Origin of the sequence: Pseudoalteromonas tunicata (genome assembly GCF_002310815.1) — a bacterium.
GTDB classification, from domain to species: Bacteria; Pseudomonadota; Gammaproteobacteria; order Enterobacterales; family Alteromonadaceae; genus Pseudoalteromonas; species Pseudoalteromonas tunicata.
Genome location: NZ_CP011032.1, coordinates 2,519,870 through 2,750,555, shown reverse-complemented (window position 1 = coordinate 2,750,555; position 230,686 = coordinate 2,519,870). Strand labels below are relative to the sequence as shown.

General features: G+C 40.3%; 191 protein-coding genes, 12 tRNA genes, 1 other RNA gene and 2 pseudogenes (2 of these 206 cut by a window edge). 144 read left to right on the top strand and 62 right to left on the bottom strand.

The window, feature by feature from the left end; all coding sequences use genetic code 11:
- Nucleotides 1–2,557, bottom strand: partial view of a [protein-PII] uridylyltransferase gene (gene glnD / locus PTUN_RS12520; RefSeq protein WP_009837283.1) — the 5' portion only. It extends 65 nt beyond the left edge of the window; the window shows 2,557 of its 2,622 coding nt (coding positions 1–2,557); the start codon lies at nt 2,555–2,557; the stop codon falls past the left edge of the window.
- A gap of 20 nt (nt 2,558–2,577) precedes the next feature.
- On the bottom strand, nt 2,578–3,366 hold the full coding sequence (map, locus tag PTUN_RS12515) for a type I methionyl aminopeptidase (RefSeq protein ID WP_009837282.1): 789 nt from the start codon (nt 3,364–3,366) through the stop codon (nt 2,578–2,580).
- A gap of 281 nt (nt 3,367–3,647) precedes the next feature.
- On the opposite strand from map, the gene rpsB reads away from it, so the two are divergent.
- The 19 genes from rpsB (at nt 3,648) to PTUN_RS12420 (ending at nt 24,337) form a co-directional block, all read left to right on the top strand.
- A complete protein-coding gene (gene rpsB, locus PTUN_RS12510; protein WP_009837281.1) occupies nt 3,648–4,376 on the top strand; it encodes a 30S ribosomal protein S2 in 729 nt (242 codons plus the stop codon).
- Between the two features lie 108 nt (nt 4,377–4,484).
- Nucleotides 4,485–5,336, top strand: coding sequence for a translation elongation factor Ts (tsf, locus tag PTUN_RS12505; protein WP_009837280.1), 852 nt, complete (start codon nt 4,485–4,487; stop codon nt 5,334–5,336).
- 145 nt (nt 5,337–5,481) lie between these two features.
- The gene (gene pyrH / locus PTUN_RS12500; RefSeq protein ID WP_009837279.1) at nt 5,482–6,219 is read left to right on the top strand and encodes a UMP kinase; all 738 of its coding nucleotides are present in this window, start codon (nt 5,482–5,484) and stop codon (nt 6,217–6,219) included.
- 32 nt (nt 6,220–6,251) lie between these two features.
- Entirely contained in the window at nt 6,252–6,809 is a 558-nt protein-coding gene (gene frr / locus PTUN_RS12495) for a ribosome recycling factor (RefSeq protein WP_009837278.1), read from the top strand.
- Between the two features lie 77 nt (nt 6,810–6,886).
- Nucleotides 6,887–7,651, top strand: a complete 765-nt coding sequence (locus tag PTUN_RS12490) for an isoprenyl transferase (protein ID WP_009837277.1) — start codon at nt 6,887–6,889, stop codon at nt 7,649–7,651.
- Between the two features lie 20 nt (nt 7,652–7,671).
- On the top strand, nt 7,672–8,538 hold the full coding sequence (locus PTUN_RS12485) for a phosphatidate cytidylyltransferase (protein WP_040643641.1): 867 nt from the start codon (nt 7,672–7,674) through the stop codon (nt 8,536–8,538).
- On the top strand, nt 8,535–9,737 hold the full coding sequence (gene ispC / locus PTUN_RS12480; protein WP_040643640.1) for a 1-deoxy-D-xylulose-5-phosphate reductoisomerase: 1,203 nt from the start codon (nt 8,535–8,537) through the stop codon (nt 9,735–9,737). The genes PTUN_RS12485 and ispC overlap by 4 nt, the downstream gene beginning before the upstream one ends.
- Nucleotides 9,737–11,089 (top strand): sigma E protease regulator RseP, encoded by a 1,353-nt coding sequence (rseP, locus tag PTUN_RS12475; RefSeq protein WP_009837274.1) that lies wholly within the window; start codon nt 9,737–9,739, stop codon nt 11,087–11,089. Before ispC ends, rseP begins: the two co-directional genes overlap by 1 nt.
- 18 nt (nt 11,090–11,107) lie before the next feature.
- Nucleotides 11,108–13,576 (top strand): outer membrane protein assembly factor BamA, encoded by a 2,469-nt coding sequence (gene bamA, locus PTUN_RS12470; RefSeq protein ID WP_009837273.1) that lies wholly within the window; start codon nt 11,108–11,110, stop codon nt 13,574–13,576.
- A gap of 12 nt (nt 13,577–13,588) precedes the next feature.
- On the top strand, nt 13,589–14,110 hold the full coding sequence (locus PTUN_RS12465) for an OmpH/Skp family outer membrane protein (protein ID WP_009837272.1): 522 nt from the start codon (nt 13,589–13,591) through the stop codon (nt 14,108–14,110).
- Nucleotides 14,110–15,150 carry a UDP-3-O-(3-hydroxymyristoyl)glucosamine N-acyltransferase gene (gene lpxD / locus PTUN_RS12460; protein ID WP_009837271.1) on the top strand — a complete coding sequence of 347 codons (1,041 nt, stop codon included), beginning with the start codon at nt 14,110–14,112 and terminating at the stop codon, nt 15,148–15,150. Before PTUN_RS12465 ends, lpxD begins: the two co-directional genes overlap by 1 nt.
- Before the next feature lie 17 nt (nt 15,151–15,167).
- A complete protein-coding gene (gene fabZ, locus PTUN_RS12455) occupies nt 15,168–15,620 on the top strand; it encodes a 3-hydroxyacyl-ACP dehydratase FabZ (RefSeq protein ID WP_009837270.1) in 453 nt (150 codons plus the stop codon).
- Between the two features lie 2 nt (nt 15,621–15,622).
- Nucleotides 15,623–16,393: an acyl-ACP--UDP-N-acetylglucosamine O-acyltransferase gene (lpxA, locus tag PTUN_RS12450; RefSeq protein ID WP_009837269.1), complete on the top strand. Its 771-nt coding sequence runs from the start codon at nt 15,623–15,625 to the stop codon at nt 16,391–16,393.
- 2 nt (nt 16,394–16,395) lie between these two features.
- Entirely contained in the window at nt 16,396–17,544 is a 1,149-nt protein-coding gene (gene lpxB / locus PTUN_RS12445) for a lipid-A-disaccharide synthase (RefSeq protein ID WP_040643638.1), read from the top strand.
- Nucleotides 17,534–18,118 (top strand): ribonuclease HII, encoded by a 585-nt coding sequence (gene rnhB, locus PTUN_RS12440; protein WP_009837267.1) that lies wholly within the window; start codon nt 17,534–17,536, stop codon nt 18,116–18,118. The genes lpxB and rnhB overlap by 11 nt, the downstream gene beginning before the upstream one ends.
- Nucleotides 18,119–18,176: 58 nt before the next feature.
- Complete coding sequence (gene dnaE / locus PTUN_RS12435) at nt 18,177–21,668, top strand: DNA polymerase III subunit alpha (protein ID WP_009837266.1); 3,492 nt, start codon at nt 18,177–18,179, stop codon at nt 21,666–21,668.
- 16 nt (nt 21,669–21,684) lie between these two features.
- The gene (accA, locus tag PTUN_RS12430; RefSeq protein ID WP_009837265.1) at nt 21,685–22,641 is read left to right on the top strand and encodes an acetyl-CoA carboxylase carboxyl transferase subunit alpha; all 957 of its coding nucleotides are present in this window, start codon (nt 21,685–21,687) and stop codon (nt 22,639–22,641) included.
- Between the two features lie 32 nt (nt 22,642–22,673).
- On the top strand, nt 22,674–23,960 hold the full coding sequence (gene tilS, locus PTUN_RS12425) for a tRNA lysidine(34) synthetase TilS (protein ID WP_009837264.1): 1,287 nt from the start codon (nt 22,674–22,676) through the stop codon (nt 23,958–23,960).
- A gap of 23 nt (nt 23,961–23,983) precedes the next feature.
- Nucleotides 23,984–24,337 (top strand): hypothetical protein, encoded by a 354-nt coding sequence (locus tag PTUN_RS12420; RefSeq protein WP_009837263.1) that lies wholly within the window; start codon nt 23,984–23,986, stop codon nt 24,335–24,337.
- Nucleotides 24,338–24,404: 67 nt separating this feature from the next.
- Here PTUN_RS12420 and PTUN_RS12415 read toward each other — a convergent pair whose 3' ends face one another.
- Nucleotides 24,405–25,301, bottom strand: a complete 897-nt coding sequence (locus PTUN_RS12415; RefSeq protein WP_009837262.1) for a GGDEF domain-containing protein — start codon at nt 25,299–25,301, stop codon at nt 24,405–24,407.
- 238 nt (nt 25,302–25,539) lie between these two features.
- Here PTUN_RS12415 and PTUN_RS12410 point away from each other — a divergent pair, with 238 nt between their 5' ends.
- Nucleotides 25,540–27,510, top strand: a complete 1,971-nt coding sequence (locus PTUN_RS12410; RefSeq protein WP_040643710.1) for a monovalent cation:proton antiporter family protein — start codon at nt 25,540–25,542, stop codon at nt 27,508–27,510.
- A gap of 20 nt (nt 27,511–27,530) precedes the next feature.
- On the opposite strand, the gene PTUN_RS12405 is transcribed toward PTUN_RS12410, so the two are convergent.
- Complete coding sequence (locus PTUN_RS12405; protein ID WP_009837260.1) at nt 27,531–28,676, bottom strand: patatin-like phospholipase family protein; 1,146 nt, start codon at nt 28,674–28,676, stop codon at nt 27,531–27,533.
- An 82-nt stretch (nt 28,677–28,758) separates the two neighbouring features.
- On the opposite strand from PTUN_RS12405, the gene PTUN_RS12400 reads away from it, so the two are divergent.
- From PTUN_RS12400 to cas6f, 3 genes are all read left to right on the top strand, one after another.
- Nucleotides 28,759–29,655, top strand: a complete 897-nt coding sequence (locus PTUN_RS12400) for a DUF3014 domain-containing protein (protein ID WP_009837259.1) — start codon at nt 28,759–28,761, stop codon at nt 29,653–29,655.
- Between the two features lie 98 nt (nt 29,656–29,753).
- Nucleotides 29,754–29,850, top strand: an RNA gene (gene ffs / locus PTUN_RS12395) — signal recognition particle sRNA small type.
- A 456-nt stretch (nt 29,851–30,306) separates the two neighbouring features.
- The gene (cas6f, locus tag PTUN_RS12385) at nt 30,307–30,675 is read left to right on the top strand and encodes a type I-F CRISPR-associated endoribonuclease Cas6/Csy4 (protein ID WP_332306588.1); all 369 of its coding nucleotides are present in this window, start codon (nt 30,307–30,309) and stop codon (nt 30,673–30,675) included.
- Nucleotides 30,676–31,461: 786 nt separating this feature from the next.
- Here cas6f and PTUN_RS12375 read toward each other — a convergent pair.
- On the bottom strand, nt 31,462–32,322 hold the full coding sequence (locus PTUN_RS12375) for an alpha/beta hydrolase (RefSeq protein ID WP_009837256.1): 861 nt from the start codon (nt 32,320–32,322) through the stop codon (nt 31,462–31,464).
- Between the two features lie 304 nt (nt 32,323–32,626).
- Here PTUN_RS12375 and PTUN_RS12370 point away from each other — a divergent pair, with 304 nt between their 5' ends.
- The 5 genes from PTUN_RS12370 (at nt 32,627) to PTUN_RS22230 (ending at nt 37,059) form a co-directional block, all read left to right on the top strand.
- The gene (locus tag PTUN_RS12370) at nt 32,627–33,004 is read left to right on the top strand and encodes a BlaI/MecI/CopY family transcriptional regulator (RefSeq protein WP_040643709.1); all 378 of its coding nucleotides are present in this window, start codon (nt 32,627–32,629) and stop codon (nt 33,002–33,004) included.
- Nucleotides 33,004–34,359: a M23/M56 family metallopeptidase gene (locus PTUN_RS12365; RefSeq protein ID WP_009837254.1), complete on the top strand. Its 1,356-nt coding sequence runs from the start codon at nt 33,004–33,006 to the stop codon at nt 34,357–34,359. Before PTUN_RS12370 ends, PTUN_RS12365 begins: the two co-directional genes overlap by 1 nt.
- A 42-nt stretch (nt 34,360–34,401) precedes the next feature.
- Nucleotides 34,402–35,070: a lipase family protein gene (locus PTUN_RS12360; protein ID WP_009837253.1), complete on the top strand. Its 669-nt coding sequence runs from the start codon at nt 34,402–34,404 to the stop codon at nt 35,068–35,070.
- Between the two features lie 84 nt (nt 35,071–35,154).
- Nucleotides 35,155–36,177: an acyltransferase family protein gene (locus PTUN_RS12355; RefSeq protein ID WP_009837252.1), complete on the top strand. Its 1,023-nt coding sequence runs from the start codon at nt 35,155–35,157 to the stop codon at nt 36,175–36,177.
- 555 nt (nt 36,178–36,732) lie between these two features.
- Nucleotides 36,733–37,059: an alpha/beta hydrolase gene (locus tag PTUN_RS22230; RefSeq protein WP_232284981.1), complete on the top strand. Its 327-nt coding sequence runs from the start codon at nt 36,733–36,735 to the stop codon at nt 37,057–37,059.
- Between the two features lie 822 nt (nt 37,060–37,881).
- Here the strand turns inward: PTUN_RS22230 and PTUN_RS12345 are convergent.
- Both PTUN_RS12345 and PTUN_RS12340 read right to left on the bottom strand, forming a co-directional pair.
- On the bottom strand, nt 37,882–41,043 hold the full coding sequence (locus PTUN_RS12345; RefSeq protein ID WP_009837249.1) for a hypothetical protein: 3,162 nt from the start codon (nt 41,041–41,043) through the stop codon (nt 37,882–37,884).
- Nucleotides 41,043–41,903 (bottom strand): ABC transporter ATP-binding protein, encoded by an 861-nt coding sequence (locus tag PTUN_RS12340; protein WP_009837248.1) that lies wholly within the window; start codon nt 41,901–41,903, stop codon nt 41,043–41,045. Before PTUN_RS12340 ends, PTUN_RS12345 begins: the two co-directional genes overlap by 1 nt.
- Before the next feature lie 490 nt (nt 41,904–42,393).
- Here PTUN_RS12340 and PTUN_RS12335 point away from each other — a divergent pair, with 490 nt between their 5' ends.
- Together PTUN_RS12335 and PTUN_RS12330 are read left to right on the top strand one after the other, a co-directional pair.
- On the top strand, nt 42,394–43,605 hold the full coding sequence (locus PTUN_RS12335; RefSeq protein ID WP_157742134.1) for a sensor histidine kinase: 1,212 nt from the start codon (nt 42,394–42,396) through the stop codon (nt 43,603–43,605).
- Nucleotides 43,599–44,285 (top strand): LytR/AlgR family response regulator transcription factor, encoded by a 687-nt coding sequence (locus PTUN_RS12330; protein WP_009837246.1) that lies wholly within the window; start codon nt 43,599–43,601, stop codon nt 44,283–44,285. Before PTUN_RS12335 ends, PTUN_RS12330 begins: the two co-directional genes overlap by 7 nt.
- Nucleotides 44,286–44,844: 559 nt before the next feature.
- Here PTUN_RS12330 and PTUN_RS12325 read toward each other — a convergent pair.
- Both PTUN_RS12325 and PTUN_RS12320 read right to left on the bottom strand, forming a co-directional pair.
- Entirely contained in the window at nt 44,845–47,103 is a 2,259-nt protein-coding gene (locus PTUN_RS12325; RefSeq protein WP_009837245.1) for a hypothetical protein, read from the bottom strand.
- 343 nt (nt 47,104–47,446) lie between these two features.
- Nucleotides 47,447–48,184, bottom strand: coding sequence for a 4'-phosphopantetheinyl transferase family protein (locus PTUN_RS12320; protein ID WP_009837244.1), 738 nt, complete (start codon nt 48,182–48,184; stop codon nt 47,447–47,449).
- An 883-nt stretch (nt 48,185–49,067) separates the two neighbouring features.
- On the opposite strand from PTUN_RS12320, the gene PTUN_RS12315 reads away from it, so the two are divergent.
- From PTUN_RS12315 to PTUN_RS12210, 22 genes are all read left to right on the top strand, one after another.
- Complete coding sequence (locus PTUN_RS12315; RefSeq protein ID WP_119081495.1) at nt 49,068–51,131, top strand: AMP-binding protein; 2,064 nt, start codon at nt 49,068–49,070, stop codon at nt 51,129–51,131.
- Nucleotides 51,125–51,397: a hypothetical protein gene (locus PTUN_RS12310; protein WP_009837242.1), complete on the top strand. Its 273-nt coding sequence runs from the start codon at nt 51,125–51,127 to the stop codon at nt 51,395–51,397. Before PTUN_RS12315 ends, PTUN_RS12310 begins: the two co-directional genes overlap by 7 nt.
- Entirely contained in the window at nt 51,394–52,506 is a 1,113-nt protein-coding gene (locus PTUN_RS12305) for a Rieske 2Fe-2S domain-containing protein (RefSeq protein ID WP_009837241.1), read from the top strand. The genes PTUN_RS12310 and PTUN_RS12305 overlap by 4 nt, the downstream gene beginning before the upstream one ends.
- 17 nt (nt 52,507–52,523) lie before the next feature.
- The gene (locus PTUN_RS12300; RefSeq protein ID WP_009837240.1) at nt 52,524–54,134 is read left to right on the top strand and encodes an aminotransferase class I/II-fold pyridoxal phosphate-dependent enzyme; all 1,611 of its coding nucleotides are present in this window, start codon (nt 52,524–52,526) and stop codon (nt 54,132–54,134) included.
- A 9-nt stretch (nt 54,135–54,143) separates the two neighbouring features.
- The gene (locus PTUN_RS12295) at nt 54,144–55,661 is read left to right on the top strand and encodes an AMP-binding protein (RefSeq protein WP_009837239.1); all 1,518 of its coding nucleotides are present in this window, start codon (nt 54,144–54,146) and stop codon (nt 55,659–55,661) included.
- Nucleotides 55,661–57,940 (top strand): polyketide synthase, encoded by a 2,280-nt coding sequence (locus tag PTUN_RS12290; RefSeq protein ID WP_009837238.1) that lies wholly within the window; start codon nt 55,661–55,663, stop codon nt 57,938–57,940. The genes PTUN_RS12295 and PTUN_RS12290 overlap by 1 nt, the downstream gene beginning before the upstream one ends.
- A gap of 11 nt (nt 57,941–57,951) precedes the next feature.
- On the top strand, nt 57,952–59,118 hold the full coding sequence (locus tag PTUN_RS12285; RefSeq protein ID WP_009837237.1) for an acyl-CoA dehydrogenase family protein: 1,167 nt from the start codon (nt 57,952–57,954) through the stop codon (nt 59,116–59,118).
- Nucleotides 59,119–59,129: 11 nt separating this feature from the next.
- On the top strand, nt 59,130–61,955 hold the full coding sequence (locus PTUN_RS12280) for an aminotransferase class III-fold pyridoxal phosphate-dependent enzyme (protein ID WP_009837236.1): 2,826 nt from the start codon (nt 59,130–59,132) through the stop codon (nt 61,953–61,955).
- Nucleotides 61,930–63,000: a nitroreductase gene (locus PTUN_RS12275; protein WP_009837235.1), complete on the top strand. Its 1,071-nt coding sequence runs from the start codon at nt 61,930–61,932 to the stop codon at nt 62,998–63,000. Before PTUN_RS12280 ends, PTUN_RS12275 begins: the two co-directional genes overlap by 26 nt.
- A gap of 13 nt (nt 63,001–63,013) precedes the next feature.
- Nucleotides 63,014–63,775: an outer membrane lipoprotein-sorting protein gene (locus PTUN_RS12270; protein WP_009837234.1), complete on the top strand. Its 762-nt coding sequence runs from the start codon at nt 63,014–63,016 to the stop codon at nt 63,773–63,775.
- An 8-nt stretch (nt 63,776–63,783) separates the two neighbouring features.
- Nucleotides 63,784–65,193, top strand: coding sequence for an ABC transporter permease (locus PTUN_RS12265; protein WP_009837233.1), 1,410 nt, complete (start codon nt 63,784–63,786; stop codon nt 65,191–65,193).
- Nucleotides 65,190–66,446, top strand: a complete 1,257-nt coding sequence (locus PTUN_RS12260; protein ID WP_009837232.1) for an ABC transporter permease — start codon at nt 65,190–65,192, stop codon at nt 66,444–66,446. The genes PTUN_RS12265 and PTUN_RS12260 overlap by 4 nt, the downstream gene beginning before the upstream one ends.
- 10 nt (nt 66,447–66,456) lie before the next feature.
- Nucleotides 66,457–67,161, top strand: a complete 705-nt coding sequence (locus PTUN_RS12255) for an ABC transporter ATP-binding protein (protein WP_119081492.1) — start codon at nt 66,457–66,459, stop codon at nt 67,159–67,161.
- Nucleotides 67,158–68,357, top strand: coding sequence for a hypothetical protein (locus PTUN_RS12250; RefSeq protein WP_232284980.1), 1,200 nt, complete (start codon nt 67,158–67,160; stop codon nt 68,355–68,357). Before PTUN_RS12255 ends, PTUN_RS12250 begins: the two co-directional genes overlap by 4 nt.
- An 8-nt stretch (nt 68,358–68,365) precedes the next feature.
- Nucleotides 68,366–69,379, top strand: a complete 1,014-nt coding sequence (locus tag PTUN_RS12245) for a class I SAM-dependent methyltransferase (protein ID WP_009837229.1) — start codon at nt 68,366–68,368, stop codon at nt 69,377–69,379.
- A gap of 28 nt (nt 69,380–69,407) precedes the next feature.
- Nucleotides 69,408–72,101, top strand: a complete 2,694-nt coding sequence (locus PTUN_RS12240) for a PEP/pyruvate-binding domain-containing protein (RefSeq protein WP_009837228.1) — start codon at nt 69,408–69,410, stop codon at nt 72,099–72,101.
- Entirely contained in the window at nt 72,102–72,407 is a 306-nt protein-coding gene (locus tag PTUN_RS12235; protein ID WP_009837227.1) for a RedY protein, read from the top strand.
- Nucleotides 72,408–72,415: 8 nt separating this feature from the next.
- On the top strand, nt 72,416–73,072 hold the full coding sequence (locus PTUN_RS12230) for a 4'-phosphopantetheinyl transferase family protein (protein WP_040643636.1): 657 nt from the start codon (nt 72,416–72,418) through the stop codon (nt 73,070–73,072).
- A complete protein-coding gene (locus PTUN_RS12225; protein WP_009837225.1) occupies nt 73,065–74,750 on the top strand; it encodes an acyl-CoA dehydrogenase family protein in 1,686 nt (561 codons plus the stop codon). Before PTUN_RS12230 ends, PTUN_RS12225 begins: the two co-directional genes overlap by 8 nt.
- A gap of 1,529 nt (nt 74,751–76,279) precedes the next feature.
- The gene (locus tag PTUN_RS12220; RefSeq protein ID WP_009837223.1) at nt 76,280–76,639 is read left to right on the top strand and encodes a hypothetical protein; all 360 of its coding nucleotides are present in this window, start codon (nt 76,280–76,282) and stop codon (nt 76,637–76,639) included.
- A gap of 240 nt (nt 76,640–76,879) precedes the next feature.
- The gene (locus PTUN_RS12215) at nt 76,880–77,338 is read left to right on the top strand and encodes a hypothetical protein (protein WP_040643635.1); all 459 of its coding nucleotides are present in this window, start codon (nt 76,880–76,882) and stop codon (nt 77,336–77,338) included.
- A gap of 75 nt (nt 77,339–77,413) precedes the next feature.
- Nucleotides 77,414–79,003: an ABC-F family ATPase gene (locus tag PTUN_RS12210; RefSeq protein WP_009837219.1), complete on the top strand. Its 1,590-nt coding sequence runs from the start codon at nt 77,414–77,416 to the stop codon at nt 79,001–79,003.
- 941 nt (nt 79,004–79,944) lie between these two features.
- Here the strand turns inward: PTUN_RS12210 and PTUN_RS12200 are convergent.
- A pseudogene (locus tag PTUN_RS12200) lies at nt 79,945–80,914 on the bottom strand (integron integrase).
- A 246-nt stretch (nt 80,915–81,160) separates the two neighbouring features.
- Here PTUN_RS12200 and PTUN_RS12195 point away from each other — a divergent pair.
- The 5 genes from PTUN_RS12195 to PTUN_RS12180 all read left to right on the top strand — a co-directional run bounded on the left by PTUN_RS12195 (nt 81,161) and on the right by PTUN_RS12180 (nt 84,698).
- Nucleotides 81,161–81,793: a DUF6058 family natural product biosynthesis protein gene (locus PTUN_RS12195; protein WP_009837215.1), complete on the top strand. Its 633-nt coding sequence runs from the start codon at nt 81,161–81,163 to the stop codon at nt 81,791–81,793.
- Nucleotides 81,794–82,406: 613 nt separating this feature from the next.
- Entirely contained in the window at nt 82,407–82,991 is a 585-nt protein-coding gene (locus PTUN_RS22465; protein WP_009837214.1) for a reverse transcriptase domain-containing protein, read from the top strand.
- Entirely contained in the window at nt 82,964–83,695 is a 732-nt protein-coding gene (locus PTUN_RS22460) for a reverse transcriptase domain-containing protein (protein ID WP_332306587.1), read from the top strand. Before PTUN_RS22465 ends, PTUN_RS22460 begins: the two co-directional genes overlap by 28 nt.
- A gap of 116 nt (nt 83,696–83,811) precedes the next feature.
- On the top strand, nt 83,812–84,192 hold the full coding sequence (locus PTUN_RS12185) for a HEAT repeat domain-containing protein (protein ID WP_009837212.1): 381 nt from the start codon (nt 83,812–83,814) through the stop codon (nt 84,190–84,192).
- Nucleotides 84,193–84,278: 86 nt separating this feature from the next.
- On the top strand, nt 84,279–84,698 hold the full coding sequence (locus tag PTUN_RS12180; protein ID WP_009837211.1) for a hypothetical protein: 420 nt from the start codon (nt 84,279–84,281) through the stop codon (nt 84,696–84,698).
- Between the two features lie 28 nt (nt 84,699–84,726).
- Here the strand turns inward: PTUN_RS12180 and PTUN_RS12175 are convergent, their stop codons facing one another.
- On the bottom strand, nt 84,727–85,677 hold the full coding sequence (locus tag PTUN_RS12175; RefSeq protein ID WP_009837210.1) for an IS110-like element ISPtu2 family transposase: 951 nt from the start codon (nt 85,675–85,677) through the stop codon (nt 84,727–84,729).
- A gap of 426 nt (nt 85,678–86,103) precedes the next feature.
- Here PTUN_RS12175 and PTUN_RS12170 point away from each other — a divergent pair, with 426 nt between their 5' ends.
- The 5 genes and pseudogenes from PTUN_RS12170 (at nt 86,104) to PTUN_RS12150 (ending at nt 90,726) form a co-directional block, all read left to right on the top strand.
- Entirely contained in the window at nt 86,104–87,039 is a 936-nt protein-coding gene (locus tag PTUN_RS12170) for an alpha/beta hydrolase (RefSeq protein WP_009837209.1), read from the top strand.
- 162 nt (nt 87,040–87,201) lie between these two features.
- Nucleotides 87,202–87,685, top strand: a pseudogene (locus PTUN_RS12165) (2-thiouracil desulfurase family protein).
- Nucleotides 87,686–88,462: 777 nt separating this feature from the next.
- On the top strand, nt 88,463–89,227 hold the full coding sequence (locus tag PTUN_RS12160; protein WP_009837207.1) for an SDR family oxidoreductase: 765 nt from the start codon (nt 88,463–88,465) through the stop codon (nt 89,225–89,227).
- A gap of 11 nt (nt 89,228–89,238) precedes the next feature.
- Nucleotides 89,239–90,081, top strand: coding sequence for a bifunctional transcriptional activator/DNA repair enzyme AdaA (locus PTUN_RS12155; RefSeq protein WP_009837206.1), 843 nt, complete (start codon nt 89,239–89,241; stop codon nt 90,079–90,081).
- Between the two features lie 351 nt (nt 90,082–90,432).
- On the top strand, nt 90,433–90,726 hold the full coding sequence (locus PTUN_RS12150; protein ID WP_009837205.1) for a hypothetical protein: 294 nt from the start codon (nt 90,433–90,435) through the stop codon (nt 90,724–90,726).
- A gap of 132 nt (nt 90,727–90,858) precedes the next feature.
- Here the strand turns inward: PTUN_RS12150 and PTUN_RS12145 are convergent, their stop codons facing one another.
- The 7 genes from PTUN_RS12145 to PTUN_RS12115 form a co-directional block, all read right to left on the bottom strand.
- On the bottom strand, nt 90,859–91,074 hold the full coding sequence (locus PTUN_RS12145; protein ID WP_009837204.1) for a YbaM family protein: 216 nt from the start codon (nt 91,072–91,074) through the stop codon (nt 90,859–90,861).
- Nucleotides 91,067–91,336, bottom strand: coding sequence for a late competence development ComFB family protein (locus PTUN_RS12140; protein ID WP_009837203.1), 270 nt, complete (start codon nt 91,334–91,336; stop codon nt 91,067–91,069). The genes PTUN_RS12145 and PTUN_RS12140 overlap by 8 nt, the downstream gene beginning before the upstream one ends.
- A 111-nt stretch (nt 91,337–91,447) precedes the next feature.
- Entirely contained in the window at nt 91,448–92,356 is a 909-nt protein-coding gene (locus PTUN_RS12135) for a histone deacetylase family protein (RefSeq protein ID WP_009837202.1), read from the bottom strand.
- Nucleotides 92,353–92,940, bottom strand: a complete 588-nt coding sequence (locus PTUN_RS12130) for a primosomal replication protein (RefSeq protein ID WP_009837201.1) — start codon at nt 92,938–92,940, stop codon at nt 92,353–92,355. Before PTUN_RS12130 ends, PTUN_RS12135 begins: the two co-directional genes overlap by 4 nt.
- Entirely contained in the window at nt 92,941–93,717 is a 777-nt protein-coding gene (locus PTUN_RS12125; RefSeq protein WP_009837200.1) for a TSUP family transporter, read from the bottom strand.
- On the bottom strand, nt 93,717–95,789 hold the full coding sequence (gene dinG, locus PTUN_RS12120) for an ATP-dependent DNA helicase DinG (protein ID WP_009837199.1): 2,073 nt from the start codon (nt 95,787–95,789) through the stop codon (nt 93,717–93,719). The genes PTUN_RS12125 and dinG overlap by 1 nt, the downstream gene beginning before the upstream one ends.
- Nucleotides 95,790–95,881: 92 nt before the next feature.
- Nucleotides 95,882–97,852: a tetratricopeptide repeat-containing sulfotransferase family protein gene (locus tag PTUN_RS12115; protein ID WP_009837198.1), complete on the bottom strand. Its 1,971-nt coding sequence runs from the start codon at nt 97,850–97,852 to the stop codon at nt 95,882–95,884.
- A gap of 134 nt (nt 97,853–97,986) precedes the next feature.
- Between PTUN_RS12115 and PTUN_RS12110 the strand changes: the two genes are divergently transcribed.
- The 3 genes from PTUN_RS12110 (at nt 97,987) to PTUN_RS12100 (ending at nt 105,217) form a co-directional block, all read left to right on the top strand.
- The gene (locus PTUN_RS12110) at nt 97,987–100,329 is read left to right on the top strand and encodes a DNA polymerase II (RefSeq protein WP_009837197.1); all 2,343 of its coding nucleotides are present in this window, start codon (nt 97,987–97,989) and stop codon (nt 100,327–100,329) included.
- A gap of 322 nt (nt 100,330–100,651) precedes the next feature.
- Nucleotides 100,652–103,516 carry a TonB-dependent receptor domain-containing protein gene (locus PTUN_RS12105; RefSeq protein WP_009837196.1) on the top strand — a complete coding sequence of 955 codons (2,865 nt, stop codon included), beginning with the start codon at nt 100,652–100,654 and terminating at the stop codon, nt 103,514–103,516.
- A gap of 75 nt (nt 103,517–103,591) precedes the next feature.
- Nucleotides 103,592–105,217 carry a tetratricopeptide repeat-containing sulfotransferase family protein gene (locus tag PTUN_RS12100; protein ID WP_009837195.1) on the top strand — a complete coding sequence of 542 codons (1,626 nt, stop codon included), beginning with the start codon at nt 103,592–103,594 and terminating at the stop codon, nt 105,215–105,217.
- On the opposite strand, the gene PTUN_RS12095 is transcribed toward PTUN_RS12100, so the two are convergent.
- Nucleotides 105,204–107,006: a putative 2OG-Fe(II) oxygenase gene (locus PTUN_RS12095; protein WP_009837194.1), complete on the bottom strand. Its 1,803-nt coding sequence runs from the start codon at nt 107,004–107,006 to the stop codon at nt 105,204–105,206. The genes PTUN_RS12100 and PTUN_RS12095 overlap by 14 nt on opposite strands.
- A gap of 425 nt (nt 107,007–107,431) precedes the next feature.
- Between PTUN_RS12095 and PTUN_RS12090 the strand changes: the two genes are divergently transcribed.
- The 6 genes from PTUN_RS12090 to PTUN_RS12065 are packed head-to-tail and all read left to right on the top strand — an operon-like array spanning nt 107,432 to nt 112,418.
- The gene (locus PTUN_RS12090) at nt 107,432–108,202 is read left to right on the top strand and encodes a DUF3450 domain-containing protein (protein WP_009837193.1); all 771 of its coding nucleotides are present in this window, start codon (nt 107,432–107,434) and stop codon (nt 108,200–108,202) included.
- 5 nt (nt 108,203–108,207) lie between these two features.
- Nucleotides 108,208–109,572, top strand: a complete 1,365-nt coding sequence (locus PTUN_RS12085; RefSeq protein WP_009837192.1) for a MotA/TolQ/ExbB proton channel family protein — start codon at nt 108,208–108,210, stop codon at nt 109,570–109,572.
- On the top strand, nt 109,572–110,096 hold the full coding sequence (locus PTUN_RS12080; protein ID WP_009837191.1) for a MotA/TolQ/ExbB proton channel family protein: 525 nt from the start codon (nt 109,572–109,574) through the stop codon (nt 110,094–110,096). The genes PTUN_RS12085 and PTUN_RS12080 overlap by 1 nt, the downstream gene beginning before the upstream one ends.
- A 14-nt stretch (nt 110,097–110,110) precedes the next feature.
- A complete protein-coding gene (locus tag PTUN_RS12075; protein ID WP_009837190.1) occupies nt 110,111–110,512 on the top strand; it encodes an ExbD/TolR family protein in 402 nt (133 codons plus the stop codon).
- Complete coding sequence (locus PTUN_RS12070) at nt 110,512–111,135, top strand: energy transducer TonB (RefSeq protein WP_009837189.1); 624 nt, start codon at nt 110,512–110,514, stop codon at nt 111,133–111,135. The genes PTUN_RS12075 and PTUN_RS12070 overlap by 1 nt, the downstream gene beginning before the upstream one ends.
- 11 nt (nt 111,136–111,146) lie before the next feature.
- The gene (locus PTUN_RS12065; protein WP_009837188.1) at nt 111,147–112,418 is read left to right on the top strand and encodes a tetratricopeptide repeat protein; all 1,272 of its coding nucleotides are present in this window, start codon (nt 111,147–111,149) and stop codon (nt 112,416–112,418) included.
- Between the two features lie 52 nt (nt 112,419–112,470).
- Here the strand turns inward: PTUN_RS12065 and PTUN_RS12060 are convergent, their stop codons facing one another.
- Nucleotides 112,471–112,965, bottom strand: a complete 495-nt coding sequence (locus PTUN_RS12060; RefSeq protein ID WP_009837187.1) for a GGDEF domain-containing protein — start codon at nt 112,963–112,965, stop codon at nt 112,471–112,473.
- A gap of 49 nt (nt 112,966–113,014) precedes the next feature.
- On the opposite strand from PTUN_RS12060, the gene PTUN_RS12055 reads away from it, so the two are divergent.
- Nucleotides 113,015–114,148 carry a hypothetical protein gene (locus PTUN_RS12055; protein ID WP_009837186.1) on the top strand — a complete coding sequence of 378 codons (1,134 nt, stop codon included), beginning with the start codon at nt 113,015–113,017 and terminating at the stop codon, nt 114,146–114,148.
- Here PTUN_RS12055 and PTUN_RS12050 read toward each other — a convergent pair.
- Together PTUN_RS12050 and PTUN_RS12045 are read right to left on the bottom strand one after the other, a co-directional pair.
- Complete coding sequence (locus PTUN_RS12050; protein WP_040643700.1) at nt 114,138–114,482, bottom strand: TraR/DksA family transcriptional regulator; 345 nt, start codon at nt 114,480–114,482, stop codon at nt 114,138–114,140. The two genes, PTUN_RS12055 and PTUN_RS12050, sit on opposite strands and share 11 nt — an antisense overlap.
- Nucleotides 114,483–114,555: 73 nt before the next feature.
- Complete coding sequence (locus tag PTUN_RS12045; RefSeq protein ID WP_040643632.1) at nt 114,556–115,512, bottom strand: tRNA-dihydrouridine synthase; 957 nt, start codon at nt 115,510–115,512, stop codon at nt 114,556–114,558.
- 269 nt (nt 115,513–115,781) lie between these two features.
- Between PTUN_RS12045 and PTUN_RS12040 the strand changes: the two genes are divergently transcribed.
- From PTUN_RS12040 to adk, 10 genes are all read left to right on the top strand, one after another.
- Nucleotides 115,782–116,285 carry an HvfA family oxazolone/thioamide-modified RiPP metallophore gene (locus PTUN_RS12040; RefSeq protein ID WP_009837183.1) on the top strand — a complete coding sequence of 168 codons (504 nt, stop codon included), beginning with the start codon at nt 115,782–115,784 and terminating at the stop codon, nt 116,283–116,285.
- A gap of 70 nt (nt 116,286–116,355) precedes the next feature.
- Nucleotides 116,356–117,198: an HvfB family MNIO-type RiPP peptide maturase gene (locus PTUN_RS12035; RefSeq protein ID WP_009837182.1), complete on the top strand. Its 843-nt coding sequence runs from the start codon at nt 116,356–116,358 to the stop codon at nt 117,196–117,198.
- The gene (locus PTUN_RS12030) at nt 117,195–117,941 is read left to right on the top strand and encodes an HvfC family RiPP maturation protein (RefSeq protein ID WP_009837181.1); all 747 of its coding nucleotides are present in this window, start codon (nt 117,195–117,197) and stop codon (nt 117,939–117,941) included. Before PTUN_RS12035 ends, PTUN_RS12030 begins: the two co-directional genes overlap by 4 nt.
- Nucleotides 117,942–118,025: 84 nt before the next feature.
- On the top strand, nt 118,026–118,151 hold the full coding sequence (locus PTUN_RS22455) for a hypothetical protein (protein ID WP_009837180.1): 126 nt from the start codon (nt 118,026–118,028) through the stop codon (nt 118,149–118,151).
- A 145-nt stretch (nt 118,152–118,296) separates the two neighbouring features.
- Nucleotides 118,297–118,842, top strand: a complete 546-nt coding sequence (gene apt / locus PTUN_RS12025; protein WP_009837179.1) for an adenine phosphoribosyltransferase — start codon at nt 118,297–118,299, stop codon at nt 118,840–118,842.
- A gap of 3 nt (nt 118,843–118,845) precedes the next feature.
- Nucleotides 118,846–121,308, top strand: coding sequence for a DNA polymerase III subunit gamma/tau (dnaX, locus tag PTUN_RS12020; protein WP_009837178.1), 2,463 nt, complete (start codon nt 118,846–118,848; stop codon nt 121,306–121,308).
- A gap of 59 nt (nt 121,309–121,367) precedes the next feature.
- Complete coding sequence (locus PTUN_RS12015; protein ID WP_040643630.1) at nt 121,368–121,694, top strand: YbaB/EbfC family nucleoid-associated protein; 327 nt, start codon at nt 121,368–121,370, stop codon at nt 121,692–121,694.
- A gap of 10 nt (nt 121,695–121,704) precedes the next feature.
- Nucleotides 121,705–122,313 carry a recombination mediator RecR gene (recR, locus tag PTUN_RS12010; RefSeq protein ID WP_009837176.1) on the top strand — a complete coding sequence of 203 codons (609 nt, stop codon included), beginning with the start codon at nt 121,705–121,707 and terminating at the stop codon, nt 122,311–122,313.
- Nucleotides 122,314–122,469: 156 nt separating this feature from the next.
- Complete coding sequence (gene htpG / locus PTUN_RS12005; protein ID WP_040643629.1) at nt 122,470–124,383, top strand: molecular chaperone HtpG; 1,914 nt, start codon at nt 122,470–122,472, stop codon at nt 124,381–124,383.
- A 174-nt stretch (nt 124,384–124,557) separates the two neighbouring features.
- The gene (gene adk / locus PTUN_RS12000) at nt 124,558–125,202 is read left to right on the top strand and encodes an adenylate kinase (RefSeq protein WP_009837174.1); all 645 of its coding nucleotides are present in this window, start codon (nt 124,558–124,560) and stop codon (nt 125,200–125,202) included.
- A 65-nt stretch (nt 125,203–125,267) separates the two neighbouring features.
- On the opposite strand, the gene tpx is transcribed toward adk, so the two are convergent.
- On the bottom strand, nt 125,268–125,852 hold the full coding sequence (gene tpx, locus PTUN_RS11995; protein ID WP_040643699.1) for a thiol peroxidase: 585 nt from the start codon (nt 125,850–125,852) through the stop codon (nt 125,268–125,270).
- Nucleotides 125,853–126,073: 221 nt separating this feature from the next.
- Between tpx and PTUN_RS11990 the strand changes: the two genes are divergently transcribed.
- Together PTUN_RS11990 and PTUN_RS11985 are read left to right on the top strand one after the other, a co-directional pair.
- Nucleotides 126,074–127,078, top strand: coding sequence for a response regulator (locus PTUN_RS11990; RefSeq protein ID WP_009837172.1), 1,005 nt, complete (start codon nt 126,074–126,076; stop codon nt 127,076–127,078).
- Between the two features lie 4 nt (nt 127,079–127,082).
- Nucleotides 127,083–128,057, top strand: coding sequence for a diguanylate cyclase (locus PTUN_RS11985; RefSeq protein WP_009837171.1), 975 nt, complete (start codon nt 127,083–127,085; stop codon nt 128,055–128,057).
- A gap of 51 nt (nt 128,058–128,108) precedes the next feature.
- Here PTUN_RS11985 and PTUN_RS11980 read toward each other — a convergent pair whose 3' ends face one another.
- The 5 genes from PTUN_RS11980 to PTUN_RS11960 form a co-directional block, all read right to left on the bottom strand.
- Nucleotides 128,109–128,993, bottom strand: coding sequence for a universal stress protein (locus PTUN_RS11980; RefSeq protein ID WP_009837170.1), 885 nt, complete (start codon nt 128,991–128,993; stop codon nt 128,109–128,111).
- A 6-nt stretch (nt 128,994–128,999) separates the two neighbouring features.
- Complete coding sequence (locus tag PTUN_RS11975; protein ID WP_040643628.1) at nt 129,000–130,523, bottom strand: SpoVR family protein; 1,524 nt, start codon at nt 130,521–130,523, stop codon at nt 129,000–129,002.
- A gap of 24 nt (nt 130,524–130,547) precedes the next feature.
- The gene (locus PTUN_RS11970) at nt 130,548–131,834 is read right to left on the bottom strand and encodes a YeaH/YhbH family protein (protein WP_009837168.1); all 1,287 of its coding nucleotides are present in this window, start codon (nt 131,832–131,834) and stop codon (nt 130,548–130,550) included.
- Between the two features lie 30 nt (nt 131,835–131,864).
- The gene (locus PTUN_RS11965; RefSeq protein WP_009837167.1) at nt 131,865–133,787 is read right to left on the bottom strand and encodes a PrkA family serine protein kinase; all 1,923 of its coding nucleotides are present in this window, start codon (nt 133,785–133,787) and stop codon (nt 131,865–131,867) included.
- Nucleotides 133,788–134,095: 308 nt separating this feature from the next.
- Nucleotides 134,096–134,677: a Fe-Mn family superoxide dismutase gene (locus PTUN_RS11960; RefSeq protein WP_009837166.1), complete on the bottom strand. Its 582-nt coding sequence runs from the start codon at nt 134,675–134,677 to the stop codon at nt 134,096–134,098.
- Nucleotides 134,678–134,889: 212 nt separating this feature from the next.
- On the opposite strand from PTUN_RS11960, the gene PTUN_RS11955 reads away from it, so the two are divergent.
- The 4 genes from PTUN_RS11955 (at nt 134,890) to PTUN_RS11940 (ending at nt 143,213) form a co-directional block, all read left to right on the top strand.
- A complete protein-coding gene (locus tag PTUN_RS11955) occupies nt 134,890–135,234 on the top strand; it encodes a Grx4 family monothiol glutaredoxin (RefSeq protein ID WP_009837165.1) in 345 nt (114 codons plus the stop codon).
- A gap of 53 nt (nt 135,235–135,287) precedes the next feature.
- Nucleotides 135,288–136,787: a dipeptidase gene (locus PTUN_RS11950; RefSeq protein WP_009837164.1), complete on the top strand. Its 1,500-nt coding sequence runs from the start codon at nt 135,288–135,290 to the stop codon at nt 136,785–136,787.
- A 537-nt stretch (nt 136,788–137,324) separates the two neighbouring features.
- The gene (gene gltB, locus PTUN_RS11945) at nt 137,325–141,782 is read left to right on the top strand and encodes a glutamate synthase large subunit (RefSeq protein ID WP_009837163.1); all 4,458 of its coding nucleotides are present in this window, start codon (nt 137,325–137,327) and stop codon (nt 141,780–141,782) included.
- 12 nt (nt 141,783–141,794) lie between these two features.
- The gene (locus PTUN_RS11940; protein ID WP_009837162.1) at nt 141,795–143,213 is read left to right on the top strand and encodes an FAD-dependent oxidoreductase; all 1,419 of its coding nucleotides are present in this window, start codon (nt 141,795–141,797) and stop codon (nt 143,211–143,213) included.
- 191 nt (nt 143,214–143,404) lie between these two features.
- Here PTUN_RS11940 and recN read toward each other — a convergent pair whose 3' ends face one another.
- The 3 genes from recN to nadK form a co-directional block, all read right to left on the bottom strand.
- Complete coding sequence (recN, locus tag PTUN_RS11935; protein ID WP_009837161.1) at nt 143,405–145,075, bottom strand: DNA repair protein RecN; 1,671 nt, start codon at nt 145,073–145,075, stop codon at nt 143,405–143,407.
- Nucleotides 145,076–145,155: 80 nt separating this feature from the next.
- Nucleotides 145,156–145,701, bottom strand: coding sequence for a hypothetical protein (locus PTUN_RS11930; protein WP_009837160.1), 546 nt, complete (start codon nt 145,699–145,701; stop codon nt 145,156–145,158).
- Between the two features lie 482 nt (nt 145,702–146,183).
- Nucleotides 146,184–147,065 carry an NAD(+) kinase gene (gene nadK / locus PTUN_RS11925; protein WP_009837159.1) on the bottom strand — a complete coding sequence of 294 codons (882 nt, stop codon included), beginning with the start codon at nt 147,063–147,065 and terminating at the stop codon, nt 146,184–146,186.
- Between the two features lie 87 nt (nt 147,066–147,152).
- Between nadK and PTUN_RS11920 the strand changes: the two genes are divergently transcribed.
- Complete coding sequence (locus tag PTUN_RS11920) at nt 147,153–148,085, top strand: HrcA family transcriptional regulator (protein WP_009837158.1); 933 nt, start codon at nt 147,153–147,155, stop codon at nt 148,083–148,085.
- Nucleotides 148,086–148,156: 71 nt separating this feature from the next.
- Nucleotides 148,157–148,741, top strand: a complete 585-nt coding sequence (gene grpE / locus PTUN_RS11915) for a nucleotide exchange factor GrpE (RefSeq protein WP_009837157.1) — start codon at nt 148,157–148,159, stop codon at nt 148,739–148,741.
- Nucleotides 148,742–148,791: 50 nt separating this feature from the next.
- Here grpE and PTUN_RS11910 read toward each other — a convergent pair whose 3' ends face one another.
- Entirely contained in the window at nt 148,792–149,976 is a 1,185-nt protein-coding gene (locus PTUN_RS11910; protein WP_009837156.1) for a multidrug effflux MFS transporter, read from the bottom strand.
- Between the two features lie 249 nt (nt 149,977–150,225).
- On the opposite strand from PTUN_RS11910, the gene PTUN_RS11905 reads away from it, so the two are divergent.
- Entirely contained in the window at nt 150,226–151,023 is a 798-nt protein-coding gene (locus tag PTUN_RS11905) for a M48 family metallopeptidase (RefSeq protein WP_009837155.1), read from the top strand.
- Between the two features lie 217 nt (nt 151,024–151,240).
- On the opposite strand, the gene PTUN_RS11900 is transcribed toward PTUN_RS11905, so the two are convergent.
- Nucleotides 151,241–152,554 (bottom strand): Na+/H+ antiporter NhaC family protein, encoded by a 1,314-nt coding sequence (locus tag PTUN_RS11900; RefSeq protein ID WP_009837154.1) that lies wholly within the window; start codon nt 152,552–152,554, stop codon nt 151,241–151,243.
- A 343-nt stretch (nt 152,555–152,897) separates the two neighbouring features.
- On the opposite strand from PTUN_RS11900, the gene dapB reads away from it, so the two are divergent.
- From dapB to PTUN_RS11875, 5 genes are all read left to right on the top strand, one after another.
- Nucleotides 152,898–153,701, top strand: a complete 804-nt coding sequence (gene dapB / locus PTUN_RS11895) for a 4-hydroxy-tetrahydrodipicolinate reductase (protein WP_009837153.1) — start codon at nt 152,898–152,900, stop codon at nt 153,699–153,701.
- A gap of 205 nt (nt 153,702–153,906) precedes the next feature.
- Nucleotides 153,907–155,040, top strand: coding sequence for a glutamine-hydrolyzing carbamoyl-phosphate synthase small subunit (gene carA / locus PTUN_RS11890; RefSeq protein WP_009837152.1), 1,134 nt, complete (start codon nt 153,907–153,909; stop codon nt 155,038–155,040).
- Nucleotides 155,041–155,059: 19 nt separating this feature from the next.
- Nucleotides 155,060–158,278: a carbamoyl-phosphate synthase large subunit gene (gene carB, locus PTUN_RS11885; protein WP_009837151.1), complete on the top strand. Its 3,219-nt coding sequence runs from the start codon at nt 155,060–155,062 to the stop codon at nt 158,276–158,278.
- A gap of 50 nt (nt 158,279–158,328) precedes the next feature.
- Nucleotides 158,329–158,805 (top strand): transcription elongation factor GreA, encoded by a 477-nt coding sequence (gene greA / locus PTUN_RS11880; RefSeq protein ID WP_009837150.1) that lies wholly within the window; start codon nt 158,329–158,331, stop codon nt 158,803–158,805.
- A 58-nt stretch (nt 158,806–158,863) separates the two neighbouring features.
- Complete coding sequence (locus PTUN_RS11875) at nt 158,864–160,090, top strand: SPOR domain-containing protein (protein ID WP_157579373.1); 1,227 nt, start codon at nt 158,864–158,866, stop codon at nt 160,088–160,090.
- A gap of 107 nt (nt 160,091–160,197) precedes the next feature.
- Here PTUN_RS11875 and PTUN_RS11870 read toward each other — a convergent pair whose 3' ends face one another.
- Together PTUN_RS11870 and PTUN_RS11865 are read right to left on the bottom strand one after the other, a co-directional pair.
- Nucleotides 160,198–163,353, bottom strand: coding sequence for an efflux RND transporter permease subunit (locus PTUN_RS11870; protein WP_009837148.1), 3,156 nt, complete (start codon nt 163,351–163,353; stop codon nt 160,198–160,200).
- A 3-nt stretch (nt 163,354–163,356) separates the two neighbouring features.
- Nucleotides 163,357–164,556: an efflux RND transporter periplasmic adaptor subunit gene (locus PTUN_RS11865; RefSeq protein WP_009837147.1), complete on the bottom strand. Its 1,200-nt coding sequence runs from the start codon at nt 164,554–164,556 to the stop codon at nt 163,357–163,359.
- 243 nt (nt 164,557–164,799) lie between these two features.
- Between PTUN_RS11865 and PTUN_RS11860 the strand changes: the two genes are divergently transcribed.
- Complete coding sequence (locus tag PTUN_RS11860; RefSeq protein WP_040643627.1) at nt 164,800–165,048, top strand: YkgJ family cysteine cluster protein; 249 nt, start codon at nt 164,800–164,802, stop codon at nt 165,046–165,048.
- A 55-nt stretch (nt 165,049–165,103) separates the two neighbouring features.
- Here the strand turns inward: PTUN_RS11860 and PTUN_RS11855 are convergent, their stop codons facing one another.
- A complete protein-coding gene (locus PTUN_RS11855) occupies nt 165,104–165,643 on the bottom strand; it encodes a DUF4136 domain-containing protein (protein ID WP_040643626.1) in 540 nt (179 codons plus the stop codon).
- 129 nt (nt 165,644–165,772) lie between these two features.
- On the opposite strand from PTUN_RS11855, the gene PTUN_RS11850 reads away from it, so the two are divergent.
- The 3 genes from PTUN_RS11850 to PTUN_RS11840 all read left to right on the top strand — a co-directional run bounded on the left by PTUN_RS11850 (nt 165,773) and on the right by PTUN_RS11840 (nt 168,688).
- Entirely contained in the window at nt 165,773–166,816 is a 1,044-nt protein-coding gene (locus PTUN_RS11850) for a PLP-dependent cysteine synthase family protein (protein ID WP_009837143.1), read from the top strand.
- Nucleotides 166,817–166,917: 101 nt separating this feature from the next.
- The gene (locus PTUN_RS11845) at nt 166,918–168,279 is read left to right on the top strand and encodes a Na+/H+ antiporter NhaC family protein (RefSeq protein WP_009837142.1); all 1,362 of its coding nucleotides are present in this window, start codon (nt 166,918–166,920) and stop codon (nt 168,277–168,279) included.
- Nucleotides 168,280–168,379: 100 nt separating this feature from the next.
- Nucleotides 168,380–168,688, top strand: a complete 309-nt coding sequence (locus PTUN_RS11840) for an H-NS family nucleoid-associated regulatory protein (RefSeq protein ID WP_009837141.1) — start codon at nt 168,380–168,382, stop codon at nt 168,686–168,688.
- Nucleotides 168,689–168,893: 205 nt separating this feature from the next.
- Here the strand turns inward: PTUN_RS11840 and PTUN_RS11835 are convergent, their stop codons facing one another.
- Together PTUN_RS11835 and PTUN_RS11830 are read right to left on the bottom strand one after the other, a co-directional pair.
- A complete protein-coding gene (locus PTUN_RS11835; protein WP_009837140.1) occupies nt 168,894–169,946 on the bottom strand; it encodes a fatty acid desaturase family protein in 1,053 nt (350 codons plus the stop codon).
- A 3-nt stretch (nt 169,947–169,949) separates the two neighbouring features.
- Nucleotides 169,950–171,044, bottom strand: coding sequence for a ferredoxin reductase (locus PTUN_RS11830; RefSeq protein ID WP_009837139.1), 1,095 nt, complete (start codon nt 171,042–171,044; stop codon nt 169,950–169,952).
- 362 nt (nt 171,045–171,406) lie between these two features.
- Between PTUN_RS11830 and PTUN_RS11825 the strand changes: the two genes are divergently transcribed.
- Together PTUN_RS11825 and PTUN_RS11820 are read left to right on the top strand one after the other, a co-directional pair.
- Nucleotides 171,407–171,712 carry a DUF1330 domain-containing protein gene (locus PTUN_RS11825; protein ID WP_009837138.1) on the top strand — a complete coding sequence of 102 codons (306 nt, stop codon included), beginning with the start codon at nt 171,407–171,409 and terminating at the stop codon, nt 171,710–171,712.
- 90 nt (nt 171,713–171,802) lie between these two features.
- On the top strand, nt 171,803–172,156 hold the full coding sequence (locus PTUN_RS11820; RefSeq protein ID WP_009837137.1) for a VOC family protein: 354 nt from the start codon (nt 171,803–171,805) through the stop codon (nt 172,154–172,156).
- A gap of 34 nt (nt 172,157–172,190) precedes the next feature.
- Here the strand turns inward: PTUN_RS11820 and PTUN_RS11815 are convergent, their stop codons facing one another.
- On the bottom strand, nt 172,191–172,679 hold the full coding sequence (locus PTUN_RS11815) for a GNAT family N-acetyltransferase (RefSeq protein ID WP_009837136.1): 489 nt from the start codon (nt 172,677–172,679) through the stop codon (nt 172,191–172,193).
- A 145-nt stretch (nt 172,680–172,824) separates the two neighbouring features.
- On the opposite strand from PTUN_RS11815, the gene PTUN_RS11810 reads away from it, so the two are divergent.
- Nucleotides 172,825–174,582 carry a DEAD/DEAH box helicase gene (locus PTUN_RS11810; protein WP_040643625.1) on the top strand — a complete coding sequence of 586 codons (1,758 nt, stop codon included), beginning with the start codon at nt 172,825–172,827 and terminating at the stop codon, nt 174,580–174,582.
- Between the two features lie 13 nt (nt 174,583–174,595).
- On the opposite strand, the gene PTUN_RS11805 is transcribed toward PTUN_RS11810, so the two are convergent.
- Complete coding sequence (locus tag PTUN_RS11805; protein WP_009837134.1) at nt 174,596–174,934, bottom strand: ribonuclease E inhibitor RraB; 339 nt, start codon at nt 174,932–174,934, stop codon at nt 174,596–174,598.
- Between the two features lie 193 nt (nt 174,935–175,127).
- Here PTUN_RS11805 and PTUN_RS11800 point away from each other — a divergent pair, with 193 nt between their 5' ends.
- From PTUN_RS11800 to PTUN_RS11785, 4 genes are read left to right on the top strand one after another with little or no spacing between them, the layout of a single operon-like run.
- Nucleotides 175,128–176,843, top strand: a complete 1,716-nt coding sequence (locus PTUN_RS11800; RefSeq protein WP_009837133.1) for an autotransporter assembly complex protein TamA — start codon at nt 175,128–175,130, stop codon at nt 176,841–176,843.
- Entirely contained in the window at nt 176,840–180,532 is a 3,693-nt protein-coding gene (gene tamB / locus PTUN_RS11795; RefSeq protein ID WP_009837132.1) for an autotransporter assembly complex protein TamB, read from the top strand. Before PTUN_RS11800 ends, tamB begins: the two co-directional genes overlap by 4 nt.
- Before the next feature lie 38 nt (nt 180,533–180,570).
- On the top strand, nt 180,571–181,377 hold the full coding sequence (locus tag PTUN_RS11790; RefSeq protein WP_009837131.1) for a type 2 periplasmic-binding domain-containing protein: 807 nt from the start codon (nt 180,571–180,573) through the stop codon (nt 181,375–181,377).
- 47 nt (nt 181,378–181,424) lie between these two features.
- Entirely contained in the window at nt 181,425–182,318 is an 894-nt protein-coding gene (locus PTUN_RS11785; protein WP_009837130.1) for a peptidylprolyl isomerase, read from the top strand.
- Between the two features lie 299 nt (nt 182,319–182,617).
- On the opposite strand, the gene queF is transcribed toward PTUN_RS11785, so the two are convergent.
- The gene (queF, locus tag PTUN_RS11780; RefSeq protein WP_040643698.1) at nt 182,618–183,466 is read right to left on the bottom strand and encodes an NADPH-dependent 7-cyano-7-deazaguanine reductase QueF; all 849 of its coding nucleotides are present in this window, start codon (nt 183,464–183,466) and stop codon (nt 182,618–182,620) included.
- A gap of 60 nt (nt 183,467–183,526) precedes the next feature.
- Here queF and syd point away from each other — a divergent pair, with 60 nt between their 5' ends.
- Nucleotides 183,527–184,078, top strand: a complete 552-nt coding sequence (syd, locus tag PTUN_RS11775; protein ID WP_009837127.1) for a SecY-interacting protein — start codon at nt 183,527–183,529, stop codon at nt 184,076–184,078.
- Here syd and PTUN_RS11770 read toward each other — a convergent pair.
- From PTUN_RS11770 to PTUN_RS11760, 3 genes are all read right to left on the bottom strand, one after another.
- On the bottom strand, nt 184,072–184,845 hold the full coding sequence (locus PTUN_RS11770) for a Zn-ribbon-containing protein (protein ID WP_009837126.1): 774 nt from the start codon (nt 184,843–184,845) through the stop codon (nt 184,072–184,074). The two genes, syd and PTUN_RS11770, sit on opposite strands and share 7 nt — an antisense overlap.
- A complete protein-coding gene (locus PTUN_RS11765; RefSeq protein ID WP_009837125.1) occupies nt 184,845–185,123 on the bottom strand; it encodes a hypothetical protein in 279 nt (92 codons plus the stop codon). The genes PTUN_RS11770 and PTUN_RS11765 overlap by 1 nt, the downstream gene beginning before the upstream one ends.
- Nucleotides 185,124–185,200: 77 nt before the next feature.
- Complete coding sequence (locus tag PTUN_RS11760; RefSeq protein WP_009837124.1) at nt 185,201–185,443, bottom strand: DUF2789 domain-containing protein; 243 nt, start codon at nt 185,441–185,443, stop codon at nt 185,201–185,203.
- A 97-nt stretch (nt 185,444–185,540) separates the two neighbouring features.
- On the opposite strand from PTUN_RS11760, the gene PTUN_RS11755 reads away from it, so the two are divergent.
- Nucleotides 185,541–186,179 carry a GNAT family N-acetyltransferase gene (locus tag PTUN_RS11755; RefSeq protein ID WP_009837123.1) on the top strand — a complete coding sequence of 213 codons (639 nt, stop codon included), beginning with the start codon at nt 185,541–185,543 and terminating at the stop codon, nt 186,177–186,179.
- A gap of 658 nt (nt 186,180–186,837) precedes the next feature.
- Here PTUN_RS11755 and PTUN_RS11750 read toward each other — a convergent pair.
- Nucleotides 186,838–187,137, bottom strand: coding sequence for a DUF3301 domain-containing protein (locus tag PTUN_RS11750; protein ID WP_009837122.1), 300 nt, complete (start codon nt 187,135–187,137; stop codon nt 186,838–186,840).
- Complete coding sequence (locus PTUN_RS11745; RefSeq protein ID WP_009837121.1) at nt 187,138–188,169, bottom strand: DUF3549 family protein; 1,032 nt, start codon at nt 188,167–188,169, stop codon at nt 187,138–187,140.
- A 138-nt stretch (nt 188,170–188,307) separates the two neighbouring features.
- Between PTUN_RS11745 and PTUN_RS11740 the strand changes: the two genes are divergently transcribed.
- Genes PTUN_RS11740 through PTUN_RS11730 form a run of 3 tightly spaced genes read left to right on the top strand, consistent with a single transcriptional unit; the run spans nt 188,308 to nt 189,844 of the window.
- Nucleotides 188,308–188,628, top strand: a complete 321-nt coding sequence (locus PTUN_RS11740) for a YqcC family protein (RefSeq protein WP_009837120.1) — start codon at nt 188,308–188,310, stop codon at nt 188,626–188,628.
- 1 nt (nt 188,629) lies between these two features.
- Nucleotides 188,630–189,364 (top strand): tRNA pseudouridine(65) synthase TruC, encoded by a 735-nt coding sequence (gene truC, locus PTUN_RS11735; protein WP_009837119.1) that lies wholly within the window; start codon nt 188,630–188,632, stop codon nt 189,362–189,364.
- Between the two features lie 36 nt (nt 189,365–189,400).
- Nucleotides 189,401–189,844, top strand: a complete 444-nt coding sequence (locus PTUN_RS11730; RefSeq protein ID WP_009837118.1) for a flavodoxin domain-containing protein — start codon at nt 189,401–189,403, stop codon at nt 189,842–189,844.
- Between the two features lie 65 nt (nt 189,845–189,909).
- On the opposite strand, the gene PTUN_RS11725 is transcribed toward PTUN_RS11730, so the two are convergent.
- Together PTUN_RS11725 and gloB are read right to left on the bottom strand one after the other, a co-directional pair.
- Nucleotides 189,910–191,487, bottom strand: a complete 1,578-nt coding sequence (locus PTUN_RS11725) for a LysM peptidoglycan-binding domain-containing protein (protein ID WP_040643695.1) — start codon at nt 191,485–191,487, stop codon at nt 189,910–189,912.
- Nucleotides 191,488–191,591: 104 nt separating this feature from the next.
- A complete protein-coding gene (gene gloB, locus PTUN_RS11720) occupies nt 191,592–192,371 on the bottom strand; it encodes a hydroxyacylglutathione hydrolase (protein WP_040643623.1) in 780 nt (259 codons plus the stop codon).
- 55 nt (nt 192,372–192,426) lie between these two features.
- On the opposite strand from gloB, the gene PTUN_RS11715 reads away from it, so the two are divergent.
- Entirely contained in the window at nt 192,427–193,197 is a 771-nt protein-coding gene (locus PTUN_RS11715) for a class I SAM-dependent methyltransferase (RefSeq protein ID WP_009837114.1), read from the top strand.
- Here the strand turns inward: PTUN_RS11715 and PTUN_RS11710 are convergent.
- Both PTUN_RS11710 and rnhA read right to left on the bottom strand, forming a co-directional pair.
- On the bottom strand, nt 193,194–194,045 hold the full coding sequence (locus PTUN_RS11710) for an MBL fold metallo-hydrolase (RefSeq protein WP_009837113.1): 852 nt from the start codon (nt 194,043–194,045) through the stop codon (nt 193,194–193,196). The genes PTUN_RS11715 and PTUN_RS11710 overlap by 4 nt on opposite strands.
- 76 nt (nt 194,046–194,121) lie before the next feature.
- The gene (gene rnhA, locus PTUN_RS11705; protein WP_009837112.1) at nt 194,122–194,592 is read right to left on the bottom strand and encodes a ribonuclease HI; all 471 of its coding nucleotides are present in this window, start codon (nt 194,590–194,592) and stop codon (nt 194,122–194,124) included.
- A 68-nt stretch (nt 194,593–194,660) separates the two neighbouring features.
- Between rnhA and dnaQ the strand changes: the two genes are divergently transcribed.
- From dnaQ to PTUN_RS11660, 9 genes are all read left to right on the top strand, one after another.
- Complete coding sequence (dnaQ, locus tag PTUN_RS11700) at nt 194,661–195,374, top strand: DNA polymerase III subunit epsilon (RefSeq protein WP_040643694.1); 714 nt, start codon at nt 194,661–194,663, stop codon at nt 195,372–195,374.
- Between the two features lie 16 nt (nt 195,375–195,390).
- Entirely contained in the window at nt 195,391–196,752 is a 1,362-nt protein-coding gene (locus PTUN_RS11695; RefSeq protein ID WP_009837110.1) for a TIGR03503 family protein, read from the top strand.
- Nucleotides 196,753–196,850: 98 nt separating this feature from the next.
- Nucleotides 196,851–196,927 (top strand) — tRNA-Asp (locus tag PTUN_RS11690).
- A 25-nt stretch (nt 196,928–196,952) separates the two neighbouring features.
- A tRNA-Asp gene (locus PTUN_RS11685) sits at nt 196,953–197,029 on the top strand.
- 47 nt (nt 197,030–197,076) lie between these two features.
- Nucleotides 197,077–197,153: transfer RNA gene (locus PTUN_RS11680), tRNA-Asp, on the top strand.
- A 38-nt stretch (nt 197,154–197,191) separates the two neighbouring features.
- Nucleotides 197,192–197,268, top strand: a tRNA-Asp gene (locus PTUN_RS11675).
- Between the two features lie 32 nt (nt 197,269–197,300).
- Nucleotides 197,301–197,377: transfer RNA gene (locus PTUN_RS11670), tRNA-Asp, on the top strand.
- A 27-nt stretch (nt 197,378–197,404) separates the two neighbouring features.
- Nucleotides 197,405–197,481 (top strand) — tRNA-Asp (locus tag PTUN_RS11665).
- Nucleotides 197,482–197,514: 33 nt separating this feature from the next.
- Nucleotides 197,515–197,591 (top strand) — tRNA-Asp (locus PTUN_RS11660).
- A gap of 28 nt (nt 197,592–197,619) precedes the next feature.
- Here PTUN_RS11660 and PTUN_RS11655 read toward each other — a convergent pair.
- Nucleotides 197,620–198,297: a hypothetical protein gene (locus tag PTUN_RS11655; protein ID WP_096035254.1), complete on the bottom strand. Its 678-nt coding sequence runs from the start codon at nt 198,295–198,297 to the stop codon at nt 197,620–197,622.
- A gap of 279 nt (nt 198,298–198,576) precedes the next feature.
- On the opposite strand from PTUN_RS11655, the gene PTUN_RS11650 reads away from it, so the two are divergent.
- Together PTUN_RS11650 and PTUN_RS11645 are read left to right on the top strand one after the other, a co-directional pair.
- Nucleotides 198,577–199,161 (top strand): ATP-binding cassette domain-containing protein, encoded by a 585-nt coding sequence (locus tag PTUN_RS11650; protein WP_009840494.1) that lies wholly within the window; start codon nt 198,577–198,579, stop codon nt 199,159–199,161.
- A complete protein-coding gene (locus PTUN_RS11645; protein ID WP_009840493.1) occupies nt 199,154–200,227 on the top strand; it encodes a DUF6136 family protein in 1,074 nt (357 codons plus the stop codon). Before PTUN_RS11650 ends, PTUN_RS11645 begins: the two co-directional genes overlap by 8 nt.
- Here the strand turns inward: PTUN_RS11645 and fadE are convergent.
- Nucleotides 200,224–202,671 (bottom strand): acyl-CoA dehydrogenase FadE, encoded by a 2,448-nt coding sequence (fadE, locus tag PTUN_RS11640; RefSeq protein WP_040644188.1) that lies wholly within the window; start codon nt 202,669–202,671, stop codon nt 200,224–200,226. The genes PTUN_RS11645 and fadE overlap by 4 nt on opposite strands.
- Nucleotides 202,672–202,840: 169 nt before the next feature.
- On the opposite strand from fadE, the gene PTUN_RS11635 reads away from it, so the two are divergent.
- A complete protein-coding gene (locus PTUN_RS11635) occupies nt 202,841–203,605 on the top strand; it encodes a class II glutamine amidotransferase (RefSeq protein ID WP_009840491.1) in 765 nt (254 codons plus the stop codon).
- A gap of 25 nt (nt 203,606–203,630) precedes the next feature.
- On the opposite strand, the gene PTUN_RS11630 is transcribed toward PTUN_RS11635, so the two are convergent.
- The 5 genes from PTUN_RS11630 to cmoA form a co-directional block, all read right to left on the bottom strand.
- Complete coding sequence (locus tag PTUN_RS11630) at nt 203,631–204,383, bottom strand: DUF3108 domain-containing protein (RefSeq protein ID WP_083781311.1); 753 nt, start codon at nt 204,381–204,383, stop codon at nt 203,631–203,633.
- Complete coding sequence (gene purN, locus PTUN_RS11625) at nt 204,343–204,987, bottom strand: phosphoribosylglycinamide formyltransferase (RefSeq protein WP_009840489.1); 645 nt, start codon at nt 204,985–204,987, stop codon at nt 204,343–204,345. Before purN ends, PTUN_RS11630 begins: the two co-directional genes overlap by 41 nt.
- On the bottom strand, nt 204,988–206,037 hold the full coding sequence (gene purM / locus PTUN_RS11620) for a phosphoribosylformylglycinamidine cyclo-ligase (protein WP_009840488.1): 1,050 nt from the start codon (nt 206,035–206,037) through the stop codon (nt 204,988–204,990).
- Nucleotides 206,038–206,193: 156 nt separating this feature from the next.
- Complete coding sequence (gene cmoB / locus PTUN_RS11615; protein WP_009840487.1) at nt 206,194–207,162, bottom strand: tRNA 5-methoxyuridine(34)/uridine 5-oxyacetic acid(34) synthase CmoB; 969 nt, start codon at nt 207,160–207,162, stop codon at nt 206,194–206,196.
- 10 nt (nt 207,163–207,172) lie between these two features.
- Nucleotides 207,173–207,898, bottom strand: coding sequence for a carboxy-S-adenosyl-L-methionine synthase CmoA (gene cmoA, locus PTUN_RS11610; protein ID WP_009840486.1), 726 nt, complete (start codon nt 207,896–207,898; stop codon nt 207,173–207,175).
- Between the two features lie 142 nt (nt 207,899–208,040).
- On the opposite strand from cmoA, the gene PTUN_RS11605 reads away from it, so the two are divergent.
- Nucleotides 208,041–208,724 (top strand): DUF3334 family protein, encoded by a 684-nt coding sequence (locus tag PTUN_RS11605; protein ID WP_009840485.1) that lies wholly within the window; start codon nt 208,041–208,043, stop codon nt 208,722–208,724.
- Between the two features lie 41 nt (nt 208,725–208,765).
- Here the strand turns inward: PTUN_RS11605 and PTUN_RS11600 are convergent, their stop codons facing one another.
- Both PTUN_RS11600 and PTUN_RS11595 read right to left on the bottom strand, forming a co-directional pair.
- Complete coding sequence (locus tag PTUN_RS11600; protein ID WP_009840484.1) at nt 208,766–209,275, bottom strand: M48 metallopeptidase family protein; 510 nt, start codon at nt 209,273–209,275, stop codon at nt 208,766–208,768.
- Between the two features lie 59 nt (nt 209,276–209,334).
- Nucleotides 209,335–210,183 carry a DUF72 domain-containing protein gene (locus PTUN_RS11595; protein ID WP_009840483.1) on the bottom strand — a complete coding sequence of 283 codons (849 nt, stop codon included), beginning with the start codon at nt 210,181–210,183 and terminating at the stop codon, nt 209,335–209,337.
- Nucleotides 210,184–210,382: 199 nt separating this feature from the next.
- Between PTUN_RS11595 and aspS the strand changes: the two genes are divergently transcribed.
- From aspS to PTUN_RS11515, 16 genes are all read left to right on the top strand, one after another.
- The gene (aspS, locus tag PTUN_RS11590; protein ID WP_009840482.1) at nt 210,383–212,155 is read left to right on the top strand and encodes an aspartate--tRNA ligase; all 1,773 of its coding nucleotides are present in this window, start codon (nt 210,383–210,385) and stop codon (nt 212,153–212,155) included.
- A gap of 149 nt (nt 212,156–212,304) precedes the next feature.
- Nucleotides 212,305–212,826 carry a crossover junction endodeoxyribonuclease RuvC gene (gene ruvC, locus PTUN_RS11585; protein ID WP_009840481.1) on the top strand — a complete coding sequence of 174 codons (522 nt, stop codon included), beginning with the start codon at nt 212,305–212,307 and terminating at the stop codon, nt 212,824–212,826.
- Nucleotides 212,827–212,830: 4 nt separating this feature from the next.
- Nucleotides 212,831–213,448, top strand: a complete 618-nt coding sequence (gene ruvA / locus PTUN_RS11580) for a Holliday junction branch migration protein RuvA (RefSeq protein WP_009840480.1) — start codon at nt 212,831–212,833, stop codon at nt 213,446–213,448.
- 18 nt (nt 213,449–213,466) lie between these two features.
- On the top strand, nt 213,467–214,474 hold the full coding sequence (ruvB, locus tag PTUN_RS11575) for a Holliday junction branch migration DNA helicase RuvB (protein WP_009840479.1): 1,008 nt from the start codon (nt 213,467–213,469) through the stop codon (nt 214,472–214,474).
- Between the two features lie 1,021 nt (nt 214,475–215,495).
- Nucleotides 215,496–216,188 (top strand): protein TolQ, encoded by a 693-nt coding sequence (gene tolQ, locus PTUN_RS11570; protein ID WP_009840478.1) that lies wholly within the window; start codon nt 215,496–215,498, stop codon nt 216,186–216,188.
- Nucleotides 216,188–216,613: a protein TolR gene (gene tolR / locus PTUN_RS11565; protein WP_009840477.1), complete on the top strand. Its 426-nt coding sequence runs from the start codon at nt 216,188–216,190 to the stop codon at nt 216,611–216,613. Before tolQ ends, tolR begins: the two co-directional genes overlap by 1 nt.
- 17 nt (nt 216,614–216,630) lie before the next feature.
- A complete protein-coding gene (gene tolA / locus PTUN_RS11560; protein WP_040644328.1) occupies nt 216,631–217,554 on the top strand; it encodes a cell envelope integrity protein TolA in 924 nt (307 codons plus the stop codon).
- A gap of 8 nt (nt 217,555–217,562) precedes the next feature.
- Nucleotides 217,563–218,918 carry a Tol-Pal system beta propeller repeat protein TolB gene (tolB, locus tag PTUN_RS11555; RefSeq protein ID WP_009840475.1) on the top strand — a complete coding sequence of 452 codons (1,356 nt, stop codon included), beginning with the start codon at nt 217,563–217,565 and terminating at the stop codon, nt 218,916–218,918.
- A 43-nt stretch (nt 218,919–218,961) separates the two neighbouring features.
- Entirely contained in the window at nt 218,962–219,498 is a 537-nt protein-coding gene (gene pal / locus PTUN_RS11550; RefSeq protein ID WP_009840474.1) for a peptidoglycan-associated lipoprotein Pal, read from the top strand.
- Nucleotides 219,499–219,516: 18 nt separating this feature from the next.
- Nucleotides 219,517–220,263 carry a tol-pal system protein YbgF gene (gene ybgF, locus PTUN_RS11545; RefSeq protein ID WP_009840473.1) on the top strand — a complete coding sequence of 249 codons (747 nt, stop codon included), beginning with the start codon at nt 219,517–219,519 and terminating at the stop codon, nt 220,261–220,263.
- A 181-nt stretch (nt 220,264–220,444) separates the two neighbouring features.
- Nucleotides 220,445–220,520, top strand: a tRNA-Lys gene (locus PTUN_RS11540).
- A 70-nt stretch (nt 220,521–220,590) separates the two neighbouring features.
- A tRNA-Lys gene (locus PTUN_RS11535) sits at nt 220,591–220,666 on the top strand.
- Between the two features lie 70 nt (nt 220,667–220,736).
- A tRNA-Lys gene (locus tag PTUN_RS11530) sits at nt 220,737–220,812 on the top strand.
- A 70-nt stretch (nt 220,813–220,882) separates the two neighbouring features.
- Nucleotides 220,883–220,958 (top strand) — tRNA-Lys (locus tag PTUN_RS11525).
- A gap of 123 nt (nt 220,959–221,081) precedes the next feature.
- On the top strand, nt 221,082–222,134 hold the full coding sequence (gene nadA / locus PTUN_RS11520; protein WP_040644327.1) for a quinolinate synthase NadA: 1,053 nt from the start codon (nt 221,082–221,084) through the stop codon (nt 222,132–222,134).
- Between the two features lie 182 nt (nt 222,135–222,316).
- Nucleotides 222,317–222,404, top strand: a tRNA-Ser gene (locus PTUN_RS11515).
- A gap of 156 nt (nt 222,405–222,560) precedes the next feature.
- On the opposite strand, the gene PTUN_RS11510 is transcribed toward PTUN_RS11515, so the two are convergent.
- A complete protein-coding gene (locus PTUN_RS11510; RefSeq protein WP_009840471.1) occupies nt 222,561–224,945 on the bottom strand; it encodes an EAL domain-containing protein in 2,385 nt (794 codons plus the stop codon).
- A gap of 232 nt (nt 224,946–225,177) precedes the next feature.
- Here PTUN_RS11510 and pyrC point away from each other — a divergent pair, with 232 nt between their 5' ends.
- Nucleotides 225,178–226,206, top strand: coding sequence for a dihydroorotase (gene pyrC / locus PTUN_RS11505; RefSeq protein ID WP_040644325.1), 1,029 nt, complete (start codon nt 225,178–225,180; stop codon nt 226,204–226,206).
- A gap of 48 nt (nt 226,207–226,254) precedes the next feature.
- Here the strand turns inward: pyrC and PTUN_RS11500 are convergent, their stop codons facing one another.
- Nucleotides 226,255–227,298 (bottom strand): phospholipase effector Tle1 domain-containing protein, encoded by a 1,044-nt coding sequence (locus tag PTUN_RS11500; RefSeq protein WP_009840469.1) that lies wholly within the window; start codon nt 227,296–227,298, stop codon nt 226,255–226,257.
- 259 nt (nt 227,299–227,557) lie between these two features.
- Here PTUN_RS11500 and PTUN_RS11495 point away from each other — a divergent pair, with 259 nt between their 5' ends.
- The gene (locus PTUN_RS11495) at nt 227,558–228,634 is read left to right on the top strand and encodes an OmpA family protein (protein WP_009840468.1); all 1,077 of its coding nucleotides are present in this window, start codon (nt 227,558–227,560) and stop codon (nt 228,632–228,634) included.
- 627 nt (nt 228,635–229,261) lie between these two features.
- Here the strand turns inward: PTUN_RS11495 and PTUN_RS11490 are convergent.
- Nucleotides 229,262–230,686, bottom strand: the 3' portion of a protein-coding gene (locus PTUN_RS11490) for a coiled-coil domain-containing protein (protein WP_009840467.1). The gene runs 1,365 nt beyond the window's last position; 1,425 of the gene's 2,790 nt are visible here — the last part of the coding sequence; its start codon lies off the right edge, out of view; the stop codon is at nt 229,262–229,264.

Below are 230,686 nucleotides of genomic sequence, written 5' to 3'. Positions count from 1 at the left end.
TGAGTGCTAAAAATTCATTATTAGAGACAACAAAAAAATCTTCGGCACGTTCACCTACTGTGGTGATCCTTGCGGCATGAATATTAAGCGCCATCGAATGAAACACTTCGGCAATTTTGGTCAGTAAACCAGGAATATCTACCGCCTGAATTTCAATTAAAGTGCGGTCTTTTCGGCCGTGTGGTCGAACGATGACTTGAGGTTTAATATTAAAACCTTTAAAACGGCGTGTACGGTTCTTTTTAAAGCGGATTTTTTTACCACTTTCTTTGATTGCTTGCTCGATACTACGACGGATTGAGTTAATCCGTCCTGAACTACTGATTGCTTCACCATCTTTTTCTAATACCACAAAGTTATCAATGGCATAACCATCTTTGGTCGACATCACTTGTGCATAATGAATGTGGGCTTTTTTTGACCCTAACGCATTCACTAATCGGGCAAATAAATTGATTTCATCTTGGCTGTAAACAAATACTTGTGTGCCGCCATGCATCGGCTCTTCAGAGACCATAATAAGCGGCTGAGTGGCGTCTTTGGCATTGAGCAAATGTTCACTGTGCCACGTGATTTGCTGTGAGCTAAAGCGGGTAAAGTAATCGGCTTTAAATCGGCTCCATAACAAGTCAATTTGTGGTTCAGTGAAGCCAATAGTGATGAGTTTTTGCTTAACTTGAATTTTTTTATCGCGAATTTGATCGCGTAAATCCATCGGGTTTTCAAGACCTAACCTCAGTGCGCGTTGCGTCGATAAATAAAGTTCTCGCAGTAAAGTATTTTTCCAGTCATTCCAAAGGTTGTCGTTAGTCGCACGAATATCGGCAACAGTTAAACAATAGAGATAATCGAGCTGCTTTTCATTTTTAACGCGCGAGGCAAATTCACTGATCACATTAGGGTCGTTAATGTCTTTACGCTGTGCAGTTACAGACATCAATAAGTGATTTTCGACTAGCCATGCAATTAAGCGGGCATCGAAATTTGAAAACTCATGTAATTTTGCAAACGCAATCGCATCTACTGCACCAAGTTCGGAGTGATCTCCCCCTCGGCCTTTTGCGATATCATGGAAAATACCCGCTAAATAGAGCAATTCTGGTTTTTCCATACGCGTGACGATGTCACGACAAAGTGGAAAGCGAGTAACACAATCGGGCTCAAAATAATCAAAAATATTTTGAATTAACTTATGTGTGTGTTCATCAACGGTATAGGCATGAAATAAGTCAAATTGCATCTGGCCAAAAATATTGCGCCACTGCGGTAAATAGGCGGCTAAAATACCGTGCTTGTGCATTAACGTGAACGCACGGCCCATACCTTTTGGGTGTCGTACAATGGCTAAAAATGCTTTTCTACAGGCAGCATAATCTTGTAAATCACCGAGCAAACGACGCCTTACTTGACGTATGGTGCGAATGGTACTTGGATGAATATGCGTTAAATTCGGGTGCTGTGCTATTAACTCAAACAACTCAAATATTTTTTCACGGCGAAAGAAAACCGAAGGGTCTTTAACCATGATTTGATTGCCAATATAGTTAAAATCTTCTGTCAGAGCTTCTGGGGTTTGTGAAATCGCATCAGGTAAAATTGATTGCTCAAAATAACTCAGTAGCATTTGATTGAGCTCTCGGACTCGGCTCATGATCCGAAATAATCGTTTCATCATCCGCTCAACTGATGCACGACCATCAGAACCAAACCCCAATAATTCGGCGGCAAGGGGTTGATGATCAAACAATAAGCGGTTTTCCTTTCGCCCAGCAGCAAGGTGCAGCGCAAATCGAATATTCCAAAGATTTTGCAAACATTCTAATAGCTCTTGGTGCTCTTCATGAGTGAGGTAACCGTGATTTACTAATTCTTGCAAGGTATGAGCATGGAAGTGTTTTTTTGCTACCCAAATGATGGTCTGAATATCTCTTAAGCCACCAGGGTTTTCTTTTAAGTTAGGTTCAAGATTGTAGGCTGTACCATTACATTTATTATGGCGTAATGCTTGCTCATTCGTTTTTGCGATAAAAAATTCATCGGAGCGCCATTGATCTGAAGTCACTAATGCTTCTTGCATCGCATCAAATTGCGCCGGTGCACCGTAAAGTAGGCGACATTCTAATAAACTGGTGGCAAATGTGACATCTGTTTTGGTTTGTTCAAGGGTTTGCGCGAGAGTTCGGACACTGTGGCCGATATCTAAATTCAAATCCCATAAAAAAGTAACAAACTGGCCGATTTTTTCACATAGTTCTGTGCTGGGTTCTGTTTCAACCAGCAGCAAAAAGTCAATATCAGAAAAAGGATGTAATTCACCCCGACCATACCCCCCGACGGCAATAAGCAATAAGCCTGTTTGTTTATCGAGAGAGAATCGTTTTATGACCAAACAAAGAAGTTGGTCAATAAAACTTGAGCGTGCTTTTACAAGCCGCTCAACGGGTTGATGGGCAAATTCTTGATTAAGCCAGTCGTAAAATGCGCCAGTACTATGTTTAAACTCTTCGAGCTGCTTGGCGTTATTCAGCTGCGTTATGATTGACTCAGGGACTGGCATTAAACAAGGATTTCCTCTAATTAGCTGTGGACGATGATTTTATCAATCGTCTCTTCGGTACGATGGGTCAGTATTTCTACGCCGTTATCTGTAACCAATAGGGTGTGCTCCCATTGAGCTGATAAACTACGATCTTTAGTCACTACAGTCCAGCCATCGTTGAGTAATTTACATTGTTGTTTACCCGCATTAACCATAGGTTCGATGGTTAAGCACATACCCGCTTTTAGCACTTCACCCGTACCCGGTTTTCCGTAATGCATCACTTGTGGCTCTTCGTGAAATTCAGCGCCAATGCCATGGCCGCAATATTCACGGACAATTGAATAGCTAAAACCTTCGGCATATTTTTGAATTGCTGCACCAATATCACCTAAGCGCACACCTGGTTTAACCATTTTTATGGCCAGATATAAACTTTCTTGGGTGACTTCGGCTAAACGCTTGCCTTGAATACTCGGTTCACCAACAAAAAACATTTTAGAAGTATCACCATGGTAGCCATCTTTAATGACAGTAATATCAATGTTGATAATATCGCCATTATTTAAAGGCTTATCATTTGGGATGCCGTGGCAAATAACATGGTTGACTGAAGTACAAATTGATTTAGGAAAACCATGATAATTTAATGGAGCAGGAATAGCATCTTGCTGCTCAACAATATAATCATGACAAATCTTGTCAAGCGCTTCAGTTGTAACACCCGCTTTAACGAAAGGCTCTATCATTTCAAGGACTTCGGCTGCTAAGCGGCCTGCAATACGCATTTTTTCAATTTCGGCTGCGGTTTTGATCACTGCACTCATTTAGACTCCAATCTGCTCTTAGTCAGGTATAAAAAATGCCCGAAATTTGTTCGTAACATTTGAGTTATTTCTCTGGATATGGTATAAAGCGCGCCGTCTTTTTACAAATAAAATCTCATTTTTTGATTTTACTGTAATTTAGACGACACTTAATTAATTTTATTAACACACACACACATCGTCACATACACTTGGGTGCGTTTATATCACAAAAATGATTTAAATGTTGGTGTTATGGGATGTGTGGAGGCTTAACCCTAAACTTTTAAAGGAAATTTAAAATGGCAAACGTTTCAATGCGCGACATGCTTCAAGCTGGTGTTCACTTCGGTCACCAAGCACGTTACTGGAATCCAAAAATGAAGCCTTTCATTTTCGGCGCTCGTAACCGTGTACACATCATCAACCTTGAGCACACAGTTCCTATGTTCAACGAAGCACTTTCTTTCTTAAGAAATGTTGCATCAAACAAAGGTAAAATCCTTTTCGTAGGTACTAAGCGCGCAGCTAGCGAAGCAGTTAAAGAAGCCGCACAGCGTTCTGACCAGTATTATGTAAATCACCGTTGGTTAGGTGGTATGCTTACTAACTGGAAAACAGTTCGTCAGTCAATCAAGCGTTTAAAAGAGCTTGAAATTCAAAGTCAAGACGGTACTTTCGAAAAGCTAACCAAAAAAGAAGCTTTAATGCTTTCTCGTGAAATGGACAAGCTTGAGAAAAGCCTTGGTGGTATCAAAGATATGGGCGGTCTTCCAGACGCACTTTTCGTTATCGATGCTGACCATGAGCACATCGCTATCCGTGAAGCAAACAATCTAGGTATCCCAGTTGTATCAATCGTTGATACAAACTCAAACCCAGACGGTGTTGATTTCATCGTACCAGGTAATGACGATGCGATCCGTGCAGTTCAGTTATACACAGGTGCTGTTGCTCAAAACATCATCGAAGGTCGCGAAAGCAACCTAGTTGTTCAAGCTGAAAAAGACGATTTCGTAGAAGCTGAATAATAGCTGTCATTAAGTCTTCATGTAATGTTCAAGAAGGCTTGATATTTTTATCTAGCGGGAGCAGTGCTCCCGCTTATTTCAAACAGACTCGAATTTGAGGATTTACTAATGGCTGTAACTGCTGCCCTAGTTAAAGAATTACGTGAGCGCACTGGCGCTGGCATGATGGATTGTAAAAAAGCACTAACTGAAACTAACGGTGATATCGAGCTAGCGATCGAAAACATGCGTAAGAGCGGTGCTGCTAAAGCTGCTAAAAAAGCAGGTAACATTGCTGCTGAAGGTACAATCATCATCAAACAAGCTGACGGTGTTGCTGCTTTAGTAGAAATTAACTGTCAAACTGACTTCGTAGCTAAAGATGCAAGCTTCTTAGCATTTGCTAACAAAGTTTCTGATGCTGCAATCGCGACTGTTACTACAATCGAAGATTTACAAGCTCAGTTTGAAGAAGACCGTGTTGCACTAGTTGCTAAAATTGGTGAAAACATCAACGTACGTCGCGTTCAATATATCTCTGGTACTAATTTAGCTACTTACCGTCACGGCGAGCGTATCGGTGTTGTTGTTGCCGGTGAAGCTGATGAAGAGACACTTAAGCACGTTGCTATGCACGTAGCTGCTTCACGTCCAGAGTTTTTAAACCCTGCTGACGTACCTGCTGATGTTGTTGAAAAAGAGCGTTTAGTTCAAATCGACATCGCAATCAACGAAGGTAAACCAGCAGAAATCGCAGAAAAAATGGTTGAAGGCCGCATGAAGAAATTTACTGGTGAGGTTTCTCTTACTGGTCAAGCATTCATCATGGATCCGAAAAAATCAGTTGGCGATTTCCTTAAAGAGAAAAGCGCGACACTTTCTGGCTTCGTACGTTTAGAAGTTGGTGAAGGCATCGAGAAAAAAGCAGAAGATTTTGCTGCTGAAGTTGCTGCTCAAATTGCAGCTGCAAAAGGTGCATAATCACCTTGTTTAGAAGTAAAACGAGCCTAGTTTGTTTTGCTTCAATGCACAAAATTATTTAGAATAGCCGCGCAGTAATTTCGCTAGAAGTTAGCGCGGTTATTTTTTATCTGTAAATTCAATTTTCAATCTGGCCAGGAAGACTATGAATACAAATCGTAAGCCTATTTTTAGACGTGTTCTGCTTAAATTAAGTGGTGAAGCCTTAATGGGCGATGAGGGTTTTGGAATTGATCCAAAAGTACTTGATCGCATGGCTCAAGAAATTAAAGAGCTAGTAGAATTAGACATAGAAGTGGGTTTGGTTATCGGTGGCGGTAACTTTTTGCGTGGTGGTTCTTTGGCTGAAGCGGGTATGAATCGAGTGGTCGGTGATCACATGGGCATGCTGGCAACTGTAATGAATGGTTTGGCGATGCGCGATGCGCTACATCGTGCATTTGTAAATGCACGTTTAATGTCTGCTATTCCATTAAATGGTGTATGTGACGCGTACAATTGGGCTGAAGCTATCAGCTTGTTAAAATCAGGCCGAGTTGTGATTTTTGCTGCGGGCACAGGTAATCCTTTCTTTACTACCGATTCTGCTGCGTGTTTACGTGGTATTGAAATCGAAGCCGATACGGTTATTAAAGCGACTAAAGTTGATGGTGTTTACAGTGATGATCCAGTTAAAAATCCTGATGCCACCTTGTACCGTACTCTAACGCACAGTGAAATCATTGAAAAAGAGCTTAAAGTAATGGATCTTGCAGCCTTTACATTAGCTCGCGATCATAATATGCCTATCAGCGTATTTAACATGAATAAACCAGGCGCGTTAAAACGTGTCATTATGGGTGAAGATGAAGGCACTTTAATTACTTCAAATTCACCAGAATAAATCAGTATAAAAATAGATTAGGAAGATTCATTGTGATTAACGATATTCAAAAAAATGCAGCAACACGCATGCAAAAAAGTGTTGAAGCACTAGTTAGCCAATTATCAAAAATTCGTACTGGTCGTGCTCATCCAAGTTTATTAGACGGCTTAAAAGTAATGTATTACGGTGCTGAAACGCCATTAAACCAAGTCGCAAACGTAAGTGTTGAAGATGCACGTACATTGTCTATTTCTGTGTTTGATAAATCATTAGGTCAAGCGGTAGAGAAAGCAATTTTAGCGTCGGATTTAGGTTTAAACCCAATGTCTTCTGGCATGATGATTCGTGTGCCGCTTCCTCCGTTAACAGAAGAGCGTCGTAAAGACCTGATTAAGGTTGTACGTGCTGAAGCTGAAGCGGGTCGTGTTGCTATCCGTAACATTCGTCGTGATGCAAATGCTGATGTTAAAGCATTGCTAAAAGATAAAGCAATCTCTGAAGATGAACAACGTAAAAGTGATGATGAAATTCAAAAGCTTACAGATAAGTTCATTAAAGATTTAGATGCGAAACTGGCAGTTAAAGAAGCTGAGTTGATGGAAATCTAAGCAGCTAAACTGTTAGTCAAGAAACGCCGTCTAGGATATACTAGACGGCGTTTTTTTATGAGGAAGTACAAAGCTCGATGATTTTAAGTTCTGACACGGTTAGCCAACAATCATTACCAAAACACATTGCAATAATTATGGATGGTAATGGACGCTGGGCTCAACAAAGAGGGAAGCCTCGCGTATTTGGACATAAAAAAGGGGTTGATGCGGTGCGCCGTGCAGTCCAATTTTGTAGTCGGCTAGAAATAAGTTCACTTACTTTATTTGCTTTTAGTAGTGAAAACTGGCGTCGTCCTGAAGACGAAGTTAGTACCTTGATGGAATTGTTTTTATTAGTTTTAACCAAAGAAGTAAAAAAACTACATAAGAACAATGTAAAATTACAAATAATTGGTGATCTTTCTCGTTTTTCTGCCAAGTTGCAGCAAAGAGTGGTTGAAGCTCAAGCGCTAACCAAAGATAATCAAGGATTGTGTTTAAACATCGCCGCCAATTACGGTGGTCGTTGGGACATCATGCAAGCTGCAAAAAAATTAGCAGCAGACGTTGAACAAGGTAATTTACAAAGTAGTGATATCACCGAAGATATGTTATCGGCAAATATTTCTATGGCAGAGCAAGCACCACTTGATTTACTCATACGAACCGGTGGTGATTTGCGAATTAGTAATTTCTTATTATGGCAAGCTGCCTATGCCGAATTGTATTTTACAGAGACTCTGTGGCCTGATTTTGATGATGAAGCATTTGCCAATGCAATTGCATGTTATGTCAGTCGTGAACGTCGCTTTGGGTGTACTGGCGAACAAATAAAACAATTATTATCGCAAGTAAAGTGACACAGTTGAAGGTATAAAGTTTGCTAAAACAACGTATTCTCACCTCTTTGGTGTTAGCTCCAGCCGCTTTGGCTCTAGTGTTTTATACACCATTGACCTTATTTAGTTATATCGCGGCAGGTATTGTATTGCTCGGTGCATGGGAATGGTCTGCGTTTATGGGCTTGAAAAAACTTCCAATGCGGTTCGGGTATGTGGCTTTTATGGCCGTGCTGTTATGCTGTTTGAATTTTGTCTGGCCAATAGAGCAATTGTGGCAAAATCATCATTTAGCAGGCGATGTAAATTATGTATTTACCTTATCGGTTGCATGGTGGTTAGTGGCTACTTGCTTAGTTTGGAGTTATCCACGTGCGGCCAAAGCGTGGAATAAAGGCATTGTGATGCGTGCCATTGCAGGTGTTTTAACACTCGTGCCATTATGGCTTGCACTTAATACATTGCGCAGCGCTGAATATCAAGAATCAACATTACATGGCTCATTATTAATAATGGCAGTACTGGGGATTGTTTGGAGTGCAGATATTGGCGCATTTTTTACTGGTAAAAACTTCGGTAAGCATAAACTTATGCCTCATGTAAGCCCAAATAAAACGATAGAGGGCTTAGCAGGTGGCTTAGTTGCAAGTGTTATCTTCATTGTTTGTTTTTGTTATTTTGCTGATGTACCAGCTGATAAGTGGCTAATTTATGGGTTTTTAACCGTTTTCATTGCGCTGTTTTCTGCAATCGGTGATTTACTTGAGAGTATGTTTAAACGCGAAGCAGGGCTTAAAGATTCAGGCTCTTGCTTACCGGGTCACGGTGGTATTTTAGATCGTATTGACAGTTTAACTGCTGCGGCCCCTATTTTTGTTGCCTGTTACGCATGGGCGCTTCAAATATGACCTCGATGCAGCGTTTGTGTGTATTAGGTTCTACGGGTTCTATCGGCGTAAATACATTAGACGTCGTCAGTCGTAATTCGGGGATTGAGGTTTTTGCACTAACTGCACATTACAATTATCAGTTGATGTGCCAGCAATGTTTAGCTTTTAAGCCTAAATATGCCGTAATGGCTGATGAGCCGACAGCTAAGCTGTTGCAAGAACAATTAAATACTCACGATTGCAAAACACAGGTTCTTTTTGGTCCACAAGCCTTGTGCGATGTCGCATCCGCCTCAGAGGTTGATGTGGTTATGGCCGCTATTGTTGGCGCTGCTGGACTTGCCCCTACACTTGCTGCGGTTGAACAGGGTAAAAAAATCCTATTGGCAAACAAAGAAGCCTTAGTAATGTCGGGGCGCTTGTTTATTGAAAAAGTAAAACAGCATAATGCAATTTTACTTCCCATCGATTCTGAACATAATGCAATTTTTCAAGCGCTACCACTTGATGCACATACACCGTGTTATACAAAAACGCTTACAGAGCAGGGCGTAAGTAAAATATTATTAACTGGTTCGGGTGGCCCATTTTTGACACGCGCACTTGATACTTTGGCTGATGTAACGGTAGAAGAAGCGGTTTCACATCCAAATTGGTCGATGGGGCAAAAAATATCGGTCGACTCAGCAACCATGATGAACAAAGGCTTAGAGTTTATTGAAGCTAAGTGGATGTTTAATTGCCAAGCGGATGATATTGAAGTCATTATTCATCCTCAAAGTATTATTCATTCGATGGTACAGTATCAAGATGGTTCTGTGATTGCACAAATGGGGAACCCTGATATGCGCACTCCAATTGCCCATGCGCTGGCTTTTCCAAACAGAATTGATGCAGGTGTAGCGCCTCTTGATTTTAGTAAACTTGCGCAATTTAGCTTTTGTAAGCCTGATTTTGCTCGTTACCCCAATTTAAAGTTAGCCATTGATGCTTGCGCTGACGGTCAAGCAGCAACAACCACGCTTAATGCCGCTAATGAAGTATCAGTTGCGGCATTTTTGGCTAAGAAAATTCGTTTTACCGATATTTATACTATCAATGCTGCCGTTCTATCTGCGCTTGTCTGTACCGAACCAAATACTCTTGAAGAAATTATGGCGATTGATTTTGCCGCCCGTCAAAGCGCTGAACAACTGATTGCTCGAGGTCTAAACTGATGCTTGAAATCTTATGGAATTTAGGCTCGTTTATTGTTGCGCTTGGTATCTTAGTGACCGTACATGAATATGGCCATTTTTGGGTTGCACGCCGTAACGGTGTATTTGTTCAGCGTTTTTCGATTGGTTTTGGCAAAGTACTCGTGCGTTGGTATGACAAAAAAGGCACTGAATACGTAATAGCCGCCATTCCATTGGGTGGCTACGTTAAAATGCTCGATGAGCGCATTGAAGAGGTGCCAGAGGCGCAACGTCATTTGTCATTTAATGGTAAATCTATTTACGCCAAAATAGCGATTGTTGCAGCAGGCCCAATGGCTAATTTCATTTTTGCCATTGCAGTACTGGCCTTGATGTACATGATTGGGGTTAAAAGCATTAGCCCTGTGATTGGTAACGTTGAAGAGGGAAGTCGCGCATATCAAGCAGGCTTAAGTGCTGAACAAAAGATAGTGAAAATTGGTGATGAAGCTATTTTTGATTGGCGTGAAGCAACTTTTGCGTTAATGCAAAATATGGGTGAAGCAAGTTTGCCTGTCACTGTGACTGATAAGCAAGGCGAACAAAGTATAAAACACCTCAATTTATCGGGCTGGACACTTGAAGCCAACGCAGTGTCACCTATTCATTCTATAGGCGTCACGCCATTTACTCCTAAGGTATCGCTTCAATTAGCACAAATTGTTGAACATTCTGCAGCAGATAAAGCAGGCTTAATTGTTGGGGATACTATTCATTTAATTGATGGCGAAAAAATAGAAACTTGGCAGCAGTTAGTAGCGATAATTCAAAAATCTGCAGATAAAAGTCTATTATTTACGATTACCCGAAATGGGGAGCCGCAAAACTTAACCGTCATTCCACAAAATAAACAGACTCAAGATGGTTTTAGTCAAGGACATTTAGGTGTTTTACCGCTGGTCGAAGCGTGGCCGCAAGGGTATATTACCTCCAGACAATTTGGCCCTTTTGCTGCAATTGAGCAAGGAATAGCCAAAACATGGCAAATGATAGCGTTAAGCTTTGAAATGATCGCAAATCTGGTAACAGGACAGGTGTCAGTTCAGAACTTAAGTGGCCCAATTGGGATTGCTGTGGGCGCTGGAACAAGCGTTAGCTATGGCTTAGTTGCATTTTTGAGCTTTTTAGCTCTGATCAGTGTCAATTTAGGTGTTTTTAATTTATTACCCTTGCCAATTTTAGACGGCGGGCATTTAATGTATTACCTAATTGAACTTATCACAAAAAAACCAGTCTCTGAAAAGACACAAGAATTAGGTTTTAGGATCGGTGCGCTGATCCTATTATTGTTGACCAGCCTCGCGCTGTTTAATGATTTTATGCGGTTGTAAAGGACATAAGATAATAACATGGCTATAAAAAAACATTTGGCTGTAACGGGTTTATTAGGGGCAAGCTTTTTTGCCTGTGGCCAAGAATCCTTTATCGTACAAGATTTAAAAGTTGAAGGCCTTCAACGTGTAGCACTCGGTGCCGCTTTAACTCATATACCAATTAACATTGGCGATAACGTAGATAACTACACGATTTCGAAAACGATCAAAGCTTTGTATAAGTCTGGTCATTTTGACACTATCAGCGCATACCGTGATGGTGAAAAAATCATCTTTAAAGTAAAAGAACGTCCTACCATCAGCGCGATTGAGTTTGAAGGTAATAAAGACATTAAAGATGAACAGCTTAATGAAAGTTTAGAACGTCAGAACATTGTGGTAGGTGAGCCGCTTGATCGCACCATAGTTGATGGTGTTGAAAAAGGTTTAATTGAATTTTTTCATGGTATTGGTAAATACAATGCCGATATTGATATCACGATCACCAAATTGCCACGTAACCGTGTTAAGTTAAAATTAGAATTCAAAGAAGGCGAAGCCGCTTCGATTCGTCAAATTAACTTAGTGGGTAACGAGCTTTTCTCTGATGAAGAGTTAATGCTGCAAGTTGAATCTCAACAAGATTTACCTTGGTGGGATTTTATGGCTAATGACCGTTATCAAAAACAAACCATTCAAGGTGACTTGGAAAAAATCCGTAGTTACTACCTTGATCGTGGTTATCTAAAATTCAATATTGACTCTACTCAAGTATCAGTTAGTCCTGAAAAAGAATCTGTTTATGTCACAGTAAACATGACTGAGGGCGAACAATATACGGTTAAAGAATTTGATTTCATTGGTGATTTGCTTGACCGTGAGGAACTTATTCGAGCTGTCATCCCGCTTAGAACCGGTGAGCTTTATAACGGCTCTGTGGTGACGTCGTCAGAAGAGTTTATTAAAAATTACTTGGCGCGTTTTGGTTATGCCAATGCCGAAGTGCGAACCATCCCAGAAGTAGATGAAGCGACTAAAGAAGTAAAACTAACGCTTTCAGTCGACCCGGGTAAGCGTATTTATGTGCGTCGTATTAATGTGTCTGGTAACGAAAATACCGCAGATCATGTTGTGCGTCGTGAGATGGCGCAGCTTGAAGGCGCATGGTTATCAAACCAATCACTTGAGCGTTCAAAACTACAAATTCAGCGTTTGATGTACATGGAGAAGGTTGATTTTAATATCGTACCAGTTCCAGGTATTGAAGATCAGGTTGATGTTGATTTTAATGTTAAAGAACAATCAGCGGGTAGTTTTAATGCTGGCCTTGCTTATGGTTCGTACTACGGTGTGCAATTTAACTTTGGTATCAGTGAATCGAACTTTTTAGGTAGCGGTAACCAAGTGGCGTTTAACGTCAATACTTCAACTGGTTCTGAGCAAATCAATTTATCTTTTACCGACCCTTATTTTACGCCCGATGGTGTAAGTCATGGTAGTAGCATTTTTTATCGTAACTATGATGCAAGTAAGTTCTCGTTAATTGATTATAAAAGTAAATCTTACGGTATTGGTACCAACATTGGTTTTCCAATTATTGCCAATAACCGGTTAAATTTTGGTATTACATGGAGTAAAGAAGAGCTTTCTGAATTAGCTGAATACGAACAAACTCGTATCATGCGAGAAACTTTCCTTGACCCAGAAGACCCAGATGCAGGCTTTAACTTTACAAAGTTTGAGCTAAGTGCCGCTTGGCAACGTGATACGCGTAACCGTGGTTTATTTCCAACCGATGGTTCAAGCCAGTTGTTAAGTTTAAAAGCCACTACGCCAAATTCTGATTTAACCTATTTCAAAATTAATTTTGATACTAAGTTTTATTGGCCAATTAGTAATGACCATAAATGGGCATTTCTATCACGTGCAGCGATTGGTTATGGTAATGGTTATGGTAAAACCAATGGTTATGACCAAGTATTACCTGTTCAAGAATACTCTCGTATTACAGAACAAGAACTGCGTGGTTTTGACCGTAATACTATTTTACCGCGAGCGATTATCCGTAGCCCTCAATTATTGCCAGGTACACCAGGCAGCGATGGTTCATCAAGTGGCATCGGTGCTAACGCAACATTCGACCAGATTCAAGCTGCAGGTCGTATCGGTGGTAATGCTAAAATTACAGCGGGTATGGAATTTATTGTTCCAACGCCATTCTTAGATGATGATAATAGCGGTTCTGTGCGTACAAGCTTGTTTGTTGATGCAGCAAACGTATGGGACACCGAATTTGATGTGAATAAATTTTCGAATTTATCACCTGATGAAAAAGCAAAGCTTGATGATTACTCAGACGCTGGTCGTTTCAGAGTATCAACAGGTTTATCAATCCAGTGGATTTCACCTATGGGGCCGATGTTAATTAGTTTTGCGTATCCGTTGAAAAAAGAAGAAGACGACGAAACTAAATCAATCAGCTTCAACATAGCAAACACTTTCTAAAGGAGTATATTTGTGACTAAAACAATTAAAACAACAGCGATGTCTATCCTAGCAACCTTGTTAATGGGCGCATCTTCAATGGCTTTTGCCCATAAAGTTGCCATCGTTGATATGCAGCAAATTTTTACGCAATTGCCACAGATGGCGGCAGTTGAACAGGCGCTTCAAACTGAGTTTGCGGAACGTCGTCAGGCAGTTGAAAAATTACAAGGCGACATTCGTTTTGAAGCTGAAAAGTTCAAACGTGAAAGCGCGACAATGAGCAAAGCTCAACAAGATACGCTTAAAGAAAAAATTCAAAAAATGCAGCAAGATTTTGCTGATCAAGCACGTCCGCTTGAGCAAGAAATGAAACTACGTCAAAATCAAGAATTAGCCAAAGTTCAAGCACTTGTGATGCAAGCAATTGAGCAAGAAGCTAAAGCAGGTAAATTTGATGAAGTAAAACGTAAAGACACCATTATCTATATCGATGCGGATAAAATCCCTGATTTATCAGATAAAGTGATTGAAAGAGTTAGTAAAGTAAAATAATGCAAAGTTTTTCGTTAGCACAAATAGCTGAACATTTGGGCGCGCAACTCATTGGCGATGGCGCGGTGAATATCACCCGCATCGCTAGTTTAGATAAAGCGCAATCGAATGAAGTTAGTTTCCTTTCGCAAAAAAAATACCGTAAACAACTTGAGATGACTCAGGCTGCAGCCGTTATTTTAACGCAAGAAGACAGCGAGTACTTCACCGGTACTAAACTAATTGTAGCCAATCCTTATGTCGCTTATGCCAAATTAGCACAATTTATGGATACCACTCCAGTGGCAGCCCATACAGGGATCCATCCTTCTGCGGTTATTGAACCTAGCGCTAATATTAGCCCACTTGCCAACATTGGTGCCAATGTGGTTATTGAGGCAGGGGCTGTAGTGGGTGATTATGTACAAATTGGTGCGGGTAGTTTTATTGGTAGATGTGCTACAATAGGTACAAATACAAAAATTTGGGCCAATGTGACTATCTATCATGATGTGGTAATTGGTCAAAACTGCGTATTTCATTCTGGCGCAGTAATTGGATCCGATGGATTTGGTTTTGCCAACGAACGTGGTCAATGGGTTAAAATCCCACAAGTAGGTTCAGTTGTTATTGGTGATCAGGTTGAGATTGGTGCCAATACCGCCATCGATCGCGGTGCAATTGAAAATACTGAAATCCACTCAAATGTCATTATCGATAATATGGTGCATTTAGCCCATAACGTGATTATCGGTGAAGGCACCGCAATAGCTGCATGCAGTGTGATTGCGGGTAGTACAACAATTGGTAAATATTGCCAAATTGCAGGTTTGTGTGGCATTAACGGCCATATTGATGTCTGTGATGGGGTTATTTTCACTGGTATGACGATGGTGACAAAATCAGTCACGGAGCCGGGCGTATATTCATCAGGTTTACCGCATAGCAGTAATAAAGAATGGCGTAAGCAAATCGCTCAATTTCGTCATTTAGGTGACATGAATCAAAAAATTAAGCAGCTTGAGGCGTTTAAAGCCACTATGCAAGCTGATGATAAATAACGGTAAGGAACTGCGTTTTGGCTAATGAATTAAACAGCTTTGATATTCTCGAGATTATAAAGTTATTACCCCATCGCTATCCTATGCTGTTGGTTGATAAAGTGGTGGACTACGAAGCTGGTAAATCATTACATGCAATCAAGAATGTAACGATTAACGAACCAATTTTTACTGGGCACTTCCCAAATCAGCCTATTTTCCCTGGAGTTTTAATTTTAGAAGCACTTGCGCAAGCAACGGGTTTGCTTGGCTTTAAAACAGCCGAGAACACCAGCGAAAATGAACTATACTTGTTTGCTGCCATTGATAACGCCCGCTTTAAAAAGCCGGTATATCCTGGTGATACAATGCACCTTCACGTTGAATTTGTTAAAGAACGTCGCAATATTTGGAAGTTTTATGGCGAAGCTAAAGTAGACGGTGTTGTGGTGTGCTCTGCTGAATTAATGTGTGCTAGAAGAGAGTTTTAATAGTGATCCATCCATCTGCGATTATCGAGCCAGGTGCTCAAATTGGTGAAAACGTATCAATAGGTCCTTGGACTTACATTGGTAATGATGTGGTAATTGGTGATAACAATATCATCGAATCCCACGTGGTGATTAAAGGCCCCTCAGTGATTGGCTCTGGTAACCATATTTTCCAATTTGCCTCTGTGGGTGAAGGTTGCCAAGACAAAAAGTACAACAATGAACCAACACGTTTAGTGATTGGTGATAACAACGTGATTCGCGAATGTGCCACTATTCATCGTGGTACGATCCAAGATCAAGGCTTAACACAAATTGGTAGTAACAATTTGTTTATGGCATATACCCATGTGGCACACGATGCCATGATAGGTAGCAATGTTATTTTTGCTAATAACGCATCGGTTGCCGGCCATGTTCATGTTGGCGATTGGGTTATCTTAGCGGGTAATTCAGGTGTGCATCAATTTTGTAAAATTGGTGATCATGCATTTGTAGGTATGTATTCAGGTGTAAATAAAGACGTGCCGCCATTTGTAACAACAATTGGTACACCAGCAGGTCCGGTGGCAATTAATACCGAAGGTATGAAGCGCCGTGGATTTTCACCTGAAGAAGTGATGGCCGTTCGCCGTGCTTATAAGACCTTATACCGTAAAGCTCTGTCATTAGAGGATGCACTTGCAGCTATGGCTGAGGATGCTGCAGCATTTCCAGCAGTGCAAACTATGATTGACTTTGTTGCCCGCTCAGAGCGTGGGATCCTGCGTTAAGTATGGATAGACCGCTTCGAGTAGGAATTATCGCCGGGGAACACTCCGGCGATATTTTAGGTGCCGGACTGATGACAGCACTGCAAAAACGTCATCCTAATGTGGTTTTTGAAGGTATTGCAGGGCCTAAAATGAAGGCGCTTGGCTGCCACAGCATTTTCGATATGGAAGAGCTGGCGGTCATGGGGTTGTTTGAAGTTCTTGGCCGTTTACCGCGTTTATTGCACATAAAAAAGCACATTATTGCCCATTTTATTGATAACCCTCCCGATGTTTTTATTGGCATTGATGCGCCAGATTTTAATTTACGTGTTGAATTAGCGCTTAAAAATGCCGGTATTACCACGGTTCAATATGTTAGCCCTTCAGTTTGGGCATGGCGACCTAAGCGTATTTTCAAAATTGCCGCAGCCACTAATTTAGTGCTTTCTTTATTACCTTTTGAAAAAGCGTTTTACGATCAGCATTATGTGCCCTGTACGTTTGTTGGTCATACCTTAGCTGACGATATTGCGTTGCAGCATAATCAGCAATATGCGCGTGACCAGCTCGGTTTTAGCGAAAGTGATATTGTTTTAGCATTATTACCCGGAAGTCGCAGCTCAGAAGTTGGTTTACTAAGTGAATGCTATTTAGAAGCTGCAAATTTATTGGCAGCAAAAATCCCAAATCTTAAAGTTGTTGTGCCGCTAGTTAATGATGCGCGTAAGCAACAATTTCAAGCTATTGCGGCTAAAGTAGCGCCTGATTTAAAGCTTTCCTTACTTGATGCGCAAGCCGATGTAGCGATAAAAAGCGCGACAGCAGTATTGCTTGCGTCAGGCACAGCAACGCTTGAAACCATGCTCTATAAAAAGCCAATGGTGGTTGGTTATAAACTTAAGGCCATGTCTTATTGGGTGTATAACACTTTTTTCAAATTCACTATTAAGTACTTTTCGTTGCCTAATTTATTAGCTGATGCGCCTCTTGTGCCCGAGCTTTTGCAACAACAATGTACGCCTGATGCGATTACACAGGCACTTTATCCATTGTTGACTGGTGATAACAGCCAGCTAATTGCAACGTTTACAGATATTCATAAACACATTCGATGTGATGCCAGTGATAAAGCCGCCATTGCGGTTTTGGAGTTATTAAATGCAAATTGATTATCCAAATTATCAGTTTATTGCCGGAGTTGATGAGGTTGGTCGCGGTCCTTTAGTGGGTGATGTGGTTACCGCAGCCGTTATTTTAGATCCCACCAAACCAATTGTAGGACTTGCGGATTCTAAAAAATTAACTGATAAAAAGCGCCAAGCATTAGCAATTGAAATTAAAGAAAAAGCACTCTGTTATTGCATTGCACGCGCAAGTGTTGCCGAAATCGATGAGCTCAATATTTTACATGCAACCATGCTTGCCATGACAAGAGCGGTTGCAGGGTTATCAATTCCAGCAGAGTTTGTATTTGTTGATGGCAATCGCCTACCTAAACTATCAGTACCTGCGCAAGCTGTGGTAAAAGGCGATAGTTTAGTAGCTGAAATTAGTGCGGCCTCAATTTTAGCGAAAGTTGCGCGTGATGATGAAATGATTGCACTCGATGCCCAATTCCCCGAATATGGTTTTGCAGGGCATAAAGGGTATCCAACTAAGGCGCATCTTGAAGCCCTTCAGCAGCATGGTGTGACAGAGCACCACCGCAAAAGTTTTAAACCTGTTAAGATTTTACTGACTTAATTTATTGCAGTGATATTTTGCATTCAGATTAAAGCTGGGTGCAAACAATGAGGATAGAATGCCACAACCGAGTTTTGTTCATCTGCGTGTGCACAGTGATTTTTCGATGGTCGATGGGCTTGCCAAGACTAAAAAAATCGTTGCCAAAGCAGCCGAATATGCCATGCCAGCCTTAGCCATTTCAGATCAAATGAATTTATGTGGTTTAGTGCGTTTTTATGATGGCTGTCATTATGCCGGGATCAAACCCATTGTTGCCGCTGATATTTGGTTATTAAGCCCTGATTTTCCTGATGAAATGTGTCGCTTAACGGTGATTGCAAAAAATAATCAAGGTTATAAAAATTTAACGTTACTCATCTCTAAAGCCTACTTACGTGGCCATGTGATGCATCGTCCAATGGTTGATCGTGACTGGTTGGTAGAGCTTAAAGAAGGTCTAATTTTACTCTCTGGAGCCAAAGATGGCGACTTAGGAAAAGCCTTGTTAAAAGGCAATCCGAGCCTAATCGACAGTGTATCTGGGTTTTATCAACGTGAATTTGCTGATCATTATTTTCTTGAGTTAGTGCGCACTGAGCGCCCACAAGAAGAAGAGTATCTTCATTTAGCGGTGGCACATTCGTATCAAACCGGTATTCCTGTGGTTGCCACTAATGAAGTGGTGTTTTTACATAAAGAAGACTTTGAACCACACGAAATTCGTGTTGCCATTCATGATGGTTATACCCTTGATGATAATCGCCGACCCAAACGCTATTCAGAGCAGCAGTATTTTAAAACTGAAGCACAAATGTGCGAAGTATTTAGTGATATTCCAGAAGCTTTAGCCAACTCGGTTGAAATCGCCAAGCGCTGTAATGTTACCATTCAGTTAGGAACTTATTTTTTACCCGATTACCCAACCGGTAAGCTTACGATTGAAGATTTTTTAGTAAAAGTTTCTGAAGATGGCCTTGAAGAGCGATTACAAATTCTGTTTCCCGATCCGGTTAAGCGGGTCGAGCAGCGTAAAGAATACGATGAGCGTTTAAAGATTGAACTTGATGTAATCAACCAAATGGGATTTCCTGGTTACTTCCTCATCGTAATGGAGTTCATTCAGTGGAGTAAAGATAACGACATTCCTGTTGGGCCAGGGCGGGGATCGGGTGCAGGTTCATTGGTTGCTTATGCACTTAAAATCACTGACTTAGATCCATTACAATTTGACTTGCTGTTCGAACGATTCCTAAATCCAGAGCGGGTATCAATGCCCGACTTTGATATCGACTTTTGTATGGATCGCCGTGATGAGGTAATCGATCACGTATCAGCATTATATGGCCGTGATGCGGTATCTCAGATTATTACCTTTGGTACCATGGCGGCCAAAGCGGTAATTCGGGATGTGGGTCGTGTACTTGGCCATCCTTATGGTTTTGTTGATAAAATCTCAAAACTCATTCCGGGCGATCCGGGCATGACGTTGGCTAAAGCGTTTGAAGTTGAACCTCGTTTACCCGAAATTTACGATACCGATGATGAAGTTAAAGAACTGATTGATAAGTGCCGTATTTTAGAGGGATGTACGCGAAATGCAGGTAAACATGCCGGTGGTGTGGTTATTTCACCGACCACAATTACCGATTTTGCTGCAATTTACTGCGATGATGAAGGCAAGTTTCCGGTCACCCAGTTTGATAAAAACGATGTGGAAACCGCCGGTTTAGTTAAGTTCGACTTTTTAGGTTTACGTACACTGACCATTTTGCAGTGGGCAGTGCAAATGGCTAATACCCGTTTGGCGCGTGAAGGTAAAGAGTCAATTGATATTACGCTTATACCGCTTGATGATCCTAAAAGTTTTGAATTGCTATTACGCGCTGAAACTACCGCGGTATTCCAGCTAGAATCTCGCGGTATGAAAGACTTAGTTCGTCGCCTTAAGCCTGACTGTTTTGAAGATATGATTGCTTTGGTGGCTTTGTTCCGACCTGGTCCGCTTCAATCGGGCATGGTTGATAACTTTATTGACCGAAAACACGGCCGCGAAGAAGTATCGTATCCAGATGCTCAGTACCAACACGAGAGCTTAGCGCCAATTTTGGAACCGACTTACGGCATTATTTTATACCAAGAACAGGTTATGCAAATTGCGCAGGTACTCGCAGGTTATAGCTTAGGTGGCGCGGATTTATTACGTCGTGCGATGGGTAAGAAAAAGCCCGAAGAAATGGCAAAACAGCGTTCTACCTTTGAATCCGGCGCCATTGGCAACAATGTAGATGGCGAGTTGTCGATGAAAATCTTCGACTTGGTAGAAAAATTTGCAGGTTATGGTTTTAATAAATCACACTCCGCAGCGTATGCCTTGGTATCGTATCAAACGCTGTGGATGAAAACCCATTTCCCTGCCGAATTTATGGCTGCGGTAATGTCTGCGGATATGGACAATACCGATAAAATCGTCACCTTGGTTGATGAGTGTGAGAATATGAAACTCACTTTATTGCCACCCGATGTCAATTTTGGTGAGTATAAGTTCACCGTCAACCTAGATGGTGCGATTGTCTACGGCATTGGTGCGATTAAAGGGGTGGGTGAAGCGCCCGTTGATGCTATTTTAGAAGCAAGACAGAGCGGCGGGCCATTTAGAGATTTATTTGATTTTTGTGCTCGAGTCGACCTTAAGCGAGTAAACCGTCGAGTGGCTGAAAAGCTGATTATGGCGGGAGCACTTGATAATTTAGGGCCGAAAAAAGTACAAGGTGCTCGCTCGATTTTAATTGCAACTCTAAAAGATGCGATGAAATCGGCCGAACAACATCATAAAGCGGCTGCAATTGGGCAAAGTGATTTGTTTGGTTTATTAGCTGAAGAATCAAATGATGTTGAACATGTATTTGTATCTGCACCTTTTTTTACTGATAATGAATGGCTTGATGGTGAAAGAGAAACCTTAGGGTTGTATCTTACTGGTCATCCGATTAATCAGTATCGTAAAGAATTAAAACATTATACCGCAGGTCGTTTAGTCGATGTGCAACCAACCGAACGTGATGTATCTGCTACGGTTGCTGGTTTAGTCATTAGTACGCGAGTATTGGTGAATAAAAAAGGCAAGCGCTGGGGATTGATCACCTTGGATGATAAAAGTGCACGTATGGATGTACGATTCTTCCCCGAACAGTTCGAAATTTACCAAGAATTGCTGCAAAACAACAATATATTGGTAATATCAGGACAGGTCAGCTTTGATAACTTCTCTGGTGGCATTACAATGACCGCTAGGGATGTATCGACCATCGAAGCTGTACGCGAAAAGCGTATCCGCAGCATAATAATGAAAGTGAAGATGCAGGATGTTAATGCTAACTTCTTTGATAAGTTGCAAAACGTTCTAGAACCATATAAATATGGTACTTGTCCGATAAAAGTAAAATACGAACGACCTGACATTGTGGCAGAGTTATCGTTAGGAACAGAATGGTGTGTTACGCCTAGTGATGATTTGCTTGCAAATCTATCTCGCTTGGTGGCGCAGAGTATCGATTTAGAATTTAACTAATTAGGTAGTTTAGAGCATGAGTCTCAATTATCTGGACTTTGAGCTTCCAGTTGCAGAACTAGAAGCAAAAATTGAAGAACTGAAAAATGTGGGCCGTAGTGGTTCGTTAGATCTTGGTCTTGAAGAAGAAGTGAATCGCTTAAAAGAAAAAAGCGTTGAACTGACTGAAAAGATTTTTTCTGGCTTGGGTGCTTGGCAAATTTCCAAATTAGCCCGTCATCCATTACGTCCTTATACCCGTGATTATATTGAACGTATTTTCACTGAATTTGATGAGTTGTGTGGTGATCGTACATATGCAAACGATCCTGCAATTTTAGGCGGCATTGCGCGTTTAGATGGCCAACCAGTAATGGTAATTGGTCAACAAAAAGGTCGTGATACAGCTGAAAAAATTAAACGCAACTTTGGTATGCCAAAACCAGAAGGTTACCGTAAAGCATTACGCTTAATGGAAATGGCTGAGCGTTTTAAAATGCCAATCATTACATTTATTGATACGCCGGGTGCATACCCAGGTGTTGGCGCCGAAGAGCGCGGTCAAAGTGAGGCTATTGCACGTAACTTAAAAGTGATGGCTGCTTTAAAAGTACCAACTATCTGTACTGTTATTGGTGAAGGTGGTTCTGGTGGTGCATTAGCCATTGGTGTGGGTGATCGAGTAAACATGCTGCAATACAGCACCTATTCGGTTATTTCACCTGAAGGTTGTGCCTCTATTTTATGGAAAAGCGCCGATAAAGCGCCGCTTGCTGCAGAAGCTATGGGTGTAACAGCCGATCGCGTTAAAGAATTAGATTTAATTAATTCGATTGTACAAGAGCCATTAGGTGGTGCACACCGTAACTACGATGCGATTGCAAAATCGTTAAAAGCGCAAATCAAGCGCGATTTAGCAGAACTGCAAGAGTTATCAGTAGAGGAAATGCTAGACCAACGTTATCAAAGGTTAATGTCCTTTGGTTACTGTTAAGCTAAAAGGGCCGCGTTAAGCGGCTTTTTTGTATGCAGCATCATCCGGTTTATCATCAGTTTGCCAAACAGATCCCACCCAATGTAAAAACATTGACTGTGGCGCTTTCGGGTGGGGTTGATTCGGTGGTATTGCTTCATCTAGTTGCAACCTACCAAGCACTCAATCCTGATGTCAAAGTACAGGCGGTGCATGTTAATCATGGCATAAGCCCACATGCACATGCATGGCAAGATTTTTGTCAGCGTTTGTGCGCCGAGTTAACCATTCCTTTTAATGCTATTAGCGTAACGATTGATAAGAAAAATCGCCAATCATTAGAGGCGGTTGCTCGTGAGCTTCGATATCAAGCACTTGTCAGTGTAACTCAAGTCCAGGATGTGATTTTGCTTGGTCAACACCAAGATGACCAAGTCGAAACTTTCTTTTTGCAATTAAAACGAGGTTCAGGGTTAAGCGGTTTAAGTGCAATGGCAAATACGAGCGAGTTTGAAGGGCGTATATTAGTAAGGCCGTTACTTGAGACGTCACGTGCATCCATCGAAGCATTTTGTCAGCAGTTTAATCTTAGTCATATAGAAGATGAATCTAATTCTGATGTGAAATACGATCGTAATTATTTACGCCATCAGATTTTACCTGAGCTTAATTCGCGTTTTGCAGGTTTTAACCAGTGTGTAGCCAGAAGTGCCTCACTACTGCGTGAGCAACAAACTTTAATTAATGAAATTGCAGAGTTAGACCATCAGTCCGTGGCACTTGGGTCACAGTTACAGATCCTCAAACTATTAGCGTTAAGTGATATTCGCAGGCGTAATGTACTGCGTTATTGGCTCGCTTTACACCGTTGTTTAATGCCATCTTATGCGGTTTTGGCTGAGTTGGTCAGTCAGCTACAAAGCGAAAAAGCCGATGCCAACTTAGTGATTAAACTCAGTGCTGGCAAACTTCGTCAGTACAATCAGTTACTTTATATAGTTAAAGATCAAGTTAAGTTGGACGATTGTAAAGTTGATAGTAACCAACTGTTATTGGCCGATGGGCGCACCTTATTGCTTCAGCAAGGCGAAGGGGTCCGAGCGCCTTTTGCAGATGAGGTCGTCACAGTACAATTTGGTAAAATGAACAGTTTAATTAAACCATTACATAAGCCTGGTCGTAATACGGTAAAACATTGGTTAAAAGAAGCCAAAATACCGGCTTGGCAGCGTGATGCTGTGCCCTTGGTTTTTTATAACGATGAGTTGGTGCAAGTGGTGGGTTTTTATTTAAGTGCCTTACATAGTCAAAATAATGGCGTGTATTGGCAACTCGTTTAATGAAAGAGTGAAGTCGTTTAGCTATGAAAGATTCAGCACAAGTTGGTCAGTCAATTATCGCCAAAGCCCATTTTGGGGTTGTTATTGCAGTATTTTTTTTAGTGGTGAGTTATTTTCTCACTCCATTGTTACTCGATACCTTAATGCAAAGTACCCTCGCGGGTTTAATCTGTGCGTTGTTACTGCTTGGTTATTGGCGAGGTAAGGGGGGGCTGTTTTTTATTTTGGCATTAGTTTGCCCATTAATATTAATTGTAATGGCGCATCTTCCAACATTCTTTGCGTTATTGCAGTTGATTAGCGGCTATTTTTTAGGGCTGTCAGCGTTACTCAGCGCTTTTTATTGGTTGGTACAATATAAAAAAGCACCACATTAGTACTCATTAATTCACTTTCGTGATAAATACTAAGCAGTGCTTTTAGCAGAAATAATTGTGGTTTTAGTTAAAAGGCGAAACTACAGTCTCGGCCATTATTTTTAGCTTTATATAACGCCTTATCGGCACGTTCAAAAATCTGTAGGTGATCATCTTTGCTGGTCGCAAGGGTAAAACCAATGCTGGTCGTAACCTCATGTTGTTTTAATAACAGGTCGCGATGCACCGCATCTTGAATGCGTTTAGCCAAGATGTTTGACACCGCATGATGATCATCGTCTACTAAAATAGCAAATTCATCGCCACCAAAGCGAAAAATAGTATCAGTGCCTCTGACGCTAAAACTCAACAAGTCAGCAAAACGGCGTAAAATGGTATCGCCGACCTGATGACCATGCGTATCATTGACTGCTTTAAAGTTATCTAAATCAAGCAGCATTAAACCAAAACTTCGATGATGACGGCGGCAACGCTCTAATTTGCGATTGAGGCTGTCATCAAAATGACTGCGATTACCTAGACCTGTTAGTGAGTCTTTAGTCGCTAATTTTTTTACGCGATGAAACAGCAATGCATTACGTAGTGGATACAATAAAATTGAGTGTAGCTTTTGCAATTGCTCTTTAATTGTTACCGTAACGGGTTGTTTGGTGAAATAAATCAGCTGCCCTAAGCGTTCATCTTCAACTTCTAAATCAAATGAAACGGTTTGGCCAATGTGTTTTGAGCCCGACATTTCAACCACACCTTCGGTGCTATGAAATTGTAAGCTTAAAAACGGCAAAACTTTGGCGGCTTCAATCGAAAAAATATTAATAATTTTATTCAGTTCAAGGGTTTTTTGTAACTGAGCAACCAAGGCGTGTGCTTGCTCAATAGGGTTCGAGCGGTAAAACTCTGCCGAAAGGGGCAAAAATTCGCCACGTCCAGCCACTCTTTGCGCTAATACATGTACATTTTCCACAATTAAGTCCTTACATCACTTATTTCTACTGTGGATAAAGCAAAAATAATACCAAAAAATTAAACTAGAATTAAAACAGTTGGTTGCTATATTTAGTTAAGAGATGGAATGTTTGCTGTCAAATAATTGCTGCCGCTTTTGCAAAAACCTACCGCTCATTAGTAAATAAGTGATTGCAGTTTCTAAGCCCAATAAATAAAAATAATTTTGACCAAAATACTCAAAAAAGGAGATGGTTTTGCAGGGGATTTTTACTGAAATTTTTAGTCTGTTAGCAATTGCCGTCGTTCTCGTTTGGCTCTTTAAACGACTTAATTTGCCCCCAGTGCTTGCTTACCTTGCTGTTGGGGTATTAGTCGGGCCGCATGCTTTAGGATGGATTTCTGAATACCAAGAAATTCATTTAGTTGCTGAGTTTGGTATTGTATTTTTGTTATTTAGTTTAGGGCTTGAATTCTCAATTCCAAAATTAATGGCGATGCGGCACATTGTATTTGGCTTAGGTTCGGCGCAAGTGGTGGCAACTTCCTGCATTATTATTGCCATTGTTATGGTTTATAATCCTCATTTTGCAACCGCATTTAGTATTGGTACTTTGTTGGCACTCTCATCAACTGCGATTGTGGTAAAACAATTGAGTGAATCGGGAGAGCTTCATACCCGCCGTGGTCAATTAGCAATTGGCATTTTGCTATTTCAAGATATTGCCGTTGTACCCTTGTTAATTATTTTGCCGCTGTTAAGTGGTGAAGGTGAGCATCATTTAGTGTGGGCCTTGTCTATTGCCCTGACGAAAGGGGCGTTTGTCTGTATGTTATTGTGGGCAGTTGGTAAATGGGTCTTGCCCCGCTTATTTAATGAAGTGGCACAACTTCGCACTGATGAACTATTTGTTTTAACAACGTTATTAGTGACTTTATTTGCCTCTGGCCTAACCCATTTTTTTGGTTTATCAATGGCGCTTGGAGCTTTTTTAGCCGGGATCATGCTCGGTGAAAGTCAATATCGTCACCAACTCGAAGCCGATATTCGGCCTTTTCGTGATATTTTAATGGGGCTGTTTTTTGTTACTGTGGGCATGCAGCTCGATATGAGCTTTGTATGGTTTAATGCTTATTGGATTTTACTCGCTGTTTGTGGCCTGATTTTAATTAAAGCTCTGCTAATTAAACAGTTAGCGCATTTTATGGGCGAAACAGCAAAAGATGCTTGGGCAACTGGATTAATGTTATGTCAAATGGGAGAGTTTGGCTTTGTACTTATTGCACTTGCACTGCAACATCAACTGATTGAATCTTCATATGCTTCATTGCTAATTTCAATCGGGGTGATTTCAATGGCAATGACTCCGTATTTGATTGATAAAAATCAGCAGTTGGCTAAAAAACTCTCGCGCGGCGAAAAATCAGAACAAGATAAAACTGCGGCGCCAAATTTTTCGACCAATCTAACTAACCATGTTGTGATCTGCGGCTTTGGCCGCGTTGGGCAAACTGTTGCCCGTTTTTTAAAAGCTGAAGCCATTCCCTATATTGCGCTCGACATTGATCCTATTCGAGTGCGTGAAGCACAGGCCGCAGGTGAAAACGTGCAATTTGGCCATGTGCGACAAAAAGATATTTTAAAAGCTGCCAAAGTTGATAAAAGTCGCTTAGTGATTATTTCTTTTGCCGATTATGCCAAAGCAATGAGTGTGGTGAGTGTGGTGCGTCAATTATCGGACTCGGTAAAAATACTTGTAAGAATGCGTGACGATCAGCATTTAATTGAACTTAAAAATGCCGGTGTTACTGAAGTAGTTCCCGAATCGCTCGAAGCGAGTTTGATGTTAGTTTCGCATGTTTTATTTATGTCGGGCGTACCTGTGAAACGTATTTTGCGTCGGGTGCAGCAAGAGCGTAAAAATCGCTATGGTATTTTGCACGGTTATTTTCCAGGAGAGAACACCGATTTAAGTGCCGAAAGTATTGGCAGATTAGAATACATGCACGCTATTGCTATCACTGATGATGCATTTGCCGTTAATAAAACCTTAGGTGAGTTAAAACTGAGTAAGCGCCGTGTTGAAGTCATGGGGCTGCGTCGTAACGATAACGAAATTGACCACCCAACTGAAGAAACGTTAATTCAAGCGCAGGATATTTTGATTATTCGGGGCAAACCCCGTCAAGTAGAGCGTACTGAACGTTATTTACTTGAAGGGGATTGATTTTAAGTTGGTTAAGAGTGTTAAGGCAGTTCTAAAAACGCTTTAATTTCATTTTGTTGATTTAAACCATCTTGGAAGCCAATATCAATTAAATGTTTGGTATAGGATTTTTCAAATAATAAATAACTGACTAAGCTCGATTCCGAGTTTTTCTTGACCCCAATCATGCGCAGTAATGTTTTAATTGCAAATGGCATATCCGCGAAATGTTGATTCGCTATGGCATTAAAGTTTTGTGATGGATTGATGACGTAGGTATCAACCCGTTTAAGTTCTTGGTGTTTATCACGAGAAGGTAATAAAGATACCGTACGATTTACCCGCTCAAGGCGCTCAATGTCGGCGCGTAAAGTATCTGAAAATATAGTGTCTAATAGATGCCCTGCAATGGTTGAAATGCCGGGATAGTGTGGCTGAAAGCCAAAATATTTATTATTACTGGGTTGGTCGACACCAATAATAAATATTTTATTCGCTCCTAAGTGAATAGGCGGGCTGAGGGGGGAATGCTGGTGAATTGAACCATCGCCAAAGTAGCCTTTGCGGATTTTAATGCTTGGAAACACCATTGGGATAGCACTGGACGCCATTAAATGTTCAATATTAATAGTGGTATTTTCACCGCGCCGTTTGGCTCGTTGCCATGGTGCAATGCCATTGGCTTGATAAAAGGCCACCGAGTCGCCACTTGAATAGCTCGATGCAGTAATTGACAACGCTTTTAAGTGACCCAAAGTAATATTACGGTCGATGCGTTGTAAATCGAGCATTTGTTTCAACAAGCCACGTAAAGGCTCGTTATCAAATAAGCTTGCTGGTGGATGATTTATGTAATTTGACTGAAAGCTTGAGAGCATATTGCCAATAATATGGCCAAATACGGTAACAAAATCGGTATGATATACTTGGCTAGTATGAAAGTGTCGCCACACCCATTCTAGTTTTTTGACACCTAAATGAAAACAAGAGGCGTAACACGATAACGCGGTTGCATTAATTGCCCCAGCCGAAGTGCCATTTATTATTTTAAAAGGCAGTGGGGTATTGCGAGGTAAAGTACTGGCTATAGCTTTTAAAACGCCAACTTGGTAAGCTGCCCGTGCCCCGCCGCCAGTAAGCAATAATGCTGTATTAAGACTGGCTGGGTTAGTTTGATTTTTATACATAGTTATAGTTGAATACCGCTTAGTTTTTTTAATTTAGATGATCTTCAAACAAAAAATTAATTACTTTTCCTGTGAGTACATAATGTCAGAAATAAACAATGTAACAACCACAAAACGCACACTATATAGTTTAGCGCTAGTTTGTGTTTTAGGTGTGTTAGTTTTTGCTGTTTTTAATCTCTATCAGTCAGTTAGCAATAAAAATACCCAACCTATCAATAAGCCTGCTCCTGTGGTTATGGAAGAGTTTAGTCAACCTATTTTGACTCCAGCAGAACAAGAAGAGGCTGATAGTGACAGTGAAGATGAGGTAAATATACCATCAGACCCTACGCCAATGCCTACGGGAAAACCAGTACCAGAGGTGGTCGCGCCTGAGTTTACTATTCCTCCATTAGCACAAAGTGATGTGTTTGTTAAAGAACAACTTAGCCACTTTTATACTAAGCCTGTTTTAAACTTAATTGTGAACGATGACATTATTCGTCGCGTGGTGGTATTTGTTGATAACTTGGCTCAAGGGAAATTAGCACAGCAACATAACCCGTTTGTAAAACCGCTCGAATCATTTTCAGTGCAAGATCAAGATGTATTAACTATCTCGCCAGAAAGCTACCAACGGTATGATGCTTATGTGGATTTATTTACTCAAATTCCACCAGAACAGGCCGTTGCATTATTTAAGCAATACCACGTTTTATTTGACGAGGCTTATCAAGAAGTCGGGCTGCCTGATACCTCGTTCGACCAGCGTATTTTTGATGCTATTGACGTGATTATGACCACGCCAGTTGTAACAGGAAATGTGCCATTAATTGCTCAGTCAGTGACGTATAAGTTTGCCTATTCAGAGTGGGAACAGCTACCCGCAGCACAAAAACAATTACTGCGCATGGGGCCTAAAAACCTTAAAAAGCTCAAAGCAGCATTAAAGCAGATTAAGCAACATCTGCCTCAACCCGTGAAAGATGAACAATAACTGTGCAGTCAGCGCAGTTTAGTTAATTTTTCCTTGTACTGGGCAGATAAAATAGCCATAATCTGCCCCGCGTCTAACAAGACCCACAATGGTGGTCTTATTGGTCCTCTCGCAACAATAGCAGGTGAACTTGGTCAGGCCCGGAAGGGAGCAGCCACAGCGTGTGACTTGTGTGCCGGGATGCGGCTGGTAGGACCGCCACCTAAATCACAGAATATTCTGTTGTTTGAAGTATAAGTTGACATGTTTGTACTAAAACCCCGCATAAAAATTGAAATATAACCCTTCATAGCCTACTTTGAAATCGTCTCACATATTCGGTGATGGTTATGATCAGGCGTAAACTAAAGCACTCCAGAGTCAAAAACCTCTACAAGTTTGTTTGCAAGTCAAAAGAACAAAGCCACTTGCTTAGTTGAATCATCCTTAGAATTCGATGCACGCTTTCACTTTGAATACTCTCGTGAAATAAAAACCTGTTAGGGTTTGAATATGAGTTTGACGGCAGAATTTGCCGTTACACGCCTGACTTTTTGCTAACTCATCATTAAGAAGCCGCAAAAATATATTGAAGTAAAATTGCACGGGTTTATGAGTTCACGTGAAATAAGTAATATTGGTGTGTGATTTCCTAAATGGAATGAGCAAACAATAGGTAATCAAATAGCGTTTGTATCGACAGATAAAGAGCAATTAACCTATCTATCTCAGCAAAGCTATTTTGAGATGATGGCTCATGACAAGTTATTTGACTTATCAAAAATACTCGAAGTGCCAACAGAGCAAAATGAGGTTATGTTTGTTCGTAACCAATCAGTAGCCAAAGCATTTGTTGGCGAAAAGCAAAGACGATTGAAACGCGCTAAAAAACGAGCTGAAGCCAGAGGCGAAGTTTACAACCCTGAATATAAATTTGAGGCAAAGGACATAGGCTACTTTCATTCAATACCCGTATCAAGCAAAGCCAACGGCCAAAGCTTTCTCCTTCATATACAAAAATTGAAAATATCAATGTTGTAGGAAATCAATTTAATAATTATGGTTTTGCAACTAATCAAGCCTTGCAAGGCACGGTTCCAGCTTTAAATACCTTTTTAAAATAGTTATAAAATATCCATTTTATTAAGTTATGTAGTTCCATAAAAACAAGGGTAAATCATTTGAAAATCACTTGATAGTTTGGTGTTTATAGGTGAATTGCAGAATAGGCAGAGGCTGAATAGAGACTCCAGCAAACGCTGGGATCTTTTTAAGCGTTCTAACCATGTTTAAGCCTATTAACAACGTTCCTAATTAACCTTCTACCAGCAATAGTATTTACAAATATCAAAGGTATTTTAGAGCTAAATTGAAGGAGCATTTATTTAGCTATTTGTTCCATCGTCCAATATTCTCAAAGTAATCAATACAAGCAGATGCTAAATGAGCTAACTCAGTGGTATTTTCACTCAAAGTTGCATTTAAACGTTTATGCTCTTTTATATGACGTTCGAAAGTTCTAGTGTTTGTACCAATTGCTTTAGCAAAGGATTGAATATGCCAACGTAACTCAAGCCTAAATTTCTCAACACTGTTAATTTCTCAACACTGTTAATATCTAAACCACGCTGAATTAATTCGATTTCATCTAAAGGGTTTTAGCTTAAATTAACTTTCCCATTGCTGCGTATACCTACAAATTTATGATTAGCACTAGGTTGAATATAGTTAGGCATACACATCTCAAAACCAAGGAATGTTATATTTAATATAGCACTTTTGCTATCCGGCTGATAGTCGGGCTAAAGCAGTCAGTCACACTAGCCGTTATTTCTGTAATTCGTAAAATAGTACCAACCCTTTTGAAAGTCCAACAGGAAAAGTTGAGTAATGATCTGTTCCTTTTACTACTTCATCCTCTAGTTTTAAGCCTTGGTAATTACGTGAGCGTAAACGATTAACAAATCTTACATGACCTGCGACCATATCTTCTTTCATACCACTTTCTAAAGTCTCTAATGCGCCAGTTGCCATAAACACATTAGCCTTCAAAGATTTGTTCTTCTCGGCATACTTATCTTCTAATTCAAATATCCAATTATTTTTAAACCAGAGCGAAGGGCTGGTTAAGATGTAGGTAGAAAACAGCTCCGGCTTAGTTAACAGTACCCAAGCGCCAAATGATCCTCCTAATGACTGTCCAGACAATATTCGTTGCTCAGTGTTAACTCGGTAATTGTGCTCAACGTACAGAAAGACTTCTTTCTCAATAAACTCTAAGTACTCAGTTGCTCCACCAGTTGTGTATTTTGTCCAGTTCTGGTCAACTACAGGTGTTAAATCTCTAACTCGGCTAAACTGACCATTTTCTCCATGAGCAAATGAAATACCAACAACAATGACTTTATCCATGTTTCGCATGTGAGTTACACCAGCAGCCACTTTGAAAGTATAAGGTCCATCATTTAGGTAAAGTACAGGGTATTTTTTAGATTTATTTTTTGCCAAGAAATAACTGCGCGGTACTTTGATAAATAAATCGTACTTTGTACCTAGCACTGTGGATTCAATTGTAACTACTTTACTGTTAGCAATTTCAAACCTATGGCTTTCAGCAAGTGCAACATTGTTGCAAATTATATTGAGCATAAAAATTAAAGCCAAACATTTTACAAAAGGCAATTTCATGTGATTTCTCCTAGATTTTTATAAGTTTAATTTTTTAGCTTTTAGATGTTTGGTATTGATATACCAATCAAAATGATCAATCGTTACATAACCAATCTCGTATTCATTTTTTGTAAAATGAGTTTCCTCTTTTGAGCGGAATTGCGGTAATGTAGATATGGAAATCTATGGTATTAAACGGCTTAAGCGCTCAATGTGCATTATCATAAATTTCCAAAATCAAAGTGTGACATATGTCACAAAGTTGCTTTTTAACATACAGGATGCTATGGTGCGACACAAGTCACACCTCTTGAATGTTTATATGAAACCCAATTCAACAGAGTTAGAAATACTGAAATTACTTTGGAAAAAGCAGCCACGTACAGCCAAAGAAATTCATGAACACTTAGAATCAAAGTATGGTTGGTCATACTCATCTACACGTAAAACCTTAGAAAGAATGGGCAATAAGGGAATTTTAGAAGTTGGCTCCTCTGGCAACAAAAATACCTTTAAAGCATTAATTGAGAAAATACCGACGATAGCATCCTACATGCAGGAGTTCGCAACCAATGTCTTAGAGTTAGATGAACCACTACCTGTCACTATGTTCGCTGATAGCCGTTTAATAAATAAAGCTGAAGTCGATGAATTAGAGGAATTGTTAAATCAACTTTCAAAGGATGAAAAACAAAAGTAGTGGACTCTTTCATCATTCAATTCATAGTAAATAGTCTCTTTCCTTGGCTTATATTTTCTGGGCTTGTTTATGCTTGCTCATCTTATATAACCAAGTACGATAATAGCTCACCAAGTATTTGGTGGTCTGCGCTTTTAGCCAGCTTTTTACCTTTTATCCCTTTATCTCTTGGCACTATTAATATACCTATCCCTGATTTGGATTATATAAACTCAAGTTTGGTAAGTGCACAAATAGTAAAGCAAGCCGGTATCACCCATGCAAGTTTGCAGAAAGTGGATTTAATCGCAACAGCGCTAATTGTTGGTTACTTTGGTTTTACCTGCTTAAAACTCGTTAAATTATTGGTTGTGTGGCAAAAACTCAAAAGCTTATCAAGATCTTCTGAATCAATAAATAAGCTGCCGACTAGTAAGGTGAAGGTTGTAATTTCCTCTCAAAACCATAGCCCTTTTGTCATTGGCATAACAACCCCCTATGTTGTGCTACCTAAATATTTTTCATCGCTAAAAAAAGATCAGCAAAGCATTTTGATTCAGCACGAGCTAACCCACATTACAAACAAAGATCATATTACAATTCTTTTATGGAGGGTCTTAAGTACACTTTTATGGATAAACCCATTTGTTAAAAAGATGGAGTGGCAGTTCATTCGAGCTATGGAACACAGGTGTGACAAGCTGACGATACGTCGCTTTAATATTAACAAGCATGATTATGCCAAAGCACTGCTGCAATCATTAAAAAAAAGCGTCCAATTTGATAACAACAATCCAGTTGCTCAATTTAATTCTGGTGTGCTTTGCGCTGATGATTACAAAGCGAGGCTTACAAACATTGCTTCTCCAGCGAATAAAAGCCGACTTACTTTAACTTTAAAGTTCTCTTTAATGATACTTATTATTTTTAGTCTACATACACTCTTAAAAGCTCCCACAATGACGGGAAAGCTAACTTGGCAGCATCCACTAGATAGCCATACGATAAGCTCAACATTTCGTAGCATAAGTAAGGTCAGAGATTATAAGCCACATCGAGGTGTAGACTATGTTGCCCAAAGAGGAAGCCCTGTGCTGTCTGCTGCTGATGGAATTATAGTTATTTCAGATAACAAAACCATGCATTCGAACTATGGGAATACTGTATTAATTCAGCATAAAAATGGCTACCAAACGTTATATTCACATCTAGAATCGAGTGATGCCAAAGTCGGCTCTTGGGTTAAAGCTGGGCAGGTTATTGGCGTCATTGGTGATACAGGTAAAGCGACAGGCGTTCATCTTCACTTTGAAGTAATTAAAGACAATCAAAGAGTTGATCCTAGTTTAGTGCTCGGCGCTAAAACTACAAGGTAATAGCTTTTATTTCAGGCACTTCTAGCTTTATAAAGGTGTGGCATGCTTAAAGAAAAATTTTTTATTATTTTTACTCTTCTTTTTAGTTCATTTAGCTATGGCGGTGAAATATTTGATAGTTTCCCCGACAAAATAAATTCATCTGATAAATATGTTTTCTATTCTCACGGGCTCATTGTAGAGGGCACCGATCCTACTCCTGTCCATGAGCGCTGGGGGCAATTTAACTTTCCAGCTATTAAAGAGGAACTTGCCGACTCAAGCTATCATTTAATTGCTACTCATCGGCCAGCTAAAACTCATCCTTTTAAGTATGCTGAACAGTTAGCTAAACAAGTAACTAAATTACTAAAAAAAGGCGTACCTGCGAGCAATATATCGTTAGTAGGCTTTTCCCGTGGTGGGTTTATTGCGGCAATTGCATCGAGCAATTTAAAAAATATGGATATTAACGTTGTAATCTTAGCGGCTTGTACCAGCGGATTAGCTGAAAGAGCAAAAATCGCTATTTATGGTCATTTATTTTCAGTGTATGAGACATCTGATTCTGTGGGTTCGTGTGATGATGTAGTTGCTAGGAGTGTTGGTACCGTTAGTTCTTACAAAGAAATTTCGACTTCAACGGGTAAAGAACATGGCGCTTTTTTCACCCCTAGAAAAGAATGGATAGTACCCGTTAAAGCCTGGTTAAAGCGTAAAAAGCCTCAGTAGTATTGTATAAGCTCTATGCTCATACAGCAGATAGTTCAATTTGAGCAACTTAAAAAGTAATAAGCTAAGGATTAAATCAACTTCATGGAAATTAGAAAATTAAACTCTCTAAGAGCTTTAGCTGCCCTAATCGTATTTTTTACCCACTTTTCAGATATTACTCATTGGTTAAATGGCTCTCTAGGAGGCGGCTCTGGAGCCTATGGCGTAATGTTATTTTTCCTTCTTAGTGGCTTTCTAATGTCACTTCTCTATTTAGACACCAAGTTTAGCAGAGCAAACATTGAACGATACCTATTAGCTAGAGCTGGCCGAATTTTACCCCTATACCTTGTAATTGTTTTTAGCTCTTACTTATTAACTCAAAATAATTATGACATTTTATACAACATGACTGACCTTAATTCGTTAATAGGGCACCTTTTGTTTATACATGGTAAAAGCGTGCTTTGGACAATTCCACCAGAAATACAATTCTATATTATATTTATCGCTTTCTGGTTTTTAGCAGGCGATAGAAAAGGGTATATATATTTACTAATCGTAGCCTTTATGATGTTTTGGTATTTAGCTGATTTCCCAAGATTATTTGGTGAAATTGAAAGTATTCCTTACAACTTATTCAGTACTTTAAGAACGTTTCCGTATTTTTTTATTGGCGTTATATTTGGCTTGCATTACAAATCACTTAAAGTGCCGAGTTATATGAAGAGCAACTGGTTTATATTAGCTTTGTGTTTAATACCTCTGTTGTATCCTGATTTTTCACCTGTTAACGAGGGTGACAAGAAAAGAATGTGGCTTAGTTATGAAGTCCTATTTGTTATGAGCACAGTATTCTTTTGTGTTGTTTTTTTAGTACCGAACAACAATATTTTTTTAGCAAATAAGATTGGTGATTTTTTAGGTAAAGTGTCTTACTCATTCTATTTATTGCATTTGCCTATTATTGGAATGGTTAATAAGTTTAATTTAGATACTGAACTTAAGCTGTTATTATCACTGAGCTTGAGTGTGTTTTTTGCGCATATATCTTACGTTTTCTTTGAAAGGCCTATTGCAAATAGAATTAGAAGCTTCTCGAATACAAAGAGGCTCAACATTTAGTTTTCACACATTTAAGGAAAAGAAGTAATGTTTAGTAAGTTTATTAAGCTGGCGCTTACTGCTGTTGTTTTTTGCTCTCTACAGTTAAGTGCGAAGGAGAGCACAGAATTTAAAATTTGAAATACGCATACCTTGCAAATAAAATCTGAAAAAAGTGGATTAGAATATGAGCCCTATATACGCTTGCCCAAAAATTATACACAAAGCAATAAAAAGTACCCTCTGGTATTATTGAATGACAGGGGTTATTCCGTTGCTGCGGCAAGTGGCATTGTACATCTAATGGCAGGCAGAGATATTGAGGATGTCATTATCGTCGGGGCAAAGGACATGACCCTTTGATTAGTCGTACTCGGGACTACACACACCAACATATGCCCCAAATGAAGGAAGGGGAGATTCGCTAGAAGCTCAAAAGTATTCAGGTAAAGCTAGCCAGTACATTAGTTTCATTTCAGATGAAGTTTTACCTTTGATTAACCATACATACCGAATCAGACAAGATAAAAAATATTTGTTGGTCATTCATATGGCGGGCTGCTTGGCGCCAACATTTTGATCACTCATCCTGAACTGTTTAATCACTACATTTTAGGTAGCCCATCGTTCTGGTATGACAATAAAGCGATGTTTCAGCTGGAAAGTAATTATGCAAAAAGTAATAAGGCCATGAAAGCACAGGTGTATATGTACATTGGGTGTGAAGAAGGCAACATGGTTAAGGAAATGCTAGCAGTTGAGGATCAGTTAAAGTCACGAAATTACCAAGGGTTAAGTATCCAATCCAAAGTACTCGCAGGGTTATCCCATCACAGTGCTTTTGCAGTGTTATTAACCTATGGTCTTCAAAAAGCTCTCCCTAAACAAAGCAAAGACAACTAATAAGTTTAGACTGCGGCTGCCTAACAGCTTTGCTGCTAAAAGCATTATGAAGGACTCCAAATAATTTGAAAAATATAACTCAATGGCTTTGCTCGGCTTGTGGTATGTCTATTTCAGGCATCTTATTTAGGTGGATATTTGTTTATACGTTGGTGAGTTTTTCTTGCCTTATTACTAACTTTAGCGATAGTTCCTATGGTTAAAAACTAAGAGCAAGGCTAAACAAAACAGTAATCAGCATAGCGATCTATAACAAGGCGAAATTCTCGCGATCTATGTTCGTTGAGATGCCAAACGACTCTGAGGCGTTTTGTTAGTCCAAAAAATCTTAAATTCAAATAATAGAGCAAAGCCCTAACTCACATTTGCCTAAAATTAGCCCGAATAACCGACTGTAATTTACTAAGAGGTGACACTGAGCTAGTTCATATTTCAGTGTTCTTCATGGCACATGTAGCTAGCTAAACTAGGCAGTATTTTTATGAGATTGGCTTTATAAAGCTTTTATTTGGTAACTTTATACTTCCTTACGCTTCACTTTTAACTCTTAAATCTTGTTTACTCTCGGAGTAGCGCAGCGTCTCTGTGGTGAAAATAGCTTTTAAAGATCATAACCACAGCGATTTTGCATTTTACTTATCCCACCAGCACAAACTCATAAATATTGTTCACTCTCGGTTTAGCAGAGTGCCTCTGAGCATTCGGTAGTGAGAAATTAATTAAATATCCGATTGATATATACAACAATACCAAGCTCCTCGAAGTGCAGTTTATGTGTTGCTCGATTCAACTGTATCGAAAAACTCGAGGTGCTTTATATGATTATTTTGTCTTGTTTAAAAACAACTCATCAATCAGTTGGTGATCAGTAGAGGTAACATGGCGCTTTAATGCCCGAACAAAATCCATTGAAGTGGCGGGTGTGTTTGGATAAGCATGTTGCCTCCAAAGAGTCTTAAGTGTCGCAATTATAGGCTTATCGCCGATTGTTTTACGTAATTTGGCAAATGCTAGCGTCGCTCGTGAATGAATATCATGTTTTTGATTCGCATCGATAAGTGCGACTGGTACTTGAATATTATTACGTTGGCTAAGTTCATAGCGTTTTTGCTCAAGCTCGATTAGCGATAACATAGCTTTTTCGCCATAGTGCTTTTCAATGAGGATTATCTCAATATATTTCGCTAGTGATTTGTTAAGAAATGAAGGCTCTTCATTAACGCCATTATTAATACCATATTCAAACCATTGATGAGCAGTTTCATGAACGGCCCTACGATAACGCGGGTCAAAACCTGCGTCTTTTGAAGGCATAGCACGAAAACCAACCGTATTTTCTATCAGAATGATTTGTGGTAAAGCATATCCGCCAGAGTCGATATCAGCGCCGATATCAGGAGTAGAAATCAGGTTAAGTTGAGCACCAGTGTAGGGCATTCTGTTTTCTGCAAACCAAGTTAAGGTATCAGCCATTGCTTTGAGGTTTATTTGTTTTGCTTCATTTGTCTGAGGGGAAAATACATTGAGGGTAGTTCCGTTTATTTTTTGATAAAGCGGTGCATAAGGCACTGACAACCAAGTCGCAATTGCGCGAACAGGTTGCTTTGTTTGGAATTTGTAGAAAGCGCGATTGCCAGTAACCCAAGTGCTGACTAATTCCCCTTGACTGATAGCATGATGACCCGCTTCAGTTGAAATCACGGTACTTAAAGACGTCCATTTATAAGTATCAGTTTCTATTTCCTTTTCTTTTAATCGTTCCAAAGGGGCTATGTTTTCAATTTTCTCTAGTTTATATCTTGCACGTAGTTGAGCATTGTGCAGTTGGTAAACAGCTTGATAACCAACAGTTGGTAGTAACGGATCTGCGCGAAAATAGGTAAATTTAGGTTTGACTACTTGGTGTGAACGGTGTGGCCAATAGTGTGATTGCTTAAAGCTAAAATTGGCTCGCATCACACGTTGTTCGCCTGGCATTAGCTGTTGCGCGAATTGATAAATGCCTTGATTAAGATCATCATCAAATTCAATTAATGTCGCTCCGGTAAGGTTGATATTGCCAAATGCATAATTGCCGTATCGTCCGATTAATACTTGTTTAATAGGTGTGTCCGTACGATTTTCTAGCGTGTAAATCAGTTTAAAGTTTGCAAACTCTTGCGTTGGGTAAATATCAACTTCGGAATCAATGTGAACAACCACAGGTTGCGCTTTGTGCTGCCAGTGAGCAAAGCGAGTTTCATATTGCGCTTTCCACGCCTCGCGTTTGTCTGAATTGGTCAAAGGTTTCTCATCAACGAGTGCAAAATGCAAGCTTAGTCCCGCGAGAAAAGTGACTGAAAAAGACATCATCACGCTTTTTGGTAAGTTCATGATTGACAGTTTACCTAGACCTGTACCACGGTGTGTGCGGCTGATGGCAAGTAAAACTAGACTCAAAGAAGCCGCTATCCAGAGCGCCATATAAGGTAAGTAAACTGAAATGCTGGCACTATATCCCCAGAAATTATCAGGCGCTTGCAACGGTGTCCCTGCAATATTCCAAAGTGTATGAGTCATGCCTAGAGAGGTCATAATTGGTGTGAATTTGATTAAAATAATCAAGGCGACAATACCACCAGAAGTCATACTTGAACGACAAAGGTGGTGTAAGCAAACAAATAACGTACCGAGTAAAAATAAAGGTAATCCACTTAGGCCTAACTGCACTAGATAATGATGAAATAACCATTCACTCCCTGCCAGCAATTGAGCGAGGCTACTGCTCGCAAAAGTGAGCAATAGTAGTAATACGATCATTAAACCAAGGGCAATAATATGAGTGCCAATCAGTTGGCGATTAGATATTGGAGCCGCAGCAATCAACTCAGCAATATTATAGCTTTTATCGCGTGAGCAAATCAGCCAGCTCCATAAGGCAATCGCAAAAGTGCCAAGTACTGAAAATAAATCAAAAGCGACGAGGTTAAGTGCATCAATGCTATTAGGCGAAATTACAGACATAGCTTCGGCATAACTGATACCGGATATCACCTCATTAAAAATTATCATAGGCCAAATGAGGAGTATGATTTGGGTAATCCGACTGTGTAATAAGGTGAAAACGGATACTTTGATTAATTGAATAAAAGGGGAGTTAGGTAAGTGGGTCGCTAGTTTGTTTTTAGTGTTGGCCTGTTGTGATAATTTAGCGACATTAAGGTTATCAACAATCTCTTTGTGGACTTTCTCTTTAGGTTTTTTAGTCAGTGCAATATAAACAAGTGCTACAGTGAGCAGTAAATAAGCGAGGCGATTTGTGAGTAGTTCAATACTGGTATAACCTTTGGCTAAATTGATGCTTTCTAGCAATGCAGTTATGCCATATGGATCGAGCCATAACATAGTATTATAAAAAGAGTCATTGATAACAATACTACCAGCTAGAACAGGTGATCCCGCCATACTGCCAAGTAGTAAATAAATGATACCTGATGCGGCTATCCAAACATATATAATCATCGTACTTTGCCAGTAAATTGAAAGCCACATAGAAAAAGCAGTTGTAAACAATATGCTGGGCAAGACTAATAAGAGTAGATTGAGTATTGTGAGGGTAAAAAAGTCCGCCGAAAAACCAAACTCTAGCGAAAATCCTACCAGTGCCATAAAAAAGCATAAAATAAAAAGCATAAAGAACAGAGTGACCATAATGCCATAACGTAATAACCAGCGTTTGGTGTAAGTTATGGAGGTACAATTAATTAGCTCACTCATGTTCGAGTTTGTATCGCGCAGAAAAACAATGGGCGATAACGCCCCAAGCACAAGAGGTAATATCATCATTAATAAGAAGATATGAGAAAGCTGTAATTGATTTGCGGGATTATAACTTTCTTCCTGAATCCCCCCGCTTAGTAACAAAGCTAAAATAGGCATTAAAACCATACAGATTAAGATCAGAGGCTGACGAACACAAAAGCGCCATTCATTAATAAACAACATTAGTGTGTTTCCTTTGCTAGTAACTCAAAAAAATATCGGTCTTGTAGGTTTGCTTTAACCAACGTTGCATTAGCAGTGGGTTTAGTTTTGCTGTAAAGACGCAAACAAGGTTCGCCGAAACGGTAGCTTTTACTAAGAACTTGAATACCACTATTAGCATCTGGCTCAATGTGGGTTTGCCAAATACAGCCTTCAAGTGGTGTAATTAAGGTTTTTACATCAGCACTATCGATGACTTCTCCCTTAATTAGTAATGCAACATGATGGCAAAGGTTTTCAATGTCTTCGACGATATGAGTTGATAGAATCACCAATTTCTCTTTGCTAATGGTGACCAATAAACTGTGAAGGCGTTCACGTTCAACAGGGTCTAATCCTGAGGTGGGTTCATCCATAATGATAAATTTAGGGTCGCCGAGCAAAGCTTGTGCAATACCAAAACGCTGACGCATGCCTCCAGAAAAAGTGGCTACTTTTTTATGTGCGACATCGTTCAGATTGGTGAGAGCTAATAATGAGACGATTTGATGCGCTCTTGTTGTTTTATCAATGCCTTTTAATATCGCCATGTGCTCTAGAAGAGCCTGGCAGCTCATATGTGGATACACACCAAAGTATTGAGGTAAATAACCTAATATTTTTCGCAGCTCATTAGGGTTTTGCCTTAAATCAATGCCGTCAAATATTATTTGTCCATCATCAGGCGTTTGCAAACAAGCAAGAGTGCGCATTAATGACGATTTTCCAGCACCATTAGGCCCTAATAAGCCAATCATACCGATAGGCAAGTTTAGTGATACATCTTTCAGTGCATGGGTGCCATCTGCATATTTTTTATTAATATTTTTCACGCTAAGCATAGAGTTTATCTATTGGATTTTTGATAACGCTAGATTACGAGTTGGTGCACAGGTAAGCTATCTGACAAGGATGAAGTGAATAAACGCAATGATGAGAGATTAAAAAGTATCTTCATCAGTTGAATCGGTCGTTTTGTCATTAAGTTTGTGACAGAGTAAATAAAGATGCTATTTTGCAGAAAATTGGTAGAACTAAAATAAGACACGCTATTTTAAGATGCTAGCTAAAACCATTAAACGATCATTACGCTATCTAAATTTGCCTTTACTTTGTGCCGTATTGTTAGAGGCACATATTCGTTTTTTATCGCTACAAGGAAATAGTGGCAGTTTATATTTGCAAATAATGTTGCAACTTATCTTAGAGAGTTTGCCATTTTTTATAGCCCATCATTTTGCAGGCAATAGACCACGCAACCATGCGATCATAATTTGGTTTCTCGGTTTTATATGCTATCCGTTATTGTCATTGGTAATAAGCGCACAAAACATGACTTTTGAACACTGGTCTTTGTTGAGTTCCCAAGGCTGGTTATTTGTTGTGCTGGCAAGTACCGCATGCTTTATTAATCACGCTTCAACAATGCGTGAAAAAACTCGTGTGATGCAATGGATATCAAAACTGTTCTCACTCAACATGGTGATTGCTATGTTGTTAGTCGGTTGGGCTACAGTGATGGCGGGGGTGTTTAATAGCACTCAAGACCCTAAGGACAACCAATCGCAGAAAGTAATCATTGATTTAAGTAATATAGTTACTGAATTTGGTCAGTTTTTCGAGTATTTCTGGCAGTTTTTAATCGTGGCATCCCTATTTGGTAGTGTCTTCGCAATAAACCGCTATGGTCTTATCAGGCAAGTATTAGCAAAACAAGGAATACTTGCATTTGTTGCTGCAGCTTTAATATGCATCATTATCGTCACCCCAATTTTTGCAAGTTTGGTCTTGTGGCTACCATTGAATACGCCTGATATTATTTTGTTTCCTTCATCATTTCATCACGTGTTTGCGCCTGCAAACTACCAATTTATATTTTCGTTATTAGCAATCAGTACGCCGTTAATTTTAGTTTTTGAACGCCAACAGCAAAACGCAGTAGTGACACAAATTTCTTTTCAGAAAACTCATACAGAGCTAAAACTGTTACAACAACAAATTAACCCGCATTTTTTGTTTAATACGCTAAATAATCTCTATGCGTTGATACTGACTAAGTCGGATGACGCGCCTAGTTTAGTCGTGAAACTCTCAAACTTACTGCGCTATACCGTCTATGAAGGGCAAAAAGAGCAAGTTACCTTGGCGCAAGAAGTTACTTATCTACAAGATTATATTGCTCTTGAGCAAATCAGAAGCCTCGATAAATGTACATTGGACCTGAAATGGCCAGAAAACGCCGAACAATTCACACTACCGCCGTTATTAATCATAATGTTAATAGAAAATGCCTTTAAATATGGCGTTGAACCAACGATTGAAAAAAGTCATATTCGTTTTCACATGCAATTAAATAAAAACATATTAACCGTTATATGTGAGAATCCTATCTTTACTCATAAGCACAATAAAGCAAGTGGGTTGGGCCTTGAAAACTTAAGTCGTCGATTAACACTTTTATATCCTGGCAAACACACTATAAGTAGTGGTCCTATCGGGGAGCTATGGTGCGCAAAAATGACTTTGGATCTTACATCATGCTAAAAGCCTTAATGATTGATGATGAACCACTTGCCCATGAAGTAATTGTATATCATCTAGCTCAACATTCAGATATTCGTATCGTTGGCCGTTGTTATAATGCAACCCAAGCACTGAGCTGGCTTGCTAGTAATGAGGTCGATTTACTTTTTCTAGATATTAATATGCCAGACCTTAACGGGATAGATTTATTAAAGGTCTTACGGAACCGCCCGCAAGTTATCATCATCAGTGCTTATCAAGAATATGCTATTCAAGGTTTTGAGTTAGATGTAACAGATTATCTATTAAAACCAGTCTGTGGTGAGCGCCTTTCTTTGGCATTAGATAAAGTTAGGTTACGTACTCAAAAGCAATTATTAAATAAACCTGAACCGCAGCATATTATTCTTAAGGTCGACCGAGAAAAACGAAAGTTTAGTTTAACTGATATCACCTTATTAGAAGCTTATGGTAACTATGTAAAACTTTGGCAGGGCAATGATATGGTACTGGTAAGTAGTAGCTTAAAGTTATTAATTGAAGCGCTTCCTAATAGGCAATTTACCCAAGTACATAAGTCTTATGTGGTTAATAATGTCAAGGTAGTCGCTTTAGAAACAGACTTATTGACGTTGGAGTGCGGTCGAACAGTCAAAGCCAGTAAAACCTTTAAGAAAAATCTCCAGCGACTGCTTTCATAAAACAAAGAGTTTTAATGCTAGCTAGAATAGAAGTGATCCGAGTGGCATTTCGAATTAAAAATTTTATAACACATTGAATTAAAATTATAAATTCTTTAGGTTTTTGAATTTTAGGATGATAAGTTTCCTATTTTTAATGGCAGTGAGTTGTATAATTTTCGCTTTGTAATTGTTTCAGCTCTTGTCTCGGGAAATGCACTACAAGGGGAAATTTTGCATCTTAATTATTCACCTGCACAAACTCTTAAATATTGTTCACTCTCGGTGTAGCGCAGCGTCTCGATGAACTCGGTGGTGAAAATAGCTTTTAAATATCAAAATCACAGCGATTTTTCATTTTACTTATCCCACCAGCACAAACTCACAAATATTGTTCACTCTCGGTGTAGCGCAGCGTCTTTGAGTAATTGACGCGTTTATTCGCCTTCTATGGATACAGTTTGTTATGGGTCGGTTGCAGACTGAGATTTAATTCTTGGATGTTGTAACGCGGGGTTTTATTTAGCTTGAAGTTGCAAACGGGCTAACTGCATAAAAGCCCGTCGATTAATATATTCCCTTACGACATGCCCCACACTAGTTGCTGCACTTGGCCATCTTTTTTGTAGTCAATTACTGCAGAGCAGGTCAGTGTACCGGCAAGTTCTTCGAACTCATTGGCGCAGGATAATAAAAAATTACCAAAAATCCGGGTATAGAGCTCACTTTTACCCATGTCATCAAATAGATAAAATGCATCATCAAGTACTTCATGACTTAAGCCTGTTGTGTAGGCTTGTTTAAGCATTTTCATGCCACTACAGAGGTTTTTCAGCTCTTTTCTAATATCACCATGATATTTAGCTAATCCACCCAAGTGGAATTGCATGCTACCGCCCGCTGAGCGCCAATCTCTTTCTTTTCTCGCAAGTTTACCCATACCCTCTTTTTTAAGATATTGGTAAGCGTAAGCAGCAAGGTCATCTGGTCGTGAGAAATCACCGTTAAGATATGACGCGAGTATTGGTTGATAGTATTTAACTTTTAACGATGGTGTCGCGCGGCCGACTTGCAGTCGCATTGCAGTGGGCAGAGCTGCGGCAAAACTGGTTGACAACCGATGAATATCAAATTCGCTTAATAGGGGCAGTAATTGGATAAAGGCTTGATGATCGACCGTGATGGTTCTGGCAATTTTGATATCTGTTGCACCATCAAGCGTGGTTAGGAGTTTTTCAGTTGCATCCTCTAACTCACCCGCAGGAGCAAGCTGCCAAACCGCAAATTCATCAGCAAGTTTTTGCACTTCCCTTGGGTTAATATCAATCCCTTCTTTTTGGTGGACCAGAGTTAAACCAAGTTTAAACTCATTGATGCTCGGTACTCTCGATAGGGAATAATCAGGCATTTGAGCCTCAAAGGAGATATAAAAATCTCGTTTTTCACCAAAGTAGTTGTCTTTATACCCACGCATTGCGATAGTTGCGAGTTTTACTTCCCCTGATGCATTTTGATTTTCAACATATTTTATTGATGAATTATTGCGGCTCATGGCCTGCCATTTACCAAAGCCTAAATTAAAACCATAGGATTTTTCGATTTTGGTCGTTTTTTGATAGAAGAAGCGCTCAAGTTTGACTGAATCATTATTAACCATTGCAGTCATATCTAAAATTCGACCTGCGAGTGCATGTCCATGAACGTGTTCCAGTGCGGCATTACTGACAATAAGTTCCGCTAAGGACTGAGTTTCAGTGAGGCGATTGTACTCATAGGCAAAACTCAACTCCGCTTTGGCTTTGGCAGCCTGGATGATACCGTCAGTGATTTTCTTTTGCAGTTGTTCAATGTTTTCTTTAATGTCTTCTATTGTATCAATGCCATCTTGTAAACCGATTCGATCAGAGATTTTGTTGATGTAAAACTTCAATTCGTCAGGTATATCGTCTGTATTAACCAATGCAAGAATTTGATTTATTTTATTTAGTGGTGCTTCAAAAAATCCTTCAACAATTGCTGTGTAGACGGTCTTAAAGTTTTGAGGATCAATTAATTGAGCTTTAATACCTGCATTAATAGTCCCATCAAACTCATACAAACTTGATTTCTTAACACCAATTCGAACAACATTGTTATCGCCTTGTTGTCGATAAAATACCACTTTAAAGCCGCCTTCAATCGATACATTTAATTGAGCTGATAAAGAGGCATCTAGTTTGATATCTAAGATCTCTCCTTGATCAAGTAACTTGCTAAATGTTGAGAGACTAGAAGCCAAAATTTCACCCCAGGCAAACTCAGCATTGGCAACGAGCTTTCCACTCGTTTCCATCTCTAATGCTTCTTCGGGTTGTATCGATTTTACGTCTTCGACTGAAAAGATAAGAGGGAAAGTTCGTACGTCTGATATAACAGCGTTTCCCAATGTTTCTGTCGGTGCATGGCGACGATAAGATGAGATAAGTAGTCCCTCATTAGCATCTATGCCTATACCTAGTTCACTTAATGAATAGTGACCATCACCTTTAATATTGGCTTCTAATGAATACTTTAACCAACAGCTATCACCGTGATAGGCAATAGCGGGGCTTAGTTCATGCTCTTGTGTGTTTGTTGCAATGCTAAACAAAATACGGCTGTCGTCTTTGTCATCTTTTGAGTTAAAAAGCTCTACATCAATTTCACCATCTAAAGCGCCTTTTGCCCCAAGAAAATTAAAGGAGACTGGCTCATTGAGGGAGTCCGTATAGACTAGTTGTTCACCTGAATGTTTGCCAAGTGGCGTGGTGATAGGTTCGAGCAGTTCTTGGATGGATTCAATATTTAGTTCGGTAGTCATAACGCGAGTCCTTTTGTTAGTACTGGATATAGCTAACTAACAATGGCCACATCCAAGTGATTAAGGTCAGTTTCTCCTAACAAATCACCCTTTGATGACCTGACTTCCTTTAGGAAAGTGTTGACTATAGCGTAAAAAATCCATCCTACTTATTAAAAATTTATGAATGAATACGGGCTAAACAAGCTCAATACTTAGCTACTTTTATATTGAATTTATTAAAACCTGAATCATCAATAATTTACAGTTCCCATTAAGGAACAAATCATCTCGATAGTGGATAAATCTTTTTTAGTCTTTTTTACATTCTTTTAATAATTTTTCGCCATTATTTTATTAATACTTATGCTGGTGGCACGTCATTTTGGCTCACAATCAGGGTCAACACTTGGTGTTCATGTAGTTCAAATATGCCGTCAAAACAGGTGCCTACAGGTAGTGTAGGACCGAGAGCTTGTACTAACTGAAGGCTGAATTTTCCTGTTTGGTAATCGATAGTTTTTATTTGCGCGACGTCAAAATCAAAATAATGACCGACCTCTGGATATAGCGCTTTAAAAAGACTTTCTTTGGCTGAAAAGATAAGTGTAAACACCTGAGGATTGGGGTTGTTTTTAGTACCCACCCATGGGTATTCAGATTCGATGAGCACAGTTGGAAGAATATCCTTGGCGACTTTTGCTTCAAGATAGTTTTCAACATCGAGCCCAATTCTTTTGATATCACTTGTATTTGCGACAGCACATATCGCAAAACCCTGCGAATGACTGATTGAACCGATAAAAGAATTTGGCCACACAGGGGCTCGATTTTCTCCTATTGCAACTTGTGTAGTGTTTGCACCTAAATCTATTAATGCCTTTTTAGCTAAATAGCGACCGGCAACAAACTCTGATTTTCGTTTAATTACTGCTCGAGTCAGTGAAGCATGAAGATTTTCTCCAAGCAGATATTTAACGTTTGAGTCTAAATAGCCTTCAGGGTCAAAGTTACAGTGATAACAAGCACCATGAAATCCGACAAGATATTTTTTAGTTAGATCTGTAATAAAAGGGCTAATTGCGCAGCTTAATACCGTCATTTTGTTTCTCAATCGCTCACGTTTAATTTTTCTATTTCGTAAATTTGCAATTATACAGTTTGAACTTACAATGTTACATAAAAAGGTACAAACTTTACATTAATATGACGTTGTCAAAGCTAAAACGGTGACGTTAGGCAATTGATAGGGCATCAGAGAATCGGTAAAAATTTAGGTAATTTGAATATTGGATAAGAGATGTTACCAACATACGGAATTAAAAATAACTATCCAAGTTATTCATTTTTAGTCAGATATTTTAAAGGGCAATAAGGTCGATTGATACGTCAATAGTGGATCTATTGCATGTTAATCGAGCGCAGTTAACCTTAAAAATAACGGTTCGAGATAGATTTATTACCATCACTTAGGTTGGGGATTATTCGGGCGATAGCGATGACAGTTTGCAGCTAATAATGGTGTAAAAAGATCAATGTCATTTTGTTATTTGGCATCATAACTGATTGTTTCGAAAGTTAAAATAATCGTTTTGTTTAGCTTAAATCTGTCTAGTCTCAAACTTTTTTGCTGGCACTCTATTAAATAGAGTTTTTACTTTAACTAGATAAATTATAGGCTTGAAATTTTTAATTAAGTCATAAAAGATTCATTTTTAATCCTTATTTCATTTCTATAATAGGTACGTCTAGAGCAGCCTGTTGCCATAGAAACCCTTTAAAAGTTTCATTTTGAATATGTGTAAGTTCAAATGTGTCAAATTTGTTAATTTTGTTAAATGTATTGACATGTGTACCTCAAAATGAAACATTTATGACCTAGGATAATTGGCTGTACTACTTAATTCGGCAACGGACTTGTGGCGGTTTTGCATTTTCGGTTTTTGTCGCGGCCAAAAATAGGAAAACAATAAAGGAGAAGTTTCATGGGATCTACCGTTCCTCATTTTCCAAAAAGAGACTTAATGCAATGTGAAGCAAGTAGTTTGATTGACTTACTTGCTTTTGATGCTCGAAACAAGCCGAGCCAAGAAGTATTTAGATTTGTTAGTGATAATGGTGAGTCAGAGGCTTCGTATGATTATCAAACTCTTAGCCAAGAAATAAGCCGAATTGCGATTGGGCTACAAGCATTAATCAAGACAAGTCATAATCAAGATCAGGCGTTGATTGTGCTCCCGCAAGGGGTGCAATTTGTGACCGCTTTTTATGGCTGTATGGCAGCGAATGTGATTGCTGTGCCATCTTTCCCCCCCAAAAGTCAGTTACAAATTGAACGCTTACAGTTTGCCATTACTGATTTAGGTAACCCAATAGTTATCACCAATCGCGATATTTTACCCAAATTACAAGAACATATTGCACTTGACTCGGTACGCTGGTTATTAATTGAAGACTTAGCAAGTGTCATTGCACAACCGCTTAGTGATTTTAGAACCCATGAACACTCAATTGCATTGCTGCAATATAGCTCTGGTACTACAGGTAAGCCTAAAGGGGTCATTATCACCAACCAAAACATTATGGAAAACTCGGAGCTGATCCGACAAAGTTTTGGCCATAAAGAAGACCATACCAGAATGATGCTGTGGTTGCCTCCGCATCATGATATGGGGTTAGTGGGCGGGGTTATGCAAGGTGTTTATACTGGTTATCCGACATTATTAATGCCGACCGATTTGTTCTTGCGTAGTCAATATCGCTGGTTAAAAGCGGTCAGTGATTATCGTGCAACAACGACAGGTGCGCCTAACTTCGCTTATGAATTAGCAGTTAAGAATATCCGAGAATCGCGCCTAGCGGAATTAGACTTGTCCTCGTTAGAAAATCTGTTTTGTGGTGCAGAGCCCATTAATTCGCATTCTATTAATCAATTTCTTGATAAGTTTGCGCCATGTGGACTGAAGCCTGAAGCATTTTTACCTTGTTATGGTATGGCAGAGGCCACGTTAATGGTTAGTGGTAAGCCTCATGGGCAACAGTACAAGCAATTATGTATCGATGAGCCGTTACTTAAACATGGCATGGTCAAGCCGTTAAATACTCCAAACGCCCACAGCCTTTGGTTAGTCAGTAGTGGAGTGGTGCATAGCTCGTTACAAGCACGTATCGTCAATCCAGAAACAGGTACTGAAGTTGCGCAAGGTCAAGTTGGTGAAATATGGTTGCAAGGCAGTAGTATTAGCCCTGGCTATTGGCAAGATGCAGAACGTACCGCAATCAATTTTGGTTTACCGCTCGCTGGATACGAAGAGACTTTCCACCGCACTGGCGACCTTGGTTTTTATCATCAAGATGAACTTTTTATTACTGGCCGCTTAAAAGAAGTCGTGATCATTCGTGGGGCGAATTTCTATCCGCAAGATCTTGAATACGAAACAACGCTGGCTTTTCCTGAATTAAATAATTGCCGCAGTGCTGCGTTTTCTGTGCCTAAAGAGGGCAAAGAACAATTGATTATGGCGATTGAAGTGCCGCGCAATGTGACTGAATTTAATCAGTACGCCAAAATTTTAAATGGTCGGTTAGTAGAGCGCTTTGGTATCCGTGCCGACATTATTCTGTTTTTACCTCGTAAAACGATAAAAATTACCTCTTCTGGCAAGTTGCAGCGTGTTGCAATTAAAAAAGCCTATGAAGAACAACAACTGCCGGTGTATTTCCAATATCAACTGCAAGGCGAGCAAATTGCGCCACGTGAAGTGTCGCTTGATATCAGCAATCAAGACAGTGTTGCTAAGTGGTTAGTTGCCCGAGTAAGTGAATTAACAGGGGTGGCAATCGCTCAAATTTCTGAGCATGAGCCATTAACCAATGTTGGTTTGGATTCAGTATTAGCGATGGAAATTCTGTTTCGGCTTGAGCAGCAAACAGGAGTTTATTTAGCGCCTGATGTGCTTTACAGCTGCAATACGCCGAGCTTATTGGCAGAGCAAATCATCAAAGTCGCAGGAAATGTAGCAGAAAAGGAGCTGAATTTATCATGTTAGATTCTACGTTTGAGAACGTTTCAACCAAATTGTGCCAGTTTATCGCACAGAGTTATTTGGATGATGAGGAACAAATTTTACCCAATACTCCAATCATCAAACTGAACATTCTTGATTCAGCATCCATTTTTGATGTGGTTGAGTTTATTCATCGCGAATTTTCAGTGCGCCTTCCGGTGCTTGAAATTCACCCAGATAATTTTAATTCAGTCCAAGTACTGAGTGAGCTGGTTTACCGTCAATTTAGCAAGGAGGTGGAACAATGATCCCTAATCAATGGTATGCGATTTTACGCACCCAAGACGTTAAGAAAAAACCTGTAGGTATTAAACGATTAGAAAAGCTGTTGGTACTTTATCGTGATACAGCGGGTGAATTAGTTTGTCTTGATGATCGTTGCCCTCACAAAGGCGTTAAATTAAGTTTGGGTCAACAACATGGTGATCTGATTGCCTGTCCTTATCATGGTTTTCAATACGATCAGCAAGGTGATTGTGTTCATATGCCAGTGCTAGGTCAAAAAGGTAATGTGCCAAAAGGCATGTGCGTTAAAAGCTACAAGGTTAAAGAAGAGTTAGGCCTGATTTGGTTTTGGTTTGGAGACGTGCGTCAAGAGCATGAATATCCAGATATCCCAATGTTTAAACAACTTAAGGAATATAAAGGCCACTATTCCTATTATGGCTGGGATGCTCCAATCAATTACACCCGCTATGTGGAAAGTGTGTGTGAGATTTATCATATTCCATTTGTCCATAAAGGTTCAGCCATCAATATTTGGGATCCAAAAGGAGGTCGAGTTGATAATTTCGAGTGTAAGGTCGAAGACACGCTGATCACCAGTGACTTTATTTTACGTCCAGATGATGACCGCACCGCTGAGGAAACCTTAGTTGCTCGTAAACCTTGGACTCGCGGCTGGCGTTTTGGCATTGACGTGCAAATGCCGAATTTAATCCTTATTCGCAGTGATGTGTTTGATGTGATTTTTATCCCTACACCTATCGATGAAAATACCTGCTGGGTATGCGTTTGTTATCAAGAGCCTAAACGTGACTTGCTTTTACCACTCATTAAACCGTTGCCAATTCCATTTTGGGGGCCTGTGCGACCTTGGTATATGTGCCGAATTGAGCGTTTTGTGCAGCAAGCAAAAGATATGGCAGTCATTGCCCATCAAGAGCCTAAAGTGTCTCATCCAAAAGCAAACCGTTTAATCCCACTTGATAAAGTTAATGCTCATTATATTCGCTTTCGTGAAAAGCTAATTCGTGAAGCAAAAGAGCAACAACAAGTGAAAGAGCTTGCCAAGTCTAATCCAGAATTTGCAGCGCCGACACTTGAACAGATTATCGGCATTGAAGAAGTACATTAAAGCAAACGGAATTTGATATGACAGACAATAAAAACACCGCTATTGAGCAAATACACGCCCTAGTTATCGACGTAGTAACAGAGCAAACGTGTTATGCCGAGTCGGATTTAATTTTAGATGCGCCGATGGAAGAAGGCTTGGGGATAGACTCCATTATCCTTGCTTCTATCGTCAGTGAAATTCAAAAATTGTTTATGTTTGAGACCCGTCTCAATACTGGCAGTTTTAATACCATTCAAGCATTACTCGACATTTGTCACAATGCGATGCTATCAGACGCAGGAGTGCAAAAACTGGCACAATTAGGACTTGCAGCAGCACCACAAGCTGTTTGTGTAAGTTCGCAGCCAGAGCCTGAACAGCGTTCAACTCAGGCACAAACAATGCGAGATTTTGTCGCAGATGGTAGCCCTGACTTATTTAGTAAAGTGCGTAAGTTTGACCAGTTTTATAAAAATCAGGCTGAGCAAGGTAACTTTTGGTACGGCATGCCACTTAGCTCCAGATGTGAAAATCGAGCGACTATTTATGATGGCTATCAGAAAAAAGAACGTGAATTCTTAATGTTTGCCTCGAATAATTATTTGGGGTTAGCTAACGACCCGCGGGTCATCAAAGCAATCTGTGATGCTACGCAAAAATACGGTGCAACAAATACAGGTTGTCGTCTGATTGGTGGCACTAATCATTTGCACCTTGAACTGGAAGCACGTTTGGCAGCGTTTAAAGGTCGCGAAGCCTGTATTGTTTTCCCCTCTGGTTATTCGGCTAACCTTGGTACGATTTCTGCGTTAACTGGTCCAAAAGACACTGTGATTTCAGATGTTTATAATCACATGAGTATTCAAGATGGTTGTAAGTTATCAGGTGCAAAACGCCGTATTTACAAACATAACGATATGGATTCGTTAGAAGAAGTACTAAAGGGTTGCAGTGAGTCCGAAGGTGGTAAGCTAATTGTTGCTGATGGTGTGTTCAGCATGCACGGTAACATTGTAAAACTGCCAGAAATGGTGCGTCTGGCCCGTAAATATCAAGCACGTATTTTGATTGATGATGCCCATTCTACTGGGGTGTTAGGGGCAATGGGGTCAGGTACTGCTGAGCATTTCAACCTCAAACATGAAGTCGATCTTGAATTAGGCACCATGAGTAAAACGCTGGCTGGTATGGGGGGATTTGTCTGTGGTGACAAAGAAGTAATTGAGTATTTACGTTTTTACGCAAATTCTTATGTGTTTGCTGCAACTATTCCTGCAAATATCGCGGCGGGTTTAATTCAATGTATTGATATTATTGAAAAAGAGCCAGAGAGAATTAGTCGTTTACGCCAAAATGCAGATTACCTGCGCAGTGCATTACAAGAATGCGGTTTTAATACCGGTGACAGTGAAAGTGCCGTCATTCCTGTGGTTATTGGCGATGAAGCTGTAGCAATGGCAATGGGCCATCAAGTTCGTCAGCAAGGCATGTTCTGTCAAACGGTAGTATTTCCGGGTGTTGCAGTTGGTGATGCACGTTTACGGATCAGCGTTCTGGCTCAGCATACAAAAGAAGACCTCGATAGTGCCATTGAGATTTTAGTGAACTCAGCTAAAACAGTGAAATTACCCGGTTTTGTGGCATAGGGAGTTGCTATGGATAAGCTGACGTCAAAAACATTGCATCGGGCGCTGTTTTATTGGGCGCAGTTGCAACCGCAACAGCCATTTTTATTGGCTGAGCCGGCGCTGAACTACGGTCAAACGGTAAATTACGTCTGTAACTTGGCCCAAACATTAGGGCAGGTTGAACGGGTCGCTATCTGGATGGATAAAAGCAATCATTTTGCGGTGGCGATTTTAGCGTGTTTAACGGCTGGGGCAAGCTATGTCCCAATTGACAGCAAACAACCCCTCACTCGTTTAAAACTGATTGTTGATGATGCTAACGTTGACACCATTATTGTTGATGATGCTCATTATCAGATGTTACTACCTTTGCTCAGTCATTTGCCTGAGTTAAAGGTGGTAGTGATTACAGATACTGCTGCACAACTCGGTTTTGACTGGTGCTCTGCTATCAACACTGAGCTCAATTATGAGCACAAAGATAGACAGAACAATGAGTTGGCGGCCATTTTGTTTACTTCAGGTTCAACGGGTAAACCAAAAGGGGTGCAATTAACGGTTGATAATTTGCAGCATTTTGTTAATTGGAGCGCGAAAAATTTAGCGCTTAGCTCGCAAGACCGATTTTTGAACCTTGCTAGTTTTAACTTTGACCTCAGTACCTTTGATTTATTTGTCTCATTAGCGGTGGGGGCGAGCTTATACGTAGCTTCTGATGATGCGGCTAAACAACCGCTACAATTAGTTTCTGTACTCAATGGCCAACAGATCACCGTGATGTACACCGTACCTTCACTGCTTAATTTGATGAATCGGATTGGTCTTTGGCAACAAGCCGAACCAGTCAAGTTACGTCATGTAATTTTTGCCGGTGAAGCGATGCCAAAACCTTGTTTACAAGCTTTAGCTAAGGTTTTACCAAATACGGATCTTCATAATTTTTATGGGCCAACTGAGACTAATGTCTGTTTGGCTTATCAGGTTACATCATCTGATTTGATTACTGACCAGCCGGTGCCCATTGGTTTACCAATAGGTGATACCGTCGCTTGGTTGATTGATGAAGATGGGATGTTGATTGAGAGTAATGAAGGCGCCATTGGAGAGCTGATTATTCAAGGTCGGTGTGTGACACCTGGATATTGTGACCAAGCTCAAGTTAAACCAAGTCACGCGCAGCACATTCATGCAACAGGTGATATCGCTCGGTTTTCAGCTGGCCAATATTATTATCATGGACGCCGTGATCGGATGGTAAAAATTGCTGGTTTTCGAGTTGAACTTGGTGAAATTGAAGCGTGTTTGCAGCGCCATCCTGCAATTGCTGAAGTGGCCGTCAATTATTGTGTGCAAACAGCCCGGCTGATTGCCACTTATGTGACCCAAGAGGCAAGAGCAAAGTTAGGCGCGATTGAATTGAAATCGTATTGTAGTGATTTTCTACCTGTGTACATGATCCCGAATAAATTTAACTCGGTCAGTGAGTTACCAAAAAATGCCAATGGTAAAGTAGATTACCCAACCTTAGCTAAAGTGAATGATTAATGAGCAAGCAGAAGTATGTGATATCGCTGCTTGATGCAGCGATACAACGAGGCGACGCCGAGACAGGAATGCTCGCGGTGCTCACAGATTTAAAACAATATGCCAAATATGGCATCCCCCCTATTTACCGTAATGCAATAAATCGCATGCAATTGCCATTACTTGAGTTGGCAAGCGAGCTAGTAACGCGAAATAAAGAGCAGCTTACGGGTCGCACCGATGTGATTTTATGTGCTCATCCGGGCACCGAGCAGCAACTGCAAAATCACTACCGTGTTACCACTAATGCAATGATCCGCGAGATTATGGCTGTTACATCGCCGAGTACGCAGGCGCAGTTAGCTGCATTTTTGCCAGCACACAGTGGCAGTAGTCACGATAAAGTAGGTGAAATGGCAACTACTATGGCTACTCGTATTGCACAGAGCTGCCAATTACAGGGGCGTGCTTTTGCGATAAACAGTGGTGATAACAGTTTTGCTCAAGCTATTTCTATTGCCAATGATGGTTTGAAAAGCGGCAAAAGTGATGCTGTGTTGGTGCTTATTGCCAATGAAGTGTTAACCGTTAGCAAAGACACTCCCTTGGCTGTGGGAGCTGTATTATTGCAACGAAGTGACGAAAATCATCACCAAGATAAAAAAGCTTATTTGCATGCTACGCAAACTGTTTCACAACAAGGATGGCCAGCGTCTGTCGATTTAGCTGCGCAGTGGTATATGACCTCACCCGTTAATACTTCGCAATGTGAGCCCATTGCCAGTAGCGGGCTAATTGCTCAGCCTGTCGCTGAAGATGAACAGGTTTTAGGCTGTGTTGCACCACTTGCAGTATTGCTAAAGTGGTTAGACTCCGACTTGTCGTCGCCAACCATGGTCTTGTCACCTGGACAGCCAAATGAAGCGGATATTGCTTTGGTCTTTGGTCGTGAGCCATTGGTTTTCAGTCAAGCCGTTGCACCTAAAGTGGTTATCAATGCACAGCAAGTATGGTTTGCAGGCTGCCAAGGTGTTGAAGCTTATTGGCAAGGCTTAAATGATGATCAAGGCGGTATGGTGAATATTGTTCATGAGGCATTAGCAAGTAGCCAAGTCCATGTTGCACAAGGGGCGACTTTTGACAGTTATTACAGCAACAAGGCTGCACTGCTTCAACCCGCCAGTCGCGATAAAATGGGCCATGTTGCTGTTGCGAGTGTCATGCAAACTGTGCTTGAAAGCTTTCCTACCGTTGTTTTACCCACGAATGCAAAAGGGATGGTGATCACCGCCGGAAATTTGGCTCCTTATGCGCAGCGACGAGTAGCACTCTTGCCGATGTTTACTACATTAACGCTGCAGATAGAGGAAGTATTACAAGCTAATCAAGAAGTGTCGGCGCAGCAGCTGCTACAACAGTGGTTGCAGCAATTTGCTGGCGATGCTCATACCAAAGAGCAGCCGACTTGGATGTTAAGTAAACAAATTGCTAACTTTTTCTCAAAGCCTGATTGGCAGCAATTGGCACTCGAAGCGGCATGTGCAGGCTCAATCGCGGCGATTGATTGTGCGGTGAATGCCATCACTAGCGGCAGGGTCGATTTTGCCTTTGTTGCAGCAGCTGAAATGCCCGTTAATTTACACGACTTATGCCTGTGTTCTAGCCAACAAATGTTATCTCATAGTGTGATTGCTACTTTCACCGAGCAGGCCGATGGCTTTACGCCAGGTGAAGGATGCGCCTTGATTTTACTCAGCCGCGTTGATGCGACAGTGCATTTGCCAAAATTGGCAGTGATAGAGGCGATTGGTTCAAGCACCTACAGTAAATCTATGATAGCGCCAAACAGTGATGGTCAAGTAAACGCTATGCGCCATGCCTTTACACAAACATCTTTGTTACCAAGCGATATTGAGTTTGTGGAGACTCATGGTACAGGTACGCCTATTGGTGACCTTGTGGAGACGCAAGCGCTTAGCACTGTGTATCAAGCAAGCAATGAACGGCCACTAAATCTTGGAGCCCTCAAAACCCAATTTGGCCACACTTTTGCCGCAGCAGGTTTGGCAAGTGTGTGTAAAGTTGCGCTCTGTTTTGAGCATCAATGGCAACCGCACAATTTGATCCGTGGCGTATTACGTGACCAATTGCAGTTGCCCGAACTTAATTTTAACCCTTTATGCCAAGGCAAACCCTTTTTATCGCCTCGCGGACAACGTCATGCGGCGGTCAATGGCTTTGGAACCGGTGGCGTTAACTATCACTTGATCATCAGTGACTATTGCGGATCACAAGTCTAAAAGGATTTAATATGAATTTTGAATTTACTATAAAACAACAACACGTTGCTGAGCAGGCACAAGCAATAGCGAGAGATCTTGACCTGAGTGATATCGGCGCGCGTGACTATGCAGGACAATTTTCTAAAGCATTATTTAAACAAGTGATAAACGCAGGTGTGGGTTTATGGTTGTTACCAAAATCAATGCAAGGAGATGACCTCAATGCAAGCGAACTATGTGCTGGTATTGAATCTTTGGCGGAACATTGTGAAGATAGCGGATTAATTTTTGCGTTATCGGCGCATTTATGTGCCTGTATTCATCCCATCCGTGCTTTTGGCAGTATCGAACAAAAACATCAGTGGTTACCTAAACTGTCCAGCGAAGCTTGGCTTGGTGCGCATGCTATTACAGAACAACAAGCAGGTTCTGACATTTATGGTATGACTACACGTGCAGACAAATACGACCATGGTTTTATCCTCACGGGCAATAAACACTACATTACTAACGCGCCTTTTTGCGATTTTATTGTTGTACATGTGCGTACCGCTGATGCCGGGAACTACTTTGATTTTTCGACCTTTATTTTAGATAGGCAAACCCCATGTGTCAGTGTCACGCAAACGCCACATTCTAAATCGGGTCTGCGTACCACGGCGATGGGCGATATTACGTTTAGTACCTGTCAGTTATCAGATGATGCTCTGATTGGCAGATTAGGTGCAGGAGCGCCGATATTCCAAGTTTCGATGGAATGGGAAAGAGTGTGCTTGTTTGCACTTTATCTTGGGCAAATGAAGCGCCAGCTCAAAAAAACAGTCCAATTCTTATCACAACGCCAGCAATTTGGTAGCAAGTTAGCCGAGTTCCAAGCTGTGCAGCACCAGGTGAGTGACATGTACAGCAATTACGAAAGCGCTAGATTGTTACTGTACAAAGCCGCATGGGGATTAGACCGAGGTGATACCTCAGGTGTCAGCAGTGCTTTGGCCAAATTAGCAGTTTCACAAGCGGCAATCAGCAATGCGCAAATGGCGGTGCAATTACATGGTGCACAAGGCGTTTTGAGCGGTGATATTGAACGCATGCTGCGTGATGCGATGCCAAGCGCCATTTTTTCTGGCACTACGAATGTGTTGAAGAATAATCTCAGCACCAGTCTTTTTAAACGTTTGCAAGCTGATTGGCTATAAGGATCATTGTCATGCAAATTCGTGTTGGACAAGAAGTTTTAAGCCGAGAATCACTGTTAGAAAGTGCAGGTTTATTGGCTCAATATATCCGTGCGCAAGGCGATATGTTGACTTGGCAAAAAGAGGATGAGCGCATTGAAGTACTGGACATGGTCGGTGGCTTTGGCAGTACCTTATTGGGTCATAATCATCCAGAATTGCTTGCAACTATGCAGCAAAGCCTCAGTAGTTTAAGGCCAATGTGGGTGCAAGGTGCTGAGCGACCTGTAGCAAAACAATTACGCAATGCACTTGCGCAAAAGTTGCTACGAGAAACAGGCAAAAAATACAGTATTGTTTTACTCAATACTGGCACTGAGGCAGTAGAAGCTGGATTAAAGCATGCGCAATATGAGTTTTTTCAGCGTTTGCAGCACATTCAACAACACTGTGATACCAACTGGCGAGAATTTAAATTGCGTCTCGCACGTAATGAAATCCAGCTCACTTCAGAGTTTTATCTTGAGTGTGAGCGGTTATTACAGCAAGAGCCTATTGAAAGTCTTGAAGAGTTGCAGCGTGCAGTGCAAATGCGTAATCAAGCCGTGTTTAATTCATCGGGTAAAATAGCCGCATTTAAAGGCGATTTTCATGGTAAAACCCGAGGCAGCCTTGCAACGACTTATAATCGCGATGCACGTCTGCCATTTATTGCCAATAATCCTGATGCAATATTTATTGATGATGAAGCGCAGTTTAAGGCGACCTTAGCAAGTTGGCAAAAAGCCTATTTTACCATTGAGTTTGCGCCATTACGTTTGCAGAAAAAGCCTGTAAATTTGTTAACTGCGCTAATTTATGAACCCATTCAGGGTGAAGGCGGTGTGCGCCCACTTAATGCGCGTTACTGTGCTTTATTAAACGAGCTTAAACTCAGTCATCCTGATGTCGCGATTATCGCAGATGAAATTCAATGTGGTTTAGGTCGTACTGGGCAATTTTTAGAAAGCCAAGCGATAAATACACCCAATGATTATATTACGTTGGCAAAATCACTGGGTGGTGGACTGTGTAAAATCTCCGCTCTCGCTGTGGAGCAAACTCGTTACCACGAAGAATTTAGCATGCTCCATAGCACCACTTTTGCTGATGATGATCTCAGCAGTGCGGTCGCGCTAAAAACACTGGCAATTTTAGAACGTGATGAGTTGACCTTAAAAGCCGCACATTTAGGCGAGCAATTTACGACAGCACTCAATGCGTTAGCACTTGAATATCCCGATATGATAGCGGATATACGAGGTAAAGGCTGTATGCTTGGCATCGAGCTTGCTGCCCAAGAGAATCATCCAAGCGCCACAATAGCAGGCTTGGATGAGCAAAATATGCTGGCAATGGCGATTGCTGGACATTTGTTACATCGTCATCATATTCGTGTATTGCCTTCATTGGGGAAACGTCGAGTATTGCGTTTGCAACCTTCAGCTTATTTGGATGCCGCAAATATTGCGTTGGTCGTTGACGCACTAAAAGAGACCTTTGAGCTTATTCGTCATCATCATGTTGCAACTTTGCTTGCGCATCTTATTCATACCGATAAACCACACAGCGCATTTGCAACGGCTTATCAACATCCAATTCGTGAAGAGGCAATTCCTGCTGGTGTCGAAAAAGTAGGTTTTATCAGTCACTTAATTGATGAAGAAAGCTTAAATGAAATAGACCCTAGTTGGCGTTTGTTTGAGGGCTATGAGCAAGAAGAGCTTAATCAACATATTTTACCTATTACCGTCCCGGGTGTTTTGGCGCGCAGGTTAGTCACCTCTGCTACCGGTCGTAAAATTGAGCTCGTTTTGTATGGTATTCAAATGGATGCTGAGAGCATTGAGGCCGACCGTCGCTTTAATCAAGCTAAAATTGTGCGAGCTCAAGTCAACGAAGCGTATCGCTTAGCCCGTGAAGAAGGCTGCCGTTTAGTTGGATTTGGCGGTTATACCTCAATCGTCACTAATAACTGCTGCGACTATTATTACAACGAGCCTGCTACAACGTCAGGTAATGCGCTGACAGTTGCGGCCAGTATTAATACTATTTTAAACAGTGCGCAAGATCATGGTATCAACCTCGCAAAAGCAACGGTCGCTATTTGTGGCGCCGCTGGCAATATCGGCCAAGTACACAGCGCGATATTAGCAAAACATTGCCATAAGCTGCTGTTAATTACTCGTAATGTCAGCGCGAATAATATGGCAATGACCTTAAATATGATTTGTGAGCAGTTATATCAAGCAGTGAGCCAAGATCAACAAGGGGGAATTTTAGTCTCTATCTGTCGAGATATGCTTGCTTCACGCATTGGTCATGAGGCACCAAAGGTCTTAATCGACGAGCTCAAGGAGGCGTTATTAGCCAGACAATTGGTACGTATTAGCGAACATTTTAACGATTGCCAGCAGGCTGACATCATTGTCAGTAATACCAGTAGTCCAACAACGGTTATTGATGCGCAACATGTTAATGCGCATAAACCGGTACTGATCAGTGATGTTGCCGTGCCCCGTGATGTGCCAGTAGATATCGTAAACGCACGTCCGAATATTAAACTTATTCGTGGCGGAGTGGTAAATCTTCCTATTAATCCGAGCTTTACTCTACCTGGAATGTTATTACCAACAGGTCAGGTTTACGCCTGTTGTGGCGAGACTATGTTACTGGGTTTAGCGGGGGCGTTTAGTCATTTTAGTATGGGCGCGTTAACCTGTGAGCAGGTTGAGCAGGTGCAAGCCTTAGCTGCAATTCATGGATTTGAATTGAATCAGGAGAAGCCGCAATATGACGCCTTGCAAGCCGCTAGCTGAGTTACTGGCAGAATGTGTGGAGCTGGCTAAGTTAGCGCCTTCTTCACACAACTGCCAACCGTGGCGTGTTCATTTTCGAGCGGAAGTCTTACCATTTGATGGGGCTATCGAGATTGAAATTGCACCTGAGCTGACAATTAACGCAGTACCTGCTTTGCAAAATGAGATGTGGATTAGTATTGCAGGGTTTACTGCCGCGTTATTAAACCTGCTATGCGCAGCAGGAGTGCAATGTCAGATTGAACCCGATGATTCACATACTAAACATCCCAGTGAATTTATACTGTGCGTGAAATTAACATATCAACCAGAACAAGCTAACGCGAGGCAGTTTTCTCGGCTTAAACGTTTGCTTGGTGAGCGTTATACCCACCGTGGTCCATTACTGTCGACATCACCATTAACCCTACATAATCCCGTTTTAACCATGAGAGTTTGGCCGACGGTTGCACTTGAATGGCACCCTTTGGCTGGAAGCAAGCAGCAACACTTGTCTCAGTTAGTCGCACGGTTTGCCGGGCTTGATTTTAGTCATAACAAGGTTTGGCAAGAAACGTATCAATTTATTGATTTTTCTAAGCATAAATCAGTTAAGAAAGAGCGTGGTTTTAATATTCAGCAATTGATGGGACCGCTTGGTTTTGTCAAGCGAAGAGCGTATCAATGGCTTTTGAGTCCACACATGATGCGGATTTTATGTCGGTTTGGAATGGCAGATAAAATGGCCTCCGAGCTTGCTGGTCTGACCTTGCGTAGTGGTCAGATAATATGCTTGTCTCTAAAAGACGTACAAAGTAAGATGGCATTGCTCAGTGCAGGAGAATTGATATTGGACACTTGGTTACAAGCAACAGAGCAAGGATTAGCAATGCACCCGTTAAGCGTTTTGCTTCAGCATTCTGATGCTAAAACGGCTCTGAGTCAGTTGCTAGGAGCGCAAAACTATCCATTGTTCATTGCACGTGTCGGGAAAAGCACGCTCGCCCCTGAGTTTTTAGCGCAATTTCGCTATCGCACTCATTTATCTCGGATTTTAACCGAATAGTAAAAGGAACATTATGAAAAAGCTCTTCTTCATTATTTTTATTTTCTTTAGTTACCACGCGTTTGCGAAATCAACCGAACCACTTGGTCAATGGATTGATAGTGCAGAGCGGATCCTGCGTGCTAAGACCTCAGCTTCTGTACTGACAATGGATATTAACAAAGCTGATTTTCAGCGTGATTTTGTCTTGCAAGTTCTGACAGATGACCGAAACGACGCACAAAAAGTGATGGTCAAAATGCTTGGCCCTGCACTTTGGCGCGGTAATGTAACTCTTAAAGTGGATGATCGAATTTCGTTTTTTGAACCGCGAAATAAGCGTACCACAGTGATGAGCAGCTCGATGCTGGCATCAAGCTGGATGGGCAGCCATTTTAGCAATGATGACTTAATGCGCGAAACAGATTTGGCGGTGCACTACAGCTATGAGTTAGAAAAATCTTGGCAATCTGAGGGCCGCGAGCATCACCTTATTGCGTTGTCACCTTTGCCATCAGCACCCGTGGTGTGGGGCAAAGTGCAGTATCAGTTGTATTTAGAAGATGGACGGGTGTTTCCAGAAAAGGTGACTTATTTCCGCCGTGCTGAAGATACTGAGTCTGAACGTACGTTATCGTATAGCGATGTGCAGCAAATGGATGGGTTTAAAGTCCCGACTTTATTAGAAATGCGAATTTCAGATAAGCCAGATGAATACACTCGCATGCAGTACAAAAAAATTAAATTTAATACAGATTTGGCCGCCAGTAAGTTCACCGAACAAGCGTTTCAATAGAGGGCACTATGGGATTATTTATACGGTTAGCGTGGCGAAACCTGATCCGTAATCGCAAGCGAAGTGCGGTAACTGCGCTTGGGATCACATTAGGTATAGGTTTTTGTATCACGACACTTGCCATTATGGACGGTCTGAGCAATGACCTGATCACTGGCACAACTCAAGGTCAAGTTGGGCATGTTCAAGTCCACCAAAAAGAGTATTTAGCTAAGCGGCAAGTACAGCAAACGATTGCTAATAACGAAGACATACTTGAACAGTTAAGGGCAATAGGCGGTGTTAAAGGTGCGGCGGCTCGATTATATAGTTTTGGCTATTTAACACGAGGCAATAAGTCGATTGGTGTAAGTTTGGCTGGTATTGAGCCGACCGAAGAAGTGAACGTGACCTCAATTGCAGAACAAATCATCGAAGGGGAGTTCTTGTCAGCTCCAACACCTTGGCCACAAGGGCAAGCACTGACTTCAGAACAGGAGTTACTTGATAAGCAGTTGACTGATCAAGCGATAGCGGATGCATTTGCTGAGCTTGAAGGCGATATGTCAACGGCCAGTGTAACGTTGCAAGAACAAACCGATCAACTGATAGATATTCTTGCACCGTTACCTGAAGTTGCCCCAAAAGTGATTTTAGGGGTCAAACTTGCAAAAAACCTCCAAGCTCAAATTGGCGACAAAGTAGTATTGCTTTATGAAACCTCGCTTGGGGCGCAGCATTCTCTAGAGCTGCAAGTCGCAGGGATTAGCAGACAAGGTACAGACCTGATTGATAGAACTCGAATTGTATTTCATTTCAATGATTTGCAGAAACTTTTGCAACTGCCAAATCAAAGCCACGAAATTGCATTAAGTAGTGATTCATTACAAAAAGTTGATGCCTTACAGCAGCAAGTTCAAACCGTTTTGAGCTCACATACAGATCTCACTGTGCAATCTTGGTCTCAGTTACGTCCAGATATTTTGGCCTTAATTAAATCTAACCAAGCGTTAATGGGGACTTTGGTATTTATCATTTTCCTTATTGCTGGGGTTGGTGTGATGAATGCCATGTTAGTCAGCGTGATGGAACGCCGTAAAGAATTGAGTTTATTAAAAGCCTTGGGTTTAAAAGGTGGCAATGTTGTTTGGCTCGTGACAGTGGAAACGTTATTACTGACTTTTGTTGCGTCTTTGGCTGGCATCGCGATGGGACTTATTTTGGGCAGCTATTTGCAGCAAAATGGTTGGGACATCAGTCAGTTTGGTGAATTTAGCCTGGCAGGTGTTGGGATGACCAGTGCCCTAAAAGCAAAACTAACCGTTGAGAATGTGATCACCCCAGTTGTGGTGATGTTTATTATTGCCATACTTGCTGCGCTTTATCCGGCCTTCTCTGCAGCACGTTTGGTGCCAGCACAAGGAATGAGAGCCACATGATACATAAGTTAGCTTTACGCAATTTATTGCGCAATAAACGCCGTTCAATACTGACCTCTGTGATTATTATTTTTGCCTTTAGCATGATGATCTTGTTTATGGGGTTGTCTGATGGAGGCCATAAAGCCATGGTCGACATAGGTGTAAAAATGGGGCTTGGCCATGTTGTGGTGCAGCACCCACAATATCGGGATGATCCTGCGTTAGCGCATTTGATTCGAACACCAGAAGAAGTTAAGCAAACCATTTTGAGCCAGCAGCCACAACTGCAAGTTGTTGCACGCTTGCGGGCTGATGCGTTAATTCAAGCGGGTCGACATGGTATTGCGCTGAGTATTTCAGGGGTTGAGCCTGAGCTTGAGCGTCAGGTATCAGCAATTGCCGATGACAAGGCTATTGAGCAAGGGGAAACCTTAGCTGCATTTACTCAGTCACATCCCCATGGCAATTTGGCTGGCATCGTACTGGGTGCAACCCTTGCCACCAATCTTGAAGTGCGAATTGGAGACACGGTTACGCTTACGGTAAAACCTGCCAGTGGGGGCGATTTAGCTCGCTCCGCATTTCAAGTTGCTGGGATATTTAAAACCGGATTACATGAACTTGATACCTTCTGGGCTGAAGTGCCGATTACTGCGCTGCAAAGGCTACTTGAAGTCGACGGTCAAGTCAGTGAATTGGCATTATATTCGCCAAGTGGCAGTGATGGTGTGGGCCTGTTGACAGCATCTATTCGTGCACAGTTGCCAGAGTATGGCGTACAACCTTGGCAAACGGCTGCCCCTGAGCTGTATTCGGCAGTGACCTTGGATGCTGCGGGCATGTACTTATTGATGCTGATTGTCTATGTCGTGGTCGCAGTTGGGATCTTAAATACGGTATTGATGTCGACTTTTCGCCGCCAAAAAGAATTTTCGATGATGATAGCCGTTGGTGCAAGGGCAAGTACGGTGACTAAAGTGGTGCTTTTAGAAGCGGTTTACCTCAGTGCTTTTTCACTCTTACTTGGCCTCGGATTTGGGCTGTGGGGGCATTACTATTTTGCCACCGAAGGACTGAACTTTAAGGAAGTGTTTGGCACCGCAATGGAAGCCGGTGGCGTGCTCCTTCCTGAGAAATTTTATTCTACGTTGTACACCGATAAATTACTGCTCAGTGTGCTGTTTATTTTTGTTATCACTATCGTCGTTACGTTGGTTCCAGCTATTCGCGCTGGTCACCGCTCACCAGTAGCAGCAAGTCACGAATCGTAAAGGAATGACCATGATTTCACTCACCAAAATCAATAAAATATTTTCTGACAAACATCAATCATTTCATTGTTTGAAAGACATAGATCTCACCATAGATAAGGGCGAGTTTACTGTGATTGCCGGACCTTCAGGCTCTGGTAAATCAACGTTGTTAAACATTATAGGCTTATTAGATAAAGCGACCTCAGGAACTTATTTATTTGATGATCTGGATGTATCAACCATGACAAATAATGCGCTGGCAGATATTCGTCGAGAAAAAATAGGCTTTGTATTTCAAGCATATAATTTAATGCCGGTGTTAACCGCATTAGAAAATACTGAAATGATAATGGAGTTTTGTGGTTTGGATAAAAAGCTGCGTCGCCAACGCGCGATGGAGACGTTGACATCGGTTGGACTTGCGGATTTAAAAGACCGTTTTCCAGCTCAATTGAGTGGTGGGCAACAGCAGCGAGTCGCAGTTGCTCGTGCGATAGCGGCGCAACCTTTGTTAGTTGTTGCTGATGAACCGACCGCAAACTTGGATTCTCACTCTGCGGAAAATTTGCTTAATTTGATGGTAAAACTCAATCACGATTTAGGCATTACTTTCTTGTTTAGTTCGCACGATCAGCGCGTTATTCAACGAGCGCAGCGAGTACTGCAATTACAAGATGGCCAGATAGTGAGCGATGAACGTAAAGATCAGCAACCAAAGCTGGTGGCTCTGTGAATCTGAAGTTTAGCATGCTGTTACTGGCGGGGGCTTTGCACCATGCCAGTAGTTTTGCTCAAGAGGATGATTGGTCTGCGTTATTAGATGATGCTACAGCTCCGGTGTCAAAATGGTCTGGTGTGGTTGAAGGTAATGCCACCGCGATTGATGCTGCTAGCGACAACAGCCTTGGCAGTAATTGGTTTGCTCGATTGGAATATAAATACACTCAACACGCTTCGCAATGGGTGATACATGCACAGCTTGATTATGACTATCTTGATCAAGCATGGGCACTTCCTTTGTTTGCTAATCGTGATGTTACCGATCGGCTGGTCGATTTAGAAAAGGACAGTGATAGCTCAAAGCAGTTATGGTACGGACAGATTGACTGGGCTTATTGGCAACATGATTGGCAACAAGGCCGTTTAACGTTAGGTCGTCAACCAGTTACAGTCGGATTAGGGCGGATTTTTTCACCTGTCGATCCATTGGGGGCATTTAGTGTTTTTGACTTAGACCGTTTATATAAACGTGGGGTTGATGCAATTCGTTATGACTACTTTGCGAGCAATGATTTACTGACCCAAACCGTGGTAACAGGTAACCAAAATGATAAGCTAAATCTGTTACAGGTGGTTAAAGGCACTTTGGAGCAAGGTGTGTGGCTGTTAACCGCAGCAATTCGTGAAGAGCAGCGTTACCTTTCGGCCAGTTTACAGCAGTATGTCAGCTGGCTTGATGCCGATGTATATGGTGAGGTGCTCAGTGCTCAGTTACGGGGTACTGAGCGTCTGTTAGCCCATCAAAATAAGCAGCAAAGATACCTCGTGGGGCTCAGCACTAAAGTTGGCAAAAATGGCACTTTCACTTTGGAGTGGCAACAACAATCTTTAGCTGCAAGCACTACCTCAGACTACGATTTTTGGCAGCAGCAACAAGCCCGCAGCCAAATCATGCCAATGGGAGTGGCAAAGCGCTATCTCGCTGTGTCATACAGTGATGAATGGCGTGATCTAACCCGCTACGAAATCTTGGCAATGCAAAACTTAATCGACAATCATCCCACGTTGTCATTGGCTGTAACTCATTCTGCTAGTGACAACTTGCAGTTAAGGTTGGCCTTGGCGTGGACACCAGAACAAGGAGCGCGTGATAGCGAATTTGAGCAATTTGCCAACGTTCTGCAGCTCGGTTTTCGCTATTACTTCTAGGTAGAATCATGCAACTGACTACATTAAAAAAACTCATCTTCGACAAAAATATTTTCGCTTTTTTGAAGCTTGGCAAACATGTGGATACCATGTATCGCACTAGTTTTGTGACCGCCGCAAACTCCAGTGGAGTATTAGATTTTTTAAATCAAGGTGGCAAAACCTTAGAGCAATTACAACAATTACTGACCGTAGACGAAAGCAAAAAAGGGGCGCTCAGCGCGTGGCTAAATTGCGGTGTAACCCTAAAAGAGTTGAGTTTGCGTGATGGTAAGTACCAATTAAAAGGCAAACTTAGCAAGCACTTAGCTAAAGATGACAATCAAATTGCCGCCGCTCTTTTTGAAGAAGCAATCCGTTACCACTATGACGCCTTACTGAGTGCACCTCAGCGTTTTTGTGGCGGGCAAGCTTATCAGCTAGCAGATCAAGATGGTCAAGTGATTGCAAAATCGTCTCGGATCCTCGAACCCTTTGTGGAAGAGGCCATTGATTGGGCACTTAAAACGAAACCAACGCCACAATCAATTTTAGAAGTTGGCTGTGGCGCAGGTCAGTACTTGGTTTATCTTCGTCAACGATTACCTGACAGTGACATTTTGGCAATTGATTATCAGCAAGATGTGGCTGAGCAAGCACGACAACGCCTCAAAGCTGCCAATATCTTGGATATTGCCGTTGAGCATCGCTCTTTTTTTGACCTCCAGGGCGAAGCGCAATTTGACCTCATCACACTGCATAACAACATTTACTACTTTAACGAAGCTGAACGCGAGCAAGTATGTGCTTTGGCGTTGCAATTACTTAAACCTGGCGGAAAGTTACTGTTAACTACGAGCTGTCAGGGTGGAACGAGTGCCATCAGCGCGCTCAATTTATGGTTTAGCTTAAGTGAAGTGGGCGGGGCACTGCCTGATGCACAGCAATTTCAGCAAATGCTGACAAAGGCTGGTTTTTCGGATGTAGCAATAAAACGATTGTTACCAGGAGAAAGTTACTTCGCGTTTTGTGCTGTGAAATGACAATAATTCAGAAGAGAAAGGAAATGCCATGATTAACGCTGCGATGAAGCTCTCTACTGAGAGCGATAATATTTTCCGCTTTACAGATATGCCGCTTCAGTCGGTATCACATATTGGTGGCAAAGGAGCCTCATTGTGTGCAATGTCAGCCGCAGGTCTTCCGGTTCCTGCAGGTGTTTGTTTGAGTGTGGCTTTGTTTGATGACTTTGCGGCGCACATTGAGCTACTGACAAGGTTCGACCTTACTGAGGGGTATGAACAGTGGCAAGCTGCTGCCAAAGCGATTAAAGAGTCTCCATTACCAAATACATTACAAGATACGATAAGCGCTGCAATAGCACACCTAAAAGGGCCGTTGGCTGTTCGTTCATCAGCACTTGATGAAGATGGTGAAAGTAGCTCTTTTGCTGGGCAACATCTGACTAAATTGGCCTTGTGCGGGCTTGATACTATCCTCGATGCGATTAAAGAATGTTGGGCATCTGCTTTTAGCGAGGCTGCGTATCGCTATCGTCAGCATACCGACAAACACCTCGACATGCCTCGTATGGCGGTGGTTGTGCAACAGATGCAATTTGGAGATGTTTCAGGCGTCGCGTTTGGTCAACATCCAACGACCTTTGCTCGTGATGCCTTTTTGGTTGAAAACTGTTTTGGTTTGTGTGAAGGGTTGGTTTCTGGTCAGGTTGTTAGCGATAGCTGGCAAATTGATAAAGCGTCGGGCGAAGTAAGGGAAGTGACTATCGCCGATAAATCTGAGCAAATAATTTATCTAGATGGCGAAATACAAAAGGTTGCGGTATCCGACGAGCAGCGCCAACAACCTGCTTTAGGGCCAATGGCACAGCAGGCGTTATACACCTTATTATGTAAAGTTGAAGCTTATTTTGGTGTGCCACAAGATGTGGAGTGGACCTGGAGTGAAGGAAAAATTTGGTTATTACAAAGCCGCCCTATCACGACACATGCACCGCAACTCGATGATTTTTACCTAGGTTCTCGAGATGTTGACTTGCAAAAAACCATGTTATGGTCACGTATGGATATTGGGGAAATATTCACCGGTCGCATGACGCCGCTTGGTTTATCATTTGCCCGTTACTATCAGCAACAGGTCCACACAGGTTGTGGTAAAGGGTTAGGTTTGTTGGACTTAGGTGAGGCGGATGAAACCATCGCCTATTATCGAGGTCATGTATATCTCAATGTTTCTTATACTGCTTGGCAATTGGCTCAAACTCCAATTGGTGAAGATCAATTGCCGTTTTTACAGCGTTTCAGTAGTGAGGCTATTGATTTAGCAGGTTACCGCAATCCTTATGGCGAAAAGCATAGCCATCAGGATTATAGCGCCAAACAGTGCACTCGTTATTGGCTGAAAAAGAACATTAAAGAGCTCTTTTGTGCCAAACGTCGTGCGCGCAGTATGATAGCTTCGCGCTATAAACAGTTCGACCGGGCTCAGCAAAAACCACTGCAGCAGCTTTCTTTAGAGCAGTTGGCCGCAGAAATGCGACATGCTTTGGCTTATTTTAAAGCCATGCATGAAGGTTATTTGCCTTACTACATTAACGCTTTTGCCTGTTACGGAATTTTAGAGGAATTAAGTGCACTGTGGCTTGGCGACAAAGGTAAACAATTACATAACCAAATTAAAGGCGATATGTCTAACTTGCGAACTGTTGCAAGTGCACAGGAGCTGTGGCTGCTGTGCCAACAATTAGCCGATTGGCCACAAGTGAAGCAAGCATTTTTAGATTTAGAGCTGGACGAACTTGAAGTATTTCTCAATGAACATCAAGCTGGAATTAAATATTCTCGTGGTCCATTAGCGCAGTTTATGCGCGAAAATGGTGTGCGTGCACGCGAAGAAATGGAGCTGACACATCCACGCTGGCTCGATGACCGAACTTATTTATTGCAGATGATTAAAGTGTATCTGCATCAAGGTTATGCGGTAGATGACGCCATCGCCACACAACAACGTAAGCAACGTAAAAACAGCAATGAAATATTAAAAACAATCCCTTGGTATCAACGCCGAGTAATGAAGCTGGTCATTTCGCTCTACAGTGGTTGTGCCAAATTACGTGAAGAGACACGTATGAGTATGGTGACCTCCATCTGGTTAGTTCGTCGTATTGTTTATGAACTAGGACAGCGTTTGGTTGCAACTCAGCAACTCACATCACTGGATGATATTGCTTATTTAGATTTTGCAGAGATCTTAAGTTATCTTGAAAAGCGCATCGATGTGCACCAGCTCACTGAGCCTGCAAAGCTTGCACAACGTCAATCGGCTTATCATCTTTGGCAATCAATGCCTGAGCCACCGTTAACCTTTATTGGCTCGCCAAAGAGCCAACCGGATTTAATTTTAGACCCAACATTGACACAGCTGTCTGGCCTTGCCACTTCAGCCGGTTTTTGCCGTGGCAAAGCATGTGTGATCACTGATTTAGCCAAGCAAGCAGGGCAATTTAAAAAAGGCGATATATTAATTGCTCCTTTTACCGATGCATCTTGGACGCCACTTTTTGCACTTGCGGGTGCGGTAGTGACAGACATTGGCTCAATGTTGTCTCACAGTTCCATTGTTGCCAGAGAATTTGGCATCCCATGTGTGGTCAATACCAATCATGCCAGCGCGTTGTTTAAATCTGGCGACATGCTGATAGTTGATGCACAAAATGGCATCGTAGTTTTAGATAAGGAAAGTTAAATGTCAGTCATTATTGATAAAATTAAGTTAAAAATGGGCGTGAGCCCTAATGATTTTGAGCTGTGGGTTAAAGAAGTCGATTATGCTGCTTGTCAGTCTTTACATTCAGTGCGCCGTTTTGTGGTGAGCAAGGCATTGGATGTTGATTATGACTATGTCGAAGTGATAGATGTGACCAGTTTAGCTGATTTTGAAGCCGAGATGCAGACTGAAATATTCCAGTCTTTAGTGCACCGTTTTAGCCAATTGGCTGAGGTGGTGGAAACCATTCGTAGTGAAACCTTACTTCCTGGTTATCAGTGGTAAGCGAGAATTTGTTAACGCGCTTTAATATTGCCCCAAATGTTTCTGCTGCGGTAATTCATCTTGATTGTCTGGGGCAGTATTTGCAGCAAGCTGAGGCGCGAAAAACCTTACTCGGAGCCTTGCATAAAACGGAATTGGCGAATTGGTTAACCATGCCGTATCAGCGTCAAGCTATCTCTTGGCTTGGTGCACGATTAGCGGCAAAGTGGTTATTACAGCCTCTTTTTCCATCCCGTAGTTTATGTCAGATAACGGTCGAAAAAGATCACAACGGCGCCCCTTTTTGCCGCTTAAGTGGCAAAGCGTTAGGGCTGAGCCACACAGGGAAGCTGGCAATTGCAGTAGTAGGTGAAGGGGTCTTTGGTGTTGATATTGAGGCCCATCTTCGTATTTTGGCCCTGCCCAAACCTTGGCTTAACGAGCAAGAACTGCAAGCAGGAGCGAATATGACTTTGACGCAACTTTGGTGTTTTAAAGAAGCACTTTATAAAGCTGTTGGTGGTGGGCTCTTTATCGATTTTTGCCAGGCTGTAGAGATTATTACGTGGCACAAAGACAAGGTTACAATTGCGACTAATTTGCCCAACATACCACTGCAATGGCGCGTTTTTTCGCATTTATACCAAGACCATAACATTTTATATGTAGAACCTAATTATGCATGACGATAATACTTTTTATGCTGCGGCGGCCAAGTTAGAACAACAATGTGGCGATCCGAGCGATGAACAGCAATTTATAAATTTTAAAACCTCGAGTTTATTAGATGAAACTCAGCAATTTCCAACAGCCTACATTGAATATCTGCAACAGCTTGGCTATTTCGAATATTTTGTACCCAGCGAGCAAGGTGGACAGCTGAAGTCTTTCGCCCAGTTACTTTTAATTTGTAGAGCGTTATCGCGCCGTGACCTTAATGCTGCCATTGCCACAGGACAGACAATGTTAGGCGCTTTGCCAGTGTGGTTATGCGGTTCTTCGGCGCAAAAAAATCAGTTAGCCAGCCATATTTTGCAAGGGCATTTAGGCTGCTTGGCACTGACAGAAAAACGCCATGGTAGCAACCTACTCGCCAGCGAAGTAAGTGCAACTGCAACAGCTACGGGTTATGAGTTAAGTGGCGAAAAATGGCTAATTAATAATGCAACTAAAGGTCACACTATGACCTTATTAGCGCGTAAACAAGAAACCAGTGGGCGCTCTGAACTGGCATTATTATTTATCGATAAAACAAACTTAACCGAATTTGAAAACCTCGATAAAATTAATACCCATGGTATTCGCTGTGCTGATATTAGTGGGATCCGTTTTAATAATACCGAAGTGGCGAGCGATGTGGTGATCAAAACCGCAGAACCTGGGATCTATGGCGTAATGAAAGCGCTGCAAATTTCACGGATCCTATGTGCTGGTTTTTCATTAGGGGCGCTTGATACATGTTTAAGAACGACCTATCAATTTGCTCAATCTCGCGTTCTTTATCAGCGACCTATGTTGAGCATGCCAACAGTATCACAAGGATTAGCGCGCAGTTTTGCTCGGCTTTTACTGACTGAAATTGCCGCATTGGTATGCAGCAAAGCAATTGCCTATGCTGCGCCTAGTTTGAGTGTGTATTCGGCATTTTGTAAGTATTGGGTGCCTAGGCAGACTGAAATAGCGATTGATGAGTTAAAAGTAATCTTAGGTGCTCGCTATTACCTGCGTGATGAACACCAATTTGGTATTTTCCAAAAAATGCTGCGAGACAATGCCGTGGTATCGTTATTTGATGGTAGCAGTCAGGTCAATCTGGCACTCATTGCCACACAAACCAATGCCCTTGCCAGCAAATTATTGGCAGCACAAGAGACAGTCCATGATGTTGCCAAGTGGTTTAGTTTAACCAGCGACCAAGCATCAAGTGCTATCCAAGCGGATGAATTAAAACTTAATAATCTTGGCCAAGACCCAATTCTAGCAAGTTTTATTGCTGTGTGTGATTCAAACCTGATCACGACTCAAAGTGATCGTTTGCGGGCGCTTTATGTTGAATTAAAACAGCGAATTCTTCGCTGGTGTGATGAGATAATAACGCTCAAAGAGCAAGAGCTAAATGATCCCAGCAGTGTGGTGCGATTTGCCAAAGCCAAACAATATACCCAATTGTTAGCCGCGACCTGTTGCGCCTTAACCATTATCCATAATCCAAGCCATTTGCTGTTATCAAATGATGATATTTCTAATGATTTGATGTCATTGCTCCTCAATGACACTGACCAATGGCAACCTTGCGAAGCGTTGTTGCAAGCATTCGCACAACAATTTGAGACGCAAAAATGGTTTTCACTTTTGCCAATATAAAGAAGCGATTGTTTCACCACTGAGTACTTTTTCGCCAAAGAAAGCTCAGTGGTTAAAATACTTTCACCACAGAGGGCACCGAGTGCTGCGCTCACCGAGCTTTTGATGTTTTTTTTGATATTTTACCGTAGGTGCAAGCCTGCTTGCGAAGGCGAGCGCAGCTCGGCAGGTTTTTATGGTTGGACATTAACCTGACGCTACTTTGTTGAATTGTGATTTTACCACCGAGTATTTTTTCACCACCGAGTACACCGAGTGCTGCGCTCACCGAGAAAAACTAAGTGAGTAAAGCCAACTAATTAATAGCTTTTTCTTTCCTCTGTGTTTCTCTTAACCTCAGTGGTTAACCTTCTTTTTCACCACCGAAAACTCAGTTGTTAAAATTGTTTCACCACCGCCGAGTATTAATTGCCCCGAGGCGCTGCGCTACACCGATATTTTGATGTTTTTTTGAGATTTTACCGTAGGTGCAAGCCTGCTTGCGAAGGCGAGCAAAGCTCGGCAGGTTTTTATGGTTGGGCATTAACCTGACGCTACTTTGTTGAATTGTGATTTTACCACCGAGTATTTTTTTACCACAGAGTACACCGAAGCTTCGCTCACCGAGAAAAGCTAAGTGAGTAAAGCTAACTAATAAATAGCTTTTTCTTTCCTCTGTGTTTCTCTTAACCTCGGTGGTTAACCTTCTTTTTCACCAAAGAAAGCACAGTGGTTAAAAGACTTTCACCACAGAGGGCACCGAGAGCTCCGCTACATCGATCTTTTGATGTTTTTTTTGATATTTTACCGTAGGTGCAAGCTTGCTTGCGAAGGCGAGCGCAGCTCGGCCGCTTTTTCATCGCTATAAAATAGCTTGCTTGTAATAAGTTGTAAGAAAATTAGACTTGTATCTTATTGTCTATTATGAAGTTTATCGGTAACCTTACTGATTATTGCATTTAAAAATGTGAAATAGGGGTTGAAGTTAAGTTTTACTTTTTATGATCAAAGGCAAAAAGAAAGATCTATCCTCATTGATTGTTGCTCTTTAATCATAATGAGAAAGGCGCCACAGATAGCTAAACCGCTGAAACCAAAGAGAGCAAAAGAAACACAGATACCTCATTGGCCGTGCCAAAAATGTAAAACAGGCACACTGCGATTTATTGGCATCGTCACTGTTGATGAAGTGATGAATAAAGCAGAGCGAACGAGCTAGCGGCTACGCTTGCTTCGTCAAATCAGAGGGTTAACCTGTTTAAGTGTTCAGTAGGGTGACACTGTGCCCAGGAAAAATAAGATTGCCTCAGCGCTAAAAATTAGGTGTAATGGGGACGTAAAAATGGCTGAGCCATGCAGGGAAGGCTAAGAAAACACCGTTAATCCGATAAAGTAAGCGTAATGTAGCCTACAGCACGAAAAGCAAATTCCTATAGCATAAACAATACCCACCCAAACACCGAGCAGGTAGCGCCTCAGTTCAACAAGCGATTATGCAACACAAACAGCGTGTCGCATAAATACTAAATTGTTAAGTTTTTGGAGAAATCGTGGACAACTTATACATTCTACTGGTAGTGATAATTTTTGTTCTCTTGGGAATATTCTGGAGGCTCGGTTCAATATTACAACAGCTAGAAAATAGCCAAAGCACTAATAATAACTACAATAATGATCATTATTATCAAAGAGCTGAGTTATTGAAAAAAGAGGACGAGATTCTTGAGAAAATTGACGATCTCTCTTATCACCTGAAAGAAATTGCTAGTAAGGTTGAAGAAATTGAACATGTGGCCAGCGTTTTTGGCAAATACAAACTCCCAAATAAGAAAGAGCAGAAAGAGCTTGATGAGTTTGTAATTAATGAAGAAGTCTTTGATGGTATTAGGAATGCCGGTCAAAAAACTTAACAAACGCCAAAAGCATCGCGGCTTTCAGCCGCTGGACTCGCAACAAGTTGCTCGCTGCTTAGGCGGGCGTTGAGGCTGTAGAATTACTCTTTTTTAAGAAAAACAGGCTGTTTTCTGGGTTCCAAATGCATTAGCTAATGCCTTAAATGCGCTTAGGATTGATTAGAGGAGCTCGTTTTTTAGTTAAATTTGGCTGTTGGAGCTTTTCTACAGTCTCGTTAGGCTTCTCAAGGATAGCGCGTGAAAAAATCTCTACTACTTCTGACTTTGACATTGGCATTATCAAACAATGCTTTTGCTGCGTTTATCATTTCCACGAATAGCAGTTGCTACGGAAGCGATATTTACACCTATCATTTTTCCAGCACGGCTTTTTCACCAGACTACACTGTGAAAGTCAGTTCGACGGCATTTTCGCCTGATCTCACGATCAAAATTGTTGATTACCCGAAAAAGGCGAACCTAATTCTCGTCGACGACTATAAAGACGGCGATATACAGATTTGTAAAAAAAGCACATCTCTCGGCGCAAAGACAATCAAAGTTTCCAGCACCGCATTTTCGCCAGATATTACGATAAAACTAACTGACAGCTCATTTTCCGTTGACTACACGATCTTTGTGGCATCAGAACGTATGACAATTGAAGAAGCAGCAGCGCTTTTTGCAGTTATTTGGCAGGCTAATCGAGATAAGTAGCCTAACAAGTCAAGGTAAAAATATGAGAAACAAGTCAAGGTAAAAATATGAGACAGCCAAAAATATCTCGTTACCATGCAGTTTGGTGCCGAACCTTTGTTCGAGAATATTTCCGCTAAATTTGGTAACGGTAACCGTTACGGCCTTATTGGCGCCAATGGTTGTGGTAAATCAACATTCATGAAAATCTTAAGCGGTGTGCTGACGCCTACTTCTGGCAATGTCTCAATCACCCCTGGTTTAAAAGTAGGCACGCTAAGCCAAGACCAATTTGCCTTTGAGCAATATACGGTTATTGATGCCGTAATTATGGGCGACACCGAACTTTGGAAAGTAAAACAAGAACGTGACCGTATTTATGCTTTGCCAGAAATGAGCGAAGAAGACGGCATGCGCGTGGGCGACCTTGAAAGCCAATACGGTGAAATGGACGGTTACAGCGCCGAAAGTCGCGCCGGCGATATTTTATTAAAAGCAGGTATTGAAGAAGAATTCCACTTTGGTTTAATGTCACAAGTAGCCCCAGGTTGGAAACTGCGCGTGCTTTTAGCGCAAGCCTTGTTTGCCAATCCTGATATTTTATTGCTCGATGAACCGACCAATAACTTAGACATTCATACCATTGGTTGGCTTGAAAACGAGCTAAACCAACGTAAATGCACCATGATCATTATTTCTCATGACCGTCACTTTTTAAACGCCGTGTGTACTCACATGGCCGACATTGACTACGGTGAGCTGCGCATTTACCCAGGTAACTACGAAAAATTTATCGAAGCATCAACCCTTATCCGTGAGCAATTGTTAGCGGGCAATGCGAAAAAGCAATCTGAAATCGAAGAGTTACAAGACTTCGTAAACCGCTTTGGTGCTAATGCATCAAAAGCAAAACAAGCCAGTTCGCGCGCAAAACGCATGGATAAAATTACTCTTGATGAAGTTAAATCAAGTAGCCGTATCGCCCCTAGCATTCGTTTTGCTGAAGGCAAAAAAATGCATCGCCAAGCGCTGATTTTAGAAAACTTTGGTCATGGTTTTGATGACGAAATCTTGTTTGAAAAAGGCGAGTTAATTTTAGAAGCAGGTGCCAAACTGGCGATTATTGGCGAGAACGGTGTGGGTAAAACCACGTTTATTCGTTGTTTAATGAATGAACTTGCGGCAAATAACGGGGTAGTGAAGTGGTCTGAAAATGCTTTAGTGGGTTATTGCCCGCAAGACAGCACTAAAGATTTTGATAACGACTTAAGCTTATTTGATTGGATGTCACAATGGCGCACCGCAAAACACAACGACTTAATGGTTCGCGCCATGTTAGGCCGTTTATTGTTTACCGCCGACGACGCTAATAAAAAAGCCAAAAATTGCTCGGGTGGTGAAAAAAACCGCCTGTTATTTGGCAAATTAATGATGCAAGATTTTAACGTCTTAATCATGGATGAACCAACCAACCACATGGACATGGAAGCCATTGAAGCGCTGAATAATGCACTGAAAGATTATCAAGGCACCTTGATATTTGTCAGCCATGACCGTGAGTTTGTATCCTCATTGGCAACTCGTATTATTGATATTAAAGATAAAAAAGTTGTGAATTTCCACGGCACTTTTGATGAATACCTAGCCAGCCAAGCAGAGCAAGCTGCATTATTAGGTGTGCGCTAAGTTAGTTTGCTTATAAGCGATTAACATTAAGATTAAAAAAACCGGCGCGAGCCGGTTTTTTATTGGTATTAGTGTGAGCTTTCGCTTTTGCGTAGGTGCAAGCCTGCTTGCGAAGTCGAGCAAAGCTCGGACACTGTTGTAGGTCGGGCTTTAGCCCGACAGCTTTTAAAAAGCCGTTTTCAAATCAATAACTGTGTTTAGTTTTAAAAACCGCTTTTTAAATTAGCATTGTTGTTGTCGCACTGGCAACGGCAGTCAAGGGTAGGCTATCGCCGGTCTCCCCTTGGCGCCCCAGATTTTCAAAAAATAGGCAAACGACTCTTCAAAAATACAATTGATGTGAACATAACCGCCATGAAGCGGCTCGCTAATACATCCCTGTACGCTACCCAGTTCGGCCATCCAAGGCCTCTCGTTCAAAGCAATGCTTTTCACCCATACCTTAGCATGGCTTGCTCGACTTCCTGTCGCGCATTATTCATCAAATCTATTTTTTCAGGTTTGATTTAAGGGGGAATTTGTTGGCATCGGCGTGAGCTTTTAAATTGGTTGTAGGTGCAAGCCTGCTTGCGAAGGCGAGCGAAGCTCGGCCGCTTTTTCATCGGTATAAAATAGTGTGCTTGTAATAAGTTGTAAGAAAATTAGACTTGTATCTTATTGTCTATTATGAAGTTTATCAGTAACCTTGCTGATTATTGCATTTAAAAATGTGAAATAGGGGTTGAAGTTAAGTGTTACTTTTTATGATCAAAGGCAAAAAAAGATCAGAACAGACTAATTTTGGTAAAAACCGTATTATTTAAGTTGTTGTTTTAAATTCATTAAGATTGACAGTCCTTAAGTATGTGTACAACGTAAAGATCATGTTGTTTGCGCTTCTCACTTACTATGAATGACTAAAACTCCTTACTTAGCGAGTCTGTTACAAGCTTTAGGTTAGCTTACAGTAGTTGCGATAGTGGGCTTTGCACGGCATTGCCTCCTTGCTTTAGCACATGAGTATAAATTTGCGTGGTTTTTACATCGGAATGCCCTAGCTGCTCTTGCACAGTGCGGATATCCATACCCGCTTGTAACAAGTGGGTGGCGAAAGAGTGGCGTAAAGTGTGGCAGCTAACATGCTTGCCGATAGCCGCTTTGCGGGAGGCACTCTTGACTGCCTTTTGCAAACCTGACTCATCAATATGATGGCGACGCAGCAATGTAGAATCAGGATCAATGCTTAGTTTGCCGGATGGAAATAAATACTGCCAGCCAAGCTCTTTTGGCGCACTGGGATATTTTCGGGCTAAAGCAAAAGGTAACCAAACCCCAGCATAATCTGCAGTTTCCAGATCTTGCTGATAATAAGCCTCGACCAAGGAAGTTTGGCGTTTTAATGCCGGCACCAGCTCAGGCGCTAAGGTCACCCGACGGTGCTTACCACCTTTACCATGCCATACCATGATGGATAGGTAATCATGGTATGGCCGCAACCCGTAACCGCACCGCCTCCATTAACCGCAAACCGCTACCATATAACAATTGCGCCAGTAGCAAATAGCCAGGATCAATTTCTCTTAACAGACGTTTGATTTCGTCTTTGGTTAATACAACAGGCAGTTTTCTCGGCTTACTTGATTGATTAAAATTAAGGTTAAGTGATAACGGCCGCTGTAAAATCTCTTTATACAAAAAACTGAGTGCATTTAGTGCCAATGCTTGTGTTTGCACTGCAACATGCCGATTGACTGCAAGGTAGGTTAAAAACTGCTCTACATGTTGCTCCGCTAAGTCTGTAGGGTGCTGCTTTTTATGAAATAAAATATAAAAACGGATCCAATGTAAATACGTTTCCACCGTGCGCTTAGCATAGCGGCGTTTGTACATCTCTTCAGTTACGAAGTCTAAAAAAGGTGATTGCGTTGGCATTTTTATACTCCACTAATAACCACTGTTTAAGTATACAGTTATTCAAAAAATGTCAAGCCGCTCTTGTTAGACGGATGTTTCCGTATTTTCACTTAACGTTATAAAATTAATTTTATAACGTGTTGTCTGTAGTGAGTTTTTTGGTTAGTGTATTGCCAAATAAATTTACAACTACGGAAAAGTCCGTTTTTAAATACGGAAAGTTCCGTCGAATAAGCGTTAGCTTTTCAAGGAGTATCCCAGCAAATGGATCTTATCAATTATCTAAATGAAAACTATTATACTAAACAACAATTACTTGATTTAACCAAAATTAGTGAAGCTGAACTTTCCTATTTTCAAGAAAAAAAAGTGATGCCAACCTGTTCATATAAATTATCATTAAATTATTCTAGCGATTCATTTTTTGGTGAATTTAATAACCAAAACGAAATTGAATATTATGCTAAAGGATATTTGTCATGGATTGGTATGCTTAAGGTAACCACTAATCTTCAAGATGTTTTCCCTATTTTTGCCCAAAGGTATGCCAAGTCAATCTCAGAGTTAAAAGAGGCTGGGTTTACCTCTAATAATGCAAAGGTTAATTCAAAGCTTGAATTACATATTGAAGAGGAGTGGGGGCATTTTTTAAATGGAATTTATGGTTTATGTACAAAGTCTGGGCTTCCTGAAGATATCGCAGGTAAAGAGTTAGCTGTATTGCAAATTAGTGAAACTTTAGATCTAGATAAAGCAAAAATAGATCTTGCACAATTAACTAAAGCGGTTAATTTATTAGACAAATCTAGCTCTATGTTTGCACCACATGAGCGTCTTAAAAGTTCTAGGCATCGTTTAATTGATGAAGTTCGACGTGAATATAAACTGAAAAGCTAACAAGCCATTCAAGCAGGACAAATAACAGTTGGCTATTTGCTCGTGCCTCGCTTATTTTAGCCAACTATCATTTGCCTCTTAATGGGGCGTTAGTGCGTCAAGCGAAGCTTGATGCATCTTGCAGGGTGCAAGTCCCTGTCGGGTAAGGTTTAACTCACCACCCGTATCGAGTGTTGCGCCTATGGCGGAGCTGTTTTTTTTTTCAGCGAACAAGATAGGTGAAGCGTACACAGAGAATTAAGTAGGCCACAGGGGATCCGTGTCCCTGAAGTGCTGAGATCGCTCCGATAAATACAGTCTGACTGACGAGGTTTGTAACGCCACTGAAGTCCAAGCAAAGCAACCGTAATGAGTGAGGTTGTGGCGAGTCAGCGGAGTTATTAAGCCGTGGCATGTTTAAAGAGATGCATCAGGAACTTGAGAGAGCCAAAGGTGTTCCGCAAGGACGCGGTAGGGAAGCTAAGTCAAAAGCAAGGCCAACGATGACCCTTTGGCAGTCAGACCAGTTCGTAGTAGTTTGAGACGGGAAAGCCGATCACATGGCGAAGGGGCTGGCAGTTATATCACGTGTTTAGCAGACACATAGGCCGGACAATGTAGGGCTGGACTCACTATGATAACCGAACTAAACGCGATCACATTTAAATCACAGCGCCACCCCAAACACAGGTTTCAGAACTTATACGGATTACTAAGGGAAGATTTCCTGTATCAAAGTTGGGGTCAGCTCAATAAACAAGCAGCCGCTGGTATTGATGGCATCACCATGCCTGCTTATCAGCAGCAACTTGTTGGCAACATTACTCGACTGAGCGATGCCCTGAAGCATAAGCGCTTTCGAGCCAATGACATCAAACGTGTCTTTATTCCCAAAGCAAATGGCAAACAGAGACCGCTGGGCTTGCCCACGGTGGATGATAAATTGGTGCAACAAGGCGTGAGCCAGATATTGCAAAGTATCTGGGAAGCGGATTTTCTGCCCAATAGCTATGGCTACCGACCGAATAAAAGCGCCCATCAAGCGTTGCACAGTTTAGCGTTGAATCTTCAGTTTAAAGGATACGGTTACATTGTGGAGGCTGACATTAAAGGCTTCTTCAACAACCTTGATCGCAACTGGCTGATGAAGATGCTCAAACAACGCATTGATGACAAAGCCATGCTGAGTTTATCAGCCAATGGCTTAAAGCCCGCATAAAATCACCTGAAGGGGTATTTGAATACCCGAAAAGCGGTACGCCGCAAGGGGGGATCATTAGCCCGGTACTGGCGAACATCTACCTGCATTACGCACTCGACTTATGGTTTGAAAAGAAAGTAAAACCCCGAATGCGTGGCCGCGCGATGCTCATCCGGTACGCCGATGATTTTGTGTGTGCGTTTCAGTACGCCAACGATGCTGAGCGATTTTACGAGGTGCTGCCAAAACGACTTAAGAAATTCAATTTAGAAGTGGCAGAGGAGAAAACCTCACTGCTACGATTTAGTCGATTTCACCCGAGTCGAAAACGGCAATTTGTGTTTCTTGGTTTTGCCTTTTACTGGGCAAAAGATGCACAGGGAAAACCTCGACTCAGGCGGCGAACAGGGGCGGAAAAGCACCGCGCCAGCATGAGCGAGTTTTACCAATACATCAAAGTCAAGCGGTCAAACAAGCTCAACACTTGGATGCCGCAACTGAAACGCAAACTGATGGGATACCGAAATTACTTTGGCCTGCCAGACAACAGCTGCAGCCTTGATAGATTGTACAGTTATGTGTTGCACAGTTTATACAAATGGCTGAATAGGCGCAGTGGCAGACGCAGTTACAATTGGAGTAATTTCAAGAAGATGCTAATGTATTATGCAATTGAGCGACCAAGAGTGAGTAAGCGATTTATTCACGTAGATTGGTACTAGGAGCGTGTTGATTTACACGCGTGAATATATAACTGAAGAGCCGGATGCGGTAATTCCGCACGTCCGGATCTGTGTGGGGTCGGCCCAGTAATGGGTCGCTCTACCACGATTGCCCTATGACCAAAGAATTAAGCTCAGAAGACTGTAAAAAGTGTATCGGTTATCTTTTGGAGAGATCTGAAGATGCAAATACTAGAGTTGCGGCAGCCGAAAGCCTAATGTATTGCATTGGACAAGCGCCAAAAGATGCCCTTTTTAAAGTTCTAATGGATGACTCTGAACCAGATTATATGCGAGAAGAAGCTGCTGGCTCCCTTGGGACTCTGTGGGCTGAATCAGAGATTGAATATGAGCGCCTTATCCAAATCCAGCCACCACTATTGGATGAGGTTCTATGTGACTTTGACTTGTATAATTTAAAGCTAAATAAATCTAAGCTAGGCAAGTCACTTAATTTGTTTGTGGAGCGCTATGTTGGTCGCAAGTTTATGGCATAACAAGCGCATGTTGTCGGACTGGTTTTCCGCTGCGCTCCAAACCAGCCGCAAATGCGGGCGTTAGCTAGCCAGTATCAAGGATAGTCATGAGTAAAGTTTTAAACTCATTATGGAATGTTGGAGCAGCATTGTTTTGGGGGCTGTTACTTATTCTTTTGCCGTTATACCTATTATTGAACAATTCAAATGATTGGTGTGGCTCTGAGCAATATGAAATATTCATATCACCTAATCAAGATATTGAGGCAGTAGTAACAATTATAAATTGTGGTGCGACAACCAATTATGAAACTCAAATTTCAGTCAATCGAGTTGACTCACCAGCGGATAAAAATGTCTTGGTCGTATTAGATGGTCACCCTAATGAACTTGAATATAAAGTTTCTTGGTTGGGTGAAAATACTATTGAAGTTTCTGAATTCAACTTTAAAGATTTATTAAGCTTTCATAGTCGTAATAAAACAGGCGATATTGTAAGGTCACATATTAAGCCTAAGGCAAGCTAACAAGAGACTATGGCGTCAATAGCTAATTTTAAACTTTTGGCGCTTCCCACATTACCCCGTCTCTGAGCATCGAATTTAAGATCACAATCATCTTCCTGACACACGCAATAAGCGCTACTTTTTTCGGTTTCCCAGCAGCAACTAATCGCTGATAAGTTGATTTAAAAACAGGGTTTGATTGGATGGCTGACATCATCGCCATGTATAAAACGGTGCGTACTTGATGCCGCCCACCTTGAATTTTTCGAAGCCCTTTATAGCGGCCACTTTCGCGATTCATAGGCGCAACGCCAACCAATGCACCGGCTTCTTTATTCGACATATAGCCAAGCTCAGGTAAGTTACTGATGATGGAGGCAGCGGCAATTTTACCAATGCCTTTCATGCTTTGTAGGACCGTGTTTTTGGCTGAATATTCAGGGCATGATTCAATGAGTTTTAGAATTTTATTTTCAATTTTTTCAATCTGATTTTTAAAGGCCGTTAAAATAGGTTTGATGGTTGAAATCAGCTCTTTTGGTAAAATTTGCAGGCGGTTTTTTTCCATCGTTTGCATGACTAACAGCTGATTTCTTCTGGCAACCAAATCACTCATAGTCTGCATAATGTCAGGCTTTAGGGTGGAGAGTGTGGGTTTAATTGCTTCGCCATAATGTGCAATTAACTGTGCATCCAGCTTATCGGTTTTAGCGCGTTGACCAATGGCACCCGCAAAGCGTTTTATGTGTATTGGGTTGGCAATGACAAAAGGTAAATTGGCCTTTGCACATGCAATAATAAAGGGCATTTCAAGGCGGCCAGTGGCTTCAATAATGATGCGGTTTGGAGAGTGAATTTTGATTTTTTTAATTGCCTCAGCAATCCCTTTTTCATCGTTCTTAACGGTGAAATAGATATCAAGAGGGCGAATATAAATATCGAGTTGAAATTTGCCGGTATCGACACCGACATTAATGTTTTGATTAGTATTTGTTTTCATAATAAGCTAACTCTTGCTTGCATAATGCGGGTTCGAGACCCAGTAGACTATTCGAGTGTGATGCTTGGAGTCTTTTGTGGCGTTCATTCTTGTTATCGGTCTCTCAACAGAGGATCCATCGCTCAATCGAACTACCACAAAAGAGAGCTTTAGTTGCAGCTAAAGCCTGGGTCTCACAATACCCGAACTCGGTTTAAAAGAATAATTTGATGGGTTTATTATCCATACAAGCTGCTCAATCGGACAAATTACAGTTGGCTTTTGTTCGTGCCTCACTTATTTTAGCCAACAGTAATTTGCCGCTTATAACGGCGTTGAGGCTGTAGAATTACTCATTTGGTCAAGTTTTTAGGTGCTTTAAGGGGTCTCAAATGCATTGCTTAGTACGAGATTATCGCTTAGAAAGCGATACAGGAGGTCAAAAAAATGGCCAAATTTATAAAAATAGAAATTCTACAGCCTCGTGAGCTGCGTTTAACATTCGCACACTTAAGGAAAATGATGTTATTTAAGTTTATTAAGTTGGCTTTTGCTGTTGTTGTTTTCTCTGCGTCTATAAGTGCCGAGGAAAGTACTGAATTTAAAATTCGAAATACGCATACCCTGCAAATAAAATCTGAAGTAAGCGGATTGGAATACGAACTTTATATCCGCCTGCCTAACGATTACTCAGAAAATAACAAAAAATACCCGTTGGTATTATTAAATGACACAGGTTATTCAGTTGCAGTGGCGAGCGGCATTGTGCATCTCATGGCAGGGCGGGATATTGAGGAAGTCATTATTGTCGGGATTTCATATTCCAAAGGACATAATCCTTTGCTTAGTCGCACAAGAGACTACACACCAACATATGCCCCAAATGAAAAAAGGGGACATTCGCTCGAAGTGCAAAAGCATTCAGGGAAAGCCAGTCAATATATTAGTTTCATATCAGACGAGGTTTTACCGCTGATTAGTCAAACATATCGAATCAGACAGGATAAAAAAATATTTGTTGGTCACTCATATGGTGGTTTGCTAGGCGCCAACATCTTGATTACTAATTCCGAACTATTTGACTACTACATCTTAGGCAGCCCATCGTTCTGGTATGACAATAAAGCGATGTTTCGGCTGGAAAGTGACTTTGCAAAAAATAATAAGGCCATGAAAGCAAGTGTATTCATGTACATCGGTAGTGAAGAAGGTAGTATGGTCGAGCAAATGCTTGCATTTGAGAACCAATTGAAATCAAGAAATTATCAAGGGTTAAGTATGCGATCCAAAGTATTATCAGGATTGACTCATCACAGTGCTTTTGCAGTGTTATTAACCGATGGGCTTCAACAAGCGGTTCCAAAGCAAGGCAAAGGCAGCTAACAGACCTGACCCTGACGAATCTCCGTCAAGTTTTTAGGTGCTTTAAGGGGTCTCAAATGCATTGCTTAGAAAGCGATACAGGAGGTCAAAAAGTGTCCAAATTTATAAAAATAGAAATTCTACAGCCTCGTTAGCTATTTTTCGCATATAAAGGAGTTCTGGTTGGAAAAAGTTTTAGTTAGCTCGTGCTTAGTCGGAAATCAAGTTCGATACAATGCAAGTTGCTTGTCAATTCCTGAGCCTGATCTGAATTGGCTTCGATCGAACCTAGAGCTTGTGGTCTTTTGCCCAGAAGTATCGGCAGGTTTGCCTACTCCTAGAGCACCTGCTGAAATAATCGCTGGTAAAGGTGTTGATGTGTTAAAAGGCTTTTCGAAGGTTGTCGGAAACGATGGTATCGACGTCACTACTCAATTTGTAGCAGGGGCCAAGAATGCCTTGGAATTGTGTCTGCGACTACAAATATGCAGTGCTCGCAGAGAATAGTCCTTCCTGTGGTAGTTCCAATATTTACGATGGTACGTTTAGTGGGACCAAAGTTAATGGGTCTGGGATCACTGCTACGTTGTTAGAGAGTCGCGGTATCAAGGTGTTCAGTCAGCATACGATAGCCCAATTCCGCAGTATGTTGGACAAACATAGCTAACAAACTGTTCAAGAGGGATTCGCAACGCGTGGCATTTTTACTATGCGTTGGTTTAAGGAGAAAATATATCACCCTTAAATATCTTCTTGAAATAAAAGATTTTTTAAATTTAGTGCTCGTAAAATAATCGTTTACCCTCGGTGTCGCGCAGCGTCTCGGTGCACTCGGTGGTGAAAAGCTTTTATCTCACAATTATCCCAAAAGCCAAGTCTTGTCGCGATAAATCACGACCTACAAATGGGATGTTGTAACGGATTTTAACCTCGTTGTAGCGCAGCGTCTCGGTGCACTCGGTGGTGAAAAGCTTTTATCTCACAATTATCCCAAAAGCCAAATTTTGTCGCGATAAATCACGACCTACAAATTGGGTGTTGTAACGGATTTTAACCTCGTTGTCGCGCAGCGTCTCGGGGCGCTCGGTGGTGAAAACCGGCTTGTTAATACAATCGAAAAATGATCAATTGGATGCTCTAATCAAAGTAAGCCTTTTTACCTTAAAACGCCTCCAAAACCCCACTGATAGCGCAATAAAATCCTATAAGTCCATAATTTTAAATACTAAAGCAAAACCGACCAAATGATTGAACCAAAATAGGAACTCAGTTATCGTTTATAAACGAATAAAAATAACTTTAAAAACGAGTAATTCTACGGGCTCGTTTTAGCGCAATTGAAATTCAGCAAGATTCGGGTCGACGGTAATCATTTCGCTTTCTAATATGGCAACTGTTTGGGCACGAGCCCTTTAATTGTCAGCAGAGCTAGGAGAAATAATTGATGAATATATTGGCCAACAAAGTTGCTATTGTTACTGGTGCCAGCACAGGTATTGGCTATGCAACCGCGAAGCTTTTTGCCAAAGAAGGTGCTGCCGTTGTGGTGGCTGCCAGGCGACAGAGGGAGCTTGACGAACTGGTGGATTTAATCAATAGGGAAGGTGGGCAGGCGGTTGCACTTGCGGGTGATGTTAGTGATGAGGCTTTTGCCAAAGCTTTGGTCGATAAGGCGGTAAGTCACTTTGGTGGCTTGGATATTGCTTTTAACAATGCTGCCATTCTGGGCGCTATGGGCCCTGTGCCGCAGATGTCGCTCACGGATTGGGATCAGGTTATTGCGACAAACTTAACCAGCGCATTTCTGGGCGCAAAGTATCAACTGCCTGCTATGGCTGCGCGAAAAGGAGGTTCGTTAATTTTCACCTCTACCTTCGTTGGTTACACCGCAGGTATGCCAGGCATGGCTGCTTACGCTGCCAGTAAGGCTGGCCTTATTGGTTTGACTCAAGTGCTGGCGTCAGAGCATGGGCCTCAGAATATCCGGGTCAATGCCCTTTTGCCTGGTGGTACTGATACGCCAGCAGGGCGTGAGTTTGCCAATACGCCGGAAGCATTGGCGTTTGTGCATAACCTGCATGCGCTCAAGCGTATGGCGACACCAGATGAAATTGCTCAATCCGCATTGTACTTAGCATCCGATGCATCCAGTTTCACAACTGGTTCTGCGATGTTGGTAGATGGCGGTGTATCTATAAATCGTGTTTGAGAGGCCGGCCCATGTCAGACTATGACCGAATAGCAAGTGCTATGGCTTATTTGGTAGAGCGTGCAACTACCCAGCCCGATCTAGAGGAGATAGCCGCCCATGTGCATCTGAGTCCGTATCATTTTCAAAGGTTGTTTTGTCGTTGGGCGGGTACTACACCAAAGCGGTTTTTGCAGGTCTTGACATTGGAACGTAGCAAGGCGTTGTTGGATAAATCCCGCTCCTTGCTCGACGTTTCACATGAGATTGGCTTAAGCGGCAGTTCAAGGTTGTATGATCACTTTGTGCAGCTGGAAGCAGTGACACCAGGGGAGTATAAAAATAAGGGCAAGCAGCTACGGATCGAATACGGTGTGCACCCTACACCACTGGGGCCTATGTTTGTAGCTGTAACACCACGTGGTGTGTGTAGGGTAGAGTTCATGGACTTCAATGACATTGAAGAGCTGCTAGATGACTTGCGTAACGCTTGGCCATTGAGTTCGATTGTAGAGAGCATCACATCTACGCACTATGTTATTGATGCGTTTTTTAGTCGTGATACAGCTGCCAAACATGGTCCGTTGTCGCTCCATGTGAAAGGGACGAATTTTCAGGTTGCTGTGTGGCGTGCTTTACTGAAAATACCACCGGGCGCAGTGGCCAGCTATTCTCAGGTAGCCACTGCACTTAATGCACCCCAATCTGCAAGAGCTGTGGGTAACGCTATTGGAGCAAATCCTGTTGCTTTACTTATTCCCTGTCACCGGGTAATACAGCACAGTGGTGCACTTGGTGGTTACCGTTGGGGCCCCGCTAAGAAGCTTATGGTACAAACATGGGAAAGAATGCGGGATGAACCGGTTGCGCTATAACAATACCATGCAGCAGATGTTCTTACCCTCGCGGCAAATGGCAGGTATTAGCAGTTTTAAAGGGTCCCACATTTCATGGATGATTATGTAATAATTAACCTAGTTATTAATTTAGCTTTGTTCTTTGCCTATGGTGATAATTACCTTATAAATACACAAGCTTTTCGCTCTCGGTGTAGCGCAGCGCCTCTGTTTATTTGGTGGTAGAAATAGCTTTTAAATCTCATGGCAAAACTGACTAAACAATTGAACCGAGATAGGAACTCAGTTATCGTTTGTTGATTGATTAATTACAATAAATTTATAACGAGTAATGCTAGAGGCTCGTTATGTTTAGTGGAGCACTTGCATATGACTAATGAAAATAAAGTTATTTATTCAATGACTTGGTTTCAGCCTGAAGAATGGCAAAAGTTAAAGGAAACAGTGGATGATCCAACTAGCCTTGATGACTCTTACGAAAATTGGAAAAAAGGTGCTGAACAAGCGATAAGAGATTTTCGAGAAAAGGGTCAAACTGTCCAAAAAATCTCAGTGAAAATAGATAAATTATTAGCGTGGTGTAACACTCAAGGTTTAAAGCCTGATGCAAAAGCACGAGCACAATATGCTGCCTATCTAGCTCAGCAAAAGGCAAGTAAATGAGAAGTGCAGGGTCAAGATTTGTATGGTATCAATCCTGAGAATAGCCCATAAATTAATCAGATTTTTAGCCCGCGCTGTACTCTGTGGTAAAAATAGCTTTTAAACATACATCTCATTTATATTGATGCTTATTTAGCTTTCAACACTACAAGACTGACTCCCTGTAATGTGGTTTTTATTTCGCACAGCAGCGCTTTTTTCTTTAGCTATAAAGTCGGCTTTAACTATATCTAGCGCAGCAATAACATCGTTTGGGGCCAGCTCATGCTGCTCAAGCAGCATGATTAAATCAATGGCTAATTGCACATGTTTTGGTGCGTTAGCCAGTTGTGTCGCAATATCAGTCATCCGCGTGTCTTCTGGCTATAAGTTCAAGAGCTGATTCAATGGCCGTTTTAACTTTGCCTTCCATTTCAATGCGTTCTTTTTGTGGTGAATAAAAAGCCATGTCAACTTCAAAACGAATATAACGGGTTGGCAGGTGATTGAGCACAGTACAGCAAAAATCAGCTAAGGTATCATCGTCGAATTTTTTATCGATCCCTTGTTTAACGATCTCATCTAACATGAGTTTTTCATAATAATTGTGAATATCATCATGTAATTTCATACAGGCTCCGTTTTCAACGTTGGGTGTTATTATTATTTATCGCATTTAAATGTAACACTTAAACAGCGTTTATGAGAACGCATTGGTGGATATTTTACTCATTTATATGATTTATTTATGGTATTGCAGGGCTGCTTTAAATAATTGCAGATGCACATTGACTAGTTGATTGATATCTCGCATGTAACCTCCGCCAATGGCGCACGCCAAAGGAATACTCTGCGCTTGGCAAAAACCAATGACTGCAAGGTCACGTTGATAAACACCCTCAAGGCTAATATTCAAATACCCTAATTCGTCTTGAGCAAAAATATCGGCTCCGGCATTATATAAAATCAAATCAGGCTGATATAAACGCGTGGCGAGGGTGAGTGCTTGTTGCACCGTGCTTAGGTATTCGTCATCGGTGCAGCCTTTATTGAGAGCAAAGTCGAGATCAGATTGCTGTTTTTTTGCAGGGAAATTTTGCTCACAATGAATTGAACAACTAATGATGTTGCTTTGCTGTTGGCTGATTTGTGCGGTGCCATCACCTTGATGCACATCACAATCAAAAATAAGCACACGTTCAACTAAGCCAAGTTCAATGCAATGCGCAGCCGCTATGGCTAAATCGTTAAAAATACAAAAGCCACTGCCAAAATCAGTAAAGGCATGATGATAACCGCCACTGAGTTGCAGCGAAAAACCGTATTTTAAGGCGATTTGTGCAGCGTTAATACTGGCCCCCACCGATAAGCAAGTGCGCTCAACTAGCTCCTTTGACCAAGGAAACCCCATTTTACGAATGGCTTTAGAGTCAAGTTCGCCAGTTAAAAATTGCATTACATACTCAGATGAATGACATAGCAGCAATTGCTGCGACGTTGCTGGCGTTGGCAGTTGAAATTGAAAATGATTTGAGTCATCAAGTGTTTTAATTGCTTCAAATAATAAGCGGTATTTTTTGATGGGAAAGCGGTGTGTGGCTGGTAAATCAAGTGTGCTGTAACAGGGGTGATAATAGCAAATCACACTCATTTTACTTTTTCTGCTCGCTGGATTTTATCTTCAATTGCACTAATGGCTTTGCGGCAGCGCCCTAATCGACCATGTATAGCTAAGATTTCAAGATTGATTTTATTTGCTTGCTCGCTGTTGGCTTTATCAAGTTGCAAGCGACGAATAGAGACCATTTCGTTAAGGCGGCGCTCAAACTCATGGTGATCTGAGAGTTCTTTATACAGCTCATGAGATGATTGCATAATTTGTTGCACGGCTTTTTTATAATACTTTTTACGTGTGGGCTGGTTTTCTTTTGCCCACACTGGCGTTGCTTTTAATACTCGAACAATGGCTTCAAGTTGTAAGGAGATTTTTTCAACGGCAAAAGTATAACTATTACGCTGGGCAATATTAGGCATGCTTTTTAAGGCATCACCAATTTCATCAACATAATCGAGCAGTAACATACTTTTGCTGCTGAACAAATGTGGATCAAACAAGCGGTGTTTATTTTGAATAAAACGGTTTTTTTCAAGTAATTTGGCATTATCAAACGCTTTAGCATCGTGCTTAAGTCGAGTGATTTGTGCTTCTAATCGTTCAATAACAGTGAGCGACATTTATAAATATGCCTCATAGGCTAATTTTAACGCCAGTAAAATGACCATAGTATTAAATAATGGGCGGATCAATTTGCTGCCAAATCGGATGGCAGAATGCGCACCTAACCAAGCACCAAACATTAAAAAAGCCCCCATGGTGATGCCAAGCAAAAAGTTAACATGGCCAAGGACAATAAAAGCGCTGAGCGAGACCACGTTACTAACAAAGTTCATTGAACGGGCTACACCACAATTGAGCAGCAGGTTCATTTTATATAAATAAGCATTGCTGGCGGTCCAAAAAGCGCCAGTGCCTGGGCCTGCAACACCATCAAAAAAGCCCAGCGCTAAACCTTGACTGATTTGTTTAGGCGCAAGGTTTGGAATATCTTTTGGCATTTCTACGGATTCACTGTGGTTTAAGCTGCCAAATAAACTGTAAATAGCTACTGAGATAATGACGATAGGAAGCAGTTTATTTAAAAAGTCAGTGCTTAGGTGATCTACAATCAAGGTGCCAATTAACGCGCCAAGGGCGGTGGCAGCAATTGATTTTTTCCAAAACGAGGGATTAAACAGCTTCTTTTTATAATAAGTCACACTGGCGGTAAGCGAACCAAAACTGGCTGCCAGTTTATTCGTGCCTAAGACTAAATGGGGTGGTAAGCCTGCGGTTAAGAGTGCAGGAACTGTGAGTAAACCGCCGCCGCCTGCAATGGCATCAATAAAGCCAGCAGCAAAAGCGACGATACAAAGAATTGTCCAAGTCATTGGATCTAAAGCAAGTTCTAACATTAATAATCTATTTGTCTTTTGAACGGCGGTAAGGAGTCGAGCATCGCTTTACCGTAGCGTTTACTAATAAGGCGCCGGTCTAAAATCACAATCCGGCCTGAGTCTTGTTCTTTGCGAAGGAGTCTACCACAGCTTTGCACTAATTTCTTAGACGCATCTGGCACAGTAATCGACAAAAAAGCATTACCACCGCGTTTTTGCACGTACTCGGCTTGTGCTTCTTCAACGGGTGAGGTCGGTACAGCAAATGGGAGCTTAGTAATGATTAAATTAGTTAAATAATTACCTGGTAAATCAAGCCCTTCAGAAAGGCCTTGAGTCCCCATTAAAATAGAGCCATTGCCGCCATCAATTTTGGTTTTGTGCAAGTTAAGTAACGCTTCTCGCGAGGCTTCACCTTGAATTAATAAGCTAAGGCCCTTTGCTCTTAAGCCTTTGGCCACTTCACCCATTTGCCAGTAAGACGAGAATAAAATTAAGTTCCCTTGTGCAGGTTCGATAAAATCAGGTAGGCAATCGATTAACATTTGGGTAAATGCTTTATCGGTAGGCTCGCAGCTTACCTTAGGTAAATGCAAGGTTGCCTGCGCGGGGTAGTCGAACGGTGAAGGCACTTTTAGGTATTTAACACCTTCTTCAGCGACCAGTCCGGCTTCAAACGCAAAGTGATCAAACGTGCCAAGCGCTGTTAAGGTTGCCGAACAAAGCACCGCACCGGCGCATTCATGCCAAAGTTTATCTTTTAGATAAAAACCAACTTCAATGGGGCAATCGGCCAGCAGGTGGTCGTTACTATTTTTGTATTCAAGTTGTTTTAACCAACGTGCATGGGGCGTGCTTTGGCTTGAATGGGTTAAGTTGTGCCACAGTTTATTAAAGTTTTCGACTCGTTGTAAATACACGCCACTTTCAGCCAAAATGGGTTCTGCAACATGGCTTTGTACATCGCCATCGCTCAGGTCTTGCGTGAGGGCCTCGTGCATTTTTCGTAGGTGTTTCATCACCAGCGATGAGGTTTCATTTAAATCTTTACTGAGTAATTGGAGTGTTTGCGGTAATTCACCATCACTAAAGCGATAGACATTATCGTCGTTGTATTCAAAGGTTTGTTCGTTTAAAAAGTCGCGTACTTTTTTTAATAGTGCTTGGCTGTCGTTGAGGGCATCGGCCAATTTAAAATTAAGACCAATAGCCCGCTGTGATGAAATGGCATTGGCGAGCTTTTGATTAAACTTACTGAGCTTTTCGAGCAACTCCATAGTGCCTTTTACGGTTCCGGAAGCGGATGAAAAATCACGGGTAATTTGTGGTAAATGGTGCGCTTCATCAATGACATAAATGCAATTGGCAGGTTCAGGTAGAATGGTGCCACCGCCTAAATCGAGATCGGCGAGTAATAAGCTGTGGTTTACAACTAATACATCCATTTGATTTAAGCGATTACGTGCTTGATGAAACGGACAGTGCTGATGGCCATTTAACTGGCGTTGACATGCATGTTTATCGCTGACAATTACATGCCAAACGGCATCTGGAATGGTATCTGCCCAGCTATCGCGATCACCTGCCCATTGATTTTTTTGATAGGCTTGTTGCAATTGTTGTAAGCACTTTTTTTCCATATCCGACAAAGGTGTGGTGCTAAGCGGAATAAACTCGAGTTGCGAAGGGGCATCTTCCAGTGCCATGGCAAGTTTTTGCGCACAAATATAACGATTTCGACCCTTAACCAAATCAAATTTAAACTCTAAGCCTGAATGTTTAGCAAAAAAAGGCAGCTCTTTTTCAATTAACTGCTCTTGCAAAGCGACTGTGGCGGTTGAGATAACGAGCTTTTGATTTTTACTCAGCGCATAAGGCAAAGCACCTAAACAATAGGCAAGGGATTTTCCGGTGCCGGTGCCGGCTTCCATTACGCAAATGCGCTGAGTTCTGTGATATTGGCCACTTAAGGTTTTGGCAATTTCGGCCACAAGGTAGTTTTGCCCTTTACGGGGCTTGTAATCACTTAAATTATCAGCAACATGTTGATGAATTTTACGAATGGATTTTTTTAGTGCATCGGAAAGCATCAAGCAGGCCTAAGTGAGTTGATAAAGAGTGACAGCGCGTATTTTAAGAGCATGCAGGGGATCGCACAAGCGCTGATCACCCACATTTAGTGTTAGCCAATTAAATTGGGAGTAACGACTTGTTTTAATGGCGTTAAATAAGGGTCAAACCCTTGCCAATGATGCAGGGCACTTTGATACAAAGGTTGGCGCACTTGCTCTGAACTTGCTGTAGCAACTGCGCGATTATTGGTATGAAAAGCAATACACGCAGGTTCTAACTCAAGTTCAAGATAGTTAAATACCGTGGCAAGGGTAGTTGGTAAGTCATTTACTAAATCTTCATAATAAATCGTTAAAATTTGGTTTGGTAATACACTGTGCCAATGATCCATCAGGCTAACATAGTGATTATGGTATAAACCAATCTGCGTTAAATCGTATGAAAAATCATGGCCTTCGGCAAAGTAATGTTTAAATAAACTCCAACCACTCGCCATGGGATGGCGCCTGACATCAATGATTTTGGCATTTGGAAATAAGGTTTTGATCAAACCCAGATGATGAAAGTTATTAGGCAATTTATCAATAAAATAGGCAGCGCCTTGGCGTAAAGGTTGTACAAAGTTCAAATATTGCTCTGCAAGTGCACCGATTTGCTTGGCTGTTAAACGGCCTAAAATTGCAGGGTAGGCGGTGTGAGCCTGTTGCGCTTGCATTGCCAGTTTTCGTGCTATCGAGACAATTTCGGTTAGCTCCATGGTGGCATCAATCTGCGAATGATTTGATAGCATCTGTTCCATCAAGGTTGAACCACTGCGAGGCATGCCAACAATAAAAATTGGTGCTTGGCTGGTATGTCCTAATAATGCGGTTTGTTTAAAGTACTCGGCAGTAAAAAAGGTGGTCTGTGAGATTGCATTGGGCGATTTGTAATGCGTTAAGGTTTTAAATTTTAATTGATTAGCTGTTTGGTAGTGCTCAAAGCTTTGTGCGTAATCGTGTTGATCTTCATAGGCTTTACCCAGTGCAAAATGCATTAAAATACGAGATTCATCTGTAAGCGTTTTTATAGTAAGTAACTTGCTAAGTTCGCTTATTTGTATTGCACTAAAACGATAGATTTTTAAGTTAGCCAAGTCCCAGTATGCTTCCCCTTGCAGCGGATTAAGTGTGATAGCCTCTAAAAAAGCGGCAACAGCTTTATCAGGCTGGCCCATGATTTTGTAGACATTACCTAAGCGAAGTTGGACTTGCGCAGGGTTGGGGTGGCAAAGACATAAATCTTGATACACATCGACAGCATCTTGGTAACGCGCCAGTTTAATTAAACACATGGCTTTAATACCGTAGGCTTCAAGGTGATAAATATCATGATCGAGTACTTGGTTGATGGCATCAAGCGCTGATTGGTATTGTTTTACCGCAAAAAGAGTGAGCGCAAATTCAACCTGATATTGGTTAATATGCGGTTTGATTTGGCATACTTGGCCACGCAGTTGCACTGCAACGTCGTCATAACCAAAATGTTGCGCTAGCTGAGCGAGTAACCTCAATACCCTAGGTTCGTTTTTTACTTGTTGTAGTAATTGACGAGCTACTTTGTCGGCGGTATTAAAGTCTCCTCGATTAAAAGCTTGCTCGGCTTGTATTAATTGCTGATTAAAGGCTGCTATTAATTCAAATTGGTGATGGCTATATTGCGCTTGTTCAATATCATTTATTGCACGGTAGCTCTTAGATAAAAGCAGCCAAGCATCGTGATGCTCAGGATAAAGTTGGCATAACTGTTTTAGCGAATGAATGGCATCACTGAATAATTGCTCTTTGTATTGTACTTTGGCTAAATCAAATACCGCCGTTAATTGTTGGGGTTGAGCTGTTAGCCAGTTTTTTAATACATTGATTTGCTGCTGTGGTGCCGCAATTTGTTGATAAAGGTTAAAATGTAGCTGCTGTGCGCCATTAAATGTTGGATAGGCTTTGATGATAGGTGTGAGCTGTTCAAGCGCCGCAAGCGCATTGTGAGTGCTTAATTGTTGCAATTGATTTACTTGGTTTATTAGAGAAAAAATATCGCTCATACCGCACCTTAAAGATAAAATTAATGCCAAATTAATAGCCTTGCGTTGTTATTTAATCAGAACTTACCCATGATAGCGAATTGTTAATACTACAAAGTACCATAACAAATACCACTTATTTTTAAGGATTTTACTTGTCAGAACTAATTACTGTTGAAGGGTTTGTATTAACTAAACAGCAACTGAAAACCAAATACGGTTTTGCGTTGTGCTATTGGTTAACATCTGATTTAGGGCCTATTCAAGTTATGGTTGAGCAGCAAGAAGCGGTTTTTTTTGTGCTAAGTTCTGATTTACTCCAAATTTTAGCCTTGCTCAAAAGCGAAAATATTTTGCTACGCACTCAGGCGCTTGGACTAAAAAGTTTTGATCAACAAGCAATTTCGGGTTGCTACTTTTCAACACTTCATGGGTTTTATCAGGCGAAAAAAATCATTCAACAGGCTGGTTTTAGACTTTTTGAGGCAGATGTGCGCCATTGCGACCGTTTTTTAATGGAACGCTTTATTCGTGGTTCTGTTTTAGTGCAAGGCCAAGCTATTAAAAAACAAGGATATTTAACGCTTCAACAAGCAAAAATGAAGCCTTCAACTTATCAGCCAAATTTTTCGGTGGTGTCGCTTGATATTGAATGCAGCGGCCAAGGGATTTTGTTTTCGGTTGGGCTTTATAGTGATGATTTTGATGTTGTTATTATGGTTGGAGCGCCTCAACATTCAGAGCAAAATATTGTTTGGGTCAGTGATGAAGAGCAATTACTGGTGCAACTACAACGCTATTTTGTTGAACGTGACCCCGATGTGATTATTGGTTGGAACGTGATTGATTTTGATATGTCACTTTTATATCGCCGCGCAGAACAATTGGGGGTGCCACTGTATTTAGGGCGTGCGCAACAAGCAATGCAACTGAGCGAACGGGCAGTTGGCAAGTTATTATTACCAGGAAGAGTGGTGCTTGATGGTATCGATACCTTAAAAAATGCGACCTATCATTTTAATAGCTTTAGCTTAGCAAGTGTTGCTGAACAATTGATTGGTGAGAAAAAACTGATAGAAAGTGATGATCGTTTGGCTGAAATTGAGCATCAATTTAAATACGACAAACTCGCTTTGGCCAAATATAATTTAAAAGATTGTCAGCTGGTATGGGATATTTTTAAGCAAGAAAAATTGATTGATTTTGCTATTCTTCGTACACAGTTAACGGGATTAGAACTTGAACGCCAAGGGGGATCGGTTGCAGCATTTGTAAATTTGTATCTACCCTTGATGCATCGCAGTGGGTATGTTGCGCCCAATCTAGGTGATCACAACCATCATTTTAATAGCCCAGGTGGCTATGTGATGAATTCACAGCCGGGTTTATATCAAAATGTCATCGTACTTGATTTTAAAAGTCTTTATCCGTCAATTATTCGTACTTTTTTAATTGATCCTATTGGCATGGTTGAAGGTTTGTTAGCACCAACGCAAAGTATTGCGGGGTTTCATGATGCTTATTTTTCTCGCACAGCGCATCATTTGCCTAATTTAATTGCGACGCTTTGGCAAGCACGGGACGTGGCCAAGCAGCAAAAAAACAAAATGCTATCCCAAGCAATAAAAATCATTATGAATAGCTTTTATGGTGTTTTGGGCTCAACGGGGTGTCGTTTTTATGATCCTCGGTTGTCAAGCTCCATTACCTTGAGAGGGCATGAGATTATGCTGGCCACCCGTGCCGAAATTGAACGTTTGGGGTATCAGGTTATTTATGGTGATACTGACTCTACTTTTGTGCAATTGGCGAGTGAACTCAGTGCTGAAGAATGTAAAAAAATAGGTTTTTTGTTACAAAAAAAGATTAACAATTTTTGGTGCGATTATTGCGAAAAAAAGTACAAAATTGCTAGTTACCTCGAAATTGAATTTGAAACTTTGTACAGTCCGTTCTTTATGCCAACCATTAGAGGCAGTTTAGAGGGATCAAAAAAGCGCTATGTAGGTCAAGTCTCAGATGCAAACGGCGATCATTTGGTGTTTAAAGGCATGGAAACGGTACGCAGTGATTGGACTGAGCTGGCACGTGAGTTTCAGTACAATTTATTTACATTGATATTTGCGGGTGACTCAGTAGAAGTCTATATAAAACAAGTGATTAGTGATTTAATGGCTGGGAGGTTAAATCATTTACTGTTGTATAAAAAGCGTTTAAGGCAACATTTGTCTGAATATGTAAAAAACATCCCTCCACATGCGCAAGCGGCCCAAAAAATGAGTATGAAATATCCCGAAAAAACGCCAAAACGTGGTCAGTGGATTGAGTACGTTATCACATTAGATGGGCCAGTTGTGGCAACAGAAAAGCCGCTTAAACTCAATTTGCAGCACTACCTTGAAAAGCAGTTACAACCAATAGCAGATTCAATTCTGCCTACCCTAAATATGAGTTTCGCTCAATTTTTAAGCGGTCAAGTAAATTTATTTGAAAATTGACAGTTTTTTTTTGTAACCTCTCGCGTACAGTTGGATTACATGAAAAAACAAATGTTAGTTTTAAATTAATTAATTAAAATCATAAGGTTAATTTAATTGGTTGTTTCTTTTGATTTGTATATTCTTTGTTTCAAAGTGTGTATGTTTCGAAATAGGTGATGCTAAAGTGTTAATTATTTATAAACGGATGTTGACCGAACTTTCACCTTATGTTTAATATCTCCCTCGGATAATGAGCTCGACTCGAAAATCGTTATTAAGTTCACTTAATTAACAAAAAAATTAATCGCACCGTAAGAGTGTGGTCCAGGGAGAAATCTAAATGTTAAATAATAAACTAACCAAAGCAGTTCGCTTAGCGATTGCTTATGGTGCTGCATCAACAGCAGTGTTTGCTACCAATACTTTTGCAGCAGAAGAAGGTGCAGAAGCGGTAGAGCGTATCGAAGTAACTGGTTCTCGTATCAAACGTACTGATATGGAATCTGCAAGCCCAGTACAAATTACATCTCAAGAAGAAATCGCGCTTTCTGGTTTCACTCGTATCGAAGATATGATGAACAGCTTACCTCAAATCGAAGCTTCTGAGACTGCATTCCAAGCTAATGGTGCATCTGGTACAGCAACACTAGATTTACGTGGCCTAGGTTCGAATCGTACGTTAGTGCTTATCAATGGCCGTCGTATGCAAGCGGGTGGTGTAAACAGCCAAGCGCCAGATATCAATCAAATTCCAGCCTCATTAGTTAAGCGCGTTGAAGTGTTAACTGGTGGTGGTTCTTCAACTTACGGTGCTGACGCGGTTGCAGGTGTTGTAAACTTTGTAATGAACGATGATTTTGAAGGCTTTGAAATCAGTGTTGGTGGCTCTGCTTACCAACATAACAACGATAACAAATACATCCAAGGTCTAATGGATAAAAAAGGCTTTGAGTATCCAAAAGGTAACTCAGGTTTAGATGGTTCTTCGTTAGACTTAGACATCACACTTGGTGGTGATTTTGACGGCGGTAAAGGCCATGCAGTTGGTTATATCACGTACAAAAAACAAAATGAATTACGCCAAGCTGCGCGTGACTATTCATCATGTGCATTAGATGGCCCAGGTACATCGTGTGGTGGTTCTGGCAATGCAGTTGTACCAAACTTCTACATTGGCGGCTTAGATGCAAATGGCGGCTTTAACTGGGATGACTACGAGTACTGGACACTTGATTCAGGTAGTGATGCATTTAAACCATCTGTAGGAAACAGCTATAACTATGCACCAATTAACCACTTTATGCGCCCGGATGAGCGTTTCACATTTGGTACATTCTTAAACTACGAAATCAACGATCATTTCCGTCCATACATGGAAATGATGTTCATGCGTGACCGTACAACGGCTCAAATCGCAGAATCTGGTACGTTCTTTAATGACCAATACGACATTCCAGTAAATACGCCATTATTAAGTGATACTCAGCGTCAACAATTGATGGATCGTTTCGGTTTAGGTATTGATGATACGTTCTCTACTTATATCGGTAAGCGTAATACTGAAGGTGGCCCACGTGCAAGCAGCATCGAGCATAACGCATTTCGTTTAGTTGTTGGTACTGAAGGTGAAATCAATGATAACTGGACGTATGATTTCTCAATGCAATACGGTTCTACGTCATCATCTGAAGCATATTTAAATGACTTCTTTGGTCCACGTATCAAAACAGCACTTTCTGCAAATGACGAAAGCTGTGCTGCAACTGCAGGCTGTATCCCTTACGAAGTATTCACTTATCAAGGTATTTCACAAGAGTCAGCTAAAGCACTAACCGGTGTTGCTGTAAAAAATGGTGTGACTGAGCAAATCGTAATCGGCGGTTATGTAACGGGTGAGTTAGATTTAACTGTACCTAGTGCGGATGCTCCAATTGCTGTGGTATTAGGTTCTGAGTACCGTGAAGAAAACTACGAACGTATTACTGATGAAGTATATGCTCAAGGTTTATTACTAGGTCAAGGTGGCGCAACTAAGAGCTTAACTGGTGGTTATGACTTAACTGAATTCTATGGTGAAGCAAGTATTCCATTAGTATCAGGCGCTCCAATGGTTGAGCAATTAACTATGGAACTTGGTTACCGTTATTCTGATTACAGCACTACTGGTGGCGTAGATACGTATAAAGTAGCATTCGATTGGACTCCAATGGATGACTATAAAGTACGTGCAAGTTATAACCGTGCGGTACGTGCTCCTAACGTAGCTGAGTTATTCTCTGAGCAATCGAAAGGTTTATGGGGTGGTAACGACCCATGTGCCGGTGCATCACCACAATTAAAACAAGAAGAATGTGCTAGAACAGGTGTAAGTGCTGCTCAATATGGTAACGTATCTAAGAGCCCTGCAAACCAATACAATGGTTTATTTGGTGGTAACCCAGACCTGCAACCTGAAGTTGCAGATACCATGTCATTTGGTATCGTTGCACAACCGATTGATAACTTAAATTTCTCAATCGATTACTGGGATATCGAACTTGAAGAAGTTATTGGTAGTGTTGGCCCAGAGTTAACAGTTACACAGTGTGCGTTAACAGGTAATTCAGCGTTCTGTGATAACATCACTCGTAGTGGTAACGGAAGCTTATGGATAGGTACTGGTATTGTTAAAGCAACATCTGTAAACTTAGCCAGCCGTCATTGGGAAGGTGTGGATGTTAGTGCAAACTACAATGCTGAAATCATGGGTGGTAACTTCAACGCTAAGTTAATTGGTACATACATGCTAAGCAAAGAGTACGAGCCGTTACCTGGTACTCCAACAGCTAACTATGATTGTGTTGATAATATCAGCACTGATTGTTTCGCAACTCCAGAGTGGCGTCACACTGCAACATTTAGCTATGACACTGGTTCTTTCTGGACTGCACAGCTTAAATGGCGTTATTTTGGCTCAGTAGGTTATGATGGCACTACCGATAAGCTTCTAGAAGCGGACGGCGGCATTTCATCACAAAGCTACTTTGACCTTAAAGGTTCATTCGAAGTTAACGATCATGTTGGCGTGTTAGTGGGTGTGAACAACATCTTTGATAAAGAGCCGCCATTAGTTGGTGGTACATTATCAACAAATGCGAATGCGGTATCTGGCTTCTATGATTCACTAGGTCGTTATGTGCATGCGAGCGTAACTTTCCGTTTCTAATTTGAACGGAAGACTTAAAAAGCGAGCTTAGGCTCGCTTTTTTGTTTTTTAAAGATTTAACTGAGAGTGTATTGAGTGTTAAAACAAGCAAGCGATTTAATTAAAAATAAGCAATTTAAACAAGCTGAAATTTTACTTGAGCATGGGCTTGTTAATTTATCTATTGAAGATCAAGAAATAGCGCTGCAGTTTCTGGCAAAAATAGCCTTTGCAGAGCAACACATTGAAAAATCGATACGTTATTTACAGCAACTCATAAATAGAACTCCGGATAATTTTGCATACGTGAATGCGTTAACAGAGCTTTTTTTAAAACAAAATGATTTGGCAAATGTTTGTCAGTGTCATGCAAACTTCGTAAAGTTAAATCCAAAAAATGAAATAGCACTATTCAACGCCGGTTATTATCACAAACAATTTGGTTTATTTAAACTCGCTTTAGTCTTTTATCAACAAGCACTCGATTGTGGTATTAATCAACCTGAAGAGGTTTATTTAAACATGGCGGTTATAGAATCTGATCATTTATTTGATGACGAACAAGCTATTTTTTATTTAGAGCAGGCATTAAAAATAAATCCTAATTATATAAGTGCACTAATGAATTTAGCTAACTTATATGAGCAACTTGGAAATAAAGAATCCTGTATCTCTACTTTTTTAAAGGTACTTAAAGTTAAACCTGATCATTATGAAGCCTTGGCTCGAATAATAGATGCAACAAAATATACTGATAGTTTAGCGCCTGAGTTACTTCAAGCAGAGAAACTATTAAAAGAAGAACAACTTGATGCGAGTGTGCGATGTGATTTAAGTTATGCACTGGGTAAAGCATATGATGATTGTCAACAGTATGACAAAGCTATTACTTATTATCATCAAGCAAACCAAACCAATAAACAGATAGTTCCTAAGTTTGATAGAATGAAACACCGCCAGTATATCGATAGTATTATTGAAGTATTTTCATTGAATAATACAGTTAGAGTACCCACTGAAAATGAAATAAAGCCGGTTTTTATTTGTGGTATGTTTCGTTCTGGCTCAACATTACTCGAACAAATTTTAGCAAGTCACTCAGAAGTGATTACCAGTGGCGAACTAGATTTCTTTCCTCGCTACATAGCACAAAACTTGAAAAATTATCCTGCGGATGTGACTTTTATAAATCATGATAATTTGAATGAACTCGCTGAAAAATACCAAGAACTAATTAAAAATATTAATTTGAAAAATAGTTATATTACCGATAAAAGACCAGATAACTTTTTGCTTATTGGATTAATTAAACAAGTATTTCCTCAAGCAAAAATTATCTGGACACAGCGTAATGAACTTGATAATTGTTTATCGGTTTATTTTCTTCGCCTAGGTGCTGCTATGAATTATGCAACTGACTTAGAGGATATTCAGTTCTATTATAAAGAGCAATTGCGTTTAAAGCAGTTTTGGCAAAACAAATTTCATGAAGATATGACTACCGTTGATTATGATCAATTGATAAAAACACCAGAACAGGAAATCACAAAAGTACTGCATTTTTTAGGCTTGGAATGGCAAGCGCAATGTTTGCGATTTTTTGAGCAAAAAAACAGTGTTAAAACCGCAAGTGTGTGGCAGGTTCGAAAACCTTTATACAGCAGCTCTTCAGGGCGTCACCAGCATTACTTGCCTTATCTAAATCAACTTATTGAGGGCTAATATCTACAGGTGCAGTTAAGCGAGTTTGTAATGAATTAAAAGGCTGCGTACCATGCCACATATAACTTGGAAACAGCACAACAAATCCAGACTGTGGACAAATCATTCGTCCAATGTGTTCGTCCTCACCTAGCTCTAATGCAGTTTCGCCAAATTTGACCCAACCAGCTTTGGTTGGATCATTGGCATTAATTTCTTTTGGAACATTTATGTAACTAGGTCCAGAAATCCAACCAAGAGGGTGGACATGATTACTATGAAAACCTCCGCTATTAAGTTTCACCGACCAGCTACCTTCAAAGCTAAACTGCCCGCGATTACGCGACAGTAAAGGATGTGTTGGGTCAGTCGGCAATTGGTTTAAATAAACGTGAGCTGCTTTTGTGAGCAAGTGTTTATATTCTTGTATAACTGTAAGTTTTTTATTTAATAAGTTACCGATAGTTTGGGTGCCTTGCCGTACACTTTGGTCTAACGGCTGATTTTTACCGGTATGCAAGCTTATTAAAGTATCCGAAAGCTCATGTAAGAAATGAGCTTGAGAGTCATAACCTGATGGATAGCCCAAATTGATAGGTTGAATAAATTGCTCATAATTATTTAACCAATTATGTTTTGGATTATTGAGCAAGCGCCAACAAATCCCTTTATAAGCCCATAATTCTTGATTAAAAAAATGTAGGTTACTTAAAGGCTCTAATATTGACAGTGCTTGAAGGTATTTTTTTTGTTTAATTAATAAATTAGCAAAATCAATTTGCAACCTTAAATTACCTGGGTCGGCCAACGCGGCTCGAGCGTAAAAGTCATTAGCCTTGGCTTTATCACCTAAACGATCTGCAATAACTGCTTGTAGATGAGTAAAGCCTGAGGTGTTAATGATTGAGTTGGGCAATAGATTTAATTCAACTTGAGCTTGCTCAAATTGATTGGCTTGAATCTGCTGAGCTATTTTTGAGTAACTCAGTTGGGCCGATGGTACAGTGTTTTTTAATATCTCGTAGCTTGTAAGAAAGAGTGCTTGTTGGTCTTGTTCCCAATAAAGTTTGTTTAAGGCTTCATGGGCTGCAATATTTTCGGGAGAAAAAATGAGCGCTTGTTTTAAAAAGTACTCAGCTTCTTTATATGCTTGTTGGTCGTAATAGATACAGCCAGTTAAAAAAGCAATTTCAGAGTTTTGGGGTTGTTGAATAGTGATTTGCTGCAAAAATGAAAGTGCGAGAGGGTATTGTTCAAGCTCTCTTAGCACACACACATAGTTAATTTGGCAAAAATAATCACTCGGGTCATGCGCTAAACAAACTCTAAACAATGCTTCTGACTGGTTAAACTCCAAACAGTTCTGCAGTATTTTAGCTTTAATTTTTAATAGTTTTTGCGGTTGGGCTCGTTTTTCAATCTCACTGTCAATTAGATTTAACGCCGCAGATAAATTGCGCTCTTTGCTAAGTAGCAAGGAAAAATTCACTTTTACATCTGAGAACTCAGGATCAAGCTTTAAAGCAATAGAATAATGCTTTTTGGCAAGCTGATTATCGTTCAAATTCGCTAATAAATTTGCAAAGTTAGCGTGAATATTAGCATTATTGGACCCATATTTAACCGCAATCTCAAAATAATACCTACTTTTATCTAATTTATTTTTTGCCTTATTAATCAATGCTAATAAATGAAATATCTCGCAGTTTTTTATTTGTTTGGTCAGTTGTTCACAGATACTCTGAGCAAGATCATACTCTTTGTTTTGAAATGCAGTAACAGCTGCTTGAAATGAGCGAGAGAAAGACATTAATAGATGTTCCAAAAATAATAAAATGAAGCAAAAAAGACACAATCAAAACAACTTATTTACCGATTTTACAAATATGTTACCTTAATTGGGTTTATATTTCATAAAATATTAATTTTTTTTACGCTTAATAGTGAGATAATGATAAATATTTTCTGTTAACACTTTATTATTATAAAGTCCTGTTTATAGCGCTTTAATGACACATTCAGCAGTAACATTTGTAAATATTATGTTTTTAAAGTTTACTGATGTCGCAAATGCTAAATAAAAAGTTTCTTATTGAAGAAACATCGAGTTGACACAGCTAAAGGCATTTAGCATTATTGGTAAGTTGACGCCTCTATAAAAGAAGCGTTGGTTCTGGTTGAGTTTTAATCAGTTTTAAATTCTAAAAAGTAACATTACTTAATTGGTTGGGAACTATGTCTGTTAAAATCAGAAAGAGTCTTGTAGCAACTGCGTTGGTTGGCGCATTTGCATTTGCAAGCAACAGTGTGATGGCAGATCCATTGAATGAACTTCACAAAGCGGAAGATGTAATTCATAAGGCTGCTGTAAAGTCGCAAGCAAAAGTGGATAACACTTTTGATCAAACTCAAGAATTAATTTCTGAATTCCGTTTAGTTGTTGATGAAAGAGAAATTCTTAAAGTCTATAACGATCACGTTGCAAATTTGGTTGCTGACCAAAATGCAGGGATTGAATCGTTTAATCGTCAAATTGCGACGATCGACAAAACAAAACAAAACGTTGTGCCTTTGATGTATCGCATGATCGATACGCTTGAGCAATTCATCAAAGCGGACGTTCCTTTTGAAACTGAAAAGCGTCTTGATCGTGTAACACGTTTACGTGAAACAATGATTAATTCGTCAGTAACGACATCTGAAAAGTACCGTCAAGTACTTGAAGCTTACTTAATTGAGAAAGATTACAGCTCAATCGTTGCTTCAGGCCAAGGTTCTTTAAAATTAGATGGCCGCGAAATTACAGTTGATTTCGGTCGTGTAGGTCGCGTTGCTTATGTTGCTCAGTCACTAGATATGAAACATGCTTGGGTATGGAATAATACTACTAAATCATGGGATGCATTAGGTGAAGAATACCTTAAACCTGTGAAAGAATTAATCCGTATGTCACGCAAACAAGCGTCATTCGATCTTGTTAAACTTCCAATCTTTGGCGCGGAGTAATACTAATGAAGAAACTTTTTAAAGGTTTTGCTGTTGCGGCAGTGCTATCTGTTTCTGCAGGTGTTGCGTTAAACGCTCATGCGAACACAGTTGCTTTAGATCAAATCCTAGAGCAAGTTAAGAAAGACCGTATTTCTGAAGGCAAAATTAATCAGCAACGTGAGCAAGAGTTTTTATCTGCACGCTCTGATAAACAAGCCCTATTAAACAATGCTAAACGTGACCTTGCTGCTGAAAAAGCACGTGGTGAGCAGCTTAAAAAGCAATATGCTCAAAACGAATTAACATTAGCTTCTAAAGAGCAAGAACTTGAAACAGCTAAAGGTACTTTAGGTGAGATGTTCGGTGTTGTTCGCCGTGCTGCATCAGAGACTATTGGTTCAATCGAAGCATCTGTAGTAAGTGCTCAATTCCCAAATCGTGAAGAAGTATTGCGTTCATTAGCTGCGGCTAAAGAGCTTCCTACTACTCGTGAACTTGAAGAGCTATGGATTGGTTTACAAACTGAAATGACTGAATCAGCAAAAGTTGCTACTTTTGATGTTGAAGTTGCTCAGTTAGATGGCGCGACAAGTGTTAAATCAGTAACACGTATCGGTACGTTCAACTTAGTAAGTGAAGATGGATATTTAATTTATCATCCAGAAACTAAGCAAGTACAGCCTTTAGGTCGTCAACCAGATGCATTCGTAACAGACAGTGCAAACGCTTTACGTAAAGCAGCTCCTGGTAGCTATGTAGGTTTCTACTTAGATCCAACTCGTGGTTCAATTTTGCGTCTTAATACGCAAAAAGCGACACCAGAAGATCGTTTCCACCAAGGTGGTGAAGTAGGTTACATCATTGCTGTATTATTAGTAATTGGTTTCATTATCGCACTAGTGCGTTTAATTGACCTTTCATTAGTATCAAGCAAAATGAAGTCTCAACTTAAAAACGCTGGTACGCCGAATACAAATAACCCATTGGGCCGTATTCTTAAAGTTTACCATGACAACAAAAACCAAGATGTTGAAAATCTAGAGCTTAAACTAGACGAAGCAATTTTACGTGAAACACCACGTATTGAAGCTGGTATCAATATCATCAAGATCTTCGCTGCTATCGCACCGTTATTAGGTCTATTGGGTACTGTTGTTGGTATGATCGATACGTTCCAACAAATCACATTATTTGGTACTGGTGATCCTAAGATCATGGCTGGTTCAATCTCTATGGCGCTTGTAACAACGGCTCTAGGTTTGATCGCTGCATTACCATTAATTTTATTACACGCTGTTGTTCATGGTCGTAGCAAGTCAATTGTTCACGTACTTGAAGAGCAAAGTGCAGGTATCATCGCCGCTCACGCGGAGAAGGAGAAAGCCTAATGCTATTCCTGATAGAGCTTTGGGAATCTGTCAGGGATTTTGTGGCAACAGGCGGCCAAGTTCTTTATGTGGTCGCAATAGCACTCTTTCTTATGTGGGTATTAATGATTGAGCGTTATTGGTTCTTAACTGCAGAGTTTCCTCGTATGAGAAACAGTATTGTTGCAAGTTGGGACGCCCGCCAGGATACAACATCCTGGTATGCACACAGAATCCGTGATGCATGGATTTCTGACGCGGCTGAAAAATTAAATCAGCGTATGTTGTTGATAAAAACATTAGTTGCTATCTGTCCATTAATTGGCTTGCTAGGAACTGTAACGGGTATGATCGCTGTTTTCGAAACAATGGCAAACCAAGGTACAGGTAACGCACGTTTAATGGCAGCTGGTATTTCAATGGCTACTATCCCAACAATGGCTGGAATGGTTGCGGCACTGTCTGGTGTTTTCTTTAGTACACGTCTTGAAGCTAAGGCAAAAGTGGCTAAAGCAAAACTAGTAGATAGTCTGCCTCATCACTAGAGAGAGAGTTTAATATGGCACGTAAACAACGTTTCCGTGAAGACGAAGACGCAGCAGTAGATATGACACCGATGCTTGACATCGTATTTATCATGCTGATTTTCTTCATCGTTACGACTTCATTCGTTAAAGAAGCGGGTATTGAAGTCAACAAACCAAAAGCAGCTCAGGCTAGCAAGCAGAAAAATGCAAACATCTTTATTGCTGTTCGTAGCAATGGGGAAGTTTGGATTGATAAGCAGCAAGTCGACGTTGAACGTGTTGCTGCTAAGATTGAAAGTTTACTTGCAGAACAACCTACAGACGTTGTAATTATCCAAGCGGATAAAGAAGCGAAACATGGTGTTGTTGTTAAAGTAATGGACGCAATCAAAGCAACTGGTGACTTAAGAATATCAATAGCTGGAGATCAGTGATGATTCGTTTTCTGTTTTCACTTTTAGCAGGTGGGGCAGTTACTTTCGGCTTGTTCTTTTTTATGGCATATCTTATCTCCGGTGGAGCGGATCGTGCCCAAAATGACCAAGAGCAAATCATAGTCGAAATTATGACGAATCCACCTGAATCCAAGGTGCAGGAGCGTAAGCGTGTTCCGCCTCCGCCGCCTCCACCGCCGAAGCAGCCGCCTAAACCGCAGCCGCCTCAGCCGGAAAATAGCAACCCAAATGTGGGTGGTTTAACATTTAATATGCCTACCATTAATACTGGGGGTATGAGCGGTGGGTTAAGTGGCCCAGGTGCTTTTGGTCGCGACGGTGATGCAACACCTATCGTTCGAATTGAACCAAAGTATCCGCCACAAGCTGCTCGAGATGGTAAAGAGGGTTGGGTACAGCTTTCATTCTCAATTGATGAGCTTGGTGGGGTTGTTGATATCGAAGTTATCGATGCAGAACCAAAACGCCTTTTCGATCGTGAAGCAAAACGTGCACTTTCGAAATGGAAATACAAGTCAAAGATTGTTGATGGTAAGCCAATTAAACAAACTGGTCTTCAAGTTCAACTTGATTTTAAACTGAACCAAGAACAAAACAACTAAGGAGGAATGGAATGAAAAACTTATCTAAAGTAACAGCTCTTGCACTTCTTATGACTCTTGGTGCTGGTTTCACTGCAACCGCAGTGATGGCTAAGCCTGATTACGCAGAAATTGAAAAGCGTAAAAAAGCTAAGACGCAAATCATGGGTGAGCGAGTTGGTAAGAAAGTATCTAAAGCATTTGAGTTATTTCAAGCAGAACCACAAGATGTACCTGGTGCACTTGCAATTTTAAATGAGATTACAACTTCAGATAGTTTTGATGGTGCGATGGTTGATTATTATCTTGGACAAATGAATGTCCAAATTGATAAACATGACTTAGCTGTCAAACACATCAAAAAAGCTGTAGATGCTAACGCACTAAACTTTAAAGACCATGCTCAGGCGATGCGTTTACTTGGTGATTTGTACTTAAATAATAAAAAGTATAAAGAAGCAAAAGAAATCTATCTTGCTTGGATGGACTATACCGGGGAAGAGGATGCTAATGTTTATCTTCGTTTAGCTCAGTCTTCATATGAGTTAAAAGAATTTAAGCAAGTTATAGCCCCTGCTGATCGCGCCATTGATCTTCTGAAAGATAAAACACCAAATAAAGGTGCTTTTGATCTTAAAATCGCTTCTTACGTCGATTTAAAAGATTTTAAAAGTGCGGTGAAAGTATCTGAAGAAGTGTTAAAAACATGGCCAGATCAACCAAAATCTTGGACTAACTTAGGTCGTTTCTATATGCAGGTTGAGGACTTTCCAAAAGGTCTTTCTGTAATGGACATCGCCTATAAAAATGGTTATTTAGAAACTGAAACTGATTATCGTGTTTTATCTAACTTATATTCTTTAAATGATATTCCTTACAAAGCAGCTGTAACGCTTGAAAAGGCATTAAAAGAAGAAAAAGTAAAACCTAATAAAACTAATCTTCAGGCTTTAGGTAGCTATTATCATCAGTCTAAAGAGTTCCCAAAAGCGGTTAAGTATTATCAAGAAGCTGCGGCGATTGATAATGATGCAGAGTTGTATCGTAAAGCCGGTGCTTTGTTGCTTCAAACTGAGAAATTCCCTCAGGCTGTAGTAGCACTTAATAAAGCACTTGAGCTTGGTTCAACTAAACTTGGCAATATTTATACTGATTTAGCGGAAGCGTATTTCTATCAGGAAAAATATAAGCAAGCACATACTGCTATCTTAAAAGCGATGGAAGATCCTGCAACAGCTAAATATGCCAAAGGTTGGGCTGGTTTTATCAAAGATAAAGCCGCTCGCAAAGGCGTTAAAATTTAAATGTTGAATTAAAAAAGCCCCGAAAGGGGCTTTTTTTATAGCTAAAAAAATACTAATGGTGAGTAATGGTTTTAATTTTATAACAGTTAATACCCTCATCCTCAGCAGCTTTTAAAGTCAGGGCCGTTTGCTCAAAAATATTTTCAACATTAAAAGAATTGTCTGGAGCAAGATTGATTGCCCCATAATTCATATTCAGACCAGTAAATTTATTGTGAAGCGCAGACTTTATTCGGTTAATAATAATGTCGGTACCATTGTTGTCTAAACCAAAAAGACCAAGTGCAAAAAACGATTCATTAAAGCGACATACTATATCGGTACTTCGTAACGTTTGATTACGAACGATATTGGCAAGTTCAATGAATTGAGTTTTTTGCTGTTCATCTTTTAGGTTTACATGGGGGTTTAAAAACATAATTGTTAACGAATCTTGATCTCGAATTAAACGATGCCATTCACGGACAAATACTTCCATAAAGTAGGCCTGATTGTATAATCCAGTTTCTGGATCTTTAAAAGATGCATTTTGAAAAGAAAAAATCATAATTAATTCACACCCAAATAATACTACTCATCTATAAGGTTAGATTATCTTGCAAAAATTTACTCCTGTATTATTGATTTTATTACTGCTTATTGTCACAGGCTGTAGTGATAATAAAACTCCGAATCCGAATCCGAATCCGAATGAAGATAACTTGATTGAACAACTTCAACAAAATAATGCTTTGTTGGAAAAATATGGTCAACAGCAAGATGTAATAAGCTATCCGTTTTCTCAAGCATATTTAACTAAACGTCATGAACTATATCAGCAACTAAAAAAACAAGGGGTCAATAATTACTCTGCCGACCAGCTTGATTACTTGATTATTGAAGAGCGCTTTGCGGAGCGATTTTTTATGTGGCCACCGTATGCAGCAGTTATTTCGAACTGGCTAACATTGAGAGAACGTAATGCTGAACTTTCAGTCGCAGAAACTGAACAGGTTGAACTTACACAATGGATATTGCTCGCTCAAAAAACACTAATGCAACGTTATGATGAAAAGTTAATTTTGGATAAAATCCACTTGCATCGTTTGCAATATGAGATAAAACAGTCAATTAGTCAGTTTAAGCGGGCTTTCATTAATCCAACAGCCGTTAATGTTGCTCTTATCCAATCACTTGAAGGTTTTGCTGATTATTTATCAAATTACCGCGCTCGAAACTCGCTTGCATTATCTCAGCAGCCTAATGGCGCAAGCTGGTATCAAGCCAAATTAAATTATTATGGAAATACAGTTAAATCACCCGCGCAGTGGTTTAATGCAACGACTCAAACATTATCTGCTTTAGGGATCACAGTGTTACCAAAAGGCACATTGCCAGCTAAAATTTTCCACGATGATAGATTATTAAATAATTGGTTTTTAGAGTTATTTCCAATTACTTCGCGTTCGAAAGGGCTAGATTGGCGTCACTCTTACGTTGATATAGTATCGACGCTTAGTCAAAGCGAACAATCCAAAGTCACGCCACAATTGCATTTTGTTGCAGCTGTGTTGGCGCAAGTAGACATAGGCATTCATTATCAAGTTTGGACACAACAACATGCCCGTAATGTGCTGCAAACACAACTTGGTTTAGACAGTATCAGTGCAGATAAAATAATTGAATACACAGTACTTTACCCTGGAGTGTTACTAAGTCCATTTGCCTTAAATAGCTCAGTTACTTTTTAGCGCAAGATGCGCAGCGTTGCTCGGTTGGATCGTTTTCTAACCGAGCTAATTCAATTATTTCTTCACAATCTGCGCAGTAACCAAACTGACCGATATCAAATTGGCATAATGCAGCTTCGATTCGGTTAAGTTTGGCGATAAGTTCATTAAAATGGGGCGAGACTTTATGTTCAAGCAGTTCGACCCAATTTTCGTTTGAGCTTGATTTTAAGTGAACTGCAAGCTGTTGCTCTATTGCTGTATCAGAATCAGTGAGTTGCTTAAGCAATAAATTCTGTAACTCAATTAGCTCATGGTTCAATCTATCTTTGAATGCATTTAATCTGGCAGCCATTGGCAACATCTCCTGTATTTAATGACAAGATTATAGGTTGGCCTATGGCTGAGCTGGTATGATTTGAATCAACTCAAAGTGAGTTAGCGTGTTTCTTCACAATATCCAATACGTGTTGATTGTCGTGTAAGGGTTTTATCTCTTCAAATAGAAGGTGAGCCCCTTGATACTTAAGTTTCAAATACGCTAACCATTGTTTAGTGCGAGAAGCAAAGTACTGTGTATTCTGGTCGCCACAACTGTGCATACCCGACGCTAATATATGTTGGAGTAATTTATTCCACTGCAAAGGTTGATAAGTCTCATCTTGATTATGCATTTTGATTTGTTTAGCTAAATCTGGCTGAGCTAATGCACCACGGCCGAGCATTACATCATCACAGCCACTTCTGATTTTGCACAAAGTGTAATCTTCTACCGACCAAACTTCGCCGTTAGCGATGGTTTTTAGATTTGAACTGTTTTTGAGAGGCTTTATTTTTTCCCAATAAGCGGGTGGGCGATAGCCATCTTTTTTAGTTCGTGCATGAATTGCAATACTTGATGCCTTTGCACTGACAACAGCATCAAATATCTCTTGGCTTAAACTATCATCGTCAAAGCCTAAGCGTACTTTGGCTGTGACTTCATGATGAGCTGGCACCGCATCTCTTACAGCCTTTACAATTTGATAAATTACTTCAGGCTCTTTAAGAAGTACTGCGCCACCTTTATTTTTCATGACCGCTTTGGCTGGGCAGCCAAAATTTAAATCGACACCATGAGAGCCAAGTTCAACAGCGCGCACAGCATTTTCACTTAACCAATCTGGGTCTTGACCTAATAATTGAATTCGTACCGGTGTGCCAGAGCGCGTCAATCCGGCTTGATTGAGCTCAGCGCAGTAGCGATAGAATACTCTAGGAGGTAAGAGCTGGTCGACGACGCGAATAAATTCTGTGACACATAAGTCAAATCCGCCTAGATCAGTTAATAACTGGCGCATTTGAAAATCGACAACTCCTTCCATCGGAGCAAGTATTAGTTTCATTTAATTAGATAAGGCAAATAAATTTGGCGCATTATACCCAAGCCTTGCGACTATGCCAGTAACAGATAGAGGTAGTCGTTTTTTATTGGTCAATATTTAATTCTGAGCAAGGCGATTAGAATTAATTTGAAAAAATTAATATTTAATAACATAGTGTTAATGCTAATTGAGTTAAATAATTAATTTTATTTGAAATATAAATATTTAGATTCAGGTCTTATTCATTAGTCAGATTCATAATGCATGTATTAACAACAAGAGAGAACCCTATGAAAAATTTAAAAAAGAACTCAGTAGCTTTAACTATTGGAGCGGTTGTAATTGGTGCGTCAGCATTAAGCTCACTTAATGTTAATGCTAACCCATTTGAAATGAACGCAATGGTAAGCGGTTACCAACTTGATGCTGCTGAAGGTAAATGTGGTGAAGGTAAGTGCGGTGAGAATAAAAAAGCTGAAAAAGAAGGTAAATGCGGCGAAGGTAAATGTGGTGAGAATAAATCTGCTGAAGCTAAAAAAGCTCATAAAGAAGGCAAGTGTGGCGAAGGTAAATGCGGTGGCGATAAAAAAGTAGCTAAAGAAGGCAAATGTGGTGAAGGTAAAGCTGCTGATGCTAAAAAAGCCCATAAAGAAGGTAAGTGCGGCGAAGGTAAATGCGGCGGTGATAAAAAAGCAGCTAAAGAGGGCAAGTGTGGCGAAGGTAAAGCTGCAGATGCCAAAAAAGCTCATAAAGAAGGCAAATGCGGTGAAGGTAAATGCGGTGGCATGAACTAAGCTCTTAAGTAAATTAAAATTGGTCAGCATTGCTGACCATTTGTTTTTATGGCTTTAAAAAGGAGCGCCTGTGTTAAAAAATTGTCATTTTGGCCATGCCGGTTTAGGCTTAAGACGAGAGATGCTTGATGATATGTTAAGCCTGAATGTTAATCGTCCTGACTTTTTAGAAGTAGCGCCAGAAAACTGGTTAGTGCTTGGTGGTAAATTTGCAAAGCAATTTAAAAAACTTACTGACGAATATAATTTTGTATGCCATGGTTTATCACTTTCATTAGGTTCTCCTGATCCACTTGATATTGAATTTATTTACCAGCTAAAAGATTTTTTTAAAACCCATTCAATTAAGTTGTACAGCGAACATTTGAGTTACTGCTCGGGTAATGGCCATATGTACGATTTAATGCCTATCCCGTTTACCAAACAATCAGCCGATTATGTTGCAGGGCGTATTTGCCAAGTACAAGATATTCTTGAACAAAAAATAGCAATAGAAAACGTGTCATATTATGCCGCCCCCGGACAGGTTTTATCTGAAATTGAATTTACTAATCGAGTACTCGAGCAAGCAGATTGTCATTTATTACTTGATGTAAATAATATTTATGTGAACTCAATTAATCATGGTTATGACGCGGAGCAATTTTTAAAAGCACTACCGTCAAACCGCATTGTATATGGCCACATAGCAGGGCATTACAACGAGGCTGCAGATTTAATTATTGATACACATGGTGATGATGTAATTGAACCAGTTTGGCAGTTATTAGAGAAGGCATATCAATTTCACGGCGTCTTTCCGACTTTATTAGAACGTGACTTTAATTTACCGCCGTGTGATGAGTTATTGCAAGAGGTTGAGCGAATTCGTACTATTCAAGCAAAATATTTGCGCCAAGAGTGCTTATTATGACGAATTTTAAATTAATTCAGCAGCAATTTATGGCACATATTCGTAACCCTGAACATCAACCGGCGCCTGAGGGCATTGAAGACCGCAGGTTAAATATTTATCGCGAATTATTTTTTAATAATGTTGAAGGTTTTTTAGCATCGGGATTTCCAGTGTTAAAGTCGCTTTATAGCACGCCAGAGTGGCACCAATTAGTGCGTGCTTTTTTTAGTACACATCAATGTGAGTCGCCATATTTTTTGCATATCGCGCAAGAGTTTTTAGACTTTTTAAGTCAAGAGTATCAGCTGCTACCTTCTGATCCGGTTTTTTTAATTGAATTAGCCCATTATGAATGGGTTGAATTGGCCTTATCGATAGAAGCTGCAGATGAGAGTGAACGACCTTTATCAGGCGAACAAATTGACACTCACCCTTTATATTTAAGCCATTTAGCGTGGAATTTAAGTTATCAATATCCAGTGCAATTTATCAGCGCGCAAAACAATGATCCTGAGCCTGTAGCACAAGGCAACTATATTGTAGTGTATCGAGATGGTGATGATGAAATCCAATTTTTAGCAATTAACGTCATGACTGCCTTACTGCTGCAACAATTACAACAACAGCCTGGTATCGGTTTTACTGATTTATGTGAGCAATTAGCATCTCAAGCCACACAATTGCCCATTAATGTGATTCAAACAGGTGCAAAACAAATACTTACGCAGTTACTTGGGTGTAAAATTGTTGTTACCCGTTAGAAAATTACGATTGTGACTTTATTAACCATGAAGCTTGCACTATCATTGCGCGGTCGTTGTCGTGTTTAATTTAGAGGTAGTAAAATGGCACATAAAGGTGAATTTAAAGATCCATTTAACATCAAATACTTTTTAGCATTTTTGGTTGTATTTGCTGGTGTTGGCTGTTTAAATGCAATTTTAGGTTGGTTTAAAGTATTATCGGTATAATTAATATTCATTTTATTTGAATACTGCATAAATACTTTGAAATAGGCTGCTTTGGCGGCCTTTTTTTATGTTGATAAGAAAGCTAGGCATTCGTTTTTGAGTGAAAACTTGTATAATTGCCCTTTATAAAAGAGTGAGAAAAATTATGACACAGTCAACCCTTGACTATATTAAGGCCAGTATTGCTACCGTGCCTAATTATCCTAAAGCCGGAATTATGTTCCGTGATGTAACGAGCTTAATTGCCGATCCTGTGGCATTTAAAGCTGTTATTGATGCTTTTGTTGCAGCTTATCAGGCGCAAGGTTTTGATAAAATTATTGGCACTGAATCGCGAGGGTTTATTTTTGGTGCTCCGCTTGCTATTGCACTGGGAATTCCTTTTATTCCGGTACGTAAACCAGGTAAATTACCACGTGAAGTCATTAGCCAAGCGTACCAATTAGAATATGGCGAAGATGTGCTCGAAATCCATACCGATGCGATTTCACAAGGCGATAAAGTATTATTAGTTGATGACTTATTAGCGACGGGTGGTACGATAGAAGCCACAATTAAATTGGTAGAACGCTTAGGTGGTCATGCATCTGATGCGGCGTTTGTTGTGTCGTTACCTGAGTTAGGTGGTGAGCAACGCCTAGAAAAGTTAGGCATCAATATTCTAAAATTAGTCGAGTTTGAAGGCGAATAAGCCATGAGCTATCAGGTCCTTGCACGAAAATGGCGGCCACAAAATTTTCATCAATTAGTGGGTCAAGAGCATGTTAAACAAGCGTTAGTGAATGCACTTACGCAGCAAAGGTTACACCATGCTTATCTTTTTACTGGCACTCGTGGAGTGGGTAAAACCACCATAGCAAGGATCTTTGCTAAAAGTTTAAACTGTGAATTAGGAATTACCGCAACACCGTGTGGTCAATGTAGTGCTTGTCTTGATATTGAAGCAGGTCGTTATATTGACCTTCTTGAAATTGATGCCGCTTCACGCACCAAAGTTGAAGATACCCGCGAAATTCTTGATAACGTGCAATATGCACCGACACGTGGTCGCTATAAAGTGTATCTCATCGATGAAGTGCACATGTTGTCAAAGCACAGCTTTAACGCATTATTAAAAACGCTTGAAGAGCCGCCAGAGCACGTTAAGTTTTTGCTGGCGACGACTGATCCACAAAAATTACCGGTTACTATTTTATCTCGTTGTTTACAGTTCAATTTAAGTGCATTAAGCCGCCCCCAAATTGAGCAGCAACTTAGTTTTGTATTAACTGAAGAGCAGATTCATTTTGAAGTCGCTAGTTTAGCATTATTGGCTAAAGCGGCTGATGGTAGTATGCGTGATGCGCTCAGTTTGACCGATCAGGCAATTGCACAAACAAACGGGCAAGTGAATGAATCCCAAGTAAAAAGTATGCTTGGCCTCATGGATGCTTCTTGGGCAAAACGCTTGTTGGTAAGCATAGTTGATAAAGATGGCGCAGAGTTACTCTCGCTTGTGGCAGATTTAGTAAAACAAAATGCGAATGCCAAATCGGTACTTGATGATTTATTAAGCCTGACACATTTATTGTTATTAACCCAATTAGTGCCAAGTGCAGCAGCATTTAATGAAGATGAAGCTGATTTTATCGATGCTATGAGCAAAAGTTTATCGCCAGAGCAAGTACAGGTGTATTACCAACTGTTACTTGGTGGTAAAAAAGATTTACAGTGGGCGCCAGACGAAAAGCTCGGTTTAGAAATGGTCTTGTTACGACTTTTGGCTTTTGAACCTCATTTTTCAGCTAGCAATACCATCAGCACAGTCATGCCAAGTGCTTTGCCATCATCAAATAAAGCGATGAGCAATATTCGTCAAATGCTCGCAGGTCAAGCATCAGGTGATAAATTAACTGCACAAACTGCACAAACTGCACAAACTGCACAAACTGCACAAACTGCACAAACTACACAAACTACACAAAATAATAGCCCAGTACCAACTGCTTCGGTTGAGAGTGTTGTTGAACACCCAGCTGTTGCAGCGGATAAAGTGCAAACGCCTGAGTTAGCGGTTGTTGAAAATGCGAGTGAACCTTTAATTTCTCAATCAGCTGTTTCAGCTGTGCCATTAGATGCAGTTGCGTTAAATAACTCATTAGAATCGACAGAGCCTGAGCAATCTCAGGATGCTTGGCACCAGCAATACGATGAGATTTTAACTCAAGCGCAAGAGTATCGAGAATATTCAGACTTAGCTCATCAAGCGAATACTGTGCCTGATAATTCGGCGCTAATGCAACAGATAAATCAACCAGAAGATCATCTGGTTACTGACACAGTCTCGCTAGAGTCTCAAGCTGATTTACCAACGAGTGCGCAACTAGTTGAGCAGCAGTTATCCGGAGCTCAGAGCGCGATTGCTGCCATCTTACGCAATCGTAATATTTCGAGTCATGGTTTAGTCAAGCCTGAGAGTAGCTCCTTACCACTGTCTTCAATTAATACACCAGGTGATACTGAAAAAAAGACTGAGCCTCAACAAAGAGGCAATCTAGTCGCACAATCGCAGCAGCAGATTCGTCCTAACGATGAACGAGAAGATAAGGCAATGGTTGCCTATGCTGCTGTAGAAAAACCGCAATCACCACGTTCTAGCCATGTGATGGATCCTGCGCATTTGGCGCCGGAATTATTAGTTCAAATTAGTGAACAGCCTAAAGTTGAGGAAGTTGCTGAAACTCAGGTAATTGAAATTCCTGAAGGATTTGTTAGCCCATTAACAGATATTCGTTTTGCTCACCAACAAGATGCGTGGGCGAATTTAATTGAGCAAATGCAATTAGGTGGCCGAATTAGACAATTTGCGTTGCATGGCTTGTTTAGCCAACAAGATCAAAATGTTACTTTACAAGTTGATGCGCAGCAACAGCACTTAGACAGCGCAGTAATGCGTGAAAAGCTTACAGAATCATTAAGCTTAGCGTTGGCGCGTGACATAACACTAAGCATAGAATTTGTTAATGCAGTTACTGGCACGCCATATCAAATTCAGCAACAGTTAGATTCAAATCGTTGGTATCACGCCAAAGAAGTAATTGAAAATGATGCAGTAACGCAGCAGTTTATGCGACGTTTTGCAGCCGTAATTGATGAAAATAGTATTCGGGCATTGTAATCGACTCAATAAGTCATTATCTTTTGCCGTGATTTAACATACAAAGAGAGAACAGCATTATGATGAAAGGTGGAATGGGTAACTTAATGAAGCAAGCGCAGATGATGCAAGAGCGCATGCAAAAAGCCCAAGAAGAAATTGCTAATATGGAAGTTGTTGGTGAGTCAGGCGCAGGTCTGGTGAAAGTCACTATGTTAGGTAACCATAATGTTCGCCGTGTTGAGCTAGATGATAGCTTAATGGAAGATGACAAAGACATGATTGAAGATTTACTTGCTGCGGCAGTAAATGATGCAGTGCGTCGTGTTGAAGAGCAAAGCAAAGACCGTATGGCAAAAGTAACTGGCGGAATGCAAATGCCACCAGGTTTCAAAATGCCATTTTAATGAGTAAATTATGAAGCTTTCAGCAAGTTTAACTCAGTTGATCAGTAGTTTACGCTGTTTACCTGGTATTGGGCCAAAATCAGCGCAACGCATTGCATTTCATTTATTGGAACGCGATCGTGATGGCGGACGTCAACTCGGTCAAGCACTTACTAATGCAATGGCTAAAGTAGGGCATTGTCAAACATGTCGCACTTTTTGTGAAGAGCCTGTGTGTGAGTTATGCCAAAACGTTAAGCGTATCGATTCAGGTTTGTTATGTGTAGTGGAATCTCCCTCTGATGTATTAGCGATTGAACAAACAGGGCAATACAGCGGGCGTTATTTTGTTTTAATGGGACATTTATCACCATTAGATGGAATAGGGCCTAAAGAGATTGGGCTTGATGAGCTTGAGGTCCAGTTTTCACAAGGCCACATTACTGAAGTGATTTTAGCTACTAACCCAACGGTAGAAGGCGAAACAACTGCGCATTTTATTGCTGAGTTGTGTCAAAAATACCATATTGCAGCCTCTCGCATTGCTCATGGAGTGCCTGTTGGCGGCGAGCTTGATTTAGTCGATGGTAAAACCTTGGCCCATGCGTTTAATGGTCGAAAAACTGTCGCAATTGATTAAGCCAACTCTTGCTGAAAATTAAAAAACCAACCCTAGAGGTTGGTTTTTTGTTTTTAGTATTTAAAAAATTCTATTATCCAACCTTGAAGTTTCGACGCCTAGCCCCATATCAATGAGCAGAAGAATTTGGTTATCGCATTTTAAATGGAGAACGCAATGACAGCAGCTCAAAAAGAAACATTAGGCTTTCAAACCGAAGTAAAACAACTATTAAACCTAATGATCCACTCACTTTATTCAAATAAAGAAATATTCTTACGTGAATTAGTGTCTAACGCTTCAGATGCCGCGGATAAGTTACGTTTTTTAGCACTTTCAGATGGTAACTTATACCAAGGTGACGCAAACCTTCGCGTACGTATTAGTGCCGACAGTGAAAAAGGCACAGTAACAATATCTGATAATGGTATTGGTATGACCCGTGAAGAAGTCATTAGCTCACTGGGTACTATTGCAAAATCAGGCACGGCTGATTTCTTTAAAAATTTAACCGGCGATCAAGCAAAAGACTCGCAGTTAATTGGTCAATTTGGTGTTGGTTTTTATTCTGCATTTATCGTTGCCGATTCGGTAACGGTTCGTACTCGTAAAGCGGGTGAAGCAAAAGCGATTGAATGGCATTCACAAGGTGAAGGCGAATACACGCTAGCCGAAATTGGAAAAGAAGACCGTGGTACTGAAATTATTTTACATCTACGTGAAGATGAAAAAGAATTTGCGAGTGATTACCGTTTAAAAAGCATAGTGACAAAATATTCTGATCACATCGCCATTCCGGTTGAAATGTGGGAAGAAGGTACGCCTGAATCAGAAGGTCCAGACGGTGAAAAAATTGTAGCAACTGAAGGCCAGTGGCAAGCAATTAACCGTGCCACAGCGCTTTGGACACGTGATAAATCAGAATTATCAGATGATGAATACAAAGAATTTTATAAACACGTAAGCCATGATTGGGAAGAGCCATTAACGTGGGCACACAATAAAGTTGAGGGTAAAACAGAATACACCAGCTTATTATATATCCCGAAAAAAGCGCCGTTTGATTTATGGAATCGTGATCGCCAAAGTGGTTTAAAACTCTACGTTCAGCGTGTCTTTATTATGGATGACGCAGAGCAATTTATGCCTAGTTATTTACGCTTTGTAAAAGGTTTGCTTGATTCGAATGATTTACCACTGAATGTCTCGCGTGAAATTCTACAAGATAACAAAGTAACACAAGCTATTCGTAAAGGTTGTACATCACGTGTTTTAAAAATGCTTGATCGTATGGGTAAAAATCGCCCTGAAGAATACCAAGTATTTTGGAATGAGTTTGGCCAAGTAATGAAAGAAGGCCCAGCAGAAGATTTTGCCCATAAAGAAGATATTGCAAAATTACTGCGTTTTGCTTCAACGCTTAGTGATGAAAGTACACAAAATGTATCATTAACTGATTACATTGAGCGTATGAAAGAAGGCCAAGATAAAATTTATTATGTGGTTGCCGATAGTTTTGGTGCAGCGAAAAACTCACCACATTTAGAGATTTTCCGTAAAAAGGGCATCGAAGTATTATTGTTATCCGATCGTGTAGATGAGTGGATGATGAGCCATTTAACCGAGTTTGATGGTAAACAATTACGCTCAGTAACACGCGGCGATCTGGATTTAGGTAGCTTAGATGATGAGCAAACCAAACAAGAGCAAGCAGAAGCTGAAAAAGCAGTAGAAGGCTTAGTTGAACGAGTGAATACTGCCCTTACTGGTAAAGTGAAAGAAGTACGATTCACTCATCGTTTAACGGATTCTCCAGCCTGTGTAGTTACAGATGAAAATGACATGAGCTCACAAATGGCTAAGTTAATGGCTTCAGTAGGTCAGGCAGTACCTGAAGCATTACCGATTTTTGAGCTTAATCCTGATCATCAATTAGTACAGCACTTAAACCAGATGCAAGATGAAGAAAAATTTGCCCAGTGGTCTGAAGTATTACTCGATCAAGCATTGCTTGCAGAACGCGGCAGCTTAAAAGACCCTGCTGGTTTTGTAAGTCGTTTAAATAAATTAATGCTTGATTTAAGTAAGTAATCATAAGCACTAAAGTTTAAAAGTGAAAAGGAGAGTGAAAACTCTCCTTTTTTGTATTTAGCATTAATTAAGTACGTAATAGTCTAAAACTTTTGGCTATATGCTCTTGAGTATCCATAGCGCTTATGGAAGAATTCGGACTCTTAAATATTGATGACACATGAGGACAGTGAAATGCGCATTATTCTTTTGGGCGCACCAGGTGCGGGTAAAGGTACTCAAGCTCAATTTCTGATGGAAAAATTTTCGATTCCACAGATTTCTACGGGCGATATGTTACGTGCTGCAATTAAAGAAGGCACACCACTTGGTTTAGAAGCCAAAAAAGTGATGGATGCAGGTCAATTGATTTCTGATGATATCATCATTGGTCTTGTTAAAGAGCGTATTGCTAAAGCTGATTGTGAAAAAGGCTTTTTGTTAGACGGTTTCCCACGCACTATTCCACAAGCAGATGCAATGAAAGAAAATGGCGTTGTTGTTGATCACGTTATTGAATTTGATGTTGCTGATGAAGTGATTGTTGAGCGTATGGCTGGACGTCGTGTTCACCCAGGTTCAGGCCGTGTTTATCATGTTGTTTATAATCCTTCAAAAGTTGAAGGTAAAGATGATGTAACCGGTGAAGACTTGATCATTCGTGATGATGATGTTGAAGAAACAGTGCGTAAACGTTTAGGTATTTACCATGACCAAACTAAGCCACTTGTCAGCTATTATCAGGCAGAAGCTGATGCGGGCAATACTCAGTACCATAAATTAGATGGTACACAAGCTGTTGATGCGGTAAGCGCCCAATTAGCTGAGTTATTAGGGTAAGTTGAACCTAGTTAGAAAAACCCTCAACTGAGGGTTTTTTTGTGCCTAGACTTTATCCAAAGTTACTAAAGTGTTTTTAACATTTCAACCACAGGTTGGTAGTCGGGCTCTTTTGATAAAACTGGTACTAGTTGTTTATACACTATGGTATGGTTTTTATTGAGAATAAATACCGCTCGGCTGAGTAAGCCCATGTCTTGAATAATTAAACCGTATTGGCGGCCAAAATCATGCCACACTGAATCTGATAATGTGGTGAGTTTGTCGATATTTTCAGATTTACAAAAACGTTTTTGAGCAAAAGGCAAATCAGCGCTGATAGTCAGCATTTCAATTTCTGGAAATTCAACGGCTACTTTTTCGTTAAAATGTTTCGTTTGTAAGCTACAAATGCCGGTATCTAAGCTTGGAACAACACTAATTAATACGGCTTTATTTTTAAATTGGGTTAATTCAATAGGCATAAAATTATCATCAACCACTTTGAAGTTAGGTGCTTTATCACCTTTTTTAACTCCATTGCCCAATAAAACTACAGGTTTGTTACCCGCTGCAACTTTACCTTGATCAAGTTGATTGACCGCATAGTCGTTTGCATAAGCCGAGATGCTAAAACAGCAAGCTAATGAGAGTAATGCAATTTTAAACATTGGGTGCTCCATAATTATAATTGTAGAGTGAGTATTGAGACCTTAGTGTATTTATTTAACGCAACAGTAGCGATAGTAATGTTAAATAAAACAGATATTAATTCAAATCTTGTGCAATTATGGAACAAATTTTGTTATGTTTTAAATCCAAAGTAAAGAATGTGTGAATTTAGCTAAATTCTGCTCTAAACTGGTAATAATAATAAATAAAGAGAATGTCTATGGCGACTCCCGTTTTAATTTGTGATGATTCTCGGCTAGCACGGCGACAATTAGCCCGTTCTTTACCGGAAGATTGGGACATCAAAATTGAATTTGCCGAAAACGGCGTGCAATGCTTAGAGCAGATCCGCGCTATTTCTCCTGAAATTCTTTTTTTAGATTTGAATATGCCGCAAATGGATGGTTATGAAGTACTTCAAGCTATCCAAGAGCAAAACTTAAATGTGCTTACGGTTGTTGTATCTGGAGACATTCAGCCTACCGCCCATCAACGAGTACTCGGTTTAGGGGCGATCGATTTTATTAAAAAACCGTGTGATGCTAGTAAACTTGCCGAAATTATTGAAAAACATGGCATTAAAGACCGCGCGATGCGTGAGCGCTTAGCCAATGCCTTAGGTGAGCAGCTTGATCCTGAAATTCGAGATATTTATCAAGAGCTAACAAATGTAGCTATGGGGCAAGCTGGAGATTTACTGGCGCGTTTATTAAACGTATTTGTTAAATTACCCATTCCAAACGTTAATGTATTAGAAGTAAGTGAGCTCGACATGGCGTTGCAATCAATTGATAGTAATGCCAGTACATCAGGTGTTTGCCAGGGTTTTATCGGTGGCGGCGTATCTGGTGAAGCGCTTTTGTTGCTTAATGACTCTAGCTTTAAAGAAATTGCCTCTTTGATGAATTTTGACGGTGAGCTTAATAGTAAAAATGAACTCGAATTATTAATGGATATTAGTAATATCCTAATTGGCTCAGTGCTCACAGGTCTTTCAAAACAACTTGATATGCCATTTAGTCAAGGTCACCCTGTTGTGATGGGCCAGCATTGTGATGTACATGAGTTAGTGCAAGCAAATAAATCACGTTGGCAACGTACACTTGCTATCGAAATAAGTTACGGCATCGAAAATCATAATATTAATTGTGATTTGATGCTGCTATTTACCGAAGACTCATTAAAAACGCTGAAGTATAAAGTTCAGTATTTATTAGAAGATTAATCCTATGCCAGCAGCTGATTTTGAAATGAATGAAATCCATTGGATGATGGATATGTTTAATACCATTGACGTTGGATTAGTGGTGTTAGATAGAGAATATCGAGTATGTGTTTGGAATGGGTTTATGGAAAATCATTCAGGCCTGCTACCTAGTGCTGTAAAAGATAAAAATGTCTGTGATATTTATCCTAGCATTGATGAAAAGTGGTTTCGTAGTAAAGCCGAATCGGTCTTCGTATTAAAAAACCGCTCCTTTACGATTTGGGAGCAGCAGCCGTATATTTTTAGGTTTAAAAACTACCGTCCAATCACAGGTAAAGCAGATCACATGTATCAAAACTCTACCTTTATTCCATTGACGAATGTAAGGGGTGAGGTGTCTCATATTTGCATCATAATTTATGATGTAACAGATGAAGCGATTAATAAAAAAGAGCTTGAAGAGGCTAATCATAAATTAGAAAGTTTAAGTCGAATTGACCGTTTAACGGGTTTGTACAATCGTGGGTTTTGGGAAGAAAGCTTAAAAAAAGAAGCCAAACGATTACAACGTAATGAAGGGCAAAGTTGTTTGTTAATGCTCGATGTTGATCATTTTAAACGAATTAATGATGAGTTTGGCCATAGTGGTGGTGATGCGGCACTGCGCCATATCGCTGATGTATTGAAAAAAACGTTACGAGAGTCTGATTTAATTGGTCGTTTTGGTGGTGAGGAGTTTGCTGTTACATTGGTTGATACTGATGTTGAAGGCGGTAAGGTCTTTGCTGAGCGAGTACGAAAAATTCTGGCTGAATCGACAATTATTTTTGACAATAATCAAATAAAACTGACGATTAGCCTAGGGCTTGCGCCATACAAAAAGTCATATTTGCAACATGAGCAGTGGATTGCTGATGCGGATAAAGCATTGTATTACTCAAAAGAGAATGGCCGCAATCGAGTCACTGTTTATGATGCAATTCCACATGCTGAATAAAAACCATGGTTATTTATGAGTAGAACAAAAAGAATAGTGCGTTAAAACGCACTATTCTTTTTCAGGGGTTAAGATTAATAAATCAGTTTTGAGCAAGTTAAGAATTTTCTCAGCCGTATTTCCAAGTAGTTTTCCCTTAAGACCTTTGCGCCCTACAGAGCCGATAACAACTAACCCTGCATTCACATCAGCGGCTAAACTAGGAATAACTTTCTCGGCAGGGCCTGCTTTGACCGCTACATCATTAATAATTTGATACTGCTTTAAGATAGCTTGTTGATCCGAAGGAATATTATCAAGTGCATTCATTTGTGTTTCATCAACATAAACAAAACCTAAATCACGCAACAGAGGCGAAATACTGACGGCATAGCCAAATTTTGCTGAGGCTTGATTCATTTGTGCAAAGGAAATACAACTTTCAATAACAGCTTGATTGAGAGCTACTTTACTGGCCTTTTTACTCGCTAAATCGAGTGAACCAAAGACATTTTTATTGTTGCGCCAAGTTTGATCTGCAGCTAAATAAACTGGCAGTGGTGAGGTGCGAATTAATTGCCAATCTAGTTGTGAAAACTGTTGTTGATTATCAATATGGCGAGTTTTTATGACCATACTGTATTTCGAGAAATCACAATCATCACTGAGCCACTGACTTGGGTATTTATGCCAAAGGATGGATTGTTCTATTTGCGTTTCATGGTTTACCACCAAGAGTTGTTCTGCAAGTTCATTGGCTGTTTGGCCCAGTCTTGCCTGTTTTACTTGTTCAAGTTGTGATGGTGATAATTCAAGTGGTATGTGCGCGCTATGTTCATAGGTAAAACAAATTAGCTCAATATTTTGGTTAAAATGCTTGGCTAAAATACCAGCCTGTTTAAGGGCTGGTGCGCAGTATTTTATGTGGTCAATAATGACTAAAATTCTTTTATCCATAAATGCTTAAACTTCTAATTCAGATAATTTTTGATGTTCTGGCAGCGGACATTTAGCAATCTCAGTTACAGCCCCAGATTCGGATACTTGTTCCAGTTTTACCTTAAAGCCCCATAATCTGTAAAGATGTTTCATAACTTCATCTTTTGAATCAGAGAGGGGGACTTTTTTGTTTGGCACGAAACGCAATGTCAGCGAACGATCGCCCCGGACATCAACATCATATATTTGGATGTTCGGCTCGAGATTACTCAGATTATACTGCTCAGATAATGCTTGGCGTATAGCAAGATAACCTTGTTCATTATGAATAGCACCCACTTCTAAATGACTTTGTGCTTCATCATCAAGGATTGAAAATAATTTAAAATCTCGCATTAATTTTGGTGATAAAAACTGACTAATAAAACTTTCATCTTTAAAATTCTGCATGGCAAAATGTAGGGTATCGAGCCAATTTTTACCGGCAATATCAGGAAACCAATATCTATCCTCTTCGGTTGGATTTTCACAAATTCTTTTGATATCAACCATCATGTTAAAACCTAGAGCATAAGGATTAATCCCCGAATAATAGGGACTGTTATAAGGTGGTTGATAAACGACACTCGTGTGGCTTTGTAATATTTCGAGCATAAAAGCGTCAGTGACTTTTCCCTCGTCATATAAGTGATTTAAGATGGTGTAATGCCAAAATGTCGCCCAGCCTTCATTCATGACTTGAGTTTGTTTTTGCGGATAAAAATATTGCGAAATTTTGCGTACAATCCGGATAATTTCTCGTTGCCAAGGTTCTAAAAGTGGGGCGCGTTTTTCAATAAAATATAAAATATTTTCTTGAGGTTCTTCAGGAAAACGAACCTTCTTTTCTTTTGCTTCTTGATGATGGTGGGGAATGGTGCGCCACAGCTCATTTACTTGCGATTGTAAGTAATCTGCCCGTTCTTCTTGTCTGCGCTGTTCTTCAAATAAAGAGATTTCATGTGGCCGTTTGTAACGGTCAACCCCGTAGTTCATTAATGCATGACAAGAATCAAGTAAACTTTCGACTTGATCAAAACCATGTTTTTGCTCGCATTTAGCAATATAGTTTTTAGCAAATACTAAATAATCGATAATTGAACTGGCGTCTGTCCATGTTTTAAAGAGGTAATTATTTTTAAAAAATGAATTATGGCCATAACAGGCATGAGCCATTACCAATGCTTGCATTGGCATGGTGTTTTCTTCCATGAGGTAGGCAATGCAAGGATCAGAATTAATGACAATCTCATAAGCAAGGCCCATTTGGCCTCGCTTATAATTTTGTTCTGTTTGAATAAATTTTTTACCAAAAGACCAATGATTATAGCCAATTGGCATGCCAACACTTGAGTAGGCATCCATCATTTGTTCTGCGGCAATAATTTCAATTTGGTTCGGGTAGGTATCTAAACGATAGTGTTTTGCCACTCGCGCAATTTCACTATGGTATTGTTCTAATAATTCAAATGTCCAATCAGGGCCATCAGGCAATCTTGTAGTTGTCATATCCATACCTCGCAATTGATGGTGTTATGCGACTGTTTTTGAGATTTGTTTATTCTTTTGAAATAACTCTCTGAAAATAGGGTAAATATCTTCAACCGAACGAATGTGCTGTAAAGCAAAGTTAGGATGTGCCTTGGCTATCTTTTCATATTCACGCCAAAGGCTTTGATGTGCACGGTTAGTGATTTCAATATAGGCATAATAACGAACCGCAGGTAACAATTGTTTTTTAAGGATTTCGGTACAGTTTGGTGAGTCATCGGCCCAATTGTCGCCATCAGATGCTTGTGCAGCGTAGATATTCCACTCAGTACTGTTGTAGCGTTTTTTTATTACTTCATCCATAAGTTTTAACGCACTTGAAACTATTGTGCCGCCTGTTTCTTGCGAATAAAAGAACTCTTGTTCATCAACTTCTTTTGCTTGGGTATGGTGGCGTATATAAACTACTTCGATGTTTTTATAGCTTCGAGTTAAAAACATGTAGAGTAAAATATAAAAACGTTTAGCCATTTCTTTGGTTGCTTGATCCATAGAACCAGAAACATCCATTAAACAAAACATCACTGCTTTGCTGGTCGGTTCAGGCCGCTTTTCATAATTTCTAAAGCGTAAATCAAAGGTATCAATAAATGGTGTGGCTGCTATTTTGTGTTTTAAAGATTCAATTTCATTTTGAAGTTGCGCAATGATTGATTCATCTCTTTGAGGTGCTGCTAATAGCTCTGCTAATTCTATTTCAGCTTCAGCAAGGCGTCTTTTTTTACCCGCAGTCATAGCAACACGCCGTGCCAATGAGCCTTGTAAAGAGCGCACAATATCGATATTAGATGCAACCCCATCTTGGCAAAATCCTGCACGATGAGTTTTCATTTGCACCAACCGATCAAGCTGGGTTTGTTGCATATTAGGCAGTTCTAAGTCTTCAAATAGTAAATCGAGATATTCATCTTTTGAAATAGAAAAAACGAATTCATCAGAGCCTTCGCCCTGATTGCTGGCATCACCTTCACCCGCACCACCTCCTTGTCCTGATTGCGGGCGTTTGATTTTATCACCAGTGCTAAATTGATCATTACCAGGGTGCACAGTATTTCTAACCCCACCTTTTCCTTGGTGAAACATAGGTTCACCAATGTCTTTATGTGGAATAGAAACACTTTCACCTGAGTCGATGTCTGTTACGCTGCGCTTACTAATGGCATCAGAAACAGCTTCTTTTATCTGCTGTTTGTAACGGCGAATAAACTTTTGTCTATTCACCGTACTTTTCTTTTTGCCATTTAAGCGGCGGTCAATAAAATGTGCCATAAAGCTACCTCCGCTGTGAGTGACTACCTTTTACTGCGATTTACGAACGCGCAAATACCATTCAGACAAGAGACGAACTTGTTTTTGGGTATAGCCTTTTTCAACCATACGATTAACAAAGTCCTCATGTTTTTGCTGATCATCGGTAGAGGTTTTTGTATTGAACGAAATAACAGGCAATAAATCTTCGGTATTAGAGAACATTTTCTTCTCAATAACAGTACGAAGTTTTTCATAACTGGTCCAAGTTGGATTGTTGCCATTGTTATGTGCTTTGGCACGCAGAACAAAATTAACAATTTCATTCCTAAAGTCTTTAGGATTCGAAATGCCAGCAGGTTTTTCAATCTTTTCTAGTTCAGCATTAAGTGCTGAGCGGTCGAATAATTGGCCGGTATCTGGGTCGCGATATTCTTGATCTTGGATCCAAAAATCAGCATAGGTGACATAACGGTCGAAGATGTTTTGACCGTATTCTGAATAAGACTCTAGGTAAGCGGTTTGAATTTCTTTGCCAATAAATTCAACATATTTAGGGATCAGATAACCTTTGAGGTGCTCTAAATAACGGTCTTGAACTTCTTGGCTAAATTGTTCACGTTCAATTTGCTGTTCTAAAACATAAAAAAGATGTACGGGGTTTGCTGCTACTTCAACATGATCAAAATTAAATACTCTAGATAAAATTTTAAAGGCAAAACGAGTCGATAGACCATTCATGCCTTCATCAACTCCTGCGTAGTCACGGTATTCTTGATAGGATTTAGCTTTAGGGTCGGTATCTTTTAAACTTTCGCCATCATACACCCGCATTTTGGAGTAAATGCTTGAATTTTCAGGGTCCTTCATGCGAGATAATACTGAAAACTGTGCAAGGGTTTCTAACGTGCCCGGTGCACAAGGAGAGTCATTAAGTTGGGAGTGCTCAAGTAATTTGCCATAAATCTTCATTTCTTCAGAAACACGCAGACAATAAGGCACTTTGACGATGTAAACGCGGTCTAAAAAGGCTTCATTATTTTTGTTATTTCTAAAGGTTTGCCATTCAGATTCATTTGAATGCGCTAAGATAATGCCATCAAAAGGCAATGCTGAAAGACCCTCAGTGCCGTTGTAATTACCCTCTTGTGTAGCTGTTAATAAAGGATGCAGCACTTTAATGGGTGCTTTAAACATCTCAACAAACTCCATTAGCCCTTGGTTAGCATTACAAAGGGCACCTGAATAAGCATAAGCATCGGGGTCATTTTGAGCAAAGTGTTCAAGTTTACGAATGTCTACTTTACCCACTAACGCACTGATATCTTGATTGTTCTCATCGCCAGGTTCCGTTTTGGCGATTGCAATTTGATCAAGGATTGAAGGGTATCGTTTGATCACCTTAAATTTTGTAATATCACCGTTAAATTCATGAAGACGTTTTGAGGCCCAAGGGGACATAATTGTTTTAATGTATCTTGGTTCAATGCCGTATTCTTTTTGCAGTAGCTCGCTATCTTCTAATGGGTCAAATAAAGCTAATGGATGATCGTTGACTGGAGAGCCTTTAATGCAATAAATAGGCATTTTTTGCATTAAAAACTTAAGCTTTTCGGCTAATGATGATTTACCACCGCCAACAGGCCCTAATAAGTACAGCACTTGTTTTTTCTCTTCAAGGCCTTGGGCTGCATGTTTTAAATAGGCAACAATTTGCTCTATGGCTTCTTCCATACCATAAAACTCATTAAATGCGGGGTAACGGGCAACGACGCGATTAGAGAAAATACGACTTAGTCGGGGGTTTTGTGCAGTGTTAACCATTTCTGGTTCGCCAATTGCTGCGAGTAAGCGCTCAGCTGAACTTGCATAAGCGGTCCTATCATTGCGACAAATTTCCAAGAATTCTGCAATGGTATATTCTTCTTCTTTCGCTGCTTCGTATCGTGCTTGGTAGTGATCGAATATTGTCATAATGACCTCCAGTGGAACGAGTAAATGCATAGCAAAAAAACATCGGTTTTGTCTTTGCCATAGCCATAAGCTTAGCTTCAATTAAATAATCTGCTTGTTTAAAGTGACGATTTTTAAAGAAAAAAAATATTTTATTGCAAAAAAGTTAATAATGTTCAGTTAATTGTTTTCTAGAAATAAAATAGGCAAATAATGTATGAATTTTGTAAAGGTAAAGTAGTTTGGATTATCGATGAGCAGTGAAAACGAAAGTGTAATAAAACAAAAAGGCGCAAAAGCGCCTTTTTAGTAGGATGTTAGCTAAGAGATTAAGCTAGGTTTGCGTTTGCAAATTCCCAGTTTACTAATGCCCAAAAACCATTTAGGTATTCTGGACGCACATTACGGTAATCTATGTAATATGCATGTTCCCATAAATCTACAGTCATTAATGGTGTAACACCTTCTTGTGTAAGCGGTGTTGCAGCATTTGATGTATTGACGATATCTAAAGAGCCATCAGCTAGTTGGACTAACCATGTCCAGCTTGAGCCAAAGTTGTTTACAGCTTTGTCGTTAAATGCTTCTTTAAATGCAGCGAATGAGCCCCATTTTGCATCAATTGCAGCTGCTACTGCGCCAGTAGGCTCGCCACCACCATTTGGTGATAAACTGTGCCAGTAGAAAGTATGATTCCAGATTTGAGCTGCATTATTAAAAACACCGCCTTCAGAAGTACGAACGATTTCTTCTAAAGATTTGTTTTCAAAATCAGTACCAGCGATTAAACCGTTTAATTTAACAACATACGTGTTGTGGTGTTTACCGTGGTGAAACTCTAAAGTTTCTTGTGAAATATGTGGTACAAGTGCATCAATTGCATAAGGTAAAGACGGTAGTTCAAATGCCATTTTTATATCTCCATCGACTTTTGTTAAATGGGTTTATGGTGTTACTATAATCCCGAGTATTTTACTCAAGTTTTGCCAAACAGCAATGCCATAGCTTATCAGATTATTGAAAGCATACTATTTTATTCAATTATTAATACAAAGATTTGGTTATAAACTCATTTAGAAGTATTATTTGTTTTTACCAAATGTGGTGCATTTTGAGGTTGACCATGGAAACTATTGACAAGATTAAACAGCAAATTTCAGAGAACTCAATTTTACTTTATATGAAAGGCTCACCTAAGTTACCTAACTGTGGTTTTTCATCTCAAGCTTCACAAGCATTGATGTCGTGTGGTGAACCATTTGCATATGTTGATATTCTGCTTAACCCAGATATTCGTGCTGAATTACCTCATTATGCTAATTGGCCAACTTTCCCACAGCTTTGGATTGAAGGTGAGTTAATTGGTGGTTGTGACATCATTATTGAAATGTTTCAACGAGGTGAATTACAGCCTTTAATCGCAGAAGCTGCGGCAAGAAACAAACCAGCTGAAGAAGCTGCAGAATAATGTAAAGCGAGCTTAGCTCGCTTTTTTTATGTTTAAGATTTAGAGAAATTACAATGTTGGTTAAAAAATTACCCCTAATTTTACCATTTTTGACAAGCATGGCTTGGGCAGATCTTTCATCTCAAGCACAAGATGTATCAAACTATGCTGTGGCAAATTATCATCAAGCACAAATTCATACCTTAGGAAATTTAGTCTCCTTTCCTACGGTTAAAAATCCACAATTTACTGTACCTAGCGATCCTAATTTTATCGCTTTTAAACAATATCTTGCATTAAAAGCAAAGCAATTAGGGTTTAAATTTGAAGATCATGGTTATACCGTTTTAATTAGCTATGGCGAACAGGACGATAAAATCACGGTAGTCACCCATGGTGATGTGCAACCTGCTGATGCGAGTAAGTGGAAAAGCAGTCCGTTTGAACTTGATAGTCATTCGGAGCCGGGCAAACTAATTGCTCGTGGTAGTGAAGATGATAAAGGCCCAATAGCAACCGCTTTGTACGCAATGAAAGCGATTAAAGATAATAATGTGGTGCTAAAACGTCGGCTTGAGTTGATGATTTACCTCGCTGAAGAGTCTGATTGGGCGCCGCTTGAGTTATTTATGCAAGATTATCAACAACCTGATTTTGCTGTGACGATAGATGCATCTTATCCTGTGGTTGTCGCCGAAAAGGGCTGGTGCAGTGTCAAAAATCAATTTCCAGATCAACATTTTGATAAAACAAAACTTTATGCTGAGCATTTTAGAGGCGGTGCTTTTGCAAGCCAAATTCCTGAAGATGCCTATGTAACGTTACATAATGTGACTGCAAATCAGCTGGCAGCATTAAAAAATAAAGCCCAACAAATAAATGCAGTTGCGTTTGAGTTTACGCATCATGACAACACTATTAGCATTCATGCTAAAGGTCGCTCAGCCCATTCATCAGAGCCTGAGTCGGGTATTAATGCGATTGCGTATTTAGCGCATTTGCTTGGAGACCTTTCTTTAGAAATGAATGCTAGTGGGCAGGCAATTAACTATGTTAATGAGTTAATTGGGCTTGATTTGTACGGTAGCCAATTTGGTGAAATTGCTTATAGCCATGATTTTATGGGACCAATGACAGTTGCTCCGACTTTACTAACCACAAAAGATCTTGAGCATTTAACTCTGACCGTAAATTTAAGACGGCCAGTTGGTAAAGACAAAGACGTGCTTGAGCAACAAATTGCTCAAGCTGTGGATAATTGGCAAGTGCTACATCAGCTAAAATTACCTGCCACCGATATTGTATTATCTGATCCTATGTTACTTGATGATGCACCTCATGCTAAAACATTATTAGCTATTTTTAGTCATTACAGTGGCCAAAAAGATGCGAAGCCCGTGTCAATCGGAGGGGGAACAAATGCAAAATTGTTTAAACGTGCGGTGTCATTTGGACCATCAATGCCAGGTAAAGCGTATACCGGTCATTCTGAACATGAATTTATTACCCAAGAGCAAATAAAACTAAATTTGCAGATGTACACTGCAATGATGATTGAAGTCGCAAATTTATAATCGAATTACAACGCATAAATATGAACGCCCTATTCAATTAATTGGATAGGGCGTTTTTTTATTTTCCAAAATTCTAGAACATCTGATTTTATCTAAAAAAATCCCTGCTTAATTATTCTTAGCACTGGCGACCATCTTGTGAAAAACCCATCCTTAAGGATGGTTAAAATGTCTGTTTAATTTTAAAAACTAATCATTTACATCGTGAATGTTGTGAATAAATATTCACAATGACGCTTTGTTTACGTTTACGTAAACTTACTCTAATAGATGTCATTGATTTACAAAATGATAAAATGTCACCGGTGTCATTGGCGTTAAGTTTTCAAAATAGGCCAAAATAACGGTTATTTTGTTAAATTTATGCGTGCATTCACAATCGTGAAATATATTCACATTCATGAATATGTATTCAAAATTTGATTGACTCCATGCTTTTTTATCGATAGCTTCTATCTTCTGCTAGAGTTCTTATTTCCACTATCGGTTAATCTGCAACTTTCTACTCTAGCTGTAGCAATGGAGAGGAGTTCATTCATGTTATATGACTCAAAATTAGAAAAAGATAATTGTGGTTTCGGTTTGATAGCACACATCGCCGGCACTGCCAGTCATAAATTGGTACGTACAGCTATAACAGGGTTAGATCGGATGCAGCACCGAGGTGGTATTGCAGCAGATGGAAAAACCGGTGATGGCTGTGGTTTGTTATTACAAAAGCCAGATAACTTCTTTCGCAGTATTGCTCAAGAGCAAAATTGGCATTTGGGTAAAAATTATGCGGTAGGGATGATTTTTTTAAATCCGGATCCTGAGCTTGCGCAAAAAACTCGACAAATTGTTAACCAAGAGCTTGAAAAAGAAACACTAACAATTGTTGGATGGCGCGATGTGCCAACAGATCCCGCATCTTTAGGGCCAATTGCAATTGAGCAATTACCTCAATTTCAGCAAATTTTTGTCTCAGCGCCTGAAGGCTGGAGACCAAAAGATTTAGAGCGTCGCTTATACATTGCTCGTCGTCGGATTGAACAGCGCATTATTAATGATGATTACTTTTATATTTGTAGCCTGTCGGGCTTAGTCACTGTGTATAAAGGCTTAGTGATGCCGGCTGATTTACCAAATTTCTATTTAGATTTAGCTGATATTCGGATGGAGTCGGCAATTTGTGTTTTTCATCAGCGTTTTTCAACCAATACCCAGCCTCGCTGGCCATTAGCGCAGCCATTTCGTTACCTTGCGCACAATGGTGAAATAAACACTATTGAAGGCAATCGCCAATGGGCACGCGCTCGGGCTTATAAGTTTTCATCGCCACTGTTACCAGACTTACAAACCGCAGCGCCGTTTGTCAATGAAACCGGTTCTGATAGTTCAAGCCTAGATAATATGTTGGAGCTGTTTTTAGCGGGTGGCATGGATATTTTCCGTGCAATGCGAATGCTCGTGCCACCGGCTTGGCAAAAAAATAAAGCCATGGATGAGGATTTAAGAGCATTTTATGATTTTAACTCCATGCACATGGAACCATGGGATGGCCCTGCTGGGATCGTTATGTCCGATGGCCGTTTTGCAGCCTGTAATTTAGACCGCAATGGTTTGCGTCCAGCGCGTTATGTGGTGACGAAAGATGGCTTAATTACCCTTGCATCTGAAGTGGGAATTTGGGATTACACTCCTGATGAAGTGCAAGAAAAAGGCCGCGTAGGCCCAGGTGAGTTGCTGGTTATTGATACCTTGCACGGTAAAATCTGGCACTCAAACGAAATCGATAACGACCTAAAAAATCGTCATCCGTATAAATCTTGGCTTGAACAAAATGTGCAGCGCCTTACTCCATTTGAAGACTTAGCACAGGAATTAACTGGCCAACGTGAACTCGATGATGATTTACTTGCGGTTTATCACAAGCAATATGCCTATAGTTTTGAAGAACTTGACCAAGTTATTCGGGTTATGGGGGCCATAGGTCAAGAAGCAACTGGTTCGATGGGTGATGACACCCCATTCGCGGTGCTGTCATCTAAAGAGCGACCAATTTACGATTATTTTCGCCAAAAGTTTGCCCAAGTAACTAATCCACCAATCGATCCATTGCGTGAAAATCACGTTATGTCGCTGGCGACCTGTATTGGCCGCGAGCAAAATGTATTTAATGAAACAACAGGCCATGCCAAGCGATTACAATTTTCATCGCCGGTATTAATGTTTTCAGATATGACCCAGCTGTTATTGGCTGATCAAGCGCATTACAATTCGTGCACTATCAACCTTAATTATCTCATTGAAGAAGGGTTGGCTGCCGCAGTTTCTCGCGTATGTGATGAAGCACAAGCGCAGGCTGAGTCCGGCGTAGTACTGATTGTATTATCTGATAAAGGCTTAACGCCTGCGCATTTGCCAATTCCTGCAGCGATGGCTGTGGGTGCGGTGCATCAACGTTTAGTTAAAAACAATTTACGTTGTGATGCCAATATTATTGTTGAAACGGCAAGTTGTCGTGATCCTCACCAATTTGCGGTATTACTCGGTTTTGGTGCGACGGCTATTTATCCGTATCTAGCTTACGAAACCCTAACGCAAATGTCAGATAAAGGCACAATAAAACAAAGTTATTGTCAGGTTACGTCTTCGTATCGTAATGCGATAAACAAAGGCCTTTATAAAATCATGTCGAAGATGGGTATAAGCACCGTTGCCAGTTACCGCTGTTCAATGTTGTTTGAAGCCGTAGGTTTAGCTGATGAAGTGGTCGCGACGTGTTTTGAAGGTGTTGTTAATCGTATCAAAGGTGCTGACTTTAGTGATTTTCATCAAGAACTTTTAAATTTATCGCGTAAAGCTTGGGTAAAACGTAAGCCAATTGATCATGGTGGATTACTTAAATATGTCCATGGCGGCGAATACCATGCCTATAACCCAGACGTTATTCAAACTCTGCAAGTTGCTGTACGCTCAGGTGAATACCAAGATTATTTACGCTATGCCGATTTAGTTAATAACAGACCCATCACCACGTTACGCGATTTATTACAATTACAAGCAGGTGATGGCGCGATTTCCATTGACGAAGTTGAACCTGCCGAAGCGCTCTACAAACGCTTTGACTCTGCAGCGATGAGTATCGGGGCATTGTCTCCTGAAGCACATGAAGCACTCGCAATTGCAATGAATCGTTTAGGTGGTTGTTCAAATTCAGGTGAGGGCGGTGAAGATGTGCTGCGTTATGGCACAGAAAAGAATTCTCGTATCAAACAAGTTGCCTCGGGCCGTTTTGGGGTTACGCCGCATTATTTAGTGAATGCAGATGTGATTCAAATTAAGGTCGCACAAGGTGCAAAACCTGGGGAGGGCGGTCAGCTTCCTGGCGAAAAAGTAACGCCATACATTGCAAAGTTACGATATTCAGTGCCTGGAGTGACATTAATATCACCGCCCCCGCATCATGATATTTATTCAATAGAAGATTTAGCTCAGTTGATTTTTGACTTAAAGCAAGTTAATCCAAAGGCGATGATTTCAGTGAAATTAGTGTCAGAACCTGGTGTTGGGACTATAGCTACAGGTGTGGCTAAAGCCTATGCAGACCTGATTACCATTGCAGGTTACGATGGTGGAACAGGCGCAAGCCCACTAACGTCAGTAAAATATGCAGGCTCACCTTGGGAGCTTGGGCTTGCTGAAACTCAGCAAGCATTGGTTGAAAACGGTTTACGTCATCGTATTCGCTTACAAACTGACGGTGGTTTAAAAACAGGCCTAGATATTATTAAGGCTGCCATTTTAGGGGCTGAAAGCTTTGGTTTTGGTACTGGGCCTATGGTGGCCTTAGGATGTAAATATTTGCGTATTTGCCATTTAAATAACTGCGCAACCGGCGTTGCAACACAAGATGAAAAACTACGTCAAAATCATTATCACGGCTTACCAGAAATGGCGATGAATTACTTTAAGTTCATTGCTCAAGAAGCACGAGAAATTATGGCGAGTTTAGGTATTCGTCAATTAGTTGATTTAATTGGCCGCACAGATTTGCTGGTTGCCATTGAAGGGAAAACAGCTAAACAAAGCAAGCTTGATTTATCTGGCTTATTGTACCGCCCTAATAATAAATCGGGTCAAACACTGTTTTGTAGCACTGCTAATACATCGCATTATCAAGGTCGCTTAAATGAAACTTTATTAGCAAAATCACAACCCGCGATTGATGAAAAGTTAGGTAAGGTCATCCGCTCAAAAATCAATAATACCGACCGCTCTGTTGGAGCGCTGCTTTCAGGTTATATTGCTGAGCGTCATGGTAATCAAGGTATGGCTGCCGATCCGATTCAAATAGAATTAACCGGTACTGCTGGTCAATCGTTTGGCGTATGGAATGCTGGTGGTTTAGAAATGTCACTTGTTGGCGATGCGAATGATTATGTTGGCAAAGGCATGGCTGGTGGCAAGTTAAGTATTGCACCTCCACCGGGTTCATCGTTTGCGTGTCACCAAGCAAGTATTATTGGTAATACCTGTTTGTACGGTGCAACAGGCGGCAAACTTTTTGCGGCAGGACGAGCCGGTGAGCGTTTTGCGGTGCGAAATTCTGGTGCAATCGCCGTCATTGAAGGCGCAGGTGATAATGCGTGTGAGTACATGACCGGCGGTGTGGTCTGTATTTTAGGTAAAACAGGCATTAACTTTGGTGCAGGGATGACAGGCGGTTTTGCTTATGTACTTGATGAAGCGCAAGACTTTGAAAAACGAATTAATTCTGAGCTTGTTGAGCTCATTGCGATGGATGACTTAGTCATTCACCATGAGCATTTACGCGGCTTAATTATCGAGCATTTAGAAGCAACTAAGTCATGCTGGGCCGAAACAATTCTAGCTGACTTTGAAAATTATTTAGCGAAATTTAGGCTGATAAAACCTAAATCAAGCGATGTTAAAAGTTTATTAGGTCATCGTGCTCGCAGTAGTGCTGAGCTTAGAGTTCAAGCTCAGTAAGGAGAAATAACAATGGCGCAAAATGTTTATCAATTTATCGATGTGCAGCGAGTTGATCCGCGTAAAAAGCCGATCTCGACCCGCAAAAAGCAGTTTGTTGAAATTTATGAGCCGTTTTCGGCCAAGCAAGTCGATTCACAAGCTGATCGCTGCTTAGACTGTGGCAACCCATATTGTGAGTGGAAGTGTCCTGTTCACAATTATATTCCGCAGTGGTTGAAGCTAATTAAAGACGGTAAAATTTTTGAAGCGGCAGAATTATCACACCGAACTAATAGTTTACCTGAGGTTTGTGGTCGGGTTTGTCCTCAAGACAGATTATGCGAAGGCTCGTGTACACTGAATGATGAGTTTGGTGCTGTGACTATTGGTAATATTGAAAAATACATTACCGATACAGCCTTTGCTATGGGTTGGAAGCCCGATACATCATATGTGGTCTGGAGCGATAAAAAAGTTGCCATTATTGGTGCTGGGCCTGCGGGATTGGGTTGTGCCGATATATTAGCCCGTAATGGGGTTAAACCTGTGGTATTTGACCGTCATCCTGAAATTGGTGGCCTACTCACATTCGGTATTCCATCGTTTAAACTTGAAAAGTCAGTGATGGAAAAGCGCCGCGAAATATTCACCGGAATGGGGGTTGAATTTCGCTTAAATACCGAAGTAGGTAAAGATGTTCAATTAGCCGATTTAATAGCGCAATACGATGCGGTGTTTGTTGGTGTTGGTACCTATCAAAATATGCGTGGCGGCCTTGAAAATGAAGAAGCGCAAGGTGTATTTGACGCTTTACCATTTTTGATTGCCAATACCAATAAAGTGATGGGTTTTGATAATGAGGCTTATCCATATCAAGATATGGCGAACAAACGTGTTGTGGTTTTAGGCGGCGGTGATACGGCAATGGATTGTGTTCGTACATCGATTCGTCAAGGTGCAAAAGAAGTCATTTGTGCCTATCGACGCGATGAGCAAAACATGCCAGGCTCAAAACGAGAAGTTAAAAATGCCAAAGAAGAAGGCGTTAAATTCAAGTTTAATGTGCAGCCTAAAGGAATTCAGCTTGATGTTGAAGGCAAAGTTATTGGTGTAAACATGGTTAAAACAGCACTGGGTGAGCCTGATGAAAAAGGACGTCGTCGCGCAGAAGAAGTGGCTGGTTCTGAACATTTATTACCTGCTGATGCAGTAATTATGGCATTTGGTTTTCAACCACATGCGATGCCTTGGCTTGAACCTTTTGGGGTTGAATGTGATCAGTGGGGTCGTATTAAAGCACCTGAGCAAGGTCTGGGCCATACCCATCAAACGACCAATCCGAAAATATTTGCCGGTGGTGATATAGTGCGAGGTTCTGATCTTGTTGTTACTGCAATTTTTGAAGGTCGTAATGCCGCAGAAGGGATTTTAGATTATTTAGCTGTATGATTTACGTCTTAATAAAGCGGGCTTTATAGAATGGCTCAGGATCTTAATCAGCTTGAGCAGCTATTAATAAGTCAGTTTGTTTTGAGGCTTTTGAACATACTTTAAAATATAACTTAGCGATTGGTTAGGTTTAATAAAAAAAGGTAAGCATTCGCTTACCTTTTTTACTATTTAAAATAAGACTTTCATATTCAAGCGCAGGCTTCAAGTAACTCTTGCGCATTGTTAAGAGTAATTTGACTAATATTATTGCCACCTAACAAGCGAGCTATTTCGTTGACTCTGCCTTGCTGGTCGAGCATTCTCATTTTGGTATGGGTTTGTTTGCCATCACTAAATTTAGCCACAAAAAATTGTTGATGGCCGCTGCAAGCGACTTGCGGTAAGTGAGTTACACAGATGACTTGAGTTGATTCACCCAATTGTCGTAATAAGCTTCCAACAGCGGAGGCGGTTGGGCCTGAAATACCAACATCCACTTCATCAAAAATAAGCGTTGGAGTGGTGACTTTGGCAGCAATAATCACTTGAATAGCCAAACTTATACGCGATAGTTCACCACCAGAGGCAACTTTAGCAAGTGGCTGCATTGGCTGACCGGGGTTAGTGCAAACTAAAAAGTCAATTTTATCTAAGCCGATAGGGCTTGGGCTGCTGGCAGATTCAAAAGCTAACTCAATTTCAAATTGACCATTTTCCATCGACAGCTGATGCATACTTTGGCTGATCAAGTTATTAAGTTCTGTAGCTGCAGCGTGTCGGCTTTGGCTTAATACTTGGGCGCTTTGTTGGTATTGCGCTAGTGTCGCTGTTATTTCTAATTCGAGGCTGTCTAGTCGTGCACTATCGTGGCTAATTTTATCAAGCTGGCTAATTAACTGTTGATGAAAATCATATAATTCTTGGGGTCGGATATGGTGTTTACGAGCCAACTCTAATGTTTTCGCCATGCGATCTTCTACTTCAATTAAGCGATGTGGATCACATTCACTGCTTTCTTGATAACGACGGATATTGCTGGCTGCTTCTTCAATTTGTACCGCTGCTTCAAATAATAAATCAGCAATTGGTGAGAGTTGTGGGTCAATGCTGGCTAATTCAGCAAATCGGTTGGCACTATGTTGTACTATGGTATAGGCGTTAGCCCCATCTTCTTCATACAGATGTTGCAGCTCTCGTTGGCTCGATTCAAGCAATGTGTGCATGTTGCTAAGCAAGCTATGCTCAGCTTCAACATTGTCATATTCACCATCTTCAAGAGCAAACTCATTGAGTTCAGCTACTTGATATTCAAGTAATTGCTGCTGGGCATCTTGCTGGGCTTGTAAAGCAAGCAGTTGAGCATGTTCTTTCTTAATACTTTGATAGCGTTTAAATAAATTTTTAGTCTCAGCTAACAGCGCCTGATGACCTGCATATTCGTCAAGCAGTAAAAGTTGATGCTCATTTTTGCTTAATAATTGATGTGCGTGTTGTCCATGGATGGCAATCAGCGTTTGACTTAACGTTTTTAATTGGCTGGCTGTGACGGGAGTGCCATTAATATAGGCCTTACTGCGACCTGTATTACTGATCACTCGTCGTAAAATGCATTCGTCATCACTGACTAAGTCGTTTTCTAGTAGAAATTTTTGCGCATTAGGAAGTTTGCGAATATCAAATTCGGCCGTAACCTCAGCTTTGTCTGCGCCTGGGCGAACCATGCTTGCTTCTGCACGTTCACCTAAACAAAGCGACAAAGCATCAATAGCAATTGATTTACCCGCACCGGTTTCACCTGTAATGGTTGTCATACCCGGTTGCCATTCAGTTTCAAGCTCGGAAACTATTGCAAAATTATTTACTTCTAACGCAATTAACATACTGTTTATCCATCCAGTTCATTAACTGTTAATTTATACAGTATTTGTTAATTGCGCAAATATTTTTTAGCTTTTTTTAGCTAATTTGTAGTGCTGCTTTTTTCTTCTGTTTGAGCTTCATTTTCTTCTGCAGATAAAGCCTCTATTGTGGCCTCGTTAAGTACATCTGCAGATTTGAGACTTGTAACAAGCCCTGGTAAAAGCTGCTCATAAAATATCTTATTGAAGTCGCGCCCTGTAGGTAATTCGCTCACAAAATTTAAAATTCGTTCTGCAAGTTGATCTTTATTACCAGTTACATGACTTTTAGCCATTTCACTGGCTAAAACATTGGTTAAGTTCTCAAGACAAACCTCCATTAAAATAAGGTTCGACTCACTGTGAGGTTGGACAACAAAAAAGTTATTAACCACAGCTTGCATCATAGGGACATGTTTTGGGCGAATGAGTTTGGCTTCGGCGTAGAGTGAAATTTGCTTTTTATAGTTTTCGGTTACGTATTTAACCCTGTCATTAAACTGTTGTTTTTTGAAGGCTTCGGCTTTTTTTCGATTATTTTCAACTACCGTGTAAGTCGCAAAAACCGCAATAAGAAGAATAACGCATAGAAACACAATGTAAGTCATGATGAGTAAAAAAATCCATAATAAACAGCTTAGAGCGGCAGCATACTCAAACTTTTATCAAAATAAAATAGCCATGTTGATAATTTGAATTTTAAAAATTATTGAGCTGAACTTTAAATGAGTGAATGAGTTAGCAAATCTGATGTTCTAAAATAAATACTTTCGCTGTTAAAGAAGGTGAAACCTGTAAAAAATGGTTAAAAGGTTTCACTAATTCTGATGTTTTTTTAGGGCTTGTGGTCTTTTTTGTACGAATTCCGCTCATTTGTACGTATTTTAAACGCAGCGCTCATTCAGTAATTTTGCATGCTAAATAAATATTGAACAGGAGGAGTATGAGATGAAATCGAAGGCATTGGCTTGTTTGGTATTGCTACTTGCGTGGTCGCCGATTTACGTAGAATAAGTACACTACATCGGCTACGCCTTGTGAGAATACCAAACAAAGCGCGGCAAAAGCATACGCGAAAAGTCAGCAGTCTCTAATATAAACGGCTGCCCCAATTAAGTTTTTGTCGCAGTACGTTGTAATAAGAATAATCTTTTGGATGAATGAGGCGAAGTGGTTTATCCCCTTTTTTTATCACAACTTCATCACCTGGCATAACAGCCAAAACAATATGGCTATCACAGCTGATCTGTAAGTTGTCATCATTTTCTAAGCTAAGTTTTAAGCGAATTTCATTATCGGCATCAACCACTAAAGGGCGGCTTGATAGGGTATGTGGGAACATCGGCACTAAGGCCATAGCGTTGAGTTCGGGTGTTAAAATTGGCCCGCCGCCTGAAAGCGAATAAGCTGTTGAGCCGGTAGGGGTGCAAACAATTAAGCCATCTGATTTTTGTGAAAAAACAAAGTCATCATTAATAAAAGCTTCAAACTCAATCATATGAGCAACTTTATCGGCATGTAAAACCGCTTCATTTACTGCCGAATTAGAGCTTTTTAATTTTTCGTGCCGATAGACTTCAACTTCTAGGAGAAAGCGGGTTTCTTGACGGTATTGACCAGCTAAAACTTGCTCAAGTGCGGCTTCGAAGTTATGAGGATCAAGGTCAGTTAAAAAACCTAAATTACCGCGATTTACCCCAATTACAGCAACATCAAAACGCGATAATACTCTTGCCGCGCCAAGCATATTACCATCACCGCCAACCACAATAGCTAAATCGCATTGGCGTCCTAAGTCCACTAATTCAACAAGGCGGTGCTCAGGCACGCCCATATCAAAACCAACTCGCTGTTCAATGAGCACTTCATAACCTAGTGCATCAAGAAAACTATCGAGTTTTTTTAATGTGGCATTTGCGCCTGCGTGATTAGGTTTTCCGATAAGACCAATGGTATTGAATGTCTTGTTCATGAGGATTGACTGAAATTGAAAGTAAATTCAGTATATCTAAAAGCTTAGCTACTTGAAAATAAATAACCTCGCCCTCATTAAGGCATTATGAATTTAAATACTCGCGATCAACAAATTTTCTCAGCCATTATGCGCTTTTATTGCGATGGGCAAGGCGTGGCTGTGCCGTCTTCACGAATAGCAAAACAAAACGGCATGGCCGTATGTTCTGCGACAATTCGTAATTCGATGGCACGAATGGAGAAATTAGGTTTAATTTATTCTCCTCATACTTCTGCGGGGCGCGTCCCCACTTTGGCAGGATTTAAATATTGGTTTGGTACTTTTTTTGATTTGCAGCACGTCGTTGATTTTTGGCAGCCATGTAATGATTCATTAATTCAATTTACTCATTATATCAGCCAAAAATATAAGGTATGTGCGTGTGTGGGTTTACCTCAAGTCACCTCTCAGGCTATTTTTCGAGTTGAAGTGCTGGATTTTGATAAGCAAAACTGGTTGATTTTATTACTCGACCGTCAAGGTCAAAGCCACAATGTTGTGATCACCAAACCGTTAGAAGCAAACGAAAAAATTCGCTTGGCCTTTAACGGTTGGCTTAATACCGTGTTTGCGCAGCAAACTTTGGCCGAAGGGCTACAACGCATGCGTGCAATGTCAGCCACGGCTCCAATGTTTTGTCATGGCTCTTTGGCGCAATGGACGCGTTTACTTGCAGATAAACTCGGGTCTGAAAATAGCATTGTTGTGGGTGACAATTATTTATTTGAATCATTAAAAGGGTCTGAGCAACCATGCATAGGCACCCCATTACTTAGTTTTGTTGAAGATAAGCTGGCATTTAAGCGCGGTTTATCGGTGATCCTAGGCGATGATATGCCGTTTCATGGTTTTGAGCATTTATTAATCTTAAGTGCACCTTATTTTTCACAAGGGGTTTACCAAGGTCGTTTTTGCATTATTTGTAAAAAAACAGCCGAGATAGAGGCATTAATTAATGAATTTACTGCTTTGGGTTAAAAAGACTCTTGAATCTAAAAATTCCATCCCCATAATTACCCGCAGTTGTAAAGAATTGGAGATCAGAAATAATGTCTGAACAAACAAATCATGCTTCACAAGAAGCTGAGCTGAACGAACAAACTGTTGACCAACATGTTGATGGTGAAAACGTCGAACAAGAATTAAGCCCTGAGGCTGAAATTGCATTATTATCTGCTGAATTAGAAGCCGCTAATCAAACAATTGCAGACCAGAAAGACAGTGTTATCCGCGCTGCAGCTGAAGTAGACAACGTGCGTCGTCGTGCTGCTCAAGATATTGAAAAAGCACATAAGTTTGCATTAGAAAAGTTTTCAAATGAGTTATTACCTGTTATTGATAACTTAGAACGCGCAATCGAATTTGCTGATAAAAGTAATGATGCATTAACCCCATTACTTGAAGGCATTGATATGACAGTAAAAAGCTTTGTTACTGCAGTCGCAAAATTTGGCGTTGAAGTAGTGAATCCGCAAGGTGAGAGCTTTAACCCTGAATATCATCAAGCGATGGCGTTACAACCAAGCGCTGAAGTTGAGCCAAATACTGTACTTGCTGTAATGCAAAAAGGATATACATTACATGGCCGTTTATTACGTCCAGCTATGGTAATGGTATCGAAAGCGGCTGAATAATTTACTGCTGTGAATAAAAAAACCGCTGAAAAGCGGTTTTTTTATGGCTGTTAAACAGCCTTGTTCTGTAAATGCTGTAGCCATTGGCATAATAAAATCGCCACCACAGCACTAAACATTAAAATTGAGAAAGCGAAAGTATCGTGACTGTGAAGCAAGGCTAAAAGTGGCCCCGCCAGTGCACCGCTACCAAAGCGCAACGTACCTATTACAGCTGTCGCAGTACCTGATTGCTTGGCAAACGCGATTAAAATTAATGCATCGGCATTACTGGCCATTAATCCCAAGCTCATCATTAATGGGGCGATAAAAACAACAACCCATACTAAAGATGAATGCATCAATGAGGCTACAACTAAGCAGCTTGCGCTGAGTATTGCCAATATCAAACCGCTGTAAAGCATTGTTCTTGAGCCAAATCGTCCTACTAAGCGCGTATTTAAAAAATTTCCCGCCATCAAAGCTATTACATTAAATGCGAATAAAATCCCAAAGGTTTGGCTTTCGACTTTAAAATAATCGAGATAAATAAACGGCACCGAAGTTAAAAAACAGAAAAAAGCAAATGATGCGAACATTGAGCTTAAAATATCAAACCGAGCAGGGCGATAACTCAAAACTGTTTTATAACTATTAATAAATAAATTAAGCCCTGTATTAGGGTTTTTAGTGATGGGAATATCAATCAAATAACGCATCACAAGAAGTAAAATTATAATGCTATAGCCACTTAAAAAGATAAAAATACTCTGCCAATGCCAAATTAACATTAAGGCGCTGCCAATTGAGGGGGCAAGCAGAGGGGCCATCATCATGATCATTGACACATAAGACATGCCTTTAGCCGTTTCATGTTCATAAATATGGCGAATTATACCTGGCACAACCACAGTTGCGGCTGCTCCAAAAAAGGCTTGAAGGCCACGGCTGAGTAAAAATAATTCAATATTGCGGCAAAAAACTAAAATTAGCGTAAAAAAGCAAAATCCAGATAAGCCAATAATAGCAAGCTTTCGGCGACCAAATTGGTCAGCTAAAGGGCCAAAGAAAAGCATACCTAACGCATATCCAGCTAAATAGGTACTTAATGATAATTGAACTTGGCTAATCGACGTACCTAAGTCATTGGCAATTTGCAGCATGGCTGGTAAATACAGGTCAATTGCAAGCGGGGTAATGGCCACAATACTGGCTAATAAAGGTAATAAAATGCGTTTATTTAAAGACGTTTGCATAATAAGAGCGCTTTTAAAGAAGGGGGGACATAGTGTAAGACTTTTAGCATTTCAAACAAGCATTAAGTACGCACAATAGTGTTGCAATTTCGCACAGTTATTTGCTGTGAGATGACATTAACATCCTGGTAAAGACTGAATTTAAAAAGACAAAAACTTTAACAAAACGACATGCAAAAAGCGTGTCGACTATTAATTTTAACCTGACTCCATTACACTTATTTCAAACGCTAAATTTAAAGGAACAACATGAAAAATGCATTGTTAGCGCTCGCAATAACAGGTTTATTACTTGGTTGCAAAACATCACCAACCGGACGCACGCAATTGGCGCTCTATTCTGATAGCGATATGAACAGTATGGGCGTTCAAAGTTTTAGCCAATTAAAAAAACAAATGGCTATCAATACCGACACTAGAACCAATCGTTATGTGCAATGCATTGCGGACAATATTATTGCGGTATTGCCACAAAAATATGCAAGTCAGAAATGGGAAGTGGTTGTTTTTGATGAAGACTCAGCGAATGCATTTGCATTGCCCGGTGGAAAAATCGGAGTTCACACTGGTTTATTAAAAGTGGCGGTCAATCAACATCAAGTTGCAACTGTTATGGGCCATGAAGTCGGGCATGTGATTGCCGAACATTCAAATGAACGTGCATCACAAAGCTCAGCGATTCAGATTGGGATGCAAGCTGCTGATGCAACGTTAAAATCAACGCAAAATCAATATCATGGTGCGATTATGACTGCGCTGGGTGTTGGTACGCAATACGGTGTAATATTGCCCTTTAGCCGCACACATGAATCCGAGGCTGATGAAATTGGGTTGGATTTAATGGCTAAGGCGGGATTTGATCCAAAAGAATCCGTTACTCTTTGGCAAAATATGAGTGCAGTAGGTAGTGGGGCATCTCCAGAGTTTTTATCGACTCATCCATCACCAAAAACACGTATTGAAGATTTACGTAAAGAAATGCCTGAAGCAATGAAACTGCACTACAGTGCATTACAAACCGGTAAAAAGCCTGGTTGTACGCTGTAATTTAAAAAGTCCATTCGCCATCAGGTTGAGGAACTGATTCAAAAGAGTCGGCTCCCCACTTTTTGTCTCACTCGCAATCTACCTCTTAAAAGTAGGTATTTTCCCCAAGTTACTTTGCGTTGCTTTAAATACTAATGCATCAGGGAACAATCAAAAGGTGGGAATGATAAAACTAAAAATGAGATACCAATAATTTTATTGGTATCTCACGTCATATTTATACTTTGTGGCGGTTTAAACAAATAATGCTAATTGCAACAAAAGCCAAAATAAAACAATAATAAGATGAGCTTGCTACTTGCCAAGGTGAAATTTGAAACGTTGCGCCAAGTAATAAAGCTTGTGCGCCATAAGGCAATGAGCCTTGCATTACGCAGGCAAAAATATCAAGCAAACTGGCAGAGCGTTTTGCTGAGATATTGCCGTCTTCAGCCAATTTTTTAGCAATCGGGCCTGCAACAATAATTGACACTGTATTGTTAGCGATGCACAAATTTGATGTCAGTACCAAGGCTGCAATACCTAGTTGATCGGCTACTTTACGATTCCATTTAGCGATGACTTTAGTTAAGTATTGAATTTTGTGAGCTATGTAATCTAAGCCGCCGTTAATACGAATAAACTCAGACAAACCACCAATAAGCATTGAAAGTAAGAAGATTTCTTGCATGCTGCTGAAACCTTTATAAATGTCTTTGATAAAAGCGCTGCCTTCATAGCTGCCGGTAAAGCCCATGACTCCGGCAAAAACAATGCCGCTGAACAATACAACAAATACATTAAACCCAAGTACAGCGAGCACTAAAATAAAGGCATAAGGTAAGACTAACAGTAAATCATACTCTTGAACTTCGATTGCTTGTGGTGCGGGAGTGAGTATAAATAACAGCACTACGGTTAATAAGGCCGCAGGCATTGCGATTTTAAAATTTTCGCGGAATTTATCTTTCATTTCACAGCCTTGTGTACGTGTAGCTGCAATTGTAGTATCAGAAATAATCGATAAATTATCACCAAACATTGCGCCAGAAACAACCGCACCAGCAACAAGCGCAGGGTCCATGCCTGTTTTGAGTGATAACGCATAGGCAATCGGTCCAATTGCCCCAATGGTGCCCATTGAGGTTCCCATTGCTGTGGCAACGATGGCAGAAATTAAAAATAAACCTGGTAGTAAAAAGCTTGGTGGAACTAAATCAAGGCCCGCATTCACTACAGCATCAACCCCACCGGTTGCACCAGCTACGGTCGAAAACGCGCCTGCGAGTAAATAAATTAAACACATGGTGATGATATTGCTATGGCCCGCACCTTTAATAAAGGTTTCAACAGAGCGATTGATGGTGGCTTTATTTAAAATAAAGGCCAGTAAAATAGCGGGTAAAATAGCAACAGGAGCAGGGAGTTGATAAAAAGCATAATCAACGCCTTGAGATTGAAGATATAAGCCTGCGCCTAAAAAAATAGCGACGAAACTTAATAAGGGTAGCAAAGATAACTTTGCTTGAGTTTTACTAAAAGTAGACTGCATTAAAAACCTCTAAAATAAATGTTGCAGCCCCACAGTTCCCTTTTTAGCTGCATTTTTCAAGCGCCCGCAAGCCAAAGACCAAATCGGCGCCTTATATCTAAGGAAGTGCGAATGTATAGATGGCTAGATGTTTTGTCAAATTTTTCTTGTTACACTGTGCCAAATGCTAATGCACACTCAAAGCGTCAAAATCCACTAAATCCCTTTGATGCATCGGACGTGAATAAACATTAAACTATTAACATATAGTAATTTGTCAGTGTTAAAAAGAATCTTTTTGCTTTTTTGTTAAGAAAAAAAGTAAAACTGCTTAATTTAACCCTTTATTTATAAAGAGAATAATATGAATCGAATTGGCGTGTTTGGCGCAAATGGGCGCATGGGGCAGGCACTTTTGCAAGCAACCTATCAAGATAATAACAGTGAAATAGCAGCCGCTTATGTGCGTAAAACATCCGATTTTTTTGGTATCAACGTCGGCCCAATCATCGGCGTAAATGATATTGAGCAAACATTTTGCGCACTTGAGCAAACCAATTGTACCAATGTTGATGTGCTTATTGATTTTACTTTACCGCAAGGCATGTTAGTGCATTTAGCGTATGCGGTTGCTAATCAAATTCCAATGGTGATTGGTACGACGGGTTTAACTGCTGAGGAGTTTGCGAAATTACAGCAAGCTGCTAAAACTATTCCCATTGTGTTTTCTCGCAACTTTAGTGTTGGTATCAACTTATTACTTAATTTGGTGCAAACAGCCGCAAAAACATTGAGTGATGAGATTGATATTGAAATTTTTGAAGCCCATCATCGTCATAAAATTGATGCTCCTTCAGGCACCGCACTTGCGATTGGTGAAGCAATCGCAGAGGCAAAAGGATGGGATCATAACGAAGTTGCTCGTTATGAACGTCATCAAGACCATGTGGCTAAATCGCAAAATGAAATTGGATATTCGGTGCTAAGAGCTGGGGATATTGTCGGTGAACATACGGCTTATTTCGCTTCTATCGGCGAAAGACTCGAAATAACCCATAAAGCGAGTTCTCGAATGACCTTCGCTCAAGGTGCAGTAAGGGCTGCAGGCTGGTTGAAAAATAAACCTGCAGGACTTTATGATATGCAAGATGTGTTAGGTTTTAAGTAGTAAACAGTTTTTTTTGGCGCTTTCATCGTTTTTTTTCGAAGAAAGCGCTATTTTTAGTTTTTTTGTAATTAGCGTTAGACCTTGAAGCGTTTTTAATCTAAAATAAGCACAATTTGCCAAAATTTATTTTGCGTGTTTCCAAACGCCTTGAGCGGGTCGTAAATCGTCAGTTTTTACACCCGTTTTTTACTGTTAGGAGGTTAACTTGACTATATCCGCTTTGTTAGTCCTAGAAGACGGCACAGTGTTCCGCGGTACTGCGATAGGGGCTGAAGGTATTTCAGTCGGTGAAGTAGTATTTAATACATCAATGACAGGCTATCAGGAGATTATCACTGATCCCTCATATGCGGAACAAATCGTAACCCTGACTTACCCACATATCGGTAATACGGGCACTAACAGCGAAGACGAAGAAGCGAATAAAATCTGGGCTAAAGGCCTAGTTATTCGTGATTTGCCACTGCTAGCGAGTAATTTCCGTAATGAGCAATCATTAGATGAATATTTAAAAGCTCGCAATATCCTAGGGATTGCAGACATTGATACCCGTAAATTAACACGTATCTTACGTGATAAAGGGGCTCAAAATGGCTGTATTATCGCTGGTGAAATTGATGAAGCGAAAGCTTTAGAAGCTGCAAAAGCATTCCCAGGTTTAAAAGGAATGGATCTTGCCAAAGTGGTTTCAACCACTGAGCAATATCAATGGAATGAAGGCAGTTGGCAACTAGGTCAAGGATTTAAGACACTTGCTGACGCTGATGCAAAGTTCCACGTTGTAGCGTATGATTTTGGTGTTAAACGTAATATTTTACGTATGTTAGTTGACCGCGGTTGTAAATTAACGGTTGTGCCTGCCCAAACGTCTGCTGCTGACGTATTAGCCTTAAATCCAGATGGTATTTTCTTATCAAATGGCCCAGGTGATCCAGCTCCATGTACTTATGCTATTGAAGCAATTAAAGCATTTTTAGAAACTGACACGCCAATTTTTGGGATCTGTTTAGGTCACCAATTACTAGCTCTTGCGTCGGGTGCACAAACGGTAAAAATGAAGTTTGGCCATCACGGTGGTAACCACCCTGTAAAAGATTTAGATCGTGGTGTCGTGATGATTACTGCACAAAACCATGGTTTTGCTGCCGAAGAATCAACGCTACCAGACACGTTACGTGCAACGCATAAATCATTGTTTGATGGCACTTTGCAAGGTATTCATCGTACAGATAAACCTGCATTTAGCTTCCAAGGTCATCCAGAAGCGAGCCCAGGCCCGCATGATGCTGCGCCGTTATTTGATCACTTCATCGATTTGATGCAAGAACGTAAACACTAATTTAGGACCGAGAGTAACAATGCCAAAACGTACTGATATAAAAAGCATTCTTATCCTAGGCGCTGGCCCTATTGTAATCGGCCAAGCCTGTGAATTTGACTACTCGGGTGCACAAGCCTGTAAAGCGCTTCGCGAAGAAGGCTACCGTGTCATTCTAGTGAATTCAAACCCTGCAACTATCATGACAGATCCTGAAATGGCTGATGCAACATACATCGAGCCAATTCACTGGGAAGTTGTCGAAAAAATCATTGAAAAAGAAAAGCCTGACGCAGTTCTACCAACAATGGGTGGTCAAACGGCATTAAACTGTGCTCTTGACTTAGACCGTCGTGGTGTACTTGCAAAACACGGTGTTGAGCTAATCGGCGCGACAGCTGATGCAATCGATAAAGCAGAAGACCGTTCACGTTTTGACGTAGCAATGAAAGCGATTGGTTTAGAAACACCACGCGCTGAAATTGCACGCAGCATGGAAAGTGCGCGTGATATCGTCACCCGTATTGGTTTCCCATGTATCATCCGTCCTTCTTTCACCATGGGTGGAACAGGTGGTGGTGTTGCGTACAACCAAGAAGAATTTGAAGAGATTTGTGAGCGCGGTCTTGATCTTTCACCAACTAAAGAATTGTTAATTGACGAATCGTTAATTGGTTGGAAAGAATACGAGATGGAAGTGGTTCGTGATAAAAACGACAACTGCATTATCGTTTGTTCAATTGAAAACTTTGATCCTATGGGTGTTCATACTGGTGACTCAATCACCGTTGCCCCAGCACAAACATTGACTGATAAAGAATACCAAATCATGCGTAATGCATCGATGGCTGTATTACGTGAAATTGGTGTTGAAACAGGTGGTTCAAACGTACAGTTTGGTATTTGTCCTGATACTGGCCGTATGGTTATTATCGAAATGAACCCACGTGTATCACGTTCATCTGCGCTTGCGTCAAAAGCAACGGGTTTCCCAATTGCTAAAATCGCTGCAAAACTAGCGGTAGGTTATACGCTTGATGAGTTACAAAATGACATTACTGGTGGCAAAACACCGGCGTCATTTGAACCATCAATCGATTACGTGGTAACAAAAATTCCTCGTTTTAACTTTGAAAAATTTGCGGGTGCAAACGACCGTTTAACCACACAAATGAAATCAGTTGGTGAAGTAATGGCTATTGGTCGTAACCAACAAGAGTCATTACAAAAAGCATTACGTGGCTTAGAAGTTGGCGCAACAGGGTTTAACCCAATTGTGGCGCTTGATGACCCAAGTGCGAGAGAGAAAATCATTCACGAATTACGTGAGCCAGGCGCTGAGCGTATTTGGTATGTTGCAGATGCAATGCGCCACGGTATGTCAGTTGATGATGTATTCGAATACACTAAAATCGACCGTTGGTTCTTAGTTCAAATTGAAGACATCTTAAAAGATGAAGCTAAAATCGCCTCATCTGGCATGGCAGGCTTAAACAAAGACTTTTTACGTCGTTTAAAACGTAAAGGTTTTGCTGATGCACGTATCGCAGAAATTGCGGGAGTATCAGAAGCTGAAATTCGTAAAAAACGCCATAACTTCAATATCTTCCCAGTTTACAAACGCGTAGATACCTGTGCTGCTGAATTTAGTTCAGACACTGCTTATATGTATTCAACGTATGATGAAGAGTGTGAAGCGAACCCAAGTAACCGCGATAAAATCATGGTTATCGGTGGTGGTCCAAACCGTATCGGTCAAGGTATTGAATTTGATTACTGCTGTGTTCACGCGGCCCTTGCACTGCGTGAAGATGGTTATGAAACCATCATGGTTAACTGTAACCCTGAAACGGTTTCTACCGATTACGATACGTCAGACCGTTTATATTTTGAGCCAATTACGCTTGAAGATGTGCTTGAAATCGTTCGAGTTGAAAAACCAAAAGGCGTGATCGTGCAGTATGGTGGTCAAACACCGCTGAAACTTGCTCGTGCCCTTGAAGCGAATGGTGTGCCAGTAATTGGTACTTCACCTGACGCTATCGACCGCGCTGAAGACCGTGAACGTTTCCAACAACTTGTTGAGCGCTTAGGCTTATTACAGCCACATAATGCGACAGTAACGTCAACCGAAGAAGCCATGGCTAAATCGGCAGAAATTGGTTTCCCATTGGTTGTTCGCCCATCGTATGTTCTTGGTGGTCGCGCAATGGAAATCGTTTATGACGAAGACGATTTACGTCGTTATATGACTGAGGCAGTACAAGCATCAAACGAAGCTCCTGTATTACTTGATCATTTCTTAGATGACGCAATTGAAGTTGATGTTGATGCAATCTGTGACGGTGAGCAAGTTATCATCGGTGGTATTATGGAGCATATCGAGCAAGCAGGTGTTCACTCAGGTGACTCAGCATGTTCACTTCCACCTTATACACTCAGTGCTGAAATTCAAGATCGCATGCGTGACCAAGTTACCCGTATGGCACTTGAACTTGGTGTAGTTGGTTTAATGAATACACAATTTGCTGTTAAAGATGGCGACGTATATTTAATTGAAGTTAACCCACGCGCTGCACGTACTGTTCCGTTTGTATCAAAAGCGACCAGTGTGCCGATTGCTAAAATCGCTGCTCGTTGTATGGCTGGCCAATCACTTGCAAGCCAAGGTATCACCAAAGAGACTATTCCGCCTTATTACAGTGTAAAAGAAGTAGTACTACCTTTTGCTAAGTTCCAAGGTGTTGATCCAATCCGTGGCCCAGAAATGCGCTCAACGGGTGAAGTAATGGGTGTTGGTGATAACTTTGCTGAAGCGTTTGCAAAAGCACAGTTAGGTGCAGGAAATGTTTTACCTCGTGGTGGCCGTGCATTATTATCTGTGCGCAATGGCGATAAAAAACGAATTGTAGAACTAGCGCGTATCATGACAGAACTTGGTTTTGAACTTGATGCCACTGGTGGTACAGCTGCAGCACTTGAGACAGCCGGCATTGCCGTACGCCGAGTAAACAAAGTGTTTGAGGGTCGCCCTCATATTCTTGACCGTATCAAAAACGGTGAGTATAGCTATATCGTTAACACGACTGAAGGTCGCCAAGCGATTGAAGATTCTAAAGTTCTTCGTCGTGGTGCGCTTCAACATAAAACAAACTATACCACAACGCTAAATGCAGCTTTTGCTAACTGTAAAGCAAATGCTGCAGACGATCGCTCGAAAGTAAATTCATTACAAGAGCTACATCGTCGCGTTAAATAAGTAATTGAACCTCTGATAACACTGTTATCAGAGGTTTTAAGTGAGAGTTTATGCAACAAATCCCTATGACAGTTAGAGGTGTTGAACTGCTAAGAGCAGAACTTAACGAACTTAAAACAGTCAAACGCCCAAAAATTATTGCAGATATTGCAGTGGCACGTGAACACGGTGACTTAAAAGAAAATGCCGAATATCATGCTGCACGTGAAGAGCAAGGTTTTTGTGAAGGACGAATTCAAGAAATTGAAGCAAAATTATCGAACGTACAAGTGATTGATGTCACCAAGATGGCTAACAATGGTAAAGTTATTTTTGGTACTACAGTAACAATTGTTAACGTAGAGACTGATGCTGAAGTAACTTATCGAATAGTCGGTGATGATGAAGCAAACATTAAAAATAACTTAATTTCGGTTAATTCACCAATAGCTCGCGGTCTTGTTGGTAAATCAGTAGATGATGCTGTAACTATCAGTACGCCAAAAGGCAATGTTGAGTACGAAATTATAGCAGTTGAATATATTTAACGAAAACGACTACAATGAAAGCTCGGTATTTAACCGGGCTTTTTTTTTGGAGGTAAGTTTGCGAAAAATAACAACAATAGCGCTGTCTCTGCTTTATTCTTTTCCTACCCATGCGGCTGATTGCCAAACTGCCTTTTTAGAACAAGATTATGTAACTGCTTTTAGTGCCTGCAAAGAAGCCAGCGACAGTGCTGATGCACAAGCGAGTTTCATTATGGCGACTATTTATGCAAAAGGGCTAAGCGTAGCCCCCAATGTTGACCAATCTATTAGTTACTTAACTTATGCGGCAGAATTAAAACACCCCGAAGCGATGTTTAATTTAGCTGTTGCGTTTGAGCTTGGTCGTGGCGTTAATAAAAGTGCATCGGATGCAGTTGGTTGGTATCAAAAAGCGGCAGAGGCCGATTTTTTGCCAGCGCAACGTAAATTAGCTTTAATGTACGAAAAAGGCAAGGGCACGCCTGTGGATGCAAAACAATCTTATTTTTGGTATAAAAAAGCCGCTGAAGCAGGGCAATCTTATGCCCAACTAAAGTTAGGTGCGATTTTGCTGCAAGACAAAGTAGTACCAAAAGACATAGAAGCGGGGCTTAGTTGGATTGAAAAGGCTGCACTGCAAAATGAGACTGAAGCGCAATTTGCCTTAGCGACGTTACTGTGGAATCGAGATATTGATAAATCATTGTATTGGTATGAAAAAGCCGCTGAGAATGGCAACAGTTTTGCAATGCACAACTTGGCTTCAATCTATTTAAAAGGTGAAAAAGTACCGCTTGATCTTGATAAAAGTGAGCGTTATGCCAAACAAAGTATTGCCAGTGGTCAGACTGCAAGTGAAAGAATTTTAGTTGCTATAAATCAATTACGTCATCCTTCGCAGGAGCTTGCCTCAGTCGAAGGGTCAGAACCTGAGACCCTAATCACTGAGCCTGTAGCCGTCGTTAAAGCACCTATAGAGCCGTTGACTCAAGCTGAGCCTGAAGTTGAGAATCTAGTATTAAATGCGGCTGTGGAAGATGAAATACCCCGATTAAAAGGGTATTTTATTCAATTTGCTAAAATCCATAGCTCAGAAGGGGTCGCGCATTTTGTTCGAAAATATAAGTTACAGGGCCAATCTCAAGTTGTTGAGCTTAAAAATGAGCAGGCTTATTTAGTATTGAGCTTGGCCTTTGAAGATAAAGCGGCAGCAAAAGCGGCGTTAACCGAACTAGATAAAGCTCTGGCGGCGCAAAAGCCTTGGCTTCGTAGTGATAAATCGCTTAATGCTTTGCTATTCTAATGATTGCCTTATTGTAAGGTAAATATAGTGATTACGTTACACTGAGTTTAAAAAGAAAAGCCAATCTGAAAAGATTGGCTTTTTTATTGGTTGGAGTTTATTGGTAATTAATTGGTTGCAATATCAGCTTGATTGGTTAAAGAGTCAGTTGTGGTCTTTTTATTGCGTTTTAAAACACGTTTTAAATCCTCAAGGGCTATGTATTGGCAAGGAATTAAAATCAAGGTAATAAAAGTAGCAAACAAGACACCAAACGCCAGAGATACAGCCATTGGAATTACAATTTTAGCTTGTAGGCTTGTTTCCATAATAATAGGAATTAAACCGATAAAAGTAGTGAGGGATGTCAGCATAATGGCTCTAAAGCGTTTACAGCCTGCATCTTCAACTGCTTGTTTAAGAGATACACCTTCTTTACGGGCTTGGTTAACAAAGTCGACCATCACTAATGAGTCATTCACTACCACACCCGCAACAGCAATAATGCCAAATACAGATAAGCTACTCATGGTCATGCCCAAAATCATGTGACCAAACATGGCGCCAATTACACCAAATGGGATCACCGACATAATGATCAAAGGTTGTGAATAAGAACGCAGCGGAATAGCCAGTAATGCAAAAACTAGTACCATTGATAAAACAAAGTTACGCATTTGCTCTGCTGCACTGTCCATTTCTTGTTGAATACGACCCGCAACATTACTTTGTACGCCAGGATAATTTTTTAGTAAACCTGGCAAGTAATTATCACGAATATCTTTAGCAATCTCAAAAGGTTGCGCTTGATTGGTATCAACAGAAGCCCATACATTAATAGTGCGTTTTGCATTTTCACGGCGAATACGATTTACACCATCAGCTAAACTTACTTGTGCCACTTCTGATAGCAGTACTTCAGCACCGGTTGGCGTCACAATACGGGTATCGTTAATTTCGCTAATGGAATTACGTTGCTCTTCAGGGTAGCGGATCATGACTTTGACTTCTTCACCGTTGCGTAAAATACGCTGTGCTTCCATACCGTAATAACTGGCGCTGACCTGAGATGCAACATCGGCAAGAGTTAAGCCCATAGTGTAAGCAACAGGTTTTAGGTTTAAACGTACTTCGTCAGTGGCGTTTTGCATTGAATCGTTCACATCACCCACACCTTTGATGGTATTGAGTTTTGATTTTAATTCTTCTGCAACTAAACGTAGCTCAGCAACATTTTTTCCTTCAAGACGAAAGCTAATATCACCATCATCACGACCACCACCAAAAATACTATCTTGAATAGTCATCGATTTAATGCCTGGTAATGGCGGCATATTTTTACGCCACAGATCTGATAAAGCAAAGGTATCCATTGGGCGTAAATCAGGATCAACAAGGACTGCCATTAAACGGGCATTGGTGCGGCCATTGAGGCTAACTGATAAATCTTTGATCATCGGCACGCCATATTCAGCTTTGATTTGTTTTTCAACATCTAAAATCACTTTTTCAATGGCAAGTGCCGTCTCTAATGTGGCTTTTTCTGAAGAGGATAAATTCATCTCAATACTGACAGATGGAAAGTCGTGTGGGATTTTAGGGCTTGAAACAAACTTAACAAATCCACCGGCAAATAAACCAATACTGACAATTAAAATCGCGATAAATGTGGCAATTACGGCATAACGGTAATGAATACATTTTACAATAAATGGGCGGTAGTAATTTTCAACAAAGTGTTTAAGGGCACCATCAATGGTATTACGTAAACGATGCATTGGATTGCGAGGGTTGTAAGGCGTCATTTTCATGCGAGCGATATGCGCCGGTAAAATGAATTTTGATTCTACTAATGAAAATAACAAACATAAAATGATTACGCCGCCAATCGCTTTACCAAAAGCAGATTCAGGGCCTGTTGATAAGGTCATTGGTAAAAATGCGGCAACCGTTGTCAGCACCCCAAAGGTAGCGGGCATGGCAACACGTTTAACACCTCGAATTACATTATCTAACGAGTGACCGTGCTCTTCAATTTCGCTGTGGGCCGATTCACCAATTACAATTGCATCATCGACCACAATCCCGAGCACTAAAATAAAGGCAAATAAAGAGGCAACATTAATGGTGACATCTAAAAAGCCCATCGGCATAAACAAGAATGCACCTAAAAAAGATACTGGTAAGCCCATCATGACCCAAAACGCTAACCGAGCGCGTAAAAATAACGCTAAGATCAGCATAACTAAAATACCACCCCATACCATGTTATCGATCATCATGTTAAGACGACCTTCAAGGTAATACGTCATATCGACGATTGGCTCAAGTTTAACCCCAGCAGGTAATTTGTCGGCTTTATCGGCAAGGTACTTTTTAATGACAGCCGCAACTTTAGTGATGTCTTGGTCTTCTGAAGCATTGATTTCAAAAGTAAGTGAGTTACTGCCATTGTATTTATGGTATTGAATACCTTCTTGAAAACCATCGTTAACGGTTGCCACATCACCTAATAATACTTGTGTACCATCTGGCAGTAAGATTAACGGTAACTGCTCAAATTCACGACCTGTATAGGCTTGGTTTTCAACGCGCATTGAAATGTAGCCATTTTCAGCTTTAATTTGACCTGCAGACATATTGGCTGAGAAGCTTCGCACAGCGGTGGCAATTTCTCTAAAACTAAGGCCATATTCACGCAGTTTATCTGGACTGACTTCAATGCCAATTTCGTAATTTAAGCCGCGATTAAAACGAGCGATATTGATCGAAGGTAGCGCTTGAATTTCATCATGAATGCTATTGCCGAGCTCTTTTAAATCACGACGATTTAAATCGCCATATAAAGCTAACACCATGACTTCTTGTTCAAACTTTTCTTGCGCCACAATAGGGCGCTCCATGCCTGCGGGAAAGCTTGAAATCGAATCAACTTGCATTTTTACTTCATCAAGTACGTCTTGCACGTTGTAGCTTTCATCTACTTCAATCCACGCATTAGCGCTATTGCGGTTTGAATAAGTAATTAAGCGTTTTAGGCCTTGTATTCCTTCAAGGGCCTCTTCAATTTTTATGGTGATCCCTTCTTCAACTTCCTGTGGCGCGGCGCCAGGGTAGGCAACTTGCACACTCAGCCAGTTAATTTGAAATTGAGGGAACATTTGTTTTCGGATTGTCATGGCGGTTAATAAACCACCCAACAAGATAAAAATCATTAATAGATTTGCAGCGACAGGATTACGCGCAAACCAGGCGATTAAGCCTTTTTGTGTGTCAGCGCTCATCGGTTATTCTTCCTTCATCGCAAGTTGTGTTTCAACGTTTGGTTTTTTCTCATCAGATTTTGCAACTGCGGTGTCTGGGTCGAGTTTCATGCCCTCTGTCGGGTATTCAAGGGCGGAAGTAATAATTTTTTCGCCAAAATTAATACCCGATGTGGCAATAACCATATTATTTTGCTCACGTACTATTTCAACAGTTCTAAAACTCAACGTATTGTCAGCGTTTAATACCGCCACTTTATTATTTTTTACCAAGTGCTGAGGAATTAAGGTTGCTTCAGGAATTTGCATACCCGCAATGGTGGCATTGACATAGGCACCAAAACGCAGGGGTTTGGCTGTTTTAGTTTGGCCGTAAGGGTCTTGTACTTCAGCGACTAGATACGTCATACGACTTTTATTATCAATAACACCTTCACTGCGCACAATTTTAGCCTGCCATTGCACTTCTTGGCCGGCATAATCGGCACTCAAAGTAACGTTTGAATCAAGGCCATGATTAACTAAATATTGTAAGTCTTTATCTGGTACAGGTAAGCGAATTTCAGCCACTTCAGTTGCGCTAACTAGGCCAAAAAAACTGCCTGGATTGACTACACTACCTAAGCTAATGCTTCGCTCAGCGATTATCGCGTCGTATGGCGCTTTTACAAAAGTACGTTCTAAATTACGGGTAGCACGTTTTACTGCTGCTTCTGATGCGCGATAACGCGCTAATTTTTCTGCCAATTGTGGCTTACGTAAATACAGTTCAGAAGGAATGCTTTCGTTTGAGTTTTTGCTGATCCGATCCCATTCAGCTTGAGCAACATGCGCTTGGGCGCGCTCAATTTCAAGAGCTGAACGAGCTTGAGCCAAACTTGCTTCTGCTTCAGTGAGTGCCGCTTCATAATCGTTCGGATCGATGCGCACTAGAACTTGGCCTTCTTTAACAAAGCCGCCTTGAACAAAAAGAGGTGACACTTCAACAATTTGCCCGCTGACTTGAGCAACAAGTTGAGTTTGTTCTTTTGCTTTTACTAAGCCATGAGACTTTACATCTAATGAGATTGGATTGATTTGTGCTGGACTTGTTTTAACTATGGGCAAAATCACCGTTTCTTCTTTTTTTTCTGGTGGTTTTTTCATAGCAACCAGTGCCCCAGCAACTGCAATTGCGGTTACAGCAATTGCAATTGGGATAAAAATTTGTTTTTTAGTAGCCATGATGACTCCCTTGCTTACTTATATTGATGACACGCTTATAATAAGCAATATAATGTTTACAGACTGCGTATTTGTGTAACAAACTGTTAGTTTTTTTAATCGAAATTTATCTTTTTGTTGCGTTTTTATTTTATCATTTTGTTTTATAACAACTTTATTTCACCATTGCGCTTAAGTATTATTAATAATTTTTTGATATTTATTAATAAATTCAAGTAATTGTGTATAAGTTTTGGGGAAGTTATGCAGTGTAGAATGGGATGTGGTGCGTGTTGTATTGCGCCAAGTATTAGCTCCCCGATACCCGGTATGCCAAACGGCAAACCAGCAGGTGTACGTTGTATTCAGTTAAATGAAGCGAATATGTGCCGTATTTTTGGGCAGCCTGAAAGGCCTTTGGTATGCAGTGATTTTAAAGCAACAATTGATGTATGTGGCCAAACTAATCAAGAGGCAATGTGGCTTATCACCGATTTAGAGCAGAATACTTAATAAAGAAAGACGGTGGCAAGTAGGCGCATTACATGAATGCGCCATTAAAAAGTGGCTATTTTGGCGGAAAGTTAGCCAAAATGGTTGCTACAGTTTTTTCTATTGCTAGTGTGCGTTGCTCAGGCGTTTGGTTTTTCTTTAAACGACCTTCTTTTGCCCCGCGCCAGATCAGTTGATTCGTACCGCGATCGATTACATCAATAACCAAGGTTCCCACTTCGTAATTTTGGGTGTGTGTTTGATTTTGAATGCCAAAGCCCCAGTTATCCCAGCGTGCATTATAACCTGTGGTAAACGTATCGATCTCTATTTTGCTATCAACCGAAGCATGGTAGTTAATTAATACATCTGCTTGTTCAATCGCCACTTGTTGTAAACCTTGAGTGGTTAAAGTTGCATTCACTGCTTTTTGCACTCTTTGTTCCATCAGTGGGCTAATTTGGTAGTGAGTGGTATCTTTGGTTAAGCTTGCGTTGGGTAACCAAGCAAAGCTTTTGACATTTGAGAAGTTAGCCGATTTGTCATAATCCCAATCTGGGGTTTTTGCGCATGCAGTTAACATTAATAGGCAAAGTGAAACGTAAATGTGTTTCATAGTGGCTCCTTGAGTCCCTCAGTGATGATGATAGAAACATACCATAGAATTTAGGCGGTGTATCGATACTAGATTGATTTTACTGAATCTTCACTGACTATCTCATAACAACGATAAAAAAGAGGCAAGATGAACAGACAATGGCTCAATCAAGCAATTGAAAAAATAGAAGCGGATTACGTACGTTCTGCAGATACGCATTTGATATTATTACCTTTGGCATGTTTTCCTAATATTGATATTTATTTAAAAGACGAAAGCACTCATCCAACGGGATCATTGAAACATCGCTTAGCGCGGTCGTTATTTTTATATGCGTTGTGTAATGGTTGGATTGATCAAAATACCACCATAATAGAGTCATCATCAGGCTCAACCGCTGTATCAGAAGCGTATTTTGCACGTTTATTAGGACTTAAGTTTATTGCAGTAATGGCCAAAACCACTGCGGCGGAAAAAATAAAACAGATTGAATTTTATGGTGGCCAATGTCATCTCGTTGAAAATACAAGTTTAATTTATCAAGAGTCGGCAATGTTAGCGGCTAAGTTAAATGGCCATTATATGGACCAATTTACCTATGCTGAGCGTGCAACAGATTGGCGAGGCAATAACAATATCGCAACTAGCATTATTGAGCAGATGAAAAAAGAACGATTTCCAGAACCAAGTTGGGTAGTCATGAGTCCAGGCACTGGCGGTACATCCGCAACGATTGGGCGCTATTTACGCTATCAAAACCTTGCAACGCAGTTGCTGGTGGTCGACCCTACACATTCTGTTTTTTATGATTATTATCAGAGTTTAAACCCCGCCTTAATCTCTAAGAATGCCAGTAAAATAGAAGGCATAGGTCGCCCGCGCGTCGAGCCTTCATTTGTACCTGGAGTGATTGATGACATGCTTAAAGTGCCAGACGCACAAAGCCTTGCAGCCATGCATTGGTTAACGCAGCAATTAGGCCGAAAAGTGGGGCCATCAACGGGCACTAATATGGTTGGAGTACTCGAAGTCGCTAAACGCATGCAAGCGGCAGGTCAGTCTGGCTCAATTGTGACCTTGATTTGTGATAGTGGCGAGCGCTATTTAAACACTTATTATAATTGCGACTGGGTAAACGAAAATATTGGCTTGGACTTATCTTATCGTGATTATTTAAAAACAATCAGCTAATTGAACTGATTTAGTTTTGACAGCCTATCAATTATGGGATAATTGTCAGTCTAAATAGCAAATGTATCGTTTGCCAATACAAAAATAACAACGAGATAATAATGCAAGATTCTATTTATACACTGGTGCCGCCTTTGGTGGCTATATTGGTCGCGATATGGCGAAAAAATGCGATTGAAGCGCTCGCTGTTGGTTTATTATTAACCGGTCTCATGCAAATGAATTTTGCACCGATAGAGGGCGTGGTGGCATCAGGCTCGGTTTTACTGAGCGTATTTCAGGGTGTATCAAATCAACGAATTATTATTTTTAGTTTATTAATTGGTGCCTTATTGATGTTGATAAAACATTCAGGGGGTGTCAATGCGTTTATCAGTTCTCTCAATGAGCGTAATTTAGTTAAAAATCAGCGCCAAGCCAGTTTGTTACCGAGTTTAATTGGCACCTCGATTTTTACCGACTCAAATTTAAGTATGTTTACCGCAGGAATTGCGAGCCAAAATTTATTTGATAAATTTGGTTTATCTCGCGCCCGCCTAGCATTTTTAATTGATTCAACTTGTTCACCGGTGAGCATTTTATTTTTAATTAACGGGTGGGGCGCTTATGTGCTGGGTTTACTTGATGGGTATCAATTAACAGATACAGTCGGAATCTTAATAGAAACAATCGCATATAATTTTTATCCGATTATTGTATTGATCATGGTTTATTATACTGCGGTAACTAATAAAGTGTATGGTCCACTAAAATATGCCAGCTCTAAAATAGTAGAGACAAGTGAACAGCAGGTAATCTCCAATGGTAAAGCACGTTATATGTTAGTGCCTATGGTATTAATCGTGCTCGTGACATTGTTATTGCTTTACATTACAGGAGAAGGTGATTTACGCCGCGGTAGTGGCTCATTTGCTGTTATGTGGGCGGTTATTTTCTCATTTTTAATATTATGCGTGATGTTGCTTTTAGATAAAGTATTTAACATTAAACAAATAGTACAGCATAGCGTTACAGGGATTAAAAACTTATTACCCGCAGTGATTGTATTAGTGTTAAGTTTTGCTTTTGGTGATGCGGTTAAAGCGTTTGGTACCGGTACTTATGTCAGCGGTATAATGTCGGTTGAAGTGGCACAAATTGGCTTAGCCCCATTATTGTTTATAACCGCAGGAATTATGGCATTTGCAACTGGTACCTCTTGGGGGACGTTTGCCATATTAATCCCAATTGCGGTGCCGCTTTCAATCGAAACTGGCTTACCGCCTGCTTTTTTGGTTGCAGCTGTGCTAGGTGGTGGAGTATTTGGTGATCATTCTTCACCTATTTCTGATAGTACGATTGTGGCCTCAATAGCCAGTGGGTGTGAGCATCTAGAACATGTTAAAACCCAATTGCCTTATACTCTTGTTGCAGGTTTAATTACAATTTGCTTATATATAGTGACAGCTGTGATACTTTTTTAAATGAATTAATTTCAATATAGTATTTTAGCGATTAATTCACTATTATTTATTTTTTGGCTATCTTATACTTACTTAAATATTTTATTGGGTTTAAATTAATATGAAAGACATTAAATCATTTATTAAAGAAGCAAGTTTTTCTGATTTAGAAAAAGCAAAAGTGTTAATCGAAGCTGCACTTAATGAGCGTCAAGCTCAAGAAACTGCAAAACAAGAGGTATTAGCATTATTAAAAGAAAAAGGCTTAACGCTTGATGATTTAGTGGAAAATAACTCAGCCGATAAACGCGCTAAAGTTCAAGCTAAATATCGTATTACGCGTGATGGTGAAACGTTTGAGTGGTCTGGTCGTGGTAAGCGTCCAAAAGCATTTGAAGGTGTTCTTTTAGAACAATATTTAGCAAACTAATAATGAGTTTGTAAGTAATAAAAAAGGAGCTTAACGCTCCTTTTTTGTTGCTCATTTAACCTTAGTTCTGGCTAGTGATTTTTAAGGGTAATAATGAAGATTGACGCGTCAATGGCTGGTCTATTACACGTTAATCCAGCGCAGTTAGCATTGAAGATAACTGCCTGAGATTGATTTATTATCCAGCATGAGGTTATTTAATCTATTACGGAAAAGAATATCGTATAATGCGTTTTAGAACTTGGCTATATTGTCTAAAAAACGATCCGGTATTATAAGCGATACCATGTTGTTTAAATATTGCTTGCACCTGTGGCGCCACTTCTTGATACCGTGAAGAAGGTAAGTCAGGAAATAAATGGTGCTCTATTTGAAAACTTAAATGCCCAGTTAATAAGTGAAATAACGTATTCCCTTTAATATTTGATGAGCCTAATGCTTGGCGATAGTACCATTGCCCTTGGCTTTCATTTTCACAGTCTTTAGCGTTAAACGTATGTACGTCACTGGTAAAATGACCACAAAATATAATGGTTGAAGTCCATACATTGCGCAATAAATTAGCGACTAAATTACCGCTTAATACCCATAAAAATAATGGCCCTGCTAAGGCTGGAAACAGTAAGTAATCTTTAAATAACTGTTTTGCTCCTTTACTAAAAAAAGCACGTTTTAATGCATTTGGGTCGATTTTTGACGTTCTCTGTTGTTTCTTTCTACCCATAAACACTCGCTCGGCTGCAAGTTCATGATATGAAACACCCCATTGGAATAATAAACTTAAATTAATATAAGTAAGAAACTGCCAAAGATTTTTTAATCGCCATCTAAAATCGTTTGATAAACGCAGCAGTCCATAACCAAAATCACGGTCTTTACCAATAATATTGGTATAAGTATGGTGTTCGTAATTATGAATACGCTGCCAACTTTTACCATCACAGGCAATATCCCATTCGAATTGGCGCGAATTAATATGAGGGTCGTTCATCCAATCGTATTGGCCATGCATTACGTTATGACCAATTTCCATATTATCGAGGATTTTTGCGATTGCGAGACTAAGTACACCAATTACCCAGTAAATAGGCTGTAAGAAACCAAGCATCAGTAAAATTCGACCCGTCCATTCTAGGATTCGCTGATAAGCGATCACTTTTCGGATATGCATCGCATCTAAAGTGCCCACTTTAGCCAAAGTGGTTTGTTTGAGAGCGTCTAACTGCTCACCTAGGGTTTTAAAATCAGGCGTATTCATGTTTTATAATTCCAATTCTAAAGGTGTAATTGCTTGGCTAATGCATAACTGAATAAGTTGCTCACCTGTATCAGATTGCTCACCGGTCCGTAGGTTTTTAACAATGCCGCATTTTTTAATACATTGACATTGATGGCAGACGCCAATGCGACAACCAAAATTTGGCGACAGACCTTGTTGTTCTAAACCATTTAATAGGTTTTCATTACCTGTTAGTAATAACTCGGTAACTTGACCATGACGTAAAACAGTTACTTGTTGAATATCTGCATTATTTTCGTTACTTAATGGCGTCTGAAAAAACTCCGCCTGACGATTTAAACTAAGATGACCAAAGTGATTGAGTACAGCGTCAACATCTTGTTTAAACTGCTGTGGTCCACAAATAAGCACTTGGCTTGTGGGCATGACATTTTTGAGTGCACTTGCTAAAGAGTCGCCTTGTTTTCGTACTAAAAACATCACGTTTAACCGTGGAATAAAGCGCTTAAGTTCAGTGAGTTCATCAATAAATAAATGTTCTCCTTGTTTAGCAAAGTAACACAGGTAAATGTTTTGCGTTCGAATATGATCCCGTTCAGCTAGCGTATGTAACATAGCCATAAATGGGGTGATCCCAGAACCTGCGGCAATGAAAAATAACTCATCTGTGCTGTTTGGTTCACACGAAGGCAGTAAAAATTCACCCATAGGTTCAGATAGATTTACAAAGTCACCTACAGCAAGCTCGTTTGCAAGTTGGCTGGTAAACGCGCCATTTTTTGCAGTTTTAATGGTTAATCTAATGTGATTTCCGCGTTCAGCTTGGCCTTGCGAAGACGAAATGGAAAATGTGCGAGTCATTAAGCGGCCATTAAATTGACAGCTTAACAAAACATGCTGGCCAGCTTGATGGCTTGGCCATGACCGCTCTGGTCTAAGCTCTAAACTTATGCAGTTGGCAGGTAACGTAATGATTTTAATCACTTTGGCACGATAAAATCCAGCACGCCATGCTGGTTTAAATTGTTGTACCAAAGGCTCAAGATAGCCTTTAAAGGACTCTGTATGCAGCAATAGATGCGCAGCTTTATTGATTACTTTCTCTAATAATTTCATTTTGAGCGTACAAGTGTTAGCTTAAATTTCAGCGCACAAGTGTACGTCGAAATTTTTAAATTTCAAGAGGGTTAGTGCAAATACTCAAAATAGTAATGTGTTGATAAATTGAGCAGTCAAAAGTTTACTTATTTCTTTAGAAGGGGAGAGTAGGAGTTGTAATGCTGATTTTTACCGCAGTTGAGTTATCGCCATAAAGTGCTCTTTAGCCAGCATGGAACATTCACTTACCTTTTTATTACATATCATGTTGAATCAGTGAACAGATAAATATAATCTTGATATCAATAAGATACCTTTTGTATTTACTGTACAACAATTGTTGCTGCCCGGCTTTATTTAATGTCAATAGTGGGATTTTTATGTCATATGAAATGTTAGTGGGTTTAAATGTGCTGGATGATGTTAAATATGAAGAATATCGCTCAGCGATGAAGCCTATTCTTGCAGACTATCAAGGTTATTTTGGTTATGACTTTAAAGTCTCTGAGGTATTAATTTCCCCCGATAATGCTGCGATAAATAGGGTCTTTACACTTAACTTTAGTAATAAAGGTCAAATGGAGGGCTTTTTCTCAGATCCTCAATATTTAGTCGTCAAAGAGCAATTTTTTATCGCATCCGTTGGCAGTGTCTCTATTATTTCTAGTTACGATAAAGCAGATTAATATAACAATTAATCTGCTTTATCGACAATTTGCTACCTCAACTAAAGTTCGAGATCTTGATAGTTGTAATAAATAAAATAAGGAATAAATGTGCAAGTTGAAGATATAAAAGTATTTATACCCAGTCAGGATTTTGCGCTTTCAAAAGCGTTTTATCTGGCAATGGGTTTTAGTATCATCTTTGAAACAGCTCAAGTCTGTGAGTTTGAAAATGGTGACTGCTCATTTTTATTACAAAACTTTTATCATGAAGGTTTAGCTAATAATTTAATGGTTCAATTGGTGGTAAGTTCAGTTGGAGATGTGCACAAAACGTTACAAAGTTTGACTGAGTTTGGCATTAAATTCAGTGAACCAGAAATAGTGCCTTGGGGTAACGTGTTGCATTTGTGGGGCCCGGCAGGTGAGCTTTGGCATATCACACAGTTTAGTGAGTCATCTTAAAGCTGATTTTACTATGTGATATTGATTCAACTTATTAAATGCACTTAGCCATTAGGTAAGCATCAACTAATATACCGTCTTTTAATGCATAGTTTTTAGCGGTGCCTTCGATAGTAAAACCATGCTTTTTATATAAAGCGAGTGCCGCTGCATTGTCGGTATATACTTCTAATTCAATGCGTTTAATACCCATCCAATTACAAGCTAAATCGATAAATGCGCTTAATAAGGCATCGCCTACGCCTTGTCCGCGCGCAGATTCACATACAATCATGCCAATATTACAAGCATGGCGACGTCGTGGATTACTAAAATTCTCAGCACCTAACTGACCAACAACATGGCCATTTTTTTCAGCGACAATACTAATGCAGTTATCAGGTAATTGGCTAAGGCGTTTAGTCCACTTTTCAATACTACTTAAAGGATGCTGTAAGGTATTGCTGTAACAGCTTTTTTGCGAAATGATTGAAAAAACAGCAACCGCATCATTAGCTGTACTATGGCGAATATGAATAGTCATTTTATTTCCTTTTAAATTAACTCGGTTAATCAGATTACCCTTAACAACTTATTGATAACAAATGAAATAAACTACTTCTTCAGATTAGTTATTTTTATCTATTTTAAGACGCGATATACTCAAGCAGTTCGTAATCAACGCACTCATAGGTAGCCTTATTTACACTCTTCGCCATTATCAACAAGAAGCGGTACAAAATACCCTGAGCCATTTTCGTAAAACCAGTGATGCGGCCGTGATTGTATTGCCGACAGGGGCGGGAAAGAGCTTAGTGATTGCTGAGCTTGCTCGGTTAGCGAAACGAAAAATTTTGGTTCTTGCACATGTTAAAGAGTTAGTTGAGCAAAATTGTGAGAAATACCAAAGCTATGGTTTAAAAGCGAGTATATTTTCAGCGGGTTTAAAACAAAAATCCCTTAAGGAACAAGTTACTTTTGGCAGTGTACAATCGCTTGGAGCTAATTTAGCACAACTTAATGAGCCTTATTCATTATTGATTATTGATGAGTGTCACCGAGTTGATAATACCGAGACCACACAATACAACAAAGTGATTTCCCAATTAAAAAGCCTTAACCCGGACTTAAAAGTATTGGGTTTAACTGCCACGCCTTACCGTTTAGGAATGGGTTGGATTTATCATCATCATTATCATGGTTTTGTAAGAGGCTCGAGCGAGAGCCCATTTGTAAAATGTATTTATGAATTGCCGCTGCGTTATATGATTAAAAACAAATTCTTAACGCCGCCCGAAGTACTTGATGCTGCTATTTGTCATTATGACTTTGCTGCCTTAGCGACAGATAGCTTTGGTCGAGTCAGTGGCAATGATTTAAACCAAATGCTTAAAGAAAACCAACGTGCGACTAAAGCTATCATTGAGCAAGTGATTGAACTGAGTAACGAGCGTCAAGGTGTGATGATTTTTGCAGCGACCGTTGAGCATGCTAAAGAAATTTTAAGCTATTTGGCTGAGCATAATGCGGTATTAGTGACGGGCGAAACCGATAATACAACCCGCGATAATATAGTGCGTGATTTTAAGGCACGTAAAATTAAATATTTGGTGAATGTATCAGTGCTTACAACGGGGTTTGATGCACCGCATGTTGATTTTATTGCGATTTTACGGCCAACAGAATCGGTGAGTTTATACCAACAAATTGTAGGTCGAGGTTTACGTTTAAGTCCGGGTAAAACCGACTGTTTAGTAATTGATTATGCCGGCAATGGCTTTGATTTATTTTACCCAGAGGTGGGGGCTAAAAAGCCATCGACAGATAGCGAGCCGGTGCAAGTGCTTTGCCCTGGTTGCGGTTTTGCCAATACATTTTGGGGTAAAACCGATGAGCAGGGTAAAGTGATAGAGCATTTTGGTCGCCGTTGCCAAGGACTTTTGCTTGATGATGAGACCGCGCAAAGTCAACAGTGCGATTATCGCTTTCGATTTAAAGAATGTGATAGCTGTGGCGCCGAAAACGACATCGCTGCACGTGTTTGCCATGCGTGTCAGGCATTATTGGTTGATCCCGATGATAAATTACGGGCAGCACTTAATTTAAAAGATGCTTTGGTGCTGCGTTGTTCGGGCATGACAATAGAGCCATTTGGCAGCGAGAAAGTAAAAATCACTTATTTTGATGAAGATGGTGCCAGTTGTGATGAAGTGTTTAATTTAGCTGTAAAGGCAGCCTGTTATATTTTTAATCAACAATTTGGTAAACGTGTTGCGCTAGGGAAAATTCCGAGCACATTTGCCAATGTGGCCGAAGTCTTAGCAGCAAAAGCGTTGTTAGCTCATCCGGACTTTGTCATTGCGCGTAAAGCAAAGTACGGCTGGAAAATTGCAGATAAAATTTTTGATTATCAAGGTGTATTTCGTAAGGCTTATCAAGAGCGATAAGCCTTATAGCCAATTAGCCTTCTAGCTCATCGCCTAAAATACCCCAACCATCGCCGTAGCCATTGAGTGGGTTTGCAATGCTTTCGATGTATTGCTCGGTTTGGCCCAATAACGTGTGCTCAGGCACCATGTTAACCGATGCAATCACTTCCCATACGCCAGTATCTGGGCATTTTTGTAACTGAGTTGCAGGCGCAAGTTCATCAGCAGCAATCGCTTTAATAAAGTCTTCAGCGTGCGGTTTTTGCTCAAATAAAATAAAAAAATCAACTGTATGAACTTGATTCAGATCTAAACCAGCGGCAGCCATATCGGCCAGTAATTGACCATTATCGTCATCAGGAAATTGCATTTAAGGTACTCATTAATTTGAAGTAACGCTATTGTCTTAGAATTTGTTGCAAATAAAAAGCACTAGCCAAAAAAATTGATTTATTTATTTTTAATAGGGTTACACTTTTCTACAATAAAGGGTCTTGTTGATAAAATTACTATGGTAAAATCATTCACTTATTTGTAGGTCCCCCTGACTTAAGGATACTCGCTTGTTACTACTGCGTTGGCTGCTGGTTTGTTTGTTTTGTGGCTCTGTTTTTGCTGCCTCTGAGCCGATTAATAAAATAGTTATTAAAGGAGTCGATTCCGCACTTGAAGATAATGTTCGCAGCTATTTGGCCGATACACTCGACGCTGAACCTTCGGCTTATCTTAAAACTCGAATTGAGCAACAAGCTGCACAAGCATTAAAAGCGCTTGGATATTATCAGCCGAATATTACAACTCAATTTATTAGTAATAAAAATAATACTCAGCTTGAGTTAACGATTGAGCCTAATGAGCCAACTCGTATTGCCAAACTCGATGTACAAATCATTGGTGAGGGTGCTGCAGATCCAGAATTGCAGGTAGTATTAACGTCGTTGCCGATTGCTCAAGGTGAAGTACTTAATCATAATCATTACAGTAGCGCTAAAAGTAAAATTGAAAGTTTACTGATGGATCTGGGGTATTTTGATGCCAAATGGCAGCAAAGCCAGTTGGCTGTCACCCTTGCAAATAATAGCGCCGAAGTGACTTTACTGCTCGATTCAGGTGTACGTTATGTATTTGGCCCAGTGCAAGTGCAAAGCGATACGCCCGCAGGTGAGTATATTCGCAGTTTGCAGCCTTTTGAAATGGGCGAGCCGTTTAAAGCGGGGCGCTTATCTGATTTTAATTTGAATTTATCAAATACCCCTTATTTTAATAGTGTGCGAGTGCACGCAGATGTTGTGCATCGTCAACAAGGTCAAGTGCCCGTTATTGTTGAAGTATTACATAAGCCAGCCAATAGCTATGAAGTAGGCGGTGGGTTTTCAACGGATTTAGGTGCAAAAGTTCGTTTTAAATGGACAAAACCTTGGTATGGCAAAGAAGGCCATTACATGGATAGTGATATTGAAGCATCTGAAATGCAGCAAGAGTTGCGTTTTTCTTATACGGTGCCGGTTGATAATCCTATTGATGATGTTTGGCGTTTTGTTGCAGGTTATAAACATGAAGAAAATAGCGACATCGATAAATACAGTCGCAAAATCACCACTCAAGCACAGCGCCAGTGGTTAACATCGCATAAATGGATCCGCACAGCCTTTCTTAAATATGAACGTGAAGATTATCATTTGGGCGATCAAGACGATACGACGCAAATGCTTTTGCCTGGGATAAGTTATGCCCGAAAACAAGCAAAAGGTGGCATGACACCCTATTGGGGGCAGTCGTGGAATGTATCGGCAGAATTTGCGAGCCAAAAATTTGTTTCGAGTACTGATATTTTTAAAGTTCGAGTTCAAACCGCGTGGCTTAGGACATTAGATACTCGCCATTTATTTTTCATGCGTGCCACATTAGGCGCTATTTTGGTTGATGATATTAGCAGTGTGCCATTGTCGATGCGGTTTTTTGCCGGTGGCGACCAAAGTATTCGTGGATTTAAATATGAAGCAATTTCACCGTTAGAAGCTGGTGAGCGGGTTGGGGGTCGTTACTTAACAACAGGCACTTTGGAATATAATTATCAATTTTCTGAGCAGTGGCGTGCCGCTTTATTTGTTGACGGTGGTACTGCAACAAACGATTTTAGTGAGGCGTTGTCTGTTGGCGCTGGTATTGGTTTACGCTGGTTAACCCCGGTTGGGCCAATTCGTTTTGATACTGCTTGGGCGCTTAGCGACCCACAGCATCCTGCGCGATTAAGCATTACTATAGGGCCAGAATTATGATCCGTTTAATTTTTCGTCGGATCAGGTATTGGTTACTTTGGCCGCTGATAGTGATCCTCACCGTACTTTTTTGTATTCTGTTTACTATTCCGGGTAACCAACTTATCGCATGGACTGCAAATCAATTTGTACCCGGTTTAAATATTCGTTTAGGGGAGACGCGTTTTTATGACGACAAACCTTTTTCTGTCTCCTATCAACAAGGCGAAACTCAGTTAGCACTGCATGATATATCGTTAAACCTTAATTGGTATTGCCGTGGTATTTGTATCGATAGCTTGAAGGTCAAGCAAGTGCAATTAATACTGGGTGATGTTAAGCCAAGTGATGAAGTGGCAACGCCACTAAGCACTCTTGTGGTGGGCAGCGAAAATGTATTAATGACATTACCACTGCGTTTTATATTAACCCGCTTTGAAATGGCTGAACTTGAAGTGCAGTTAGGGTTACATCAACATCTAAGTGCTCGTAATGTCCGCTTATCAATAGAAGGCGAGCAAAGCCAAATTGCGCTTCATGCTCTTAAGATTGATTCAGTACACTTTAATGATCAGCGTATTGCAGCTGTTGAATCTAAGGTTGCGCTTACTGAGTTACCACCTTTACCTCGTTTTGAGATCTACAGCCCAGTCAATCTCATCATCGATGAGATTTTAATCGGTAAAGTTACGCTTACTCAACAACAAACCAGCCAAGTGATCGAAGAGATTAAACTAAGCGCTCGGCTTTTTGGCAGTGAGCTTAACATTACGCAATTGAGCGCTAACAGCAATGGCGCTGCATTGGCAGTAAATGGCCAAGCCCAGTTAGCGCAGCAAAATACAATTGCTTTGACCAGTAATGTCAGTTACCAGCAAGAACAAACAGAACTTAAACTGGAAGGGCCGCTAAATGCATTGCACATCATGCTGACAAACAAAGGCATTTATCCCTTCGATTTGAGTGGCAATATTGATCTTTGGAGCACAAATTTTCCTTTTAATCTTAACGCGCAACTAGCCAATTGGCAGCTAGTAAATAATACCGACACAATTGCTTTACATCAGGTTAAGCTCGCACTTAATGGAGATGCAAATGACTATGTAATTGATTTACAAGCAAGTAGTCAGTTTAATGCTTTTTCAGCTATTAGTAGCCAACTCCATGCAAAAGGCGGGTTAACGCAATTAAATGTGATTAGCGCAATGCTGAGCAGTGCTAAAAGCCAGTTGCAACTCAGTAGTATGATTAAATGGGCTGATGGATTAAACGTTGAGGCGAAAGCTGATATTAAACAACTTGATATGAGTGAAATCTCAACAGCATACCGCAGCAATTTAAACGGAAACCTTGCATTCTCGTTGCACCAGCAAGGCCAAGGCTGGCAAGTTAAATTGCCATCGTTACAGCTGCAAGGCGATGTAAACGACATCCCTCTTACGCTTAAAGGCCAATTATCTTTAGATAATGAATTCAATGGTGTAATAAAAACCTTGCAGTTAAACAGCGGCGAAAACTTTGTCAAACTAGCAGGTAAAATTAATCAAAACTGGGATTTAAATGGGCAATTAAAGCTCAGTAATGCGGTACAAATTTCACCGTCACTGAGCGGTGTGGCTAACGCTGACTTTAGTATTAAAGGTAAGCGAGCCACTCCGATTGCTAACTGGCAATTAGCGATTAATGGCCTGACTTTACCGCAAGTCGTGATTGAAAACATTACCAGTGTTGGCAAACTTGATGTTGCCAACCAGTTTGATACGCAAATGAGTTTAAGTGCAGCCAATATTATCGCATTTGATAAAACCTTACGTTCATTAACGTTTGATGCCAAAGGCAATAAAACTAAGCAAACTGCGAATTTGCAGCTTGATTCTGACTGGTTAACAAGTGGATTTAGCTTGGCATCGTCTCTTGATGGCGAACTTTGGCAGGGCGCACTCACAGATTTTTTTATTTCAGATAATGTAAAACGTTTTACGGTTGATCAACCTTTAGCTTTTGCACTTAATTGGCAAAAACAAGCGATAAATTTAGCGCCCCATTGCTGGCTTTCGCATTATTCTAAGCTCTGTGTTGAGCGTTTAGCCCTAGATCCGCAAAATGGGGATGTAGGGCTTCGACTTTCTGAATTTAATTTGCATTCTATCGATCATCTTCTACCTGCCGAGCTGGTTGCCAAAGGAATTTTTACTGGGGCAGTCGATGCGCAGTGGCAGCAACGAGCGCTGAGCCGTTTAGTGGCAAAATTAACCAGTTCTGAGTTTGCTTTAACGCTGCACCAAGGTGAGCAGCAGTTTGTATTACCCTTTGAACAAAGTGAAATTAATGTACAGGCAGATGCAACCACCGCGCAGTTAGACTTATTGCTTGAGTCTGCGTTACTTGGGCAATTAAAATCTGAGTTAGTTGTCAGTGATTTAGCCAATCAGCGTGCACTTTTGGGAAGTCTAAGCCTGAGTGAAACACAGTTAGTTAATTTTAAACCTTTTTTAAAACAGTTTGAGCAGCTTTCAGGTGCAGTCAAAGCTAATGTGAATATTGCCGGAACGCTACAAGCTCCACAATTAACAGGTCAAATTGAAGCGACAGAAATCGTGCTTTCTGGCGCGCAATTACCTATAGCATTAAAAGAGACCAACCTTGCGTTAGTGTTTGATCAACAACAAGCTTTGCTGCAAGGAAATTTAAAAGACAGTAATGGTGGCTTCGCAGATATTCATGGGTTACTCAATTGGCAACATGCCGATTTACTTGCGTCGTTAGACATTAAAGGTGAGCAAATCAGCTTAAAACCACAAACAGGCGTTAAGGTGAAGTTAAGCCCAGACTTGAAATTAACCTATGAAGATCAGTTGCTCAATATTGAAGGGCAAGTTGTGCTGCCATATGGGCGCATCAAAATGAAATCACTCCCTGTTGGTGCGGTGCAAGTCAGTGATGATGAAGTGATTGTTGATGCCAAAATTAAAAGTAAAAAAGCGTTACCTTTTAATTACCTAATGAATGTTGCCTTGGTTGTAAAAGACGATGTGATTATTGATTCATTTGGGCTTTATTCAAAACTCGCAGGGCAACTAACACTTAAAAAAGCACAAAATACGCCCTTGTTAGTTGTCGGAGATATGAATTTAATTGATGGTAATTATCAAGCATTTTCCCAAGATTTACTGATAAAAACCGGTCAAATTGGTTTTAATGGTGCCATTGATAAACCGTATTTAAACATTAAAGCCATTCGCAATCCGGCAACAACCGCCGATGGCGTTATTGCAGGGATAAAGCTCAGTGGCCCAATAGAGACTCCGCAACTTGAGATATTTTCAGAGCCGAGTATGGATCAAGCGATGGCACTTTCTTATTTATTAAATGGCCGCCCAATTGGCGATGGTGATAGATCAAATGATGGATTATTAACCCAGATGCTGATCACTCAAGGTTTATCGCGCAGCCAAGGCATGGTGAACAAAATTGGTAAAGCGTTTGGCGTACAAGATATTGCGTTAGCATCAAAAGGCTCGGGTGATGAAACGAAAGTTGAGATCAGTGGTTATCTGTTGCCCGGAGTACAAGTACGTTACAGCATTGGTATATTTGACTCAATTACCGAAATTGCTGTGCGTTATCAAATCATGCCCCAGCTTTACATTGAAGCTACAAATGGGTTAAATAATGCTTTAGATATATTGTATAAATTTGACTGGGACTAAACATGCTAAGCATTGCTTGCAAACGGTTGATGTGGTGTATGTTTTTAGTTACTACTCCACTCCATGCAAATCAGAATGATGGCGAAATGGTGGTGCGTTTTTCGGCTCCGGCACACGATTATATTACTGAGTTAGTGGTATTGGCGCTGGATAAGTCGGGTCTTAAATATCGGTGTGAGACGACTAATAATGTTACAAGCCAAACCCGAGCTGTTCGTTTGTTAGGTGATGAAAACGGGATTGATTTATCTTGGCATGTCACCAGTAAACAGCTTGAACAACAAGCGCATGCAGTGCTTATTCCACTCGATAAAGGCTTGTTAGGTTACCGCATTGCCCTTGTTGCTGAAAAAAACAGAGCTATATTTCAAAATGTGCGTAGCCAATTTGATCTTGAGAGATTTAATTTTGGTTTAGGATTTGATTGGGCAGACTTAGCTATTTTTAGAGCTAATAATTTAATCACTACTGAAATAAGTGATGAAACAAAACAGCAAGATATGCTGAGACTTGGGCGTTTTGATGCCTTACCACTTAGCATATTAGAAATGGATGAAAGTAGCTTATTACCCGGATTGATTTATGAGCCTAATTTAGTGATCCAATATCCGGCCGCGACTTATTTTTTTGTCGCCAAAAATAACGATGTTTTACATCATGCTCTGACACTTGGTTTGACGTTAGCGCAGCAAGATGGCAGTTGGCAGCAATTATTTGATAAACACTTTAAATCATTGCTAAAAAAGGCAAATTTATCACAACGAAAAGTGATCAGATTAAAAAATCATTTATTACCAGCCAGTGCGCCGCTTGAACAAAAACAGTATTGGTACCCAAGTTCATAATGACGGTACTTGGCTTTAAATTAAAATAATAACAATAAAGGCTAATCATGAAATTACTCCAAAGACCTCTTTTGGTATGTGCTTTTTTAAGCTGCTTATCAGCGACTGTGCAGGCAGAGGCAACTCGTTTATCGCCAAGTGAAATTATTGCAAATGCCCCTGATAGTGCATGGCGGGTACTTGATTTAGACAATACTTTATTACTCGATTTAGCAACAGGTACAGTGATTATCGAACTAAACCCGCTTTTAGCGCCTAATCATGTCAATAATATTAAAAAATTGGCACGCGAAGGTTTTTATAAAAATTTGAACATGTATCGATTTGTTGAGGGTTTTGTTGCCCAAGGGGGTGATGCCAGTGAGCAAAAGAAGGTCACTTCAGGTCAAAAAGCAATTGAGGCGGAGTTTTTTCATCAAACAACAGCTCCTTTAGTGATGACTGTCGTTGATGATAAAGACGGATATGCCGCGAAAACAGGATTTTTAAACGGCTTTGCGGTGGCGCAAAAGAGTGATGCAACACAAACATGGCAAACTCATTGCCCTGGTACATTTGCTATGGCGCGCAGCGATTCACCTGATAGCGGCGGCACAGAGTTTTATATTGCATTAGGTACGCTGCGTTATTTAGACCGTAACATTACTGCATTTGGCCGTGTCATTGATGGTATGGAACATTTACAGCGACTGGACCGCAAACCTAAAGATGACAGCGAAAGGGCGCAGCGTGCGTTTAATCCTATCTTAGACATGGTGGTGGCAGCTGATGTAAAAAATACTCGCCCTGTTAATTTAGAAATTATGGATACTGGCTCTGTCTCATTTAGTGAACTGGTAGAATCGCGCCGTAATCGGCCTAGCAGTTGGTTTATTGAAACGCCTAATTATACCGACGTCTGTGCTGTAAGTGTGCCTAGTCGACCTTTTGCCAATAAATAACCTCAATACTGGATAATAAATCTATCTTAGGCAGCTATTTTCAACCTTAACTTTATTGAATTAACGTGCAAGAGGCCCGTTATTGATGTATTAATCGGCGATGTTATCTTTGAAAGTTACAGGCTAGAGAAACGAAGCTAAGAAATTTAATTTTAATTCAATATGTTGGTAAATTTCTGATGCAGAATTTAGGTTAAATAAACTCAAAGTTCTGATCTATCCGCTTTAGAATCTTTCGGCCATGAAAACAAAACAACCGCTCACTGGCGGTTGTTTTTTTGGAGCCAAATTTAAAACAACTATTGGCGATTTATTTTTAATTTAAACGGCGTTTGCTGCTGGTGGCTTGAACGATAAGGATTAATATCTAATCCACCACGGCGAGTATAGCGGGCATACACTTCAAGCTCTTTAATCCCCAATAGTTCTTGAATATCACAATAAATGCGCTCAACACATTGCTCATGAAACTCATTATGACTGCGAAACGAAATTAAATAACGCAGTAAACTCTCATGGCAAATTTGAGGCCCACTATAGCGAATAACGACGCTAGCCCAATCTGGTTGTGAGGTAATTAAGCAATTTGATTTAAGCAAATGACTGTGTAAGGTTTCAGAGACTTGTACAGCATTTGCAGCAAGTTTTAGTAACTGCTTATCTAAACTATAACAGTCGATTTCAACATCTAAGTCATCAATACACAAGCCCGGAAGCGGGGTATTGTTAATACAATTGAACGCCTCAGGGCCAAAAATACGGACTTCGACTGCTGCATTGCAGCCTTTGCTTAAATCTTCAACTAGATGCTGTTTAACCTGTTCTAAAGTATCAAAGCGTGTTTGATTAAAACTATTTAAATACAATTTAAATGACTTTGATTCAATGATATGGCTGCTTTGACATGGAAAAATAAACTCAGCTACCGCGACTTGTGGTTTACCTTTGGCGTTTAACCACGATAGCTCGTAGCCCGTCCATGTATCTTCACCAACAAAGGGCAGTGCCGCTTCATCAATGGCAAGTTCATCGCGATTGAGTTTGCGCGCAATGGGGAAAAGTAAGCTCGCATCGTATTGATCTTTATATTCAGTTTGCTGGCCAAGCAAGGTGCCTTTTAGTTCAGGCGAGTTTTCATAATCTGTCATATTAATCATTTTGTGGTTACAATCGCGCTTATTGTAGCGAAACTCGAGAACTAGTACAGCATGGCAGTACAACAAGTATTAAAACAATTATTGAATCAATGGCATGAAAAAGCAGTGAACCATACCGGCAGCGAGCCTTTAATCGAGCATGATGAACAATGGCCGAGTCCGTGCGAGAACATGAGCTCGTTGAACGAAGGCTTGGTGCAATGGCAGCATGTTGAACGCACAGAGCAGGGTGATTTAACTCAACTTGCAGATGCTCTAGAACTCACTTTTCACCCAAGTATTAATGCCTTTTATGGCGCATTTTATAGCAATAATGTGCCAGTAACGTCACATTTTGGCCAGTTTGAGTTGCTACAAGCTTGGAATGAAGATGATTTTGAGCGCTTACAGCAAAATATCACCGGTCATATTCTGATGAAGCGTAAACTGAAGCAGCCGCCAACTATCTTTATTGGTTTAACTGAAGAAGAAGACTTATTACTGACGCTTGATTGCACAAGCGGAGATGTCTGTTTGGAATACGTGGGTAAAAAACCGCATAAAGTGTTAACCCACGATTTGGCTGAATTTTTAGAGTATTGTACAGCTGAGTACCGTTACTGATAGTCCCACGACATATTTGAGACGATTTCACATTCATCGCAGCGAAAATCAAATAAATCGAACCACGGCTCTGCTAAACGCCATTGTCCACCACAGCTTGGGCAAAGGCGTTTGCTTTCTTCTTCTTTATTTTGCCCACCAACGCGATACAAATAATAATACACCGGCTTTTTGGTGAGGTATTTGATGCGTTTACAAATATCCATGCCGCGGCGAAATAAATCGCTTTGGGGATCAGAGAGTTCATATAAAGCGGGAAATTCACACCGAGTTGCACCATTAATTTGAATTTGATCGCATGCTTGCCAATCTTCTTGCCATTTAAGCAAGGTTTTATAATCACCATTGGCAATCGCAGGAATGTTATAAAGAGGCACCGGCAAAAAGTCATCACCACAATAAAGTGGGCTACAGGTGTGCACATAAGTGGTGTAAAGAATATAACTTGATGGTTCTTTACAGCAATCTGAGCCATTAGCGTGAATATCTTGACCAATGATTTTTACTTTTGGTTGTAGTAAGCCAACATCATTGAGTTTTTGTAAGCTATGTTTTACAAAGGGGCTGTTATTCAGCGGGTGCATTGAGTCTTGCTCTGGGCACATAACTCGAGTAATAAAATAGCCATCTTTAAGCACAGTCGGAAATTCTTCACCAATGATTTGGCCGTTAAAGCGCAGGGCATTAACTAAACGAATAATGGCTTGCTCAGCAGCCTCAAGCGTTGTGTCTTCATAGCAATCAAATGTAAGGTCGGCAACAAACATTAACTTTTCACCTCAAGTAAGGCGAGTAAACGGTCGAGTTTTGCTTCAATGCGATCAAGCTGGCTTTGTTGTTCTGCTCCTATGCTTTGATCTGGCAAGGCAACATCGTCAACGTCTTGCAAAATGATACTGGCAGGATCTTTTTTATAGTGATTTAGCACATTGATGATAACAGGCATAGCTACAGGTTGGATTAATTTACCTTTAACAAGCGCCACAGTTGGCGTTTTTCCTTGTGCAACCAATTGTTGCACAGCTTTTATGACAAATTCTTGCATAGTGACTATTGGGCCAATAAATTTGGCAAATAGTAGCCCAAAGTAGGATTGGAAACTAGCATTTTACTACAGTGTGTTTAGCGACGGTAGTTTGCTCTAAGTTGCGCATCAAGTTGATCGATAATTTCAGTCCAATCACCGTCTGTTTGCAGTGATTCGGATAAGAAATGGCGCTGTGCGTCGGACCAAAAGGGAGCATTTACCAGTAAAATGTTATCACCTAAAGGGTGTAAAGTAATAAATTCAGTGATTGCTTCTTCATCGCTCTTTAAGCCTAACTGATTAAATAAATTCATCATATTGTGGTTGTGAGTATCCATTTTCATTTCTTATTTAGTAAAAACCATCTATAAATTATATGGTCAAATCGGTATTTAGCTATTGCCATACGTTAATAATAATAATTAGGAGGCAACTATGTCTGTTGTTGAAATTGATGAGTCGATTAAAGCGGTTTACCTTACAGCCCAAGATATTAACATCGCTGCAAGTTTGTTATACCAAGCGTATCATGATGATCCACTGCTCCAAGACATACTTAAAGTAGATACTAATGAGCCTGCTGCATATGAGAAAAAATTACGAGCATTAATTAGGGAGGAGCTGAATAGTTTTTGGCAAGGTCATCAACCACTTATCGGCATAATGCGCGGCGATACCTTAAAAGCAGTCGCGTGCTTAATAAAATCAGATACAGAGTTACAACCAGAGCGTTATTGGCATTGGCGGTTAAAATTGATGCTCAGTGCGGGGTATTTAACGACGCAGCAACTAATAGAAAAAGAAAAAGTTATCCGCCATGAATTAGCACAATTTGACAATTATTATTATCTTGCGTTTATAGCAGTTGCGCCAGGTTTGCAAAAACAAGGTTTTGGCCGTTATTTATTGCGAGCTTTAAATGATTTGATGGCCAATGCAGCCAATAGTAGTGGTATAGCTGTGTATGTAACTCGTGAAGAATTGGCAGGTTTGTTTAGCTCTGAAGGATATCAGTGCTTAAAACGACTTGAATTTAACCATATTCAAGGGCAGTTATTATTTAAACCGAAGTGATCACCGCCATTTAGGCTATGACTCTGTGCGATATTTCTTACAGCATCGTGCGCTTTCGTGGTAAATAGCGGTAATTTTCTCTTGTAAAATGAATTAACTTATTGATAATTAAAAGTAAATGTTCAATTTCAATATTATGACAGCGCTTTAAATTTATTTTTAGCGCTTTTTTATTAATTTAATATCTCTAAACTTAGTTGTGTAAGGAAAACAAAGGTCATAGGAAATGACTTATTGCCAAAGGATAAAATGGAACAAGGCATGATGCAGGAGCATCGAGGACACAGGGACAAGGATGCAAGGATGACGGCATACTGAATGAATCGGTATAAAACGGGATGTTTAGGAAGGATCACACGATGTGATTGGATGAGTTAGGATTGACTCAATTATCATGGATAGGCAAGGATGGTTAGGAACACTTCAGGATTGAAGCAGGGACAGTATCAGGACGATACCGATGGGGACCAAGCAGGACTCCAATCAGGGAGATAAATAGGATGGCTTAGCCAAAGATACAGGATGTATCTTAGGATCACGGAATGATGTTTAAGATTGGGGCGTAACAGGTGTTACGCCTTAGTTTTTTGTTCTCGAATAAATCCCTATCAATTCATTTCGATTGTACTAGATATCAATTATCTTAGGTTTTTAATATTTAAATACGATACGGTGGAATGGTGCTTTTGACCAATTTAATGTCTTCGAGCTCTAACTCACCTTGATACTGAGTTTCTCCATCACTTGAAAACTCAAATAAAAACAGACTTTTGATGCCAGGCTTACCATTTTTTAACAGCCCAATGCGCCGTTTTGTGCACGCAATACTCAGTAATTGAACATTAAGCTGTTTTGCTTGCAGTTCAGCATGTTGCCAAGCTGCTTCAGCAATTTTTCTATTCTGCCAAAAGAAATAAATTACCGCGGCACTTAACATCAAAATCCATAACGTCATCATTTATTTAAATAAGCTCCCAATTGCCCGAGCAAGCGTTTCGCTGCGGTTTTCAATTCTTAATAGATTTAAAACATGGGGACGTAACTCACTAATTGCAACTAAATCGGCAAAAATACCGGCAAACAGTTCCGGTCCTACTGGTGATTGTGCCACGTGATCCATGTAAAGATGCAGGCGCTCTGGTTGGCTAAAACTACGCCAACAGCGGCCTGCTAAAATTAATTGTAAATCGGTATTATGTGCATGCTTAGACTGCAATGCTTCATCAACAAGTTGGTCTACTAATCCGGTTGCAGCGGCATTTGAAAGTGCGCGTAAGCTATAAATTAAGGTATTAGGGCTTTCAAGTGTTAATGACTGTTGGCCTAACTTGAGTAAACTTTCGGCAACTGTGGTCGTAATGCAAACATGTTCAAGTATCGATGATAATGGATTGAATACTTCTTCAGGTAAGTGATTCAATACGCTGAGTAATTTTTCGCTATTATTATCTTGATGTAAACGCATTGCAAAATCAGCAATTCCTTGTAGCGCTAATGTTTGCCATGAGTCGATGGCGATTTTACCAGAAAAATAAAGCTGTGCATGTTCGTAATAAATTGATGCACCTTGATTAAGTTCTACTTTCATTAATGCGTTAAATGCTGCGCGCTTATTGACATTAGGGGTGAAAACATAAGGATTATTATTCAGTTGTTGCGCTTGCTCATCTTGGCCGGTTAATTGCGTACCTAAAGCTTCTAGCACCATGTCTGCAAAATGATTGCGACTGGCTTGGTTAAGTTTATTTTGCTCGTCCAGTGGAAATTTTAAAAACCAAATATAGGGTTCTTTTGATGCACGCGCGTCCCAAAATTGAATTGCAATCATTGCATGCTGCTGCAACGGTGTGGGATAGGGAATTTGGGTCGATTCGATTTTTGCAAAAGTGGCTTTATCAATTTTAGCGATTCGACGACCGATATCATATACACGCCATTGGGTGCCTGCGGCGTCAAGTAATTGGGCGAGGGTGGCTATATTTTTTTCCATGAAATGATCTACTCTGGCAATAATGGCTCGATTATAAAGAGTTTGCAGCGCTTAACCAAGCATCGGCTTAGATTATGGCTGGGATGCCTTGATAACTCAGGCTATAATGCCACTTTCAAAGCTGGCTAGGATGACTGCGTGATAGAGCAAACCGTGATGCACTTACTCGATAATTTAGAGCATAATTTAAAAAAACATCAGTTGTGGCAGCAAGAGCTTCCATCATTAGATGCGCTTAATTCGAGCGCGCCATTTTGTTGTGATACTCTGGCGTTTGAGCAATGGCTGCAATTCATTTTTATACCTAAAATGCGCCAGTTAATAGCATTGAACATTCCATTGCCAGCTAGCATGACACTTTTGCCAATGGCAGAGCAAAGTTGGCAAGCCAAATTATCGCAATATCAAGATTTATTAGAAATAATTAGTGGTTTTGATCAATTGTTTGTAGTGCAATAATATGCTGACAATTTTATTCCAAGATGAGCATTTTGTAGCGATAGATAAGCCTTCAGGTTTGTTGGTTCATCGCTCTTTTTTAGATAAGCATGAAACGCAATTTGCGATGCAAATGCTAAGAGACCAGCTTGGTCAGCATGTGTTTCCGGTTCATCGTTTAGATAGACCAACATCAGGTGTTTTATTGTTTGCGCTAAGTAGTGACGCGGCTCGTAAAATGAATGAGCAATTTAGCGACCACAGGGTGACAAAACGTTATCTTGCATTAGTACGTGGTTTTGCGCCTGATTATCGTTTGCTGGATAGACCCCTTAAAGAAGAGCTCGACAAAATCGCAGATAAATATGCCGATCAAAATAAAGCGCCACAAGCAGCACAAACTGAATTTCGTTGTTTGCAGCAAGTGACCTTACCCATTGCTTTGGGGAAATATCCGACAATTCGGTATTCCTTGGTGGAGTGTTTTCCTAAAACTGGGCGAAAACATCAAATTCGACGACACTTAAATTTTTTGTCGCATCCTATAATTGGTGATGTTAATCATGGTGATAATCAACATAATCACTTTTTTTGGCAGCATTTTGAACGCCAGCGTCTAATGTTGTTTGCTCAGCGGCTGACTTTCATGCACCCTTATAGTGGACAAAAAATAATAATAGAAGCGCCATTAGGTGAATCAACATTGGCTTTATTTAATCAGTTTTCTTGGCCTGACAAGGAAGCCGCTTATTGTTAAGTTGGCCGTTATTGAAAAAATAAAAAAGGATAGATCATGGCAGATATTACACTTATTTATGGTTCGGTTTTTGGTGGGGCAGAAGCCTTAACCTATACCCTTAAAACTCAAGTTGAAGCAAAGGGACGCAGCGCAGAGGTTCTCGATGCACCTACTATTGCCGATTTACAAGCCGCAAAAGTTATTTTAGTGGTCACTTCAACGACTGGTCTAGGTGATTTACCTGATAACTTAGTACCGCTTTATTATCAATTAGAGTCACAATTTCCAATGCTTACAGCGCAAAAATTTGCAGTCATAGCCATGGGCGATGCAAGCTATGGTGAGACGTATTGTGGTGCAGGTCGTAAAGTTGAAGCTTTATTTTTAGAGTTACAAGCAAAAAAGATATGTCAAATGCTTGAAATTGATGCCTGCGAAGATTTTGATCCTGAGCCTGTAGCACTTAAGTGGTTAAACGATTTCTTAGCGGCCCTGTAAACACACTATTATCAGCTTAAATAAAAAGACCTTGAATTAATTCAAGGTCTTTTTATTTACTTATTTTAAGTACGAGTCACATCAACATTTAATTTGAGCTTTTGTCCAGGTTGAAGATACTGCTTACTGTCAATTTTATTCCATTTAACAATATCATCGACTGATACTTTGAATTTTGAGGCTATGCGCGCCAGTGAATCACCTTTACGAACTTTATAGGTAATGGCTTTGGCTGATTGCTCTAGGCGTGAAGGTTGTACTGCTTGACTGCTTTTATGAATAACTAGTTCTTGGTTCAATTTTAAAATTGAATCGGCTGACATTTTATTCCAGTTAGCCAGCTGCTGAATGGTTACATCATGGGCATTACTGATATCCCAAAGGGTATCGCCTTTTTTTACTTTATAACGCACAGTCTGTTTTTTCACTGGTGCGGCCGCAAGTCGCATTTGTTTTGATAAATGCTCGTTATCAATATTAGCATCACTTAGTGGCACTAATAATTCTTGGCCCACTTTGATCATATTTGAACTGAGTTCATTGAGGGTTTGAATTGATTGGGTGCTGGTATCAAACTTTTTGGCGATCACCGATAAACTGTCACCTTTTTGTACTACATAATGTTGCCAGCGGATCCGTTGTTTTAAATCGGTTTTTGCTAATTGTTCGTTAAATGGCGCCACAATATCTAATGGTAATAACAGGGTATGTGGCCCTTGCGGATCGGTTGCCCATCGATTAAACCCTGGGTTGAGACGATACAACTCAGTGATACTCATTTGCGCCATTTCAGCCGCAAGCGCTAAGTCAATTTGTGAACCCACATCAACAACATCAACAACTTGGGCATTTACAATTGGCTGCCAAGTTACTTTGAATTCATCCGAGCGCTTTAATAAGTCAGATAAAGCCAATAACTTAGGTACGTAAGCGGTTGTTTCTTTTGGTAAATCTAAAGACCAAAAATCGGTAGGCAAATGCTTTTGGCGATTTTTTTGAATGGCGCGCAGAACACGGCCTTCACCTGAGTTATAAGCCGCAATGGCATTAAGCCAGTCGCCTTCTAAGGTTTTGTGTAGATAAGAGAGATAATCAAGCGCAGCTCTGGTTGATTCTACAATGTCACGGCGGCCATCGTACCACCAATTTTGTTTTAGTTTAAAGCGTTCACCCGTTTCTGGCATGAATTGCCAAATACCTGATGCGGCTCGTTGTGAAAAGCCAAATGGGTCAAATGCGCTTTCGACTATTGGCAACAGCGCCAATTCAATCGGCATTTCACGTTTTTCGACTTCTTCAACAATATAATAAAGATAAGGTGAACCACGCTTAGAAATCCGATCGAGGTAACTTTGATGTTTGGCATAATAGTTACGCTCGCTCACAATTGCGCGATTTTGTGGTACAGGAATAGAGAGTTGATAACGAATACGCTCCCAGACATCATCAAACACCGGTGCTTCTTCAACAATTTGTTGATCATTTAAAGCATCAAGTGTTAACGCATTAACCACATCGTTTGGTTGAGCTGCAACAAAATCAGCAGGTGTTTGCTCATTGACAACTAGAATATCTGGTTGCTGAGTCATTTGGCAGCCAGAAACAAACATGGCTGCAATTAAGGCGGTCGACTTTTTTATCATTATCATCATATCACTGCTGAAATCAGCCGATGATACTAACGTTTATTACAACAAATTTCCAATTACAAAATCTAAACTTGGCTTAAAAGTGCGGTGAAAAAAAGCTAAAAATGATCTTTGTAGCGTCTTAAAACCGCCAAACCATGCCAAGGTTCTGTTAATGCTTGTTGATGCTCTATGGGTACATGTTCTGTGATATGTTGTTCGGTGCTGCGCATAAATGGATTTATTTTTTTTTCAAGACCAATAGAACTTGGCAAGCTCGCTTTGTTTGCTAAACGTAAAGCATCAACTTTTTTATGATGTTGCAGCAGATCAAGATTTTGCGGTTCAATCACTAACGCAAATATCAGGTTACTTTGGGTATATTCATGGGTGCAATAAACAGCGGTTTTATCTGGCAGTTGAGAAAGTTTAACCATTGATTGAAACATTTGATCTGCGGTGCCTTCGAATAATCTGCCGCAACCGCCACTAAATAACGTATCACCACAAAATAGCCAATCCTGTTGCGGTTCGTAATAACAGATATGATCTAAAGTATGGCCCGGAGTGGCTAGAATATGAAAACTCAGGTCAAAATCGGTTAATTGGCAGACAGTATTTGCACTTAATGGTTCTGTGATCCCTGCAAATGGGCTATTTTTGGGCCCGTAAACAGGCAAGCTTGCTTGTAGGCTGCACAGTTTTTCAACCCCATTAGTGTGATCCCAATGGTGATGTGTAATTAAAATGGCACTTAAAGTTAATTGGTGCTCAGAAATAAATGCGATGACGGGCTCGGCATCACCGGGGTCAACAACCACACAATGCTGATTTTCAGTATTGATGATGGCCCAAATGTAATTATCTTTGAATGCTTTAATAGGTTTAACTTGCAGCATAGTCATTGGCTTTGTATGTTAGACATTAGATTGTTATTAAACAGGGTTCATTGATTTGAAACCAGCTTTAAGTTTTCGTTTTGCGCCAAAACCTGAAAATTGGCAACAATTTCCTCATGGTGACTACATTCAAGCTGAAATTGAACAAAAGCTTGCGCCTTGGCTTAGCCGAGTGTTTGGTTACCATTTACTCAAACTGGGTAATTTAAGTGGCTTAACCGATACCTCTAAATGTTGTATTAAGCATCAAGTCTGTGTGGCACCTAATTCACCAATGGCGGGCGTGATTGCTGAAGTTGATGAGTTGCCATTTTATGAACACTCTGTTGATGCGTGTTTGTTAAGCCATTGCCTTGAGTATTACAGCGATCCTCATCATATTTTACGTGAAGCCCATCGAACTTTAATTCCCGGCGGTTATATTCTGATTACCGGATTTAATCCGTTGAGTTTATGTGGCCTTGCACGGTTATTACCATTTAGCCGTCAAAAGCTCCCTTGGAGCGGGCGATTTTTTACGCCTGCACGGGTTAAAGATTGGCTACATTTATTAGGATTTGAAGTACTTGAAGACGAGCGATTTATTTTTTCATCGTTAGCAAGAGGCTCACGATTGTCTCGCTTTGAGTTGTGGCAAAACTTTTGCCGTCAATACCTCAAGCCAATGGGCAGCGTATATTTAATTGTGGCGCGAAAACGAGTAACACCACTGACACCGATAAAGCCTAAATGGCATGCCAGACCGCAGTTTAGCCCGGCAGTAAAAGGTGCAGGGCTACGAAGTTCCATTAAATCAGGTTCGTTAAAAATAAAAGATGCTGACTAAGTCGGCAAAGTTAAAGGAATTTTAATAAAACTGTGCTTTTGATGGGATGCGATGGCTCCCGCATTAATATTAATTTGAATGGCAGGATAGAGTAATTTTGGTACTGCAAGAGTTGCATCACGCTGGGTGCGAATTTTGACAAAATCATGCTGTGACGTGTGATTTTTTAAGTGCACATTATATTTTTTTTGTTCGCCGACGGTGGTTTTCCAATACAACTCTCGGCCTTGAGGTTGATAGTCGTGACACATATACAGAGTTATTTCATCACCTAAATCAAAAATGCGGCTAATGGAATGGTAAAGCTCGCTGGCATCGCCCCCAGGAAAATCACATCGTGCTGTGCCACTGTCTGGCATAAATACCGTATCACCAACAAATACATTACCATCAACAACATAACAGACGCTATCGCTGGTATGGCCTGGGGTTGCTAGTACAGTGACGGTAAACTGACCTAATGGGAATGTTTCACCGTCTTTAAATAAGTGACAATATTGGGAGCCATCGGTCGGGATATCAAGCTCAAGCGATGTAGCAAAATGCTGTTGAACCTCGGTTATATTTTTACCCATCGCAATTTTAGCCCCACATTGACGCTTAAAATATTGTGCCGCAGTGAGGTGATCGGCATGAGCATGGGTTTCAAGTACCCAATCGACATCTAAATGATGCGAATCAATAAAGGCTAAAATTTCTTCGGCGCTTTTTGTGCTCAGTTGCCCAGAGGCAATATCGAAGTCGAGCACTGGATCGATAATCATGGTTTTAAGCGTTTGACTGTCAAACACAACATAGGTAAAGGTTGAGGTGGGGGCGTGAAAAAAATGATGGATGACTAAGCTCATAAAAATACCTTTACTATGGTTATAACTTATATCATAAAGTAATTAACGATAAAGACTCAAGCACTCAGTGATGACTTTATTCAGTTGCACGATACCCTTCATCAGGTAATAGGGTTGAACTTTCAGCAGCGCTGCGGGCTAATACATCACAACGTTCATTCTCAAAATGGCCACTGTGGCCTTTAACCCAGCGCCATTGCACATGATGAGTTTGATTTATAATGTCTAAGCGCTGCCACAGATCGATATTTTTGACCGGTTGTTTATTTGCTGTTAGCCAATTGCGTTTTTTCCAACCTTGCAGCCATGATTCAATGCCTTGTTTTACATATTGGCTATCGGTTGTCAGCACCACATCACAAGCTTGTTTTAAACTTTCAAGCCCAACGATAGCTGCTAAAAGCTCCATACGGTTATTGGTTGTTAGCTCAAAACCTTGACTTAGTTCTTTTAAATGTTCGTTGTAGCGCATGACTACGCCATAACCACCAGGACCTGGGTTGCCTAAACACGAACCATCGGTATAAATTGCCACACTTTTTCGCACAGTTGACCTTTGAATTATGTACAATGAAAATAACCTTATCAAAATATCAGAATCAAGCAGCAGGTGATATGGATCATAGACAAATAGTATTAGATACCGAAACAACGGGTATTGACCCTAAGCTTGGGCATCGCATAATCGAAATTGGTTGTGTTGAGCTTATTAATCGCCGTTTTACAGGTAATAATTTTCATGTTTATATCAACCCAGAGCGGGATATCGAAGATGAAGCTATCGATGTCCATGGTATAACCAATCAATTTTTACGTGATAAACCTAAATTTCATCATATAGCCCAAGAGTTTTTTGATTATATTCAAGGAGCTGAACTGGTGATTCATAATGCGGCGTTTGACGTCGGCTTTATGGACAGTGAGTTTCAGCGCTTAAGAACGGGTTATCCAAAAACAGCACAATTTTGCCAAGTGCTCGATACTCTTAAAATGGCAAGGGAGTTACATCCCGGTCAGAAAAATAACTTAGATGCATTATGTCGTCGCTACAATATAGATAACGGCAAACGAACCATGCATGGCGCATTACTGGATTCGGAAATCCTCAGTGATGTGTATCTGGCGATGACTGGTGGCCAAGTTAGCTTAAATTTAAATACCCAAACTGTGGGTGAAGAAAATGCGCAAAAACAAGGTGAGATCATTCGGTTAAATTCAGATCGTGCGCCGCTTAATATTGTTTATGCCACAGCTGATGAAAATCAAGCGCATATTGAACGTCTTGCATTAGTAGAGAAAAAAAGTAGCCAATGCCTTTGGTTGGTCTAAAAGTAATGAGGTAAGCATGAAAAAAATAGCTGTGCTGATGGCCATGGCACTCATGAGCAATATCACTTGGGCACTTGATGAAAAACCAACTGCGTTAACCATGATCCAGCGTGAGGCGGGTGAAAATGAGATTAAGTTATTTAATAATCGTTTTCGAATCGATCATGAAGTTGAAGAGATCACCTTGCTATTTTTTCGTGCCGAAGGCACTGCACCGGTTATTTTAGTCAAACCTGATGGCTCTAAAATGTATGCCACGCAAGGTATAACCGGAGAATACGAATGGTATGACGATTTAACTTACGACATCATTAAAATTAAAAATCCAATGCCGGGCCCTTGGCAGGCAGTTGGAAAAATTTTACCAGAAAGTCGCATTTTAATTTTGACTAACATTGAACTCGAGGTTGAACCGTTACCTGAATTAATGTTTAAAGGTGAAACCATTAAACTTACTGGCCGCTTAACTAATGGTGGTGAACCGATAACGGCGGGGCAGTTTCGCGACGTAGTAACGTTAGATGTTGATTTTGTCAGCACCAATGACAGTCAATATGATAACTATGGTGCTGCGACAGCCAGAGTGGCCGAATTTAAAGATGATGGACAAGGATTTGATGAACGCCCAGGTGATGCGGTTTTCACTGGAGAGTTTAAACTGGATATTCCCGCAGGTGGATGGCGACCAGAGTTTTACTTAATTACTCCATTAGTTGAACGCCGTTTAGTTCACGATCCTATCATGCTTGCCAAAGAGCCGTTGAGCTACGATTTGGTGTATGCAAAAAAAGAACTCGATCAGCATATTTTACATATCACTTTAGATAATAAGTTAGTCGACCCAAGTACCGTATTACTTCAAGGTCGTATTTATTACCCCAATAATGAAGAGCAAAGTTTTTCGATTCCAGCCTCAGCAAGCAACTTGCGCGAAATTAAACTGAATAATTATGATTGGGGTCGCTATCAAATCGAGATTTCGATGTTTGGTACTAATATTAACGGCCGAGAGTTTATGGCTAAATTAACCAACTACGAATTTTCGATTAAAGAACCAATCGAAATTGTGCCTGCGATCAGTGAAGCTGATTTATTAACAGTTAAAAAAGCAGAAGCAGAAGAAATAGTTGAACCTCCAGTTGATTACACTATGTTTATTGTTGCTGCAATTATAGCCAATTTATTGATTTTATTAGTGGGCTGGTTATGCATTCGGATTTTTGTCCAAAAGAAACCGTTACCAAAATTAATCCCTAATTTTAAAAAGACGAAAAAAAATGCCCAGACGAGTGAAGCCGCAATACCTCAAAATTCAGCAAATGCTCGAAAAGCAAACGATAGTGATGAAATTTTAAACCTTTCGATGCCAGATGACTAAAAAACCTTTAAAAATACAAAAAAACTGTTGACTCAGTGGGGCCTCATTCGTATTATTCACGCCGCTGGCAAGGGAGACCTTTTCAGCAAGTGAAAAGCGGAGTGGTAGTTCAGTTGGTTAGAATACCGGCCTGTCACGCCGGGGGTCGCGGGTTCGAGTCCCGTCCACTCCGCCAAATTTCACAGCCGTAAGTAAGATGCGGAGTGGTAGTTCAGTTGGTTAGAATACCGGCCTGTCACGCCGGGGGTCGCGGGTTCGAGTCCCGTCCACTCCGCCAAATACTTACATCGCCGAAAGGCATTTTATTGAATTGTATTCCTATGTGGAGTGGTAGTTCAGTTGGTTAGAATACCGGCCTGTCACGCCGGGGGTCGCGGGTTCGAGTCCCGTCCACTCCGCCAACAGAATATGATTTAATAAGTTGAATAACGCATTATGCGGAGTGGTAGTTCAGTTGGTTAGAATACCGGCCTGTCACGCCGGGGGTCGCGGGTTCGAGTCCCGTCCACTCCGCCAATATGCAATATTCAACAAAATTTACTTAGTGTGGAGTGGTAGTTCAGTTGGTTAGAATACCGGCCTGTCACGCCGGGGGTCGCGGGTTCGAGTCCCGTCCACTCCGCCAACAAGTAAATAGCTTTAATATCTCTGTGGAGTGGTAGTTCAGTTGGTTAGAATACCGGCCTGTCACGCCGGGGGTCGCGGGTTCGAGTCCCGTCCACTCCGCCAACAGATATTAAGCATCAAGTTAAATACCACTGCGGAGTGGTAGTTCAGTTGGTTAGAATACCGGCCTGTCACGCCGGGGGTCGCGGGTTCGAGTCCCGTCCACTCCGCCACTTGATTTATCAAGTAACTCTTCTATAGTTACAAAAATCCAAAAATCCAAAAATCCAAAAATCCAAAAATCCAAAAATCCAAAAATCCAAAAATCCAAAAATCCAAAAATCCAAAAATCCAAAAATCCAAAAATCCAAAAATCCAAAAATCCAAAAATCCAAAAATCCAAAAATCCAAAAATCCAAAAATCCAAAAATCCAAAAATCCAAAAATCCAAAAATCCAAAAATCCAAAAATCCAAAAATCCAAAAATCCAAAAATCCAAAAATCCAAAAATCCAAAAATCCAAAAATCCAAAAATCCAAAAATCCAAAAATCCAAAAATCCAAAAATCCAAAAATCCAAAAATCCAAAAATCCAAAAATCCAAAAATCCAAAAATCCAAAAATCCAAAAATCCAAAAATCCAAAAATCCAAAAATCCAAAAATCCAAAAATCCAAAAATCCAAAAATCCAAAAATCCAAAAATCCAAAAATCCAAAAATCCAAAAATCCAAAAATCCAAAAATCCAAAAATCCAAAAATCCAAAAATCCAAAAATCCAAAAATCCAAAAATCCAAAAATCCAAAAATCCAAAAATCCAAAAATCCAAAAATCCAAAAATCCAAAAATCCAAAAATCCAAAAATCCAAAAATCCAAAAATCCAAAAATCCAAAAATCCAAAAATCCAAAAATCCAAAAATCCAAAAATCCAAAAATCCAAAAATCACCTTATAACAGTTACCAAAATTGTATTACAGTTTTATTAGGCATAGCAGCTTGAGTTCAACAAATATATAATCGTTTATTATCTAATGCAGCTTACAGTGATGCAGTTCGTGGTTTATGGGGGATAATTATGTGGCTGTGAGTTGGAATAGGTGATGTAACTTCTTGTATTTTAGTGTTTTAAAAAAGAAAAAATTATCGTCGTTTAGGCTGATTCATATTTCAGATCTTTTCCTCAACTGTTAACATGAATAAAAAACACTATTAGGTTGTTATGTTAGCTGTTATTAACCTTAACCATCAATTTTTCAAAAAACCATTATTCAACAACTTTTCTTTAAATATCAGTGCACCAAAAGTATGCTTGACTGCACCTAACGGCCAAGGCAAAACAACGTTATTTTCAATTATTGCCGGGCTCATTGATATCAACAGTGGTGAAATTCAGTTTGCAGGTAAAACCTTAAAAAAGCCAAACCATCATGTAGCATTGGCTTCAGATAAAATTGTTTTTCCTGAGTTTTTAACTGCAAAACAAGTCATTGAGCTGGTTTGTGGCTGCTGGCAATTACCGTGGCCAAATGAGTTGATAGAAGGTTTTTCATTTATTATTCAACTAGAAACTAAAGTATCAGCATTGTCTTCTGGTAGTTTGAAAAAACTGCAACTGATCACCGCACTCGTTCGTGATGTGCCATTACTGCTATTAGATGAACCGAGTGCTGCGTTAGATCATAACAGCATTGAATTTCTGCTGAGCACATTAGCCGATAGGGCCCAGCAGATAATTATCACCTGTCATGAACCAGAGCCTTTCATCGCTCAAGGCTTTCAATTGCAGGCTTTGGCCAATGTTTAAGGTATTTTTTCGCTATCGTGCGTTGGCATTTAGCCGCGAAATAGCCCTTTTATCGCAGCACCTTAAGCAGCTATTAGGTATGTTGTTTGCGGTTCTTTATACGGCTTTGCCAGGTATTGTACTACTGGTATTTTTGGGGTTAGGAAAAATAATAAAAGCAGAAGGAGGCAGTGTTAACCAACTTTGGATTGCATGGTGTTTTTTGGCGGTGCAAACGATATTTTTTTATGCACTACAGCAGGCCATTTTAAATATTGAACAGCGCTGTTTCCAACTTAGCATTGCGTGTTCGCGCTGGTGGATGTGGTTAGCGGATTGCCGAAACTTGCTTTTTACCCATGTTTTTCTTTGGTGCTCAGTCTTTTTATTATTGACTATGAGTAGTACGCAGCTCTCTCAAAATACACACTTCATGATATTTACTGCGCTGCAATTAGGGCTTGGATTTTTATCTCTGTATCGTATGCAACAAACAGTGTTATTTTGCCTTGTTAGTGCGACGTTGATACTTGCTTTACCTTATTTAACCCCACTCATTATGATGCTGAGTTGGGTTACAGTATTCATTGGTTGTATTTTTATACCTACCTTTAATTGGCAAAAAGAATTCAAAGTTAACACTCTTGTTGGATTTTGGTTTAGTTTTTATAGCCGTCATTATCAAATATTATTTTGGCGTTTAGCGTCTGGAGTTGTGGTAACAGCAGGTATGCTGGTATTGGCTTCTGAACGCGAGGACTTTACTTATTTAGCTGCTTATTTTAGTTGTTTTATTTTCTTATTGTTGATTACTACTTTACACATTGAAGTGGCGAAAATAACCGCCCAGTTTAGAGCGTTTTTTCATTCATTAAATAAAAGTAAGACTTTTAATTACAGTCGAATATTCAAATCCGTTATGGTTTATTTCATATTACTTGTTGTAATTGCAACAATATTTACCCAATGGTGGTTAGCTGTCGGTGTTGGTTTGGTGGCAATTTTCTGCTTTTATATTGCTGAAAAAAAACCAGAGCGATTAGCTCTGGTTTGGATGTGCTTTCTGGTTGGCGGTTTATTTATTTAAGCCGCTTTACTTTTTTTACTGGTGCGAGCAGCACCCGCTTTTAAATCTTCAGGATCAAAATCATCGACATTAATCACTTGAAGTCGGCCAATTTCCGCTTTGATCAGCATATCTGCTTCTTTTTCGGTAATTACGTTCATTTCAAGGCCCATTGCAGCCACTTTATCTAACGCGAAGAAAGGAAGCTTCTCACCTTTAGCGAGACAAATTTTATCGAAGATTGGCTCTACGGCTAAAATATCTTTTAACGTTTGCTCTTGGCGTCCGATTAAGTTGTTTGGTTCATTGGTTAAGTAGATGTGATTGGCGAGGCGATCGCGCGTAGCACTAGGTACTTGCAATAAACGAGCAACTTTTTGCTCAAGGATGTCAGTAGGTTTGCGCACCGGCCGACCCCAAGGGAATAAAATGATTTTTAGCAATGCTCGCATTGGTGCAAACGGCATGTTATTGATTAAATCAGCCAATGCACGTTGGCAGTGATAAAGATGCTCTTGGCAGCTCCACTGGACTAATGCAAAGTCTTCTTTTTTACGGCCTTCGTCGTTGTAGCGTTTTAATGTTGCTGATACTAAATATAAATAGCTCAGTAAATCGCCCAAACGTGCAGAAATACGCTCCTTACGCTTTAGTGAACCACCAAAAACCGCCATACAAATATCCGACATCAATGCTAAAGAAGCACTAAAGCGAGAGGCTGTTTGATAAAACTCGGCGGTTTCATCTTTGTATGGGGTTTTAGCAAACTTAGCACCCGTTAAGCCAAGCCATACGGTACGAACAAAGCTTGAAATAGTGTAACCAATGTGACCCATAAGCGCTGTATCAAAGGCTTTAAGCGCTTCGTCTTTATCAGCAATGCTACATGATGCTAATTCATCAAGTACAAAAGGATGGCAACGAATAGCGCCTTGGCCATATATGATCATATTGCGAGTTAAAATATTTGCACCTTCAACTGTAATTGCAATAGGAGCACCTTGATAACCACGGCCTAAATAGTTGTTTGGGCCAAGCATGATCCCTTTTCCACCATGAATATCCATGGCATGAATGGTTGAATCGCGCATTTGCTCGGTTAAGTGATATTTGATTATTGCTGACACAACAGATGGTTTTTCACCTAAATCAACCGCACCGGTTGACATACTCACTGCGGCATCAGAGCTATACGCATAACCTGCAAGTTTTGCTAATGACTCTTCAATGCCTTCCATGTGACCAATCGGTAAGCGAAATTGGCGACGGATCCGGCTATAAGAACCACTTGCCAGTGCAATGGCTTTTACACCACCGGCTGAGTTTGAAGGCAGCGTAATTGCACGGCCGACCGACAAGCATTCAACCAGCATACGCCAGCCTTGGCCAGCCATTTTAGCGCCACCGATAATATAATCGATTGGCACAAATACATTTTCGCCTTTGGTTGGTCCATTTTGAAATGGCACATTTAAAGGGAAGTGACGACGACCAATTTCAACTCCAGGAGTATCTGTTGGGATCAGGGCGCAAGTGATACCGGGCTCTTTATTGTCGCTTAGCAAGCCATCTGGGTCGCGTAATTTAAACGCCAAACCAAGTACAGTTGCAACAGGTGCAAGGGTGATGTAGCGTTTATTCCATGTAAGGTTTAAACCTAAGACTTCTTCACCATTCCACATACCTTTGCATACGACACCATAATCAGGAATGCTGCTTGCATCAGAGCCTGCTTCTGGAGAAGTTAGCGCAAAACACGGAATTTCATGACCTGACGCTAAGCGAGGTAAATAATGATCTTTTTGTTCTTCAGTACCATAGTGTTGTAATAACTCACCTGGGCCTAGAGAATTTGGTACACCAACAATCGACGACAGCAATGTAGATTTACTGGTCAACTTTTGTAATACACACGACTGCGCGAAAGCAGAAAATTCTAAGCCGCCGTATTGTTTTTTAATGATCATGGCAAAAAACTTATTATCTTTTAAATATTGCCATACATCAGGAGGTAAATCGGTTAATTCATGAGTAGCGTGCCAATCATCAAGCATGCCACATACCGTTTCAACAGGGCCATCCATAAATGCTTGTTCTTCGGTATTTAAACGTGGCACAGGGTATTTATGTAGTTTTTTCCAATCTGGGTTACCACAAAATAAATCCGCTTCCCACCAAGTTGTGCCCGCGTCAATTGCTGACTTTTCGGTTTCACTCATGGTTGGGGTTACTTTTTTAAATGCGGCAAAAATAGGTTTAGTGATGTACTGCTGACGTAAGCTTGTAACAGATAATGGGATAGTAAGTGCTAAAAAGACTAGCCAACCTAAGGTCGAGATTGCGCCAATAATGCTACCAAGTAACATAAAGGCAATACCGATCCCTACGCAAGTATTCCAATTTGCACGATGATAACAAGCGATTGCTAAGATGATTAGCAAACAGGCTATCAATAGAATTGTCATGTTTATTTTCCTTATTAGAGGTCTGACCACTACCAACTAAGAGTAGCGCGTTGCTGTTTGGCTTGCAAGAGACAAAAGGCTATATAGATAATAATAAACTCTGGCAAAATTGCTATTTTTTAGCGCTTGCGTAAACTGCTATGTTATGAAGTATTAACGAGTTTTTGATATGTGTGAGTTACTTGGCATGTCTGCAAATGTGCCGACTGACATTTGTTTTAGTTTTTCAGGTTTGTTAGAGCGCGGTGGGAATACAGGTCCACATCGTGATGGTTGGGGGATCACCTTTTATGAAGGTAAGGGCTGTCGTACTTTTAAAGATCCACTTCCCAGCTGTGAGTCTGAAATTGCAAAATTAGTCCGTGCTTACCCAATAAAAAGTTGTTCAGTGATCAGCCATATTCGACAAGGTAATCGAGGCCGTACGTGCCTTGAAAATACTCACCCATTTACCCGTGAATTATGGGGGCGTGAAATTACTTATGCCCATAATGGGCAATTATCGGATTATCAGGATTTAAAACCTGAATTTTATCGTCCTGTTGGCAATACTGACTCTGAGCTGGCTTTTTGTTGGTTGCTGGATAAAGTCAGAGAAAAATACCCATCTAAGCCGAGCAACATGTTGGCTGTGTTTCGCTACATTGCGAAATTAGCTCATCACCTTCGTGAAAAAGGGGTGTTTAATATGCTGTTAACGGATGGTGTTTATGTTCTTGCTTATTGTACAAATAATCTGCATTGGATCACCCGAAAAGCGCCATTTGGTAAAGCTACTTTGATTGATGCAGATTTAATCGTGGATTTTCAAAAAGAAACCACTCCACATGATGTTGTTACTATTATTGCAACCCGTCCACTGACCAAAGATGAGCATTGGCATAAAATGGAGTCGGGAGAATCGGTGATTTTTAAATTAGGTGAAATACAATAAAAGCGCCAATGGCGCTTTTATATTGCTAGTTTTTTACTGTAGAAGTGACAGATTTTAACTGTACGTCAAATTGCTCGACATTTTTTTCACCTTTCCACATTCTCACCAGTAAATAGTCCATCTCTGGCGCTAACCAGGCAATAGCTTGGCGTTTATCATTGTCATAAACACGTTCTATCTTTACCGCTTCGACGTTGCCAAATGGTAGAGTGATGGTTTCTTTACCGACAAGTTTAAAGGTGTAGTGCCTAACAGAGCCTTTTTTATCAACCATTTGGTAGTCAAAAACCTCTTGTCCAGCTAAAAGGTCAAGGCGCATTTGCTCTTGGTAAGAAATGCCATCTTGCCAAGTGTCGTCCCACTCTAGCTTTAAAGGGAATTTTTCTTGATTGCTTATTACTTTTTTAGCATTACGATCGAAATAAAGCTGATAATCATGATCACGACCAGTGCCTTCACGCAGCATGCGATAACTAATTGGAGTAATTTTATTATCTATGTATGAAAATACAGAAGATTCAGTACGCTTATCAGAAAAAACCATCCAACTGATATCGCTACTGTATTTTATTTCATAATGGCCATCAGCGCGATGTTCAAGTGTCCGTACCGCAGTACCGTAGCGTTCACCTTTGCGCATTACATCATATTCAGCAGAGTAATCGGTGAGTTGACTTGCATAGCTTGGAGAAATAATCAAAGTGCCGAGGATAATTGAAAGGGCACTTTGATTGTTTTTAATTGTAGTGTGCGCCTTCAGGAGGAAGTTTTTGATCATCGAGAACAGCATAGTGTGCTTCCATTGTTAGTCGTTGTTCACTGAACCATTTGACCACCAAAGGATAAATAATATGCTCTTGCTCATGAACCCGTAACGCGAGTGTCTGTGCAGTATCGTTAGAAAGAACAGGTACTTTGGCTTGTACAATGACAGGGCCGCCGTCCAATTCTTCTGTAACAAAATGTACACTAACACCGTGTACTTCGTCTTTAGCATCTATAGCTCTTTGATGGGTGTTCAGTCCCTGATACTTAGGCAACAAAGAAGGATGAATGTTCAACATTTTTCCTAAATATTTTTGCACTAAGCTAGGGGTTAGAATACGCATAAAACCAGCTAATACAACCAAATCTGGTGCAAAACTGTCAATTTTATCCATCAAAGCGGCATCATAAGCATCACGAGAGTCAAATTCCTTGTGATCTAATACAAGAGTATCGATGGATGCTTTTTTTGCTCTTTCAAGGCCCAAAACATTGGGCCTATTGCTAATTACGGCACAAATTTGGCCGTTAACGTCACCTGCCTGAACCGCGTCAATAATGGCTTGTAAATTCGAACCGCTGCCCGAAATTAATACCACAATGCGCGTTGGTTTCATTTAGTTAACGCCTGTAATGACAACTTGTTCTTCATCAGCGTTAGCCGTTTGGATTTCACCAATGTGCCATGCATTTTCGCCAGCAGCCGTTAAAATGGCTAAGCTTTGCTCAACATCTGCCGCCGGAACAACAATGATCATACCAACACCACAGTTGAATGTGCGATACATTTCATGAGTGTCGATGTTGCCGTTTTCTTGTAACCAGTTGAAAACAGCAGGCCATTGCCAGCTATCGCCTTTAATCACTGCTTTTGCAGATTCAGGAAGAACGCGTGGGATATTTTCCCAAAAGCCACCGCCTGTAATGTGCGACAGAGCGTGCGCATCAACAGTTTTTAATAGCTCTAAAACAGATTTAACATAAATACGAGTAGGTGTTAATAAATGCTCACCTAATGTTTTACCTTCAAGCTCTGCGTTAGTGTCTGCACCTGATACTTCAAGCACTTTACGTACTAAAGAGTAACCATTTGAATGTGGACCACTTGATGCAAGGGCAATAATTTGGTCACCTGCAGCTACTTTTGTGCCATCGATGATTTTTGATTTTTCAACTACGCCCACACAAAAGCCGGCGATGTCGTAATCGTCACCTTCATACATACCAGGCATTTCAGCAGTTTCACCACCGATTAATGAACAGTTTGAAAGTTCACAACCTTTACCAATACCGGTAACTACATCAGCTGCAGTATCAACATCAAGTTTGCCAGTTGCATAATAATCTAGGAAAAATAGTGGTTCAGCACCTTGCACAATGAGGTCGTTGACACACATTGCTACTAAATCAATACCAACGGTATCGTGCTTTTTAAGGTCAATTGCAAGACGAAGTTTAGTGCCTACACCATCGGTGCCTGCAACTAATACGGGTTCTTTATAACCGGTTGGGAGTTGGCAAAGAGCACCAAAACCACCTAGGCCGCCCATTACTTCGGGACGTCTGGTTTTTTTTACAGCGCCTTTAATGCGCTCAACCAGTGCGTTGCCTGCATCGATATCGACACCGGCGTCTTTGTAACTTAGAGACTGTTTTTGTTCGCTCACAGAATTTCCTTAACAGTTGCATGTGGGTTGCATAGAAAACTCGCGCATTTTACATGAATTTAGACGGGGCGGCTAGATTAAAACCAAGGCAGCGATGGGATTTTCGGTAAATAAAGCGTGAGACTGGCCGTACTTTGGTACGACCAGATTGTTTGGTTAGGCGTTTGCGATAAAAATAGCCCTAAGTGGAGCAGGGTATCCTTCAATCGTTTTGGTCGGATCAAGTGGATCTAAAAAGTCACTAAGTGATTCTGTAGGCATCCAATTTGTTTTTCGCTGCTCATCTAACGAAGTGATGTCTTTATTGACGACCTTAATATTTTTAAATCCAACACGTTCAAGCCACAAAGTGAGTGCATCACAACTTGGAATAAACCACACGTTGCGCATTTTAGCGTAGCGATCGGTTGGCACTAAAACCGTGTTTACATCCCCTTCGATAACTAAGGTTTCAAGCACTAATTCACCACCAGGTTTAAGCTGTGCTTTTAGCTGGGTGAGAAAATCAATCGGGGAGCGACGATGATACAATACACCCATAGAAAAAACGGTATCAAATGCTTTTAATTCTGGCAGTTGCTCAACACCAAGTGGTAGTAAATGCACATTGGGATCCGGATGATAATGTTTGATTGCTTGAAACTGACATAAAAATAATTCAGTTGGATCGATTCCAACCACAAATTTAGCGCCAGCTCCTCGCATCCGCCACAGGTGATAACCAGAACCGCAGCCGATATCTAATACAGTGCGGCCATCAAGTGGCGTAATATGCTCAACTAGGCGATCCCATTTCCAATCACTGCGCCATTCGGTATCAATATGAATACCATGCAGATAAAAAGGGCCTTTACGCCAAGGCATTAGCCCTTTAAGTAAATGGGTCAGTTGTTTTTTTTGACCCTCAGAGAGCTCATCAGCTAAACCAATTTCAACTTTATTAAGCACATTTACATGTTTAGTATCGGCTTGAGGTAAGTTTTTTAATACTTTTTGCCAGTTGGCCGACTCACCATGAGTTGCTTCTTTTTGCCAAAGTGCGAGTTGGCGCGGTAATGTTTCAAGCCAAGGCGAAAATTCTGTTTCGGCAATTTGGCCATAAAATTGTGTAAACCAGTTATTCATGTTGTCACTTCTATTTGATGGCGATCATTGAACAAAAATTAAAGCATTGATACCACACATTAGTTTGAGAAAAACCAATGTCGCTTAACCGGTGTAAATGCATACTTAAAGGCTCTGGGCGCATCACATTTTCAATCGCGGTGCGTTTTTGGCTTATTTCAAGCTCTGAATAACCATTTGCGCGTTTGAAATCATGGTGTAAATCAATCAATAAAGAGTCGGTTTGTTCGTTCTCACCGCGAAACTTTTCACTTAATAGTAATACTCCACCCGGTTTTAAACCTTGATAGATTTTACTTAATAAAGCATGACGTTGTTCAAGCGGGATAAACTGTAAAGTAAAATTGAGCGCAACAACCGATGCGTTTTCAATGCTATATTCAGTAATATCAGCCAATCGAACTTCAACAGGCACTTGAGAGCGAAAACCATCTAAATGTAAACGACAGCGCTCAACCATCGCTGTTGAATTATCGACTGCGATAATAGTGCAATTTTCTTTTTCAATGGTACGACGCATACTTAATGTCACCGCACCTAATGAGCAGCCTAAATCATAAAGATTTGAGTTATTTTGCGCAAACTGACCCGCTAATTTACCCATCGTACTAACAATGGTGGCGTAACCTGGCACCGAGCGCTGGATCATATCAGGAAAAACTTCAACCACTTTGGCATCAAACGTGAAGTCTGAAACTGCTTGTGAGGTTGCATAAATAGTGTCTTTAATGGTCACAATTGCTTACCTATGCATATTCTATTGGCGTATTTTACGCATATTTACTACTTTAGTCAGTGATAAATTGCGAAGTGAGTTTGTTCGGCAAAATAAAATAACGCTTCTATACTGAGGTAAGGTCTTAACTAGAGTGACAAAAATGGATAAAAATAAAGTAATTAGCACCGAAGCTATCTTATCAACCCTTTGCCGTTCGGTAACAGAAGTATTAACTTCGGCCAGTGGTAATCGCATTAGTTATTCAGCCATGGTACAAAAAATTACTCGTACCTGCATGCGCCCAGATATTGGATGCTTTGTTTTATTTGATGGTGGTTTTACCGGGCTTGTAGTAACTAATTTTACTGCGCAAGCAGCAATGGAAATTTATGGTGATTACATGCGTAACATGGGCATGCCAGAGTCTGAGATAGCCCATAGTCATTTATCTGATGATGTATCGAATGTAATGGGTGAGTTGATGAATCAAATAGTGGGGGATTTTACTGGTAAAGTAAGGTCGCAACTTCATACCTCAATTACCCAAAATCAGCCAAAAATGATGGCGATTAACAAGCAAGTACAAATTTCGGTTGATACCACAATGGACAGGCCACAAGCGCGCCGAGTCACATTTACAACCCGTAACCAAAACATTTTTTATTTAGAATTAGCCATGGATAAAACTGAATTTATTAAACTCCATGATTTTGATATTGTTGAAGATGAAGATCCAGATACCATTATTGCTGATACAAAAAAACAAATAGATGACGACAAAACAGCCAAAGAAATGGCAAAAAGCAATGATGACGATGACTTTATGGCTGAGTTAGGTTTATAAAATAAACTAGCTCAAAATATTAGGCGCTGATGGCGCCTTTTTTATTGGCTATACAAATCACCTTCATGTTCACATAAGTAAATGAATAACCGTAAATCAAGTTCAAGTTGATGATAAGTTGGTTCCATGTGCTCACATAGATTATAAAATGCTCTGTTATGATCTTTTTCTTTAAAATGGGCTAACTCATGCACCACAAGTACTTTAAGTAATGCTTCAGGTGCGGTTTTAAGCTGGGCTGCGATGGCAATTTCATGCGCACTTTTTAATTTTCCACCATGATTTTTGCTAGTAAAGGTATGAGTACCAAGGGCGTTTTGCACCAAATCTTTTTGTTTTTTATAAATGACTTTGTTTATCGCGGGTGTTTTTTTTAAATATTGTTGTTTCAGCTGGTTCGCAAAATTAAATAGCGCCTTATCTGAACTAATTTGATGGGGTGTTGGGTATTTTTTTAATAAATATTCTTTCAATCGACCCTGTTTTATCAAGTTACTGACTTGCTGTTGAATGTTTTCTGGGTAACCTGAAAAATAGTGTTTTTCGCTCATTGTGCAGCTCGAATTTTAAAAAACGCGATCATATCAAATTCGAGCTTGAAGTCAGAGCGTTAAAACAAAGTGTTTTGTTTGCTTTCTTTTTCAGCCAAAAATGGTTGTAAAACAGGGTGATCTAATCCTAAATCTTGCATAAATTGGCGGGCTAAAAGTGGCGAGTCATGATTATCTGCAGTGTGAAAGAATACATAAGGTGTTTTTCCCTCACTTAGCCATTGCCTAATTTTTCCAAGCCAAGGGTTATAAAAAGCGCGATTGTTTGGTAAATCAGAACAACCAACAAAACGGATGATCGGAGAGTTGCCCGTACTTATGACATGCAAAGGCACTTTTGGTTTTTTATTTTGCGCATCGATAATGGCCTCGGTTGTGGGTGCTTCGCTAAATAAAGGTCGCGTATCCATCATCACTCTATCTACATTATGTTTAATTAAGAGTTGGTTAAGCGCAATTTCATGTTTGTCTTTATTAAAAAAACCAAGATTTCTTACTTCAACCGAGCAAGGGAGCTGTGCAGGAAACAGCGTTAAAAAATCGGCTAATCGAGACAAGTGCTGTGGGCTAAAAGCTTTGGGTAATTGCAGCATGACCGAGCCGATATATGGAAACAAAGGGCTAAATAGCTGGCACCATTGTTTAAAATCATCCGTCACGTTTAATAACGCGGCTTGGTGGGAGATACGCTTTGGAATTTTAAAGGTAAATTTAAAATCGGATGGAATACTTTGCTGCCATCTTACAATTGTTTCAGGGCTAGGATCGGCATAAAAGCTGGTATTGCCTTCAACTGAGTTAAAAATTTGAGCGTATTGGCCAAGCATTTGGGTATTTGTGCAGTCGCGAGTTAAAAAGCGACCTTTCCAATGTGCTGAGCCCCATTGTGGGCATCCTAAATAAAGCATGATGATAAAAATAGTTATTGTATTTGCTTTGAAGGATACCAAAGAGTTCACTTGCTTGCGAAGGCAAAAAATAATTGAGCTTAAACGGTATAGTTAGATGACTTTGACTGGGATTTTTATATAATTGGCGCTAATTTTTTTAAACGAATCGAGTTAATTAGCCAATTTAGCGGCTAATACTGAGACTGACAGGATAAGTATGCGCTCTATATATTGCGGACAACTAAATAAAACCCATCTAGAACAAACCGTTGAGCTTTGTGGTTGGATTAATAAACGTCGTGACCTTGGTGGTTTGATTTTTATTGATTTACGTGACCGTGAAGGTGTGGTGCAAGTGGTATTTGATCCAGAAGTTGCCGGATTAATGGATACAGCAAATCAGCTTCGTAATGAGTTCTGCGTAAAAGTGACCGGTATTGTGCGCGCACGTCCGCAAAGTCAAGTTAACAGTGGCATGGCGACAGGTGAAGTTGAAATTTTAGGTAAAGGCTTACAAATCATTAACCGCTCAGAGCCGTTACCGTTAGATTTTAATCAAGTTAACTCTGAAGAAATGCGTTTAAAATATCGTTATTTAGATTTACGCCGTATAGAAATGAGCGACCGCATTAAATTACGCGCTAAAGCAAGCAGCTTTGTTCGTCGTTTCTTAGATGATAACGGCTTTTTAGATATTGAAACGCCTGTATTAACTAAAGCGACGCCAGAAGGCGCGCGCGATTATTTAGTACCAAGCCGCGTTCATAAAGGTAGCTTTTATGCGTTGCCACAATCACCACAGTTATTTAAACAATTATTAATGATGTCGGGATTTGACCGTTACTATCAAATTGTTAAATGTTTCCGTGATGAAGATTTACGTGCCGACCGCCAACCAGAATTTACTCAAATCGATATTGAAACTTCGTTCATGAGTTCTGATCAAGTGCGCGAAGTAACAGAAAAAATGATCCGTCAAATGTGGAATGAGTTACTAAACGTTGATTTAGGTGATTTCCCTGTAATGCCGTATTACGAAGCGATGTCTCGTTATGGTTCAGATAAACCAGATTTACGTAATCCACTTGAATTAGTTGATGTAGCTGATTTATTAAAAGATGTTGAATTCCAAGTGTTTGCAGGGCCTGCGAATAATCCAAAAGGACGTGTAGCGGCTATTAGTGTTCCTGGTGGTGCTGAACTTTCACGTAAACAAATTGATGATTACACTAAATTTATTGGTATTTATGGTGCAAAAGGTTTGGCGTGGATGAAAATCACCGACCGTACTTTAGGTGCTGAAGGTGTGCAATCTCCAGTGGCTAAATTTTTATCAGCCGACATCATCGAAGCAATTTTGACTCGTACTAACGCGCAAACTGGCGATATTATTTTATTCGGTGCGGATAAGAAAAATATTGTCAACGAAGCAATGGGTGCACTGCGTATAAAACTAGGTTTAGATTTAAACTTAACCGATTTAAAAGCATGGGCACCATTGTGGGTGGTTGATTTCCCAATGTTTGAAGAAGATGATGAGGGCACATTACACGCGGTGCATCATCCATTTACAGCACCAAAAGATATGACACCAGCGCAGCTTGAAGCGGATCCGGCTTCTGCTATTTCTGATGCGTATGACATGGTATTAAATGGTTATGAAGTGGGCGGTGGCTCGGTACGTATTTTTAACAACGATATGCAAGCAACCGCGTTTAGAATTTTAGGTATCAATGAACAAGAACAACAAGATAAGTTTGGTTTCTTACTTGATGCATTAAAATACGGAACGCCTCCACATGCGGGTTTAGCGTTTGGTTTAGATCGCTTAACTATGTTGTTATGTGGCACTGATAATATTCGTGACGTTATTGCTTTCCCTAAAACAACTCAAGCGTCGTGTTTATTAACAAATGCGCCAAGCATTGCAAATCCTGATTCATTAAAAGAGTTAGCGGTAGCAGTGTCATTACCTACAAAAGATGCATAATTTAAATTAGCTTGATAAAAAAGACGGCCTAGGCCGTCTTTTTTGTTGTTCATTATTTACAAAAACGTAATTAACACTAAATGCACTGGTAATTTATACAGTTGTAAGGCATCATTTAACAGGTTTTAATGTTTTAAAAGGTATCTCGTTTGGCAATTATTTTAGGGATTGATCCTGGTTCACGCCTCACAGGCTATGGTGTGATAAGTATGCAAGGTAGTAAATACAGCTATTTAGGCAGTGGTTGCATTCGGTTAGGAGATAAACCATTAGCTGAACGTTTAAAAATGATTTTTTTGGGTGTAAGTCAAATCATTGAACAATATCAGCCGACCGCATTTGCAATCGAACAAGTATTTATGGCCCATAATCCTGATTCAGCATTAAAACTCGGTCAAGCACGTGGGGCTGCCATTGTTGCGGCAACAATGGCCGATTTATTAGTCTGTGAATATTCAGCAAGGCAAGTTAAACAAGCGGTAGTAGGCAATGGTGGCGCCGATAAAAAGCAAGTACAGCATATGGTCAAAACATTGCTCACCCTACCGAGCATGCCACAAGCCGATGCCGCTGATGCACTTGCTATTGCAATGTGTCATGGGCATTCTCAACAAAGTTTAATTAAATTAGCCGGACAAGCGAAAAAAACCGTCCGCGGTCGATTAAGGTAATAACATGATTGGAAGATTAAGTGGAATTTTAATAGAAAAACAACCACCACAAATTTTATTGGATGTGGCAGGTGTCGGTTATGAAGTCCATTTACCGATGACGTGCTTTTATCATTTGCCTAAAGAAGGCGAAAAAACAACACTTTATACCCACTTTGTGGTACGTGAAGATGCACAACTGTTATTTGGTTTTAACCATAAAGCCGAGCGTGCGCTATTTCGTGAGCTACTAAAAGCGAATGGGGTTGGGCCTAAACTTGGATTAGCTATTTTATCGGGTATGTCAGCTGACCAATTTGTCCAGTGCGTGCAGCACGAAGATGCAACGAGTTTAGTTAAATTACCTGGCGTAGGTAAAAAAACCGCAGAGCGGTTAGTGCTTGAAATGAAAGATAGATTAAAAGACTGGGGCAGAGACTTATTTAATCCCTCCAGCAATGAACTTGTGCTTGAAATGCAAAATGGCCCAAATGTTCACGATAGCGCAGAAGATGACGCAATTGCAGCCTTAGTAGCATTAGGGTATAAACAAGCGCAAGCAGAAAAAACGGTTAAAAGTTTACGTGCACCAGGCAAAACCTCTGAGGTTTTGATCCGCGAAGCACTTAAATCAATGCTATAAAGCAAAAAAGAGACAGGCATGATAGAAGCAGATCGACTGATCGCACCAAGTGAAGCAGGCAATGAAGATAGTATAGATCGTGCTATTCGACCAAAAATGCTGGCCGATTATACCGGTCAGCCACATGTAAAAGGGCAGATGGAGATTTTCATTCAAGCTGCTAATAGCAGGCAAGAAGCGCTCGATCATTTACTTATTTTTGGCCCTCCAGGGCTTGGTAAAACCACACTTGCCAACATTGTTGCCAATGAATTAGGCGTTAGTATCAAAACAACATCAGGTCCTGTGCTTGAAAAAGCGGGTGACTTAGCTGCAATGCTCACTAATCTTGAAGCGCATGATGTTCTATTTATTGATGAAATTCATCGGCTCAGTCCACATATTGAAGAAATTTTATATCCAGCAATGGAAGACTACCAACTTGATATCATGATTGGTGAAGGCCCCGCCGCTCGTTCAATTAAGCTCGATTTGCCCCCATTTACCTTAATTGGTGCAACTACACGGGCAGGTTCATTAACATCACCGCTTCGAGATCGATTTGGTATTGTGCAGCGGTTAGAGTTTTATTCTGTTGCAGATTTATCCAGTATTGTAAAACGCTCAGCCCATTACCTAAATTTGCAAATGGATGATGAAGGTGCCAACGAAATAGCTATGCGTTCTCGCGGCACCCCACGTATTGCAAATCGTTTGCTTCGTCGTGTTCGTGATTACGCACAGGTTAAAGCTGATGGTACAGTTAATCAACACATTGCAAGTCTTGCGCTAGATATGGTGGATGTTGATAAGCAAGGGTTTGATTTTATGGATAGAAAGTATCTACTGGCTGTAATTGAAAAGTTTTCAGGTGGCCCAGTTGGTCTTGATAATATTGCAGCGGCTATAGGTGAAGAACGAGAAACCATTGAAGATGTGATTGAGCCGTATTTAATTCAGCAGGGTTTTATTCAGCGTACGCCTCGAGGGCGGATTGTGTCCGACAGAGCTTATCTACATTTTGGCTTAATGATTAAAGAAAGTTAACATTTGAAAACCGCTTCGGCGGTTTTTTATTAAGACGAGTGCATTTTAATAACTTATTTTTGTAGGGGAGCCGTTTTAAATTAGGTGTTAAAGCTGTTTCTTTTTATAGCGCTCTGCATCCTCAATATTCATTTTTATTGCTGCACTTTAACAAAGCTCTGAATAACAAAACTAAATTAACTCAAGTTCTAAATAATAGATTTGCTAACGAATTGAATTAGATTTAAATAACTAAGTGATTCATCTTTAGTTCAAAGTTATCACTTGGAACTTAGCGGATTGAATCGTTAATTCCACATTGTTTGCGTTGCTGCCAGAGGTAGAGTTGGTATTCAGCGATGACATTAAATTAACAGGCAAAAAAAGCCCGCGTCCATTAAGGATGCGGGCAAAACAACAAGTTGAAGGAAGTATCCAGGGAACATTAAATGTCTGACGTTTAATGTAGAGTAAAATGAAAAATCAGAATCACTTTACTAGTAACTGGTGAGGAGCAATGCTGCTCGTTCAGTACAGGGTGAATATTACAGACAAGTTGCAAAGTGTTCAAACTAGAAAAATTTTATTTTCAGATAAAAAAAACTAATATCAAAAAATAATATTAGAGAGAATACTCGTTCATATAATAATCAGCAGCTATATAAATTAATGATTTTGTATGGTTATTTTTGATTTGTATTTTTATTGAACAATAAAAATATGTATCCTGAAATTAATTTAATCTAGTAATTGTTAGATTATTCAAGCTAGGTGCATAAAAAGTCATTTTATTGTCATTTTCTCTGATATTTACCCGTTCCAGTCAGTGCTTGTTCAGAATGGTAATTATCTGAAGGATGATTTTTGAGCATTCATTTTTTATCTGACGCAGAGTCATTGTCAGCGGCTATTTGTGTCGTTACACTAGGGCAAATATAAAGGCATTAGTGATATGAACGCTTTGTTTCTTGAACTTATTTTTAATCATAAAGACTAATTAGCCAATAAAACTTATCAAGCGCAAAATTTGGAGACTATTGTAGTGACCACGGAACTTTCATTTATTGATCTAATTTTAAAAGCCAGCTTTTTAGTACAGTTGGTAATGTTAATGTTGGTTGGCTTATCAGTTATCTCATGGACTATGATTTTTCAGCGTCAAAAAGCACTTCATAATGCTCAAATTCAAGCTAAGAAATTCGAAGATAAATTTTGGTCAGGTACTGACTTAAGTAAAATATACACAGAACTTTCAGCCCGCCAACAGGGCTTAGATGGTTTAGAGTCTTTATTTACGGCAGGATTTAAAGAGTTTGCTCGATTATCAAAAAGTAACTTAACTGCGGCAGGCACCATAATGGATGGTACTCATCGTGCGATGCGTGTTGCGCTTTCTCGTGAAATGGAAAAACTAGAATCGAGTTTGTCTTTTTTAGCTACTGTTGGTTCAATCAGCCCTTATATTGGTTTATTTGGTACCGTGTGGGGGATTATGAACGCATTTATTGCATTAGGTCAGGTAAAACAGGCCACTTTGCAAATGGTTGCACCGGGCATAGCCGAAGCTTTGATTGCAACTGCAATGGGTTTATTTGCTGCTATCCCTGCTGTGATTGCCTATAACCGTTTTGCTCACAAAGTTGAAAAAATAGAATCAAGCTATGGTAATTTTATGGAAGAGTTTTCAAATATTCTTCATCGCCAAGCGGTTGCGCAAAATGAGGCGCAACAGTAATGTATCAGCGTAAAAAACGTCGCCCTGTCGCAGAAATTAATGTTGTGCCCTATATCGATGTTATGTTGGTATTACTGATTATTTTTATGGCTACAGCTCCGCTCATTACTCATGGTGTTAAAGTTGAGCTGCCTAAAATGGAGCAATCTGAACTTGTTGAAAGTAAAGACGCACCGCCGATAGTGATATCAATTAATGCCGAGGGCAAATATTTTGCCAGTATTGGCATTGACCCTGAAGAGCCTATGGATGCTATCGACATTGCAGCACAAGTAAAACTTGCCCTAGACAAAGAGCCACTTACACCAGTTATGTTAAAAGGTGATGGCCGAGTGTCTTATCAAGAAGTGTTGTTATTGATGGACTTTTTAAAACGTGCAGGTGTGCCTTCGGTGGGCTTGATGACTGAATCTTTTGAGAAATAATTGTGGTTTTTAAAGAAATTCTTCCTTCATTACTAAAATCGACCAGCTTACATATTGCGTTGGTGGTGGTGCTCGTGCTGAGCACTAATTTTCAATCATCTGAACCTAAAGTGCTTGAAGTGCAACTTAATAGTCCTCAAGAGCTGGCTAATAACAAGCAAGCTGTAGAGGCTATTTCAGTCGATCAGAAAGCGGTCAATCAGCGCATTGAAGAGTTAAAAAAGCAAGATGCTGAGAAAAAACGCACTGAACAACAGCGTTTACGTGACCTTGAAAAAAGAGCTGAAAATGCAAAAAAACAGCGTGAAGAGGAAGCACGTCGCATAAAAAAATTAGAACAGCAGCGTAAGCAAAAAGAGCTTGAAAAGAAAGAAGCCGATGTTGCAGCTGCTCAAGCACAAAAAAAGCAGCAAGATGAGCAGAAGAAAGCTAAGCAAGCTGAAGATGAAAAGTTAAAATCACAAAAAGCGGCGCAAGATGCATTGGCTGAACGCAAAAAGCAAGAAGAAGCGTTGAAAAAAGCAGAGCAAGAGCGCTTGAAGAAAGAAGCTGAGGCAAAAGCTGAAGCAGAGCGTAAACGAAGACAAGCTCAAGAAGAGCAAATGTTACAAGAACAATTAGCTCAAGAGCAGGCCGCACGTAATCGGGCTAAACGTCAGCAGGTACTTACCGAAGTTGAAAAGTATCAGGCGATGATCCAAGCAAGGATCCAACAAAACCTGCTACAAGATGAAAAAATGAAAGGTAAACAATGCAAAGTGAATATTAAACTTGCATTTAATGGTCTAGTTACCCAAGTTGAATCACTTGGTGGGGATAAACTAGTGTGTGAGGCGGTAATACGAGCTATTAGAATGGCTGAGACCTTGCCTGTTTCAAAAGATAAAGATGTTTTTGAACAACTTAAAAATATCAATTTAACATTTAAACCTGAGTTATAAGAGGTCGTATGTTCAACAGATTTAAATATTTAGCTGGATTATGCTTATTAATTGCAAGTAGTCAGTTGTTTGCTGCACTTGAAATTTTTATTACCGAAGGCGTCAACTCTGCTCGTCCAATTGGTGTGGTGCCATTTAAGTATATCGGTGTGGGTCAAGCCCCTGGAGATATCTCTGATGTCATCGCGGCAGATTTACGTCGCAGTGGAAAATTCAACCCAATTGCTACTATCAATATGCCGCAAAAACCTTCAAAGGACGGTGAGGTTGATTATGGTGCATGGGCACAAGAGGGGATTGAAGCGATTGTTGTTGGTCAAATTGAACAGCAAACGGGTGGTCGTTATTTAGTTAGCTATGAATTAATCGATGTTTTACGAGGCCAATTAACTGGCGGCCAAACTCAAATGTTGAGTAATGGCAAGCTGGTCAATAATCAAGATCATATTTTAGATGCTCGTCAAACCGTGATCACTGATGATAGTTTTCGCCGTTATGGCCATCGAATTAGTGATGTAGTCTATGAAGCGCTAACGGGTGAACGCGGTGCATTTTTAACAAAAGTGGCTTATGTGATTGTACGTGACGATCAAGCAATGCCTTATCAACTCGTGGTAGCTGATTACGATGGTTACAATGAGCAAGTTTTATTGCGTTCTAAAGAACCTTTAATGTCGCCAGATTGGTCACCTGATGGCACAAAATTGGCTTATGTGACGTTTGAAAATCGTCAAAGCCAAATTTACATTCAAGATATTTATACTGGTAAGCGTGAACGTTTAACGTCTCACCCAGGTATTAATGGTGCGCCTAAATTTTCGCCTGACGGCACTAAATTGGCGTTAGTTTTATCAAAAGATAAAGACGGTGCGACTGAAATTTATGTGATGGATCTAAAAACGCGTGCCGAGCGCAGAGTGACTCGTCATCGCAGTATTGATACCGAACCAAGTTGGCATCCAAATGGCCAAGAAATTGTTTTTACATCCGAAAGGGGTGGTAATGCCCAAATTTATAGCGTAAATTTAGCTACTGGCAAAACGCGTCGGTTGACTTTTGACGGCGATATGAATTTAGCGGGTTCAATCACGCCAGATGGCAAAGATTTAATCATGGTTAATCGTACCGCAGGTCGTTACCACCTCGCGAAAAAAGAACTTAAAACAGGCGATTTTCAGGTTTTAACTGCAACTCGACTGGATGAATCACCGAGCATGGCACCAAATGGCTCGATGATTATTTATAGTACGCTACATGATAATAAGCAGGTACTCGCTTTAGTTTCTATGGATGGACGTTTTAAAGCACGTCTTCCAGTAGCAAACGGACAAGTGAAGGCACCCGCTTGGTCACCATTTTTATAATAACTAGATACTGGTTTCATTTTTAACAAAGGAATCTAACTCAATGCAACTTAATAAAATTTTAAAAGGTCTGCTAATCGCAGTGCCAGTAATGACATTAGCAGCATGTAGCTCTTCATCAAATGTTGATGAAGGTGCGTCGCAACAAAATCAAACGAACCAAGCTCAGCAAACCACTGATACAGTTCAAGTAGAAACAATTGCACGTGAAAAAACAGCTGAAGAAAAATTACGTGAGAAATATGAAGCGCTTCGTCAAGAACAAGTAATCTATTTTGATTTCGATACTGCAATAGTAAGCAGCCAATATGCTGATTTGCTGCAAGCACATGCAAATTTTCTAGTAGTAAACCCTTCAGTTAAAGTATTAATTGAGGGTCATGCCGATGAGCGTGGTACACCCGAATATAATATTGCTCTAGGTGAGCGTCGTGGTGATGCGGTAGTTACCTACTTACAAAGCTTAGGTGTTTCTGCCAGCCAATTATCGGTAGTGAGCTATGGCGAAGAAAAACCAATGGTTAAGTCTCGCAATGAAGAAGCATTTGCTAAAAACCGTCGTGCGGTTTTAGTGTACTAAGATAAAAGAAACGAAAATATGAAGCCAAAAATTATTTTGGCGGCAATTCTTCTGGGCGGGAGCACTCAACTTTGGGCTGCTCCCGCTCCTGTTTCAACTGTTGGTAATTCAACTTCTGACATAGAAACTAGAGTGGCCGCGATAGAGAACATGATTAAATCTCGTAACTTAGTGCAAGTTGAGTTACAACAGCAGTTTCAAGTATTGCAAGATGAAGTAAGTCAACTTCGAGGCACCACTGAAGAGCAAGGCTATAAAATCGAAAAGATTTTACAACGCCAACGAGAGCTTTATCAGGAAATAGAAGAGCGAGTATCAACAGCGTATGCAAAACCAAGCTCGGTAGCAGTAGAGCCTGCTGCTGAAGAGGTTTCTACTATTAGTAGTAATTTGTCTGAAAACGATGCGTATGATCGTGCAGTGCAAATGATTATGAAAGATAAGCGCTACGATCAAGCTATTCCGCAATTCCAAACATTTTTACAGCAATATCCACAATCGGTCTATGTTCCTAATGCTCATTATTGGTTAGGCCAGCTACAATCGATGAAAAATGATGTCGATGCGGCTAAAACCCATTTTGAAGCTGTTGTGAATGGTTATCCTGATTCTAACAAACGACCTGATGCAATGTTAAAGCTGGCAGCTGTATTACAAAAACAAGGTAATGACGCAAAAGCTAAAACTATTATGCAGCAATTGATCGATCAATACCCAGAATCAACCGCTGCTAAATTAGCAAAAGATCGTATTTCAAAACCGTAGCTTTTCAAATTAGACTGCTTTTTAGCTAAAGCGGTCTAAAATTAGTCAACCGAGTGTAAAAACTAAAGAAAAGTACAATTTTATATTGCACTCAGCGTTTAAATAAGTATTATAAGCGCCCGCAGCCGCTCGTTAGTTCCTAACGGATAACTGCACCAAGATTAAAGAGAAATCTTAAATCGGGTCATTAGCTCAGTTGGTAGAGCAGTGGACTTTTAATCCATTGGTCGATGGTTCAAGTCCATCATGACCCACCATCCTTTTAGAGGCGACTCAAAAAAGGAAACCGAACGCTTTCATCGGAATATAAAACGAAACACTTAGAGCGGGTCATTAGCTCAGTTGGTAGAGCAGTGGACTTTTAATCCATTGGTCGATGGTTCAAGTCCATCATGACCCACCATCCTTTTAGAGGCGACTCAAAAAAGGAAACCGAACGCTTTCATCGGAATATAAAACGAAACACTTAGAGCGGGTCATTAGCTCAGTTGGTAGAGCAGTGGACTTTTAATCCATTGGTCGATGGTTCAAGTCCATCATGACCCACCATCCTTTTAGAGGCGACTCAAAAAAGGAAACCGAACGCTTTCATCGGAATATAAAACGAAACACTTAGAGCGGGTCATTAGCTCAGTTGGTAGAGCAGTGGACTTTTAATCCATTGGTCGATGGTTCAAGTCCATCATGACCCACCATTCTCTTGGTACTCCTCATTTTTAATCTCTTCTTCTTTATTATTTATTACAATACTGTCATTTAGTCCTTATTTTTCGTATAATTCGCAGCAATTTTTAACTGTGGACTTTGTGGTCGAGATGATGAGTCTAGCTGAACAGATTATGCCTGAGGATTATATATTTCCTCCAAAACCAACCCCGCTTTCAGACACTGAAAAAGCTGCTTATAAAGCGCGGATCAAAGCGTTATTGATTGAAAAAAATGCGGTGCTTGTTGCACATTATTATACCGATCCTGAAATTCAAGCTCTTGCTGAAGAAACAGGTGGTTGTGTTGCAGATTCTTTGGAAATGGCCCGTTTTGGTAGCAAACATCCGGCAACAACAATTGTGGTCGCAGGTGTACGTTTTATGGGTGAAACCGCTAAAATCCTAACGCCTGAAAAAACAGTTGTGATGCCAACACTTGCAGCAACTTGCTCTCTTGATGTGGGTTGTCCAATCGAAGAGTTTTCAGCATTTTGTGATCAATACCCAGATCGTAAAGTGGTGGTTTACGCCAATACGTCAACCGCAGTAAAAGCGCGAGCTGATTGGATTGTTACCTCTAGTTGTGCGCTTGAAATTGTTGAACATTTAGATGAGATGGGCGAAAAAATCATTTGGGGACCAGATAAGCATTTAGGCGCGTATATTCAAAAGAATACAGGTGCAGATATGATTATGTGGAACGGTGCCTGTATCGTTCACGATGAATTCAAAACTAAAGCGTTAAAAGACATGAAAGCGCTGCATCCTGAAGCGGGTGTATTGGTTCATCCTGAGTCGCCACAAGAAATCGTTGATTTAGCTGATGCGGTGGGCTCTACCAGCCAGCTAATAAAAGCGGCGCAAAATATGCCCAACCAAAAATTCATCGTGGCAACCGATCGCGGTATTTTTTATAAAATGCAGCAGCTGTGTCCAGATAAAGAGTTTTTTGCCGCGCCAACCGCGGGTGAAGGTGCAACCTGTAAAACCTGTGCCCATTGCCCGTGGATGGCGATGAACGGTCTTAAAGCGATTGAAGAAGCATTAACGCAGCCGCAAGGTCGTGAAGTATTTGTTGATATGCAATTGCGTGAAGGCGCGTTACGTTCGCTTAATCGGATGCTTGATTTTGCCGCCACAATTACCTTAGCTAAAAATGGTTAATTGATCTAGCCGATAAGTTTGGTTTAATTCGTGATTCAAACTTATCGTGCCTAATTGAGGTCAATTAATCACCGTTTAAACGCTGTAAGCGAGAAAAACCTTGCAGCGTTTAAGTTGATTGCATACTATACCCACCGCACTGCAGCAGTGTGTTTTACAAAGAAAAATTAGTTTTACAAAAAGGTGACGTGTCCGAGTGGCTGAAGGAGCACGCCTGGAAAGTGTGTATACGGCAACGTATCGAGAGTTCGAATCTCTCCGTCACCGCCATTTAAGCCCAATCTACTCTCTAGTGTTAAATTCAGTTCGTAATTAAAATCTTAACTATTAATCGGCTATAACTTTTTCAAACGATAGATATAGTTAAATATTTTATGATTCTGTGCAACGAGCAAAAAAATTTATAACTTCTCAGCAATCAATTCTTTAGCTTAAATAACCGATAGCTTCATTGGCAGGCATAGGTTTAGCGATTAAAAAACCTTGGCCAAAGGTACAACTGGTTTGAATTAAGACTTCAAGTTGAGATTGAAATTCAATCCCTTCAGCAACGACTTCTAAATTTAATGATTGAGCAAGGGTTAAAATTGCTTCGACCAGTGGGTGATTTTGGCCATTTTGTAAATGATCGATAAAGCTTTTATCAATTTTAAGAATATGGATAGGCAGTTGATGTAAATAACCGAGTGCTGAATAGCCAGTGCCAAAATCATCCAAGCATAATTTCACTTGATGAGGCGCAAGGCCTTCAATAATCTTGGTCGCAAGTGATAAGTTTTCAATTAAACCAGATTCGGTTATTTCGATGCATAAACTACCAGAACGAAGTTGGTAGGTGCGATATAAGCGGTCGATAAAGCTGACAAATTCTAAATTGGCGAAGTGCCGTGATGAAACATTGACCGTAACTCTAAATAGTGTGTCTGTTTGTTGTTGCCACAGTTGTATCTGTTTTGCAGCTTGTTCTAAAAGATACAAATCAAGCTGAATGATTTGACCGGTATCTTCTGCAATCGGGATAAAGTCATTGGGTGAAACAAACCCTTTATCGGGATGATGCCAGCGCACTAAAGCCTCAAAGGCAATGACGTGTTGGTCGTGAATACGAAAAATAGGTTGGTAATACAGTTCAAATTCGTGTTGTTGAATACCGCGCTGAATATCTGTTTCAAGTAATGCCGCACCTTTGAGCTTAGCGCGCATTGACTCACTAAAATATTGGACTTGACCACGGCCAAGTGATTTGGCTTCATACATTGCGGCATCAGCCCGTTGTAAAATTTTGTATGCCGCATCGGTTTCATGGCAAGCAAAAGCAATGCCGATACTGGTTGAGCCTTGCAATAAATTACCATCAATTTCAATAGGTTCTTTTAACGCTAAATGAATACGCTCAACTAGCAGTTTGACTTCATTTTGACTATGAATATCCTCCATTAAAATGGCAAATTCATCGCCGCCTAACCGAGCCAGCGTATCGCTTTGTCGAATACAACTTGAAATTAACAGACAAATTTGAATTAAAAATTTATCACCTACTTGGTGACCCAAGGTATCGTTAATAATTTTAAAGCGGTCAAAATCTAAATACAGTAAGGCATGCATGGTGGAATACGTTTGGCGAGCTAACCGTGTAATCGCTTGATTTAGCCGGTCAATTAATAAGACTCGGTTAGCTAATCCGGTTAATTCATCGTGCATTACTTTATGCTCAAGTGACTGGCGGGTAAGTTCGCGATTAATCACTAAGCTGATTTGTCGGCTGATATAGGTCAAAATTTCTAAATCATGTTGGGTATAGGTATGAGTTGTATCATAACTTTGTACCACAACGATGCCACTGCATGCTGAGTTAATATCAAAGGGCACACCTAACCAAGAGTGGGGCAGCTCACCAACTAATTTAAAATGGCCTTGTGAAATATGGTCAAGATACTGCTTTTGATTTAGTACTAAAGAGGTATTACTTTTAATTAAAAAAACCGATGCAGTTTCACTGATTTGATTGGTTTTAAATTTTTTATTTGCTTGATTACGCACGCCTGCTTCAACGATATAGGGAATATCGAGCACATTGGCTTTTTTATCATATAAAGCGATAAATAAATTTTCGGCATTGATCAATGATTTAACTATTTTATGTAAATCTTGATAGAACAAGTCAAGGTTAGAAGATTGATAGGTTAAGTTGGCTATTTGTAGCATGCCTTTTTCGAGCTTTTGCGCATCATTGAGTTGATTAACCGTATCTTTTAAATCACTCAATATTTGGCACTGATTAATTTTGGCACTGAGCATTGATGCGACTGTGGTTAAAATTTCAAGGTGCGCAGCGCTAAAGTAATGGCTTTTGGGGTGTTCGCAATCAATCACACCAATAACTTGATGATCATAAATAAGCGGCACACACAGCTCTGATAAGGCGGGCCGAGCATCTGCTAAATAGCGGGGGTCGTTTGATAAGTCATCAATCAGTAATGCTTGCCCTGTTTTGGCAACATAACCGGTAATGCCCACATCAATCGGGATGGCGTGCTGTTTAATAACATATTGGTCATCGAGCAAATTATCGCCCATTGCTGCTACTTGATTGAGCACTTGTTTTTGTTGGTCACATAAATAAATAACACAATCAACAAAACCCAGTTGGCTAACAACTTTAGTGGTTACTGTATGAAAAAGTTCATTTAATTCATTGATTTCAATTAAAGATAACGAGAACTGATTAATAATGCTCAGCTGCTGGCTTTGTTGTTGTAGTAATGAAACTTGAGAAGAAAGCGGCAACCTTACAGGTGGATTTTTTTGCATGTAAACGAATAACCAATAAGCCTAAGCATCGAACTAATAAGGTACTATAAATTGTAACATTTTACGAACATTCTTAACTGATGAGTTTAGCGCAAGAGTGCTGAGTGTTTATTCTAAAAATAAAAATGATGGTGCTTTAAAGCGAAGTGAAATATCAAGTCTTATATATCCGCTTTACAGCAGCCGATTGGATCAATATGATCACTCAAATTTCGCAATGGAAAATAAAGCAATGACAAGTATTACGATTACTCGCCCTGATGATTGGCATATTCATTTACGTGACGGTGAACAACTGGTTGATACTGTTCGTGATGTTAGCCGTTATATGGGCCGCGCGATTATCATGCCTAATTTGGTTCCTCCTGTCACCAATACACAATTGGCATTAAGCTATTACGACCGCATTAAGGCCGCAAAGCCCCAAGGTCAGTTTGAGCCATTAATGGTGCTTTATTTAACCGATAAAACGTCTGCTGCCGATATTAAAGAAGCACATGCTACGGGCAAAGTCGTTGCTGCAAAATTGTATCCTGCAGGCGCAACAACTAACTCAGATTCCGGTGTGACCTCAATCGAAAATATGGCGCCTGTCTTTGCAGCGATGGAAGAAGTTGGCATGTTATTACTTGTTCATGGTGAAGTAACTGATTCAAGTATTGATATTTTTGACCGCGAAAAAATCTTTATCGAAACAAAATTGAAAAAATTAGTGACTGATTTCCCAACTTTAAAAGTGGTACTTGAACACATTACCACCGCAGATGCGGTTGAGTTTGTTAACCAAGCAGGGGATAACATTGCAGCGACTATTACTGCACACCATTTACTCTATAATCGCAATCACATGTTAGCAGGTGGCATTCGTCCACACTTTTATTGTTTGCCTATTTTAAAACGTAACATTCATCAAGATGCGTTAGTGAAAGCGGCTACTAGTGGTTCTAAAAAGTTTTTCTTAGGCACTGATTCTGCACCACACATGAAAGATAAAAAAGAAGCGGCTTGTGGCTGTGCAGGTTCTTATACTGCTCATGCCGCAATTGAACTTTACGCTGAAGCATTTGAATTAGCAGGAGCACTCGATAAGCTTGAAGCGTTTGCGAGCCATAATGGCCCTGACTTTTACAATTTACCGCGCAATACCGATACTATTACCCTTGAAAAAGCGAGCTGGGATGTACCAGATTTTTACCCGCTTGGCGGCGATAAAGTAGTGCCAATTCGCGCTGGTGAGCAAATTGAGTGGCAAGTTAAGTAAATCACTGTAATTGAAAAGAAAAAAAGACGTCGGATGACGTCTTTTTTATTATTGCTGAGCTCGCAGAGCTGCAATACCTATTTTTTCTTCGCTTAACGTACCGCTAACCTCAAGAATTCGAAATCTGCTATTTCGAAGTGATACCGGGCGATATTCAATCACTTGATTGAGCCTATCCATAACACTATGGTGGATAATAGCCGTATGTTGGTTACTTGGATTATCTGCTTCATGGACACAGAGTTGGCGTATTGCCAACGTTTTAGTGGCTAAATGATGACCCCTTTGCTGTTGATGTAATACGCCATCAATCAGTGGCACAATATCAATATCATCTAGGCAAATTGCTAGTCCATGCATATCATGTAACTGAGTGAAATTAACATCGGTTGGCTGATAAAAGACCAATCCAGCTTTGATGGCTTGTTGCAGCATAAAAGCCAAGCTCACATCAGAAAGCCCATCAAACCAAAAACCACCGCCAATATCAGAATGAACCCCTGGAAACCAGACTTCAAGCACTCTAGGGTCTTGATTAAACAAAGTCGGTTTAAATGCTAAGCGTTTTTCATCAAGTGCAACCAGATGAACTGCCTGCATGACATTTGACGCTAAAGTGCCATTTTCAAATACCACATCGCTTGCTGGGCGTGAGTTGCTGCTTAAATCAGGTAACCCAATGGCGGCTACAGTATCAAAGACGCCTAAAAAGGCGACATTCACATCAATAGAAGCAGCAAAACGCCTTGCCAATGCTGCTCCACGGCTAAAGCCAAAAATAAAAACTTCAACTTCTTGGTTTTGGTAACGAGCTAAATCTTGTTTAGCTTGCTGTAAAATTGTATTGATATCTGCAAATTCTGGCGCAAAAACACTATTAAATGCGCGGCTTAACCAAGAACCATAAGTACCGACGCCTGAATAATAATAACTACTTTGAGGTGCCGTATTAACGTTACTTTCATTGACTAATGTACCACCCAATAATAGGTGTAGCTTTAGAATATTCGTGATACTAGTATCGGCAACGAAGTCGTCAAAATCGGTCGGATCATTGCAAGTTCCATCGAAACAAAATATTAATTTTTTCATTTAATTATCCTTCCTTGGCAAAAAGGCAGCCATCCTAAAGTAAGTTTTAAAAAGGTACAAGGCTTGCAGAAACCCTAATTAATTAAAATTGGGTAAACTCATTGCTAAAAAGGCATTAAGAGAGTGCATCTTATTAAAATATATATAATAAATTTGTTGCAAAGGGTGTCATTGCGGTCTGCTTTAACGTAAAATTACTACTTAAGACTTAGCACACAGTTCAGTGCTAATTTCATCTCATTCAAGGAACCAATTCACTATGACTAAGCATCTTTTTTCCCTAGGATTAACCACTACTTTTGTTAGTGGCGTTTTACTTGCTACTAGCTCTTTTGCAGCGCACAGTGAAGAAGCTCAAGCTGATAACTTTAATTTCAACAATTGGTATGTTGGCGGCGAGTTTGGTCGTAAACGCCAAGACGATTTATGTAAAAAATCATTAAGCAGTTGTGATAGCAGTGATAATGCGTGGAGTGTGTTTTTTGGTTATGAATTCTCAAAACATTGGGCTCTTGAAGGTGGTTACACTGATTTAGGCGAGTACTCAACGACAGGTTTAGTGAATGGTTTAACTAATCACGCTGTGACATCAATGACTGGCTTAGAGTTTGCCGGTGTTTTTCGTATGCCATTAACAGAGCAAGCTGGTTTATTTACTAAATTAGGCGCGATGTATTATGACGGTGAAGAGAAAAACTCAATTGCTAAATTTGATGATAAAGGTTGGTCTGCATTATTTGGTTTAGGCTTAAGCTACGATTTCACTCAAAATTTACAAGGTCGTGTTGAGTATAATTTTTTACATGATTTAGGTGATTCTGAGTTTGCAGGTGATCACGGTCATTTAACAACATTAGGTTTAGCGTACCGTTTTGGTTCAAATGCTAAAAAAGCACCAAGAGCTCCAGCACCTGTTACGCCAGTTGCTAAAGTTGTTGAGCCTGTTGTAGTTGCTCCGGTTGAAGTTGCTCCGGTTGAAGTTGCACCTGTTGTTGTGCCTGCAGTGAACGCATTCGCTTTATTTGATTTTGATAAATCTGCAGTAAAAGAAACTCAAGCATTAAAAGATTTAGCTGCTCACTTGGCTGCAAATCCGCAAGCACAAGCCGCTGTAACTGGTTATACCGATAGCCAAGGTAGTAAGGAATATAACGAAAAGTTAGCTCTTCGTCGCGCTAATGCCATTGCAAAATATTTAACTGCAAATGGTGTAAATGCTTCACAATTAACTGTAAAAAGTGTCGGTGAAACTGATTTATTCGCGAGCAATGCAACCATCGCAGAGCGCTTGAATAACCGTCGTGTAACGATTGATGTGGCTGAGTTTACTAAATAACCTCAGACTGAATAAAAATCTATCTTAGGCTGCTAGTTTCAACGTTTATAGCGTTGAAACTTTCTCGCTATAGATAAACAACTTAGATATTTAATTTTAATTCAACATGTTGGTAAATATTGCATCCAGAATTAAGCTTAAGTAATGAATCGTTTATGATTTATGAGCCTCGCTAAATGCGGGGCTTTTTTATAACTATTGCCGATGTCATTGATGATCAGTTAGTTATCAGGCATGGATCAAGAGAAAGTCTAAAATGGTGTGGTAATCTTTGAATTATTAAAGCAGTGGTGATGTCCTGTATTTTTTCTACGATTGTTTTACGATTGTTTTATTTGTTGAGTGTTAGCTGCATGCATTATGGTATGGAAAAAACAATCCAAGCACATGGCTTGGATTGTTTGTTTTAATCACAAGAAAGATAAATTAACCTCAATACTGAATAATACATCTATCTTAGTCAGCTGTTTTCAACGCTAACCGCGTTGGATTAAGGTGCAATAGGCTCGCGATTGACGCGCCAACACTCCTTGTTAGCCTTTAAATCTTTAGTTAGAAATGAATACCTTATATATTTATTTTTAACTTAATGCCTTGCTAAATCTCTTATCCAAAATTGAGGTTAAGTTAATACTCTGGCTGTGGGTGTTGCACTTCAATCCAGTCTTTTTCATCGACCCAGTTTTGGGCGCCGTTTTCGACCGTGCGAATTGGCACAATATAATCACAGCTAATTTGTGGTTTAACCGAAGCAAAAATAGGCACAAAACCAAAGCTAAGTGCGGTTTCAATAATTGCTTTTTGATTTTGAGGGTCGATATCGGCCGCTTCATCAATATAAATGGGGATGCGGTAACGATTTTGCTCTTGATCCGACAATAAGTAGCGAATAAACAGCATGCCACACAGTAACTTAATGGTGATCCGTGTGCCATTTGAGCCAGCAGAGTCAATTTTATCAAAGTGGTCGGTTTCACCGGCACGGTTAACCACTTCAAACCGGATATCAAATAAATCTGATAGGGTTAGGCCTGCTTTATCGCTGGCAAATTGAATGAGGTGATCTTTAGCGGCATTCACTTCTTTTTCATCAACAGGCTCGCTTGAAAGCAAATCAAGGGTATCACCTTGCTCAAATAAATCTGCAGTGGCGATTATAGTATCGATACTGTCGACCAACTGTTTACGCGGCAATACATTGATTTTAAACGCTTGTAAGTTTGAAATTTGATGCTGGCTAATGCCTTTGTTAAAGCTATTCATTTCGCGGCGTAAGCGGTCGAGATCTTCGCGAAGCCCTTTAATAGTCGCAGCAACTTCGGTTAAAGCCACCCGAGCTTGGCGCTCAACGGCTTCACGTTCATTATCAATATTATGAAACGCGGCAATGAGTTTTTGATATTTAACGAGTTCATCAGGTTCGTTATCAAACTTGGTGATCCCTGCATTATAAATATGTAAATAGGTATTACGAACATTGATGTCAAAATTGCGCAGCTCTTGGCAATCTTTATTAAAACGATGGACAAGGTCGGCCAAATTATCAAAATCAATTGCAATATCAATTAGGTAAGGAGTGCATTTGCCACTGTAAAAATCTAAGGTGTGATCAATACGTTCTGATTTAACTTGGCGCAAACGTTCAGCTTGGCGTTGTAATTGCTCTTTTTTGCTTTTCACAATTGAACGGCGGTCGGCAATACCGCTGGCATCTTGCTGCACTTCTTGCAGTAAATCGGCTACTTGTTCTTGCTCTGCCTCAAGTTGCGCTTGTAATAATCCTTGCGCCTCACGTGTTTGCAACATGGTTTGATAGTGATTAAAGCGCTCAAGGGCACTTTCAATACTCATTAGTTCTTGATAGAGGGCTTCTTTTTCGGCTTGTTTACCTGCAACGTTTGCAGCAACCTCACGCTGGCGAGCAAAATCAGCCAGTGCGGTATCGAGTGCTTTGAGTTGCGCCTGAATTTGTACTTTGCTATCACTGGTTTGCATTTGTAATGCGGGCAGTTTTTTCAGTTTAATGCTGGCACCGGGTAAGGTGAGCACTGC

Excerpts from the sequence above, each read along its gene's own strand:
- PTUN_RS12125 (WP_009837200.1), bottom strand. The coding sequence starts at position 93,717 with ATGTTAGAACTTGCTTTAGATCCAATGACTTGGACAATTCTTTGTATC.
- PTUN_RS12280 (WP_009837236.1), top strand. The coding sequence starts at position 59,130 with ATGCAAATTCGTGTTGGACAAGAAGTTTTAAGCCGAGAATCACTGTTA.
- PTUN_RS11985 (WP_009837171.1), top strand. The coding sequence starts at position 127,083 with ATGCCAGCAGCTGATTTTGAAATGAATGAAATCCATTGGATGATGGAT.
- PTUN_RS11940 (WP_009837162.1), top strand. The coding sequence starts at position 141,795 with ATGGCGCAAAATGTTTATCAATTTATCGATGTGCAGCGAGTTGATCCG.
- pyrC (WP_040644325.1), top strand. The coding sequence starts at position 225,178 with ATGACAAGTATTACGATTACTCGCCCTGATGATTGGCATATTCATTTA.
- PTUN_RS12180 (WP_009837211.1), top strand. The coding sequence starts at position 84,279 with ATGAGTAAAGTTTTAAACTCATTATGGAATGTTGGAGCAGCATTGTTT.
- gloB (WP_040643623.1), bottom strand. The coding sequence starts at position 192,371 with ATGCTGCAAGTTAAACCTATTAAAGCATTCAAAGATAATTACATTTGG.
- PTUN_RS12270 (WP_009837234.1), top strand. The coding sequence starts at position 63,014 with ATGAAAAAGCTCTTCTTCATTATTTTTATTTTCTTTAGTTACCACGCG.
- PTUN_RS11930 (WP_009837160.1), bottom strand. The coding sequence starts at position 145,701 with ATGACTTACATTGTGTTTCTATGCGTTATTCTTCTTATTGCGGTTTTT.
- PTUN_RS12155 (WP_009837206.1), top strand. The coding sequence starts at position 89,239 with ATGTCAGACTATGACCGAATAGCAAGTGCTATGGCTTATTTGGTAGAG.
- PTUN_RS11770 (WP_009837126.1), bottom strand. The coding sequence starts at position 184,845 with ATGTTTGTTGCCGACCTTACATTTGATTGCTATGAAGACACAACGCTT.
- PTUN_RS12355 (WP_009837252.1), top strand. The coding sequence starts at position 35,155 with ATGGAAATTAGAAAATTAAACTCTCTAAGAGCTTTAGCTGCCCTAATC.
- PTUN_RS12170 (WP_009837209.1), top strand. The coding sequence starts at position 86,104 with ATGGCCAAATTTATAAAAATAGAAATTCTACAGCCTCGTGAGCTGCGT.
- PTUN_RS11765 (WP_009837125.1), bottom strand. The coding sequence starts at position 185,123 with ATGCAAGAATTTGTCATAAAAGCTGTGCAACAATTGGTTGCACAAGGA.
- dnaQ (WP_040643694.1), top strand. The coding sequence starts at position 194,661 with ATGGATCATAGACAAATAGTATTAGATACCGAAACAACGGGTATTGAC.
- apt (WP_009837179.1), top strand. The coding sequence starts at position 118,297 with ATGACACAGTCAACCCTTGACTATATTAAGGCCAGTATTGCTACCGTG.
- tsf (WP_009837280.1), top strand. The coding sequence starts at position 4,485 with ATGGCTGTAACTGCTGCCCTAGTTAAAGAATTACGTGAGCGCACTGGC.
- PTUN_RS11630 (WP_083781311.1), bottom strand. The coding sequence starts at position 204,383 with ATGATCAAAAACTTCCTCCTGAAGGCGCACACTACAATTAAAAACAAT.
- PTUN_RS12185 (WP_009837212.1), top strand. The coding sequence starts at position 83,812 with ATGACCAAAGAATTAAGCTCAGAAGACTGTAAAAAGTGTATCGGTTAT.
- PTUN_RS11970 (WP_009837168.1), bottom strand. The coding sequence starts at position 131,834 with ATGGCACATTTTATTGACCGCCGCTTAAATGGCAAAAAGAAAAGTACG.
- greA (WP_009837150.1), top strand. The coding sequence starts at position 158,329 with ATGCAACAAATCCCTATGACAGTTAGAGGTGTTGAACTGCTAAGAGCA.
- PTUN_RS11600 (WP_009840484.1), bottom strand. The coding sequence starts at position 209,275 with ATGAGCGAAAAACACTATTTTTCAGGTTACCCAGAAAACATTCAACAG.
- PTUN_RS11750 (WP_009837122.1), bottom strand. The coding sequence starts at position 187,137 with ATGATGACGTTATGGATTTTGATGTTAAGTGCCGCGGTAATTTATTTC.
- pyrH (WP_009837279.1), top strand. The coding sequence starts at position 5,482 with ATGAATACAAATCGTAAGCCTATTTTTAGACGTGTTCTGCTTAAATTA.
- PTUN_RS11755 (WP_009837123.1), top strand. The coding sequence starts at position 185,541 with ATGTCTGTTGTTGAAATTGATGAGTCGATTAAAGCGGTTTACCTTACA.
- PTUN_RS11965 (WP_009837167.1), bottom strand. The coding sequence starts at position 133,787 with ATGACAATATTCGATCACTACCAAGCACGATACGAAGCAGCGAAAGAA.
- PTUN_RS12305 (WP_009837241.1), top strand. The coding sequence starts at position 51,394 with ATGATCCCTAATCAATGGTATGCGATTTTACGCACCCAAGACGTTAAG.
- PTUN_RS12140 (WP_009837203.1), bottom strand. The coding sequence starts at position 91,336 with ATGAAATTACATGATGATATTCACAATTATTATGAAAAACTCATGTTA.
- PTUN_RS11830 (WP_009837139.1), bottom strand. The coding sequence starts at position 171,044 with ATGAAATTATTAGAGAAAGTAATCAATAAAGCTGCGCATCTATTGCTG.
- PTUN_RS12285 (WP_009837237.1), top strand. The coding sequence starts at position 57,952 with ATGAATTTTGAATTTACTATAAAACAACAACACGTTGCTGAGCAGGCA.
- PTUN_RS12050 (WP_040643700.1), bottom strand. The coding sequence starts at position 114,482 with ATGGCTGCCAGATTAAATGCATTCAAAGATAGATTGAACCATGAGCTA.
- PTUN_RS12075 (WP_009837190.1), top strand. The coding sequence starts at position 110,111 with ATGGCACGTAAACAACGTTTCCGTGAAGACGAAGACGCAGCAGTAGAT.
- PTUN_RS12345 (WP_009837249.1), bottom strand. The coding sequence starts at position 41,043 with ATGTTGTTTATTAATGAATGGCGCTTTTGTGTTCGTCAGCCTCTGATC.
- PTUN_RS11790 (WP_009837131.1), top strand. The coding sequence starts at position 180,571 with ATGTTTTTAGTTACTACTCCACTCCATGCAAATCAGAATGATGGCGAA.
- nadA (WP_040644327.1), top strand. The coding sequence starts at position 221,082 with ATGAGTCTAGCTGAACAGATTATGCCTGAGGATTATATATTTCCTCCA.
- grpE (WP_009837157.1), top strand. The coding sequence starts at position 148,157 with ATGTCTGAACAAACAAATCATGCTTCACAAGAAGCTGAGCTGAACGAA.
- lpxB (WP_040643638.1), top strand. The coding sequence starts at position 16,396 with ATGGATAGACCGCTTCGAGTAGGAATTATCGCCGGGGAACACTCCGGC.
- rpsB (WP_009837281.1), top strand. The coding sequence starts at position 3,648 with ATGGCAAACGTTTCAATGCGCGACATGCTTCAAGCTGGTGTTCACTTC.
- PTUN_RS12040 (WP_009837183.1), top strand. The coding sequence starts at position 115,782 with ATGAAAAATTTAAAAAAGAACTCAGTAGCTTTAACTATTGGAGCGGTT.
- PTUN_RS11955 (WP_009837165.1), top strand. The coding sequence starts at position 134,890 with ATGGAAACTATTGACAAGATTAAACAGCAAATTTCAGAGAACTCAATT.
- PTUN_RS11695 (WP_009837110.1), top strand. The coding sequence starts at position 195,391 with ATGAAAAAAATAGCTGTGCTGATGGCCATGGCACTCATGAGCAATATC.
- dapB (WP_009837153.1), top strand. The coding sequence starts at position 152,898 with ATGAATCGAATTGGCGTGTTTGGCGCAAATGGGCGCATGGGGCAGGCA.
- PTUN_RS11835 (WP_009837140.1), bottom strand. The coding sequence starts at position 169,946 with ATGAATACGCCTGATTTTAAAACCCTAGGTGAGCAGTTAGACGCTCTC.
- PTUN_RS12210 (WP_009837219.1), top strand. The coding sequence starts at position 77,414 with ATGCAGTTTGGTGCCGAACCTTTGTTCGAGAATATTTCCGCTAAATTT.
- PTUN_RS11825 (WP_009837138.1), top strand. The coding sequence starts at position 171,407 with ATGTCATATGAAATGTTAGTGGGTTTAAATGTGCTGGATGATGTTAAA.
- bamA (WP_009837273.1), top strand. The coding sequence starts at position 11,108 with ATGGCTATAAAAAAACATTTGGCTGTAACGGGTTTATTAGGGGCAAGC.
- PTUN_RS12175 (WP_009837210.1), bottom strand. The coding sequence starts at position 85,677 with ATGAAAACAAATACTAATCAAAACATTAATGTCGGTGTCGATACCGGC.
- PTUN_RS12295 (WP_009837239.1), top strand. The coding sequence starts at position 54,144 with ATGGATAAGCTGACGTCAAAAACATTGCATCGGGCGCTGTTTTATTGG.
- PTUN_RS11865 (WP_009837147.1), bottom strand. The coding sequence starts at position 164,556 with ATGGCTACTAAAAAACAAATTTTTATCCCAATTGCAATTGCTGTAACC.
- PTUN_RS11910 (WP_009837156.1), bottom strand. The coding sequence starts at position 149,976 with ATGCAAACGTCTTTAAATAAACGCATTTTATTACCTTTATTAGCCAGT.
- adk (WP_009837174.1), top strand. The coding sequence starts at position 124,558 with ATGCGCATTATTCTTTTGGGCGCACCAGGTGCGGGTAAAGGTACTCAA.
- PTUN_RS12315 (WP_119081495.1), top strand. The coding sequence starts at position 49,068 with ATGGGATCTACCGTTCCTCATTTTCCAAAAAGAGACTTAATGCAATGT.
- PTUN_RS11900 (WP_009837154.1), bottom strand. The coding sequence starts at position 152,554 with ATGCAGTCTACTTTTAGTAAAACTCAAGCAAAGTTATCTTTGCTACCC.
- tpx (WP_040643699.1), bottom strand. The coding sequence starts at position 125,852 with ATGTTTAAAATTGCATTACTCTCATTAGCTTGCTGTTTTAGCATCTCG.
- truC (WP_009837119.1), top strand. The coding sequence starts at position 188,630 with ATGCTGACAATTTTATTCCAAGATGAGCATTTTGTAGCGATAGATAAG.
- PTUN_RS12260 (WP_009837232.1), top strand. The coding sequence starts at position 65,190 with ATGATACATAAGTTAGCTTTACGCAATTTATTGCGCAATAAACGCCGT.
- PTUN_RS12340 (WP_009837248.1), bottom strand. The coding sequence starts at position 41,903 with ATGCTTAGCGTGAAAAATATTAATAAAAAATATGCAGATGGCACCCAT.
- PTUN_RS11815 (WP_009837136.1), bottom strand. The coding sequence starts at position 172,679 with ATGACTATTCATATTCGCCATAGTACAGCTAATGATGCGGTTGCTGTT.
- PTUN_RS12310 (WP_009837242.1), top strand. The coding sequence starts at position 51,125 with ATGTTAGATTCTACGTTTGAGAACGTTTCAACCAAATTGTGCCAGTTT.
- PTUN_RS11975 (WP_040643628.1), bottom strand. The coding sequence starts at position 130,523 with ATGACAACTACAAGATTGCCTGATGGCCCTGATTGGACATTTGAATTA.
- PTUN_RS11595 (WP_009840483.1), bottom strand. The coding sequence starts at position 210,183 with ATGCTTTATTTAGGATGCCCACAATGGGGCTCAGCACATTGGAAAGGT.
- htpG (WP_040643629.1), top strand. The coding sequence starts at position 122,470 with ATGACAGCAGCTCAAAAAGAAACATTAGGCTTTCAAACCGAAGTAAAA.
- PTUN_RS11980 (WP_009837170.1), bottom strand. The coding sequence starts at position 128,993 with ATGGATAAAAGAATTTTAGTCATTATTGACCACATAAAATACTGCGCA.
- gltB (WP_009837163.1), top strand. The coding sequence starts at position 137,325 with ATGTTATATGACTCAAAATTAGAAAAAGATAATTGTGGTTTCGGTTTG.
- carB (WP_009837151.1), top strand. The coding sequence starts at position 155,060 with ATGCCAAAACGTACTGATATAAAAAGCATTCTTATCCTAGGCGCTGGC.
- PTUN_RS12060 (WP_009837187.1), bottom strand. The coding sequence starts at position 112,965 with ATGATTTTTTCTTTTCAAAATGCATCTTTTAAAGATCCAGAAACTGGA.
- PTUN_RS12245 (WP_009837229.1), top strand. The coding sequence starts at position 68,366 with ATGCAACTGACTACATTAAAAAAACTCATCTTCGACAAAAATATTTTC.
- PTUN_RS11495 (WP_009840468.1), top strand. The coding sequence starts at position 227,558 with ATGACTAAGCATCTTTTTTCCCTAGGATTAACCACTACTTTTGTTAGT.
- PTUN_RS11605 (WP_009840485.1), top strand. The coding sequence starts at position 208,041 with ATGGATAAAAATAAAGTAATTAGCACCGAAGCTATCTTATCAACCCTT.
- PTUN_RS11960 (WP_009837166.1), bottom strand. The coding sequence starts at position 134,677 with ATGGCATTTGAACTACCGTCTTTACCTTATGCAATTGATGCACTTGTA.
- PTUN_RS12115 (WP_009837198.1), bottom strand. The coding sequence starts at position 97,852 with ATGAGCGATATTTTTTCTCTAATAAACCAAGTAAATCAATTGCAACAA.
- PTUN_RS12420 (WP_009837263.1), top strand. The coding sequence starts at position 23,984 with ATGAAAGATTCAGCACAAGTTGGTCAGTCAATTATCGCCAAAGCCCAT.
- PTUN_RS12225 (WP_009837225.1), top strand. The coding sequence starts at position 73,065 with ATGCATGACGATAATACTTTTTATGCTGCGGCGGCCAAGTTAGAACAA.
- PTUN_RS11805 (WP_009837134.1), bottom strand. The coding sequence starts at position 174,934 with ATGCAATTTCCTGATGACGATAATGGTCAATTACTGGCCGATATGGCT.
- nadK (WP_009837159.1), bottom strand. The coding sequence starts at position 147,065 with ATGAACAAGACATTCAATACCATTGGTCTTATCGGAAAACCTAATCAC.
- tilS (WP_009837264.1), top strand. The coding sequence starts at position 22,674 with ATGCAGCATCATCCGGTTTATCATCAGTTTGCCAAACAGATCCCACCC.
- PTUN_RS12130 (WP_009837201.1), bottom strand. The coding sequence starts at position 92,940 with ATGTCGCTCACTGTTATTGAACGATTAGAAGCACAAATCACTCGACTT.
- PTUN_RS12275 (WP_009837235.1), top strand. The coding sequence starts at position 61,930 with ATGACGCCTTGCAAGCCGCTAGCTGAGTTACTGGCAGAATGTGTGGAG.
- PTUN_RS11845 (WP_009837142.1), top strand. The coding sequence starts at position 166,918 with ATGCAAGATTCTATTTATACACTGGTGCCGCCTTTGGTGGCTATATTG.
- recR (WP_009837176.1), top strand. The coding sequence starts at position 121,705 with ATGAAGCTTTCAGCAAGTTTAACTCAGTTGATCAGTAGTTTACGCTGT.
- cmoB (WP_009840487.1), bottom strand. The coding sequence starts at position 207,162 with ATGAATAACTGGTTTACACAATTTTATGGCCAAATTGCCGAAACAGAA.
- PTUN_RS11870 (WP_009837148.1), bottom strand. The coding sequence starts at position 163,353 with ATGAGCGCTGACACACAAAAAGGCTTAATCGCCTGGTTTGCGCGTAAT.
- PTUN_RS12080 (WP_009837191.1), top strand. The coding sequence starts at position 109,572 with ATGCTATTCCTGATAGAGCTTTGGGAATCTGTCAGGGATTTTGTGGCA.
- dinG (WP_009837199.1), bottom strand. The coding sequence starts at position 95,789 with ATGCTTTCCGATGCACTAAAAAAATCCATTCGTAAAATTCATCAACAT.
- PTUN_RS12335 (WP_157742134.1), top strand. The coding sequence starts at position 42,394 with ATGACTTTTGAACACTGGTCTTTGTTGAGTTCCCAAGGCTGGTTATTT.
- accA (WP_009837265.1), top strand. The coding sequence starts at position 21,685 with ATGAGTCTCAATTATCTGGACTTTGAGCTTCCAGTTGCAGAACTAGAA.
- ruvA (WP_009840480.1), top strand. The coding sequence starts at position 212,831 with ATGATTGGAAGATTAAGTGGAATTTTAATAGAAAAACAACCACCACAA.
- PTUN_RS11710 (WP_009837113.1), bottom strand. The coding sequence starts at position 194,045 with ATGAGCTTAGTCATCCATCATTTTTTTCACGCCCCCACCTCAACCTTT.
- PTUN_RS12145 (WP_009837204.1), bottom strand. The coding sequence starts at position 91,074 with ATGACTGATATTGCGACACAACTGGCTAACGCACCAAAACATGTGCAA.
- PTUN_RS12045 (WP_040643632.1), bottom strand. The coding sequence starts at position 115,512 with ATGAAACTAATACTTGCTCCGATGGAAGGAGTTGTCGATTTTCAAATG.
- rseP (WP_009837274.1), top strand. The coding sequence starts at position 9,737 with ATGCTTGAAATCTTATGGAATTTAGGCTCGTTTATTGTTGCGCTTGGT.
- purN (WP_009840489.1), bottom strand. The coding sequence starts at position 204,987 with ATGAAACCAACGCGCATTGTGGTATTAATTTCGGGCAGCGGTTCGAAT.
- PTUN_RS11635 (WP_009840491.1), top strand. The coding sequence starts at position 202,841 with ATGTGTGAGTTACTTGGCATGTCTGCAAATGTGCCGACTGACATTTGT.
- dnaE (WP_009837266.1), top strand. The coding sequence starts at position 18,177 with ATGCCACAACCGAGTTTTGTTCATCTGCGTGTGCACAGTGATTTTTCG.
- tolB (WP_009840475.1), top strand. The coding sequence starts at position 217,563 with ATGTTCAACAGATTTAAATATTTAGCTGGATTATGCTTATTAATTGCA.
- PTUN_RS12195 (WP_009837215.1), top strand. The coding sequence starts at position 81,161 with ATGGATCTTATCAATTATCTAAATGAAAACTATTATACTAAACAACAA.
- PTUN_RS12135 (WP_009837202.1), bottom strand. The coding sequence starts at position 92,356 with ATGAGTGTGATTTGCTATTATCACCCCTGTTACAGCACACTTGATTTA.
- tolR (WP_009840477.1), top strand. The coding sequence starts at position 216,188 with ATGTATCAGCGTAAAAAACGTCGCCCTGTCGCAGAAATTAATGTTGTG.
- PTUN_RS11785 (WP_009837130.1), top strand. The coding sequence starts at position 181,425 with ATGAAATTACTCCAAAGACCTCTTTTGGTATGTGCTTTTTTAAGCTGC.
- PTUN_RS12405 (WP_009837260.1), bottom strand. The coding sequence starts at position 28,676 with ATGTATAAAAATCAAACTAACCCAGCCAGTCTTAATACAGCATTATTG.
- tamB (WP_009837132.1), top strand. The coding sequence starts at position 176,840 with ATGATCCGTTTAATTTTTCGTCGGATCAGGTATTGGTTACTTTGGCCG.
- PTUN_RS11500 (WP_009840469.1), bottom strand. The coding sequence starts at position 227,298 with ATGAAAAAATTAATATTTTGTTTCGATGGAACTTGCAATGATCCGACC.
- lpxD (WP_009837271.1), top strand. The coding sequence starts at position 14,110 with ATGCAAAGTTTTTCGTTAGCACAAATAGCTGAACATTTGGGCGCGCAA.
- PTUN_RS11920 (WP_009837158.1), top strand. The coding sequence starts at position 147,153 with ATGAATTTAAATACTCGCGATCAACAAATTTTCTCAGCCATTATGCGC.
- PTUN_RS12300 (WP_009837240.1), top strand. The coding sequence starts at position 52,524 with ATGACAGACAATAAAAACACCGCTATTGAGCAAATACACGCCCTAGTT.
- PTUN_RS11905 (WP_009837155.1), top strand. The coding sequence starts at position 150,226 with ATGAAAAATGCATTGTTAGCGCTCGCAATAACAGGTTTATTACTTGGT.
- pal (WP_009840474.1), top strand. The coding sequence starts at position 218,962 with ATGCAACTTAATAAAATTTTAAAAGGTCTGCTAATCGCAGTGCCAGTA.
- PTUN_RS11730 (WP_009837118.1), top strand. The coding sequence starts at position 189,401 with ATGGCAGATATTACACTTATTTATGGTTCGGTTTTTGGTGGGGCAGAA.
- PTUN_RS11510 (WP_009840471.1), bottom strand. The coding sequence starts at position 224,945 with ATGCAAAAAAATCCACCTGTAAGGTTGCCGCTTTCTTCTCAAGTTTCA.
- PTUN_RS12265 (WP_009837233.1), top strand. The coding sequence starts at position 63,784 with ATGGGATTATTTATACGGTTAGCGTGGCGAAACCTGATCCGTAATCGC.
- syd (WP_009837127.1), top strand. The coding sequence starts at position 183,527 with ATGGCAGTACAACAAGTATTAAAACAATTATTGAATCAATGGCATGAA.
- dnaX (WP_009837178.1), top strand. The coding sequence starts at position 118,846 with ATGAGCTATCAGGTCCTTGCACGAAAATGGCGGCCACAAAATTTTCAT.
- PTUN_RS12240 (WP_009837228.1), top strand. The coding sequence starts at position 69,408 with ATGATTAACGCTGCGATGAAGCTCTCTACTGAGAGCGATAATATTTTC.
- PTUN_RS12090 (WP_009837193.1), top strand. The coding sequence starts at position 107,432 with ATGTCTGTTAAAATCAGAAAGAGTCTTGTAGCAACTGCGTTGGTTGGC.
- map (WP_009837282.1), bottom strand. The coding sequence starts at position 3,366 with ATGAGTGCAGTGATCAAAACCGCAGCCGAAATTGAAAAAATGCGTATT.
- PTUN_RS12070 (WP_009837189.1), top strand. The coding sequence starts at position 110,512 with ATGATTCGTTTTCTGTTTTCACTTTTAGCAGGTGGGGCAGTTACTTTC.
- PTUN_RS12490 (WP_009837277.1), top strand. The coding sequence starts at position 6,887 with ATGATTTTAAGTTCTGACACGGTTAGCCAACAATCATTACCAAAACAC.
- PTUN_RS12255 (WP_119081492.1), top strand. The coding sequence starts at position 66,457 with ATGATTTCACTCACCAAAATCAATAAAATATTTTCTGACAAACATCAA.
- PTUN_RS22455 (WP_009837180.1), top strand. The coding sequence starts at position 118,026 with ATGGCACATAAAGGTGAATTTAAAGATCCATTTAACATCAAATACTTT.
- PTUN_RS12065 (WP_009837188.1), top strand. The coding sequence starts at position 111,147 with ATGAAAAACTTATCTAAAGTAACAGCTCTTGCACTTCTTATGACTCTT.
- recN (WP_009837161.1), bottom strand. The coding sequence starts at position 145,075 with ATGTTAATTGCGTTAGAAGTAAATAATTTTGCAATAGTTTCCGAGCTT.
- PTUN_RS12160 (WP_009837207.1), top strand. The coding sequence starts at position 88,463 with ATGAATATATTGGCCAACAAAGTTGCTATTGTTACTGGTGCCAGCACA.
- PTUN_RS11645 (WP_009840493.1), top strand. The coding sequence starts at position 199,154 with ATGTTTAAGGTATTTTTTCGCTATCGTGCGTTGGCATTTAGCCGCGAA.
- queF (WP_040643698.1), bottom strand. The coding sequence starts at position 183,466 with ATGACAGATTATGAAAACTCGCCTGAACTAAAAGGCACCTTGCTTGGC.
- PTUN_RS11745 (WP_009837121.1), bottom strand. The coding sequence starts at position 188,169 with ATGGAAAAAAATATAGCCACCCTCGCCCAATTACTTGACGCCGCAGGC.
- PTUN_RS11855 (WP_040643626.1), bottom strand. The coding sequence starts at position 165,643 with ATGAAACACATTTACGTTTCACTTTGCCTATTAATGTTAACTGCATGC.
- ispC (WP_040643640.1), top strand. The coding sequence starts at position 8,535 with ATGACCTCGATGCAGCGTTTGTGTGTATTAGGTTCTACGGGTTCTATC.
- PTUN_RS12320 (WP_009837244.1), bottom strand. The coding sequence starts at position 48,184 with ATGACGGTATTAAGCTGCGCAATTAGCCCTTTTATTACAGATCTAACT.
- PTUN_RS12015 (WP_040643630.1), top strand. The coding sequence starts at position 121,368 with ATGATGAAAGGTGGAATGGGTAACTTAATGAAGCAAGCGCAGATGATG.
- PTUN_RS11650 (WP_009840494.1), top strand. The coding sequence starts at position 198,577 with ATGTTAGCTGTTATTAACCTTAACCATCAATTTTTCAAAAAACCATTA.
- PTUN_RS12290 (WP_009837238.1), top strand. The coding sequence starts at position 55,661 with ATGAGCAAGCAGAAGTATGTGATATCGCTGCTTGATGCAGCGATACAA.
- PTUN_RS12085 (WP_009837192.1), top strand. The coding sequence starts at position 108,208 with ATGAAGAAACTTTTTAAAGGTTTTGCTGTTGCGGCAGTGCTATCTGTT.
- fadE (WP_040644188.1), bottom strand. The coding sequence starts at position 202,671 with ATGACAATTCTATTGATAGCCTGTTTGCTAATCATCTTAGCAATCGCT.
- PTUN_RS12150 (WP_009837205.1), top strand. The coding sequence starts at position 90,433 with ATGACTAATGAAAATAAAGTTATTTATTCAATGACTTGGTTTCAGCCT.
- aspS (WP_009840482.1), top strand. The coding sequence starts at position 210,383 with ATGCGCTCTATATATTGCGGACAACTAAATAAAACCCATCTAGAACAA.
- ybgF (WP_009840473.1), top strand. The coding sequence starts at position 219,517 with ATGAAGCCAAAAATTATTTTGGCGGCAATTCTTCTGGGCGGGAGCACT.
- PTUN_RS11850 (WP_009837143.1), top strand. The coding sequence starts at position 165,773 with ATGAACAGACAATGGCTCAATCAAGCAATTGAAAAAATAGAAGCGGAT.
- PTUN_RS12375 (WP_009837256.1), bottom strand. The coding sequence starts at position 32,322 with ATGAAATTGCCTTTTGTAAAATGTTTGGCTTTAATTTTTATGCTCAAT.
- PTUN_RS11990 (WP_009837172.1), top strand. The coding sequence starts at position 126,074 with ATGGCGACTCCCGTTTTAATTTGTGATGATTCTCGGCTAGCACGGCGA.
- PTUN_RS11840 (WP_009837141.1), top strand. The coding sequence starts at position 168,380 with ATGAAAGACATTAAATCATTTATTAAAGAAGCAAGTTTTTCTGATTTA.
- PTUN_RS11950 (WP_009837164.1), top strand. The coding sequence starts at position 135,288 with ATGTTGGTTAAAAAATTACCCCTAATTTTACCATTTTTGACAAGCATG.
- PTUN_RS11860 (WP_040643627.1), top strand. The coding sequence starts at position 164,800 with ATGCAGTGTAGAATGGGATGTGGTGCGTGTTGTATTGCGCCAAGTATT.
- PTUN_RS12105 (WP_009837196.1), top strand. The coding sequence starts at position 100,652 with ATGTTAAATAATAAACTAACCAAAGCAGTTCGCTTAGCGATTGCTTAT.
- PTUN_RS12330 (WP_009837246.1), top strand. The coding sequence starts at position 43,599 with ATGCTAAAAGCCTTAATGATTGATGATGAACCACTTGCCCATGAAGTA.
- PTUN_RS22465 (WP_009837214.1), top strand. The coding sequence starts at position 82,407 with ATGATAACCGAACTAAACGCGATCACATTTAAATCACAGCGCCACCCC.
- PTUN_RS12360 (WP_009837253.1), top strand. The coding sequence starts at position 34,402 with ATGCTTAAAGAAAAATTTTTTATTATTTTTACTCTTCTTTTTAGTTCA.
- PTUN_RS12095 (WP_009837194.1), bottom strand. The coding sequence starts at position 107,006 with ATGTCTTTCTCTCGCTCATTTCAAGCAGCTGTTACTGCATTTCAAAAC.
- PTUN_RS12370 (WP_040643709.1), top strand. The coding sequence starts at position 32,627 with ATGAAACCCAATTCAACAGAGTTAGAAATACTGAAATTACTTTGGAAA.
- PTUN_RS12235 (WP_009837227.1), top strand. The coding sequence starts at position 72,102 with ATGTCAGTCATTATTGATAAAATTAAGTTAAAAATGGGCGTGAGCCCT.
- rnhB (WP_009837267.1), top strand. The coding sequence starts at position 17,534 with ATGCAAATTGATTATCCAAATTATCAGTTTATTGCCGGAGTTGATGAG.
- PTUN_RS12400 (WP_009837259.1), top strand. The coding sequence starts at position 28,759 with ATGTCAGAAATAAACAATGTAACAACCACAAAACGCACACTATATAGT.
- PTUN_RS11760 (WP_009837124.1), bottom strand. The coding sequence starts at position 185,443 with ATGGATACTCACAACCACAATATGATGAATTTATTTAATCAGTTAGGC.
- PTUN_RS12325 (WP_009837245.1), bottom strand. The coding sequence starts at position 47,103 with ATGACTACCGAACTAAATATTGAATCCATCCAAGAACTGCTCGAACCT.
- PTUN_RS11725 (WP_040643695.1), bottom strand. The coding sequence starts at position 191,487 with ATGATAAAAAAGTCGACCGCCTTAATTGCAGCCATGTTTGTTTCTGGC.
- ruvB (WP_009840479.1), top strand. The coding sequence starts at position 213,467 with ATGATAGAAGCAGATCGACTGATCGCACCAAGTGAAGCAGGCAATGAA.
- PTUN_RS12030 (WP_009837181.1), top strand. The coding sequence starts at position 117,195 with ATGACGAATTTTAAATTAATTCAGCAGCAATTTATGGCACATATTCGT.